A 230,686-nucleotide genomic window follows, 5' to 3' on the forward strand; every position below is an offset into this window, starting at 1 on the left:
GGCCGCATCTTGATTAACGTTGGCCGCTACGCGGTTCTGCACCGGAAAGTCAAACACCAACTGGGCACCGCCATCGGGCGAGTAGCCGGCCGTGTAGTTGTTGGAGGTGGGGCCTACGTTACGGTTGCCGCGGTCTTCGTAGGCGTGCACGTTGTTGCCGCGCGTAGTGGTGTACTCGGCGCCGGCTTGGCCGTTCGTGTCGTGCCAGCCAAAAGGCGAAGCCACGGTATTGGCCGGGTTAGTAACTACCTGGCGGTTACCATGAATAGGGCTTTCCACCGTAAGCGGCCACACGTTGTAGCTGTTGGTAGCGGTGGTGCGTTGGCCTACCGGAGGGGTTTTGGTGTCGGCGGGGCCAAACTGCGCCGGTGCCGCCGCCAGCGCATTGCGCCGTTCGGCTAATGCCGCAAACGAGGCCTCTTCGCGCACCACAAAATCGGTGCGGTCGATGAGTTGGCCAGTAGTGGCGTCGATGCGCGCATCCCAGTAGTGCTGGGCGTCGAGAGGATACAGGGTTACGTTCCAGGTCAGCACCAACTCGCCGTTGGGCTGGCGGAAGTACATCAGCTTCACCGGAATCTTCTCCAACGAAATGCCGCCCTCCGAAAACATCATGCCTTCGGTGGCCGTGCCTTCTTTCACAATGCGCAAGCTCTGCGGAGCTGGCATTTGTAGTGCACGCGCAGCGGCTGCTACTGCCTGCTCGGGCGAAAGCCCAGCGGTGGCTGCTCTTGCATGCGATGCAGCATCAGGAACAAACGAGTTGTGCGAGGCTACCACCTTGCCGCTACGGTCGAAGTGTACTTCGATAACTGCTCCGTAAATCTCTACGCCCTGGTAACGCTGACGCAGATACAAGTGCGTGGCTCCATTGTCAGCGTCGGTATATTCCGAAGGAACGGCCGGATTGCGCAGATCGGCTTCGGTCAGTCCAAGTTTGGCCCGGCGAGAGTTGAGGTACTCAAGCCCGCGGTTAACAGCCGAAGTCTTGGCTTGGGTTTGCTGCTGAGCCAAGCCCAACGTAGGCAAGGCCAGAAAAGCCGCGAGCGTGAACACACGGCCATAATGAGTAAAAGTGTTTGTCATGCAAAAAGGTAACTAGAGCAGTAGGTTTCCAGCCGCAAAGTGTGCGGTTAGTGCCCGTTAAAAATACGGATAAGTAGCAATAAACACGAGGAAATGTTAAAAATCTAAGCCCTCAAAAATGCTTTATTTGAAGAGTTATTAGCGCAGAGTTGTCAGGCCCCACTTCGTAAGTACATCCCACACCAGCACGCCCACCGTTACCGATACATTTAGCGAGTGTTTGGTGCCAAACTGCGGAATTTCAACGGCCGCATCGCAGTGCTGCAACACGGCATCATCTACCCCAAACACTTCGTTGCCGAACACCAAGGCCAAGGGCTTATCGGGCTCGGGCTGAAATAGCGGCAATGGTACCGAACCGGTGGTTTGCTCCACGGCCACTACCTGCCAACCTGCTTGGCGCAGGCGTTCTACCAAGGCCGGCACATCGGGCGCATGCTCCCACGGCACCGACTCCGTCGAACCTAGGGCCGTTTTGGTAATCTCGCGGTGCGGGGGCTGGCCTGTAATGCCGCCCAGCCACAATTTGCTCACGGCAAAGGCATCGCAGGTGCGAAAAGCAGCGCCCACATTGTGCAGGCTGCGCACGTTATCGAGCACCACGCAGAGCGGGAATTTCTCTGTATTTTTGAAATCCTCGACCGTGAGCCGGTTCAGTTCGTGAATGGTTAGTTTTCGCATGTAAAATGTGAAGCTTGGGCCAAGGCAGCAATACAGCGCCGTACTGCCCATGTGCTGTAGGTGAGCGAAGGTGCAAGCTACAGCTTACGCTTCGGAAAGGCCTAAAATTGCCGCCTGCCAAACCACTAGTTACCCGAGCCTGAGCCGGTTTTGCACCGGGGTTTTACCCGACTTCGATACCCGCGCACTCATGCGTAAACCAGCCTCCGGCGCACCGGCCCCCGTGGTCGATACGCCTCTAATGAAGCAATACTACGCCCTGAAGCAGCAGCACCCTGGTGCGCTGCTGCTATTCCGCGTGGGCGACTTTTACGAAACCTTCGGCGACGATGCGGTTACCAGCGCCCGCATTCTCGATATTACGCTTACCAAGCGCGGTGCCGGCACGGCCTCGGAAGTGGCCTTGGCGGGCTTTCCGCACCACGCGCTCGATACGTACCTGCCCAAGCTGGTGCGCGCCGGCCAGCGCGTGGCTATCTGCGACCAGCTCGAAGACCCGAAGCAAGCCAAGGGGCTGGTAAAGCGCGGCATAACCGAGCTGGTTACGCCCGGTGTGAGCCTGCACGATAACGTGCTGGAGCGCCGCTCGAACAATTACCTGGCAGCCGTGCACTTCGGCAAGGGCCACCAAGCCGGCATTGCGTTCCTCGATATCAGCACGGGCGAGTTCCTGGTAGCCCAAGGCGATGCCGCCTACCTAGGCAAGTTGCTGCAAAACTTTGCGCCGGCCGAGGTGCTGCACTGCAAGCAGCAACGCCAGCACTTCGAAACGCACTTTGGCCCCGACCTTTGTACCTACGCACTCGATGAATGGGTTTTCGGCTTCGACTACGCCCACGATTCGCTTACGCGCCACTTTCGCACGACCTCGCTGAAGGGCTACGGCATTGATGCGTTGCAGGAAGGCATTATTGCGGCTGGCTGCATTATGCACTACCTGGCCGAAACCAAGCACACCGACATCGGCCATATCAACGGCATCGGGCGCTTGGAAGAAGACAAGTACGTGTGGCTCGACCGCTTCACGGTGCGCAACCTCGAACTGCTATCGGCCCAGCACCTAGGCGGCGTCCCGCTTATCGAAGTGCTCGATCAAACCCTCACCCCCATGGGTGCCCGCCTGCTGCGCAAGTGGGTGGTGCTCCCCCTGAAAGAACCGGCCCAGATTCAGCGCCGCTTGGATACCGTGCAGGCTTTGCACGAGCAGCCGGAGCTGCTTGAAGCTATCCGCGACCAACTGCGCCAGATCTACGACCTAGAGCGCCTGATTTCAAAAGTGGCCGTGCGCCGCGTAAATCCGCGCGAGCTAACGCAGCTAAGCCGGGCACTGGAAGCCCTAGGCCCGGTGCGCGAGCTGCTGCAAGCCAGCGGCGTGCGGGCCCTGCAAAAGTTGGCCGATCAGCTCAATCCTTGCGACTCGCTGCGCCAAGAAATACAGGCCAAGCTGCGGCCTGATGCACCGGTGCTCACCAACCAAGGCAACCTCATTGCCGATGGGGTCGACAAAGAGCTCGACGAGTTGCGTGCCATTGCCTACACGGGTAAGGATTACCTGCTGCAGTTGCAACAGCGCGAGCAGCGCAACACGGGCATTGGCTCGCTCAAGGTGGCTTACAACAAGGTGTTCGGCTACTACTTAGAGGTAACCAATGCCCACAAGGACAAAGTGCCTAGCACCTGGATTCGGAAGCAGACCTTGGTAAACGCCGAGCGCTACATCACTGAGGAGCTGAAAACCTACGAGGAAAAGATTCTGCACGCCGAGGAGCGCCTGTTTGTAATCGAGCAGCGCATTTACGACGAACTGGTACTGACGGCGGGCGAGTACATCACCCAAATTCAGCAAAACGCCCGTACCGTGGCCGTGCTCGACTGCCTAGGTTCGTTTGCCGCCACGGCCCGGCAGCACCGCTACGTGCGCCCTGTGGTCGACGATTCGGCCGTGCTCGACATCCGGCAGGGCCGTCACCCGGTAATCGAGCGGCAGCTGCCCCCCGGCGAGCAGTACATCCCCAACGACATTCGCCTCGACCGCGACGATCAGCAGATTATCGTAATTACCGGCCCCAACATGGCGGGTAAATCGGCCTTGCTGCGCCAAACAGCGCTGATTGTGTTGCTGGCGCAAATCGGCTCCTTCGTGCCGGCGCAAGCGGCGCACGTGGGCGTTATCGACAAGGTGTTTACCCGCGTAGGCGCTTCCGACAACCTCTCGAAAGGGGAAAGTACGTTTATGGTAGAGATGACCGAAACGGCGTCTATCCTGAACAATTTGTCGGACCGCTCCTTGGTGCTAATGGACGAAATCGGCCGCGGCACCAGCACTTACGACGGTATCAGCATTGCCTGGGCCATTGTGGAACACTTGCACAACCACCCCAAAGCCCGCGGCAAAACCTTGTTTGCCACGCACTATCACGAGCTAAACCAGCTGGCCGAGCAGTGCGAACGGGTGCGCAACTACAATGTGGCAGTAAAAGAGGCCGATGGCCGTATTCTGTTCCTGCGCAAGCTGCAAGAGGGAGGCTCAGAGCATTCGTTTGGTATTCACGTAGCTCGTATGGCCGGTATGCCGCCCGCCGTGGTGCTGCGTGCCAACGAGATTATGCACCACCTAGAGCAGGAGCGCGCCCAAGTAAGCACCGACGATTCTGTCGAAGAACTAGTACCTGTAGAAGCCGAGGTAACCGTAGCCGTAAATGGCCACGCCACGCGCCAGCCACAGGCCAGGCCATCGGCAGCGGTGGCCACCGCACCTAGGCCAACGTTGCAGCTAAGCATGTTTGAACCCGCCGATGCCGCTTTGGAACACGTACGCGAGCAACTGCAGCACCTCGATGTAAACACCCTTACGCCCATTGAGGCGCTGCTGAAGCTAAACGAGCTCAAGCTTGCTCTCACTCGCAAAGGTTAAACCGCACAACAAAAGCCCTGCTCTTGTATAAGGGTAGGGCTTTTGTTGTGCGGTTTAACCTTTGCGCATTCGCCTCTGAAGCTCTGCCCTAATGTGATGGGCTAAATAGTTGATGAAAAAATTACTTGCTGAAAATGAGCTTGAAACCTCTTTTGTGGTGAAATTTTCGTGAGTAGCGCTTGACATTTAAAATGCCTGTATTACCTTTGTGCCATCAAAACGCCGCTACGGCGGTTGACCTCAAGCGAGAGTAGCTCAGTTGGTAGAGCGCGACCTTGCCAAGGTCGAGGTCGCGAGTTCGAACCTCGTCTCCCGCTCCAAAAAGGACACTGCAACGGCAGCGTCCTTTTTTCTTTTTATGGAGGGCCTGCTAATCAGAACAGCTTTTTAGTCCCAGGTCTTGACTGCAAGCGAAACCTTGTATTACCTTTGTGCCATCAACGCCGCTACGGCGGTTGACCTCAAGCGAGAGTAGCTCAGTTGGTAGAGCGCGACCTTGCCAAGGTCGAGGTCGCGAGTTCGAACCTCGTCTCCCGCTCACAAGAGGATGTTGCCCGCGCAACATCCTCTTTTTAGTTTTGTGCAGGCCAGCTGCACTTGCCGGAGTGGTGGAACTGGTAGACACGAGGGACTTAAAATCCCTTTTCCGCAAGGAAGTACGGGTTCGATTCCCGTCTCTGGTACATTTAAACCCATTGGCTTAGGCCGGTGGGTTTTTTTGTGTCTGCCGTGTCTTCAAGCCTTGGAAGTGCCGTGCTGCACCAATGGGGTAGAGCATAGTTGCAGGGGCGTAGTTGTCATGTTTCAAAAAGCGTTCGGCGAGAAAAACGCATCGTTCGCAGAGCAAATGAGCGCGTTTAGCAAGCGTTTCGGCAATTTTGGGGTATTAAGCGTTGCTTGCGCATTGCCTAAACCTATTGCGTTTTTCCATAATGAGCTCTTCTGAGATTAATGCCGTGCCAAACTCAAGTGCAGATTTGCAAGCGGCACTGGCCCGCGCCGAAACTCGCATTCAGGAGTTGGAGCTACGGGCACGCATTTCGGAACAGAACCCAAATCCAATCTTGCAGGTAGATGCCACTGGGCAGTTTTTGTACAGCAACCCTGCGGGCTGGGAATTTTGGAATTCTCTGTCGGGAGAGGACAAACGCTACGTAAGCGGGCGTTTGCGCGAGGTAGCGCAAGCTGTGCTGCAGGAGCATCAGCCCTGCGAGCAAGAGGTAGAAGCCCTAGGTCGGCAATACACTTTGTATGGGGCTGCAACGGCGGCAGAGGGCTACGTCAACCTCTATTTTATCGACGTAACCGAGCGCCGCCGAGCCGAGCAACGGCTGGCTCAGGAGCAACGCTTTTACAGCACCATTCTGGATGAGCTGCCCGTTGAGGTAGTAACGCTCGATGCGGAGCGGCGCTACCTATATGCCAATCCGCAAGCTGTGCCCAGCTCTGAGGCGCGCCAATGGCTGCTGGGCCGCACGGTACGGGATTATTGCGAGCAGTTTGGTTACCCGCTGGAGCTGGCCGACCAAAGGCACCGCATGTTTGATAAGGCAGCCGCGGAGCGCGGAGTAGTAGTATGGGAAGATCAGACCCCTACCAGCAACGGGCGCACGTTTCATAACCGCTCTTTCAAGGCCGTTGCCCACCCCAATGGCTCGTTGTACATGATGCTCGGATACGGGCTCGACAATACTGCGCAGCGCGAGGCCGAGTTGCAGCTAGCAAAACAGCGCGAGTTTTACGAATCCATCCTGAAGCACTTGCCCGCCGATGTGGCCGTGCTGGATGCTGAGCACCGCTACGTGTTCGTGAACCCCGGCGCCATTCGTAACCCGGAGGTGAGCAGCTGGATAATTGGCAAGACCGATTTTGAATACTGTGCTTACCGCCAGCGGCCAGCGGCAATGGCTGAGCACCGGTGGCAGCTATTTGAGCAAGCCAAGAACAGCGGCGAGCAAGTAGCGTTTGAAGAGCAATTGACCGATGGCAACGGCCAAATAGAGTACGCTCAGCGCCACTACCAACCCGTGTATGATGAGCGGGGAGAGTTTGTAATGATGATCGGCTACGGCAGCAATACTACCGAACAGCGCCTGGCCGAAGAGAAATTACGCTTGAGCGAAGCCGAGTTGCGCGAGCAGCAGGCCTTTGTACAACAGGTGCTCGATACTTCGCCAAGTGTGATCTACGTGCGCGACGCCAACGCTAATTTTACGTTCAGCAACCGCGCCATGAGGGCTTTGCTGGAAGGCGCGCCGGAGCGCCGGGAGTTGGCGAGCAGCCCCGGAACGGTGCAAGCGCAGGAGCAAGCCCAATACGCCGCTGCCGATCAGTACGTGCTACAAACGGGCGAAGAGCTGATGCGCGAGGATTCGTTTACGCTGCCATCGGGTGAAGTACGCTGGTTTCAGACCATCAAACGCCCGCTGCATCGGCCCGATGGCAGCGTGCAAGTGCTAGGCGTAAGCACGGATATCACCGATTTGAAACGGGCCACCGAAGCAGCGCAGGCCGCTGCCCGGGCCCGCGAAAATTTCTTGGCCAACATGAGCCACGAAATTCGGACACCCCTAAACGGGGTGCTAGGCTACGCCAACCTGCTGGCCAAAACCAACCTCGATGCGCAGCAAACCGAGCAGTTAAACGTCATCCGCAAATCGGGGCAGCACCTGCTGGCGTTGGTGAATGATGTGCTCGATATGGCCAAGATTACCTCCGGGAAACTGGAGTTCGAGCAAACGCCATTTAACCTGTGTGATTCGATGGGGGAGGCCGTGCAAGGGCTTGCGCTGCAGGCTACCCAAAAGGGACTTACCTTTTTGGCGCAACCGTTGAAGCTTACTTGTCCTTACCCTTGGGTTATCGGCGACCCGCACCGTTTAAATCAGATCCTGATCAACCTTGTATCCAACGCGGTGAAGTTTACGCAGAGCGGAAGCGTATCTGTGGCAGGGCGCATGGTTTCGGAGACGGAAGATACCTTAACGGCTGAGTTCAGCGTGAGCGACACGGGGCCAGGTATTCCGCAGGATCGGTTGGAGCGCATCTTTGAAGACTTTACCCAGGCCTACGCCGATACTACCCGCAACTTTGGCGGTACAGGCCTCGGTCTGAGCATTAGCCGGGCGTTGGTAGAGCAGCTGGGCGGCTCCATGCGCGTAGAAAGCGAAGTTGGCCGTGGCAGCACGTTCTCGTTTACGGTGACACTCCCGAAAACGCGCATAGCTACGGCTCCTCCTGTTCAGGAGCTAGCTGCGAACACGGTGCCCACTGCCCTTATCGGCAAACGCGTGCTGCTGGTGGAGGACAACGAAATCAACCGCAACATTGCCCGCATGCTGCTGGAGGAATGGGGCATAGAGGTTGACGAAGCACCAAGCGGGTTAGAGGCGCTGGCCTTGTACGAGCAGCGCAGCTACGATGCGGTGCTAATGGACATTCAGATGCCGGGCATGAACGGCATTGAGGCGACGGCTGCTATTCGGGCCAACCCCGATGTGGCAAAAGCACAGGTGCCGGTGCTGGCCCTTACGGCCAATGCCTTCCGCTCCGATAACGAGCGTTATCTTGCCGCCGGCATGAACGATACGTTGGCCAAGCCATTTGACGAATCCGAGCTGTATCAAAAATTGGAAGCGCTTATCTACCAACCCAAGCGTAGCTACGACCTCAGCCGCCTGCGCGAAATGGCGCGCGGCAAAGAGGCATTCGTGCACCGCATCATTCAATCGTTCCTCGATAACATGCCGAGCAGCGTGGCGCGGATTGAGGCCGCCGCCGCCGCTGCCGATTGGGTGAAGGTTGCCGAACTAGTGCACCACGTAAAACCTTCGTTGGCATCGTTGGGCGTGCAGCAGGTTGATGAAGCCGTGCGCTTGCTCGAGGCAGCCCGGCATGCCACTTTCCTCAGCACCCACGACAACCAAGCCAACCAAGAGGCTGTGCGTCACTTGGTAGCCGTGGTAGAGCGTGTTCTGCAGGAGTTGCCTTCGGAGCTACCAGCCTAGGTACTTGCAAAGCCAAACAACCGCGGGGGCGGGCAGAAGCATGCTTCTGCCCGCCCCCGCGGTTGTCGATAATAATGGCTACAGCTTAGAGGCTGCGCAACCGTACGTAGAACTCGTCTTGGTACGATTTACCGATGGGTACCTCGTAGCTGCCCAACTGCAGCATGTTATCCTGCACCGCCTCTACGCGCTGCATATTTACCATGTAGGAGCGGTGTACCCGCATAAAGTACGAGAAGGGTAGCCGCTCTTCCAGGGCTTTGAGCGTGATGTACACGATATGCTTTTGCTTGGGCGTAACCAGCACCGAATACGTCGACATGGCCTCGATGAACAGTACGTCGTCGAAATCGAGGCGCAGGAGTTTATTGTTGGTTTTTACGAACAGCGTCGAATCAGTTGCCTCCACGCTTGAGGGGGCGGCATTGGCAGCGGCTTGGCGTTGCTCCACAGCCCGGTTCACGGCTTTGCTAAAGCGGCCGTAGTCGACGGGTTTTACCAGGTAATCGAGTACCTGCAGCTCAAAAGCATCAACCGCGAAATTGGCGTGGCTGGTAACGAGTATTACTTCGGGCTGCGGCTCGGGGAGTACCCGCACAAGGTCGAGGCCGCTCAGTTGAGGCATCTCAATGTCGAGCAACAACAAATCTACCGCAGTACCTGCGCGCAGCAGATTCAGGGCCTGCACTGCATCGGGCAACGAAGCGACCAGCTCCAAGGAGTCCGTCATTTCGACGAAGTGCTCGAGGGTAAGGCGGTTGATTTCGTTGTCGTCGATGATAAGGCAGCGAAGGCGAGGAGAAGTGCTGGGCATGAGAAAAGCGGCGGTAATGGCACAGATGAATTGCTAAAATAACAACCCGGGGTCGAATCCGAAGGAGTTATGATAAAAAGCCCTACGCAGGCAAGCACCGAGTGTTTGGGTTGCGCCCGGTTGCTGCTGCGTACCAATTGGCCGATGTAGCACCTAGGCTTGCCGCTTGGTAGCAGGGTGCAGCCAATGAAGCAGCGGGATTAACACCATAATAGGCAGCGGGTTTAGCATCATATCGATAATGGGGCGCCCAAGGGTGTAAACCGGCCCGGTGCTACCAACGGCTTTGCCCACCAGCACCAGCACTACACTAAGCAAAAACAAGCTTCCGTAGATAGCAGCCCCAAGGCGCCAGGTATGCGCGGGCGTAAGCACAAGCAGCAGCAGCAAGCACGTGAGGCTGTAGCCTACCCCAAACGTAAGCTTGGCGGGCAAGCTCGAAGAGCCCCCCAGCGAGTGCACCTCATTGGGTTGCTCGCGCCACACGTTGCCTGTTACACCTAGGGCCCCGGCTGTGTTCGACCAAAACTTGGCCAGCGCCGTTATGGCTACAGCATCGTTGGTGCCGGCCCAAAAGAGCACACCGCCCAGCAGCAACGCCACGCCCACCTGCAGCAGCCGCGGTAGGCGAATTTCAGCAACTGCCTTACGCATGGCTTGGCATCTGTGGCGCAGCAAACCGGCGTACCCACAACATCCAGAGCAGGAAGATGCAGCCGTACACTACGAATGTAAAAGTGTAGTGGTGGTTGAAATCGACGGTGCCGCGGGAGTATAGATGGTTGAGCGTGAGGGCGCCTACCCGCACAATATTGAGCAGGTAGATGGCTACTACTCCCAAGGCCATGAACGGCAGTTTCCGGCGCCAACCGCCGCCCGGAAAGGCAAGAATAAAGCCTATAAACAAAGCATACAGCACTTGCCCGTTGCAAGGGTCGCCGACCCACACAGCGGGCTTGCCCGCTACCAAAACCAGCCGTTCGGTAGCCACGGCCGGTACTCCCACTGCGCGTAGCACCGCGGCACTTACCGAAGCCAGGTTCAGCGACAAAGCCGTATCGAGCTTACCGGCGGGCTTGAGCCACTGCTCGTAGCCAAAAAACCAAACCAAGTAGAGCGCCACGGCCGAGAGCACGAAGCGTACAAGCTGCTGGTGGTTGGGGTTACGATCTTGCATGATGCAAAAGTACTAGCCTGCTTAGTTGCCAATGAACGCCTGCACCCGCATAAAAAGCAAGGCCAGGTAATGGTTCCGAGGCATTTTTGCGTTGGGTACGCAAGCCTTACCCTCGGCATCGTACTTTTAGCGTATCGCTCAGCAGCATTTTCATGTCCGAAGTTACTTTCTCGTCCGACCTCACCCAGCATTATCAGCAGAAGATACGGCAGGTATTTGCCGAAGTCGGCAAAGTGGTGGTAGGGCAACATTATATGCTCAACCGCTTGTTGGTGGGCCTGTTTACGGGCGGGCACATTCTGCTCGAAGGCGTGCCGGGCTTAGCCAAAACGCTTACGATTAGCACGCTGGCGCAGGTGCTGCACCTGCACTTTCAGCGCGTGCAGTTTACGCCCGATCTGCTGCCGTCCGACTTGGTAGGCACCATGATTTACAACCAGAACCAGTCGGAGTTTGAGGTTAAGAAGGGCCCGATCTTTGCCAACTTGGTGCTGGCCGACGAGGTAAACCGCTCGCCCGCCAAGGTGCAAAGCGCCCTGCTCGAGGCCATGCAGGAAAAGCAAGTGACCATCGGCGAAACCACTTACCCGCTCGATTTGCCCTTTCTGGTGCTGGCCACCCAAAACCCCGTGGAGCAGGAGGGCACTTACCCGCTGCCCGAAGCGCAGGTCGACCGCTTTATGATGAAGGTGTATGTCGATTACCTGAAAAAGGCCGAGGAGCTGGAGGTAATGCGCCGCATGGCCAACCTCAGCTACAGCAGCGACGTGCAGGCCGTACTCACCAAGGAAGACATTTTTGGAATTCGGGGGCTGATCAACCAAGTGCAGATTTCCGATACTCTGGAGAAATACATCATCGAACTGGTGTTTGCCACGCGCAAGCCCGCCGAGTACGACCTAGGCGAGTTTGCCCAATACGTGCAGTACGGCGTGAGCCCCCGCGCCAGCATTGCCTTGCACCGCGCCGCCCGCACGGTGGCCTTTTTTGATGAGCGCGACTACGTGCTGCCCGAAGACATCAAAGACGTAGCAGCCGACGTGCTCAACCACCGCATCATGCTTACCTACGAAGCCGAAGCCGACGGTGTGCGCACGCAGGATTTGATTGAGTCTATGCTGCGAAAGGTTCCTATCAGCTAGCGGCGCATTAGCTGCGCGAGCAAGCGGGCATCGGCAGAGCGGGGCAGCAGGGCGGTAGGTTTGCTGCCCGTGACTTTCGCAAATTGCCACGCCAGCCACAGCGTGGAGCCTAGGTACGAAACCGTAGCCGCCCAAGCAGCACCCACCGCGCCGTAGCTAGGAATGAGCACAACACACGCCCCCAACGTAAGAGCAAGGCCCAACAGAGCCGCTACGTTGTTGATGCGGTACCGAGCGGTGCCGGCGAAGTAGGCGCTCAGCTGCATGTGCGTGCTGAATGCCACCACACCTAGGGCAAGGGCCCAGATAATGCGTTGGGCGGCGGCAAAGTCGCGGCCGAAAATAGCCGTTAGCCAAGCTGCCGGTACTAGCGCCAGTGCCAGCACGGCCGCCGCACTTAATACCATCGATAGCCGCACGGCCCGCACGGTGGCTTGCACCGGGGCATCGGGGTTGGTGTGGTAAATGGTATCGACGTACTGCACCTGCGAGATGCTGCGCGGAATCAGCCACACCGCTTCGGCCAGCGCTACGCCCACCGAGAGCACGCCCACCGCGCCTGTGCTTACCCAAGCTGCCACGAAGTAGAAACCCAAGCGGTAATTGGCAAACCCGACGATGTTGGAGAAGTGGGCGTTGCGGCTATGGCGGGCCAACTCGCGGGCCACCGAGCGCCACCGCCGTAAGTGGCCGATCGGTTTATCGGCTTGTTGCCACAACGCTACGCCCGACAAGAGCCAAAGTACGGCGTAGGTAAGTACGTAGGCGGCGTAATAGGCTGAGGGGCTGCGCCACTGCAGCGCAAACAACGCCACCACAAGCCCTAGCACCACGCCAAGGCTCTGCAGCAGCGTGTAGGTGTTGTACAATCGTTCGTGCCGGCGGCCGAGCAGTACCAGCAGGTGCGCAACGCCCCAAGCCTCAAACAAAGTGGCCGCTAGCAGGTAGCCTAGGTACTCGGCCGCAGGGCGGCGCCACCACCACACGGCGGCTGTGCCCAGCACGCTAACTGCCGTGGTCCAACCATAGGCCGGCAGCAGCAACTGCCACAGGTTGCGCCTAGGTGCCAAGTATATCAGCGACGAGCCACCGACCAACCCGGTAAACAGCAGCAGCAGGGTGCGGTCGATGCCGAACAGGCTGCTTTGCCCGCGGCCCTCGGCGCCCAGCCAGCGGGCCGTCAGCCACACCAAGCCGAAGTTCAACAGGGCAGCACCTAGGCGGGTACCAAAGGTGAACAGGATGCGCCAGAGGTTCATCGGGCGATGATGCTTTGGTAAAGCGCCGCAAACTGCCGACCGACTTTAGCGGGACTGCACCGCTCCACGGCATCGGCACGTAGCACTTCGGCGTCGAGTTGCAGGTGTTGGTAGTACACGGCCCGGATAGAGGCAGCCAGCGCAGCCTCGTCGTCGGGTTCGATCAGCAAGCCAAAGCGGCCTTCGGGCTGAAACAGCTCGGGCACGCCGCCCACCCGCGTGGCCACTACCGGGCAACCGCACGCCCGCGCCTCGAGCAGCACACAGCCAAAGGTTTCGGCCCGACTAAACGAAAGCAGCGCTGCGGCTTGCTGCATTTCGTGGGCTACCGCGGGGTGGGGGAGCTTACCCAGAAACTGCACTGCGCCGCTAGCGAGTAGCCCTAGGTCGGCTGCCATGGTTTCTAGGGGCTGGGCATCGGGGCCGTACCCGGCAATGCGCAAGCGCAGGTTGGGTAGCTCGCCCTGCAGCGCCGCCACCACGCGCAGGATGCCCGAGAGGTTCTTTACCGCATCATGAAAAGCCGATACCACCAACAGCGGCGCCCATGCGGGTTTGGTTGACGAGGGCCGGAACAGATCAGTATCCACCACGTTGGCTATTACGGCGCTGTGCGGATTGCTGAACCCTAGGTGACGCATGGCGTTGCGCAGGCCTTCGGACACGGTATGCAGCGCGGCCGCCCGCTGCACCACAAAGCGCGTGAGCCACCGCCGCAGTGGGCCAATGCTGGCCGAACGCGGCGGTAAATACAACGTCCAGTGCTCGGTAACTAAGTACGGTATGCCTTGCCTTGCCCGCAGCAACCAGGCAAACACACCCGTGCGCAACAGCACATGCACGTGCACAAGGTGCGGTTTGGCGCCCCAATAGCGCACGGCCTGCTGGTATCCGCGCCACAAGCACACAAAGTACAGCAGCAGCTTCAGTGGCTTATCGAGCAGTGGCCAGCCAATGGGTGCGGCGCGGTAGTAGTAGCGCACAGTAGGCACAGCCGCTTCCCACTCGGGGGCGCATTCAATTAAACTAGGCAGCGGGCTGCGCGCCACGCCCGCGAACAGCACAACTGCGTTGGCGTGCGGGGCTATAGCTGCAACGTGCCGCGCCACAAAGTCGCCATCCTGGTCGTCGTACCGGTTGGGGTACCACTTGGGGAGCATAAGCACGCGGGGCAACGACGACGTCATGGGGGCGCAAACGGGGCACGGCACGCCTAGGTGCCAAGTGGCAAGCTACGGCTTTGGCAGCGTAAGCCGGCGTAGGCAAAACGAAATTCGGCCTGCCTCCGCGTTGGCGGAGGCAGGCCGAGTATCAAGGGTAAGGATAAATATGGTAATCGGCGGAGACTATTGCGCCACCACGAAGCGGACTGTAGCGCTGGTCTCTTCGGTTTGCACCGTAGCCAGGTACACGCCGGCTTTTAGGGTGCTGGGCAGTGTTACTTCCTGCGGCCCGGCCTGCAACTTGCGTCCCTCACTTACCACGGCTACTTCGCGGCCGGTTAGGTCGAGCACGCGCACGGTGGCGGTGCCGGCGTGGCGCAGCTCAAACGCCAGCTTGGCGGCCGCGTTGGTGGGGTTGGGGTACACTCCCAGGCTTTGCACTTGGTCGGAGGTCTTTTTGTTGCTGGCCACAATACCCGCGAGGTAAGGCGTGTTTTGCGGGTCCCAATTGGTCCAGCCCTGCGTCCAGTCGGTGGTGCCGAAAGCGCCGCGGTACGACACCCGCTCGAAGAACGTATTGGCCAGCTTGGCATCGGTGAAGGCGGCACCGTTTTGCAGCGGCGAGGCAGCAGCGGGCAGCACCTGCGGGCTGGTAAGCGTGTACGAGCCCGACTGGAACTGCACGTCCGACTCGTTGGCATAGAGCGTATTGCTGCGGGCGCCTTGGTTGTAGAAGCTGGCCACGTCGTAGCTGCTGCCCGAGGCGGTAGCAAAGTTGGTGGGCAGGCCGGCCATTACCGTGTTGGCTACTTGCAGCTCGCCGTTGGTAGCGTTGCCTTCTGAGGCCGTGCCATCGATCAGCAAGCCCGTGCGGTAACCCGTAAATACCGAGTTGAACACCGACAGCGCCGAGTTGCGGCGGATGTGCATGGCACTCTTTACGTTGGCGTTCAGCGTAGACGTGCGGTTAATCACGTCGGTTATGTTCGAGAATACGGCCGCGGTTTTAGGCGAGGCCGTAGTGCCGTTACGGTCGTTGTCCGACTCAAAACCATTCGAGCCCGATTGGTCGCCGATGTTCGGGTCGCGCAGCGAAAACGCAAACTGCACCTTGCCGGCGTAGCCGTTGTCGGTGTCCCAGTTGTCGTCGAGGGTGCGGAAGGCCACGAGGTGCTTGGCATTCACGGTGCCGCCAAACCACTCGAAAGCGTCGTCGCCGGAGTACGAAATCTGAATGTGGTCGAGCACGGTGCCCGAGCCCACGCCCCCTAGGGTCAGGCCGTTGATTTCGGTATCGGGGGCATAGGCAATACCAGGAAACTCGATGCGCACGAAGCGCAGAATGCCGGAGTTGTCGGCGGGGTTGGTGCCGCCGAAGTTTGATTCGGGCGTGGCTTCAATGGTGGGGTCGCCGGGCAGGTTAATGGGCGCCGCACCGGCAATTACAATACCGCCCCAGTCACCGCGGGCGCGCTGGCCAGCCGGCTCGGCCGAGGTAAACACGATGGGCTGCTGGCGCGTGCCGTCGGCTACCAAACGAGCGCCGCGCTTCACTACCAGTGTGCCCTTCGTGGCCTTGTCGCCCTTGATAATGGTGCCCGGCTGAATGGTAAGCGTAGCGCCCGGGGCCACGTACACGAAGTTATTCAGCACGTACACGTTGTTGTTTGTCCAGGTGGTGTTGGTGCTGATTACACCCGATACCTGCACCACCGGAGCGGCCGTTTGGGCCAGCGCAGCCGGCGCCGCAGCGACCAGCAAAGAAGCGGCAAACAGTACGGGAAGTAGAAGCTTTTTCATAGCACGAAAGCAGTAGCTGATTGATGCTGCGAAGGTCAGAAACGACAACGCCTACCGGGGCACGGCAGGCGTTATCATATCGTTAGCGGGCAGTTACCTTTTCGTTTACAAGCGCCAGATCAGACCTAGGGTGTAGTACGAACCGCGGCGGAAACGCGAGAAATCCTGATCCTGGCCGCCAATCTGCTGGTTGCGGTCGAGGTCGCGCACCAAACGCGTGGGCTGGTTCAGCACATCTTGCAAGCCAGCCCGGATGTCGAGGCGCTTGGCTACGGTTTTGGTCACGGTCAGGTCGAGCACGTTGCGTGGCATCTCGTAAATGCTGCCGTTGTCGATGTTGCCCACAAAAGCAATGCGGCGGCCGATGATGTTGTACTGCGCCGACATCTGCAGGCCATGGTCGTCATCCTGGTAAAAGGCACCTAGGTTCACCACGTAAGGCGACTGACCTTGCAGCGGGCGGCTCTGAATTTGGGTAGCGTCGCTGATGCGCACTTGGCTGCGAATCCACGAGGCGTTCAGCACAAACGAGAGGCGCTGCAGCACCGGCGAGGCGGCCAGGTCGATGAGCGACTTACGTACCTCCACTTCCAGGCCGTAGTCGTAAGCGTTGCCGTCAGCGTTACGGTAAGATACCTTCAGTAGGTCGCCGGCATTCTGCTCAATCACGCTTTCGATGGGGCGGTCGAAGTGTTTGTAGAAGGCACCCACCGAAATCATTTCGGAGCGCGAGGGGTAGAACTCGTAGCGCAGGTCGCCGTTATAAATCGTGCCTTCGCGCAGCGCGGGTTGGCCTACCACCAGCCAGTTGTTGGCAAAGTCGAAGTACTGGAAGCTGGCCATTTCGCGGAACTCGGGGCGGTTTACCGAGGTGCTGCCAGCCACGCGCAAGAGCGAGCGAAGGTTGAAGTTGTAAGTGGCGTTGAACGAGGGCAGCACCACCGTGCGGTTGTAGTCGGCGTTTTTGCTGGGGTTGCCGGGTACCCGCACAGCGCGCACGTTGTTTTCAACACGCACCCCACCCGATACATTAAAGCGGTCGGAGATAGGCGCCACCAAGCTCACGTACGAAGCTAGCAGGCGGTTGTCGCCGGTGTAGCTGTCGTCCTGGTTCGTGCCCTCGTCGAGCACCAAGCCCGTGCGGGCGTTGATATTTTCGGGGCTGAAGATGGTCTCGATGGGCTGCTCCAGGATTTCGTAACGGAAGTTGTCCTCGTTACCAATCTTGTAGGAGAAGTAGCGGGCCGCAAACGAGCGGTCTTTCTGTTCGGCGTAAAAACCTACCCGTAGCTTGTATTCGTTGGCTTTGGTGGTGTCGCGGCCGGCCCAGCGGCGCTCCAGCTGGCCGCTGCCGGCCAAGGTGTTTTCGGTGAGGTTCGAGTAGAAGCGGCTCGCGTCGTAGGGGTTGCCGCCCGGCGGAATTTGGATTAGAAACCGGTCGTTGGTGCCGGCATCGCGCTGCGAGCGGTACCGACGGAAATCGGGTTCGTCGCGCTTCACGTAGTTGTAGCCACCGAGCCAGGTGAGCGTGGTTTGCGGCCCTAGGTCGTGGGTGCCCTGGAGCTGGCCCGAGTAAATGCTACGGCTGGTGTAGTGCAAGGCAAAGTCGCGTTTATCGAGGCGGCGCTCCAGCGAGGTGCCGGTGCGGGCCACTACTTGGTCTTGGCCGAACTGGTTCAGGAAGTTGCGGAACTCGATGCGGTGGCGGTCGTTCAGGCGCAACTGCCAGTTATGAATGACACCTAGGCGCACGTTGGTATTCGACTGCAAATCGTTGTAGCGGTACTTGGCTTTGTAGTCCCCGTTCTCGTCTTTCTGGTCTTCGTAGTCGGCGCGCTCCACGTTGTATTGCTCGCGCGTGAGGCTGTACGAAACCGAAGTAACGTTGCTGAGGTAGGCGCTGCCCAGCTCAAACTTGCGCAGCAAACCTAGGGAAGCACGCACGTCGGGCGAGGCTTGCGTGCGGCGGGCCACCCAGTCGTTGCGCAGGCGCTGACCTAGGGCGTTCAGCTCGTCGTTGCTCACCTTGCCTTGCTGCACCATGCCCGGCGTGCCCGAGGGCAACTGGCGGCGGCCGCCGTCAAAGCCCAGCCAATCGGTGCTGCTGCCTTGCGTAGTCGAGAAGTTGTTGAACGTGGTGCCGCTGCGGTACGACGAGGACAACGAAAACGTGGTACCGTTGTCTAGCACCGAGTTCTTGGTGTACACTTTTACTACGCCACCGCCGAACTCGCCCGGCAGCTCCGGCGCGCCCGATTTAAATACTAGCACGCGGTCCATTACCGACGAGGGCAGAATATCAAAACTGAATGCGCGTGTATCCGTTTCGGCCGAAGGCGTCAGGGCGTCGTTCAGCATTACCGTGTTGTAGCGCTCGGCCAAGCCCCGAATTACCACAAAGTTGTTGTTCTGGATGGTTACGCCCGGTATGCGCTTCACTACCTCGGCGGCGTCGCGGTCCAGCGTCTTCACAATCTGGTCGTTCGACATCCCGCTTACCACCACCTCGCTTTTCTTCAGGTCCTGAATCAGGGCTACCTCGGTGCCGGTTTGCTTTTGGCCCGTAATGGTTACCTCCTGCAAGGCCTGCACATTCTCCTCGAGAGTACCGTTCAGGGTGGTTTTCTCACCGGCCTTCACCTCAATCCCCGCGAAGTTCATGGGCTTGTAGCCGATGTTCGTCATCAGGATGTTGTAGGTGCCCGGAGTAAGTTTCAGCTCGTACTGGCCATCAACCCCTACCGGGGCGGCCTGCGTGGTGCCGGTTACTACAACGGTAGCACCAATCACCGCTTCGCCGGTTTTTTTGTCGAGTACTTTGCCGACGATTGAGCCTTGCTGGGCAAAGGTTAAACTGCTGATCGTCAGCAGTAATAAGAGTAGAAATAAGCGACGCATAGCAGTCTGCTGGTTTGCGTCGCAAAGCTATTTTGATGCTGTTATGCCAATATGAAGCCGCAGTTATGCTACCATGACGCCACGATTACCCTTGCGTTACGCGCTTTGCGCAACTTGCTGAACATCTGCGAGGAGGTCTTACTTTTGCGCCTCCTTCTACTGCGCCCTACCTATGCTCCTGTCTATGACTGGCTACGGGGTTGCTCATTACGAAACTGAGCAATACACCGTCACAATCGAAATCAAGTCGCTCAACTCCAAAGGACTGGACCTTGGCTTGCGCACCCCGCGCTCCATTGCCGCCCACGAGTTAGAGCTGCGCAACCTGATCAGCCGCCAACTGGTGCGCGGCAAGGTTAACGTTAGCATCGACATTACGCGGCCGGCGGCAGCACGCTCGCGCGCCACCCTCAACCGCGAAGCTCTGCTAGCCGCTTACCAAGAGCTGCAAAGCGTAGCGCAGGAGCTAGGCGACGGCGCGAGCAATTTGCTGGAGCTGGCCTTGCGCATGCCCGGCGTGGTGCAAACGCCCGCCGAAGCAGCTGCCCCCTCCGAAGAAGAATTGGCTTTGTCGTGGGATGACCTGCAGCCGCTAGTGCAAAATGCCCTCGACCGGGTATTGGACTTCCGCCGTACCGAAGGGCAGGCCCTTACTACCGAAATCCTTAGCTACATCGACCGTATCCGCATCTTGCTCTCCGATGTGGAGCGCCACGATCCTACCCGTCTCGAGAACGTGCGTCGCCGCATGCACGATGGGCTCGGGGAGTTGTTGCAGAACGACCAGTTCAACCCAAGTCGTTTTGAGCAGGAACTCCTATACTATATAGAGAAGCTTGATATAGCAGAGGAGAAAGTGCGCCTGATCAGCCATTTGCACTACTTCACCGAAACCGTGCACCTGCCCGAGCCCAGCGGCAAAAAGCTAGTGTTCATATCGCAGGAAATCGGCCGCGAAATCAACACAATTGGTTCCAAAGCCAACGATTCTACCATCCAGCATCTAGTGGTTGGGATGAAGGAGGAGCTTGAAAAAATTAAAGAGCAACTCAATAATATTCTATAAGTGCTAACGCCCGTTAGTAACGGTCAGGGTAGCATTTTAGGATCTTTTCTATAGATTCAAACCAATGGATGTTTGGAAGCGTAAGTAGCTTAATCCAAGCTCAACAGTAAAAGGAAATTTTTGCAGAATGTGGGTTTACAGCTTTTTAAGCCCTAATTTTGCTTCGCGAACAGCACAGGAACGACTTGCACGAAATTATTTTTGTATGAAGTTCTTGCGTTGTGAGTGTTTCTTCCTAAATTGTGTTATCCAAACAGACTGCCTACGTAGTCTTCGGTAGTTTACCTAGAAAGATTTCCACTTTTTTTCGGTTTAGATGATGAAAAAAGTTCTACTCGCCCCGTTGCTCTGCCTTGCAGTGCTGCTTATGGCCGCCCGGCCCTTCGCTGAAGTGGAGCTCATCAAAAAGCGCGTTCTGAGCGAGCGTGTTGAGATTCTGATCCCGAAAGGTTTCGAGGTGATGAGCGAGCAGCAGATGGATTTTCTCTACGCCAAAGCGCAGAGCCGTCCTAGCGTCATCTACACCAACACCTCGCACGCTAGCCTGTCCTTCTCCTACACCGATAACACGGCCGACCAGGACATGGTGGACATGTATGCGGCCAACTTTATGAAGACGTACCGGAAGCAGTACTCCGATGCCACGTTCTTCGCCGACGGTGTGCGCGAAATCAACGGTCGCAAAGTTGGTTTCATCGAAATGATGAAGCCTGAGCTGGGCCACCAGGTTTACAACCTGATTTTCTTTACTGACGTGGAAGGCCGTCTGCTGATGTGCACCTTCTCTTGCCCCGACCGCCAAAAGCCGGAGTGGGAATCGGTAGCCAAGCAAGTAATGGGCTCACTGCGCAGCAATAGCTAAACAGCTTGGCTGCAAAGCCGCTGTTTTATACATCCCAGAATTGTCCGTTCCACCTCGGATGATTCTGGGATGATTGCTTTATGCCGGGTTGTAAGCAGTGTGTCGACAAGGCTCAAGGCAATTGCTAACGCTGCTCTTGCAGCTGGTTTAAGAACTCCGTCGCTAGCCTGAATATACCTTGAAAGCCTGTGAGCGGCAAGGTTGCGGCGCGGTCGTATACATCGTGGTAGTGCGTGGGCGTGCCGCGCAGGTACACAAAGAAGGAAGGAACACCGGCCTCAGAGAAGGGGTAATGATCGGAGTTGGCAGCGCGGCCCCTAGGTGCGATATCGGGCAAGTACTTGCCTTGCTGGTTAAGGCGTACTAATGATTGATATTCCGACTCGTGCAGACGCCCGTTTACCACAGTGGCACCGGCCTGGCCGGTGCCTTCCAAGTCGAAGTTCAGCAAAAACCGGATGCTGCTTAACGGCTTCAATGGCTGTTGCACAAAGTAGCGCGAACCCACTAAGCCTGCTTCTTCGGCACCAAATGCCAGAAAAGCCACCGAGTACCTAGGGCGGTGCTCGGCGTAGTAGGCGGCTAGCTCCAGGAGCATGGCTGTGCCGCTGGCATTGTCGTTGGCGCCCGGAAAATAAGCGCGCTTGCCCATGCGCCCTAGATGGTCGTAGTGCGCTGTGACAACCAGGAAGGAGTCGGGCTGCACGCTGCCCCGCACCATTGCCACCACATTCTGGGTGGTATACGATGCCTCTAATTGGGCCGCCACATCGAGCGACACCGTTGTTCTTGGCGTGATCTGCTGGGGCCAGCGGCTGGCCAATACCTGCAGACGAATCTGCGCAGCTTGTTGCCCCGTTACGGAAGCCGTAAGCTTGTCGGGCACGAGAACAATGCGGGCGGCAGCCGAGGCTAAGTGGCGCTCGAAAGCAGCGGGCAGCGTGCGTATGCGTTCGGCATCGCGCTGCCGCAGCACCAGTATGCGCCCGCGCAAAGAATCGGTCAAAAAGCGGTAACCTGCTTGCTCGTTGGTGAAGATGAGCGTATCGAGCGATACTATTGGGCCGCGCAACCTGCCCGGGCCAGAGGATGGCTCGGCAATAAAGTCCACGCCCGCGCGTAGCGGGTGCTTGCCTACCGTAAGCTGCAGCTTGCCGGGGAAGGTGTTCACCGGCAGCTGAAACGACTGAAAGTAATCGGGGGCAAGCGGCTCTAGCTTGAGGGCCTCAAAACGGCGCCTGATGTAATTGGCTGCTTTACGGTCGCCGCGCTGCACGTAGCCGCGGCCGTGGAGCTTGGGGCTGGCTAAATACGCCACCGTTTGGCGCACCCGTTGCATGTCCTGAGCGGTGGCGTTGCGGCTAGGTACAAGCCCGAGTAGCAAGGCTGCGCCTAGTGAGCAAAGGCTGCAGCACCTAGGCATGAGTGCTGGCTTTGGCGGCATGCGTGGAGGCAGGTACATCCCACCAGCGGCGAATAAGCCACATCAGCAGCAGGCCAGCCACAGCGCCTAGGCTGTCGCTGATCATATCCGTCCACTCACCTAGGCGGCCGAGGTCCATGAAGGTTTGCACCAGCTCGATGAATGCCCCAAGCAGGGTGCACACCACCAGCACCCACCAAAAAGCCCGCCGGCGCAAACTCGGGTAAAGTCGTTGCCGGCGGGCAGTAAGGATGTAGAGCACGGCCGTAACCACAAACATGCCGGCGTGGGCCGCAGTATCGAACGACAGCAGCTCCCAGTGGGGCAGCGGTGGCAGCTGATTCAGTGGGCTCAGCGTGCCCCAGAGCATAAAGGCCGTCCAGGCTACGGATAGCAGCAGCCAGACCCGGCTTCCGGGCAAAATAGTGCGCGGTTGGGTCATGGCTTCGGCAGGTGTAATTAAGCGCCTACCAGTTCACCGTACGCTTCGGCCGTCAGCAACTCGTCGATTTCAGCAGGGTTGCTGATCGAGATTTTGATCATCCAGCCGTCGCCGTAGGGGTCGGAGTTTACCGTCTCGGGAGCGTCGCCCAAGGCAGGGTTTACTTCCAACACCGTGCCCGTGAGCGGGCTGAACAGATCGGATACTGTTTTCACGGCCTCAACCGTGCCAAATACTTCGTCTTTGCTTACTTCCTTGTCAACGGTGTCGATGTCCACGTACACGATGTCACCCAGCTCTTTCTGGGCAAAATCAGTGATGCCCACGTAGGCAACATCACCTTCAACGCGGATCCACTCGTGCTCTTTGGTGTACTTCAGGGTGCTGGGCAGGTTCATGTCAGGCAAAAACGGAAATGTAGAATGGGAGTTGCGGCTTAGCCGCGGCCAAAGGTAAGCTTTAGGCGCTTTGTGCGCAGCCTAGGTGCCGCATAAAAAGCAGCGGGCCCGGCACGCACATACGGCGTACCGGGCCCGCTTGGTTGCTACTTGGCTTTTACTGCGACAAGCTGTAGCGCAACTGAATACCGCCTTCGGTGGCGGCGTTCTTGTAGGAGTTGCTCACCACTTTCGGCTGCGACACGTTGCGCGTGAAGAAGAACTGCAGGTTCAGGCGCTGGTTAACGACGTAATCGATGGTGGGGCGCAGCTGAAATTGGCGGTTGCCGTTGGTAACCTGCTGCTCGGCGCGGCCTATTGGGCCCGGGTCGCCGGTGCTGGGGTCGAGGCGCGCGATATCCACGATGCTGCGCTGGAACGTCACGTTGTCGCGGATGGAGAGGTCGAGGCGGGCGTTGAGCTCGTTGCGAAGTACGCGCTGCTCACCCCCGATGCGGAACGGAATGCGGAAGCGGTTGGTGGTGTAGCCTAGGCCAATGGTGAGGGTTTTGTTGCGTAGCTCGGTTACCTGCGCATTGGTTGTGTTCAGGAACAGGTTGCGCTCCAAACCGTAATCCACGCGGCCGTTTACTTTTTCCAGCGTCTGGAAGTTGATACCCACTAGCGGCGTCAGGCGTTCAGTAATGGTTACTTGGTTCACCACGTAGTACGGTACATACAGCTTATCCTGATTAATCTGTTCGGAGAAGCCTTGCGGCTCACGGTCGTAGAGCGTAGAGGTGGTGTAGCCCAAAACCTGGTACTCCGAGGAGTACTGGTGCGTAATCGATACCGAGCGTAGGTATTGCTGCACGAAAGGGAGGTTAGCCAAGCCGTTGTAGTCGATGCGCCAGTTGGGCAGCGGCAACTGGCCAAACGGGTTGAAACGCTTAGCCTTGTGCCCCGACGACGAGCGGCCACGATATGCATCGATGAAGGCCGGAATCAGCACTTCCTGCGAGTTGTAGCCATAGTAGCCGTTGTTGATACCAGCTTCTTGGCTTGCCTGTTGCAGGCTCTCGCGTACGGGCTGTCGGTTCGCCACAAACCGGTTAAACGACTTCGACGCATTCTGACGGTTTACGTCGCCAAACAAGGTGTTCAGGGCGAAAAACGAGGTGCTGAACGTGCCCGAACCGAGCGGCAAGCGCGGTGCCAGTGCAAACTCGCCAGTATTTGGGTCGATGAAGGGCTGCAGGTTAATGGTATCGACGGCCAAGCGGTAAAACACCTCGCGGTTGCGCACTTTCTGGCGTCGGATGTCGAGCTGAATGTTGAAGTCGCGGAAAGGTTCCAAAGCCGTGCGGGCGTTCAGGTTTTCCGTTTGCAACGAGCTCAGCGGCGTGTTCAATAGGTCGCTGCGCTGCGTGTACCAGCCGCGCGAGTTGGCCCGGTTGTACAGGTAGTCGAGGTCGTATTGCTGACCTAGGATAAACGGTATGCCTGGCGCCGAGAAGTCGGTGTTCAGGCCGAAGAAGCGGGTACCCGGCAGGTAGCCCGGCAGCAGCGTGCCCGAGGTGCGGGTGTAAGTAAAGTTCAGCGAGCGGGCCGTCATCAACGAGCGCAGCACCGCTTTCAGGGCACGCAACTCGGGACCTTTGGCCGAGTCGGCGGCCTCGGGCGTTTGGGCACCTAGGGCATCGGGCGCGTTGCCGCGGCGCAGGCGCTCAATCTCGGAGCCGGGCTGCCGGCGCTGCGCAGTTGGGGCCGGAGCGTTGTTGATGATGTTGAGGAAGCGCACCTTGTTGTACAGCTTCACCAGATCGATGCGGCCGTTGACATTAATGTCCTGGTTGTTCTGAATTGTGTTGCCGATGTTGACTCGCTGAGTAAGCGTGTCGTTCAGGCCGCCAACCGGAGCCCGCAACGCCGTGGAGGCCGCTTGCCACGAGTAGTTAGCGGCATAGCGGGTGTCGGCCGAAAGCCAATCGGTAAGCGGAAACTTATCAAGCGGCAGGCGGTAGGTAAGGGCAATGGTTTGGTTGAAGTTAGTGGTGCGGCCGCCGCGCTGAAAGTTGCGGCGCAGCAAATCCTGGTTGCGCTGGGCCTCCGGCGAATCGCCGATGGAGCGACCAATGCCTTCATCCACACTGCTGCGGTTGTTGGCGGTGTAATCCAGAATCAGACTTTTCGTGAGGTCCCACTTCAGGTCGTAAATGCGGTTGATGAAGAAGCTTTTCTGGAACACACCCGGTATACCATCGGGCGAGGGTACCTCGCCCGGTACCAGCGTGCGCTGCAAGAAACGCTCGTTGTAGCGGCGGTCTAGGTCGGCGCGGAAAGCAAAGCGTGAGGGCAGGGGCGTGAAGTTCAGTTCCTGCAAAAACTTCAGGTACGGCGAGTCGAGTGCCTTTACCGCGCTCAGCGGCGCATACGACTTGGGCGTGGGCTGGTAGGTGTAGGCCAGCGCACCGGTGTAGGTGCGGGTAAAGTCGCGGTCGGTGCGGATATCGGTGTGCAAACGCTCGGTAAGCGAGTAGCTCACGGCTAGGTTCTCCACATCGTAAGGCCGCACCTTCTTGTCGGGGTTGTTGCGTTCCTTCCGCACGTTCAGCAGGCTGATGGAGCGGCTGCGCGTTTGGTCGGTTACCTCGCGGCGGTAAGCGGCGCGGTCTTGCTCCGAGTCGAACTTCTGCAGCGACTGCTCCAGCGGCGTGTCGGGGTCGAGCGGGTCGTACTTAGGCGAGCGGCTTTCGTGGCCGGCTTGCAACAGCACCGGCACACGCAGGCCCAACTGCTCGGGCAAGAATTTATCTACCGCTACGGCGGCATTCACGTCGCCGCGGGCAATGTTGTCGAGCGAGCGTTGCGAAGGACGGTCTTGTAGCGCACCAAAGCCCACCGAGGTGTAGCTGCCGGTAGCCGTAATGTTAGCTACGTCGGCCAGGCGCGTGTTGAAGCGTGCCGTAGCGGCCCAGCCGGGGTTCTGATCGAAATTCAGCACGCGTAGCTCGTCGGCCCAGAGGCACAGCGACTGGTCGGGGCCCTGGCCGTTGTCGGAGGGATTCTGCACACCAATCATCAGGCCTTGCAAGGCGCTCAAATCGGGGTTGCCCAGCACCGTGATAACGGCTCCGTTGGCCAAAGTCTTGGAGTAGGGTACCAAGAAGCTAGCCCGCGCTTGGTTACGCTCAGCTTTTACATCGATGAAGTCCTGCAGGGCAATGTCGATGCGGTTGGCTACGGGCCAAATCTGGTCGGCGGTGGTAGCGCCGGGGCGAGTAACCTCCAGCGGCAGCGTGTACTGGTAGTAGTTCTGGGTGTAGTCGGTACCGAAGCGAACAAAGCCTTGGGTTTGGCCGTCCTGCAGGTTGCGGTTTTCGCTTTCGGCGTGCAAAAACAGCTTCAGGCGCTTGTAACGGAGCAGGTCGAGGTTCACGTTTTTGTAGGCGGCTTTGGCGTAGCCGTCCTTCAGCCCCTCCACGCACAGGCGCAACGACTGCTCGTTTTGCTGACGGTTTACGGTGCTCGAGCCGTACTCACGGTCGCGCTGAATGCCCGGCGGCGTTACGTACGGAATGGCGTCGCTCTGGCCGCTGGTAGCGCCGTTTTCCTCCACGCTCACCGTCGAAATGGCGAAGGCGTCGGCGTCGTTCGTCACGTTGATGGGCTGCCCGCTGTTGGGCTGCGCAATCACGCCTAGGTAGCGGCGCCATTGGTTGGCCACAAACTGCATCTGCACAAAGCGCAGTACCGTGGGCTGCTGCCAACCGGTGAGGTACATCCGGATAAAGCGAATCGATTTAAAGCCGAACTCGCTGTTGGCACCCTGAATGCCCGAGTACTGCCGAATCGGAATGCGGAACTGGTACCACGTTACCTGGTCGCCGTTTACAGGGCGCGTAACCTGGTCGACGATGAAGTTTTCGCCCACGCGTAACTGGTCGGGGCGCAGCGGCACGCGGTATTCGTAGTAGCGCTCCGTGTCGTTGATGACGTTGTCGCGGTTCAGGTCTTCCTTGTCGGGGTAAGCCGTGGAGCTCTGCGTGCCGTCGGCGCGCGAGTTGCCCTCCATGCCGTTGAAATCCTTGTAACGACCTAGGATTTTCACGTCGGCCTGATCGAAGGAGCCGTCGAGGTGGTGGCGGAAGTTATCGGCCGAGGGGTCGGCGAAGGAGCTGTAGCCCGGAATGCTGGCAAAGAACTGCTGCTCCTCGGTTTGCGTCAAGCCGTCGAGGCCTATATCCTGCCGCTCGCGGCCGCCGGGGGCGGTGGAGAAGGCATCGGTCAGGAATTGCAACCGCGTAGCCTGCCCCCAATCCGTGCGCTGCACGTTGGTTTGGTCGTTGGTATCGGGCAAGCCGTTCTCAAACTCGTACACACCGTCTTTCAGCAGGTCTTCGGATACCGAGCCTAGGTTAAAGTACAGCTCGCCGCCCGAGGTGTTCGGGCCGCTGGGTGTGCTGGGGTCCGAGTCGTCAACGGTATTGTAGTTCTTGCCGCTCTGGTTTTTGATGAAGGGGTCCATCAGCCAGAACTCCAAGTACTCCACATTGGCATTGTCGAAATCGGTATCGAACGTGATTTCGCGCGAAATACCACCGTAGTGCGACGCCGCTGGCGAGGTCAAAAAGCGTCCATCGCCTGAAACCCGCGGCGAGTAGTTGTACTGCCCGCGCTCGGTAGGGTAGTAGGCCAGGTCGAAGGTGTTTTCGTAGGTGTTACCTAGGGCGCCGTTGTCGCGGTTGGGGAATACCTCCGAGCGCGTTACCCCGCGGGAGTAGTGGTTTTTCAGGTCCTCCACGCCGATGTTGCCCGGCTTGGAGCGGCCGTTGGTGAAGTACGTCTGGTCGATGGTGTACCAAGCCAGCTTGGCGCGGCGGTAGCTGTATTGCAGGCCGGGCAGGTTGGCACCTAGGGGAAGCGGGGTAGTGGCCAAGCGCCAGGTGCTGGTCGAGTTCAGACCACCTAGGGTAAACGGCGTGCGGGCATTCTCGAAGTCATCGAGGTAAGAGGCGCCGTCTTCGCCGCGGCCCAGCTTCGACTGCCCCGGCACAAACTGCGCAAACTCGCCGCTGAAGGCAACCGACGAAGGCGCCTTGGTGCTCACGAACGGCAGCGCATCGAGGTACTTGGTAAGCACCCGCGATTCGCGGCGCATGTTCACGTCGAGGCCGTAAATGGTGTTGTTGCCCGGTTCTTCACCTATGTTCACGCGATTGATGCCGGGTGCCTGGTTTTCGAGCAGGTGCAGCACTGTACCCCCAAAGTTGAGGTCCTCCGACACACGGTAATCGAGGCGGGCGCCCAGCAGCTTGCGCGGCAGCACCTGCACCACGGCGTCGCGCTCAAATTGCACGCGCAGCTCGTTGGCCGAGTTCAGGTAGCTCGGGTTCAGGATTTTTACCTTGGCCTGGTCGTAGAACACCTGATAATCGGTGCCCTCCTGCAGCAGCGTCGAGCCCGAGTATACGCGCACCGAGCCTTCCGGAATCCGAATGCCGGGCAGGGTAATTTCGTCGCTCGAAGTAGCCGCGTAGCGGCCCTTCAGGAAGAACTTGTCTTTCTCTTGCCGCTGCTGCGCATCGCTTTGCACCTGCGTGTACAGCTCGGGGTACACGTAACGGCGGATGAGGGCATCCTCGCTCGGGTTGAACTGCGTTTGCAGGTAGGAGCCAAACGGCTCAATCACCGGGAAAATAACGCGGCCCTGTTCCGGGTCGATGGTTAGGCCCGGCAAGAAGTCGAAGTTGCCGTCGGAGGGTCGGTCGTTGTTGGGGTTTAAGTTGTCGAGGTTGAAAACCTGCGTCAACGGCACGTTTTGGATTCGTTCGCCCTCTTTCAACGACAATAAGTCGAGGCCGGTGATGTCGTCCTTGTAGATGATGTCGAGGCGGAACTGGTCGCGGCTGAGCTGCGAGGCGTTCAGCGCGTAGATGTTCTTCATCATCAAATCGAACACCGGCAAATTGCGCGTTTGCAGGCGGTCGTTGTTAGGGTTCTGCGCAGGGTCGGCCAGGCCAACGCCGGGGTTGGTGGCGCGCAGCAGCTTCAGGAAGATGACGCCCGTGTCGGGCACGTTGCCGTATTCGGTAACCGTTTCGCCAATCTGGTAGGTGCGCCCGTTGAACAGGTATTCGCACGAAACAGCCAGCACCTGCTCGGGCAGCAGCGGCGTGTTCAGCGAGAGGTAACCCAGCTGCGCGTTGAAGGTGTACTCGCGCGGATCGAGCTTGCGGGCCCGCACCAACTCGTAGTCAACGGTTTTGGTCAGGTTCTGGCTTTGCAGGTAGCCGTCAATCTGCTGCACGTCGCGCGGCCCGCGGCGGGCCAGCTCCAGCGTTTGGTTGACGTCGTTGCTGGCCGGGGCAAGCTCGCGGCCGGGCTTGGCTAAGTTGCTGCGGTAAAGGCGGCGCGGCTCGGCTATATCTTGCAAGGCCACCACGTTGCGCAGGGTTTCGGTGGTGCGGTTGTCGTTGGTGATGTACACCTCCAAGCGACGAATCTCGACCCCGCTTTGCACCGTGGGCAGGTTGCGCAGCACGGCATCGTACCGCTCGCGGAAGAAGTGCGATAGGAAGAAGTGCCGGTTGGCTTCGTACTGCGAGGCTTTGATTTCGAAGTTGCGGCTTTGGGCGCCGTTTTGCACCCGCACCTCGTCGGCGGTGCCGCGCAGCTGGGCAGCCACGCCCGTTACGCTCAGCTTGCCAAACTGCAGCTGCGTTTTGATGCCGAACATGTTCTGCCCGCCTTGCACCAGCGAGTTGTTCAGCGGCAACGACACGTTACCCATCTCCACTTTGCGGATGATGTCGGTATCGTAACCCGTAAAGTCGGCCTTAATCTGATTCTCGAAGTCGAAAGCCGCGCGCGTGTCGTAGTTAAACAGCAGGCGCATCTTGTCGCCAATCTGGCCCGTGAGGTTCAGATTGAAGTTTTGCTGGAAGTTGAAGTCGCCGTTGCGGCGTTGGCGCAGCGTAAGGGCCGGGTTGTCGTTGAAGTTCTGGCGCCAACCTAGGGAAATCGTAGCCGCGCCGTTGGGCCGGATGTCGATGAACTCGCCACCGAAAATGCGACCTAGGCCCGGTGCCAGCGCGATTTTCGGAATCAGGCGCTTGGCTGCGGTGGCATTGCCCGCCTCGCCGGCCACGCCGCCCTCCGATTTGGTCCGGAAGTAGTTGCGAATGGCTTGCTGCTGCTGCAGGCGCTCAAACTCGCGAAACGACAAACGGGCCGGGGCGCGGTAGTCGAGGTCGGTACCGATATTTTCCTCCACGTCCACGTAGTCGAGTGAGTCGCTCACCGTGATTTGCGGCTTCACGTTGGAGGGTAGCGGCAGCACCAAAGGCGAGCGGCGGCGCTCCGTCAGGAAGTTGCCCTGCCGGTCGCGCGGAGCCACTTTGGGGCGTCGGCTGCTGCGGTAACGCGCCGTATCGGCCGCGGGGCGCGTGGTATCGGGCAACGCGAGCAAAGGCCCATGCGGCCGCACCCGCAACCAGCTCCACAGTTGCGAAAACTCGAAAGTGCGATTCCGCGCCGGCCCGGCCTGCGACCACCAGGTCAGCAGGAAGGCTACGGCAACAGAAGAAAAAGCGGCAACGTACTTCTTAGTACCAGGTGTCAAGCAAAGGCGAAACAAAAGGGCCCGAAGGCCCAGGAAAGACTAATTCGACTTAAGAGCAAATTTAATTAAATCCTCCACGCTCAGATCGTTGCCGTGTCGCTGCTGAATTTGGTCGAGCGTTTTCTCGGCAGCGGCCCGCGCGAAGCCCAGGGTAACCAATGCGGCTAACGCTTCGGAGCGGTTGGTATTGTGCTGCTTGGCCAAAGGCACGGTTTCTACGCCCGCTTTGGCCAACAATTCATCTTTGCGGAGCCGGTCGCGCAGGTCGAGCACGATGCGCTGCGCCGTTTTGGGCCCTACACCTTTGATGGCCTGAATAGAGCGTACGTCTTCCTGAATGATGGCTTGGCGAATCTCGCTCACCGACATCGACGACACAATCACGATGCCCGTGCCCGGTCCAATACCCGACACCGAAATCAGGTGCATAAACAGGGCCTTCTCGTTGGGGTCGAGAAACCCGTAGAGTGCCTGTGCGTCTTCCTTGATGTGGTGGTAGGTGAAGAGGTTGATTTTGTCGCCCTCGGCCGGGAGCTTGGAATAGGTGGCCAGCGAAATCTTTACTTCGTACCCGACGCCTTGCACGTCGATGATTACTTGCGTTGGGTCTTTGTAGACAATCTTACCGTCGAGGTAGGCTATCATAGAGCGGTAGCAGCAGGGGTTAAGCCCGCGTGTCGTGGGTTAGTATGCGTGTGAAGCTAAGAAACACGAGGTGCTTGGTTTTTATCCCAACGTCGGTAGCTTCTGGCTAATTTATTTAGGCGAAAAAAGCGCAAACGCAAAGCACCCGCTCCGCGCCGGCACGCTGGCCCTAGGTGTAGCAAGCTCAACCATTGGGCTAGGTGCTCCTGACGAGAAGCGGGTGCTTTAAGTTACAGCGGATGGTTATAAGTCTGCGCGTCGACTACGGCAATGGCGGTCATATTCACGATGTCACGCACCGAGGCGCCCAGCTGCAGAATGTGGACCGGCTTGCGCATACCCATCAAAACAGGCCCAATTACCTCGGCACCGCCAATTTCCTGCAGCACCTTGTAGGCGATGTTGCCCGAGGTAAGGCCCGGAAAAATAAGTGTGTTGGCGCCTTTTTCGGCCAGCTCCGAGAAGGGATAATGCTCGCGCAACAGGTGCGGGTTCAGCGCGGTGTTGGCTTGCATCTCGCCGTCCAGAATCAAGTCGGGGAAGCGGCGCTTCGCCATTTCGGTGGCGCGGCGCATTTTATCGGGCAGCGGGCCAGTGTTCGAGCCAAAGTTGGAGTAGCTCAGCACGGCAATGCGCGGCTCCGTATCGAAAAAGCGCACGGCCCGGGCGGTAAGGCCAATGATGTCAACCAGCTCCTCGGCCGTTGGGTCGATGTTGACGGTGGTATCGGAAAAGAAGAAAGGACCCTTTTTGTGCAGGATGATGTACATGCCCGCGGCGCGCTGCACGCCATCTTCTACGCCAATGATCTGCAGCGCCGGCAAAATGCTCTTGCCGTAGTCCTTGGTAAGGCCGGTGATGTAGGCATCGGCTTCGCCTAGGTCGAGCATCATGGCCCCAAAGTAGTTACGCTCGCGCATCAGGCGCTTGCCCTCGTAGAGCGTAATGCCTTTGCGCTGCCGCTTGCGGAACAGCATTTCGGCGTACTCGTGGCGCTTGGCCTCGTCCTCCAAAATGTCAATGATTTCGCAGCCTTCAAGGTCTAGCGAGTTTTGGCGGGCAATCTGCTCGATTTTGGCGCGGTTGCCGAGCAAAATCGGTGTGGCAATACCCTCGTCGTGCACGATTTGGGCCGCCTTAAGGATTTTGTAGTTGTCGGCCTCGGGGTACACCACGCGCTTAGGCGTGGCGCGGGCCCGCGAGGTAATGCGGTTCATCAGCTTCTGGTTGACACCCAAGCGCGAGCGAAGCTCATCTTCGTAGGCGTGCCAGTCACTGATTTCGCGCCGAGCTACGCCGCTTTCCATAGCGGCTTTGGCCACGGCCGGCGAAATGGTAGTGATGAGGCGCGGATCGAGCGGCTTCGGAATTAGGTAGGTGCGGCCGAAGCTCAGCGTGTTGTCGCCGTAGGCCTTGTTCACCATCTCCGGTACCGGCTCCTTGGCCAACTCCGTGAGGGCGCGCACGGCGGCCAGCTTCATGGCCTCGTTGATTTCGGTGGCGCGTACGTCGAGGGCTCCGCGGAAAATATAGGGAAAGCCGAGTACGTTGTTTACCTGGTTGGGGTGGTCGGAGCGGCCCGTCGCCATAATAATGTCCTCGCGCGTGGCCATGGCCACTTCGTAGGCAATTTCCGGGTCGGGGTTGGCCAGCGCGAACACAATTGGATCTTTGGCCATCTTCAGCAGCAGCTCCGGCGCCAGCACATTGGCCGCCGACAGACCTAGGAAGAAGTCGGCGCCCTCCATGGCCTCGGCCAGGGTGCTGATGGGGCGCTCGGTGGCAAACTGCATTTGCAGCTCGGCGAGGTTGGTGCGCTGCGGATTGATGATGCCGTCTTTGTCGAACACCACTACATTTTCGCGCTTCAGGCCCAGCTCTAGGTACAGGCGCAGGCAGCTGATGGCCGCTGCACCGGCGCCGCTTACCACTACTTTAATCTCGTCGATCTTTTTGCCCACCAGCTCCAAGCCACTCAGCAGCGCCGCTGCCGAGATAATGGCCGTGCCGTGCTGGTCATCGTGCATCAGCGGAATGTTCATCTTCTCCCGCAGCTCCGTTTCGATGCGGAAGCACTCCGGTGCTTTGATATCCTCGAGGTTGATGCCGCCAAACGTGGGCTCTAAGGCCTTTACGATGCGGATAAACTCGTCGGGGTCGGTGGCATCAATCTCGATATCGAAGCAATCGATGCCCGCAAATTTCTTGAACAGTACGCCTTTGCCCTCCATAACGGGTTTGGAGGCTGCAGCGCCAATGTTGCCCAAGCCCAACACCGCCGTGCCGTTGCTGATAACGGCTACGAGGTTGCCTTTGGCAGTGTATTTATATACGTCGTCGGGGTTGGCGGCAATTTCTTTGCAGGGCTCGGCTACGCCCGGGGAGTAGGCCAGGGCAAGATCAAGCTGCGTGCTGACGGGCTTGGTGGGGACTACCTCAATCTTCCCGGAGGGATTCTGTTCGTGGTAGTTAAGCGCGTCTTCCTTATTTATCTTCAGCATAGGTGAATGTGTGCGGAAACGAAAAGGCGCCGCCTGCTGAAGGCAGCGCCGTCAAGCAATTTGGCGCGAAATTAAGCGGAATCAAAACCAGGGCTGCATGAGGTAAGCCGTTAAATGGTTTGCCGAAGCAGCTTAGGCATTATTAAAAAAAGTACGCAACCTAGGGCTAGCTGCGATTCTTTACTAGGCGGCAATAGAAGTATAGTCGCAGCTGTTGCAAATGAGATTATAGTGTTGATCTACTGTGTAATACATTTGGCTTAATGGCTGATATTGGCCTTAAGTCCACCCTTGTTTTCTTTCGGCTTTGCGGCACCTAGCTTACCTACCCGGCTACTTTCAGCCAGAGTAAGTAAGCACCATGAAAAGAGCACAGGATAAAGTTGTCGTGATTACAGGCGGCGCCAACGGTATCGGTCGGGTGGCCAGCCTGAAGTTTGCCGCCGAGGGCGCTACCGTTGTCATTTGGGACATCAACGGCGACAAGGCCGAGGCTACCCGCACCGAGATAGAAGCCCTAGGTGGCAAAGCCGAAGCACAGGCAGTGGATACCACCCAACCCGAGCAGGTAGAAGCCGCCGCCGAAGCCGTGCGCCAGAAGTACGGTCGTATTGATGTGCTCATCAACAATGCCGGCATCACCCGCGACGCGACGCTGAAGAAGATGACGCTGCAAAGCTGGCAACAGGTACTCGACGTGAACTTGACGGGCGTGTTCAACTGCACCAAAGCCGTAACGCCGCACATGGAGGCGCAGCAGGCCGGTCGCATCATCAATACCGCCTCGGTGGTGGGGCTGTACGGCAACTTTGGCCAGGCCAACTACGCAGCCACCAAAGCCGGCCTCATTGGCCTCACGAAAACCCTAGCCAAAGAACTGGGCAAGCACAACATTACGGTGAATGCCGTGGCGCCGGGTTTTATTGCTACCGACATGATCGGGACCATCCCCGAGAAGGTTATCGACATGATGAAGGAGCGTACGCCGCTGCGGCGCCTAGGTACCCCCGAGGACATAGCCAGCGCCTACCTCTTCCTAGCCTCAGATGAAGCCAGCTTTGTGAGCGGCACGGTGCTAAGCGTGGACGGAGCTGTAACTATCTAGCAGGCCATGAACCGTCGCGTAATTATTGCCTCCACGGGTTCCTACGCTCCGGCGCAGGAAGTGCCGAACACGTATTTCAACGACCTCTTGGGCGAGGACGTGGACACCTGGCTGCAAACCAACCTGAACATTAAGAACCGACGCTGGTGCTCGGCCGAAGAATCGGTAGCCGACCTGTGCGAGCGGGCCGCCCTTACGGCGCTCGAAAGGGCAGGCGTGAAGCCCGAGGCGCTGGACCTCATCATCGTGGCCACTGATACACCGGAATATGTGTCGCCCTCCACGTCCTCCATTCTGCAGCACCGCCTGGGGGCCACGGGCGCCGGCACGTTCGATCTAAACTCGGCTTGTGCGGGCTTTGTAACGGCGCTGGACGTAGCGGCCAAGTACATTGTGGCCGATGCGCGCTACAATCACGTGTTGGTAATTGGCGGCTACGCCATGAGCAAGTACCTCGACGTGCACGATAAGAAAACCGCCACGCTCTTTGCCGACGGCGCCGGCGCCGTGCTGCTCACCGCCACCGAAAACACCGATCGTGGTTTCCTGACCAGCTCCTTGCATACCGAAGGGCAATACCACTCCTGGATGGGCATTTACGCCGGCGCCACGGCGCAGCCGCTCTCCGCCGAGGTGCTAGCCGCCAACGGCCACAAGCTCAAGTTTTTGCACAAGTTTCCGAAAGAGTTGAACCCAGAGATATGGACGCAAATGGCCGAGGAAATGGCTGCCACCATCGGCGTAGCGCCCACCGATGTGGACCACTATGTACTGACGCAGCTCAACATTAATGGCATCTACGAAACGCTCGGCCGCCTCGGAGTGCCGCACGATCGTGCACCCATCATCATGCAGGAGTACGGCTACACCGGCTCGGCCTGCATCCCGATGGCGCTGGACGACGCTGTAACAAAAGGGCAGATCAAAGAAAACGACCTGGTATTCCTCATCGGCTCGGGCGGTGGGCTGGCTTTTGCCGGGGCGGCTTTCCGGATGTAAAAATCATTTGAACGTCATGCTGAGTCCTATTGAAGCACCTCTCCCGCTTCGAGGCATTCACAACAGCACGTCATGTCGAGCCTGAGCGAGACATCTCGCGTGCTGACGCTGGCTAGTAGAATGCTACCTGGCGAGATGCTTAGCTACGCTGACCTTTGGTTCGGCTGCCGCCCCTGCATGACGACCTAGGAAAGACAAGCTCAGCATGACGAACAGGGTAGCTTAACGCCCCAGAAACACGACCACCAAAGCATTATGGAGCAGCCTTCTACCCAAACCGTCGTTGCCACGGCCATACTGCTAGCCGTTTACGCGGCGGCTACGCTCTACTTCGTGGTGCGCGGTGCGCGGCGCACGGGCAGCATGGCCGATTACGCCGTGGGCTCAGTGAACTTCTCACCGGTAGCCGTGGGCCTTTCCCTGGCCGCATCCATGACCAGTGCCGCTACCTTCATCATCAACCCGGGCTTTGTGGCCTTGTATGGCCTGAGCGGGGTGTTGTCGTTTGGCATTGTGCTGCCGCTGGCGGCATTTGTGTCGCTGGTGTTTTTCACCAAAGGCTTCCGCAAGCACGGCCAGACGGTGAAGGCCCTAACGATGGCACAGTGGATGGGTTCGCGCTACCAAAGCCAGGGGCTCACGCGCTACTTCGCGGTGCTCTCGCTGCTGCTCATCACCTTCATCGTGCTCATCTGCGTGGGTATTACGCGGGTGCTCAGCCAGGCCTTGGATGTGCAGCCGCTGTACGTGCTCATCGGGCTGGTGGTGTTCGTGTTCGGCTACATGATGTTCGGCGGCGCCAACTCCATGGTGTACACCAACACCATTCAGGTAGGACTGAAGCTGCTGGTGGCGGTGGTGCTGCTGGCTTCGGGCTACCGACATTTCAGCGAAGGCGTGCACGGCTTCCTGGATAAGCTTGCTGCTATCGACCCGGCGCTGATCAGCTTCGTGAACCCAAAGAGCTATTTCTTCCGCGACTATTTCGAAATCATCTTCTGCCAGGTGGTGGTGGGTGTGGCCATTGTGTGCCAGCCGCACACCATCACCAAGGCCCTGCTGCTCAAAAACGACCGCGACGTAAACCGCTACTTGCTCACGAGCGTGGTGGTGCTCACGCTGTTCTTTTTGGTGGTGTTTACCGGGCTGTATGCGCGCCTGGCTTTTCCTACCCTCACGCTCAACGGCGAGCCGCTGAAGATGGACGCCATCATCCCGGCCTATGTGCTGCACGAGTTTCCGGTATACCTCACCTTGCTGGTGGTCCTAGGTCTGGCGGCTTCGGGCATCTCTACCTTGGAGGGTCTGATCCAGTCCATGTCAACCACCATTACGGCCGACATCATCAAGCCGCTCCTAGGTGCGGAGTACTTCGGCGGCGAGCAGGGGCACACGCGCGAAATCATCATCAACCGCAGCGTTATTACCGCCCTAGGTGTGGTAGCCATTGCGCTGTCGTACTATCAGATAGAGCACCCTAACCTGAGCGTGGCGGTGTTCGCGCAGAACGGCGTGTACGCCTACTTCGCTGCCGCTTTTATCCCGATTCTATTCGGGTTGTTCTTCCGTCACACGCCGCTGGTTGCCGTAGCGGCCGCTTCCGTCACGGCTATTGTGGTTCACTTCACGGGGTACTACGCCGAACTGACGCCTTACATGCACGCGCCGGTGAAGAACCCTGGAGTGCCGGCCGCGCTGGCTATTGTGGCCTCGGTGGCAGTGGGCACCACATTGCGCGCCTTGCTGCGGCGCCGTGCGCGCCAGCTCGAACAAGTGGCAGTGGCGGGCTAAGCCGCATTTGCCTAATATTCCTTTCTGCGCTTCCGAACTCCTCACCCGACCCTGCATTCCCTCCGCGCATGTACACCAAAGACTGGATCAGCAAATGGGCCCTGTACTCGCCCGATAAGGTAGCCCTGAAGGAGCTGGATACCGGCCGTACCTACACTTACGCCCAGCTAAACCAAGCCGCCTGCCACCTGGCCATGGCGCTTACCCACCGCCACGGCCTGAGCAAGGGCGAGCGGGTGATGGTAATGGCCGAATACAGCCTGGAGTACGTGGCTCTGTTTGTGGCCGCGCAGAAAACCGGCCTCATCCTGGTGCCGGTAAACTACCGCTTGGCGCCGGCCGAAATCGACTACCTCATCGGCAACTGCCGGCCTAGGTTGCTGATCGTGGAAGGGCAGTTTGAGGCCAAGGCGCAGCAGCTCGCGCAAACCACCGACATCGAGCAGGTGTGGCCGCTGCAAATGCTGGAGTCGTTGTGCCAGCAGGCGTTGGCGCAACCTAGGGCCTGCTCGTTCGAGGCGCTGCCGCTCGACGAGGATGACCCTATTTTTATCCTCTACACCTCCGGTACCACGGGCTTTCCGAAGGGCGCACTCTACACGCACAAAATGCTGCTCTGGAACAGCATCAACACCAGCCAGAGCCTAAATCTGACCTCGGAAGACAGCACCATCGTGTGCACGCCGCCCTTTCACACCGGCGGCTGGAACGTGCTGCTCACGCCCTTGCTGCACCGCGGCGGCCGCGTAGGACTGATGAAGAAATTCCAAGCCGACCGCGTGCTGCAACTGCTGCAGAGCGAGCGGGCCGACGTGTTCATGGGTGTGCCCACCATGCTCAAGATGATGGTGGACAGCCCCGCCTTCGCGCAGGCCGACCTAAGCGCCACGCGCTATTTCATCGTGGGCGGCGAGGCGCTGCCGCTGGAGGTTATCCGCACCTGGGACCGTAAAGGGGTTAAAATCCGTCAAGGTTTCGGCCTGACAGAAGTTGGCCCGAACCTGTTTTCGCTGCACCAAGACGACGCCACCCGCAAAATCGGCTCCATTGGCCGGCCCAATTTCTACGTCGACATCAAGCTCGTCGACGAAACGGGCCGCGAGGTAGCTACCAACGAGGTAGGCGAGCTGTGCCTGAGCGGGCCCTGCGTAACGCCCGGCTACTGGCGTGATGCCGAAGCCACCGCCACGGCCATCGAAGACGGCTGGTTCCATACCGGCGACCTGCTGCGACAAGACGAGGAAGGCTACCTCTACGTGATGGACCGCATCAAGAATATGTACATCTCGGGCGGCGAAAACGTGTACCCGGCCGAGATAGAGCGGTTTCTGCTCACCTTTCCCGGCGTATCGGAGGTAGCGGTGGTAGGCGTGCCCGATGCCCGTTGGGGCGAGGTCGGCAAGGCCTTCATCGTGGCGCGCGACATCGAGATGAGCACCGGGGCGCTGCTGAGCTACTGCTGCGCCAACCTAGCCCGCTACAAGGTGCCCAAGTACGTGGAGCTGGTAGCCGAACTACCCAAGAGCGACACCGGCAAAATCAACAAAAAAGCCCTGCGGGCCAGCAGTGTATGAAACGTGCTGCCTCTATTCTAGGCCGATGCGCATTGGTGTTGGCGGCCATCGTGTTAGCAAGCTTTAAGCCCATGCGTCTGCAAACCGAACAAGTACCCCGCATGCGCGCCGTTATTGGCCCGTACAGCTGGCCCGAGCGCACCGTGAAGCTCGCCGACTCGCTGGAAGTCGCCTACGTGGATGCGGGCAAAGGGCCGACCACGCTGCTCTTCATCCATGGCCTGTCGAGCTACGTGCGGGCCTGGGAGCGGAGCATTCCGGAGCTAAGCCAATCGGCGCGGTGTATTGCTGTCGATCTGCCGGGCTACGGCAAGTCGAGCAAGGGCGCGTACCCAGCCACCATGGCTTTCTATGCCGATGTGGTGCACCAGTTTATTCAGAAGCTAAAGCTGAAAAACGTGGTGCTGGTGGGCCACTCCATGGGCGGTCAAATCGGCGTTACCGCAGCTCTGCAGTACCCGCGCGACATCCAGAAATTGGTGCTTACCTCGCCAGCCGGCTTCGAGACTTTTACCGACGCCGAAAAGCAGACGCTACGCAATTTCTACACGGTGCAATCCATCGTGAGCACGCCCGAGGCGCAGGTGCGGCAAAACCACAAATACAACTTCTACCAAATGCCCGCCGAGGTGGAGCTCTGGATACAGGAGCGCCTGGCTATGATGCAGTGCGAAGACTTTCCGCGCTACGCCCAAACGGTGGTCAACAGCATGTCGGGCATGCTCGATGGGCCGGTGTTCGAGCGCCTAGGTCAGGTGCAGCAGCCTACGCTGGTGGTGTTCGGCGCCGATGACTTTCTGATTCCGAACCGAGCTTTGCACCCTACACTTAATACGGCCTTGGTAGCCGAAGCCGGCGCCAAGCAGCTGCCGCACGCCACGCTAACGATGCTACCACAAGCGGGTCACTTTGCCCATTTCGAGAAGGCTGCCGAGTTCAATAAGCTGGTGCAGGAGTTTGTGAAGAAGCCCCGCTAAGACCACACCTGAAGCAAGGACTAGCTAAATGCGCTCCTGCGAATAGGAAAAATACAGGTTCATAAAAGGTGCACAGCCGGACTCGGTTGTGCACCTTTTTCTTGCTGCCAATAACATAAATGCTTTGGCGTCAATCCCGCATTTCCTGTACCAAAAGCCTATCTTGAAAAGCACTATAACTACCTATTTGCCACACCAAATTATGAAGCGCAAGCTAGCCAAGTTCGAGGATTTCGCCGCGGATGTTCTGCCCCACGAAATTGCCTATCTCATGCAGGTGCAGCAGTTTCAGGATGCCGACAATCTGGAAATTCTTAAAACCCTGGAATACAACTGCGTGCATACCCGCACACCCGTGGCCTTTCGGGCCAGCATCGATAAGCGGAAGTACTCGAATGTAAAACAGTGGATTCAGCAGCGGCTGGATGCCATTGACGTGGATAAACATCTGGTTTACATCAATGAGATGAACCAGAAGATCATGACCGACGCGATTACGCCGGCCGAGGAGAAAACGTTATTACAAGCTATAGCGCGCTACCAGCAACCGTATTTCTACTTCCTTAAGTTTTACGAACTGACGCTGAGCTACCGGCATTTTCTGCTCATCCGAATGCGCTACAAGGACCACCAAACGGTATCTAACTTCATCGAGCAGCAGCGCACCAATTATGCGAAGAGCAAGCAAGGCGACGAGCTGCTACACGCCGCTACGCTCGATATCATCAGCCAATACAGCACCAACGCCACCGAAAGCCGCCAGTGGGAGCAACGCCTGCTCGATACCTTTTACGACGAATCGCTTGATGGCCTGAACCGCTATTTCGCGGTGGTACGCCTCACGTTTTTGTATTTCAACTACCGCGAGTTCGATAAGCTGAAAACCGTGTACGACGCCCTCGATGGGTTGCTGCGGCAAGGTGTTTTTTACTCTCGAAGAATACTATTTAACTATTACGCCAATTGCGTATTGCTGCATTCCAAGCTCGACGTATTGCAGCAAGCCGAAGAATACGGGCACTTATCGATAAAACAGAAAAATACTGACCACCTGCATTACCTCAACAACTACAGCGCTATTCTGCTGCGGCAGGGCAAAATACACGAGGCATTGGCGCTGATGAAGCAGTCGTTTTCGTCGCTGCGCCACAGCAACAATTTCCAGAACAAGGTGGGGTTTGTGGCCTTCTACATCAAGTGCCTAAACCTAAACGGCCAGCCTGCCGACGGCGAGAAAATGGCTGATAGCTTTTTGCGCGACAACGCCGATGAGCTGTTGCGCCACCGCTGGCACATTTTCTTTGGCGCGTACTTCCAGTCGCTCGTGATGCAGGAGAAGTATGACAAGCTGCTGAAGGCTTGCCGCAAATACCACTTGGTGCCTAAAGAAAACGAGTACCGCACGCGGCCTGCTTACCTGCCCATCATGCAATGGTACTACCTCATCAGCCAGTACGTGGAGAACCTGATTGACGATGAACGACTGGTGATGCAAATGGTTGAAGCGGGACGCACATCGTTTGCTAACCCGCACAAAGCCAAGCTGCTAACGGATCTATTGTGCGAGCTGAAGCCGCACATCCCGCACCTGAGCAACCGCATAAAGTCCATGCTGTCGGAGGTTATAGTAACTGCCTGATCAGTAATTATATACTTGGTTTTCAAGCCGGCGTGCTCGGTTAAGTCCACCTTGGTTTTTTGGTGGGTGAAAAGTTGACGGGGTAGGGGTGCATGTAGATTTAATCCAACACTCCTCCACAGCCAAACCCACTCAAAAGCCGATGCATATGGCCCCACGACATTTACTCCTACTCCTGCTGCTAATGCAATCCGTGTGGGCCTGGGCTCAAGGCGGGAGCGTGCGCGGCCGCGTACTCGATGCCGGCTCCGGCGACGCTCTGGTGGGCGTGAACGTAGTAGTGCCCGGCACCAACCAGGGCGTAGCTACCGGCCCCGCCGGCGACTTCGAGCTGAAAGGCCTGGCCGCTGGCACACACACCGTGCGCGTGTCGTTTATCGGCTACCAAGCCCTCGACCGCAGTGTTACCATCAGCGGCGAAGAGGTGGTCGACCTAGGAAGCCTGTCGCTGCAGCCTGCCGCCATCGGCATGCAAGAGGTGGTGGTATCGGCCTCGCGCCGGCCCGAAAAGCTAACCGAAGCTCCGGCTACCATCAGCGTTATCAGCTCGCGGCAAATCAACGAGTTGCCTTCGTTTAACGTGGGCGAGCTGATTGCCCGCCAAAAAGGCGTCGACTACATCCGCACGGGCGTGCTGGGTACGGGCCTGAACGTGCGCGGCTTCAACAGCGCTTTCAACCCCAAAAACCTGCAGATGAACGATGCGCGCCTCTCCACGCTCATCGCCACGGGCTTGCCCCTAGGTCCACTGTCGAGCGTAGTGAAGGAGGACATTGAGCGGGTAGAGGTAGTGCTTGGCCCGGCCGCCGCCCTGTACGGCCCCAATGCCCACAACGGCTTGGTAAATACACTCAGCAAGGACCCACGCACCTCGGCCGGCACCACCGTGGCCCTAAACCTAGGCAACCAAAACGTGTTTTCGGCCCGCTTGCGCCACGCCCAGGTAATCAATCCCAAACTGGCTTTTAAGGTAACCGGCGAGTACACCCGCGGCACCGATTTCAAGTACGTTGACACGGTGTACTATACCAACACGGCGTTTGCACGGCCCGCTACGCCCACCACACCCGCTCGGCCGGCCATCTTCCATGCCGCGCCAGAACTCGACCTAGACCGCGACTTTAACACGGTGCGTGGCGAGGCAGCGGTGTACTACAACCTGAAAGAGAAGTCGGACCTGATTCTCTCGTACGGCGGCAACAACTCCAGCTACGTGGCGCAAACCAACGCCGGCCGCAACCAGATTAAAGACTGGCAAGTGCATTACCTGCACCTGCGCTACGTGTCGCCGCGCCTGTTTGCGCAGGCCTACCATACCTGGAGCATCACCGACGAAACGTACGCCATTAACCAGCGCACCCAAAACTACCTCAGCTTTGTTGATGCCGGCTTCAGCGACGCCGAGGCTCGCCGTCGCTCCTACGAGGAGCAATGGTTTGGTACCTCAACTACGGCCGGTGTAGCCCTGAAGCGCGGGGCTTTGTTCCGCGACAACTCGCGCCGCATCAACGGCGAAGTGCAGTACAACAACTCTTGGAAGGGTTTCGATGTGGTGATTGGCTCGCTGTACCAGCGCGACATGGCCAACAGCCGCAACACCTACCTGTTCGACCGCGACGGCGACATCATCATCAACCAAGTGGGCGTGTACACGCAGGTAGAAAAACCCCTGCCCGGCAACCTGAAGGCCATTGTAGCCGCCCGCGCCGACCAGCACGACCGTTACGGCTTCAACTTTATTCCGAAGGCGGGCCTGGTATGGTCGCGCAACGACCAAGCCGTGCGCCTGACTTACGGCCGGGGTATTGCGGCGCCCACCATCCTCAACCTCGATGGCTACTTGTTCGGCGGCTTGCTCATCGGCAATGGCGAAGGCTACACCCTCAGCGACGGTACCCAGATCGATAAGCTGCGCGTCGAAACCATCAACACCGCAGAGGTCGGCTACAAAGGCAAAATCACCGAGAAGCTGTACTTCGATGGCAATGCGTACTACAACGTGTCGGAGAACTTCCTGAGCCCGGCCATCAACATTGCTACGCAGGGCCGCCGGGTTACGCGGCGCGGCAGCACGCCCATGTCGGAGGTGGTGCCGGGCACGCCGGAAGCCGGCGCTACTACGTTGCTGACCTATGTCAACTTCGGTAAGGTTGATACTTACGGCGCTGATTTCGGCATCAACTACACCTTCACCAATGCCCTAAGCCTGGCGGCCAACTACTCGTGGTTTGGCTACGACCTGGACAAAGGCGACCTGAAAAACGACGGTAATAAGGATGGCAAGGTGCAAACCGAAATCGACCTACCGATCAACACGCCCGCGCACAAAGCCAGCCTAGGGCTGAACTACAGCGGCAAAAAGCTGTTCGGCTCGGTGTTCGGCCGGTGGGTGCAAGCCTACGATTTCTTCTCCGGCATCAACGTAGCGGCCAAAGCAAACCCTACGTTGGGCATTCGCGAAAACGCCCGCTACGGTCGCACCTGGAACTACGGCCCATTAGGTGGTTTCGTGAACGTGGACCTAGGCGCCGGCTACCGCTTCAACGACTACTTCAGTTTTGGGGCGCAAGTAACTAACCTGTTCGATACCGAGGTGCGCGAGTTCGTCGCCTCGCCCTTTATCGGCCGTCTGTACTCGGTTGAGGCTAAAGTCAACATCCCGGCCCTCAAGAGCCGCTGATCTTCAGATTTTCGTAAGTGAGTAATGCAAAAAAGCCCGCCTAGGTTAGGCGGGCTTTTTTGCATTTGGGAGCAAGGTTCAGCTGGCTACAATCAACTTTTGTCCGGGTTTCACCTCGTCGGACTTCAGGTTGTTGAGCTTGCGCAACTGTTCAACCGTTAGCCCTTGGTACCGGCGCGAGATGTTGAACAGTGTGTCGCCGGGCTGTACTATGTGTACGCGCTGATCAATCGGAGCCAAGTGGCGCTGCTTGCTCGGCGCGGCAGGTTTGTTGGCTGTTGTGGCGGCTGATTTAGTAGGTGTGGTTTCCGGGGTGGGGCTTGCTTCGTTATCGGCCGGTTCGGTAAGGCGCAGCTTCTGGCCCGGGGCTACCATTTCCGATTTCAGGTTATTCCAAGCCATCAGTTGCTTAATGCTGATGCCACGTTCGCGGGCTACTTTGGTAAGGTAGTCGCCTTTCCGCACCACGTATTCGGTTGCCGCTTCGGTTTGAGCCTGTGCTTGCGCCACAGCTACTTGTGCCTCGGTGGGCTCAGCAGCTACCGGTTGCTCTGCCACGGGGCGCGCAGGGCGCGTTGCCTGTGGGCGCGAAGCAGAAGTGACTGCTGCAATTAGTGCGCTGGCTGTTTCGACTGCCTCCGGTGTTGCTGATTCAGTAGCAGACACCGCTGCAATTGGGCGCTTGGTTACTTTCACGCCCATTTCGGCTGGGGAGCGGGGCGCTGCAGCCACTGCCGGAGCCGCTGGTTTGCGCGCAACGGCTACTGCCGATGTTGCGGTATTGTCGTCCGGAGCAGGCAAGAAAACTACAATCTGTTGCTTAGGGCGTAAGGCTTTGCCTTTGGGCAAGTGGTTCCAGCGCCGCAGCTGTGCCGTTGATACGCCGTACCACTCGGCCAGTTCACCTAGGGTTTGCCCTTTTCGCACGGTATGCACTTTGCGGCGCGTACGCGGTGCTTCGGTAGCTACCTCGCGCTTAGCGCTTTTGGGTGCGGTATTGCTGTTAGTAGCCAGCGCTGAGGGGAAGGGCTCTACGCCCTTCAGCCTAGGTGGTATGGCCGCAATGGGCTGCGGCAGAGCAGCCTGCGGCAGGCAATACCCAAACAACGTGGCGCGGTCTACTTCCTGCAGCAGCGGTCTGGCCGAAGCCGGAAACTTGACCGCGTAGGGGCGGTAGCCCTCGGGCAAGTAGGGCTTGCGCAACTCAGGGTTCATACGCAGCAAGGCCACCGAATCGAGGCCAGCTGCTTGGCTCAGGCGCGATACATCGAAAGCACGGCCGCCGATCTGCAGCGTATCCATGGGTTGCGGATACTGATAGCGCAGCTCAGACGAGTGCAGGTTGTGCTGCTGCGCGTACTTCATGGCGTACATAATGGCCGTGAAGCTGGGTACATAGTTGCGCGTTTCCTGCGGCATGTGCGGGTGCAGCTCCCAGTAGTTACGCTTGCCCGTGCGGCGCATTACGCGTTGCACGTTGCCTGGGCCCCAGTTGTAAGCGGCTAGCACCAGCTCCCAATCGTGGAGCATGCCGTACAGAAAGCGCAAGTGTTTGCAAGCCGCTTCGGTAGCCTTTTCAGGGTCCATGCGCTCGTCAACCCACTCGTCGCGGCGCAGGCGCAAGTCGCCAGCGGTTGGGCCCATAAACTGCCACAGGCCGGTAGCGCCCACACGCGATTTAGCCGTCGGAATCAGGGCTGACTCCACAACGGCTAGGTACTTCAGGTCTTGCGGAAGATTGTATTTGGCTAAGTACTTCTCGAAAAGCGGAAAATAGAGATTTTCGCGCTCCAGCACCCGCTGCATATAAGTGCGGTTGCGCTGCGTAAAGTACGTGACATGCGCCATCACCACGTTGTTAAACACAAGCGGCATGTCGGAGTCGATGCAGTTGATTCGGTCGCCCACCAAATCGCGCATTTCTGGCGGGGTTTGCATCCACACCAGCTTTTCGGGGCTAAGCACAGGCTCGGCCACCAACGAGTCGGGCGCAAGCTCTAGTTGTACCTGCGTCGAGTCGGAAACCGTTCCGACCTCGGGCGGTGCTATGGGTGGTAACTGCGTTTGGCCCAAAACTGGGCGAGTAAAGGCAGCAGCCAACAACAGCAAGGCAGAGGCGCGGAACGGTTTTTTCATGCGACTACGGAGCTACAGCAGAAGCAACAACACTTTCGGTCAGGTGCTTGGCAAAGGCCAGCATTTCAGCTTCGCGGAAGGCGCCGCTCATAACTTGCATGCCAATGGGCAAACCAGCCTGATCGTTGCCAATGGGGAGCGAAATTGCCGGCACACCAGCCAACGAAGCCTGAACAGTAAATATATCAGCTAAATACATTGCCAGCGGATCTTTCGTGTTTTCGCCAATGCGGAACGCCGTGGTGGGCGAAGTCGGCAAAATTAGAAAGTCGTACTGGCGTAGCAGCTCGTCGGTTTGCTCCTTAATCAGGCGGCGCACGCGCTGAGCTTTGGTGTAGTAAGCGTCGTAGTAGTTAGCCGAGAGTACAAACGTGCCTAGCAAAATGCGGCGCTGTACCTCTTTGCCAAAACCTTGGCTACGCGACTTTTTGTACAGCGAGGCTAAATCGGTGGCGTCGGAGGCCCGGTAGCCGTACTTCACCCCGTCGTAGCGCCCTAGGTTCGAGCTGGCTTCGGCCGTGGTGAGAATGTAGTACGTGGGCACCATGTAGTCGAGGTATGGAAAATCAACCGCGTCAACGACATGGCCTTGGCCGCGCAGCTGCTCGATCACATTTTCGGTTGCCTGCTTAATGTCGGGCGATAAACCCGGCCGCTCCAACGTGTCGCGGATGTAGCCGATGCGGTAATGGGCCTGTGGCTCGAGCGACTGGCTGTAAGCCGGTACAGGCTCTTGGCTAACCGTCGAGTCAAACTCATCGGGGCCGGCCATAACCTCCAGCAGCAGGGCAGCATCTTCTACCGAGCGGGTAATGGGGCCAACTTGGTCGAACGACGAGGCGTAGGCAATCAGGCCGTAGCGCGAAATGCGCGAGTATGTAGGCTTCAGGCCGATTACCCCGCAGAAAGCCGCGGGCTGACGTACCGAACCACCGGTATCGGAACCAATCGAGGCCAAGCACATGTCGGCCTGTACGGCCACGGCCGAACCGCCCGACGAGCCACCAGGCACACGCTCCGGGTCGAGCTCGTTGCGGGCCGGGCCGAAGTAGGACGTTTCGTTAGAAGCGCCCATGGCAAACTCGTCGCAGTTCTGCCGGCCAATCAGGATGGCGTCTTCATCGAGCAGGCGCTGCACGGCCGTACCAGTAAACAGCGACTTGAAACCATCGAGAATGTGTGAGCTGGATTGCAACGCGTGGCCTTTGTAGGCCAGCACGTCTTTCAGGCCGATAACCATGCCGGCCAACTTACCAGCCGTACCGGCGGCTATTTTGGCGTCAACGGCATCGGCTTGCTGACGAGCTTCGTCGGCCCACACTTCCAAGAAGGCGTTGAGGTGGGCTTTGCGCGCAATGTTATCCAGATAATACTCCACGAGCTGGCGGCAGGTGATGTTACCGGCCGCCAGCTCGTTACGAACTTCCGTTAGGGAGTTAAAGCGTCTCAAGGGAGCTTGGCTTAGATCAAGTGGTAGGATGCTGATCGGAGGGAGAGTGGGGCAAACCGGCCGGCGTTACGGTGGGTTGCTCCGGAGCTGGTACCGGGCCGCCTTGCGGCTGATCAAGGCCCGACGATTGGTAAGCTACCGGGGCAGGCGGCGCCTGCTGGTAGGGTTGAGGCTGGGAGGCGGGCTGCTGATAGCCGTTGGGTTGAGGATTGGCGTTTTCAATTTCGCTGCGAATCTCGCGGGAGGCGTCCTTAAACTCACGAATGCCTTTGCCCAAGCCACGCGCCAACTCCGGAATCTTATTAGCTCCGAAGAAGATCAGAATGACGACCATGATCAGCACCATTTCGCTGCCGCCAATGTCGCCTAGAAAAAGCAAAAGAGGAGTGCTCATCGCTACGAAAGTTTAGCGGCTCGGCTGCTGCGGGTCGCGGTAGTCAGGGTTGTTGTCGCGGTACTCAGGCTTCTGCTCTTTCGAGGCGTCCTTAAACTCACGAATACCTTGGCCCATACCCCGGAACAACTCCGGAATGCGCTTAGCCCCGAACAACAGAACTATGGCAAGAACTATCAGCAAAACCTCGGTTGTGCCAAGGCCACCGACAAACAAAAAGAGAGAAGCTAGCATGATTTCCGTAGTGGAGAGTGGGTAATAGTAGGCTTACGACCAAGCCAACCAAACGGATTGTAAAGGTACCCTATAATTTCTAAACCCGATTCTTGCTGGCTAGATTCCTTAGCTGGTTACTAGCCTGCCAGGCCTAGGTAGGTTTCACTCGTTGCCGTGGCAAAGACCGCGTTTAACGAGGAAAAAGAAATGTTTGGCGAGGAAAACCGCCAAATTGCTTTTGTTCGTAGGTACTTAGTGGGCTTGTACGGCTCATTACTAGCAGAGCGTTGTTCTGCAACCCGGCAAGGATCTTCAATTGCAAGCCATGAACGTTCAACCCTTTTTTCCACCCATGATTACCCCCGGTGGGGCAAACGTGCTCGGTGAAGAAGACCGGCTGGAAGCTTTGCGCGCGTATCGTATCTTGGATACCTCGCCCGAAGAAGACTTTGATGCCCTCACGCGGCTTGCGGCTTACATCTGTGGTACGCCCATTTCGTTGGTATCCTTAATCGACGGCGACCGGCAGTGGTTTAAATCAAGCTACGGGTTGGGTATCAGCGAAACTCCGCGCGAATACTCGTTTTGCCAGTACGCAATGATGTCGGATGGGGTGTACGAAGTCGAAAATGCCGCTGACGATCCTATGTTTCGGAATAACCCGTTGGTTACCAACGATCCGAACATCCGCTTTTATGCGGGTGCACCTTTGGTTACGCCAACTGGACAGCCCCTAGGTGCTCTTTGCACCATTGATACCCAGCCACGCCACCTGACGAATGAGCAGCGGGATGCGCTCAAAACGCTGGCTCGCGAGGTGGTTTCGCACTTGGAGCTGCGGCGCGCCCGCTTGCAGTTGGAGCAGGAGCGAGCCAAGCTAGAAGGTTTGTTGCGCATGGCCAACGATACAGCTGCTTCGTTGTACTCCAATGGCCGCACGGAGCTGTTCGTTAAGCAAGACCACAAGCTTGTACGCGTGTGTGCTACCGACATTTCGTACGTGGAGGCCCTAGGTGACTACGTGAACATTTACGTGGGCAACGAACGCTACACCGTGTACACCACCATGAAGGACATGCTCACGCGCCTCTCGCCGCGCGATTTCGTGCGGGTGCATCGCAAATACATCGTGCGCCTCGATCGTATTGTAACTATCGACGGTGATTCGTTGGTGGTTGATGGGGGGCGTGCCTCGTCGGTTCCCATCGGCAACTCTTATAAACAAGACCTGATGGGGCGCTTAAATTTGGTGTAGCGGGCCCTTGCAAAGAATTTTTAGAGGTTTAGCAAGAAATTTATCGAATTCGCCGAAAATAGTACTCAAGGAATACCTTAGGTGCTGTATCTTTCGGCTGTTATCGGGGGATTAATCTTTTGGCGACGAGCTTTCGAACTTGCCAAGGAGGGATTAACTGATAGCTAAGTTTGTTTTCATAGCTCAGAAAGGCACCGTACGCTGTACGGTGTTTTTTTATTTCTGGCTACCGGTAAATTGTAGTCAACGGTGTATCGACATTATTTGCGACCGATCCACTGTTCGGGGTTCAGGTTGGTGCTGTTCTTCCAAACCTGAAACTGCAGCTCAGTGGTGCCTTCGGCGTTGGTTGATACCGTGCCTATCGGTTGACGCATTTTTACTTGTTGGCCTTCTGCAACGTTTACCGAGCGCAGCTTGGCATACACCGTGAAGTACTCGCCGTGCTGTACCATCACTACGTTGTTCATGCCGGCAATATTTGCTACGGTCAGCACCTTGCCATCGAAGATGGCGCGCACCGGTTCGCCAGCGCTTGTCTGAATATCAACTCCACGGTTGTCGACGGTAACATTCTTCAGCACCGGGTGCGGATGACGGCCAAACGGCTGGGAAATAAACCCACGCGCTACCGGCCACAGCAAACGCCCCCGGTTTTCGGCAAACGACGACGACAACTCGGCCGTTTCGGGCGTTAGCGTTACGCGGCTAGTAGAGGTGTTGGCCGCTGCATCGGCTGCTTCGGCCGCCTCGGCCGCCTCCCGGCGAGCGGTGGTACGTTCAGCGGCGGTAGCGTCGGAACGCTCGGCGCGTTCGGCGGCGGCTTTGGCTGCGGCAGCTTTGGCAGCAGCACGAGCAGCGGCGGCACGGGCAGCGCGGGCAATTTCTTCGCGCACGCGCTGGGCTATCAGGTTATCGAGTTTGCGAACCGCTTGCTGACGCTGGGCCAACTCTTTCTGCAGTTGCTGCTCTTTTTGGCTAAGCTGCTGCACCACTTGGTCCTGCTGTACCTTCATGGTTTGCAGGCTGCGCCGTTCGCTTAGCTGATTGCTCAGCAACGAGCTTTTTTGCTGACGCTGTTCCGTAAGGTTGGTAAGCTGCTGGCTGAGTTCTTGCTGCGTGCGCAAGATGCCGCTCACCTGCTGCCGGCGAGCCTCCGAATATTGCCGCACATAGCGTAGGCGCCGCATGAACTCGTTGAACGAGTCGGAGGCGAACAGGAACATGATGCGGTTATACGAGTTGGCCGTTTTGGCCGACGCGTAAATCAATTGGGCATACTCGGCCTTCAGCCGATCAAGCTCGGCTTTGGTGAGCTGTACGTTGGTAGTGGTTTTCTGTACGCCCGTGTTAATGTAGCGTAGCTCCGAGGAGGTCGATTTAATTACTTGCTGCTGCACGGTAATCTTCTCCTTCAGGGCATTCAGCTGACCTAGGGTGCTTTGCTTCTGTTGCTTGGTTTGCTCCAGAATGCGGCTGGCTTCCTGTATGCGCCGCAAATTGTTGCGCCGCTCGCGTTCCAGTTGTGCTTTGGTTTTCGCGGGTTCGCGGCGCGAGGGGCGGCGCTGCTGGGCAGGGGCTGCAGTAAGGGCAAGTAGTAGCACGCCGCCAAGCAACCAGGTCTGCCAGCGGCTACTTACGGTTTTTACGCCCATACTCGGCCGGTACGGAGAAGGGGAAGGAAAGCTGCTCTTTGTCGAGGTCCACGTTGCGGTAGCTGATCATCACGGTGGCGGCTGGGCGGCCTGGCTGCTGTGCCTGCAGCATCACACCGCGCGCAAACAGCTGCCCACCCGGCTCGAGCGGCTGAAAATCGGCGTAAGTTACGTTCAAAGAGCTTTGGGTCCCGCTATCTTCTACCGTAAGCTTTTGCAAACGAGCGCGGTTTAGCTCAATCAACTGCTCTACCAGCAAGCCAGCCTGCTTGTAACTCACTTTTTGTACGGGGCCCTCTTCGGCAGCCGTAAGTTGCGTTTCGGTGGCTGCGGGCAGGTAGTCGCCGGCCAGCAAGGCTTGCAACTGCGCAAACGTTACGGGTACGTTAAACTGGCGGCTCAGGTAATCGAAGTTGCCAGCGTAGTAGGTTTTCTCCAGCTTGTTAATTACCTGCACCGAATCGGGCGTAATCCGGGCCCTAATGCCCTCAATACCTAAAAGCGAAGCCGAAACCCAGATAACGCTGTCCTTGCGCATGCGCACGTTCAGGTTGGCCGTGTACTGCTCGCCGTTAGCATTAATCTGCGCTTTGCCTTTAGCCGCTAAGTAGGTAAACTCGAGGTTGCGGGCACGCACTTCGGGCGCCGGCGGGCGGGTAGCGGTGGTTGATTTGGTAGGAATGGCGCGGCGCTGACAAGCACCTAGGGCAAGGCTTCCGGCCAAAGCCAGCAGTAGCGGCCAGCTTCTATTCATATAGTTTTCGGTCTTTGATCTTGCGGTCGATGAGGGCGGAGGTGCCACCGGCCTTTTTAGCCTGCTGCCACCGCTCCACAGCCGCTGCCGTATCGCCTAGTTGATACAGCACATCGCCGTAGTGCTCCAATACAGTGCCATCTTTTGACGTCTTGATGGCTTTTTCGAGGTACTGGCGTGCTCCGGCATAGTCTTTCGATTTGTACAACACCCAAGCGTAGGTGTCGAGGTAAGTGTCGTTTTCAGGAAATAGCTTAACCAGTTTACCCGCAAGCTCCTTGGCCTTAGGCAAATCCTTGCCGCGCAACGACAAGTAGTAGCTGTAGTTGTTCAGGGCCTGCGCGTTGTTGGCATCGAAGGTAAGCGCCGCCTCGTAGGCCGCATCCGACTTGTCGTATTCCTTCAGCTCGTGGTAAGCGTCGCCCAGCTGCGTGTCAAACTGCGCGGCCAACTCGGGGTTATCTGCTGTCAGCTTTTTGCCTTGCTCCAGCGCCTTCACGGCTTTTTGCGGCTGCTTGGCAAACATGTGCCCCACGCCGTTGTAAAACCAAAACACCGCTTGGTTCGGGAACAGCTCCAGGGCTTGGTTGGTGTGGCGCAGCAGCGAGTCGGTCTGCGTCAGCTCGGCGTCAATCAGCACCACCTGTTGCCAGATTTTGAAGTGCGAGTTGTCGAGGCGCAAGGCCCGCAGGTAGTTGTCGCGAGCCAGCGCTTTCTTCTCCGACAGCAGCTGTACATCGCCGGCTACCGAATACGCTTTGGCCTCTTTGGGATGCACACGCGTGGTGATGTCGGCCAACTCGAGCGCGGTTTGCTGCACAGCCGGGTTAGGCAACTGCTTCAGGTAGTCAACCAAAATGCGCACTTTCTGATCAATACCTAGGGCTGAGCTCTGGAAGGCCTGTTTGATCTGCTTTTCCGATTCGGCCTGGTTGCCTTGCTGCCGGTACGCATCGGCCAGAATCATGTGTGCCTGCGGGTTGTCGGGATCCTTGCGCAGGGCTTGGTTTGCTACCCGAATAGCATCGGGCAAGCGGTTGTTGGCCGCGTACATTTCGGCTTGCGCCAGAACAAAGCGGATATCCTCGGGGTTGGCCGAAATCAGGGCTTCGCCTTCTTTCAGGGCCTTGTCGAGGTTGTTTTGCTTGAGGTAGATTTGCTGCTTTTTAAACGAAACCTCATCGAGCGTACCAAATTCCTTTTCGGCCTGATCGAAGGTGCTCAGGGCCTCGTTGAGCTTGCCCTGCGCCAGGTACAAGTCAGCGAGGTTGAAAAGGTAAGTCTTCGACTCGGGCACGTCTTGAATTAGGCGGGTGTATACCTGTGCGGCCTGATCGTACTGCTTCTGGGTGGCGTAAATCTGCGCCAGAATGAGGTAATAGTACGGGTTCTTGGCGTCGAGGCGCAAGGCAGCCTGCGCAAAGTTGGCCGCATCCTTTAGGTTGCCAATGAGCAAATTGTTCTCGGCAATCTTGTAGTTGATGGCGGCGTTGTTGGGGTCAATTTGGTACGCCTTCAGCAGCCGCTCCTGAGCTTTGGGGTAATCCTCTAGCAGCATGTACTTCACGCCATCCACAAAGTAGGCCGCGCTCATTTCGCGGTCTTTCTCGGTAAGCTGGCTTTGCTGCTGGGCTTTGGCCGCTTCGAGGGCTGCTTGGCGCTGCATTTCCTTTTTCTCGCGGCGCGTAAGCTTGCGCGGCTTTTCGGTGCCCGTCTTGTCCGCAGCGCGCTTCTGCTGGGCATAGCCGGGCTCGGCCAAAAACAGGCCTAACACAAGAAGCAGGAGGGATGCAGGGCGAATCATGGCAAAAGGTAGCGGCAGCTGAAAACGTAAAAACAGGTGGTTTCGGGCCAAGCCGAACCTAGGAAAAGATACGGCATTTACCCCGAAACCACCCGGCTGTCTCTACAGTTTCAAGGCGTTATAATCGCCTACGCTGAGGTCGGCGGGGGTGCCGGTAAGCGTGGCAAAGCTGCCGATCATGGAGTTGGTAATGTTGGCATTTTGCACGGCAGCCGACTTCTGCACGATGCTGTTTACCACTACCGAGTGGCGCACCGTCGAACCATCGCCTACCGATACGTGCGGACCGATGATGCTGTGCTCGAGCACCACGTTCTCGCCGATATACACCGGCGGAATGAGTACGGTGTTGGTGAGCTTAGCGGATTTGGCCACGGTGTCTTCGCCGGCTTCCTGCAGGTACTCGAGGTAGCGCTGGTTGGTGTACACGGTAGCATCCTTGTTGCCGCAGTCGAGCCACTCCGTAACGCGGCCGGGGATGAACACCGCGCCTTGGTTTTTCATGTTCTCGAGGGCATTGGTGAGTTGGTACTCGCCTTTGTCCTTGATGTCGTTGTCGAGCAGGTACTGCAGCTCGCGCTTCAGGTACTCGCCGTCGCGGAAATAGTAAATACCGATGATAGCCAGGTCGGAAACAAATTCTTGGGGCTTCTCGATCAGCTCCGTAATCTGACCTTGCTCGTTGAGTTTTACTACGCCAAATGCGCGGGGGTCTTCCACGCTCTGCACCCAAATAGTGCCGTCGGCCGAGGTATTAAGCGTAAAGTCAGCTTTGAACAGGGTATCGGCAAAAGCTACAACCACGGGGCCGGTGAGGGCCGATTGGGCGCACAGGATAGCGTGGGCCGTACCTAGGGGTTCGTCCTGGTGATGAATAGAGCCTTGCGCACCTACCGATTCGGCAATCTGCAATAAGCTCTTCTCGACTTCTTCGCCGAAACGACCCACGATAAACGCAACCTCCGATACCGGTTGGCCTACTACCTTGGCAATATCCTCGACGAGGCGCTGAACGATAGGCTTACCAGCAATAGGAATCAACGGCTTGGGAACGGTGAGCGTGTGCGGGCGCATGCGCTTGCCCATGCCGGCCATCGGGACGATGATTTTCATAAGGGGGGCGTTGTCAAAATTTAGTTCAGAGGGCGTGTACGTAAGTTGCTACGAAACGCTGTGTAAAATTCGCTCTTGGCAAAGTAATATCTAGCGTTGGGCGAATATTTTCTGCATCATACCCAACGAAACTTCGGGCCTATTTCGTACCCGTGCTGCCGTAGCCGCCCGCGCCGCGCACGGTTTCGCTTAGCTCAGCTACCTCTTGCCACTCGATGGCTTCGTAGCGTGCAAATACCAGCTGGGCAATTCGTTCGCCATCGTTTACCACAAACTCTTCGTTCGACAGGTTTACCAGTAGCACCTTCACTTCGCCGCGGTAATCGGCATCGATAGTGCCGGGGCTGTTTACCAAGCCAATGCCGTGCTTGTACGCCAAACCGCTGCGGGGGCGCACTTGTGCTTCAAACCCAGCCGGAATCTCGAGGTACAGACCCGTGGGGATAAGCGCCCGTTGCAGCGGACCCAGGGTAACCGGCTCATTAAGGTTGGCCCGTACATCGAGGCCGGCCGCGTGCTCGGTTTGGTAGGCAGGCAGCGGGTGGTGCGAACGGTTAATTACGGCAACTTGCATTGTCGGGGAAGAAGCAAATAGAAAAAAGGAAACGTTAAGCCGGCTGCGAGCGAAGCGCTTGTGCAGGCCGCTCTACCAGCCACAGCGCCGCTACAAAAGCCAGCGTAATAGCGATATGCAATGCATACCCGAGCCACTGGTTGGATACCGGAATAGCCCAGCTAAACGCCACCACCGCTACAGCTGCTAGCAGCCAAGCTGCAAGGCGGCCTATCGGGTAAGGTACCGGAAAATAGCGGTTGCCCAACCACCAGCACACGGCTGCCATCATGAAGTAACAGGCCAGCGTGGCTATGGCCGAACCCATATAGCCGAGCACCGGAATCAGCAGGAAGTTGAGCGTAATGGTTAGGGCTGCGCCCGCAAAGCTGATATAGGTGCCGAAGTAGGTACGGTCCGTCAGCTTAAACCACACCGACAAGTTGTAGTAGACACCCAGAAACAAGTTGGCCATCAGCAGCACCGGCACCACGGGCAAGCCCTCGAGGTACTCGGGGCGGCGCAAGAACAAGCTGCCCACCAAATCGACGTTGACACTCACGGCTACGAAGATGACCGCGCAGCACAGCGTGAACCACTTCAGCACCAAGGCAAAGGTGCGGGGCGAGTTTTTATCGGAGCTTTGGGCGAAGAAAAACGGCTCGGCTGCGTAGCGAAACGCCTGAATCACTAGGCTCATTAGAATACTGAGCTTGTAACAAGCACCGTAAATACCAACAGCCGCCAGGTTGGATTTGCCGGGGTAAAAGCCTTCGGGCAACCACTTCGGCAGCAAAATGCGGTCGAGGGTTTCGTTTACCATGCCGGCCAGGCCCATCAGCATGATGGGGTAGGCGTAGCGAAGCAGCGGGCGCAGTGGCTCAAGGCTGAAGCGTGGGCGAAAACTGAGCAGTTCCTTGCCTAGGAGCACCAGCGTGAAGGCACTGGCCGCTAGGTTTGATAGAAACACGTACCCAACGCCAACTGTCGGGTCGTAAAGCAGTTCTACCACGGGGCGCATGCCACTCAGGTATTCACCGGCCACCACATCGGGGCAGAAGACGATGAAAAACAGGTTGAGACCAACGTAGATTAAGATGTTGGCCAACCGGATTGAGGCAAATTTCCTGGCCTTGTTTTCGAGCCGGAGCCGCGCAAACGGAATAGCCGCTACGGCATCGAGGCCCAGAATAAGCGCAATCCAGATGGCGTAGCGCTCTTGGCCGGGCGGCAAATCGAGCAGGCTCATGAGGGGCCGAGCCAGCAGCGCTACTACCGCAGTGAGTACAATGCTACTCAGCCACAACAGCGTGAGTACCCGGTTGTATAGTTCCTGACGGTCGGTATCGGGGCGGTTGGCAAAACGGAAAAACGCGGTTTCCATGCCGTAGGTGAACACCACGTTCAGAAACGATACGTAGGCGTACAGCCCGGTTACAATGCCATACTCGGCAGCCGCAAAGCGGGCCGTGTACACGGGCACCAGCAAGTAGCTGAGCACCCGCCCCACAATGCTGCTCACTCCGTAGATGGCAGTTTGGCTGGCCAGCCGTTTTGCTAGTCCGCTCACTTAAGCAAGTAAATAGTTCGTATCGAACCCGCAGCCGAAACTGGTTGGGCCGCTGGGCGGCTGCGGGTTCGATACTTAGATAAGGTAGTAGTTGAAAGGCTTACTCGCCGCGGAACGCCGCCGGGCGCTTCTCTAGGAATGCTTGCGTGCCTTCCTTAAAATCTTCGGAAGCAAAGCAGCGGGCAAAAGCATTTACCTCGGTTTGGTAGCCGTGGCGCTCGGGCTCAAAATAGGCATTCACGCAGTCGATTACCTGGCCCACCGCTAGCGGCGCTTTGGTAAGAATACGGCCCAACAACTGACGGCAGAAATCCAGCAACTCGGCCTGCGGTACCACGTGGTTTACCAGTCCCAGGCGCAGGGCCTCGTCGGCTTTCACCAGGTCGGCGGTCATCATCAGCTCCAATGCCTTGGCTTTGCCTACCAGTTGGGTAAGGCGCTGCGTGCCGCCGTAGCCCGGAATCAGACCTAGGTTTACTTCGGGTTGGCCGAAGCGGGCATTGTCAGAGGCTACCCGAATGTGGCAAGCCATGGCCAGCTCGCAGCCACCACCTAGGGCAAAGCCGTTGACGGCCGCAATTACCGGCTTGTTGCTTTCCTCGATGGTGCAGAACACCTCTTGCCCACGCTCGGCCGTGCGGCGGGCCAGCGGCTCGCTTAGGGCCGAGAGCTCGGCAATATCAGCCCCGGCTACAAATGCCTTTTCGCCGGCGCCGGTAAGGATAACGCCTCGTACAGAAGGCTCGTCGAGCGCAAACTGAATGGCTTGGCCAATCTCCTCGATGGTAGCTGCGTTCAGCGCATTCAGCTTGCTGGGGCGGTTAAGCGTGATGGTCAGAATGCCGTCGTCGGTGCGGTCGAGTGCGAGGTTTTCGAGTTCTGGAAGCATGATGGAAATAGGGTGGTTTGCGAAGCTTGCCGGCAAAGATAGAGACAATGCGCACCTCGGCTTTGGGGCCTCGGGCAAGGCATTGGTTGAGTTCGGAAAGAGAATTATTCCGTCTGACAATATTTCGACAATGCCTTAAATGCACCAAGCACCTTTGTGCTACTCGCTAAGCCAACCACAACAATCGGCTAAGTGCAGGCAAGTAGGGGATAATTATATTCCTTCTATACTTGAGTGTAACCGCAACCATTTCAACCACTTCCACTCCACATTATTATGGGCTTCGTTTCCGAATTCAAAGAGTTCATCTCGAAGGGCAATGTACTCGACCTCGCCATAGGTGTAATCATTGGCGCTTCGTTCGGCAAAATCGTGGCGTCGCTTACGGATGATATTTTGATGCCGGTGCTGAGCTTGTTCACGCGTGGTATCGACTTCAAACAGTTGTTTGTAGCTCTCGACGGCAACACTTACGAAACCCTTGAGGCCGCGCAGGCAGCTAAAGCTGCTACCCTCAACTACGGCAACTTTATCAACGCCGTAATTTACTTCCTGGTAATCGCCTTCGTTATTTTCTGGGTAGTGAAGCTGGCCAACCGCTTCAAAAAGCCTGCTCCGGTAGCCGTTGTTTCGGAGCCGACCCCCACGAAAGAAGCAATTCTGCTGGCCGAAATCCGCGACGCGCTGCGGGCCCGCGCCTAACGTCTGCAGGGCTTAGCCTTGGTGCACTTGCTTAGCCGGTGCCGGAAAACTGCCGATGGGCAGCCCGGCACCGGCTTTTTGCATAGCAAGGAGTTGAGGCATTGTTTTTGACAAAGTAGCGTTACGTACATCGGCTACGCTTGGGCAAGCGTTTATTGAGCTCGACCGCGCTGGCTTCGGCCATTTTGAACTAACTTGCCTAGGTGCCCGTTGGCCCGGCGTAGCCGCCAACTCCTCGTTTCTGCTGACATGAAAAAGTACATTGCCGCCGCTGCCCTTTTAGCTGCTGGTATGCTTGCCACCGCTACCGCGCAGGCGCAAACGGCTACCCCATTCACGGGCAGCGGGCCTCGCCGCGAGACTCCTAAAAAGCGCAAAGCCTCGAACCAGGATATCGCGCGCATGCAGCAACGCATGAGCATGAACGCCGGCGATGTAAAGCGCGATCAGCAAATGGAAGTGCTGGAAGCGCGCTCGGGCGTGGGCAACAGCAGCCTTACGCGCGGTTCGTCATCGGCGCGGCAGTACGATCGGTCTTCTGGGGCCTTTACGGTACGCAAGTTCAAGGACAAACGCGTGGGCGTGCGCCCTCAGAAGCGCGGGCAATCCCGCCCGGCGCCCGGCATCGACCCCAAAGGCAAGCCGCTAAAGCACAAGCACAACAAGAAAGGCTTCTTGTTTTTCAGATAACAAGCAGCACCTAGTAAAGAAAAAGCCCCGGCGCAGCGCTCCGGGGCTTTTTGCTTCTTCGTGTCGTTTCAGAGCCACCGTTCGCCTCTGAGTCGCAGAAGAATTGCTGAGTGTTGCAGTGGAGCAACTAGTGAAACTTGCGTTGAGAGATTAGTGGAGAGAATATGGGCTTACCCTAGGTGACGGTTAGGGTAAGGCCGAGCAGTACGGCAAGTAGCAAGCCTGCGCATCGGCGAAGTACAACGCTGTGCATGGCGGCAAAAGATTACAGCTTCACGAGCTCCAAACGTTGATTGAGCGGGGCGTACTCGTCGTCGGGTTCGGTGTAGAGCGGCTGCGAGGCACCTAGGCCTTTGGCGGCCAAGCGGCTGCCATCGATACCAAGGGCCACCAAGGCCGCACGTACGGCATCGGCGCGGCGCTGCGAGAGCTTCTGGTTGGCTGCGGCATCCCCGGCGAGCAACGTATGAGCCTCGATGCGCACGCGCACGGTTGCATCGCGCCGGAGCATATCCGCCAAGCCTTTCACGAAGGGCTGCGAATCGGGCAGCAGCGTGGCCGAACCTTCCTCAAATTGGATGGTATGCGATACGATGCGGCCGTTTTCGAGCAGCTGGGTGTAGTAGTCGCCGGTGCGCTCGGTGATTTTGCGCTCCACGGCCGCTTCGACCTTGCGCTCGGCAGCGCGCTGCACGGCCCGCTCCAGAATGCCGTATTGGGCTTGCGACAGCGCTGGGTACAGCAGCAGCGCACTCAGGATAAGTAGAAACGTTTTCATGACGCGTAGTTGCGGTGTGAAGTGAGGGAATGGGGGTTGCCCTAAGGGGCGCAGCGTTTGGCCAATTGCTACAGCTCAGCTAAGCGAGTGAGGTTGAGCTGCCGCGCGATTTCCTTTACCAGCCTAGTGTCCTGTTGCTGCGTCGACTCGACGGAGACAAAAAACCGGTCGCCAACACCCAAGGCTACCGTGGCGTGGTGTTCCTTCTTCTGAAGGGTTTCGTACCCGCGCACACCGGGCATGCCTAGGTCGCAGCTTTGCATTAGTTGCTCGTCGTTTTCCTGCGAGCCAAGGCCCATAAGGGCGGTTGCGCCTGCGTAAAGGGCATTGGCTCCGTTGTAGTCGACGAGTTGCACCTTTAGGTGCTGGTTGCCCCTGCGGTAGCGCTGCTCGCAGGTGGAGTAGCTTACGCTGCCCATGTTCACCGATTCGCCCTGCGGTTCGCCCTCGCGCACAAACCCGGCCACCTCGCCCGGCAAAAACAGCTGCAGCTCCTTGTAATGCAACGAGAGGGTATCGCCTCGCGAAGCACGCTCTTGGTACCGCAGCTCGGCATCAACCAAGTGCTGCTCCAGCTGTTCGGTTGCCTCCTCGGTGGTAGTCACTGCTGCGAGCGGATCGGGGGTACGATGCGTTTGGCCGCAGCTCATAAGCAGCGCGAGCAGCAAGGCGCTGCTGGCAAGGGTGCGCAGGGCATTCATGGCTGAAGAGGAGGTGGGTGGAGAGGGCGGGAGTGGGGCCAGATCAGAATCTGGCCGTCAGTCCCAACTTGAGGTATGACATGTCGTAGCCGGCTTCGCCGAAGGCCCCTAGGTTGTCGTTGAACATGTAACGGCCGCCCAGGAAGAAGCCCGAAGTCACGTAGCTACCGCCGTATTCGCGGGTGTATTCGCGGTCGAGGTAATTGTCTGAATATGACTCGACGCGCACGCCAAGGCTGATGCCTGCGTAGGTGTCTAGCTTTGGTATATCGAACACGTTGTAGTGGTAAGCACCGCGGGCCGACACCAGGAAGTTCTTCCACGAGCCTTTGTAGTCGCCCGATTTCCAAGAATAGGCTTTGTAGCCAATCATGCCGCCTACGCCAATCACGCCCGGCCCTAGGTTGTCGATGATGCCGCGCTCAACCGAGAGGCTCAGGGCTGGGGTGGAGCGCACACCCGTGAACAGCGAATAACCATAGCCCAAACCAAAGCCAACGCCTAGGTTGGCGGCCATGCTGCCTTTGCCAAACTCATGCGCGGCAGCACCTTGGGCTTTGGTGATAGTAGCGGACTTGGCAGTGGCTTCGGGAGCAGCTTGCACCGCCGGCTCGGCAGCGGGGGCAACAGCGGCGGGCTTAGCGGCAGGTTTAGCCGCGGCGGGTGTGGCCTTGGTAGCGGCAGCCGGCTTGGCCGCTACAGCTTTGCTAGCCGTGGCTGAAGCTGGTTTGCTAGCAGGGCGTGTTTGGCCAACGGCGGTGTTAGTTACCAGTGCCGATACAGCAATAAGAGTAGAAATGCCAAGCGTTTTCATAGAGTTGTATGGGTTAGAACGGTGTGAGAAACGAGCCCTGAATGCGGCGGCCATGTGGGCCAACCGTCTGGGACAAAGCTACCCTGCGAGCCTACCCAGCGGCAATAGCATGATGATGTGAGCACATCGGTAACCGCCTATACCCAGGCCCCGAACAGATGTAAGCACAAGTGCCCCGCACGTAAGCCAAAGGCCTAGGTGCAGGGCACAATCAGTAATTCAGCAATAAACCTTGCCTGGTAGGCAGGTAATTGAGGCACCAGTTTATGTGAGGCGGTGGTGCCCTAGGTGCTACCGATTAAAAGTTGGGAAGCAAGCGGTAGGCAAAGCGGCCGATAAGGGGTAGTGGTTCCTGCAGGCCGCTCATGGCAGCCATAACCCCGAGCATGCGCATAAGCAGGGTAAGCGCGAGTCCGCCGCCGGCCACCACCAAGCTACTCCAGCCAAAAAAGGGCAGCAGTGCTATTTGGGCTACCAAAATACCTAGGCTGAGCAGGAGGAGCAGCGTCATCTGCCGCAGGTGGAAGGTGGCCAAGGGCCCACGCTCGTGGCGCGAAGCGCGGTAGGCTACCAACCAGCCAAACACCGAGAGGTAGCACATGATGGCCATCTTCCGATCGAGCTGTTCGGTGCTGCCGCGGTGTTCGTGCGAACCCCAAGGCGAGATTCCCACTTCGTCAAAGTCGCCTAACCAACTTCCAAGGCGGCTGCTAAAGCGCAACACTATATCAGCTGCCAACAACCTCTGCAAAGCAAGCATAACGGTGAGAAAAGGATGATAGATGTAACGGAGCCAGTGCCAGGGTAGCGGCAGCTGTATCGATAGCAAAGAGCCCATTTGCGTGGTGAGCAGGCCGTTTGCTTTCGACGGCACAAATGTGCAGGCCTAAGCTCCGTAAGCGTTAATACCAATGTTTCAAATGCTGTTACTTATGTTGCATTGAATATATTTGCTTGATAATCAATTGTTTTAATAATAGAATTGGGGCTTTTACACTCCAGCTGCAAGCTCCTGGAGAGGCAAGGTTACGGCAATTAGTTGGTCGCTATTGCCTGTGTAGCATACTCCGAAGGCGACTGCCGGTACAACTCGCGGAAGCATTTGCTGAAGTAAGACAGGTTGGCAAACCCAACGGCTTCGGCTACTTCGGCTACGTTGCCGGCGTGGCCTTGGAGTAGCACCGCCGCCCGCCGCAGCCGAACCGTGCGCACAAATTCCGAAGTAGGTTGGTCGGTGAGGGCTTTTAGCTTGCGGTGCAGCTGCACCCGGCTCATAGCCATTTCGTCGGCAAACCGCTCCACGCTGAACTCAGTATCGGCCATGTGCTGCTCAACCACGGCCATGGCACGGTTGAGAAACGTTTCGTCGGCGGAGGTAATGCTGATGTCGCGGGGCTGCAGCGTAACCTCGCGGCCGAAACGCTGCCGCAGCAAGCGGCGCTGCTGCACCAAGTTATGGATGCGGACGCGCAGCTCCTCTGGGTGGAAAGGTTTGGTCAGGTACTCGTCGGCACCCAAGCCAAAGCTGGTCAGGCGGGCTTCGTCGCCGGCGCGGGCCGTCAGCAATATCACCGGAATATGTGAGGTGTGCTCGTCTTCGCGAATGCGGCGGCACAGCTCAAGCCCATCGAGTACGGGCATCATTAAGTCCGAAACGATTAGATCCGGCTCTAGGTCCTTCAGCAAAGCCAAGCCTTGCTCGCCATCGTTGGCAGTGCGCACCCGAAACTCGGTAGCCAAGCACGTGCGGATGTAGTCGCGCACCTCGGGGTTGTCTTCGACCACCAACACCAACGGGCGCGCATCGGAGGGAGCTACCGTGAGGGCAGTATCCGGTTGATCGATGAAATCGGGGAGGGATACGGCAAAGCCTGCGTTGGTTGCAGAGGCTGCCATGGCCGGGCGTATTTCGTTAGGCTGTAGGTGCGCGTTGCCCAAAGGCAGCTCAACCACAAAGGTGGTTCCTTCACCTAGGGCACTCGACACCCGAATGCTGCCATGGTGGAGCGTTACCAGCTCTTTCACCAGTGCCAGGCCAATACCCGAGCCCTCGTGCCGCCGGGTTTGCGTATCATCAACCTGATGAAAGCGGTCGAAAATGAGTGGCACGTGCTCGGCCGGTATGCCTACGCCCGTATCCTGCACGCGCAGCACCGCTCGCCCGGCTTGCTGACCTAGGCTCACGATTACCTCGCCGCCGGCGGGCGTAAACTTGAAAGCATTGCCGAGCAAGTTGTACAGAATCTTATCGAACTGATCGGCGTCGAGGTACACCTCTAGGTTGTCCAGCTCGGTTTCGAAGCGAAGGGCCACTGCGTGCGACACGGCCAACGACTCAAACGAGGAAACACTGGTGCGCACAGTGCGCACCATATCTACAGGTGCCGCGGCTAGGTGCATTTGGCCTGCTTCGAGGCGGGCAATATCAAGCAACTGGTTAATAAGCTGCAGCAGCCGGCGCGCGTTGCGCAGCATCAGAACGTACTCAGGCGGAGCAGGCTGGTCAGGTTGCTGCTGTGCCTCGCTAAGCAGTTGCTCCAGCGGACTGATGATAAGCGTAAGCGGCGTGCGTAGTTCGTGCGAAATATTGGTGAAGAACTTGGTTTTGAGTTCGTCGAGCTCCTGCAGGTGGTGTGAGGTGCGGATGCTTTCGTGTAGCTCTTGGTAAGCACGCTGCAACTCGGCTGCGCGTTCGGCCAGTTCGTGGTTGGTACGCTCCTGTAGTTCTTCTTTCTCGCGCGAAACAACTAAGGCTACTTCTTGGGCGTGCTGCGTTTCGCGCAGAGCGGTCAATGCCTGATTTTGGGCCGCTTCTTTTTCTTGCAACGCCTGCAAGGCTGCTTCCTGCGCTGCCTCTTTGTCGCGTTTAGTAAGATTGATGCGGTCGGCAAAGCCAAACGATAACAGCAACATTTCCAAAGCCGACGCTACGTGCACACCATGCGCTGCCCAAAAACCCGTGCGCGGCGTAACGCCGAGCAGCCCTAGGTAATAATTGGCCACCGCCACGAGCAGGAGCGTCCAGCCAGCCATGTAGTATTTGGCGGGGCGGTACCCAGTGCGCAACACCAGTACACCCGCCGTAAGCAACACTACGCACGTCCAGAGAGCAGGTAACGCCTGCCACCAAAGGGCTTCATTCGGGTTGGTAAAGAAGGGGCCAAGCAATGGCAACCATGCTACCAGCAAGGTAAGCTTAAGGGCCCGATCGAAGCGAGGCAACAATCGCCAAGAGTCCAGAAATGCCCGTGCCGTGAGCGTGCCGAAGAAGATGGTACAGGCCAGCACAATGTTTTGACGCATATCCAGTGCAAAGCCCGACCAGTTGCTGGGCCACACTTGCCGCCAATAGCCCGTCATGTCGAACTGCAGGGCAGCAAAAAAGCCCACGTACAGCACGTATAGTAAATAGCTTTTGTCGCGGATCGAAAAGTAAAGGAGCAGGTTGTAGGCTGCCAGCGCCAGCAAAATCCCGAAGTAAGGTCCCATGGCCCAGTCGCCCTCGCGGTACTGCTGCAGCAGGTGCGCTTGCTCCGACAGGCTAGGAAATACCATTTGCCCCGCTGGTGCCTTTATATAAACGGTTACTACTTGGCCAGGAGGCAAATTCAGCCCTAGGTTGAAATGACGCGTGCGCAGAATATGGGTTTGCTCGTGCGGCAAAGTAGAACTCATGCGCCGGTGCTCCACTTGGCCATTGGCTTGCACTACGTACACATCCAGCCCATCCATGTACTCGGTGCTCGTGCTCAGCACCCAGTGCGTAGCTGAGTGCGCCTCCGATACAATGTTGTAGCGCCACCATGCCTCCGTTGCTGTTGCTGGAACAACTGCGTTGGCGGCTGGTACAAACTGGTTGTTCCATTCGGCAGAGCGTACCTGCGCCAGATCCAACGGCTGGTTAGTAGCTAGCACCAAGCCTTTGGTGCGAGGGTAGTATATACGGGCAGTGTCGCCTACCACCAACACATCAGTCCTAGGTGCCGCACCGGCCCAGGTTGCCATTAGCCACAGATATACGCCGAATAACAGGTATTTCATTCGCTTAGTAAGTCACGGTGGCGCACACATAAGATACAACACACCGGGCACATAGAGCCAAAAAAGCTCGGAGCCGTTGCCTGTGCTGCAACAAAAACCCCAGCCTTGTGGGCTGGGGTCTTCGGTATGGTAATAAGTTGCTGGTTTACAGCGTACGCTTAACTTCTTTTTCTTCAAAGCCTTCGATGATGTCGCCTTCGCGCAGATCATCAAAACCTTTGAGCGAGATACCGCATTCGTAGCCCTGGCGCACTTCCGACGCGTCGTCTTTGAAGCGTTTAAGAGCCAAGATAGCGCCAGTGTGCTGCACGATACCGTCGCGCACCAAGCGCACTTTGGTGTTGCGCGTGATGGTGCCATCCGTAACCATACAGCCGGCGATAGTACCAACCTTCGTGATGTTGAATACTTGACGTACCTCCACCGTAGCTACTGTTACCTCCTGCACCGTCGGGGCAAGCATGCCTTCCATAGCATCCTTCACCTCGTTGATGGCGTTGTAGATGATCGAGTAGAGACGGATATCGATCTGCTCCTGCTCGGCCAGCTTGCGGGCACCTAGCGAAGGACGCACCTGGAAGCCGATGATGATAGCGTCGGAGGCCGATGCCAGCAACACGTCGGATTCGGAGATGGCACCCACACCTTTCGAGAGGATGTTTACGGCCACTTCGCCGGTCGAAAGCTTCAGCAGCGAGTCCGACAGAGCCTCTACCGAGCCATCCACGTCGCCCTTAACAATGATGTTAAGTTCTTTGAACGAACCGATAGCCAAGCGGCGGCCAATCTCGTCGAGCGTGATGTGCTTCTTGGTGCGCATCGACTGCTCGCGCTGCAGCTGCAGACGCTGGGTAGCAATTTCGCGGGCTTCGCGCTCCGTTTCCATTGCCACAACCTTGTCGCCCGCTTGCGGAGCGCCTTGCAGACCTAGGAGCTGAACCGGAGTCGACGGACCGGCCGACTTCATCTTCTTGCCGCGGTGGTCCGTCATAGCCTTCACGCGGCCATAGTGCGGACCAGCCAGCACGATGTCGCCCACGTTCAGCGTACCCGTTTGCACCAGAATGGTGGTCACGTAGCCACGGCCCTTGTCAAGCGAGGCTTCGATTACCGAACCTACTGCCCGACGGTCAGGGTTGGCTTTCAACTCCAGCAATTCGGCTTCAAGCAGAACTTTCTCGAGAAGATCCTCGATACCGGCACCGGTTTTGGCCGATACTTCCTGCGACTGGTACTTACCGCCCCATTCTTCTACGAGAATGTTGATGGCCGACAGTTCCTCGCGGACTTTGTCGGGGTTTGCACCCGGTTTGTCAATCTTGTTCAGCGCAATTACGATGGGTACGCCAGCAGCCTGTGCGTGGTTGATGGCTTCCTTCGTCTGCGGCATCACCGAGTCGTCGGCTGCTACCACGATGATGGCAATGTCCGTCACCTTAGCACCACGGGCACGCATAGCGGTAAACGCTTCGTGACCAGGCGTATCAAGGAAGGTAATCTTACGGCCCGACTCAGTGGTTACCTCGTAAGCACCAATGTGCTGCGTGATACCGCCGGCCTCGCCTTTCGCCACCTGTGCGTTTCGAATGTAGTCGAGCAGCGACGTTTTACCGTGGTCGACGTGACCCATGATGGTCACAATCGGAGCACGGTCTTGTAGGGCATCAGGATCGTCTTCGTCAACGATGGCCACATCCTGCTCGTCTTCAGCCGACAGGAATTCTACATCGTAGCCAAACTCATCGGCAATAACCGTAATGGCTTCGGCATCGAGGCGCTGGTTGATGGACACGAACATGCCCATGTTCAAGCACACCTTAATAACGTCGTTCACCGACGCGTTCATCAGCGAAGCCAAGTCGTTGGCCGAGATAAACTCGGTCAACTTCAGCGTTTTCGAAGCCAGTTCGCTCTGCTGACGCGCCAGCTCTTGCGCTTCGGCAATGCCAGCACGCTTGTCGCGGCGGTACTTGGCGCGATTTTGCTGATTGCCACCACGGCCACCGCTCAAACGAGCCAGCGTAGCCTTTATTTGGTCCTGGATCTGCTTGTCGCTCTGTTCGGGCGACACAGCAGGGGCCGGACGATTGGGGTTGCCACCGCGGTTGTCGCGGCCACCGTGCCCACCCGGGCGGTTGCCCTGGTTTGCCGGGCGCGTCGGGCGGTCGTTGCCAGTGCCACCTTGGCGGTTGCCACCTTGCTGCTGATTCCCCCCTTGTCCCTGACCTTGGCCTTGCTGCTGGCCACCAGGACCCGGCGTAGCAATGCGCTGGCGCTTTTTCTTGTCGCCAATGCCTGCTTTGCGAACATCAGATGAAGCAACCGGACGGGCGCCACGGTTACCACCCCCACGACGCGATGCATCGGTGGGCAGCTCAATCTTGCCTAGTACCGTTAAGCCTTTGAGCTGGTCAGCACGGGCTATGATGGTGCCTTGCTCAGGAGTAGGCTCTGTAGGTGCTGGGGCAGGAGTTGGCGCTGGGGCAACAGGAGCCGGAACAGCTGGCTTAGCCTCAGCAGCCGGAGCAGGCGCTGGAGCTGCAGGTTGTGCCGGAGCACTAGGAGCTACCGGAGTTGGCGCCGGCGCCGCAGCCCGAGGTGCTGGCGCAACAACCGGAGCGGGTGCCGGTGCAGGCTTAGGAGCAGCAGGCTGCTGAGCTACTGGCGCAGGTTGCGGAGCCGGAGCCGGCTTGGGTTCCGGAGCTGGCGCAGGTGCTGCAGGCTGAGTTGTAGTAGCCGCAGGTGCAGGGGCCGGAGCCGGGGCAGCAGGCTGCGCGGGTTTTGGAGGAACCGGGCGGCCTTTGGCGTCAAGCTCAATTTTACCTAGCACCTTGAGCCCGGGCACAGGGCGGCCATTATCCGCGGTTGGAGCGGCTGCAGGCTGTGGTGCCGGAGACGCGGGCTTTGCCTCCGCTGCCGGAGTTGCAGCTGGTTGCGGAGCCGAAGTAACCGGTTCTGCTGGCTTGGGAGTGGCCACTACCTTGGCAGCTTCCTTAGCTTGAGATGCCTGCTCAAGCTCGGTATGACGCAGCGACTGGCTTCGTTTGGTAGCCTCGGCTTTATCCTGAGCCGACGACGCAAACTCTTTGTTCAGCAGTGCAACCTGATCGGCCGACAGCTTGGTGGTGGGTTTATTTTCAACAGAAATTCCCTTCGTCGCGAGAAAATCCACAATTGTGTGGGTCCCGACGTTCAGGTCTGTGGCCGCTTGTTTCAGTCGTTTGCTTGCTGCTTCCGCCATTCTTTGGTCGCGTGCGATACTCGTAGTTTGTTGCAAAAGTACGATTTAATTATTGCCAAACGGCGGAAAACCTGCCAGTATAGACAGGCCTTCCGCCGATGATATCCGAAGCGGGTGTCGGTCGCCTACGTTGGAGGCCGGTCCGCCGGTTATGCGTTGGGCTCGGCTGCTTCGCCTTCAGCAGGCTCAGCGGCTTCATCCTCGCCGTCGAATTCGGCCTGGATGACGCGGAAAACGTCTTCTACGTTTTCCTCCTCCAGTTCGGTACGGCGTACGATATCGGCTTTGTTCACAGCCAATACGGCACGGCCCGTATCAAGGCCGATTTTCTTCAACTCATCGATAATCCACTGGTCAATTTCGTCGCTGAATTCCTCCAGCGCGATATCCTCTTCATAAGAGTCGGCTTCGCGGAACACGTCGATTTCCATGCCTACAAGGCGGGAAGCCAGTTTGATGTTGGCACCACCCCGGCCAATTGCCAGCGACACTTGGTCTGGTTTTAAGAACACCGAAACCCGGCCAGTTTGTTCATTGATTTTCATCGATGAAATCTTGGCTGGCGACAACGCACGCTGAATGTACAGCTCGAGGTTGTCGGTGTAATTGATAATGTCGATGTTCTCGTTCTCGAGTTCGCGCACCACGGCGTGGATACGCGAGCCTTTCATGCCCACGCAAGCACCTACTGGGTCGATGCGGTCATCGTAGCTCTCAACGGCTACTTTGGCACGCTCGCCGGGTTCGCGCACGATGTTTTTGATGGTAATCAGGCCATCAAAGATTTCGGGCACTTCTTGCTCCATCAAGCGCTCCAAGAAAGCCGGAGCCGCGCGCGACAGAATGATTTTCGGAGCACCATTGAGAACATCCACGCGGTGTACTACCGCCCGAATAGTGTCGCCCTTGCGGTAGCGGTCCTTAGGGATCTGCTCCGATTTGGGCAAGCTCAGTTCGTTCTCTTCCTGGTCGAGCACCAGTGTTTCGCGACCCCATACCTGGTACACCTCGCCGGCGATGATTTCGCCAACCATGTCTTTGTACTTCTGGTACAGGTTATCGCGCTCGAGGTCCTTGATGCGCTGAATGAGGGTTTGACGGGCCATAAGCACAGCGCGGCGGCCAAACTCTTCGAGCTTCACCTGCTCCGATACCTCTTCGCCTACCTCAAAGTCGGGCTCGATTTTGCGGGCCTCAGCCAGCGGAATCTTGTCGTGGTCCCAGATGTCCTCGGATTCGTCGTCCACGATTTCGCGGTTACGCCAGATTTCCAAGTCGCCGTTGTCGGGGTTGATGATGACGTCGAAGTTGGAGTCGTCGTTGTACTTCTTGCGAATCATCGTCCGGAACACCTCTTCGAGGATGCTCATCATGGTAGGACGGTCGATGTTCTTGAACTTGGCAAACTCCGAGAACGACTCGATGAGGTTGAGCGTGTTCATATGGGTGGTGATTGAATGCCGTATTGTTGCTACTTCAGAAGCAGGTGCCTAATACCTAGGCAAGATGCTAACTATCTGGGCAACAATAAACCAGTCGGTAATTTACTTGAATGAGATGACCACTTTCGCCTCGCTGATATCCGCAAACGGCACCAAAGCAGGGTCAAGGGTCTTTTTCTTGTTCTTTTCTTTCACCACCTCGCTCAGCATAATGCCTTCGGGGGTGGCTTCTTCGAGGGTGCCGGTTTTTTCGGTGCCGCCGGCCAATTTAAGGCTGAGCGTGCGGCCGACGTGGCGCGCATACTGACGAGGACTTACCAGCGGCTGATCGGCTCCGGGCGAGGTAACCTCCAGCGAGTAGGCAGCATCTTCGCCATAAGCTTCGTCGATTTGGCGGGTAAGGCGGCGCGTGATGGAGCCAAGCTCACCGATGCCGATGCCTTGGTCGCCGTCGATGGTAGCCGTGATTTTCGGACGGACAGCCGTGTCGCTCACCGTTAGGCCCACCACAAAGTACTCGGGGCCGGGTAAGCTGGCCTCTAGCATTTGTTGTATGCGGGTACGTTCGAAGCTCATGGAGTTGGGTAGTAAAAGAAAGAGGGGACTACGCGTCCCCTCTTCTGATTACGATTAAGTACTGCAAATATACAACTTTTGGAGGCGAAACGCAAGGAGTATCGTCAACGCTGAATCTCGAGCCAGCCTTTTGCCGTGCGGCCATCAACGTAGCGCAAGAGGTAATAATAGGTGCCGGCCGGCTGGTTGCCGCCGCCCCAGGTGTTGCGGTAAGCTGCATCTTCGTACACTTTTTTGCCCCAGCGCGAAAACACTTGCAAACTGGGTGGGCAGCCCGCCGACACCTCAAACACGTCGTTTTTATTATCGGCGTTGGGAGTGATAATGTTCGGAATGGGTTTGGTTTCGAGCACTTCGATGGGAGCAAGCTGAAGCTCGCGGTGGCATAGCCGGCCGTTGAAGTACATGATAACCTTAGGCTGATAACGGCCGGGTTGGCTGTACACATGCGTGGGGCGAAGCTCGGTGCTGGTGGTGCCGTCGCCAAAATCCCAGAGGGCGTCGCTGGCGTCAACGCCGCTAAATTGCACCTGCAGCGGTGCTTGCCTGTCGGTGGGGCAGTTAGCAGCATGCCACCTAGGCGCGAAAGCCGGCATGGCGGCTACGCCCACCCATCGCGTAGCCGTGCTGACGCACCCGCCGTTGTTGAAGGTGTAGGTAAGGGTGGCAGTACCCACAAAACCAGGTGGCGGCGTGAATACCCCGTTAGCTGTTACGTACTGCCCCGACCACGTACCGCCTAGGGGCTGCGCACGTAGGCGGAAGGGTTGGGTAGAGCCTGGGCATAGTAACGTATCGGGCGGCAACGTGAGGGTTTGCGGAGTGCCCACCGATACTACCACCGTACCACGGTTTTCGCACGGGCCCGACACCGTGATATACGACAGGGTGTGCTGCCCCGGCCCGGCCAACGACGGCGTGAACGTGAAGCCCGGCCAGCCAGGGCCCTGCACGCCGCGGCCGCTCCAGTTTGCGCCACCAGGTAGGTAAACTGGGGCAGTTTCGGTGGTGCAGAAATTGGTGCGGGCGAGGGTAGGCGTGTACGGCGCCGGGTACACGTAGGCCTGCAGCGCCCGTTGGCTAACACACCCGCTGCTGGTGGTATAGCTGTAGTTAAGCACGAAAGAACCTTGCGCCGTGGGGGGTGGCGCGAAGAAGTAGCCCGTGGCAGCCGAGCCCGTAACATGCTGCCCAGTCCAGGTGCCGCCCGCCGGCAAGCCACCTAGGCGCACCGGCGCGCTGGGTTGGCAGATGCTCAGATCGGGCCCGGCTACGGCTTGTACCACCGATACCTGCCGATTGATCGTGACGGTGCAACCACCTAGGGTGTAGGTGTAGGTAATTGTGTGCAGCCCGGGGCCAACTGCGGTCGGCAAAAAACTGTCGCGCACCACGCCCGGGCCCGAAAATATGCCGCCTGCCGGGGTGGCCGTGAGCGGCATGGCAGGCGAGTTGAGGCACACCTCGGTTTGGGGCGGCTCGAATTGCACCGTAGGCGCCGCCACTACCGTGAGGCGCAGCGAGGTTTGGCTTTGGCACAGGTTGTTGTACACCGTGTAGGTAAGCGTGGCGCTCTGGCCCAATCCCACGGCCGCGGGGTCGAAGAAGTAGCCGGTGCTAACCGAGCCGCTAACGCCTGGCCCTGCCCATGTGCCACCCGCCGGCGAGCCATCAAGGCGTTCGAGGCCCACGCCAAGGCATACGTCACGGTCGGGGCCCACCACGGCGCGTTGTGGTTCAAAATCGAACTTGAAGGCCGCGTTGTTGCAGTTGGAATAGCCGTTGCGGGTGCTGTAGGTGCCTGCGCCGGGCGGAATCGGGAAGGTGGCGTTGCTGCCGCCGCAAGCACACACTGCGTGGTACACAAACCCCCGCCGATCGAAGCGCGAGGTACCGCCATCGACGTGCTCGGAGCTTGAGCCACCGAAGAAAGTTGCGTACTCAAGGTGGGTGGCATCTTCAGCCAGCTGCATTAGATAAAAGTCGCTGCCATCGGTGGTGGGCTGTACGGCCCCGGCTGTGGTGGCCAGGTTGTGCGTGCTGCCGTTGCCATAGCCAGAATTGGTGTTGCCGCCCCAACCGCTCACGTAAATGCGGTTGCATTGGTCGACCAGAAATGCCGTTGGCGAAATGTCGATGGTTGGACGGCCCGAGCCGAATACCGTCGAAAATTCAGTGGCGCTGAGTTCGGCGTTGAGCTTATGAATGAACTGCCGACTGTTGGGGTTGATGTACCTGCCAGTGGTAACAGGATACTGACCTAGGCTTTGCCCTAGTAGGTATACATCGCCGTTGGCATCAAGCTGAACAAAGTAGGCCTGATCGTACTGCGCCGTGCCCAGCAGAGTAGAGCGTTCCATTTTGCTACCATCGGCACTAATCCGAACCACAAAACCGTCAACATCACCGCGGTGAGCGGTTTGTAGTGCCCCCGCCGTGGTAGGGAAGTTGACGCTGGTGGTGCCGCCGCACACGTAGAGCTTACCCGCCGCGTCAAGCTGAAGCGAGTAGGCTGCGTCGGGGTTGCCGCCGCCTAGGTAGCTGCTCCACAGAATATCGGTAAGAGTAGGCGTGAGCTTACACACCACCGCATCGAGCCCCGCCCCGCGCGCCGCCTGAAAATTGTTGCGGGTGGGGAAATCGGGCGAGGCTGTGTTCGAGGCGATGTAGATATTATCGTTAGCATCAACCAGCACGTCGCCGCGAAACTGGTCGCCGTAGTTGCGCATCAATTCGGCAGTCATACCAGTGCGCAGGTTTAGGCCTTCGGTGCTGGTGCCCCCTAGGTAGGTGGAGCCCACCAGCGCAGAGCCAGAAGCATTCAGGCTGGTAATGGCCAGGTCGGTGCCTTGGGAGATGGTGTAGAGCGGGTCGCCGAAGCCGTATGGGCTGATGGATGGGCCCCCGGCAAAAGTGCGGTCGTAGGCGCCGGTAGTGGTTGGGTAGTTGGCCGAGCCAGTGGTGCTCAGGATTACCAGTTCGCCACGGTTGTTCACTACCAAACTCTGCGGGTAATCGGAGCTGCTGCCGCCTAGGTAGGTGGCCCACACGCGGGAGGCCGCCCCCGTGGTGGCCGTGTTGTACTTGATGATGGCAATGTCGATGTTACCGCCGAAAGTGGTGCTGTAGGCGCCGGCCGTGGTAGGGTACCCCAAGCCGAATGCGATACCGCCGGAGTACATGTTTCCCTGCTGGTCGTAGGTGGCCGTGAAGCCCCAGTTGTCGGCGGAGGCGCCGGTGAAGGTGGAGAAGACCACGGTGGGGTCGATGAGCAAGGGCCGGGCGCGGTCGTAGCGGCCCAGCGCGAAGCTCACCTCTTGGCCCCGCAGCACGTAGCGGCAACTCACCGGTTGCCGCTCCCCGCCCGCCCCCAGCTGCCACGCCCGCGGCACCAGCTCCGTCACCGTGCCCAGCGAAGTCCGAATTTGGAGGGTACCGCCCTTACCTAGGCTCAGCTGTTCGGCGCCGGTGTAGCGCTGCTGAATCAGAGATACGTCAGCGCCCGGTGTTACTTCGTAATCGTATTCGAGTTGCTGCTGGGCGTTTTCGTAGAGGCGCACATCAATGCCGGGCCAAACACCGAGGTAGCGCATCTCGCGGAAGCTGCCTACTTGTTGTGCCCAGTTCTTGGGGTCGTTGCCCAACAGGTAGTTGCGCACCTCGCCGGAGGGAGTATTGGGCCGCAGCTCCAGGTTAGGCCGAGCATTTACAAACTCCATGCGCACAGCATGGGCCCGGATATCCTGCGGGTGAGGATCGGCAGGCTTGGTGTGCGGATCGATGGGTTCGGAAAAAGCATACGTCCAGCCGGTTGCTTCCAAAAACATACGGCCGTGTACCAGCGGAGCCATGTAGCGCACCGGTTGCGGCCATTGCCCTTGGTTAGGAATAAACTCGAGGTGCTGTGCCGGAGCAGGTGCTGCCGAGGCTGATGTTGTTGCTGCAACGGCAGTTAATAGCAGCAACCAGCAAGCCACAAGGCTCCGGTACGAGGCCGAAGAAAACATGGGATAGGTAGAAAAAGAATCTGGCTAGAAGTATCTCGAAACAATGAAGCCTGTAACCAGAGGTGGTATAATCAAGCAAAGCTACACACACTTATGCGCCGGTATCAGCACCCAAGTCAGGATTAAATTATTATGCGAGTAGTAATGAGTAGGTTGGCTTTGGCCATTGATTCTCAGAGATAATGCACGTCTTGGATACCCCTAGGTGCAAAACAGCACGGGGCGGCAGGTACATCACCTGCCGCCCCGTGCTGTTTACGCTGTTGCAACATCAGCTATTACCTGCGGATTTCCAGCCAGCCCTTGGCTTTTCGGCCATCGGTATCAACAAGCTGGTAGTAGTACACGCCATCGGGCAGGGTGCCGCCGTTCCAGTTGTTTTGGTAATTGGTGGTAGTATACACCTCTTTGCCCCAGCGCGAGAATACTTTCAACGTCACGGGCAGGCAGCTCAGGCGTTGCTCAAACACGTCGTTTTGCCCGTCGGCATTGGGCGTGATGATGTTCGGGATGAATGGAGTGCCTACGTACACCGGCGCAAATACAGTTTTAGCCTCGCAGCTGCCGTTGTAGTACGCTGTGAAGCTTACCTGGTACGTGCCGGGCTTCTCGTAGGTATGCGTCGGAAACTGATCCTTGCTGGTGGTGCCGTCGCCAAAATCCCAGCTGTAACTGCTGGCGAAAAGCATATCGTGGTTGAACACGTGCGTAAAAGGCGCCAGCCAGGTATACGCCGGCATGCCTTCGCTTTGGCGTGGTGTAAGCGGGCATTCCGGGAGTTGCAGCGGAAGGTTGGAGCGGTTTTCGGGCACGAGCATTACCCGACGCTGAGCCGTTTGGGTACAACCTTCGCTATTGGTGTAGCTATACGTGAGCATAATGGGGCCGTACACGCCAGCTGGCGGTGTGAATAGGCCTTGGGGTGTGCAGCCTGGCCCACTCCAGGTGCCGCCAGCTGGCGAAGCACCCTTCAGCATATAAGGAGTGCGCTGAAAACTGCACAACGCCGTGTCGGTGCCGGCTACTACCTGCGGGTTAGGGCTTACCACCACCCGCTGCGTAGTGCTACCGCACATGGGCGAAGGCAGGGTATACGTAATGGTGTGAGTACCCGTGCCTGCAACAGCCGGCGAGAACGTGGTGCCTGCTACGCCAGGGCCCGAGAACGTGCCACCGGCCGGTGTAGCGGTAAGCTGCACTGTATTGCCATTAACGCAGGCCGGAGCAAGGGGGCTGAAGTTGATGGTGCTGATCGGCACCACCGTCATGTCGAGCGTGCTGGTAGTAACGCAGGTGCCGGTGCTGGCCACCGAGTAGGTAAGTTTGTGTGTGCCGGCTTGGGCTACTGAGGGCGTAAACGTATAGCCAGCAGCCACCGAACCCGATACTCCCGTGCCCGACCAGGTGCCACCGCTTGGCTGGCCACCTAGGCGCAGTGGGGCCGCATCGATGCAGATGTTCTGGTTCGGGCCTGCTACCGCTGCGTTAATACCGAAGTCAATTTTGAAGGCGGCGTTGTTGCAGTTGCCGGAGTTGTTACGGTTGGAGTAGGTGCCTGCTCCTGGCGGCACCGGAAAAGAAGAACTACCGCCGCAACCGCCACAAACCGCTTGGTACACAAAACCACGCCGGTCAAAGCGCGACGTGCCGCCGTCTACGTGTTCACCCCGTCCCTCGGTTCCGCCAAAGTAGGTAGCATATTCCACAGCCGTTGCATAGGGCGCAAACTGAATCAGGTAGAAGTCGTTGCCATCGGACGTGCGCTGCATGGCGTTGGCGGTGGTAATGAGGCCTGCCACGTTGCCGTTGCCCACGTTGTTGGTACCGCCCCAGCCGCACACGTAAATCCGTTCGCACTGGTCTACCAAGAAGGCAGTAGGCGAAAGATCGGGGGCCGACCGGCCCGAGCCAAAGGTGGTACTGATGAGCAGCGTCGACAGGTCGGCGGAGAGCTTTTGGATAAACTGCTTGCCGTTGGCAATGCTGTACACCCCGGTTGTTACGGGTACCGAACCGCGCGTTTGTCCTAGGGCGTACACACCGCCCTGGTCGTCGAGCTGAATAAAGTAGGCCTGATCGTAGGCCGTGGTACCTAGGTACGTAAGCCGCTCCAGGGTGGGCTGATTACCTGTTGTGCTGATGCGAGCTATAAACCCGTCAATATCGCCGCGGCGCGTGGGAAAATATGCGCCGTTGGCGTTGCCGATGTTGTCGCTGTTCGTACCGCCCGATACGTACACTTCACCGGCCGCATTCAGCTGAATGGAGTAAGCTGCGTCGCTGTTGGCGCCACCCAGAAAAGTACTCCACACGAGGTCAGAAAGATCGGGTGTGAGCTTGCACACTACGGCATCGGAAGAACCGCCCTGATAACTGTTGCGGAATCCGCGCACCACCGGGAAGTTGTTTGAACCAGCACTATTTGAGGCGCTACTGGTGCTTGAGGCGAAGTAGACGTTGTCGTTGGCGTCAACGATTACGTCGCCCCGGAACTGGTCGCCGTAGTTATTAGCCAGCGTGATAGATTCCAGCACGCCATCGTTGCTGCTGCCGCCAACGTACGTCGAGCCAAGCAAGCCCGAACCCGCGGCATTCAAACGCGTTACTACAATATCAACCCCGTTGGCGTACGGCAGTCCGTTGGCCGAAAAGTTGCGCCCGCCGGCAAAGCTGCGGTCGTAGGCGCTGCTAGTTGTAGGATAGTTGCTTGACGAGGTGGAGCCCAAAACGATCAGTTCGCCGCGACTATTTACCACCATACTGTGTGGCGCTTCCATGGCGCTGCCGCCTAGGTAGGTGGCCCACACGCGGGAGGCCGCCCCCGTAGTAGCCGTGTTGTACTTGATGATGGCAATATCCCACACGCCGCCAAAGCTGGTGTCGTAAGCACCCGTAGAAACCGGGTAGCCCGATCCATCGGCGATGCCGCCGGAGTACATGTTTCCCTGCTGGTCGTAGGTGGCCGTGAAGCCCCAGTTGTCGGCGGAGGCGCCGGTGAAGGTGGAGAAGACCACGGTGGGGTCGATGAGCAAGGGCCGGGCGCGGTCGTAGCGGCCCAGCGCGAAGCTCACCTCTTGGCCCCGCAGCACGTAGCGGCAACTCACCGGTTGCCGCTCCCCGCCCGCCCCCAGCTGCCACGCCCGCGGCACCAGCTCCGTCACCGTACCTACCGAGGTTTTTATTTCCAGCGCTCCGTCGGCTCGCAGCCGAATGGCATCAGCCCCTTCGTAGCGCAGCTTAATTACATTCGGGTCGGCTTTGGGCTGCAGCTCGAAGTCGTACTCAAACAGGCTTTGCTTGTTTTCGTACAGGTGCGCATCAATGCCGTTCCACAGCCCGCGGTAGCGCAGTTCGCGGTAGCTGCCCACGTTACTGGCCCATTTCTTCGCGTCGGCACCTAGGAGGTAATTGCGCACCTCCTTCGTTGCCTCAATAGGCTCGAGCTTAGTGTTCTTCCGGGCATCGACAAAGCGCATGCGGTAGGCATGTGCTTTAATCTTCGCGTCTTGCTGCGGAGGCAGTGCAGCGCTCTTGCCCGCTTCGGGGCTATGGCCGTGCTGGAAAGCGGTAGGGTCGAAAAGCGAGTAAGTAAGCCCACCCGGCTCAACAAACATGCGGCCACCGGCCGGCAGCGGAGCCGCGTACCGGGCGCGTGCATCCCACTGGCCTTTGTTTTCGATGAACTCGAGGCTGCGCTCGGGCGGCGCAGAGGCTAGCATAGTGAGGGGCAGCAGCATACAGCCCAAGGCTAAACTGGCCCGATAAAGGGTAGAAAGAAGCATAGAGGGGCAACTAGGCAACTAAAATATCGACATGAAGGTACGACGAAGCGGCGGCCTTATTGTGCATATCACTTATTGATGTGGTAGCCGCCAAATTGCATTGTAGGTTTGCGGATCCAAGCTTGGTTGGTATCGGTGCGTCGTTCATTAGCTTTCAAGTTCACCTTACTGGTTTTTGCGTGGCTGCTGATAGCCATAGGAGGCACACAAGTACCCCCTAGGTTGTTTTGGCCCGCAGCTTTTATTGCGCTGTCGTTGCCAGCAGCTCTGGTGCTCAATGCCGCCATGCTGGTGTATTGGCTGATGCGCCGCTGGCCGGTGGCCCTACTGCCGCTGGCAGTATTGCTGCTTACCTGGCCTCACCTGATGCGTGGTTTAGCTCTGTACCCCTTCGGCAACGATGCCGAAGCGCCGGCTACACTGCGCCTGCTAAGTGCCAACGTGCGCATTTTTAATGTGTACCCGCAACTGCGCGATCCCGACCTGCACTCCTCCAAAACCATGATCAGCTGGTTGGCCGAGCACCCCGCCGATGTGCTGTGCCTGCAGGAGTATTACACCGAACCTAGGCCCTCGGCCGATGGGGTTGTGTTCAATACCGAGCGCAAAATTGGCAAGCTCAGTGGCCGGGAAAGTTTTGTTTCGACAACGCTCACCAACAGCATCGGGGCCAAATTCGGCATGGCCATTTTCTCGCGCTTTCCAATCGTGCGGCGCGGGGTCATCAACTTTGGCAAGCTCACCCAAAACCATGCTATGTGGGCCGATTTGCGGTTGCCGCAAGGCGACACCGTGCGCGTGTTTAATGCGCACCTGCAAAGCATGAGCATGGATGAGCAGGACATCGTAGATAGCTACTCGAGCAAAGCCGGACTGAAAGCCAAAGGACTGGGTTTGCTACGGCGCCTGAAGCGGGGCATGGTGAAGCGGAGCGTGCAGGTGGATACCCTGGTGCGGCGCATCGAAGCCAGCCGCTACCCCGTGCTGCTGTGCGGCGACCTCAACGATTTGCCCTATAGCTACACCTACGACCAGCTGGCCGACCACCTGCAAAATGCATGGGCTACCGTGGGCCTGGGTTTGGGTGCCAGCTACAACGGCAAGCTGCCTTTTCTGCGCATCGATAACCAGTTTGCCAGCCCGCAATGGCAAGTGCTGAGCTGCCAAGTGCGCCGCGACATTCCGTATTCCGACCACTTTCCCCTGGAGGCCACGTATCAGCTCCGCCCGGCCAAGTCGCAGACCGCCGCCGCGGAGTAGCAACACCTAGGTGCTTTGCTTATTCACTCCGCCCGCCTTTCGCTAATTTCGCCCCATGCAACACCCACTGTCGCTTCACAACACGCTCACGCGCCGCAAAGAACCGTTCGTACCCCTGCACTCGCCCTTCGTGGGGGTGTACTTGTGTGGCCCTACGGTGTACAGCGAAGCGCACGTGGGCAACGCCCGCGGCCCAGTGGTGTTTGATGTGCTGACGCGCTACCTGCGCAACCTAGGCTACACCGTGCGCTACGTGCGCAACATCACCGATGTGGGCCACCTCGAAGGCGACGCCGACGAGGGCGAAGATAAAATCAGCAAGCGGGCCCGCGCCCAGCAGGTAGAGCCCATGCAGGTGGCGCAGGAGTACGCCAACCGCTACCGCCGCCACATGGATGCCCTCGGCTGCTTGCCACCCGATATCGAGCCGCTGGCCACGGGCCACATCATCGAGCAAATTCAGCTGATCGAAGAAATTTTGGCCAACGGCTTTGCCTACGAGGCGAACGGCTCGGTGTACTTCGATGTGCCCAAATACAACAACTCCGGCAACAACTACGGAAAGCTCTCGGGCCGTGTGCCCGAGGAGCTGCTTTCGGGCTCGCGCGAAAACCTCGCCGGCCAGGACGAGAAACGTAGCCCCCTCGATTTTGCCCTCTGGAAGCGCGCCGACGAGCGCCACCTCATGCGCTGGCCCTCGCCGTGGGGCGAAGGCTTCCCTGGCTGGCACCTTGAATGCTCGGCCATGAGCCGGAAGTACCTAGGGCAGGTGTCGGATATCCACGGCGGTGGTTTGGACTTGATGTTTCCGCACCACGAATGCGAAATAGCGCAAAGCCAAGCCAGCCACTCGCACACCGATGAGGCCCGCGTGTGGCTGCACAACAACATGATTACGGTGAACGGCCAGAAGATGAGCAAGTCTTTCGGCAACTTCATCACCATCTCGGAGTTGTTTGCCGGTAAACACGCGCTGCTGTCGGGGCCGTACTCGCCGATGGTGGTGCGTTTCTTCCTGCTGCAGGCGCATTACCGCAGCACCGTTGATATTTCGGACGAAGGCCTGCAGGCAGCCCGCAAAGGTTACCGCAAGCTGATGAACGGCCTGCGCCAGATCGAACGCCTCACCCTACCCGAAGGCACCGAGCGCGCCACCGACACCGAGAAAGCCGATACCGAGCTGCGCAAGCTCGTAGCCGATTGCTACGTTGGCCTGAACGATGACCTGAACACGGCGCGTTGCATTGCCTCCTTGTTCAACTTACTGCGCAAGTTCAACGGGTTCTATAACCAGCCGGCCACGCTTGGCCAGGTAGGCGAAGCTGCCCTAGGCGAAGCCACGCAGGCGTTCCGCACGCTGGTACAGGATATCCTGGGCTTGCGCGACGAGCCTCGCGCCAACGCCGAGGAACTGTTGGGCTTAACGCTGCAGTTCTACCAAGAGGCCAAAGCTGCCAAAGACTACGCCAAGGTTGATGTTATTCGGGCTGCGCTTAAGGAGCAAGGCATTCTGGTGAAGGACACCAAAGCCGGCGTTGATTGGGCCTACGAAGAATAGTGTCGCTTGCGCTTATCCGAACGTCATGCTGAGCTTGCCGAAGCATCTCTACCCCTGATGTCCGATAGAAACTACTATCCGGCGAAGCGGTAGAGGCGCTTCGGCAAGCTCAGCATGACGTTCTTTGTTACCCCTGACCTCTCTTTTCCTACATGACCCGCAATTACTTGCGCCTGTTGTGGCGCCCTGCTGCTCTGCTTGCTGCTACGGTGCTGCTCACGGCGTGCCCCGACAAAAAGCCGGCTGCCAGCGAAACCGAAACCACTGCCGAGCCGCCGCTGCGCAAGGCCCCGGTATTCAGCGCCGACTCGGCCTACCAGTACACGGCTAAGCAGGTAAGTTTCGGGCCGCGGGTACCCAACTCCAAGGCTCATACCCAAACCGGCGACTGGATTGTCAGCGAGTTTAAAAAGATGGGCCTGCAGGTGCAGGAGCAGCCTTTTACCACCATGGCTTTCGATGGCGTGATGCTGCGCAGCCGCAACATCATTGCCCGCTTCAACCCCACGGCGGCGCGCCGGGTGGCACTGTTTGCCCACTGGGATACCCGCCCTTTTGCCGATAAGGACAAACAAACGCCCAACGTACCGTTTGATGGGGCCAACGACGGTGCCTCGGGCGTGGCCGTAGCCATGGAAATTGCCCGCCAACTAGCCGCGCAGCCTGATACGCTGCAGCCCTCGGTAGGCGTGGACATTATTTTATTCGATGCCGAAGATTACGGCCACGACACCTCCACGCAAGGCAACAAGGAAAACAAGCTTGCAGGCCAAGGCCTTGAAAGCTGGTGCCTAGGTTCGCAGTATTGGGCCAAAAACAAAGTGCCTGCCAACTACAAAGCCGAGTACGGCATTCTGCTCGATATGGTAGGGGCGAAGGGTGCCCGTTTCTCGCGCGAGGAGATTTCGCGCCAGAACGCCAACGAGGTTATCGGCAAGGTCTGGAACGTAGCTGGCCGCCTAGGTTACTCCGACTACTTTATCGCACAAGACTCGCCCGGCATCACCGACGACCACGTGTTCACGAACCAGGCCGGCGTGCGCACCATCGACATCATCGACCATGTTCCTTTCGGCGAGGAGTACTTTCCGCCGTACCACCACACCACGCAGGACAACATGAGCATCATCGACCGCAGCACGCTGAAAGCCGTGGGCCAAACGGTGCTGACGACGTTGTACCAGGAATAACGTTGGCAGAGCTACAAAACAGCGGCGCCCGTTCAGCATCAATCTGAACGGGCGCCGCTGTTTTTGTTGAGGTGGTACGCGGGCACCTAGGCCGATTCAGCAACGTACTCCAATCGAGTGCCGGCTTCGGTAACCACAAGCCGGGCGCGGCGGCCGCAAATTAGCGCCATGTTTTCGGGCTCGTGGCCCACGGGGAAGTTGTATGCCACCGGAAACTGGTACTTGCGGGCGTACGTGTCGATGATTTCGTAGCTGGTTTGGCCGAACGGAATGGCATTGTCCTGCGGGTTGGTGAAGTGGCCGACTACCAAGCCGGCCAGGTCGCGCAGCTTGCCCGAGCGGTCGAGGTGCACCATCATGCGGTCGACGTTGTAGAGATACTCGTCGATATCCTCCAAAAACAGAATGCGGCCGGCGGTGGAGCAGTCGGAGGGCGTGCCGCTGAGGGTTTGCAGCAGGCTGAGGTTGCCCCCAATCAGCTCGCCCTCGGCAGTACCTAGGCGGTTGAGCGCGTGCGCGGGGGCCGCGTAGCTTACCGGCTCGCCAAACAAAGCTCGGCGCAAGCTTTCGAGGGCTAGCTCGCCCCCAGGCTGGTTGAAGAGCAGCGGCATCACGCCATGAATGCTCTCGTGACCTAGGGCCAAGAGGTGGCAGTTGAGGGTTGTAATATCGGAGAAGCCGGCAATCCACTTGGGCTGCTCGGCAAAGCGCGAAAAATCGAGGTGGTCGATGATGCGCGGGGTGCCGTAGCCGCCGCGGGCGCACAGGATGGCCCGGATGCTGGGGTCGTCGAGCTGTCGTTGGAAGTCGCGGATGCGCACCTCATCGGAGCCGGCAAACTGATGGTGCTCGGCGGCCACGGTTTCGCCCAGCACTACCTCCAGGTTCCAGCTCTGCAGCACGGCAATGGCGGCGGCAAGTTCATCGTGCGAAACTTTGCGGGCGGGGCACACAATGGCTACCCGGTCGTGGGGGTGGAGCGCAGGAGGCGTAGTTGGCATGGCAAGGAAAGCTGAGCTGCAAACCTACGCCGAAGAATGCGGTAGTATGCTACCGATACCGCTTATTGCCGTACGCTAAAGCTCACGTTGCTTGCCATGAAACAGCTACTGCTTGCTTGGGTTGCGTTGCTGCTGAGCTGCTGCCCTGCTTTCGCACAGATTGACACCACCGGTGGCCGTTACTGGCAGCCGCGCTTTCAGCAGGTAACCGTTACGCGCGGCGTGGAGTACGGCTCGGCGCCCGACCTCACCGGCAACACCCAGGTACTGCGCCTGAACCTCTACGAGCCCGCCGGCGACACCGTGCGGCGGCGCCCGCTCATTGTGTTTGCGCACGAAGGCGCTTTCCTCACCGGCAACTGCGACGATGCATTTATGAACGCTATATGCACGCGCATGGCCCAGCTCGGCTACGTGGCCGCCAGCATCGATTACCGCGTTGGGTTCTTTCCGCTCGATAGCCTGAACGTAGGCCAAGCCGCTGTGCGCGCCACGCAGGATATGCGGGCCGTCATCCGATTCTTCCGGCGCGATGCCGCCACCGTGCGCCAGTACCGCGTACACCCCAACTACATTTTTGCCGCTGGCTCCTCGGCGGGTGGTTTTATGGCGCTGCAGGTTGGCTACCTTGATAAGCCCAGCGAAGTGCCGTCGTACATCAACCTCAACCGGTTAGGCGGCCTCGAGGGCAACAGCGGCAACCCCGGCTACAGCAGCCGAGTGGCCGGCGTTATCAATTTGAGCGGCGCCCTAGGCAGCCTAAGCTGGCTGGAGCCCGGCAACGTGCCGCTGTGCAGCGTGCACGGCACCGCCGATGCGGTGGTGCCCTACGGCGTAGGCAAGGCCTGGGGTTTTGCCGCCTCGCCGCGGCTGTTTGGCAGCGGCGCTATAAAGCCCCAAGCCGATGCCCTAGGTATTCCGAACGTGCTGCGCACCTTGCGCAACGCGCCGCACGTGCCCTACAACGGCAGTAGCCCCAGCAGTGTAGCGTACTTCGATACTACTTACCAAACTGTGCGGGCGTTTCTGCGGCCATTGCTGCGCCAGCCGGGTACGGTGCTGAGCGCGGCGCAGAGCAATAATCTGGTAAGCGAATTGCAGGTGTACCCCGTGCCGGCGCAGCAGCTTATTGTGTTGGAGGCAACGGGCCAGCAGCCATTCCGGCCGCGGCAAGTGGAGCTGCTCGATGCGAAAGGCCGCGTGGTTCGACGCTTTCTGTGGGATAAGCCCCGGATGCTTATTCCGCGCGACAACCTGCCCGAGGGCACTTATTACCTCAGCGGCGAAGGGCTGCAGGGTCGAACTATTATTCTGCAGTAAAACCAAACGGGCCGCCTAGAGGGCGGCCCGTTTGGTTTATTCAGCTACAAGCTCGGTAGCTAATTGGGTTGGCTGAGCAACGGCTTGCCTGGTTTTACCTGTTTGGGCTACGAAAGTGGCGGCGGCTCGTAACGCGTCGCGGTGCTTGTGCAGCTTATTCAGGCTGATATAACCTAGGACGCCTTCCGGGGCTGCAGCCACAATGATTTCGCCTGATTCGTTGGTAACACCTAGGGCATGCTGCAGCCCCTCGGGAGCGTTACGCAGGTATACTTCCAGCTCCAACTCTGGTGCTTCCGCGACGGTGGCGCCGCTTAGCTTATCGTATTGATAGCGGAAGCCGTTGCGCAGGGCCACTAGGTCGGCTAGCACAGCCGAGCCGGTGGGGTGGCCGCCGGCGCCGCGGCCGCGCCAAAAGTGCTGTCCCGCAAACTCGGCCTCAACCACCACGCCATTGAACTCGCGCTCCACGTCATACAACGGCGAATCGGCCGGAACCAGCTGCGGCGTTACGAACACGGTAGCGCCACCGCCGGACAGGGGCTGCAGACTGGCTACTACCTTAATCTTTTGCCCGCGCTCGGCGGCGTAGCGAATGTCGGCCGGCGAGATGTTTTCGATGCCTAGGTTCAGTACGTCGTCGGGGTTCAGCAGCAGGCCGTAGGCGTGGGCAGCCAATATCACGGCTTTTGACCTAGGGTCGAAAGCGGCCATATCGAGGGTGGGGTCGGTTTCGGCGAAGCCTTGCGCTTGGGCTTCGGCTAAGGCTTCTGCGTAGTCGGAGCCGCCTTCGCTCATGCGTGTGAGCACGTAGTTGGAGGAGCCGTTGAAGATGCCGCTTACCGAGCGCAGTGGCTCCTGGCCGAAGTAGCTGTCGAGGGTGCGAATAACCGGGATGCTGCCGCATACGGCGGCTTCGTAGAGCAGCGTGCCGCCAAACTCGCGCTGCAGCTGCAGCAGCTCGGGCAAGTGCCGCGCCACCATGGCTTTGTTGGCCGTAACCACGCGGCGGCCTTGGCGCAGGGCGAGGCTCACCAACCGAAACGCTTCGGCTGCGTCGTCGATAACTTCTACCAGAATGTCGAGCTCCGCGTCGTGCAGCAGCTCATCGGCCCGAAACTCGAACCGGTTGGCCGGCAAAGGGCGCAGCTTAGTGGGGTTCTTTACGGCAATGCGCTTTACCTCGAAGCCGCTCTCGGGTTGGCGCTCCAAAATGTCGAACAGGCCCTGCCCAACACAGCCGAAACCAATGAGCCCAATGCGGGTGCGGGGGTTAGTGGACGAAGGTTTGGACATAGAATCGTTCGAGGAAATGCGTGATTTGCGCGGTTTCGATCAGGAAACCGTCGTGGCCGTAGGGCGAATCCATTTCGGCGTACATGGCACCGGGTATGTGGCGGGCGATGAACTGCTGCTCGGCCGGCGGAAACAGCACATCGGATGAGATGCCCAGCACCAGCGTGCGCGCTTGCACCTGCGCCAACGCGGCCTCCAAGCCACCGCGCCCGCGCCCTACGTTGTGCGAATCCATAATGTGCGACAGCGTGACGTAGCTGTAGGCGTTGAAACGCGCCGTGAGCTTGTCGCCTTGGTATTGCTGATAAGAGCTGGCCCGGTAAAAAGCCGGCAGGGTGTCGTGGTCGGGCTCGGCTTGGGTGCGGCCGTAGGCGTCGTAGCTGCGGTAGCTGAGCAGGGCAATGGCCCGGGCAGCCCGCAAACCCGCTACGCCGCCCTCGAGCCCGCCGCCCTGGTAGGTGCAATCGGCCTGAATGGCCAAGCGCTGTGCCTCGTTGAAGGCAATGCCCCAGGGCGAGTGCCGCGCGTTGGTAGCCAACAGTACCAGGTAGTCGAACAGCTTGGGTTGCGCAATGGTCCACTCCAACGCCTGCTGCCCACCCAGGGAGCCGCCGATAACGGTATGAATTTTCTCGATGCCTAGGTGCTGACGCAGTTGCTCGTGCGCGGCAACCAAGTCGCGCACCGTGAGGCGCGGAAAAGCTTGGTACAGCGGCCGATTGTGCGGCGGCACCGGCGAAATGGGGCCGGTAGTGCCGTAGCACGAGCCCAGCACGTTGGCACACACGATAAACCACTCGGCAGGGTCGTAGTAATGGCTAGGGCCTACCAAGCCGGGCCACCAGCTTTCTACATCGGCGTTGGCCGTGAGGGCGTGGCACACCCACAGCACGTTGTCGCGCGCGGAGTTGAGGGTGCCGTAGCTGTGGTAGGCAATTTGTACGCCGGCCAGCTCGCCTCCGCACTCCAGCGGCAGCGGTTGGACCAAGGTTAGCGTTTGTTGTTCGCTCATAGCAGGTCCTTTCGGGTAAAGCTGAAAGGAGTGGTAAAACACCGCAGCTACTGGCTGCGGCGGTAAGACATTCTTTGCTCCCGGCCCCCTCGAGCAGATAAAGGGGGCCGGAAAGCAAAGGAGCCGAAGCGGCGGCGAAGCGCTTTCTCCCGAAGCGCTTCGCCTAGGTCCCGACGCTGGAAGGGAAGCCCCGTACCATGGCAGTGGATGGGCTTCCAAGTTTTCCCTCCCTTTTATACTTCCAGCGTAGCGGGGTGCTCGGCTTGTTGTTCGGTGAGGATAGCGTTTTCCTCGTCAGTAGTTGTTGGGGCCGCATTTTGCACAGCGTCGAAAGCGCGCTGCAAATCGGCCTTGATGTCGTCGATGTGCTCGATGCCCAGCGACAGGCGCAGCAGCGTGGGCGTTACGCCGGCGGCGCGCTGCTCCTCGTCGGAAAGCTGCTGGTGCGTGGTGGCCGAGGGCTGAATGATGAGCGTTTTGGCGTCGCCCACGTTGGCCAGGTGGCTAATCAGCTGCAGGTTGTCGATGAACTGGGTAGCCGTATCCTTCGAGCCTTTGATGGCGAAGGTGAGCACGCCGCCAAAACCTCGCTTGAGGTACTTGGTGGCCAGCTGATGGTAGGGGCTGCTCTTCAGGCCGGGGTAGTTCACGGCCTCTACCTGCGGGTGCTGCTCCAGCCATTCGGCAATTTTTTGGGCGTTTTCCACGGTGCGGTCTACGCGCAGGCTCAGCGTTTCGAGGCCAATGAGCAGCTGCCAGGCGTTAAAAGGGCTCTGCGACGGACCGAAGTCGCGCAGGCCTTCTACGCGGGCCCGGATGATGAAAGCAATGTTGCCGAAGGGACCATTTTTGCCAAATACGTTATTGAATACTAAGCCATGGTAGCCTTCGCTCGGTTCGGTAAACTGCGGAAATTTGCCGTTGCCGAAGTCGTACTTGCCGCCATCCACAATTACACCGCCAATGGAGGTGCCGTGGCCGCCAATCCACTTCGTAGCCGATTGCACCACAATGTGCGCACCGTGCTCCAAGGGGCGGAACAGGTAGCCACCGGCCCCGAAGGTGTTATCCACAATCAGTGGGATGTCGTGCTTGTTGGCAATGGCCGCAATGGCTTCGAAATCCGGAATATTGAAGCCCGGGTTGCCGATGGTTTCGAGGTACAGGGCCTTGGTATTCTCGTCGATTAGCCGCTCAAAGCTCTCGGGGTTGTCCCCGTCGGCAAAGCGCACCTCAATACCTAGGCGCTTGAACGCAACCTTGAATTGATTGTACGTGCCGCCGTACAGAAACGAAGTTGACACGAAGTTGTCGCCGGCTTGCAGGATATTGTTCAGAGCAATGAACTGTGCCGCCTGTCCCGAAGCCGTTGCCAACGCTGCTACCCCGCCTTCGAGCGCTGCCACCCGCTGCTCGAACACGTCGGTAGTGGGGTTCATCAGGCGGGTGTAAATGTTGCCGAACTCTTTCAGCGCAAAGAGGTTAGCGCCGTGTTCAGCATTCTTGAATACGTAGGATGTAGTTTGGAACAGCGGTACTGCGCGGGCACCCGTGGTAGGGTCGGGTTGCTGGCCGGCGTGGAGTTGCAGGGTCTCGAAGTGCAGGTTTTGCTGGGACATGATGAGGCTGAGAAAGAGGGTTGTGGATTGCGAAAGCGATGTGGAAAACCGGCCACAGCAAGCCCAAAGCCGCGTGTGCCGAAGTGGTAGCCCGTAGCAGCCCAAGTGAAACCCTAGGGTGCGACGAAGCCACGTGCCGCCGAGTAGCCGAGCGGCCAGAAAGTGAAATGAGAAGGGTAGGGGCAGGCTTTAAGCGCCCGCGGGGCTAACTACCAACAACAGCAACAACACGCCGTTTCGGCAGCGCGCATGGCCTGCGGCTGCATTACCATCGCGGTAGCGGGGCGAGCGGCTACAAGCATAATTGTAGCGGGCGCCGCGGTAGCGCGGAACTGCGAAGAAGTGTTGTAGGGGTGCGGGTAGGTATCCATAGCACGCTATTTATTTGTCCCCTCGGTGGGGGCAGGACTTGGCACCTGCCAGCTTGTGCGTTGCTGGTGGTTGCCAGCGGGTCATCGAGCCTGTTCTCTCGCCGCTTCGGAATAAACCATGCTTCAAAAAACGCCGGGCCGTAAGCCAGGCTGGCACAAAGGTAGTACCGGTTGCATTAAACGCAAATCCAGAGAAAAGTTTTTTTCGACCAGCTAGTTCTTGGTAATCGGTATACTGTTACTATGAATTAGCGTGTTGATTTACAAATACATGAATTTCGATTAGGCTTTGCGATAAGCACAAAAAAACGCCTAGGGCTCGGACCTAGGCGTTGACAATTCAAGCGTGAGCAAAGCTTACAACTTGGGCAGTTTCAGTGTTTGGCCCACCTCAATGTGGTCGGGGTTATTGCCAATGGTCGACTTATTAGCGTCGTAAATCTGGTGCCACTTGGAGGCGTCGCCGTAGTGCTTCTTGGCAATTTTTGACAACGAATCGCCACTTACTACGGTGTAGGTTTCGCCTTGCGCAGCGGCCGGTTGAGCTTGTTGTGGTTGCTGTTGGTTGCCGAAGAAATCGGTAGCACCGCCAGCGGGCTTAGGCGGCTGGGTGGGTTGTACGGGTTTCTTCTCGCCCTTATCGCTGAGGAAATCAAATAGTCCCATGGTTGTGTGGTCTTGGTAAGTAGGTGCGAACAGAGCTATAGCCGCTTACTCAGAGGCGGTTAGCTCGAGTAAGCTGTACGGAGCCAAGGGCAGCGGGTTGCATGCTTAACCCTTTGCGGCTGGTCGCGTAAGAAACGGCGCAGCCTGCCGCGTTGCATTCCGAACCCCTGTTCCAACCCATTCCAGACATCCTATGACACGCGCATTTAACACACCGCTCCACTACCTAGGCTCCTTATTGCTGATGTTTACGCTGGTTATGTACGCCTGCGGCAGCAAAGAAGGAAAAGTAGAGGGGCAAAACATGCTCTACGGCACCGAAAGCAAAATTTGGAAAACCCGCCGCGAAGAAGACGCCACCGGCGACAAAGTGAAGCAAACTGCCGAGCAAAAGCAGGAAGAAATCCGCTTTTTTGCCAACGGGCAGTACGTAATGACTTCGCCAACGCAGTCCATCAACGGTAAGTACACCTTCGACCAGGCCAACAAGAAAATTACCATGACGCCCGACAATGGGAACATGTCAAATACTTTCGATGTGGCTACGCTTACCGACGACCGCCTAACGCTACGCAGCACCGATGGCGCCGAGTTGCAGCTGGAAGCGGAGTAGTACCTAGATGGTACAGCTCGCTGATGAAAAGAAAGCCCCGCAGCATAGTTGCTGCGGGGCTTTCTTTTTGGTTTGGGTATTCTGAAGTGCTTACGAAGCCATAACCTCCTCGGCCACCTTGCGGCCAAATACGCGGCCTACCCAACGGGGCAGGAAGATGGAGCCCAGCACTAGGTACAGATAGTAGGTGGCAATGCGGTAGAGCAGCAGGATGAAGTTTGTCATAGTGGCCGAGCCGGCAAAGCTGCGGAAGAAGAACGGGAAGGCGCCCTCGGCAAAACCCGCGCCGCCCGGCGTAATAGCTACCAACAGTACGACCTTGTACACCAAGTTCCGGGCGAAGATGACGCCGAATGTAGCCCAGCTTACGGGCATAAAGGCCGCAATGAGGCAGCCGATAACCAAGTACCGCGCCGTCCAGACAAAAGCCGTTGAAAGGGCAGCCCGGCTCCAGTAAGCCCAACCGTTGCCGCGCAGTTGCGCCGAGGCCCACACCAGCTCGGTGCCGTGTTGCCAGGCGCGGCGGCGCCAACGGCGCAGCCCCCTTACCGAGAACAGGCGCATAATCAGCCGCTTTACTACGTGCGGGTTTATTAGCAGCGCCCAAGCCATCAGGCCTGAGTAAATGAACGTGAGCACGTAGCTCAGCCAGAAGGCAACTTTAAGCGTAGTAATCAGCCCACTCTCCAGCACCTCGGTAGGATAAAGGTTGTCGCCGGCCAGCAGCAGCACAAAAGGTACCACCACTACAAAGTAGAGATTATCGAGCATGGCCGTGGCCATCACATAGGCCAACGATTTACCTAGGGGTATTCCTTCTTTGTTGATGATAAACGTGGCAACGGTGGTACCACCCACCGCTGATGGCAGCACGCACGAGGCCAACTCCCATATCATAATCACGTCGATGCTCTGGCGCCACGAAAGCTGCTTTTCCGAAATGTGCCGGATGCGATACATATAGCCAACATCGCGCACAAACAGCACGGCTAGCACCACCAGCAGCCACAACGGGCGGGCATCGGCCAGCGGAGCTAGGTCGCCGGGCTTATAGCTGCGCCAGAACATGAAACCTACTACCCCGAGCCCAATAGCAACCGGCAGCAGCATCCGCGAAGGCGATAATTTTTCGAGCAGCTGGCGGTCCTGCTGGGGAGTGGTCATGCAAGTGGGTGGGTAGTGATCAGGCAAAAATACGTAGTTGCACTAGGGCGGGTGGTTAAAATATTTTTAACCCAGGCAAGGCACAATGCTTGTAGGAATGAGCCCATAGGCCTGAGCGCCCCGTACAGGAACTGCCGCTCAATAGCAGTACGTTAAGCTACGAACCGCCAGGCTGAAAATGTCGTAACTTTGCGAGCTAGTGTCGGCTTGTTCTAGCAACGAGCCGCAACAAACTGGCCACTACGGTGGTTAGCCGCTACCATCCTACTCGTTGCCGTAACCGAACCCAATGATTGTCGAACCCGGACCCCTACTGGCGGCCATCAACTCGCCCGCTGATCTTAAAGAGTTGCGCGAAGACCAGTTGGTTCAGCTCAGCCAAGAATTACGGCAGTTTATCATCGATTCGGTCTCGATCTACGGCGGCCACTTCGGCGCTTCCCTAGGTGTGGTAGAGCTTACTGTGGCGCTGCACTACGTGTTCAACACGCCTTACGACCAGCTCGTATGGGACGTGGGGCACCAGGCCTACGGGCACAAAATCCTGACGGGGCGCCGGGCGCAGTTTCATACCAACCGCAAGTACGGCGGGCTGTCGGGCTTTCCGAAGCGTTCCGAAAGCGAGTACGACGCCTTTGGGGTTGGGCACAGCTCTACCAGCATTGGCGCGGCCCTAGGTATGGCCGTGGCTTCTGATTATAAGAAGGAGTTCGACCGGCAGCATATTGCCGTGATTGGTGACGGCGCCATGACGGCGGGTATGGCTTTCGAGGCCCTGAACCACGCCGGGGTAGCCAATACCAACCTGCTAGTTATCCTTAACGATAACTGCATGAGCATCGACCCCAACGTGGGCGCGCTCAAGGAATACCTCACCGACATTACCACCTCGCGCACTTACAACCGTGTGCGCGACGAGCTGTGGAACGTGCTGGGCAAGCTCAGCAAATTCGGCCCGAACCCACAAGCCATTGCCAGCAAAGTAGAGTCGGCCATGAAAGCCACTCTGATGAAGCAGAGCAACCTGTTCGAGGCCCTGAAGTTCCGCTACTTTGGCCCCGTCGACGGGCACGACGTGCAGCACTTGGCCACTATCCTGAATGACCTGAAGAACATTCCGGGGCCGAAGCTGCTGCACTGTGTAACCGTGAAGGGCAAAGGCTACGCGTTGGCCGAAAAGGACCAGACCTTGTGGCACGCTCCCGGCTTGTTCGACAAGATTACCGGCGAGATTTACAAGAAGGTACCCGATAAGCCCCAGCCGCCGAAGTACCAGGATGTGTTTGGGCATACCATGGTGGAACTGGCCGAGCAAAACCCAAAGGTGATGGGCGTTACGCCCGCAATGCCCTCCGGCTGCTCGCTCAACATCATGATGAAAGCCATGCCCGATCGTGCCTTCGACGTAGGTATTGCCGAGCAGCACGCTGTTACGTTCTCGGCGGGTTTGGCTACGCAGGGCTTGGTGCCGTTCTGCAACATCTACTCGTCGTTTATGCAGCGCGCCTACGACCAAGTAGTGCACGACGTGGCCCTGCAAAACCTCCACGTAGTATTCTGCCTCGACCGCGCCGGTTTTGCCGGTGCCGATGGCGCCACCCACCACGGCGCCTACGATTTGGCGTACATGCGCTGCATTCCCAACATGGTAGTGGCTGCTCCCATGAACGAGGAAGAGCTGCGTAACCTCATGTACACGGCCACCCTACCCGAAAACGCTGGCCCGTTTACCATTCGTTACCCACGCGGCGAGGGCGTAATTCCCGAATGGCGTAAGCCGCTGCAGCGCATTGCCGTAGGTACCGGGCGCACCATTCGCGAGGGCAACGGCGAGGTGGCTATTCTGAGCATCGGCCACATGGGCAACTATGCCGTGAAGGCTACTCAGCAGCTGTTTGCCGAAGGCGTGGACACTGGCCATTACGACATGCGCTTCTGCAAGCCTCTCGACGAGGAATTACTGCACCAAGTACTGCGCCGCTACAAGGCCATAGTAACCGTGGAGGACGGCTGCTTGCAGGGCGGTTTCGGCTCGGCTGTGCTCGAGTTTATTGCCGACCATGGGTATGCAGTGCCCGTGAAGCGCCTAGGTATTCCGGACAGCGTGGTGGAGCATGGCTCGCAGGACGAGCTATACAAAGAGTGCGGCTACGACGCCGCCGGTATTGCCGCGGCCGTGCGCGAGCAGGCTGCGAAGGTGGCCGCGGCCCAAACGGCTAAGTTGCTGCGCTAATAGCCGATGTCCAATTTTCGACCTGTGGATACAGAGCACTGGCTGCGGCTGGTGCTCTTTTTTGTGGGTTGGTTCGGCTGCTCAGGCGTAGCTGCACAGCCGAGCCAACGGGCTTTGTTTCCGCGCATGCCGCGGTATGTCAGCTTCAGTCCGCGCATTATCAAAGGGGTACTGCCGGAAAGCAGCGGCTTGCAGGCATCCAATAGCGCGGTACGCGTCGTTGCTGAACCGTTCCAGCGCAACGGAAAAAGGTACTGGCACCTCGACCTATACTACGACAACAAAGCCACAGAACGCTTTACCCTCCGGCAGCGGGGCGACACGGTGTATGCGGCGGTGGATACCCATATGACCGAGTGGAATGCAGAAGCCGCAGTATCCCGCCTGCACGCTTTCCAACGCGCCGTTCGGCAGCTGCACGAGCAAGACCCGCGACGAATGCCCCCACCGCCTCCCAGCGTCGAGGAGAACGTGCTTTTCCGGTTCGATGCGCGGGTGGGGGAGGAATGGGGTTGCTTCACGGAAGCGCAAAGCAGCATCCAATACTATCGGATCAGCCTAGAGCAGATTGTAGATCAGGAACAGGCCGAGCCGCTATACGTATTTGCACTCCGGTACAGCATGAGCGCATCGCACCTGCCAACGCTGCAAAAGCTGGTAGTTTCCAAAACCAAGGGTATTCGCGGAATGCTGTGGTACGATTATGCCTGCTGGGAACCTTACGACTGCGAAGATTTGCTGGTGCGCTACGGTAAGTGGGAGTAGCAGGTGCCAGCTCTCGTAACTACAAGCTGCTGATGGCCGATGCGGTAGCAGGTGCCTCGCAGCGGCGCTTCACCACTTGCATAATGCGCCGCTGAATCTCGCTCATCACATAATCCGTCCAGAGGCCCGCGTAGGGGTTAAGGTTGGTGCTGAGGCGTTGCTGACTGTAGAGCACCAGCCGCGTGTGGCCGTTGGGCAGCGGTTGCAACTCGTAGGTGCCGCGCAGCACATCGAAAAAGCGGCCGCCAACTATCACGTGCTCGTCGAAGGTAGTGGGCGGGATGGTAGCCGTATTGGGCTTGATGCTGAACGAGAGTTTACGCTCGGGTATCCATTCATCAACGGTTTCGATAAACTCTACCCCGCGTTCGAACGTGGCATGGCGCACGCCGCCTACGCCCTCGTGCGTAAGCGTGGCCTCAACGGGGCGCGGAAAGCCGATATCATCGACCAAGCTGGGCCCTAGGTCGGCAGGAGTGATGGGAGGAACCCACACGATGTGCTGCCATACCACAGCTGGCGGAGCCGCAATGGTTACCACATTTTCGACGCGACGGATGCTATCGGGAGTGGCAAACCGGCTTTCGGCAAAAGCTACCACGAAGGGCAGCAACGCCACGGCCGACACGAGCACGTAGTCGTCGGGCTTGTTTTTGCGGCGCCGCTCCAAGAACGCGTAAAGCTGCCCGCCCAAGCACGACACCACAAAGAATAATGGCAGAATGATGATTAGGCAGATGGCTCCTTCCAATTGCGTGATAAACGCTGTCAGCACAAACAGCGTGGTCGAAATCCAGGGAGCAAAGGCGTAGCGCCAAGCACTGCCGCGGCTGGCTGACGTGTAGTGTGCCGTCAGGATACCTAAGCCAAAAGGCACCACCACCAGAAACGAGACCATCAGCAAACCGCCGAAACGCTCAAACGGGCCTGTGTTGAAGAGAAACCGAAAGGCAAGGGCGTACAACAAGCCCGCCAATACCGCTAGCAGTTTAGGAACGTGGCGGCCAGCAAAACGAAGCATAAAGCAGAGGATAATTGCCCGAATATAGCCGGCTGCCCGTGGGCACCTAGGCACTACACTCGCTCAAGTATTCGCTCGCGGTGGTGCACACCCCAGTCGCGGATTTCGCCGATTACTTTCTCCAGCGTGCGGCCATAGTCAGTAAGCGAATATTCAACGGCCAGCGGCACGGTATCGAATACGGTGCGTTTCACTAGCTCGTGACTTTCCAGCTCCTTCAGCTCTTTCGATAACACCTTAGCTGCTACGCCCAACTCGCGTTGGATTTCCTTGAAACGCCGCTCCCGCACGGAAAGCAGCATAATTACCGGAATCTTCCATTTGCCACCTAGCACATCCATAGCGTCGCGCAGGGGCCGGAGGTAATCGGTGCAGGTTTTGGTAGCTGACATTGGACTGTTGGTCGGAGTGAATGAATAACTTATAAGTAACCGGTTACTCACAGGTTAGTTGCAACAAATGTACGTACATAGTTTCGGATATTTGCCTCAGCAAACAAGACCAACTGGCCGGCTAAGCTGGCCTTAAATCAACTGTTCTGCCATGGCTACTACCAAATGGGTACTCGACCCCACCCACTCCGAAGTCCAATTCAAAATCAAGCACTTGGTCATTTCTACCGTAACGGGCTCGTTTAAGCAGTTCGAAGGAGAAGTAGAAACCGAGGACGACAACTTCGAAACGGGCAAAGTGCGCTTTGCTGCTAACATTGCCAGCATCGACACCAACCAGGAGCAACGCGACCAGCACCTGAAGTCGGCCGACTTTTTCGATGCGGAGAACTATCCGCAACTGACGTTTGAATCGACTTTGCTCCGGAAAGTATCCGGCAACGAGTATAAGCTGCAGGGCAACCTCACTATCAAAGGTGAAACGCATACTATTGATTTGAACGTGGAGTACGGCGGTTCGGCCACCGATTTCTACGGCAACCACAAAGCCGGCTTTGAACTGACGGGCAAGATCAGCCGCAAAGAGTTTGGCCTTACTTGGAGCGCCGTAACCGAAGCAGGGGCCATTGTAGTGGGCGACGATGTGAAGCTTTTTGCCAACGTACAATTTGTGAAGCAGGTAGCCGAAGTAGTTGCCTAAGCATCAGGCAGCGGCTTGAATGAGAAATGAGCAGAGCCAAGCCGCATTTAAGTTGCTCACCTCTGCTTGCAGGAAAAATAGCTGTTGCTGCTACCATCGAAGCCACTCCGCTCAGGGGTGGCTTTTTTATGCTTCGGGCTTAGTGCATATCCTGTTAGGCGGTGGTACTACCTAAGCGGGCAACATATTGCTGCCGCTACCTTTGCACCGTGCCGCTCCGCTACCTCCGCCACTCCGAAATAGATATGCTTGCTTGGCAAGCTTGCCTGGCGCGCGCCGAACAGCCAGTGCCCTACGCACAGGCGCTGTGGCTCGATGTTACCAACGACCCTACCTGGGAAGCCGTGGTGGAGCCCGATGGCAACGGTGGCTATGCTTCGGTGTTTCCGGTGCCCGTGCGCCGCCGTTTGTGGGGCGCTGAGTGCTTGCAGCCGCCTTTTACGCAGCAATTGGGGTTGCTTACTACTTCCGCAAGCCAACACCGCCAATTGCAAGGGTACTTGCAACTGTTGGCAAAACGGTTTGCGCGCTTGCACCTGCAGCTGAACACCGATAATTCTTCGCCCAGCAGCTTGCCTGTGGGCTGGCGCCTTGCAAACCGCACCACCTACCATCTAGGCTTAGCCGACGATTACAGCACATTGCTGCGGAGCTATACTCCTGAGTTCAGGCGCCGGCTAAGGCAGCACCAAGAACAGGGTGTTCCGTTGCGGGTTGTGGCTGGCAAGTCAGCGGCGCCCCTCATCGCTTTGTTCCGAAGCTACAAGCCTAACAGGCAAACCCACCTGCGCGAAGAGCACTTTGTGCGGTTGCAACGCTTGGTAACTGCCCTAGGTAGCCAGGCTGAAATACTCGAGGTGTACCACCCAAGCAACGGCGAGCTACTGGCCGGCGCCTTGTTTGTGCATAGCCGGCAGCGCATCACGTATTTGTTTGCGGCGGCATCGGAAGCGGGCAAAAAACAGCATGCACCTATGCTGCTGCTCAACGAGGTCATCCGCCGCCATGCGGGCACGCCCAATCTGCTGCTCGACTTTGAAGGCGGAAGCATACCTAGTATTGCTCGGTTTTTTGCGAATTTCGGGGCGCGGCCCGTGCCGTATTATTCCCTCACCCAAACCACCCGCCCGTGGTACCTGACCTGGATGCGTTGACCCAAGGCGACCGAGTGCACATCGTGACCTCCGAGCCCAGCATTGCCAACCATTTTCTTGCCGAGCTGCGCGATGTAAACGTGCAACGCGATTCGCTGCGTTTCCGCCGCAACCTGCAGCGCCTCGGCGAAATAATAGCGTACCGCATTAGCTCGCAGCTGAATTACACCGAAAAGGTGGTGCAAACTCCGCTGGCTGAGTCGCGGGGGCAGTTGTTGGCCGATTTTCCAGTGCTGGCCACGGTGCTGCGCGCGGGGCTACCATTTCACCAGGGGTTCCTCAATTACTTCGATCAGTCGCCCAGCGCTTTTGTGGCGGCGTACCGCATCGAGGCTACCTCGCGGGTGGAGGTGCAGGTTGAATACCTCTCGGCCCCCAGCCTCAACGACCGGGTGCTGATTTTGGCCGATCCTATGCTAGCCACGGGCAAATCGTTGGCGCTTACCTACCGTGCTATGCTACGTTTCGGACAGCCCCGACAGGTGCACATTGCGGCCGTAATTGCGTCGCCCGAAGGCTTGCGGCACGTACTCGAAGAAATCCCGGAAGCCCACATCTGGCTAGCCGCCCTAGACGACCACCTGAACGAACATGCGTATATTGTTCCAGGCTTGGGCGACGCAGGAGATTTGGCCTACGGCAGCAAGCTGTAGCGCGCCGGCCAACCAATTTGTAGTCTGAAAACTTGCTTGCTGCTTAAGCTGCTTTGGTAATTGCTTTGCTAAAACGTCCAACGTCTGACCGCCCGTGATGCCACACGCCGTCAAATACGCGTCCGTTTTCCTGCTGAGCATGGTTAAGTTCTTTGGCGGACCACTGGCCGGAGCTGCTGCGGGCCTGTCGTTTGTGCCCACCTGGGTACTCACAGTAGCCGGCATGATGACCAGCGTACTGGTGTTTTCGGGCCTAGGGCGAATCTTCGTGGCGCACCTGCAGCGCCGCCGCCGCCTGCGCCACAAGCCGGTGTTCACACCTAGGGCGCGGCAAATCGTGCGGGTGTTTAAACGGTTTGGCATTGGTGGCATTGCTTTCCTCACCCCCGTACTGTTTACGCCTATTGGCGGCACCGTTATAGCTACGCTATTGGGCGTAAAGCGCCGTCACATTCTGCTGCACATGCTTTGGAGTGCCATGTTTTGGGGCGCAGCTTTTACTTTCATAACCATCAAGTTCAGCCATTTGCCCATCTTCCATCGTTGAGCTGTTGGCTTACTTGCTACCCCACAGCGGCCCGGTGCATTTGGTACCGGGCCGCTCTGCTTTTAAGGGGTTTTGAGCAAAGAAGGAATAATCAAGAGACAAGTGCTTGTTGTTTATATATAATTTATTGTTATTTAAGTCATAATTAAGGCAGGATAAAAACCTTGCCTGCACTTTGGTCCGGCTGAACATCCACCAACGAGCCGGCGCGTGGGTCCTGCCAAGAGCCACGTTGCGTACTGCTGAGCCCTAGGTACCGTTGTGCTCAGCAAGTATGCGTGCACAGCTTGCTTGAGGGTAAGGTATTGTTCCACATTGTGTTGTTGACGGCGCACGCCTATTGCAGCTAAGTAGCTTGTACTGATAGCTGCCTGTAACACATATCTGGCTACTGATGAGTTGCCCGCGCCTATGGTGAGGCAGCTTGGATGGGCATTGCCTACAGCAAAGCATCGGCTTACTTCTCAACAATACCGCAGTGCACCCTAGGTACTGCAAACGGTAACTACCCGATGGAAGGACTTATACCCCGTTTGTTCGCGTTGGCCGTGAGTACGTTGTTGAGCGTGGTGCCTGCCTGGGCCCAGTCGTCGTTGCCGTGCGGTACGCCTCCGCCAACGGCGGCCGAGCAAACCCGCTTGCTTCAACTGTCATTAAGCCCCGCAGTAGCTCGGCCAACTGGTGCAGTCGCCAACTTGCCGGTGCGGCTCAACATTATTCGCCGCTCCGATGGTAGCAGTGGTGCCGATGCCACAACGCTTTTGCGGGCTCTAGCTGAAACGAATCTTCGCTTCCGCAACGCCAACGTGCAGTTCTATGCGTGTGGCCAGGTACGCTACATCAACAGCGACCAGTACTACGATTTCGATTACGGCACCGACGACGGCCCTTTAGCGGCTGCCTACGACGAAAGCGGCGTCATCAATATTTACTGTACCAAGAACATAAGCATCGGTGGTTTTGGTGGGGCCGGGGGCTACGCTATTGAGCGGCGCGTACTACTTGCCAACAATGCAATTGGCGACCATAACCTCGTGCAGCACGAATTGGGGCACGTGCTGGGTTTACCGCACACCTTCTTCAATAGCAACCACCCCGATATTGCCCAGCGCGAGCTGGTAGCCCGCATCAACTGCCGCACCACCGGCGACATGGTGTGCGATACCCCCGCTGATCCCTATGAGCGCAGCGGCGCTACCCAGCACGAGTGCAGCTACACCGGTACTATCACCGATGTCAACGGTGCGGTGTTTGCGCCGGCTATGCGCAACAGTATGGCGTATTGGGGTTGCGGCAATGCATTTACCCCCGGGCAATTGGCCCGAATGGATGCTTACCGCACGGCTTATCTAAATAACCTAAGCTGTAGTAACGAGCGGGTAAAGTCGCCCACTGGGCTGAATGCCAACAGCCTCGGTAGGAGCGGAGTAAAGCTCGACTGGAACGACCAAGCCGATAACGAGGTGGGCTACTTCATCGAACGAAGCTTATCAATGAACGGCGACTACGTTACTATTGGCGCTACGGGCCCTGCAGGCGTTACGTTCGTCGATCCGGCCCCGCCCGCCCAGCAAATGGTGTATTACCGCGTAAAGGCCATCAATTCCGTTGATGATTACAGCAACCGGGCCTCGGTAGCGGTTGATTTAACGTATTGCCGCCCCGAGTACGCCAATGGCAACTGCTTACCTGATTTGCCAGTGTACCTCTCGGGGTTTCAGGTGAACGAAGGCGCAAATGTGCTGCTCTCGCGGCCCTCAGTAGCCGGTTGTGGCAGTTACTTGGATTTTACATCCGGGCAAGACTTTATTTTGGTTGGCGGGCGTACCTACGAGCTGCTGCTGAAGCTATTTATTACCTCCAGTAACGAGTTCTACGCGCAGTATACCGCCGTATGGATCGACCTTAACCGCGACGGGGACTTTACGGATGCTGGCGAGCAGGTTTTCAAGGGCACCAGCAGCGGACAACAGCAACAAGCCAGCTTTGTGTTGCCCGAAAAAGTGGTGCCAGGCACTAGCCGGATGCGGGTGCGTACCCGCTACGTAAGCGGCGGCCCGCTCGACGACCCCTGCGAGTGGGCCGCTTACGGCGCCACCGAAGATTACGCCGTGCAACTGCGCGACCCCGAGCGGCCGCTGCCCGTGGAGCTGATTGCCTTTGATGCTCGTTCGCAGGCCGGCGGCGTAGTACGTACCGAATGGCGCACTGCCTCCGAAAAGCAGAACAACCGTTTTGAAGTGGAGCGGGCCCTCGATGGGCGCACCTTCGAGCGCATTGGCACCGTGGCTGGGCGGGGCACCACCAGCGGCCCCACTAACTACGGTTTCACCGATGCTAACGCCGCCCAACTACCTAGGCCGCTGTACTACCGCCTGCGCCAAGTCGATGACGACGGCACCAGCAGCCTTAGCCAGGTACGCGTTGTTGCCGGACCTAGTAGCTTGGCCGTGGGTTTGTTCCCAACCTTTACACAAGGTTCTGTAACGCTCGATTTGCGCGGTATGCCTGCGGTGCCATGTACCGCTCAAGTGGTCGATTTATCGGGCCGGGCTATTGCGGAGTGGCAGCTTACCGGCGGCACAGCCCACAGCCTATCGGTGCAGCAGCTGCGTCAAGGTACATACATGGTGCGGCTTAACGCCAAAGGCTTTACGTTGCCTTTGCTACGCCTCATGAAATGGTAGGGCAAATAACCACTTAGGGTTTACCACAAGGCAAGGCCCCGTTCAGGTTTTTTGCTGAACGGGGCCTTGCGCTATTTTACAGTTCTACTTACGGCGCTGCTGTCGGTTTTTTGCGGCGGCTGCCTTGCTGGCTTTCGCGGTAGGGGAGGAGGCTCGTCCCTTCGAGGGGTTTATCTTACTTCCTTTTTTGCTGCGTTGCGGGCCATCGTAGGTTTTGCCGGTGCGTTTGTCGATGGTTACGCCTGTCTTCAGCCATTCTTGCTTTTCGTGGAAGGCGCCTTTGTAGTTCGGGTCAGCTTTGCGGCGTAGGGTGTCAAGCTCGCGTGCCATGCGTTGAGCCTCCTCGAAGGGTGTTTCGCTAACCTGCACCTCCGCCGGAATGGGCTCCTGCGGAATTTGCTGCTTCATCAGTTCCTCAATGCGCTGCACGTGCGGCATTTCGGCCGGTGTGGCAAACGTAATGGCCGCTCCCGTGCGCTCGGCCCGGCCCGTGCGCCCAATGCGGTGCACGTAGTCGTCGTACACCACCGGCACATCAAAGTTGATAACATGGCTTACCTCCGGAATGTCGATACCGCGAGCCGCCACATCGGTAGCTACCAAAAATCGCACACCGCCTTCTCGGAAAGCATCCATCGAGTTCAGGCGCGTATTCTGCCCTTTATTGCCGTGTATCACTCGCGATTCGCCCTCAACCTTGCGGTTCAAAAAGCTGAAGACGTTGTCGGCGGTTTCCTTGGAGCGAGCAAAAATGATGACGCGGTTGAATACCTCGGCGTCGGCCACTAGGTGTTCCAGCAAGTGAATCTTGGTGAGGAAGTTGGGCACCTGATACAGCGTTTGCTGCACCGTGGAGGCAGGCGCAGCCGGAGGCGTCACCTCAATCTTCACTGGAAATTCCAGAAACTCGGCACTTAGCTCTTCTACTTTGGGCGGCATGGTAGCCGAGAAAAGCATGTTCTGGCGCTTGCGCGGGATAATTTCAAGCAACCGACGGATTTGTGGCATGAAGCCCATGTCCATCATCTTGTCGGCCTCGTCGAGCACCAAGGTTTTCAGCTCTTTCAGCACCAAGTCGCCTTTGGAGTACAGCTCCATCAAGCGGCCCGGGGTTGCAAGCAAAATATCAACCCCCTGCCTAACCGCCTCCGCATGCGGCTTAACGCCTACGCCACCGTACACGGCTACAATGCGCAAATCAGTATAGGTAGCTAGCTTACGCAAGTGCGTTTCGAGTTGCAGCACCAGCTCGCGCGTGGGGGCCAGCACCAGCGCCCTCGGGTGGGTGCCTTGGGCATACTTTACTTTCATCAGCAGTGGCAGGCCAAACGCAGCGGTTTTGCCAGTGCCGGTTTGGGCTACACCTAGCAGGTCGTGGCCGGCGAGCAGCAGCGGAATGGCTTGTTGCTGCACGGGCGTGGGGCGCTCAAATCCAGCTTCGGCAACGGCCATGAGCAGCTGCTTGTTGAGTTTGAAATCATCAAACGACAGAGGGGCGGCGGCTTGTTCGAGAGTAGGTTCGGTCATGACGTTGCTGCAATTGGCAGGAGCAAAGGTACGCCGAAGTAGCGGGAGGCTCAGGTAAATAGCTGTTGAGAGGCGTATACGCAGAAAAAAAGTTGAGCCAACGCTTGCCTAGAACACCCTCGTGCTCTACTTTTGCCATCCAAACAAACACGGTAGGTATAGCTCAGCTGGTTAGAGCGTCGGATTGTGATTCCGAAGGTCGTGGGTTCGAGCCCCATTACTTACCCCAATAGGTCCCCGGAACTTAAGCTCCGGGGACTTTTTTATTGCCTTTGCGGTTTTACTCCGCAACTTCACATCAATATCAACTCCAGAATTTAACTGCGTATGAGCCTGGTCGTAATCGGCACGGTAGCTTTCGACGCTATCGAAACGCCCTTTGGCAAAACCGACAAAATCGTGGGTGGCGCTGCCACGTTTGCCTCACTGGCTGCTTCCTACTCTGTCAAGCCCGTTAAGATCGTTTCGGTAGTGGGCGACGACTTCCAGCAAAGCGACATTGCCATGCTGCAGCAGCACGGTGTTGATACCGAAGGCTTGCAGGTTAAGCAGGGTGAAAAGTCGTTTTTCTGGGCTGGTAAATACGCCAACGACCTGAATTCGCGCGATACCCTCGCTACCGAGCTGAACGTGCTGGCTACGTTCGACCCCATCATTCCCGACTCCTACCAGGATTGCAAGTACCTGATGCTGGGCAACCTTACGCCCCAAATTCAGCGCCTCGTAATCCAGCGCCTCGTAAACCGTCCCAAGCTCATCGTGATGGACACAATGAACTTCTGGATGGATACGGCTATGGACGACCTGCTCGAAACCATTCAGATGGTTGACGTGCTGAGCATCAACGACGAAGAAGCCCGCCAGCTGTCGGGTGAGTACTCGCTCGTGAAGGCTGCCCGCAAAATCCTAGCCCTAGGTCCGAAGTTCCTGATCATCAAAAAGGGCGAGCACGGCGCGCTCCTGTTCCACAAAAAGCAGGTGTTCTTCTGCCCCGCGCTGCCGCTCGAAGAAGTATTTGACCCAACCGGCGCCGGCGACACCTTCGCGGGTGGCTTTATCGGTCACGTCGCCGCTACCGACGACTGCTCGTTCGAAAACCTAAAGCGCGCCGTTATTCACGGTTCGGCTATGGCTTCGTTCTGCGTGGAGAAGTTTGGCACCGAGCGCCTGCTGAATCTTACGAACGAGGAAATTCAGGAACGCGAAAAGCAGTTCTCTGACTTGGTTCGCGTAGAAGAAGTGCTGGCTTAACACAACCTTGCGGCCGGGCCTAGGGTAAAAGAAGGTATCCGTTTACCTTCTAAACGACCCAACGCCATGTCTCAGAGCAAGAGCAAGCATAACCATAACAAGAATCAGTCTCCGATGGGCCCTAACGCTATGCAGCAAAATCAGCTGCCTACCGATCCGGAGTCGCATAAGATCAAGGGCGATGGCAACACCACCCAAAATCAACAGCAGAACTACATCACCGAGACGGGTAACCAGATCAAGAACAACACGCCCGGCGGCAATGCTTATGAGCAGCGCCACGGCAATACCAACAAGCCACGCAACAACCCGCAAGGCAACTGGCCCATGTCGGTAGACAAAAGCCAGAAAGGCCCGGGTCGTAAAGCCGACTAGGTAGCTTTAGCCCAAAAGAAAAGCCCCGCCAGTAACATGGCGGGGCTTTTCTTATGTAGTGGTGGTTGCTTGTAGCTGATGATTGTTTAGAAGCAAGCTTAGTTCACAAGCTTAAGGCGCATTACGCGAGTATCCACATCGCCATTGTGGATAAAGTCCTGCTCAAAGAGGATGCTGTGGTTGTCGAGCCACTTGGGCTGGCTCACACCCCATTCGGTTTGCCGCTCCCAAAGCAGGCGTGGGCGGCCGCTTGTCATGCTCCAGACCTGCAAGCCGCTAGGTTCGTAGCGAGCCAGCACGTCGGAGGAGCCGCACACAAAATGTTGCCCATCAGGAGCTACAGAAGGTGGGCTCCAGACAACCGTTTGCCGGCCGGACTGCTGATCAATCAGCAGGTAATATCCTCCTTCGTAAAGCCGTACGGCCACCAACCACTGACTGATGCTGGGTAGCGTAGCCACGTACTCGTATACCACGCTGGTTTCGTAGTTTTCGGAGGGGTTGCTTACCAGGCGAACGTCTTTGCCGTTGCGGCAGCGCAGGGTTAATACCCGACCTAGGCGCTTCACATCAGCGCCTGCTTTGCGTAAGCGCCGTCGTTCTTCGGCCTCGGGGTCAAACTCGTCGCCCTCGGCCGCAGAGTTGCTTGCCAGCCAAGGCTGTACGGGTAGGCGCTCGTATACCTCGCGTGTGCCGGGGTATAGCCGCAGTACCCTTGCGCCAAGCATCAGCGTATCCAAATGCCCGAAGCGGTATACCGGTGCCGGAATTGGGCGCTTGACGGTGCCAGCCGAGCCCGGCGCAGGCGACGGAAAGGGCGATGAACCCATGGAACCCGGCTTAGCACGCTCCGCCGGCTGCATGCGCAGCGTACAGGAGGTCAGCAGGCTCAGGCCTAGCAAGGCCGGCAGCGGACGAAGCGAGTACATACAGCGGATACGAAGTGGCGAAACAACTAAAAAGCTTGGTTTAGCCACTGGCTGAAACTAGCTTGCTGGGCGGCGGTAGCCTCGGGCAGTTTAGCCACCGTGATGCGTGGCCAAAAAAGCCGCTCCGTGGTGGGCTCCAGCACAACGGTAGTGAGTCGATCTTGCCGAAACACGGTTAATTCATACCGAGCTTGGTTGCTGCTCAGCAAGCTCTGCAAGTTGCCACTTGCGCGGCGGCCGTTTACAGCTACTATCTGGTCGTCGACGGTTAGTCCTCGGCTGGCCGGCGAGTTAGGGTATATATCGGTTACTTCAGTACGGTCGTTCTTTTGTACCGTCCTGAAACCAAAGCGACCCTCGGCAGCCGAGCCGTTCAGTTGTAGCATCAAGCAGCACCCAACAAAGCGTAGGGCTTCGTCGAGCGGCGTCTCGAGCTCGGCCGTGCCGTAAATGTGCTGCTCGAAGTACCAGCGCATGTCTTCGCCAACTACTTCGGTCACTATGTGTTGGTAATCTTCCTCGGTGTAGCCAATGCCGGTTTGGCCAAATTCCTGCCACAAGCGGCGCATTACATCGTCGAGGCTGCGTTGATGGTTGTGCAAGCGCCGGATGTGCAAATCGAGCAGCAAAGCCACCAATGCCCCTTTGTGGTACACCGACACCTTGCGGTCCGGAATACCGGGCCTGTATCCATCAAGCCACAAATCCATCGAAGCATCGGCCACCGACAGGTTGTTGCGGCCGTGGTCGTCGTAGTGCTTGCGCAGCACCGTGTTTAGCTCGTCGAAGTATTGCCGAGCTGTGCGCACATTGGCGCGAGCCAGCAAATACTCGCCGTAGTAGGTAGTGATGCCTTCGGCCACAAAACACGTACGGAAATAATTCTCGCGGGTGTAATCGTAGGGCATCATCTCAGCAGGCCGAATGCTTTTGATGTTCCACACGTGGAACAACTCGTGGCAGCTTACGCCCAAAAACTCCTTGTACAGCTCCTCGGTCATTAGCTGCTCGGCAGGACCTAGGGTAATTACCGTGGAGTTTAGGTGCTCTACCCCGTGGTAATGTTTGTAGGGCAGAATCTCGTTCAGGAAGTGGTAATCCGTAGCCGGGAACGAGCCAAACAACCGCAATTGCTCTTCGCTGAAGGCTTTGAAGTCGCGCACGATTACGTCCCAATCGGGCTTGGCCTCGTTGCCCTGCACCCACACATGGAAGGGAAGCCCACCAGCCTCGTATTCGGCGTGTTGCAGGGTAGGGGAGGCAATCAGCGGCGAATCAACTAGCACATCAAACGAAGCCGCTGCAAGCACATTCGGCCCCACTTGCTTCATGCCGCAGGCAATCTGCCAGCCTTCGGGCAACGTTAGCATAAGCTGACACTCCTCCGTACGGCGACCTTCGGCGTACATGAAGCACTGGATGCCGTTTAGGTACAGCTGGGTTTCATCAAGCCACGAGCCTCCCGCATCCATTTGGTGGGCGTAGAAGTTGTACTGCACGCGCACAGTGCGGCCTGCGGCATCGGCCACCTGCCAACGATCCTTCGTCAGCTTACGCAGCGGTAGCGGCTCGCTGGTGGCGGCATCAAAAGCCTCTACGCGCTGAATCTTTTGCCCGAAGTTCTGGATTTCGTAGCGCCCCGGTCGCCAAGCCGGCAATTGCAACTCAAGCGGTGCTACCTCGTTGGCAGGCACTGCAAGCTGCATTTGCACTTGTAGGTAGAAAGTGAGCGGGTTGGCAAACGAAACGTGGTACTGAATCATGACGCAGGGGAGGCACCTAAGTGCATAGCAAAGCTACGGCGGAAAAAGACAGCCTGCCCGGTATCAGGTGATTGAAATAGAACTTTCTGGCAACGACTTAGATTATTGATTGCCTTTTTGAATATAACTGCCTACCTTTGCCGGCCTTACATAACCGTGCCCCGTCATGAAAAGAACGTTTCAGCCTTCTCAGCGCAAGCGCCGTAACAAGCACGGCTTCCGTCTGCGCATGGAATCTGCTAACGGCCGCCGCGTACTCGCCGCTCGCCGTAAAAAAGGTCGTAAAAAGCTCACCGTTTCGGACGAGCACCGTCACAAGCGCTAATAGCCCCGTCGCACGGCTGGTTGGCTAAACTCTAGCTTGCCTGCTGTGCCCCGAGTTTTCATGCCGGGCGCGCGCGCTTACACGTTTTCGAAAGAAGAACACTTGTGCCGTAAAAAGCTCATTGATGAGCTTTTCGGCCGGGGTTCTTCTTTTGGTTTATACCCCTTGCGCATGGTGTGGCTGCCGCTGGCCGAGCCTACCACTGCGCCGCCCCAGGTGCTCATCAGCGTGTCGAAGCGCACCTTTAAGCGGGCCGTCGACCGCAATTACCTGAAGCGCCTGCTGCGCGAGGCTTACCGCCTCAACAAGCACTTGCTTACCGAAGCTGCCGGGGGCCACCGCGTGGGCCAACTGGCACTTATCTACACGGGTAAGGAAAAAAAGCCTTTCACCGTCGTGCAGAATAAATTAATTTCAGGACTGGAGCGTTTGTTACGCACCACCGAGGCTGGATCTGTGCCGAACAACGCAACTCCTCCGGCGGTATAAGTGTCTGTATTTTACAGCTGCTGCCTTCTATGAACGTCCGCAAAACTACCCTGGGTTTAGCTGCTGGTGCTGCCTTAGTATTCTCCCTTACCTCGGCCACCGACAGCGAACGGTATTTCGAAATAGCGAAGAACCTCGACATCTTCGCCACACTCTTTAAAGAGGTCAATACCTATTATGTGGACGAGGTACCGCCATCGAAGCTCGTAAAAACGGGCATCGATGCCATGCTGAAGTCGCTCGATCCGTACACGAATTACATTCCTGAGGACGACATCGAAGACTTCCGCACCATGACTACCGGACAATACGGTGGTATTGGGGCAATTGTAGTGAAGCGCAGCGGCAAAACGGTAGTGCAAACCGCTTATGAGGGTTTCCCGGCCCAGAAAGCAGGTTTGTTGCCCGGCGACGAGATTCTATCAATCAACGGTGTAACCGTTGAGAAGAAGAATAACTCCGATATCAGCAAGCTGCTGAAAGGCCAGGCCAACTCCACCGTAAAGCTGATGGTGACGCGCTACGGACAGGAGCAGCCCATTGAAGTCAACATCACCCGCGATAAAATTCAGGTGGATAACGTGCCGTACTTCGGCATGATCACCAACGATATTGGCTATCTGCAGCTGTCGGGCTTTACGGTTGATGCTTCGCGCGAAGTGCGCAATGCAGTAACCAAGCTAAAAGAGCAGGGGGCGAAGAAGATTGTCTTCGATTTGCGCGACAACCCCGGCGGTTTGCTCAATGAGGCAGTTAACATCTCGAACCTGTTCGTGGATAAGGGCCTCGATATTGTGAGCACCAAGGGCAAGGTCACCGAATGGAACAAGACCTATAAAGCGCTTGACGCGCCCCTTGACACGCAGATACCGATGGCCGTTATTACCTCGGGCCGTTCGGCTTCAGCGTCCGAAATCGTAGCAGGTGTAATTCAGGACTACGACCGCGCTGTGGTGGTAGGCGAGCGTACGTTCGGCAAAGGCTTGGTACAGGCTACCCGTCCGTTGTCGTATAACTCGCAGCTGAAGGTGACAACGGCCAAGTACTACATCCCGAGCGGCCGCTGCATCCAGGAAATCGACTACTCGCACCGCGCCGAGGATGGCACCCTAGGTAAGGTGCCCGACTCGTTGCGCACGGCATTCAAAACGCGTGCTGGCCGCCTGGTTTACGATGGCGGCGGCGTAGCGCCCGACGTGGAGGTGAAAGACAAGGAAGTGGCCGACATTACCCGCGTGCTGCTGCAGAAGAATTACCTCTTCGATTTTGCTACGCGCTACCGTGCCGAGCACCAGAGCATCCCGCCGGCTCGCGACTTCAAACTTTCCGACGCCGAGTACCAGAAATTCACACAGTGGGTACAAGCCAAAGACATAAGTTACTCCACGCCGGCCGAAAAAGCCTTGGCAAGCTTAACCGCCCAAACCAAGGAAGAGAAGCATTACGAAGACGTGAAAGCTGAGTTAGATGCCATTCGCAAGAAGGTAACCACCAACAAAGCCAACGACCTTACGCGCTTCAAGCCCGAAATTCGGGAGTTGCTTGAGCAAGAAATAGTATCGCGCTACTACTTCCAGAAAGGTCAAATCGAAGCCACATTCAACGACGACCCCAATATCTTGGCTGCCGTACAACTCCTCAACGATCAGCCACGTTATGCTACGCTCCTGAAACCGGGTGGCAAAGCAGCCAGCGCGATGAAGAGTGCCGGCACGCCAGGCAAGCAGTAAGGTTTAGCTTACCTTTGCATTCGAAAGCAGACTCAGCACTGAGTCTGCTTTTTTGTTGAGCTAACTAACTTATAATTCCTTGGTCGCAGTAGTAGTTGCCGCGAGGCAGCGGCAACACCAATCGGCCACGGTAGCCTAGCTCTGGTCGATTAAAAACAGCGGTGATGCCGCAAAACCCGACTGGTACTATCGATGCCCCTCATCCTCGCTCTTGAAACCTCTTCGCACGTTTGCTCAGTTGCCCTGACGCAAGACGGTGCACTACTTGCTGCTGCTGAGCTGCGACTCGAGAAATCACACTCATCGCACCTCACCGTGCTCATCGAGCAACTGCTGAGCAACGCGGGCGTTACGCTTGAGCAAGTTTCAGCCGTGGCCGTGTCCGATGGGCCTGGCTCGTACACGGGTTTGCGTATCGGGGCTGCTGCTGCCAAAGGTTTGTGTTACGCCCTAGGTCTGCCGCTGCTTGCCATAGGTACGTTGCCAGCGTTGGCGCACCAAGCAGCCCAGCAGGTACCTAGGGCCGAGCGTTACCGTTTCTGCCCGCTGCTCGATGCCCGCCGTATGGAGGTGTATGCTGCCTTGTACACCGGCGCTGGGGAGGAGTTACAGGCCCCAGCACCCGTAATTTTGGACGCCAACAGTTGGGCCGATGAGCTTGACCTAGGGCCGATGTTGTTTTTTGGCAGTGGTGCGGCCAAGTTCCAGCCGCTGGTTGCTGATAAAGTAAATGCCGAGTTCCTCACTAACGTGCACCCTTCGGCCATAGCCGTGGCACAACTAGCCGAGGTGGCGTATGCGCGGCAAGAGTTTAAAGATGTGGCCTACTACGAGCCTTTCTACCTGAAAGAAGTGTATATCACTACCCCGAACAAAGCGCTTTTGTAATGTGTATTGCATAATGAGCATTGAGTTTCGCTGCAATGCTTACTACTCAGTACCAACTACTGAATACTTCCCCTCATGGACGAAATCATCAACCGCGTCGCGCAGAGTGCCTTGGTTAGCTTCAACCTCGAAGAGTTGAAGCATCCCGGCGAGCGGGTCGTGTACGACATCAAGGATAACCTATTTCATGGCCTGATTTTGCGCGAAAAGGACTTCCGTGACTTCCTTAAAACGCACGATTGGAGCCAGTACGATGGCAAGAACGTGGCCATTGTCTGCTCGGCCGATGCTATTGTGCCCACGTGGGCCTATATGTTGCTGGCAAGCAAGCTGCAAGGCCATGCACATCGTTACGTATTCGGCAACCTAGAGGCTTTGGAGCAGGAGCTCTTTCACGAAGCCATTTCCGGCGTCAATCCCGAGGAGTACCGCGATGCTAAAGTGGTGGTAAAAGGTTGCGGCAACGACCCAGTGCCTACGTATGCTTACGTGGCCATCATGCAAAAGCTGCTACCGGTAGCAAGCAGCATCATGTACGGCGAGCCATGCAGCACGGTGCCGCTTTATAAGCGCCCGAAAGCTTAGCGCCTCATCTTTATCGCGCCCTCGGGCAACTCAGCGCGCCATGCTGAGCGTAGTTGAAGCACCTTATTAAGTGTAGCATGGCTGCACTTGTGCTTCGCACCGCTCGGCATGGCGTTTTCTATGCCCGTTTATTCAGTAATTCGCCGCATGAGTCAGCCTACCCTAAGCAAACCCGTCTACCGCATTGGTTTCTACACCGGCATTGCCATAGTGGTAGCCAATATGGTTGGTACGGGGGTGTTCACGAGCCTGGGGTACCAGGTGCTGGGCACTACCAGCGGTTTTGCCTTGCTGATGCTGTGGGTAGTAGGCGGCGTAATAGCCTTATGCGGAGCGTTGTGTTATGGCGAGTTGGCCGCAGCGCTGCCTAGGTCGGGCGGCGAGTACCACTATCTGTCGCATATCTATCACCCGAGCATAGGTTTTCTATCCGGCTGGATTTCGGCAACCGTTGGCTTTGCAGCCCCCACTGCATTGGCGGCTATAGCCCTAGGTAGGTATACCGCCAGTGTGTGGCCCGGAGCGCACGCCAATTTGCTTTCGGTTGCTGTGGTGGCAGCCATTACCGTGGTGCACCTCATTAGCGGGCAAGTGGGCAGTCGTTTTCAGGTGGTAGTTACGGTGCTGAAGATTAGCCTGTTGGTTTTCTTTATAGGAGCCGGATTGCTAGCCGAAGCACAGTCCTTTTCTTTTGCGCCAACTGCCGAGGCAGCGCAGCAACTGCTGCAGCCTTCATTTGCTGTTTCCCTTATTTATGTGTCGTATGCCTATTCGGGCTGGAATGCCGCTGTGTATATGGCCGGCGAAGTAGAGCAACCCCAGCGCCGTTTGCCACGCATTCTGCTCATCGGTACCGGCGCTGTAGCCTTGTTGTATGTACTGCTCAACTACGTGTTCTTGCGTACTACGCCCATTAATGTGCTGGCTGGCCAAGTCGAGATAGGTTTTCTCTCGGCTAACCAGATTTTTGGTGTAGCAGTAGGGCAGCTGATGGGTTTGCTGATAGCGTTGTTGCTGGTGTCAACCGTTAGCTCCATGATTTTTGCCGGGCCGCGCATCGTGCAAACCATGGGCGAGGATTTGCCGGCTTTGCGCTGGTTGGCGCACCGTAGCCGACGCGGGCTACCAGTGCGGGCTACATTGTTTCAAGCATTTCTAACGCTGCTGTTTATCGTGTCGGGCACGTTCGAGGCCGTGTTGGTGTACGCCGGCTTTGTCCTGAACTTGTTCACGTTTCTGACGGTGCTCGGCTTGTTCGTGCTTCGGTGGCGCCAACCCGAGCTGCCGCGCCCATATCGTACCTGGGGCTATCCGTTAACGCCGTTGTTGTTTCTGGCACTCAACGCTTGGACGTTGATCTTTCTGCTGCGCGACCAAACCCTTGAGTCACTGTTGGGTCTCGCTACGGTAATGCTCGGCTTGGTTATCTACGCCATCATCTATGCCCTAGGTGCGGCCAAGAAAGCTGCTGTAGAGTAGGGCAGCAGGGTCACTGTGGCCACTATGATTGCTGTACACAGGCCGCAAAAACACCTAAGGAATCAGCCGTTACTGTATCTGCCCGACGAGGTTTATTAACTTTCCGGCAAATCAGCGTTCGTATAGATAATGCGTGTTTCCTTGTTCCGGTGGCTATTGCCGGTTGTTGTTTTCCTTTCTGCTTGCTCCGAACAGCGTAACTCTGCCGTAGCCGAACGAGCCCAGCCCTCCGCTAGCATTAATAAGGCAACAGCTGTTTCTGCGCCGGAGCTGGCCGAAGCGCCTGCCAATGCGCAGCCAGTGCCTGCCGCACTGCCCGCCGATACCGCCGACGTACACGATGTGGCTGCATACTTGGCAGGGTTGCCAGTAAAGCAGACCTCCATCCTCCGCTCTTTTACTGACAAGCCCGAGTGGCAACGCTTCGCGGCCGATGCCGATGCCAGTTGGGCAAAGTATCATACCAGTCGCACTAGCAAGATCGAAGCATGGTCTAAGCAAGAGCTCGACAGCGTGCAACGGCAAAGCGGGGTAGTTTTCTATCCATTCAGCGGCCCCGATTTTCTTAATGCGGCCACTATGTTCCCGAACAGCCAAGCGTATGTCTTGGTGGGATTGGAGCCCGTCGGCTCAGTGCCAAGCCAATCCTCACTTAAAAGCCCTAAACTCTACAACGCCATCAAAACTTCGCTTTGGTCGGTACTAAGCTTTAGCTTCTTCCGCACCAACAGCATGGCCGTTGATCTGAAGTCATTGGAACTGGATGGGGCGCTGCCGCTGATTATGCTTTTTGCAGTCCGTACCAATCACCTTGTGATGGATGTGCAGCACCTGCACCTCAGTCGCGAAGGCCAGCTGTTGCCGGCCGATTCGGTGAGTACTGCCGATGCAAGCAAACTTGTTCCCGGTGTGCTCGTGAACCTGCGTTCTGCCAATGGGCAAGAAAAGAAGGTTTATTATTTCTCGGCCGACCTCAGCGATTGGAAGCTTGGCCAAACTAACAGCGCTATGCTGCGCTACGTGCGCAACCTAGGGCCGTTAACTACTTACGTGAAGTCGGCTACTTACCTAATGCACAAAGCTTATTTCAGCAAAGTGCGTAATCTTATTCTGGAGCGTAGCCAATACGTGCTGCAAGATGATTCTGGCATTGCCATGAAATACTTTCAGCCCGCCGATTGGCGCTTTGTACATTACGGCACGTACCGCAAGCCCATCCCGATGTTTGCCATGTACTACCAGCCGACGCTTACCGCGGCTTATCAGGACTCGGTGCATAAGCCGCGCCTACTGCCTTTTGGCACCGGCTACAACTGGCGCGTCAACGATTCGAACTTGCTGCTTGCCCAGCGCCGGCAACCGCTAAACATCTAGCACACTACAGCACAAAATAATGAGGCTAGTATAAAGAGGTATTAGGCTGGAGCTATGCAGATGAATAGTTTGTTAGTCAGCTTCGCGCTAACAGGTATTATTTATGGCCTTGCTAATGCAGATCTTTTGAATTTTGAGCAAGCAACGCAAGCGTCTCTTAGAAGGCCTAATCCCTTAGATAGCCTGCTGCAGAATACTCCGGCTTTGGCAGCGGTCGTACATAAAGCGGAGCAATACGAACTGCAAGTAATCTACACGCGCATTGAGCGCAACGCTGCTGGTGAGCCTCGCTTTCGGCAGTTCAGTTACCGGCTCAACGACAAAGCATACTTCAACCCAGCCAGTTTAGTCAAGCTGCCGGTAGCCATGCTCTCGCTCGAGAAGCTACATGCCATCCAGCAGCAAGTGCCAGCCTTGTCGCGTAACAGTATCATGGCAACCGGTGTGGCAAGCCGTTGCCAAACAGCTGTACCCTTCGCTACTTCGGCCGATACTAACAAGGTGGCTACTTTAGGTAACTACATTAAGCGGATGTTGCTGGTGAGCGACAACCAAGCATACAATAGGCTATACAAATTCCTAGGTCAGCAATACCTGCACCAGCGGCTTGCTGCTATTGGTTACCCCTCGGTGCGGATCACTCGCCGGTTTGCATCTTGCGACACCGCTGCCAACCGCTGTACCAATCCGATTACTTTCTATAGCACCGCCGGCAACCTGCTTTATCACCAGCCTGCAGCTTGCAATTCCAGTCCGCTGCGTCCGGCTTTAGGCAGAGTGACAAAAGGAAGAGGGTACTATCAAGCCGGTAAGCTTGTGGCTCAGCCTTACGACTTCACTACTGGCAACTACTTGCCATTGAAAGTTGTAAACGACCTGCTTCGGCAAGTATTGTTCCCTAGATCAGCTGATGAGGCCTTGGGCATAAACCTTACAAGTGCCGACTATGAGTTTCTGCGTACCTATCTAAGCAGCACACCTTCCGAGTCAGGGTTCATCACCTATGCTTCGCCCAAGTACTTTCCGGCCTATAAGAAGTACCTGTACTATGGACGCCAACAACAGGCCCAACCTAAGCCAAGCCTTCGTATCTATAATATAGTAGGTATGTCGTACGGCTACCTAGCCGATTGCGCCTACTTTGCCGACGAGCAGAGTGGGATTGAGTTTATGCTAAGTGCAGTATTGTATGTCAACAAGGACGAGGTAATCAACGACGGCCGCTACGAGTATACATCTATAGGTTTACCATTTCTTAAGAATCTTGGCCAAGCTGTATACGAGTATGAGAAGGCGCACTCACACGCTTTCTCGAACAGAAGAGGTGAGGCTGGCAAACGCTAGCAAGTTTTTTCAGATTATAGTAAACAGTATTGCAGACGGTTAGGTACTGGAGTGCCACTTAGTTGCAAAAAACAAGGTGGTGGTACTTGTATAAGACGAGCATAACCCCCATTTTTGCACTCCCAATCCGAAACGCGGTAGGTAAATTAGCTCGAAAGGGTTCTTTTTGTTGTTATCAGCCTCTGTGTTAAAGAGGGGAGCTGAAAAATAAATTTCGACTCTCCTCTTGCATAAAGCGAAGCGGCGGTGCTACCTTTGCAGCCCGCTTCGACCGGAGGCGGGGCAAGGCGGGCTTGGGGCCCGGCCAGCCGTCAACGGGGCGGCGAAAAAAAAGTTGCCAACGGGCTTGCAAATTCCGGAAAGCGCGGCTTACCTTTGCAACCCGAAACGAAAACGAGGCCGCGCTGGGCGCGGCGCCACGAACACAAGCGGTGTTCGCACGTTCTTTGAGAGAGTGGAGAAAACGACAAGGTAGTAGCCGCTGGGCGGCGCCGCGAGGCGCCCGGCAAGCGGCGAAGCAAGCGAATCGAACAAACTAATTTGGTCGGATGCGCCGTTCCTTCGGGGCGGCGGCGACAAAAGATTGCTAGGACAATCGCTGCGAACAGCAGCACACAAACTTTTACAATGGAGAGTTTGATCCTGGCTCAGGATGAACGCTAGCGGCAGGCCTAATACATGCAAGTCGAACGGGCGCAGCAATGCGTCAGTGGCGCACGGGTGCGTAACGCGTAGGCAATCTGCCTACACCTGGGGGATAGCCCGCCGAAAGGTGGATTAATACCGCATGACACCGCGGGCCGGCATCGGCTGGCGGTTAAAGAATTTCGGGTGTAGATGAGCCTGCGTGCCATTAGCTAGTTGGCGGGGTAAGGGCCCACCAAGGCGACGATGGCTAGGGGAGCTGAGAGGCCGATCCCCCACACTGGCACTGAGATACGGGCCAGACTCCTACGGGAGGCAGCAGTAGGGAATATTGGGCAATGGGAGCAATCCTGACCCAGCCATGCCGCGTGCCGGATGAAGGCCTTCTGGGTTGTAAACGGCTTTTGACCGGGAAGAAAAAGCCCCTGCGGGGGAAACCGACGGTACCGGTTGAATAAGCACCGGCTAACTCCGTGCCAGCAGCCGCGGTAATACGGAGGGTGCGAGCGTTGTCCGGATTTATTGGGTTTAAAGGGTGCGTAGGCGGCCCCGCAAGTCCGTGGTGAAAGCCTCTTGCTCAACAAGAGAACTGCCATGGATACTACGGGGCTTGAGTCCAGACGAGGTTGGCGGAATGGACGGTGTAGCGGTGAAATGCATAGATACCGTCCAGAACCCCGATTGCGTAGGCAGCTGACTAGGCTGGTACTGACGCTGAGGCACGAAAGCGTGGGGAGCAAACAGGATTAGATACCCTGGTAGTCCACGCCGTAAACGATGGATACTCGCTGTGGGCGATATGACGGCCCGCGGCTTAGCGAAAGCGTTAAGTATCCCACCTGGGGAGTACGCCGGCAACGGTGAAACTCAAAGGAATTGACGGGGGCCCGCACAAGTGGTGGAGCATGTGGTTTAATTCGATGATACGCGAGGAACCTTACCTAGGCTAGAATGCGCGTGACCGGTTCGGAGACGGACCTTTCCTTCGGGACACAAAGCAAGGTGCTGCATGGCCGTCGTCAGCTCGTGCCGTGAGGTGTTGGGTTAAGTCCCGCAACGAGCGCAACCCCTATGTTTAGTTGCCAGCGCGTCAAGGCGGGGACTCTAGACAGACTGCCTGCGCAAGCAGCGAGGAAGGCGGGGACGACGTCAGGTCATCATGGCCCTTACGCCTAGGGCTACACACGTGCTACAATGGGCGGTACAGCGGGTTGCCACGCAGCGATGCGGAGCCAATCTCGAAAAGCCGTTCTCAGTTCGGATCGCAGTCTGCAACTCGACTGCGTGAAGCTGGAATCACTAGTAATCGCGTATCAGCAACGACGCGGTGAATACGTTCCCGGGCCTTGTACACACCGCCCGTCAAGCCATGGAAGTCTGGTAGACCTGAAGCTGGTGCTCGTCGCAGAAGCCAGTTAGGGTAGAACAGGTAACTGGGGCTAAGTCGTAACAAGGTAGCCGTACCGGAAGGTGCGGCTGGATCACCTCCTTTCTGGAGCTCGACCGATTCGTCGGGCTGTGCCTGGCTTGCGCTCCTCTTTGTCTTTTCATCTTTCACCTGCACCGGGCGACAGGCCCGGTACACGTTCTTTGACGTAACGGCTAGCAAACATAGTAGAGAAATAGCCCAACCACCTTGCGTGGTTGAGCATCACACGAGCAAACGACAGTTCCCTGCTTACTCGGGAACGACCGTTACTGACGGAAGTAACGAAGGGCGCACGGGGGATGCCTAGGCTCTCGGAGGCGACGAAGGACGTGATAAGCTGCGATAAGCTTGGGGGAGGGGCACATACCCGCTGATCCCAGGATTTCCGAATGGGGCAACCCACTTGGTTGAAGACCAAGTATTCGATCCGCAAGGACGAAGGCGAACGCGGGGAACTGAAACATCTAAGTACCCGCAGGAACAGAAAATAACAATGATTCCCCCAGTAGTGGCGAGCGAACGGGGACGAGCCCAAACCGGGTTGGTTACGGCCAGCCCGGGGTTGTAGGACCACGGCGTGGGACCTTTTTACGGTAGTCGAAACAGGTGGGAAACTGTACCAGAGACGGTGAGAGTCCGGTAGACGACATTGTAAGAGGCCCTAGTGGACTCCTGAGTAGGGCGGGGTTGGAGACGCCCCGTCCGAATCCGCCGGCACCATCCGGCAAGGCTACATACTCCCGAGAGACCGATAGTGAACCAGTACCGTGAGGGAAAGGTGAAAAGAACCCCGGATAGGGGAGTGAAAAGAACCTGAAACCGTGCGCTTACAAGCGGTCGGAGCCCCGGTTGTGGGGTGACGGCGTGCCTTTTGCATAATGAGCCTACGAGTTGCTCCTCCCTGGCAAGGTTAAGCGCTTGGAAGCGCGGAGCCGCAGCGAAAGCGAGTCTGAACAGGGCGCAGAGTCAGGGGGGGCAGACGCGAAACTTTGTGATCTACCCATGGGCAGGGTGAAGGTTGGGTAACACCAACTGGAGGCCCGAACCAGTTTCCGTTGAAAAGGATTTGGATGACCTGTGGGTAGGGGTGAAAGGCCAATCAAACTGAGAAATAGCTCGTACTCCCCGAAATGTATTGAGGTACAGCGTCGTGGTCGAGTCACCTGGAGGTAGAGCTACCGATTGGACTAGGGGGTGTCACAGCCTACCGAATCCAGACGAACTCCGAATGCCACGGTGATATACACGGCAGTGAGGCCTGGGGTGCTAAGGTCCCAGGCCGAGAGGGAAAGAACCCAGACCATCCGCTAAGGTCCCTAAATCCGGGCTAAGTTGAACAAAGGAGGTCCAGTTGCCTTGACAGCCAGGATGTTGGCTTGGAAGCAGCCATTCATTTAAAGAGTGCGTAACAGCTCACTGGTCGAGCGACAGGGCATCGATAATACGCGGGCATCAAGTCCGGTACCGAAGCGATGGGTTGCAGCTTGCTGCAGCGGTAGGGGAGCATTCCAGCAGCGGCGAAGCCGCGACCGGGAGGCGCGGTGGAGCGGCTGGAAAAGCAAATGTAGGCATGAGTAACGATAATGGGGGTGCGAAACCCCCACGCCGATAGACTAAGGTTTCCTGCTCAACGCTAATCGGAGCAGGGTTAGTCGGGACCTAAGGCTAAGCCGACAGGCGATGACCGATGGCCAGCTGGTTGATATTCCAGCACTTGTTTTGTGGAGTGATGCGGTGACGGAGAAGTGAAAGGCACGCGGGCGGACGGAAGTGCCCGTTGAAGCGCGTAGGTATAGCCGGGGTAGTGAAGTACGCCCCGGTTGCTGAACCGCGATAGTAGGCCAAGCCCCTCGGGGCGCGGCCATAGTTGCCCTAATCAGACTCCCAAGAAAACCCGCTAAGCGTTTACCGCAAGACGACCCGTACCGCAAACCGACACAGGTAGTCAAGGAGAGCATCCTGAGGCGCTCGAGTGAATCACGGCCAAGGAACTCGGCAAAATGGTCCTGTAACTTCGGGAGAAGGGACGCTTCCTGGCAGCAATGCCAGAAGCCGCAGTGAAAAGGCCCAGGCGACTGTTTAACAAAAACACATGGCTTTGCGAACTCGCAAGAGGAAGTATAAGGCCTGACACCTGCCCGGTGCCGGAAGGTTAAGAGGGGGACTTAGCCGCAAGGCGAAGGTCTGAATCGAAGCCCCGGTAAACGGCGGCCGTAACTATAACGGTCCTAAGGTAGCGAAATTCCTTGTCGGGTAAGTTCCGACCTGCACGAATGGTGTAACGATCTGGGCGCTGTCTCAGCCGTGAGCTCGGTGAAATTGTAGTCTCGGTGAAGATGCCGAGTACCCGCCACGGGACGGAAAGACCCCGTGCACCTTTACTACAGCTTGACATTGACCCTGGGCACCGCATGTGTAGCATAGGTGGGAGGCGTTGAACCGGGGCCGCTAGGTCTCGGGGAGCCGACGTTGAAATACCACCCTTGCGTTGCTTGGGGCCTAATCTCGGACGACGGGAAACAGTGTCTGGTGGGTAGTTTGACTGGGGTGGTCGCCTCCAAAAGTGTATCGGAGGCTTTCAAAGGTCCGCTCAATCCGCTTGGTAACCGGATGCAGAGCGCAATAGCAGAAGCGGGCTTGACTGTGAGGCGTACAGGCCGAGCAGGGTCGAAAGACGGATATAGTGATCCGGTGGTTCCGCATGGAAGGGCCATCGCTCAAAGGATAAAAGGTACGCCGGGGATAACAGGCTGATCTCCCCCAAGAGCTCATATCGACGGGGAGGTTTGGCACCTCGATGTCGGCTCGTCACGTCCTGGGGCTGGAGAAGGTCCCAAGGGTTCGGCTGTTCGCCGATTAAAGTGGCACGCGAGCTGGGTTCAGAACGTCGTGAGACAGTTCGGTCCCTATCTGTGGCGGGCGTTGGAATGTTGACAGGACCTGACCTTAGTACGAGAGGACCGGGTTGGACCAGCCGCTGGTGTACCAGTTGTGCCGCCAGGTGCAGCGCTGGGTAGCTACGCTGGGTCGAGATAAGCGCTGAAAGCATCTAAGTGCGAAACTCACCTGAAGATGAGCATTCCGTTCAAGAAGGTCCGTGGTAGATCACCACGTCGATAGGCCGCAGGTCTTAAGCCGGAGACGGCCAGCCGAGCGGTACTAATGAACCGAACGCTTCCGAATACCGCCTCGTAATTTTTCCGCTGCGTTTGCTGGCCGTGCGTCACAAGCCCACGGCGCCCGCCGCTTCACCAGCCGGGATGTCCGCTACGACAATGGTGGCTTTAGCCCGGGTGTTCACCTCTTCCCATTCCGAACAGAGCCGTTAAGCCCCGGAGCGCCCATGGTACTGCCTTCGCCGGCGGGAGAGTCGGTCGCCGCCAACCTTGTCCCTTGCCCGAGGCCCCCCGCGGGTTCCTGCCCTCCAGGAACCGCCGCGGCGGGGCCTCGGCTGTTTGTACCGCCCCACCGCCACCCGCCCCGGGGCACCAAGCGGGCCGCTAAATTACGCTTGAGTTATTCCCCATCACCCCGTGTTGGTATTCCAATCGGCAGAAGCTGGCACAGGGAGAATATGGTATGTAGTTATTAATTAAGGAGCCGCTGCGTTGTGAGTGGCATAATAGTTACACTATTACAGGACTATCATTACTTGAGTAGCTATTTATGTGGCGTTGCACCCATGCTTGACCGAGTCACTGCAGACCAATGGTGCCTTCTATCTCATCCTCGTATATCGCTTGTATATAGTTAGCCGCTTTGCCTTATTCCAATAAATGACAATACGATTCAGAATGAACAACTCGTATTGTCATTTATTAAAGCGTCTTTTTATTATGAATTACGTTCTTTGGGTACTGCACTCATAGTACTCTATGACTCTTACTCACCCTTGGTTTCTATTAGGGCTTCTCGCTCTAGTTATACCTTTACTGCTTCATTTATTTGAACTTCGTCGCCCGCAACGAGTGCAGTTCACAAATGTTGACTTCATTAAGGAAGTAAAACTGGTAACTGCAAAGCAGCGAAGACTACAACACTTGCTAGTTCTGTTGCTCAGACTGGGGTTTGTTGTTTTTCTCGTTCTTTTATTCTGCCAGCCTTTTCTTCCAGCCGCTGATGCTGACGCCACAGCTAGTAATACTGGTGCGGCGCTTGTGCTTGATAATACATTGAGCATGTCTGCTGAGAGTGCAGATGGTTTACAACTATTGGAGAAAGGCGTCTCAGATGCATTACAGCTTATCGATGCCCTTCCTCGCTCGGCCAGTTATGATCTTATTTCTGGCGATGTACGACAATCCAGCATTACACCTCAGAGAGTCAAAGAGGCTCTGACCAACTCATTCGTATCGGGTTCTGGGCAAAACATTGTTGCCCAAACTGCGTGGTTAGCTAACCGTAATCGAGCAGCTAAGCCTACATCTGTATTTCTGATTTCCGATTTCCAGCGTTCGGGTTTCGACCCAGCCATCATCAAACGCTTTAGTAATCAGCAGGTATATCTATTTCCTATTCGCTCGGCTCCTGCAGGGAATATCTATGTTGATAGCTTGTATTTAGCAGATGAGTTTATCAGGTCTGGAGCAGATTTATCGTTGCAACTCAGGTTTCGGAATGGAGGCAACCAAGACGCCAACAGCATCGGGGTACGGGTAATGATTGCTGATCGTCAGGTCGGTACTTTTCAATTGAGTTTACCGGCTGGACAAAGCGTCACTAATACGGTGCGAGTACGGCTGAATGGTACTACGGCAGTTAAGTGCCGAGTTGAAGTAGAGGATCAACCGGTTCGGTTTGACAACGCATTCTATTTTGTGCTGAGACCTACCAACCGCATTCGGGTTTTGGAAATTGGTTCAAGTCAGAGTCCGCTTAGGCGCTTGTATCCAAATGAAGCGGTGTTTAGCTATCGGGAGGTACGGGTTGGGGAGTTTCAGCCAGAGCTGCTCAGCAATGCTGATTTAGTGGTAGTGAATGCTGCCACTGGGTTGCGAAGTGAGCAACGTGCAGCCCTTAAGCGTTTTGCCGAGTCAGGTGGTGCCATTCTGTTGCTACCAGTTGCTTCGGGTGGAGGCGCTTCTTTTAATGAGGCCTTGGCAGACCTAGGGTTGACGACAGTGCAGATACGTACGGGAAGTCAAGTAGGTGCATCGCAAGAGCTAGCTCCGCCCGATAAGCAGAACCCGTTTTTCCGAGACGTATTTGCGGAGCAAACTCGTCAGCTCGATATGCCTCGCGCAACGCCGCTGCTTTCTTGGAGTCGATCTTCGCTGGATGTTCTGAAATTTCGGGATGGTAGTCCTTTTATATCAGGCTTCCGTAGCGGTACCGGGATGATATATGTAGTTGCCGCGCCACTAGTGCCGGCATACACTTCCTTTACTGAGCATCCTTTGTTTGTACCGGTGATGTACCGGTTGGCGACGTCGAGCATCAATCAAGATCAACTTCCTGCGTATCGGTTGTCAGATCGGACGGTTGTACTGCGCCAACCAGTGGCCTCCGCGCAGGGTAAGGAGCAAGTATATAAACTTGCAAACGACAGTAGCTCATTTATTCCGGCCCAGCAAACGCGCGACGGGCGCCTGTACTTGCAATTGCCACCCGATTTGCGGCAGCCCGGTTATTACAGCCTCACCTTGGACGACCAAGCCGTTGGCAGTCTGGCTTTCAATGCGGATAAGAAAGAGTCGGAACTGAGTTATTACTCAACGGAGGAGCTACGTCAGCTTGAAACAACCTACCCTAACGTGCACGTGTACGAGTCGGCTGGTGGGCAAAGCGTTGCTGCCCAGTTTACTCAGCAGCGCGCCGGCACTCCGTTGTGGCGCTACTGCTTGGCGGCAGCGTTGCTGTGTTTGCTAGGCGAAGTGTTGGTATTGCGCTTTGCCCGAAGTAAGAATGCAGCCATGCCAGTAGCTACCTAGGCGCTCTTTTAGGCAAAGTGCTCTAACTTGCCGGAAAGCTCAACGATTGGGCACAGAGTAGTAGAAAATGATGAATCAGGCTGCGTTGCGGACCGCCGTACGTGTAGGAGCTATTGCCGGCGCTTTGTGTGTGGCTTGGGTGCTGATGCTTTACCTCACCGATCAGAACCCTTATGGGCCAAAGCGCCTCATGACGGTATTTGTACCGCCCATTGCCGTGCTGGTAGCCCAGTGGAGTGCCCGTAAGCTGGCCACCGATCAATTTGGCTTTCTGGTAGCCCTGATGACGGGTGTAGTCACGCTGCTGATAACAGCAAGCTTGTCGGGGCTGGGTGTTTATACCCTGGCCAGAGTAGGCAACCCTAAGTTGATTGAGCAGAACCGCGCGCAGATGAAAAAGATGATCCAGGCAGAGCGGGCCAATTTTCTGAAGGAGAAGGGCGGAAAAGAGCAGTACGAGCGTAGCCTTAGCGGTATAGCCAGTACTCCAGCAGATTTAGCTCAGGATGATTTTAATAAGAAGCTTCTGGCTGGTTTGTTTTTCTTTTTGCCCGGAGCCATTTTCTTTCGGAGATAACTTCTCTCATCCAAAACCCTAACCATCATGGAAAACACTATTACTCCCAATGTTTCGCCTTCTGCCGTTGGCGTACGCTACGGCATCATGCTGGGCATTGTGTCCATCATCTTCACTGCTGTGATTATGATGGCCGGGTTAGATCAGAACACCGCTGTTGGATTGCTGGGAGCTGTAATCACCATTGTTTTCATCGTGCTGGCACACAAAGCATTTAAGCAAGCAAATGGCGGCTTTATGTCGTACGGGCAAGGCTTGGCAATTGGTATAATAGCTTCGGCGGTTTCGGGCATCTTGGCGTCGGTATTCCGTTACATCTACATTACATTCATCGACCCAGATGCTATGGCTCGTGGCATGGAGGCAGCGCGTGCGAAGCTAGAGGAGCGGGGCATGTCAGACGAACAGATTGATCAGGCCATGTCCATGAGCAGCAAAATGACCGAAGGCCCGGTAGGCATTGTAATAGCTATCGTGGGCTCAATCATTGTTGGCTTAATTTTATCGCTGATTATCTCAGCTATTACCAAGCGTACGCGCCCCGAGTTTGAGTAAGAAGAATTTGAAATCATTTCCCGTTGAGCTGTCGATTGTAATTCCGCTGCTCAACGAGGAAGAGTCGTTGCCTGAGTTGACGAGTTGGATTGGGCGCGTGCTGCAGGCGCACGGCCTTTCGTACGAAATTATCCTGATCGACGATGGCTCGACGGACAACTCGTGGGAAGTGATTGAGGAGTTGGCTGCCGCGGATGTACACATCCGCGGCATTCGCTTCAACCGCAACTATGGTAAATCGGCGGCTCTTGATACCGGCTTCAAGGCCTCGGAAGGCCGCGTGGTGTGCACCATGGACGCCGATTTGCAGGATTCGCCGGAGGAGCTGCCCGAACTGTACCGGCTGATTACCGAAGAACGTTACGACCTGATCAGCGGTTGGAAGAAGAAGCGCTACGACCCGCTAAGCAAAACCATTCCGACGAAGCTGTTTAACGGTGTAACGCGTTGGATATCGGGCATACAGCTGCACGACTTCAACTGCGGCCTCAAGGCCTACGACAGCCGCGTGGTGAAGAGCATTGAGGTGTACGGCGAGATGCACCGCTACATTCCGGTAATTGCCAAGTGGGCCGGTTTCCGGCGCATTGGCGAGAAGGCCGTGCAGCACCAAGAGCGCAAATACGGCACCACCAAGTTTGGCCTGGAGCGTTTCGTGTACGGCTTTCTGGATCTGATGAGCATCACGTTCGTAAGCCGCTTTCGCCGCCGGCCGATGCATTTCTTTGGCTCGATGGGGGTGTTGTCGTTTTTCCTAGGTGCCGTAATTACGCTGTGGCTGGTAGGGGAGAAGGTGTGGCTAGCCGCGCACAACTTGCGGGCCCGCGACGTAACCGATCAGCCTTTGTTCTTCCTGGCCCTGGTGGCCGTAATTGTGGGTGTGCAGTTGTTTCTGACAGGCTTTTTGGCTGAGCTTACCTCGCTGAATGGCCGGCGCAAAAACCAATACCTAGTACGCGAAACGCTGAATTTGCCCACTACTTAGGCGCATGGCACGTGTGGTGATTATTGGGCCGGCGTATCCGTTGCGCGGTGGCTTGGCTACCTACAACGAGCGGTTGGCGCGGGCTTTTCGCGAGGCCGGCGACGAGGTGCGCATCGTTACGTTAAGCCTGCAGTACCCCAACTTTCTATTTCCGGGGCAAACGCAGTTCAGCACTGAGCCAGGCCCCGCTGACCTCGCTATTGAAGTCAGCATCAACTCCGTGAACCCGCTAAGTTGGTGGCAAGTAGGACAGCGGCTGCGGCGCGAGCGGCCCGATTTAATTGTGTTCCGGTTTTGGCTGCCGTTTATGGGTCCGGCCCTAGGTACCATTGCCCGCATTGTGCGCGGCAACGGCCACACGCGCATCGTTACGATTACCGATAACGTAATTCCGCACGAGAAGCGGCCCGGCGACCGGCCTTTCACGCAGTACTTCCTGCAGGTGTGCCACGGCTTCGTAACCATGAGTCGCTCGGTACTCGCCGATTTGCGGCACCTCAACCTGAAGCAACCCGCCCGCTACCAAGCGCACCCGCTCTACGACAACTTCGGCCCGATTGTGCCCCAATGCGAGGCACAGCACCGGCTGAACCTAGAGCCCGAGTACCGTTACTTATTGTTCTTTGGGTTTATCAGGGCGTACAAAGGGCTTGATGTGCTGCTGAAAGCCTTTGCCGATGAGCGCTTAGCCAAGCTACCGCTGAAGCTGGTTGTGGCCGGCGAGTTCTACGAAGATGCTGCGCCCTACGAGGCCATCATCCGAGAGCACAACTTAGAGAGCCGCTTAGTGCGCGCCACCGATTTCATCCCGAACGAACGCGTAGCCGATTACTTCTGCGCGGCCGACATGGTGGTGCAGCCTTACAAGCACGCCACGCAAAGCGGCGTTTCGCAGATTGCCTACCACTTTGAGCGGCCCATGCTGGTGACGGATGTTGGCGGATTGGCTGAATTGATTCCAAATGGCGAGGTGGGCTACGTGGTGCCGCCAAACGCCCAAGCCATTGCCGATGCGCTGGTTGATTACTTCACGCACCCCGAGCTGCAAGCGAAGTTTGAAGCCGGCACACGCCGCTACAAACAACAGTTTTCGTGGGCCGAAATGGTAAAGGCTTTGAAAAAGGTGGCTGCGGAGCCGCGCTCCTAGGTACCCCGAGCCGCTTTAACAACAACACCTCCCCGCCTCGCGCTAGCCAAACGGTAGTAGCGAAGCGGGGAGGTGCTTTTACGAAGGGTGCTTAAGCAACAGCGATGGGTAGAGTGGCCTGCACGGCAGCTAGCACTTTTTCAGCTGGCAAATCCTCCATGCAGCTGGTGCCCAGCTTGCAGGAGCCTCGGTAAAAGCACACGCACTCGCGGTTGGGCTGCACAATCTGGCCGCGGCCGTAGAGGTCAAACTCGTATGGGTTGAAGATGTTGTTCATCAGCACGGTAGGCTTGCGCAGGGCAATGCTGATATGCATGGCCATGGTTACCTGCGTTACGATGAGGTCCATGTGATCGAGCAGGTTGATGAACTGTGGCAGCGGGAAGTGCCCTAGGTAAGGCGCGCCCGTAGCTGCTTGCAGGCGCTGGTTGCGTTCTTCCTCGGCCGCGCCACCTAGGAGCACGGGCGCGTAGCCGGCTTGCTGCAGCTGGCCAATCAAGCTAATCCACTTGTCATCAGACCACAGGCGGGTGGTCCAACGGTCGCCGCAGCCGGTGTTCAGGCCCACGCGGCGGCCAGCAGCGGGCAACTGCGGCCATTGGTAGCCTTTGTCGGCGTGGTTGTCGAACACGTATTCTTCGCCCCGGAATTCGTAGCCGCACAGCTCAAAAATCTCTTGTACGTAGGGCTTGGTGTTCTGCAAGCTGAGCTGGTCAAACACCCCGGTCAGGAATTTGTGCTGGGCTAGGTCGTTGGCCGGCCAAGCTACGCCATCGTAAGGGCGTAGGGCGTAGCCAAACTTCTGGGTGGCCTTGATGGTGTTCAGCAGCGCGCCGGCTTCTTTGTCCTTATCGAGGTTGAATACCACGTCGAACTCTCGGGCTTGCAGCTGCAATACGGCCGCGAAATCGAACTTCAGAATCTCATCGACGGCATCCTGTGGCAAGATGGCGGGCGTGTGTGTGAGCCAAGTGATGTAAGCCGCCGGGTACTCCTGCCGTAAGCGGCGCAGCAACGGCGTGGTCCGGATTACGTCGCCGATAGCCCCGAGCTTGATGATAAGAATGCGCTGCTGCACCGGCGCATACACGGGGCAGCCTTCGCACTGGTAGCCGTGCTCCTTATTGGGGCGGCACGGAATGTCGCCACGGAAATGGCGGCAATCCGGGTGCACAACAGTATGATTGGGAATGTTGGTGCTCAACTCAGCGGTAAGGTTAAATGCCCACGTAGTTCCAGGGCGTGATGGCGCGCAGTTCGGCCTTTACTTCGTCGCGCACATCGAGCGTACTCACAAATTCGCTGATGGTAGCCTGCGTAACGGGGCCGTGCGTGCGCGTGAGAGCTTTGAGGGCGTTGTACGGGTCGGGGTATTGCTCGCGGCGCAGGATGGTTTGGATGGCTTCGGCCACTACCGGCCAGTTGGCCTCTAGGTCGCGGCGCAGGGCTTCTTCATCGAGGGCCAGTTTACTCAGGCCGCGTTGCAGCGCCGAAATGGCAATGAGGATGTGGCCCAGCGGAACGCCTAGGTTGCGCAGCACCGTGGAGTCGGTAAGGTCGCGTTGCAGGCGCGAAATGGGCAGCTTGGCCCCTAGGTGTTCCAGCACCGCGTTGGCTAGGCCTAGGTTGCCCTCGGCATTTTCGAAGTCGATGGGGTTTACCTTGTGCGGCATGGCCGAAGAGCCCACTTCGCCGGCCTTAATGGTTTGCCGGAAGTAGCCCAGCGAAATGTACTGCCACACGTCGCGGGCCATGTCGATGAGGATGGTGTTAAGGCGCTTGAGCCCGTCGCAGGTGGCGGCTAGGTGGTCGTAGTGCTCAATTTGGGTGGTGGGGTAGGAGCGGTGCAGGCCCAACTGCTCGTTCACAAACTGGTTGCCGAAGGCGTGCCAATCAACCTGCGGGTAGGCCACGTGGTGGGCGTTGAAATTGCCCGTAGCACCGCCAAACTTTGCCCCGAAGGGCACTTGCTTCAGCAAAACCAATTGGGCCTCCAAACGCGCTACAAATACCTCAAGCTCCTTGCCCAGGCGCGTGGGCGAGGCGGGCTGGCCGTGGGTGCGGGCCAGCATGGGCACGGTGGCCCACTGCGCGGCGCAGGCCCGCAATTGGTCGGTAAGCTGCTCGTAGCCGGGCACAATTTCGCGGTGCAGGGCCTCGCGCAGGCTCAGCGGCACGGCAGTGTTGTTCACGTCCTGCGAGGTCAGGCCAAAGTGGATGAACTCCACGTACGCCCCTAGCTCCAAAATCTCGAACTGGTCGCGGAGCCAGTACTCCACGGCTTTTACATCGTGGTTGGTGATGCGCTCGTGCGCCTTGATGGCCTCGGCGTCGGCTTCGGTAAAATCCTGGTAGAGCAGGCGCAGGCGCTCAAACACGGCCGCATCAACGCCTTGCAGCTGGGGCAAGGGCAACTCGCACAAAGCAATAAAGTACTCTACCTCCACCAGCACGCGGTAGCGAATCAGGGCTAACTCCGAAAAAAAATTGGTCAGCGGAGCTGTTTGGCGGCGGTAGCGCCCATCGAGAGGCGAGAGGGCCGTGAGGGGCGTCAGTGCGTCGTGCGTCATGCGAGAAAGGAACTAGCAGGCCTTAAGCCCTGGTTTTTATGGCAACGAGACAGGTGGTGCAGCCGCCGGCTGCGTTCCGAGCGAAAGCCCGACCGCCGATTTGCTCGCGAAGGTAGGAATGCCTTGCGGCCGGGACAACGTATAGCCGAGCTACGCGTAGGGTCAGTTTGTGGTACTTTTGTACCTGAAGCGGCTTGGGTTCGGCACGAAACTGGCGAGGCAGGCCGCTGATTATCTACACTTCCGTGCGAGTGAATCCGAAAACGAAGAAAGTACTGTACTGGTCGCTAGGTACCGTAGGAGCCTTATTGCTCGTGGGCTTGGTGGTGTTTCTGCTGAAACGCGAGGAGTTGCTGCAGTACGCCATGCGCCAAACCAAAGCGAAGGTAGAGCGCAAATATCCTGTGACCCTGACCTTAGGTCCGGCGCGCTTTACCGATCTGAACACCGTGCAGATCACCAACGTGAGCTTGGTGCCGAAGGTAGGCCTGCAGGATACCCTGCTCACGGCCCGCCGCATCAACGCCAGCATCAGCCTACGCTCGCTATTTGCCCGGCGCCCGGTGTTCAGCAACCTGCAAATTGAGCAGGCACAGCTGCTGGCCCGTAAAACTGCCACCGGCGACAACTACGGCTTTCTGATTAAGCGCACGGGCAAAACCACCGTGCCGCGCGATACCACCAAGGGCACTAATTACGGCATACTGCTGAACCAAGTGCTCGAAACGGCGCTTGAGAACATTCCGGGCGAGGCCGATTTCCGCAATTTTTTGGTCGCCTACGAAAGCCCCCGCCACCGGGCCACCATCGCCATGCCCGAGCTGACTATCGAGGACGGCGACCTAGCCGGTAAGCTCACTGTAGTGCTCGACTCGGTTACCAACCGCATTGGCCTGCGCGGCCACGTGGAGCAGGGCGACGAGAACATGGATGTGCAAGTGTTCAGCCAAGGCCGCCAGCCGGTGGTGCTGCCCTATGTGCAACGTCGCTTTGGCGCCAACGTGCAGTTCGATACGCTTCATTTAAAACTTGCCGGCAAGGATTTCGACGACGACCGACTGACGGTGCGCGGCGCCGCCTTGGCCAGCAACTTCCGCCTGAACCAGCCCAAAATTTCGGACGAAGACGTGGTGGTGCGCCGCGGCGGCATCGACTTTGTGGCCACCCTAGGTCAGAATTACCTCGCGCTGGAAAAGGGCACCAAGCTGACGCTGAACAAGATTGTGGCTTTCCCGCAAATCAGCGTGCGCATGCGTACCCCAGCCGAGCTGGGCCGTCGCGTGGCGGCCGAAACCCGCCACTACAGCCCGCGCCTGCGGGGCCTGCTGGTTTCGCTGAACGTGGAGTCGGACGAAGTGCCGGCCACCGACTTCTTTGCCTCGCTGCCCCAGGGCATATTTGGGGCCGTGGAGGGCATGCAGGGTACCGGCACGCTGCAGTACCACTTAAGCGCCGCCCTCGATATGCAGCAGGTAGATAGCCTGAAGTTTGACTCGGGCCTGCGCGCCAGCCGCGACTTTAAAATCACGCGCTTTGGCCGGGTTGATCTGCGCAAACTGAATACCGAGTTTGCTTACACCGCCTACAACGACCGCGGCGACTCGCTTAAGACCTTTGCCGTAGGTCCATCGAACCCCGACTTTGTGCCGTTTAACCAGGTATCGAGCTACCTGAAGTACGCCATTATCACAGCCGAAGACCCGCGCTTCTTCACGCACAAAGGCTTTATGGAGAAAGCCTTCGTGAAATCGGCTATCCAGAACATCAAGGAGAAGCGCTTTGCCCGCGGCGGCAGCACGCTCTCGATGCAGCTGGTGAAAAACGTGTTCCTGACGCGTAAAAAGACGGTAGCGCGCAAAGCCGAAGAAGCCCTGATGGTGTGGCTGATTGAGAACACCCGCCTCGTTAGCAAAGAGCGCATGATGGAAGTGTACCTCAACATCATCGAGTGGGGCCCAAGCCGCTACCGCTGGCCCAGCGGCGAGCGGGGCGTGTACGGCGTGAAGGAAGCGGCTAATTTTTACTACGACAAAGAGCCTTCGCAGCTGACCCTGCAGGAGAGCCTGTATCTGGCCAGCATCATTCCCAAGCCGAAGTACGCCCGCGAGTCGTTCAACCAATACGGCGATTTGAAGGCCAGTTCGCGCTACTTCTTCCGCCTGATTGCCGACATCATGGCCCGGCGTGGCTATATACCCGAGGCCGAGGCTGATGGACTGAGCCGCTCGGTAAACCTGGCCGGCCCAGCACGCCGCTTCATGAACTTCTCGGCCCGCCCCGATACCACCCGTGCGGTGGCGGCCGACAGCAGCCAGTTTGATCCCATCAACCTTATCGACCTGCTGAATACCGGCGGCTTGCCCGACGAAGGCGCCAACACCAACGCTCCTGCAACCGAGGGCGTGCCCAACGGCGGAAATCAGCCCTAAGCAACGGACCAGGTGCCCAGCAAAAAGCCCGGCGGAGCAGCTGCTCCGCCGGGCTTTTTGCTGTTGTAGTGGCCGCGCCTTATTGCTTGGGTTCGTCTGAAGCGGCGGGTTCTGTTACCTCTTCGTCTTCCTTTTTAGGCAGCACCAACGATATCACTACCGAGAGGGTAAGTACAGCCGCTACAACCCCCAGTGCCCATTCAGTAGGAATATGGAAAAAGTCGTGCAGCAGCAACTTGCCCCCAATGAAGATAAGAATGAGCGACAGGCCGTAGTGCAGGTAGTGGAACAGCTGCATAAGACCAGCCAGCGCGAAATACAGCGCCCGCAGCCCCAAAAGGGCAAACACGTTGGAGGTGTACACGATGAACTTGTCCTGCGTAACGGCCAAGATTGCCGGGATAGAGTCGGCCGCAAACACTACGTCGGTGGTTTCTACCATCACCAGCACCACAAACAGCGGCGTAGCGAACAGCAGCTTCTCCTTCCGTACAAAGAACTTGCTGCCCTCGTACCGGTTGGTAATGGGCAAATGCCGGCTCAGGAAGCGCACCACGGGGTTGTTTTCGGGGTCGATGTCGGGGTCGTCGTTGGTAGTGGCCATTTTGAAGCCCGTGTACACCAGAAACGCGCCAAGTACGTAGAGCGTCCAGCTGAATTTGCTGATGAGCGCCGCCCCGATTATGATGAACAGGGCGCGCAGCACCAAGGCCCCAAGCACACCCCAAAACAAGATTTTGTGCTGATACTCGCCCGGTACCTTGAAGTAGGTGAAGATGAGCAGGAACACGAAGAGGTTATCAACGCTCAGGGCTTTCTCAAGCAAGTACCCTGTGAGAAAGTTCATGCCTGCTTCGCGCCCGAATTCGCGGTATACGAAATAGTTGAAAGCCAGTGAAAGCGCAATCCAGAAGGCGCTCCAGCTCAAAGCTTCGCGCATGCGCACCACGTGAGCCTTGCGGTTAAACACCAGCAAGTCGAGCAGCAGCATGGCTAGCACGAACAAATTAAAAGCAACCCAGAACCAGGGAGATGTAGTCATGCAGAGGGCGCATCAAGGGGCGGCAGCCGGTTGTCCGGCGGCTACCTAGGGGTAGTGGAGCCTTACCGCGTTTTGGGCACGGAGGTTACGGCGTGGGTAGCCGTAGCAGGTTGGGGCAGCGAGGCAGGAGCAACAGAGTTGGGGCCACCGAAATGGCGAAACCAGCTTTCTACTTTCATCTGCACCACGCCCAACAAAGCTTCCTTGAAAATGCCCTTCGACATTTTAGAAGCGCCGCGGGTGCGGTCGGTGAAGATAATAGGCACTTCCTTAATGCGGAAGCCGTGCTTGTAAGCCAACCACTTCATTTCGATCTGGAAGGCGTAGCCCACGAAGTGGATGCGGCTCAAATCGATGGTGCGTAAAACGGGGGCCGTGTAGCACTTAAAGCCAGCCGTGGCATCCATAATGGGCATGCCCGTAACAAAGCGCACGTAGGCCGAGGCAAACCACGACATCAGCACGCGGTCCATGGGCCAGTTCACCACGTTTACGCCGGTGATGTAGCGCGAGCCAATCGACATATCGTGCCCGTCCACGGCGCAGGCCTCGTAGAGGCGCACTAGGTCGTCGGGGTTGTGTGAGAAGTCGGCATCCATCTCGAAGATGTACTGGTAGCCGCGCTGCAACGCCCACTTAAAGCCGTGCAGATAGGCCGTGCCCAGGCCCAGCTTGCCGGTACGCTCCTCCAGGTGCAAGCGCCCCGCAAACTCGCCCATCAGCCCGCGCACCACGGCGGCGGTGCCATCGGGCGAGCCGTCGTCGATGATGAGCACATCAAACGCCTTCGGCAGCGAAAAAACCTTGCGGATGATCAGCTCGGCGTTTTCCCGTTCGTTGTAGGTCGGTATGATGACGAGCGAATCGTTCATTAATCCAAAGGTAACAATTAGGCTATGCTGCCGAGGTTAATTTTTGGGCGACTTGCTGGGCTCGGCGCAGGCAATCGGGGATGCCTACACCGGCGCGCCAGTTAGCTACTGCCCAAATGCCTTGTTGCTCCAGGGCATCGGCCGCGGCGTGTGCCGGAATGATGCGCTCATCGAACTGGGGGATGCTTCGTTCCCACCGATAAATGTGCTGCAACCGTGCCGGCGCATCGGGCTGAAGGCCGTAGAGGCGCTGCTGCTCGGCCCGCAACGAAGCCAGCAGCTGCGCGTCGGGCAATCGGGCGTTGGTTTCGTACTGCGCGCCGCCCACAAACGAGGTGAACAGCACTTGCCCGATCGGGCACCTATCCGGAAACAGCGAACTGCTCCACAAGGTGCCCGCCGCCACGGGTTGTTCTACGCGGGGGCTAAGGGCGCCAAAACCGTTTAAATGGTGCTGCACGGCGTTGCGGTCGTAGGCCGTATGCACGGCCGTGAGCGGGGGGTAGTGCACGGCACCTAGGGCGGCGGCTTCCTGGGGGTGAAGTTGTTTCAGCAGATCGGCAGCCGCGTAGGCCGGCAATGCCAGAATTACGGCATCGTATAATTCGGTGGGCTCCGATTGGCCCGCCAGCTGCAAGCGGTATTTGCCGCCATCCTGAGGCAACAAGGCCTGCACGCGGGTACGCAGGCGTAGGTGCGGCAAGCGGCTGGCCAGGGCATCGGTAAGCACCTGCAAACCGCCCCGGAAGGAAATGATGCGGCGGCGCGCCACGCCCTTCATGGTGCGGGCAAAACCGCGCAGCACCGAGCCATGCTCTTGCTCCAGGGCGGCTAGCTGCGGAAACGTTTTGTGCAGCAGCAGCTGGTTGGGGTCGCCGGCGTAAATGCCCGATACAAATGGGTTGACGGCGTAATCAAGAACTTCTTGCCCGAAGCGGCGCCGGAAAAAATGGCCGATTGTTTCGTGGGCATCGGGGGCGGCTTTGGCGCGGCGCAGTTCCGAAAGGGCCTGCCATTTGCCTTTGAGGCTGAAAAAGCTACCAAACAGCAGCTGCTGGGGCTTGCCCGGTAGCTCGCGCAGCGCGCCGCCACGCACTACGTAGCGGTGCCCGCTCACAGCGCTGGGTTCCTGTATTTGGTCGGTAAGTCCTAGGTCGGTAATCAGACCTTCGAGCTCGGGGCTTAGCTGCAGCGAGTTGGGGCCAAGCTCCAGCACGTAGCCCTCGGGCAAGTGGCGCGTGCGCATGTTGCCGCCGGCCGCGTTGCCGCTCTCGTACACGTGCGCCGTGGCGCCTTGCTGCTGCAAGTACCACGCGGTGGCCAAGCCCGTAATGCCGCTGCCTATAATTGCTACGTTCATGCGAAAGTATAAACCGACCAAAGCTGCAAAAGTAAGCTGCCGAGAATACTCATTTTGCTGATTTATTTCAATTAGGTAGTAAGCACCGGATTACCAGTTCGCCTAGGTGCGGGCAGTAGCCTGTGCGCCGAACAGCCTCGCTGCGCGTACTTTTGCCGGGCATGAATTCATCTTCCCCCGCCAAAGCTGTTTTTCTCGACCGCGACGGCGTACTCAATGCCGAAATCGGCCACTATGTGTGGCGCCTCGAAGATTTTGTGGTGCTGCCCGATGTGCCCGCCGCCCTGCAGCGCCTGCACGCCGCCGGCTACTTGCTGATAGTGGTTACCAACCAAGCCGGTATTGCCAAAGGGCTGTACACGCCCGCCGAAGTAGCGGCTTGCCACCAGAAGCTGCAAGAGGCCTGCGGAGGCGTAATCGATGCGTTTTACTACGCGCCCGGCCATCCGTCGGTGTCGGAGTCGCTGATGCGCAAGCCTGATTCGCTGATGCTCGAAAAAGCCATGGCGCGCTTCCGCCTCGAGGCAGCACAGTGCTGGATGGTAGGCGACCGGCCCCGCGACTTGCAAGCCGCCGCCAAAGTGGGCGTGCGCGGCATTTTGGTAGGCGAGGAGGCCTTAGTGCCCGATGCACCGCTGGTAGCCAACTTAGCCGCCGCTGCCGATTTGATTTTGGGTACCTCCACCACCTAGGGTACCGCTCAACAACAAAAGCCCCACCAAGCGAGCCAATCGTGCTTGCTTGGTGGGGCTTTTGAGTAGTAGAACGTTGCTTACTGGCGTTCGGCCGGGGCTTCGGCGGCGCTAGCCGTTACAGCCGAAGCCTGCTGGGTGGCCGGCTTTTGCTTGGTGTAGGCGGGGCACTTGGTGCTGCACGAACCCAGGCCAGCGGCCAAGGCCAAAACGCCCAGAATTGCAATCTTCTTCATGCAAATGTACAATTATGCGTTAGGGTTACGCGGGGTTAAATGTTCGGTACTAACGGCATTTAGCTCGCGTTTAGTTTGTGCAGAACTAGAAAAATTTCTACCTGGCAGAATATCTATATGAAATTGAACAGTTGAGCTTACGCGTCTAACAAGGACATAAAAAAATCCGGCCGCGGCATCCTTACAGAATGCCGCGGCCGGATTTCTTAGTGCGAAGTGCTTATTGGCGCTCAGCCGGAGCAGCAGCCGAGGCTACTACCTCTGCTTTCTGGGTAGCGGCTTTGCCGTAGGCCGGGCACGACTGCTTGTTGCAAGCACCGAGGCTCAGAGTTGCAGCGGCAGCCAGAAGGAGTAGACCTTTTTTCATGTGTAGTAAGGATTTGCTTGTAAGAAGACAAACATACTGCCGCTGTTAGCCTTACTCCAACAGTCGGGTTCAGAAAAGTGCTATACTGCTGAGCTTGCATGTAGCAACCAAGTGCCTCAACGGCCTAGGTGCCCGTTAGTCAAAAACACAACTCCCGCGCCAGGCAGGTGCCTGGCGCGGGAGAGTGCCGAAACTACCTAGGGTTTGCGCCGCTTAGGCGTAGCCCAAAATGCGCATCATCGATTCGGGGTCTTGCTCGGGGGCAAATTCCCAGTCGCGCACGGTGCCGTCGGCGTCGCGGTCGAGGATAACGTGCTTGGGCGCCGGAATCAGGCAGTGCTTGATGCCGCCGTAACCCGAGAGCTGCTCCTGGTAAGCGCCCGTGTGGAAAAAGCCTACGTACAGCGGCTTCTCCTGACCGCGCTCCGGCAAGAACACCTGGTAAATGTGTTTCTCGGCGTTGTAGTAGTCCTGCGAGTCGCAGGTGAGGCCGCCCAGCTGAATCTTCTTGTAATTACGCTCCCAGCCGTTGAGGGCCAGCATGATAAAGCGCTGGTTAAGGGCCCAGGTGTCGGGCAGGTTCGTGATGAACGAGCCGTCGATCATGTACCACAATTCCTTGTCGTTCTGCAGCTTTTCGTCGAGGATGTTGTAGATGTGCGCCCCCGACTCGCCCACCGTGAAGATGCCGAACTCGGTGAAGATGTGCGGCTCGGGCACGCCCTCTTCGCGGCAAATGCGCTGAATGGTGCGCAGCACTTCCTCAATCATGTACGGGTAATCGTACTCCGGCTGAATGGAAGTTTGAATAGGCAAGCCACCGCCAATGTCGATGGTGTGCAGCGTGGGGCACACCTTGCGCAGCTCGCAGTACTTGTGCACAAAGCGGCGCAGCTCCGACCAATAGTAGGAGGTGTCCTTGATGCCCGTGTTGATGAAGTAGTGCAGCATCGTCAGCTCGAAGCGCGGATCGTTCTTGATCTGCTCTTCGTAAAGCGGAATAGCATCGGCGTAGCGCACGCCCAGGCGCGAGGTGTAAAACTGGAAGCGCGGCTCCTCATCGGAGGCCAGGCGGATGCCTAGGTTGGCGCGGGTGTCGGCGTGCACGTGCTCCTTGTAGTACTCGATTTCCGACAGGTTGTCGAGAATCGGCATGCAGTTCACGAAGCCGTCGTTCATGAACTCAGTGAGGTAGCGCTTGTACCGCTCGCGCTTAAAGCCATTGGCGATGATGTATGTCTGCTTGTTGATGCGGCCCTTGTGGTAGAGCGCGCGCACAATGTGCATATCGTAGCCCGAAGAGGTTTCGATGTGCACGTCGTTTTTCAAGGCTTCTTCCACCACAAAAGCAAAGTGCGAAGCTTTGGTGCAGTAGCAGTAGGTGTAGCTGCCCTGGTAGCCGATCTTCTCAATGCCTTGCTGAAACCACTGCTTGGCCCGCTGGATATTCTCGCTGATTTTGGGCAAGTAGGTGAGGCGCAGCGGCGTACCGTGTTTCCGGATCAAATCCATCAGCGGAATGCCGTGAAAGCGCAGCTCATTACCCTCAACGGTGAACTCCTGCGAAGGAAAGTCGAAGGTCTGGCTAATAAGGTCGTGGTACGTGTCCATGCGTTAGTGCTTGCGGCTTAGAGCTTCGTGCCTGTTGCCTAATGCTTTGCGTAAATGCAGTTGAAGAAAAAAGAGTAACCCGGTACGCTGGCAACGTGTTGGTGGCTTGTAGCCCCGGCACGAAGCACTAGGTACTAAGCAGTAAAAAACCGAAATTAAGGCCCGCAAAGATACCCCAACGGGGGTGTTTTGGTTGTTGAATTGTTCGTTGGTCGCGGAGGAAGGTCCTCCGACGCCAAGCCTAACCGGCGCCTACGGGTGTCAGCCCTTGTGTGTTAGTACCTTGGGGTTCCGGTAATCGGCAAGCAACACTACCGCCCTAAACTTATTTAGCCGATGTAGTATGCGACGAATTAAACTCATTGAAGTGCGGTCCGAACTAGGGGCTGGCACCCGCGGGGCAAGCCTGGGCATCGATGCTCTTAAAGTGGCCTGCTTAAACAAAGGTTCCGATTACTTCCGCCGCTTCAACGCCGTGGCAGTGCCCGACCAGAACCACGTGCTGTTCGATAAAAATCACTTCCCCTACGCGAAGCATATCGACAGCATTTACACCGTGCTCAAAGGCATTGCCAACACGGTAGAGCAAACCCTGCGGTTTGGGGAGTTTCCGCTGGTGCTGGCGGGCGACCACAGCAACGCCGCTGGTACCATTGCGGGCATTAAGGCCGCGTACCCTCACAAAACCCTTGGCGTGGTATGGATTGATGCCCACGCCGACATCCACTCGCCCTACACCACGCCCTCGGGCAATGTGCACGGCATGCCGCTGGCCATGGCCCTAGGTGCCGACCACCGCGAGCTGCAGCACAACCAAGTAGAGCCCGAAACGGAGTTCTTCTGGCGCAAAATCAAGAACCTGGGCGAAGAAGGCCCCAAGGTTACGCCCGACCACCTGGTGTATGTGGTAGTGCGCGACACCGAGATGGAGGAAGACGCCATTATCGCGCAGCACGGCATCCGTAACTACAAGCTCGATGAGTTCCGGGCCAAAGGCCCCCGGCAAGTTGCGCGCGAGATTTACGAGCAGCTGCGCTTCTGCGACCTGGTGTACATCTCCTTCGACGTCGATTCGCTCGACTCGCGCTTCAGCAAAGGCACCGGCACGCCTGTTGAACTGGGCCTCGACGTGGGCGAAGCCAAAGCCTTGTGCCGCGCCCTGCTTGAAAACGACCGCGTAGTATGCTTCGAGATGGTGGAAATCAACCCCACGCTCGACTCCGAAAACACCATGGCCGGCAACGCTTTCGAAATTCTGGAAGCGGCTACCGAGGCTATTCAGGAGCGCCTGCGCCTCGACGACATGGTGACCGGACGCTAAAGCCGGAAACTTATTGTTGGCATTGTGCTAAAAGCGGATACATTCGTGAAAACCAGTTGCGTTTGTATCCGCTTTTCTTGCTGTTGCCATGAATTCGTACGCGCTTCTGAGCGCCCTAGGTGCTGCCGTCCTGCTAGAGGCTTGCACCGGCCCGTCGGCCACTACATCGGGCAGCCGTGGGCAAGCTAACACCGCTGCCGTGCGCGACTCCGTAACCGGCACCGTGGCTTACCGCGAGCGAATTGCCCTGCCGCCCAACGCGGTGCTGCGCGTGCAACTGCAGGATGTAAGCCGACAAGACGCACCGGCCATCGAGTTGGCTTCGGCTACTGTTGAAGCCAAAGGCCGGCAAGTGCCGCTGCCCTTTGTCTTGCTCTACGACACGGTTCGCATCGACCCTACCAACACCTATGCCGTGCAAGCTCGTATCGAGGTCGATGGCAAGCTCATGTTCACCAATGATTCGGCTTACCCCGTAATCACCCGCGGTAATCCTAAGCAGGTGCAGATGATGCTACGCCGCGCCTCGGGGCAGTAGAAGCCAGTAGCGCGGGCTTCAGCCCGCGTGTAGGAGAACTTATTCGCTGAGGTGGCTATGCGCGGTACCAATCGTGCTAGCAAACGCGGGCTAAAGCCCACGCTACACCGTACTGCGTCACTGCGTCCCTAAGGTCAGAAAACAGAAGTTACTAGCCAGAGATGCAGACTGCAACCGGAGGTCGGCGTAGCCGCGTTTATGCTACAGTTGTGTAACGGTGAAATCAGCTGCAACCGAACGACTCAGAAGCTAAAAATCGGTGCTAGCCGCAGAAACGAAGTTCGGCGTAGCCAATCGGTGTAAATCCGTGATTAGCTTTGCGGCCGTGAAACCGCTGCCTGTCTTCGTATTGAACTCGCTGGTGCGGTCGTTTCGGAGCCGAAACGAGCGACGAATGTAGCGTAAGCCTTCAGCTTGCGCGGCCGCTGCTCGTGGCCGCCGCGAAGGTTTACGCCAGCGTCCGATTTTAGCTCCTAAACCAACAGTATTTCAGCGCGCCGCCAATCGGTACCAGCGCGTCGACATAAAACCCGCACCCTGTGCAACAACTCGAACAAGACCTCAAAGCTGCGCTGAGCGCGGCCATTCAGCAAGTATTTGGTGCTGCCGTGCCAGCCGAGCAGCTCACCATTCAGCCCACGCGCAAAGACTTCGCGGGTACCTTCACGCTGGTTACGTTTCCGCTCACCAAAGCCCTAGGTAAAGGCCCCGAGCAAATCGGCCAGGCCCTGGGCGAGTGGCTGCAGGCCAACGAGCCGCGCGTAAACGGCTTCAACGTGGTGAAAGGCTTCCTGAACCTGGAAATTGCTGATGCCGAATGGTTACGGCTGCTGCGCCAGCTGCGCGCCCAGGACATTGCCGCCCCCGTGCAAACCGGTGGCCCCCAGCGTGTGGTGGTGGAGTACTCGTCGCCCAACACCAACAAGCCGTTGCACCTAGGCCACTTGCGCAACAACTTTTTGGGTTACTCGGTGGCCGAAATTCTGAAAGCCACTGGCGCCACCGTTACCAAGGCCAACTTGGTAAACGACCGCGGCATCCACATCTGTAAGTCGATGCTGGCGTACCAGCAGTACGGCCAGGGCGAAACCCCGCAGAGCGCCGGCATTAAAGGCGACCACCTCATCGGCAAGTACTACGTGCTGTTCGAGAAGCACTACCGCGAGCAAATCAAGCAGCTCGAGGCCGAAGGCGTATCGAACGAAGTAGCCAAGCGCGAAGCTCCGCTGATGCGCCACGCGCAGGAAATGCTGCAGGCGTGGGAAGCCGGCGACGAGGAAGTAGTAAGCCTGTGGCGCCAGATGAACGGCTGGGTGTACGAAGGCTTCAACGACACGTACCAGCGCATTGGTGTCGATTTCGACAAGTTCTACTACGAGTCGGAAACGTACCTGCTGGGCAAAGAGCGGGTAGAAGAGGGCTTGGCCAAGGGCGTGTTCTTCCGCAAGGACGACGGCTCGGTGTGGGTCGACCTCACCGACGAAGGCCTCGACCAGAAGCTGCTGCTCCGCGCCGACGGCACCTCGGTGTACATGACGCAGGACCTAGGTACCGCCGAGCTGAAGTACCAGGACTACCAGTACGATTCGTCCGTCTACGTCATCGCCGACGAGCAGAACTACCACATGCAGGTGCTCAAGCTCGTGCTGAAAAAGCTGGGCAAGCCCTACGCCGATGCCATTTACCACCTGAGCTACGGCATGGTCGATCTGCCCTCGGGCAAGATGAAGTCGCGCGAAGGCACCGTGGTAGACGCCGACGAGCTGGTGCAGGAAGTAACCGATGCCGCCAAGCAAACGACCGCCGAGCTAGGCAAAATTGAGGGCCTGAGCGAGCAGGAGGCCAACCAGCTATTCCACACGCTGGGCCTAGGTGCGCTCAAGTACTACCTGCTGAAGGTAGACCCCAAGAAGCGTATGCTGTTTGACCCGAACGAGTCGGTGCAGTTGCAGGGCCACACGGGGCCGTTTATTCAGTACACCCACGCCCGCATTTCGCAACTGCGCCGCAAGGCCGCCGAAATGGGCATCCGGCCCGAGCTGACGGAAGGCGTTGCCACGCTGCACGAAACCGAGCGCGACGTGGTGCAGGCGTTGGCCAGCTACGCATCGGCCGTGGCCGAGGCGGCCCGTACGTACTCGCCGGCCGTTATTGCCCAGTACGCCTACGATTTGGCCAAAACTTACAACCGCTTCTACACCGAAGTACCAGTGCTGCCCGAGCCCGACGCGGCCAAGCGCAGCCTGCGCGTAGCCCTGTCGGCGCAGGTGGCCGACACGCTGCGGCAAAGCCTAAAGCTACTCGGCATCACGGCGCCCGAGCGGATGTAAACCCTTCTACAGAACGCGCTTCGGCGCGTTCTGCTTTTTTACTAATACGCTGAACGTGCCACCTAGGCGCGTTTACCTAAGCTTCCGAATGAAATCAATTGCAGTTTATTGCGGCTCCAGCGCCGGCACCGATGTGCGCTACCGCGAGCACGCCACCCAAGTAGGCCAAACGTTTGCCCAGCGCGGCATTACGCTGGTGTACGGAGGCGGCAACGTGGGCCTGATGGGCGACGTAGCCGATGCCACCATGGCCAGCGGTGGCCAGGCCATTGGCATTATCCCCGGCTTCCTCAAAGACAAAGAAGTGGCGCACCTAGGGTTGACGCAGCTTGAGGTGGTAGAGAACATGCACCAGCGCAAGCTGCGCATGGCCGAGCTAGCCGAAGGCTTTATTGCCATGCCCGGCGGATTCGGTACCTTGGAAGAGTTGTTTGAGGTGCTTACCTGGGGCCAGCTCGGCCTGCACCGCAAGCCCATTGGCTTGCTGAACGTGGCTGGCTTCTACGATGCACTTATTCATCTGCTCGACCACATGGTGCTGCAAGGCTTGCTACGGCCCGAAAACCGCCGCCAGCTGCTCGTGGCCGACAATGTGGATGATTTGCTGGCCCAAATGCAGGCTTGGCAGCCCAGCAGCGTGGAAAAATGGCTAACGCCGAGCCGCACCTAGGAGTTGCTTCAAACAACGGTGCCCCAATGGGGTTAGTGCCTCGAATTCGCTTCCGCTCTCATTTACACCACCGTCAGACATGAAATCTTTAGTACTCTACTCTTTGGCCGGCGCGCTGGCTGCCTGTGGCGCCCGCTCGGCTTCAACCAACGACAAGCCCAACACCATGGCCGAAACGCCCGCTGCCACCACCGAAACCGCTGCCGCTCGCAGCACCGTGTACGACTTTACCGTTACCGACATCAACGGCAAGCCGGTGCAGCTCAGCCAATACAAAGGCAAAAAGCTGCTGATTGTGAATACGGCTTCGGAATGCGGCTACACCCCGCAGTACAAAGAGCTGGAAGAGCTGTATAAAAAGCACGGTGACCGGGTAACCGTGTTGGGTTTTCCGGCCAATAACTTCGGTGGGCAAGAGCCCGGCACCAATGAGCAGATTGCCTCATTTTGCGAGAAGAACTACGGCGTTACGTTCCCGCTCTTCAGCAAAGTATCAGTGAAAGGCGACGACACTGCTCCGCTGTACCAGTTCTTGGGCGATAGGGCCAAGAACGGCTACACCGACGAAAAGCCCACCTGGAACTTCTGCAAGTACCTCATCAACGAGCAAGGCCAAGTGGTAGGCTTCTACCCATCCAAAGTAAAGCCGATGAGCGAAGAGCTGGTATCGGCTATTATGAAGTAACCGGCTACCACAAACGCTGGTTGGTAAAGTAGGTTACCAACTGTTTAGGCTGTTAGTAAACAAGGTTACCAACGTTGTAAGAGCCTGATGAAGAGGCTCTAAACCGCGCTACGCTTTGACAACCTCTTCCGATATTACTCCGCGAAACCCAAGCCTCATCGGGGCTTGGGTTTCGGCTTTCCGGCCGCGCACCTTGCCGTTGGCCCTGGCCAGTATCCTAATGGGCGGCTTTCTGGCCGCCAGCCGCCACGAGTTCAACGGGGCGGTGATTGGGCTTGCTGCCCTTACCACGGTGCTGCTGCAAGTGCTCAGCAACCTCGCCAACGACTACGGCGACTCGCAAAACGGCGCCGACAGCGTGCACCGCGAGGGGCCGCAGCGTGCCGTGCAGAGCGGCGCTATTTCGCCGGCGGCCATGAAGCAGGGCATGTACGTGTTCGGCGTCTTGTCGCTGGCTTCGGGCTTGCTGCTGCTGTGGGTTGCCCTAGGTGCCTCGGGGCTGTGGCTGTTTATGGGCTTTCTGCTGCTGGGCTTGGGTGCCATTTGGGCGGCCATCAACTACACGGCCGGCGCCCGGCCCTACGGCTACGCCGGGCTAGGCGATGTATCGGTGTTTTTGTTTTTTGGATTGGTGGGCGTGTGCGGCAGCTACTTTCTGCAAACCCGCGAGCTGCCCTACGAGGTGCTGCTACCGGCCATCAGTCTGGGCTGCTTTTCCACGGCGGTGCTGAACGTGAACAACATTCGCGACATGCGCTCCGATGAGCTGGCCGGCAAGATTACCATTCCGGTGCGCCTAGGTGCCCGCCGAGCCCGCGTGTACCACTGGCTGCTGTTGCTGCTGGGCCTAGGTGCCGCGGTGGTGTACGTGCTGCAGCACTACTGCTCGCCGTGGCAGTGGCTGTTTGTGGGCGCGGTGCCGCTGCTGCTGTTCAACGGCGTGCAGGTCTGGAAACGGCAGCAATCGATGCAGCTCGACCCATTGCTGAAGCAAATGGCCATGAGCACCCTGCTCTTTGTGCTGCTGTTCGGTATTGGGCAGATGCTGTGAGCTACTTCCTGTTAACGCCGTAGAGCGTTAAGTCAAATACAAAACAACAACGGCCGCTTGATTAGCGGCCGTTGTTGATAGTAATGTCTGCGGATAATTACCCGCGCAAGTAAATCCTGAAAGTGGTGCCGGTGCCTTCTTGGCTTTCGACCTCGATGCGGCCGCCGTGCGATTGTACCAACCGGTTCACCAGAAACAAGCCGACACCGGTGCCGTCGCTGGCTTGCGGGTGGAAGCGGCGAAACAACTGAAACAGCTCTGCACCGTGCCGCTCCAAGTTCATACCTAGGCCATTGTCGCGAATTTCGAGCACGGGTTGGCCTGCCAGCACTCGGGTTTGTAGGCTGATTTGCGGCAGGCGCTCGGGGTGGCGGTATTTAAGGGCGTTGCTGAGCAGGTTGTGCAGAATGGTGCGCAGGTTGCTCCGCACGTACAACACTTCGGGCAACTCGGCAAAGTCGCAGCAAACGGCGGCTTGGCTTTCCTGCACTTGCGGTCGAATTGCCTGCATCACCTCGTTGGCAATTTCCGGAAGTTGCACCAGCTCTGCGGTGTTTTCGCCGGGTTGGCGCTGCTCCTGCACCACGGCAGTTAGCCCATCAATAGTACTCGACAAATCGCGCAACGACGACTCCACCAACTGCAACACCATCGATTCGTCGGGGTCGTCGAAGGTGGCGCTGCGGCGCAGCTCGTCGAACAGGCCGCTGAGGTTACTGACCGGCTGTTTCAGGTCGTGCGAGGCCGCGTACACAAAATTGTCGAGGTCGGCATTGGTGCGGGCCAGCTGTTGGTTGGCCGTATCCAGGGCTTGGTTGCGGGCCTGAATGGCCGCATTGGCCGAGGTAAGCTGGTCGTTGCTCTGCTGCAACTGCCGGCGCGTTTCGTTGAGTTCGTAGAGCGAATCGCGCAACTGCTGGTTTACGGATTGCAGCTGCCGATGGTGCTGGGCTACGTGCTGGCGCCACTCGTTCTTTTCAATAGCGTGAAGGACCGTCTTAGCGAGCAACTCCTGATCGAAATGGCCTTTGACGAGGTAATCGAGCGCCCCGTTGTTGAGCGCGCGTACCGCTAGCTGTTCGCTGCCGCCACCCGTAATCATTATCACGCACAGGGTTTCGGGCGGCGAGATGCGCTTAAAGTCGCTGAGCAGCGACAGGCCGTCGGTATCGTGCAGGTTGTAATCGAGCAGCACGCAATCGGGCTGGTGCTGGGCAAACAAAGCCAAGCCCTCTTCGCCCGAAGCGGCCTCGTATATTTCGAAAGTTTGTAACTCGGGCTGTTTGCGCAAGTAGCGCTTGTACAGCATCCGATCGTACTCGTTGTCGTCGACGAGAAAGATCTTCTTCACGCAGGGGCGGCTAGCTTTCGGAGGGTAGTTCGGTGGTGTTCAGCCAGTAGCGTACTAAGGCACGGGTTTTCTCCTCCAGCACCGAAAATTCGATGGGTTTGGTGAGGTAGCTGTTAGCGCCTAGGCGGTAGCAGTCCTGAATGTCGCGGGTGTTGGTAGAGGTGCTGAAAATGATAATCGGAATCGACTGCAACCGTGGGTCTTTCTTTACGATATCGAGCACGGTGCGGCCGTCGGTGCCGGGCAGGTTAAGATCGAGCAGTACAAAAGCCGGCAGCTCCTGGGGCCAATTGGGGTGTTGGCCATAGCTCTGCAGGTATTCCAAGGCCTGGTCGCCGTCTTCGCAGCGGAGCACAGGATTAGGTAATGCCTGCTTACGGAAGGCACGACCCAATGCGGTGAAATCTTCCGCGCTGTCTTCCACCACCAGGATGGGTTTGTGAGAGGAGGTTATCACTTACAAGTGCTTAGAAAGAGAGAAATAGAACGTGGTGCCCTGGCCAGGCACTGAATTCAACCACAACTCGCCCTCGTGTCGTTCCACCATCTTCCGGGCAATAGTCAGGCCAGCGCCGGTTCCGCCGCCAAATTTATCCTGCGCGTGCAGGCGCTTGAATATTTTGAAGATGGAATCGTGGTGCTTCGGATCAATGCCGATGCCGTTGTCCTGCACGCAGAACACGTAATAATCGGCGGGGTTGCCGGTGCCGCGCGGACCACGCGCATCGGCGGGGGCCGTGCCTACGCTGATAAGCCGCTCAGGCTTATCGTTGTAGCGCATGGCGTTGGTAAGCAAATTGTTGAGCACTTCCCGTATACGCACTTTGTCGCACCGAAGGGTGGGCAGCGGGCCAAGTACCGTAGCCTTGGTGTTGGTTTGCTCAAAGCGCGGGTGCAGCATATCGAGCACTTCCTCCAACACTTCGTTCATGTTGGTGGGCACCACTACCAGCTCTTGCCGGCCCACGCGCGAGAGCTGCAACAACGATTCGATAAGTGCCTCCATGCGCTGGCTGAGGCGCACCAGGGTTTGCAGCTTGCTTACGCCGTCGGCATCGAGCTGGTCGGCGTAATCTTCGAGCAGGAAGATGGAATAGTTGTGAATGCCACGCAGCGGCTCTTTTAGGTCGTGCGAGGCCACGTAGGCAAACGAATCGAGTTCGTCGTTGCTGCGCTCGAGCTCGGTGTTGAGCTTGCTCAAGCTGGCGGCGCGGGTCTGCAGCTCGTTGAAGATCTTGAGGCGAACGTCGGAGAGGTGCAGCCTGATTTCCTCGGCGGCGGCAACTTCCATGTCGCGCCACGGCAGCGCGGTGTTATCTACCTCTTGGCTCCAAGCCGCAAACGACTGCCGGGGCGAGAGGTGCAGCAGGCCATCTTGCATTACCTCGGCCTTCTGCTCTTTGCCCGCCCACGTTACCGTTTGAATGAGTTCGGGCCGAAACCAGATGATGTAGTCGCCGGGGTCTTGGGCCAGCGAAATGGCCAAAATGCCGCTGGCCGTGCCCCGAATGGCAATGCCCGCCGGGTTTTGCTGCACATAGGAGTTGGTCCGAAACAAATCCTGCTTCATGTTCAGCTGCAGCCAGGTGCGCAGCTCTTCAAGCTGGGGCTGGGTAGGCGTGTTGCCCAAGGTAATGATGCTGCCCTCGAAGCAAATGGCCACGCCGCCGCAATCGAACACATCCATTACGGTAGGCTTGCGCTTGTACAAGCCCTCCACGAAGTTGTCGTGGCGCGAAATCTGCTCGAACAGCCGCGCCTGGGTTTCCCGGATGTGCAGCTGGTAGGCGTAGTCGTCTTGCTGCTGCTTGGTTTTCAGCAGCGCCGAGAACGTTTTACCAATAAACAGGCACAGCTCGCGCAGCTCGTAGCCCACGAGGCGCGGCGTAAGATGGTGGCAGGTAATCAGGCCCCACAACTTGCCCTCCTGAATGATGGAGATGGTCATGGTGGCGGCCACGCCCATGTTGCGCAGGTACTGCAGGTGTATCGGCGATACGCTCCGCAGCACGGCGTACGTCATGTCGGGCGGGCGGTTGGCTGCGGGGTGCATTACGGGCACCAAAGGCGCCGGCACGTACGACACATCCGGGATAAACCGCAGCCAGTTTTTCAGGTACATGGCCCGGGCCTGCGGCGGAATATCGGTGGCGGGGTAGTGGAGGCCCAAGAAAGGCTCTAGGTCTTCGCGTTTGGCTTCGGCTACTACTTCGCCGCTGGCATCTTCGGCAAAACGGTACATCACCACCCGATCGAAGCCCGTAATGGTGCGCAGCTGATCGACAGCAAACTGGCAAAACTCGAGCACCGAGCCAGCCCCTAGCATGTGCCCCAAGGCTACGTTGAGCGAGGCCAGGTCGAAGGGCGCGGTAACAACCTCAGCTACCGGCTCAAACTCTACCCACAGCAATCCGTCGTAGCGGTGCGTAATCAGTTTGTAATAGGGCTGATCGGGCAGCTGGTCGAGGCGCGTGCCGAGTAGCTTAGGCGTTTCCGCCAGGCCCGTCCACAGCTGTTCTACTTCGGCTAGGGTGCTGGCACCTAGGAGCCGCTCCAAACCATTACCCAGCAGCTCTTCGGCCGGAACGCCAATCAGCGGCGCGGTATTGGCGCTGGCGTGCACCACGCGCTTGGTTTGCTCATCGAGGCAAAGCAAAAAGCCGTAGGGTTGCACCGAGCCCGGTATATGAATGGGCTCCCGGTCGCAGTTAGTCAGCGTGACCGGCGTATTGAGGAGGGCTTCGTCGGAGTAGATTACCGTAGCTCGATCCACGCGTGTAGCTTTTGAAACGTCTGAATGGCGGAGTGCACAATTTCCGCTTCGTTGTCGGGCGTGGCTTCGGTTGCCAGCAGCTGGCAGAAGCTTTTCCACATCGGGCCAGTGTGCTCGGCATAGCCCGTAAAGTAGGTGCGGGTGTTGATGCCCGCCTTGGCGAGCTGGCGCGTAATTACTTGCCCACCCAAGCTCGAGCCCTCGATTACGTACATGGCACCTAGGAGTTGGGCGCGGGTACGCAAGTCGGGCATGTCGGGGCACTGGGGCAGGTGAGCAGCCTCGGGCAAATCTTGCTCAATAAGGTGCGCGCGTTGGCGTTGCGCTACTTGCCATTCGGGGCCGAATCCGTGCCGGCGCAGCTGAGCTTCGTAGGGCTGCAGAAAGCCGTACAGCTTAGCCAAAAAGCGCGTGGTTGCTTCTGCCGAAATGTTGCCCGCTACAAGTGCCTGGTTGAATTCGTTTTGCTCCAGCGCGTGGTGGTAGGGGTGCGTTTCGGCACGCAAACGCTGAAGAATAATTGGTTTATCGAGAGCAACAGGCATGTGGTAAGCAGTAGGTGGCAGAAACATACGCAACACGGCCACCAGCCATAAAGTGCTGAATAGCCACGCAGCGCACCATTGCAAACAGCCGAAAGCACACAAGCACCTTGCTACTAGTTGTAGCAAGGTGCTTGTGTGCTAAGGGGTTATTCGCTGGCTGCTGGAGCCGCAACGCTCTGCGGAGCTCCTTCGGGTTTGGGGCCCCGGCGGTTGCGGCCGCCGCGCTTGCGGCGGCGCTTGGCCGCCTCGCCGGTGGCGCTTTCGCCGGCCGTTTCAGCCGATGCCGTTACGGTTTCGCCAGTGGCTACTGCACCTTCCGCCGCACCCTCGGGGCGCGGCTTACGACGGCGCTTTTTCCGACGCTTCTGCTCCTCGGTTTCGGCTACGGCAGCGGCACCGTCGGTACCTAGGGCTGCAGGGGCAGGGCTGGCAGCTACCGGAGCGGCCGCACGCTCGGGGCGAGCGTTGCGCACACCCGGTTTGCTACCCCGGCCGCCCGGCTTGGCACCGTGCGCCGCGCCGCGGCCGCGGTATTTCTTCGGGTCGAACTCGGGAGAGGGGCCAATTTCCTCGGGGGTGGGCTTTTTCTCCAGCTCCCGCTCAATCAGCTTCTCAATTTTCACCACGGCGTCCTGGTCGTGGTCCGACACGAACGTAATGGCCATGCCCGAAGTGCCCGCGCGGGCCGTGCGGCCGATGCGGTGCACGTAGTCCTCGGCATCGCGCGGCAAGTCGAAGTTTACCACGTGCGACAAGTCGCTCACGTCGATGCCGCGCGACATTACGTCGGTGGCTACCAGAATCTGGAACTGCTTGTTCTTGAACTCGCGCAGCACCTGCTCGCGCTCCTCCTGGGTGCGGTCGGAGGTGATGCCGCGCACGGCCAAGCCCTTCTTGCGTAAAGCACGCTCGATGGGCCCCACGTTCATTTTGCGCGAGGTAAACAAAATCATGCTCTGTACCTCGAGCTGGCCAATTAGGTGTTCCAGCAAAGCCAGCTTGTTGGTGTCGTACACCATGTAGAGCTGCTGGTTGATGTTCTCGGCCGGCTTCGACACGGCCAGGCGGATTTCCTCCGGCTCGTGCAAAATCTTCTTCGAGAACTCGCGAATCTTATTCGGCATGGTAGCCGAGAACAGCAGCGTTTGGCGCTTGGTGGGCAGCTGATTGACGATCTGGATGATGTCCTCGGCAAAGCCCATGTCCATCATCTTGTCGGCCTCGTCGAGGATCAGGAAGTCAATCTGATCGAGCTTCACGTAGCCCAGCTGCATGTGGGCAATCAGGCGGCCCGGCGTGGCGATAATGATGTCGGCACCTTGCGTAAGGGCGCGCTTCTGCTGCTCCCAGATGTCGCTTTTGCCGCCGCCATAAATGGCAATGCTGCTGGCGCCTACATGGTAGCCGAAGCCTTCTACCTGCTCATCAATTTGCTTGGCCAGCTCGCGCGTGGGGCACAAAATGAGGGCGGTAGTATGCTCGGGGCGCTCGTAGGCGATAAAATCGAGAACGGGGAGGAGGTAAGCGGCAGTTTTGCCGGTGCCGGTTTGGGCACAAGCAATAAGGTCTTTTCCGGCCAGGGCGGCCGGTATGGCCTGCTCCTGAATGGGGGAGGGCTTGGTATAGCCCATGCCCTGCACACCGTCGAACACGTCGGGGTGCAGTTGAAATTCGTCGAACGTCAAGGGTTCAGCAATGTTGGGTAAATGATGGCTGACCTTGAGTTCCTGGGTCAGCGAAAACAGCGTATTGGCGCTAAATATACGCGAAACCAACAGGTGCGGCGGCGCGATGGTTCGCCTCCGAATATTATTCGGGTGCAATACTCTTCGCAATTATGCCCGAGCTTGCTTTGGCAGCCCCATTGGCGGCGCCGAGGGCATTGCTACCTAGGGCAGTAAATATTTAACCGACTTAAAGTATTTGGCCGCCGAGGGCGTCGTAAGAATACCGCTCCGCGCCGCTGCGGGTGCGGTTAGCGCTTACGCCCAATGAGAGTAATAATAACCGGCGCCACCGGCATGGTTGGCGAAGGCGTGCTGCACGAGTGCCTGCTCGATGCCGATATCGAGCAAGTGCTGGTGGTTACGCGCCGGGCCACCGGCGTGCAGCACCCCAAGCTGCGCGAGGTACTGCTCACCAACTTTGCCGATCCTGCACCCGTGGGAGACGAGCTTTCCGGTTACGACGCCTGTTTTTTTTGCCTGGGTGTTTCGTCGATTGGCATGAGCGAGGCCGAGTACAGTCGTCTTACTTACGACCTCACGCTAGGCTTTGCCCGCACGCTAGCCCACCTAAACCCGCAGATGACGTTCTGCTACGTTTCGGGTGCTGGTACCGACGGCACGGAGCGCGGCCGCCAAATGTGGGCCCGCGTGAAAGGCCGCACCGAAAATGCCTTGCAGCAATTGCCCTTTCGGCGGGTATACGCCTTCCGGCCTGGCTACATGCACCCCACACCCGGGCTAAAGAACACGCTTTCGGGCTACCGTTACTTTACTTGGGCGTACCCCGCGTTGCGCAAGCTGTTTCCGGGGCATGTGTCCACGCTGCAGGAAATGGCTCAGGCCTTGATTAACGCGGCTAAGTTTGGATACCCGAAGCCAGTGCTTGAGGTAAAGGACATCGTGCAGCTAGCCCACCAACAAGCGGCGGAGCAGGCTTAATTCGTGTGCATCTCCCACTGCTCGTCGGGCTCGGCTAAGGCTTGCAGCTGCCACAGCATGTGTTCCTCGGTTATGGGGTAAGCGGCGCCGTTTCGCAACGACTGGTACACCGCCTCGAACAACTGCAGGTAGTCGCCTTTGGGCGGCGTTAAGGTCTGCCGCGTTTTCTGGCCGTCGGCACCAACCAGCGTCAGCAGGCCGGCTTCGGAGCCGGGTTCGAGGCCGTAAGCTGCATCGAGCGGAGTGAGGCCTTCCAGCAACTGCGCTTCCTGTACATCGGCCCTCGATTTCTGAAAGCTACCTAGGGTACCGTGGAGCACGTAGGCCGGCAACGGTTGCGCAATAACCAACCCCGACACCAGCGTAACCAGCGGCCCGCTAGGGTAGAGGAGCTGCAGCTGAAAGTAATCGTCGACCTGCGAGCCGGGGCGGAAACGCCCCAACGTGCGGCGCACGCGGGCCGGGCGGCCAAACAAGCTCAGTGCCTGATCGAGAATGTGCGGGCCTAGGTCGAACAGCAAGCCACTGCCGGGCAGATCGGGCGTTTCTTTGAACAGCTTGTGGTGCAGCGGCAGCTTGTACCGATCGAAGCGGAACGTAACCTCGGCCAATTGCCCTAGCTGCCCGCTGGCTACTACCTGTTGCACCAATTGAAAGTCGCTGTCCCAACGGCGGTTTTGGTAAGCAAAAATTTGCCGGTTTACCGAGCGCGCCAGCTGCCACAGCTCCTGCACCTCGGCCGGAGTGGTTGCCACCGGCTTTTCGAGCAGCACGTGTTTGCCGGCTTGCAGCGCCTGCCGCGTAAGCTCCACGTGCGAGTCGTTGGGCGTGTTCACGATTACCAGCTCAATGGCGGGGTCGCTCAGCAACTCGGTCACGCTGTTGTAGCTGATGATATTGGGGTAGCGCTGCTGGGCTTGTTTGCGGGTGCGCTCTACTACGGCGCGCAGGGCAAAGCCGGGGTGGGCCGCCACAAACGGCGCCTGAAATACCTGGCCCGACATGCCGTAGGCGAGCAAGCCGGTTTGGATGGCGTTGGTCATGGCGTCAAAATACGCAGAAGCGTGCCCCAAGGTATAATCCGCATGCTGGGCTTCAGGGGCAGGCTTTGTAAGTTGGTGGCGCAGTTTATCTCAGATTCATTCCGCGGCCCTTGGCAGAACAATCAACTCAGCTCCCCCTTCATGGCTTGCGCGTGCTGGAGCTGGCCAGCGTATTGGCCGGCCCGCAGGTGGGGCAATTTCTGGCCGAATTAGGTGCCCAAGTCATCAAGGTTGAACCACCGACCGGCGACGTAACCCGCACCTGGAAAATCCCAGCCGAAGCCCCTGGCACCGACGTGTCGGCCTACTTTGCCTGCGCCAATTGGGGCAAGCAGTCGGTAGTGGCCGATTTGCGCTCGGAGGCCGGGCTGCAGCTCGTGCAACACCTAGCCCATCAGGCCGATATCGTACTGGCCAGCTACAAGCCCGGCGACGCTGAAAAACTGGGTGTCGATTACCAAGCCCTAGGTGCCCGCAACCCGCGCCTGATTTATGGGCAGATAACCGGCTACGGGCCCCACGAGCCCCGCGCCGGCTACGATGCCGTGGTGCAGGCCGAAGCCGGGTTTATGTACCTGAATGGCCAGCCGGGCGGCGAACCGCTCAAGATGCCCGTGGCCTTAATGGACTTGCTGGCGGCCCATCAGCTAAAAGAAGGCCTGCTTACCGCTCTGTACCGGCGCGAGCGTACCGGCCTAGGTGCTTTGGTGCAAGTATCGTTGTGGGAAGCGGGCTTGGCCTCGTTGGCCAACCAGGGCAGCACCTACCTTGCCACCGGCCACGACCCCAAACCCATGGGCTCAGGCCACCCCAGCATTGTGCCCTACGGCACCGTGTACCTAGGGGCCGATGGCGTTCGGCTGATTTTGGCCGTGGGCACCGACCGGCAGTTTCAGCAGCTATGCGAGGTGCTGGACCGACCGGAGTGGGCTGCCGACGAGCGGTTCCGGACGAACGGGGCGCGGGTGCAGCACCGGGCGGCGTTGGAAGCGTTGCTGCACGAGCGGATTGGGCACGTGCCCGGGGCCGAGTTGCTGGCCGAACTAGCCCGGTTGGCCGTGCCGGCAGGGGCGGTGCGTACGGCCGGGCAAGCCTTGGCCGAACCATCTGCTGCGGGTATGCTGTTGTCGCCGCAAGCCGGTTTTGCCCATGCCGGGCTGCGCACGGTAGCTTTCCGTAGCCCGCAGTGGCCAACTGCCGAGGCCTTGTCGGCGCCGCCGCACCTAGGCGAGCATACCGCGGCTTTCGGAACGGCCGAGTGCGCATCGGGCGAAAACCAAACCCCAGCGAACTAAAGCTTCGTACCATTGCCTTATAGCTGTTCGTGTTTGGCAGCCCTTAGGGTGCCAAACCTTCCACTGACCTAAACGGCGTATTGCCGCCCGCCTATGCCTCAGGAAATAGAAAACGCCACGCCCTCCGCCGAATTTAACGAGAAGCCCGGTACGCCCGCCGCCGAGCCCACTGCCCAAAGCCCCGTACCCGCCGAGCCCGAGGCAAGTGCCCCCGCCACCGACGAAACGGCGCAGGCCCAAGCCACGCCCGAGCCGGTAGCCGCCGAAGCTCCGCACGAGGAGATAGAAGACAAGCTCGACATCATTTTCGAAGGGCTGCGCCAGAAATCGACCGCTAAGCAGGCCATCTTCCGCAACACGCAAGCCGCGTTTGAGTGCCTGCGCACCGTAACACAGGAGTTGGTGCTGGAGCTTACGCGCCGCATTTCAACCGTCGATTCGAGCGTGGTAATCGAGTACCGGCCCATCAACGAGTTCGAGTTCCACATCCGGTTTTCGGGCGATTTGCTGGTGTTTGTGATGCATTCCAACATCATTACCTTCCCCGACGACTTTCCGCTGTTCGGCTCGCGCTACGTAAACGACGACTTCCGCCGCCGCTTCTTCGGGCACATCATGGCCTACAACTTTATGGCCGACTCGATTAAGTACCAGCGCATGAACGACCCCGGCTACCTCGTGGGCCGCTTGCTCGTCAACATCGAAAACCACTACTACATTGAAGGCGCCAAGCAACTCGAAATGCCGGAAAACGACATGGAGCACAACGTCATCAACGAAGACGCCATGCGCCTGTATGTGGAAAGCGCCATGATTGCCGCCGTGAACAACGACCTGATGGCTCCCTCAATCCAGGACATTCAGAAGATTACCGTGAAGCAGAAGCTCGAAAACCAGCAAGTAAGCCGCGGCAGCAAAGTCGGCTTCAACTTCCGCAACGAGCAACGCCACGCCGGTTACGACGGTCTGATTTACTAGGGTGCTATCCGCAAAAACAAAGCGGGGCCGCTGTTCTGAACCCAGAACAGCGGCCCCGCTTTGTTTTTGCGTTGGCTGCGTTACCTAGGCAGGTAACCCACCCGCTCGCGCACTTTGTTAAGCACGTTGGTGCCGTAGGCCTGGGCCTTGCGGGCGCCCTCGGCCAAGCGCCGGTCAATTTCGGGCAGGTTTTCCATGTAGTAGCTAAACAGCTCGCGCTCCTTGGCAAAGCGCGTGCGGATCACCTCGTAGAGCGCCTGTTTGGCGTGGCCGTAGCCGTAGCCGCCGCGCAGGTAGTTTTCGCGCATCTCGGCAACCTCGGCCGGCGAGGCCAGCAGCGAAAACAGCTTGAACGTGGTATCGGTATCGGGGTTTTTGGGGGCCTCGAGCGGGGTGCTGTCCGACACGATGCTGCGGATGTTCTTCAGCAAGGCTTTGTCGTCGAGGAAGATGTCGATGATGTTGCCGTACGACTTGCTCATCTTCTGCCCATCGAGGCCCGGAATGGTCTGAATTTGCTCGTCCACGCGGGCTTCGGGCAGCACGAAGGTTTCGCCGTAGCGGTTGTTGAAAGCCGAAGCAATGTCGCGCGTAATCTCGAGGTGCTGAATCTGATCTTTGCCCACGGGCACAAACTCGGCATCGTAGAGCAGGATGTCGGCGGCCATCAGCACGGGATAGGTAAACAAGCCCGCGTTTACATCCGCCAAGCGGCCCGATTTATCCTTAAACGAGTGCGCGTTGGCCAGCATCGGGTACGGCGTCAGGCACGAGAGGTACCACGTCAGCTCGGTTACCTGCGGCACATCCGACTGGCGGTAGAACAGGTTCTTGTCGGTATCGAAACCGCAGGCCAGCCACGCGGCGGCCACAGCGTAGGTGTTTTGGCGGAGCAATTCGGCATCGCGCACCGTGGTGAGCGAGTGCATATCAGCAATAAACAGCAGCGACTCGTTGCTGCTGTCTTTCGACAGCTCGATGGCTGGCAGAATGGCGCCGAGCAGGTTGCCTAGGTGCGGCCGGCCCGTGCTCTGAATGCCTGTAAGGATGCGGGACATGTATGGAAGTAATTGTCAGTCTTGTTTGCCGGAAGATGTACCGATGCTGCTCAACGGGCAAGGTAAATTCCGATTCAGCGAGAGAATAACGGGAATCAACGTTTCCGGTGTTGCTATTTTTTCGTCGACCAGCTTCACCAGATCGGGGCGCGAAACCAAAAAAGGCCGAAGCATTTCGCGAAAATACGGGCCGCCGTTCCACCCGCCGGTGGTGAGGGCCGTGAGCGTGCTGTCCTTGGCCCATCTGATCAGGTATTCGGGCTTACTGGACGTGCCGCCCCCAACCATGCCACCTCCCGCTGTCATGTGCCCGGGCGAGCTAACGGCATAAGTGTAATTCAGCAACACCACTATGCCGCTATCTACTTGCTCCACAAAGGCTTTATCGACGTAGCTGCTGCCCAGATTCACCAGAAAACCCTTGGCAACTGTGTATTTACGCCTGCCAATGCTGAAGGCGTGAACATCGTCGGGAGTCAATTTCAGGGTTTTTCCTTGCGCGTTCTTCACCGCAAGGGTGTTGCCGTCGCGCAACTTTAGCTCGCCGTTGTGCCGAACGGTTTGCTCTTTATTGAGAATGTAAGAGCCTGGCTTGAAGGTAGAGGATTGGGCCATTGCGAGTGGCGCTACAAGCAAACCTAGGGCTAAGCACAATAAGCGCATACAATTATCAAGAATAGAGAGAGTTGTGGGGTAGCAGCGAGTTTGTTACCCTCTATCTCCCCTTGCAAGGTTTTTTATTTGCTAGTGCGGCGGCCGGTAGCACTGTATATGCCCATGGGCACGCCGGAAAGCTAGAAAAGCTATCGAGCTTGTTCGTTGGCTCGGCGAATGTATGTGGGAAAGGTTCTAAAGTTAGCAGTACCAGAACGCACTGCCTGCTGCAACTCGGGCCAAGGTTTTAGTTCTTCGGCCAACTCTAAGCGGTAATCTTTAGCCCAAGCTTGAAAGTTGTCAGGTCCCTGCACGAACTCTTTGTCGCCGCGGCGGCGCAGCAGGTAAATGGCAAAGCTTGCCATACCGCTAGAGCCCATGGGTTCAGCGGTACGAAAAAGCGCAAGCTGCAAATAGCCCGTCGTGTCGATGTACTCTATGAACGCATTTTCGGCGTGGTACTCGTGCCCACCCAACCCGGTGGTACCCATATAGTAATCGAAATTGCCAGCCGGCAGCAGCGTATGGCCATCGATGGTGAACGACTGCACTTCCGTGGCCTCGTACCTGGTGCCGCCCGGCCAACCTCCCACGAACAACTTCGACTTTTCGCGCGTGGAAAAAGTCAATTTATCAACGCCGGACTTGCCGTTGCGCAGCACGTAGGTGCCTTGCCCTTTCAGAGTCGACACTAGGTATTGGGCGTTGCCCACGCAAACAAAGCCACTTACAAACATTGCAGTTAAGAATAATACGCGTGTAATTGCGCTGTGCATAATTAAGAATAGGTGGCCGGAAGAACTGATAAAATAGTTGCGACCCTAGGGGCGCGAAGATGTTGAGTTAGGAACGGGTTGGTAGGGTTGATTGCTGTTGAAAGCCTGAATGACGGCACGCAAATTATTTTCCGTTATGCGGCTTTGCTGAACCAGTTCAACTAAGTCAGGACGCGAAGCCAGATGAAGGGATAGTCCTTCCTGAAAGCGGCTGTTGCCCCACTGCGTACCCACGGGCAGAACCGTTACAGCGTAGCTGGCAGGCGACTGGAGCAAGTACATGTGGCGGCGCGTAAATGAAGCACCGGGGTATTTTGGATCGGTCATAACTTCATCCCGTTCCTTGTACTCGTAGCGCATCAGCATAATACAGCCACTGTCGAGCACCGGAACAAAGGCCCTCGTAACGATGCCGCCGGTCAGTAGTTTGGTGCCGATGTTGAAGCTGCCAGCCGTCAGGTAGGCTTGTTTGCCGATGCGGGCGTACGAAACTTCTTCAGGAGTAAGCTCGAGCGTTTTTACTTCTGGGTTTCGGACCAGCAGTAACTGCTTTTTCTCCTGAAGTTTTAGTTGTGCCGGGTAGCTGATGCGCGGATCCTTGCCCAGTATGTATGTCCCTGACTCAAAACGGGTAAACTGAGCCCGTAGCGCCTGCGGCAACAACAAGAGGAAAAAAAAGCAGTAAAGCTTCATCAATTGAATAAGTATGGCGCACTTACACGCTCACATTCGCCTCGGCCTCTTGCTGCAGCTCCACCGTTTCCTGCTTCCCTAGGTAGCGGTCGATGAGGGCGTGGGCGAAGTAGAGCACGGGCGTGAGCAGAATGGCGGCTGCGAATTTATACCAGTAGTTGGTGTTGGCCACGCTCAGGACTTGCTCGAAGCTCCAGTTGCCGAAAACATAAAAGGCTACGAACAGCACCACAAACGAATCGACGAGCTGCGACACGAGCGTGGAGCCGGTGGCGCGCAGCCAAATGAGTCGGTTGCGCGTGATGCGGCGCAGCGCCTGGAACACCGTGGCGTCGAGAATCTGGCCGACCACGAAGGCTACAATGGACCCGATGATGATGTTGCCGCCCTGCCGAAAAATGCTCTGGTAGGCGAAGTCGATGTTGAAGGGGCGCCCTAGGTCGTCGGTTTTGTTGACATCGAGCCAGAAGGCCGCCGGCGGTAGCTTGGTAGTGGCGTAGATGATGCCAAAGGCATACAGAATAAGCCCGGCCGTAAGCAAGCTCACGCGCAACACGCCTTTGGGGCCGAAGTACTCGTTGAGAATGTCGGTAGTAACGAACACCACCGGCCAGATGAGCACGCCGGCCGTGAGGTTGCCGGGCAAGCCCATTAGCTCATCAACCGAGAAAATTTTAACCCCGATGATTTCGGCGAGCAGTGCATTAACCAGAAAAATGGCACTCAGAACAAGGTATAGTTGCTGCTTTTTGTGCGCAAACGAAGAAGTAGCGGTAATGCTCATGGCGGAAAGGTATAGCGCCAGCCCCGAAAAGCCGCGCTATCGGGTGAGCTGGCACGCCGTAGCCGGTTGCTGAAATGAAGCGCCAGAAACGCTACCTAGGGCTGAGAGTCACGCCAAAGCAAGGTAGCGGAGCGGCACGGCTGTTAGAGGCTGGGCACCGCCACGGTTAAGCCTTCGATGGCAAGTTGGGTGTTCTCGAACTCGCGTTTGGCTTCGGCTAGCAGGGGCTGCAAATCGCGGTACCGCGACGAAAAGTGCCCGATGATCAGCTGCTTTACCTCGGCTAGGCGGGCAAACTGGCCGGCTTGCCGGGCCGTGGAGTGGCCTGTTTGCTGGGCGCGGTCGAGCATCTCGTGCAAAAACGTCGCCTCGTGGTACAGCAAATCGGCGCCGCGCACGGCATCGGCGAGGTTTTCCTGAAAAATGCTGTCGGCGCAGTAGGCGTAGGAGCGGGGTGGGGCCGGGGCCGTGGTTACGTCGGTGTGGCGCAAGAGCACGTGGCCGGCTTCGTCGTGCAGGTCCTGGCCGCGGGTTAGGGCTTGCAGCTGCTCGGGCGTGAGGCCGGCCGGCAAGCTTTCCTTGAGCAGGCGGCGGCGGCGGGGCTGCTCCCGAAACAGGTAGCCGCAGCAGGGTATGCGGTGGCGCATGGGCAAGGTATACACCTGCACCGAGGCGTCTTCAAAAATCAGTTGATGGCGCTCGGTATCCACGGCCGTAAACTCCACATCGAAGGCGAGCGGGGTGCCGGAGCAGCGCAGCTGCGTGGTAATTATTTCATCGAGCCCGGTGGGGCCGTAAATGTGCAGCGGCTCTTGGCGGCCTTGCAGGTGCAGGGTACCTAGGAGGCCAAACAGGCCAAAAAAATGGTCGCCGTGCAGGTGCGAAATAAAGATGCGGTTGATGCGCCCGAAACGAATGCGCTGCTCGATGAGGCGCTCTTGCGTAGCCTCGCCGCAATCAATCAGGTAGGGCTCGCGGCCCACCGTAAGCACTTGTGCCGTGTGGTGGCGCCCCAGCATGGGAGTGGCCGAGGCGCTGCCGAGGATGGTTAACTCGAACTCCAAGTTTGTTGCCCGTTGCGAAATGTCAGGGGGGAAAGAGCGGCTTTGGGAAGACGGCCGAAAAACAGAGAAGGTTGTCAGTTATCAGCTTGTGGCACTGACAACTGACAACCTTCCGACTGACAACGAATCAAAAACTATTCCTTGTTGGTAAGGTCGCGCTCGATGGCGTGCAGGAAAATGCGGTCGATGCCTTCCTCCACGGTGGGCAGAATGTGCAGTACCGACTCCAGCTTGGAGATGGTGATCAGCTTCATCACGTGATCTTGCAGGCCGGTGAGTACCAGCAGGCCGCCCGTTGAGTTGCAGAGGCGGTTGGCAATCAGGATAGAGCTCAGTCCCGACGAATCGGTGTACTTCACATTTTGCAGGTCGAGGATCAGGTTGTTGATGCCTTCGGCGTTGAGCTTCACGAACTCCGATTTCAGATCGGGCGCGACGGTAGTGTCGAGCTTTTTCTCGTCAATCGTAATAATCGTGTAGTTCTCTTTTTTATCAATGGAGTACTTCATACGGGACGTCTTCGGTAGTACGTGGGAGTTGCGAAGGTAGTAAAAAAATGAATGTCTGAATCTAAGGGAAATCAGGCATTAATTGATGCGCGAGGGTGATTTATCGCCCGGGAATGCAAAGGTGAGCGTGGCCCAGGTACTTTGCCAATCGGCTTCGGCGGGGGCGGCGTAGGGCTCCATCCGAACGATACTCAGCAGAATGTCGGCGGGGTGGAGTAGGCGTAACAGCGTACGGCCATTATTGTTGGTATGCAGGGTAAAATGTTGGGTGCTGCCGCCGGCGTGGGGCCGCAACCAGGCTTGCACCGTTTGGTTGGACGCGGGGCGCCCGGCAGCCAGCACTACTACCGTGAGGGCAGCGCCGGGGCGCAGCGTATACGGGTTCTGCTCCAAAAGGATTTCGAGCGGGTGCCCTAGGTGCCGTTGCCAGGTGGTGTCGGTAGGGGTAGCACGGCCGGCTTGGATGAGCGTTTTGGCACAGCGGCGGTACCGCTCGCGGGCCGGAGCAGTGGTTTGGCGACGGCGCTGCCGCAGGGCCAGGATGTCGCTGAGGCCTTCGGCGCGCAGGTAATCGGTAAACTCAGCGCCCGTCATGCTAATAGTGGCATTGTTGGTTCGGAACCCCAGCATGTGGGTGCCCGGCTGCTTGAGCAACACGCTGGTTTGCAGGGTATCGGCTTGGCGGGCTGTGGCCGTGAGGTTGGCGCGGGTGCCGCCCGGTTGCAGGTGCGCCAGCTCTTCGAGGCGCTGGCTGTTGCCAGACCACCGCTCGCCTCTGAACTGCTGGCCTACCCAACGCCCTAGGTGCACGCAGCTGCCCGGAGCCACCACAAAGCGCACGGGCTGCAGCCAAAACTCGCTGGCCGAAGCACCCAGGGCTATCAACATTGCTGAAAAAAGACCAATCCGTCGGAAGAGCATTCAACAAAGATCGGCCAAACGCAAACAATCCGCAGAAGATTACGGTATAGGTGTTGTTTAATGTTTAAGGGTAAAAGTTTAAACAAACATGAAAACCACACCACACCTGCTTACGCGCGTGCTAACCCGTGCGTGGATGATTTGCGCCGTACTGGCCAGCCTGGGCCTCACCGCCTGCGACGACGACGATGACGACTCAGGGCCTGCCCAATCCAATATTGTGCAGGTGGCGCAAAGCAATTCCAATCTTACCACGCTGGTTGCCGCCGTGCAGAAAGCAGATTTGGGAACGACGCTCAGCGGTACCACGGAGCTAACGGTGTTTGCCCCCACCAACGATGCCTTTGCGCAGTTGCCCGCGCCCTTTAACAACGCCCAGAACATCAACGGCATTACCGACCAAAACCAGATTGCCACGCTGCGCGGCATTTTGCTGTACCACGTACTGGCCGGCGACCTGAACGCTAATGAGCTGAACGCCCAAGCCTACACCACCCAACGCCCCGCCAGCACTGGCATCAACGACAACACGGTTTACATCAGCAAGCCGGCCGCGGGCGGAGTGGCCATCAACGGCAACACCCGCGTAGCGCAGGCCGATGTGGACGCCAGCAACGGCGTGGTGCACGTGATTGATCGGGTGCTGCTGCCGCCTTCGCAGCGCATTCCGGAAATCGTAGTGGCTCGCGCTTCGGCCAGCACCAACCCCGAGTTTACGCTGCTGCTGCAAGCCCTGCAACGCCCCGCCGCTTCGGCGTTGCTGACGGCTGCCGCCAATGCCGGTGCCAACCTCACGGTGTTTGCGCCCACCGATGCTGCCTTCCGCGCCCTGCTCCAGCAACTTGGCTTTACTAGCCTCGATCAAGTGCCCAACGACGTGCTGGTGCGTGTGCTGCAGCTGCACATCGTAAACAACGCCCGCGCCTTCTCAACTGACCTGACCAACAACCAAACCGTGGCTACGCTCAATGGCAACGTGACCATTGGGGTAAACAACAACGCCGTAACCGTGCGTGGCGCCGGCAACGGCAACACGCCTGCCAACGTGGTTACGGCCAACCTGCTCGCCACCAACGGCGTGGTGCACGTAATCGACCGGGTTCTGTTGCCGCAGCCCTGAGCACGTGCCCTAGGTACCTAACCACGCAAAAGGCCGCTGCCAATTCTGGCAGCGGCCTTTTTGTATTGTGGTGCGGGGCTACTCGCGCTCCATGGCTAGGGCGTAGGCACGGTCGTAGTACTGGCGCAACTGGTGCCAGTCGAATTGCTCGGAGGAACTTTCTACCTGGTTGCGCTGCGTAATCCGCTCGCGGCGGTTCTGGATGACGAAGCGCCAGAGCATGTCGCAGAGCTCATCGGCGGCCTCATCAAAACTGCGCTCCTTGCGCCGCACCACAAAAATGCCCTTCTGCTCGTGCTCGGGCACGTGTTGCTGCACGTAGTCACCGAAGCCCGATAGGTCGGAGGTGATGGCCGGCACGCCGCGGGCCACGCACTCGAGCGGGGTGTAGCCCCACGGCTCGTAGTAGCTCGGGAAAACGCCTAGGTGGCAGCCGCGCACAAACTGCCCGTACTCCATGCCGAACAGCGGCGAAGTGGGCGACACAAAATCGGGGTGGTACACGATCTTGACGCGGTCGTGGCGATTGTTGACGAGGTTGGCCCGCCGCAGGAAGTCCAAAATTTCGTCGTTCGAGTCGTCGATGAGGTTGTGGGTGATAACCGGGGGCAGGCGCGAGGTTTTCCAGCTTTGCAGCGTGCGGCGGTAGCGCAGCTTCCAGTAGTCGTCAACCAAATCGGAGAGGTTGGGCAGCTGGTACTCGGTGCTGCTGGCGGCTTGGTAAAACAGCCGCTCGCCTACTTGCTGCTCAATGGCGTGGCAGGTGTCGCGCACCTCATCGAGCATGGCCCGGCTTTGCAGCACATCGGCGTTGATGCTGTGGTAGGGGCGCTTGGTGATGATGAACAACACCACTTGCCCCTCGAGGCCGCTTTGCTGAATGCGGTAGTTGAGGCGCGCCAGCGCCTCCAGCGTCAGATCGAAGCCCTTGTTGTGATACTCGTAGCGGCCCGAGGTAAACAGGTACAGCGTCTTGTCGAGGTCGAAGGAGTACGACTGGAAGAAGTGCGCCATCACGAACTCGTGAATGCGCTGCTTGTACTGCTGGTGCAGGTTCTGGAATTCGTGCAAGGCCACAAACCGCTCGATGTTGAGGCCGTTGGGCAGCACCGCGTCGGGGATGCGGTCGAGCAGGTAAATGCACTCGCGCACCGTTAGCTCCGACACGGTGGTGAACACGTGCGAGCCGTGCGCGGCGGCGCGCTCCATGCGCACGGCCGTTTCGATGTTGAAGTGCCGCGCTTCCTTCTCCCAGTCTACGTACAGCAGGTGGTCGTAAAAGTTGGGGTCGTTCATGGCCAGGTAGCGGCCGAGCAGCGTGGCGTGGGTGGTAAACACCAAGTGCGCCTTGGTTTGCTCGCGGCGCAGGGCCGGTATGGCCGAGCCCACCATCCACTCATGAAAGTGGGCCAGCAACTGCAGGTTGGCCTCGGCCAGTTCGGCCTCGAGGGCCAGCACAAACAGTTTAGCCAAATGCCCAAATGCCGTTACCTGGTGTAGCAAATCGTCGTTCTCCTGCGACGGAATGCCGTGATGCTCCCACAGGTCTTTCTTCAGCTGATTGAGCTGTGGATAGGCCTGGTAGGGCGAAAGCAGCACCACGCGCGGCTTGCCTGTTACCAGCCAGTGGCCGTAGCACACATCCAAACCCTGCTGGCGCAGTTTTTTTACGGCGCGGGCAACAGGGTCGGCGTACGCCGCGGCCATTTGCGTATCGGAAAGCGGCTCGAACTCGGCCTGCGCCGTTTGCGGAAAGTACGGGCCCACCAAGCAGTACCGGTCGCCCCAACCCTCCACGGTAGCCGGCACCTTCGAGCGGATTACCGTGTAGATACCGCCCACTTGATTACACACTTCCCAGGCTACTTCCACGAGCAGGGCACCGGGTACTACGGCTTCGGGGGCGGGCATAGGAAACTGCATAAGGTGGCTAGATTGGTGGAGTCGGCTGAAATATAGTCGTGATTGGCACTGCAACAACCGCTGATTACGTATGCAACGGCCAAAAGGAAACCGCCGCGTTTTAGGTGCCTGATAATCAGTGGCGATGTTCGTGCAGGGCGCAATGGCAACTGCCGCGGCAGGCTATAACATCAGCGGGGCCGCCAAACGCCAGTTTGGCGGCCCCGCTGGGCTGGTTTTCAGCAAGCGCCTAGGTGCTTTAGGAGCCCCGCGGGCTGGGCAACTCTAAGTAGCCGATTGCGACAAAATCAGCGCGGAGTAGGGCGGCAGGCCGAGTTCGGTAAACTGCGGGCAGCCGTCGTAGTCGCCCGGTTGGGTATCGGCACCTAGGGCCGGGAAGTTGTCGAAGTCGGCGTCGTAGCCCTGCCAGTCGCTGTTGAAGCGTACTTGCCAATGGCCGGCAGCGGGCAGGCCCAGGCGGTAAGCCTCGTGGGTGGTGTTGCCGAAATTTAGTAGCACCACCACGGTGTCGTTGGGGCCGCCCTCGTGCGCCCACCGTTGGTAAGCCAATACTTTTTGCTCGTGGTTGAGGTGCAGCAACTGGGTGTGTTGCCCCAACAGGCCCGCCGAGTAGCCGTGCAGGTTGCGGCGCAGGGCAATTAGGTCGCGGTAGAGGTGCACGAGGCCGCGGTGCTCCCGGGCACGGCCCCAGTCGAGGGGCTGATCGTCGGAGAAGTAACCGTCCTGCAAAAACTCCTGCCCCTGGAAGATCATCGGAATGCCCGGCGCGGTAAAAACCAGCACGGCACCTAGGGCCGCGCGCTTTTTCGGGAACCAGTGCGCCGCCTCGCCGGGCATAATTTCCTCGGGTACGCGCGATTTGCCGTTGGCCACCTCGTCGTGCGACTCGGTGTAGATGATGCGCTGAAAAGCATCGCCGTTGTAGCACTGTAGCACGCTTTCGGCCACGGCGCCTAGGTCGCGGTCGGCGTCGTGCTGCGTGATGAGGGCATCGCGCACGCGGTTCACGAAGGCAGCATCCCATTGGGCAGCAAAGCCTTGCCCATCGGACTCGGGCGCCCGGGTGATGTACTCGTTGCTGAGTAAATCCTCGGCAATGGTAATCTTCCAGGGCATCCGCTCCCGAATTTCCTCGTTGATCCAGCGCATCAAGCTCCAGCCATCGGGCAAGTCGCGGGTGGGGTCGGCGGAGCCGTCGACGTTACGCACGTGGGCAATGGCATCGGCCCGCAGCCCATCGAGGCGATACTCCTCAAGCCAATGCAGGGCGTTGTCGCGGATGTACTGGCGCACTTCGGGGCGGCCGTAATCGGGGCGGTTGTGGCCCCAGGGCGTTTCGCCGCGTTAATCGTTGTAGAAGTAAATACCGCCGCCGTCGTTTTCGTGCCAGCCGTCGAACTGCCACAAATCCAGGTCGCCGGGGCCGAAGTGGTTGTACACCACGTCGAGAATCACGGCAATACCGTGCTGGTGAGCGGATTTTACGAGTTGCTTAAAGGCGAGCGGTCCGCCGTAGTCGGTTTCGAGCGCAAAGGGGTGGGAGGGGTTATAGCCCCACGAGCGACTGCCCGGAAACTCGGTGGCCGGCATCACCTCAATGCAGTTGATGCCCAGCTTTTGCAGGTAAGGCAGGCGCTCAATCACATCCAGGAAAGTGCCCGGTCGCTCGGCGTCGGGCGCGTTAAAGGTGCCCACGTGCAGCTCGTAAATCACTAGCTCGTTCCAGGCGGGCATTTCGAAGTGGTCGTCGGCCCAATCGAAGGCGGGGTCGTGTACCACGGAGTTGCCGCTCGAGTGCGTTACCTCGCGGGCGTAGGGGTCGTTGCGGGTTAGCTCGTGGCCCTCGGCAGTGCGCAACCAAAAGCGGTATTCGGCGCCGGCTTGCACCGCCGGTACATTGGCGGCCCAGTAGCCGTTGGGCTCGGGCAGCAGCGGGTGCTGTTTGGGGTTCCAGTCGTTAAAATCGCCGACTACCGAAACGGCAGTGGCATGGGGAGCCCACACGCGAAAGGCAGTGCCCTCGGCATGTAGGATGGCGCCCATCCCGGCGGGGAGGGCAGCCACGGGTGCCGCAGCGGCGGGCGCGGCACCTAGGGTTGTAGCAGGCATGGTGTGGTACGGAAAAGCTCGTCAGTACCTGCTGCTACTGATTTTCGGTGGGTTTGGTTGTGTTTGGCCGCCCGCAGAAAGTTGCGGCGGTGGCAGATTTTCGCGTGCTTGGGAGTAATGAATGCAACTGCTACCCCTGAGCGCATCACGCTTTACCATCGTAACCACGCCAAACGGCAGCGCGGCAAGGCGTTGTCACATCTGGTGCCGGCGCTGGTACTGCTCAGCAGCGTGGCGGCGGTGTTGGGCGGCGAACCGTTTACCTGGATTACGGCCGCCGAAATTGCCGTGGGTGCCGCCTACGTAGTGCTGCTACTGCGCGAGCTGATGCACCTGCGCAAGCACCCGCACCACCGCGAACGAGTAGCTTGGCTGGAGCTGGCCGCGGCGGGTATTCTGCTGCTGGAGGGTTACCACATTTGGCACCGCCACCACGAGGCCGAGCTGGCCGGCGCGCCGCACAAGTTTCATGTGCTGCCGTGGCTGTATGTAGCCACGGCCTTGGTATTTGTGGTTCTTGCTTTCCGGATGTCGCAGCTTGATGCCCGCCGGTTTTTGCACCTGCACGCCAAGGGCTTTAGCGTGCGGCTGAATCCTTTTGCCCGCACCACGCGGGTACGTTGGGCCGAGGTGCAGGCCATTGGGCCCGCGGGCCCTACCGATGTGCTCGTAACCTGGTTGGGAGGCCGGCAGCAGCGCATTAGCTTGGGCCGAATGCACAACGCGGCCGAGCTGCAGCAACAGGTGTTGGCGCACGTGGCTCAGCACCACCTAGGCGCGCAACGGCAGCCCGAGCAAGAGCAGGCTTAAACCACGGCTTGCGTCCAGCGTTTTTCGCCGCAATGGTCGCAGGCGGTGTTGGGGTCGTGGCCGCGGCTGTGGCGCACATGGCCGCAGTTGCAGCAGGCGTAGGTGTCGGGCGCTTTGGGTTGCTCGCTGATGTATTCCTCGTCCCAGCCGGGCAGCAGGGTAAGGCCGGGCTGTGGTTCGGGCTGCTTCAGCACCGTAAAACTGCCGTTTGACTCCATGTAGGCGCGCTTTACCTTGCCTAGGTGGTCGAGGCCGGCAAAGCGCAACTCGGCAAACAGCCGCTCGCGCGAGAGCAGCGTTTCGAGCATGGCGCTGTGTTGCAGGCGGCCGTCTTCCACGATAATGGACACGTCGTCTTGCGAAATCCGTTCGAAGGATTTGTTGCGCCGGGCCCACTGCGCAATGCCGCGCTGCGTGAGCACCACCACGGTGGCAATCAGCAGTGCAGGCAGCAGGCCGCGGTCGGGGGCGAGCATGGGTACGCCAATGGCAGCCGCCAACGATACCAGCGCCGCCATTTCGTTGCGGTTGAGCATGGAGGCCATACGGCGGCCCATCAGGCGCATCGAAACGACCAGCAACAGGTACAGAAAAACAATGCGGATTACGACTTCGAACAGAAAGCTCCAGGGTACTTGGCCCTGCAGAATCCGCATGATATCGGTCAACTGAATATCCTCCGGCTTCATCGTCGGTATAGTTTAGGTGGATAACTAAATAAGGCGACGCCCAACCTAGGCCTCGGCAGCTACGGGGCTGGTTTCGGCTACGGCGTGCGTCCATTGCTCGTGGCCGCAGGTGGGGCAGGCACCGCGGGCCGTTTGGGCATCAACCACGGTGGCGCAGTGCAGGCAGGCATGCTGGCCGCTGGCTTTGCCTTCCTGCTTGTGCAGCTTTTTATCCTTGAGCGGCAACACGCTCAGGCCGGGTTTGGGCTCGGGGTTTTTGAACACGCTAAAGTGGCCGCCGCCCTCGAGGTACACGCGCTTTACCTGCCCTAGGTGCACCACATCGTGCGAGCGGATTTGGGCAAACAACTGCTCGTGCGAAATGGCGGCTTTCTTCAGCTCGTCGGTTTGCAGCACGCCATCCTGCACCAGCAGCGTTACGTCGCCGTGCACGGCTACTTCGGCTGCCCGGCTCCGCACCGTTAGGTAACTAAGGCCGCGCTGCAGCACCAGCACGCACAGCAGCACCACAATGGAGGGCAGCAGGCCACGGTCGGGTATTTGCATGGGCACCGCCACAATGGCACCTAGGGTAATCATTACGGCCAGCTCGGTAATGGTGAGCTGCGCGTTCATGCGCTTGCCCAGCAGGCGCAGCACAATCAGCAGCGCTAGGTAGATAACGGCAGTGCGCACCAACACCTCGGCCATAAACTCAAGCGGAGCTTGCCCCAACACGATGCGCTCAATATCGCCTAGGTGAATTTCCTCCTTCTTCATAATCAACACGCAATTGTAGCCCATGCAGGTGCCGCGGGCTGCCGCACCTGGGCTTGTAATACCACCGAATTTCCTGCGCTTCAGCCCCGCAACTCTTTTGGACTGAAGCTCTTGAACGGGCAAGTTGGGGGGCAGGGTTGCCGCGATAAAAACGTATTTTATTAGTTCTGTACCACGCCAAACACCTAGGGTAAGTTGGTTGTTAAGCGCAGGCAAGTGGGCGTGGTTACTTTTGCGCTCCGCAAACCCTGGGCTTAAACCCGGCGTTTGTTTTTCACGCTCACCAACCGTTTTTACCTGTGCCTCGCCCCATGCTCGAATTCGGCCTCTATGGCTGGACCCCCGCCTACGGCTACACCTACGTGCACCCGGCCAACCGCCGCACTTTCGAGTGGGTGGAGCCCGTGAATAAGGTGTTCGAGAAGATCAGGGAAGACGACGAGTGGATTACGCTGCGCTACGACGAGCAACAGTTTTTGGTGCGCCCCGAGCTGTTCCGGCCCATTCAGCGGCCGCCGTTTGGCTTTGGCGACACGGTAGAGGCCGTGGCGCTGGAGCCCGGGCAGCCGCGCCTGCGCGGGTTGGTGTCGGATATTTTCTGGGACGAAAGCCGCAACCGGGCCCGCTACCAGATTGTGGTGCGCAAAAAGAAAGTGCCGCAGGTGTTCGAGGCCGACGAGCTGCGGGCTTCGTAGCGGCGCGTAACTGGCAAATAGCCAACGGGTATAGCCCGTTTATGTGATTGCGCGGCGGCGGGCAATCGGGGTTCTTTACGAGTGTCGCACACGTTCACTCTTTTCCCCCGACAGCGCCATGAACAATCGTACCCTCGGCATCATTGCCCTCGTGTTTTCGCCCTGCCTGCAGCTCATGGGCATGGTTGGTTTCAGCAAAGCGCCCTGGGCCGAGTCGGTTTCGGCGGGGTTTGGGCTGCTGTTTTTGGTGGGCTGGGCGTGCAGTGCCACCGCCCTGCGCCACAACCGCCTTACCGGCAGTGGCCGCGGCGCCCAAGTGCTGTATACTGCGCAGCTCACGCTGTTTGCCCTGGCCAGCATGCAGCAGGTGTTTGACATGACGGTGGGCCGGCAACAGCACCTCGTGTACTTCGTGGCTGATATGGCTTGGCCCGGCAGCATGGCGCTGATGCTGATAGCGGGCGTTGCTGTGCTGCGCACCCGCATGTGGGCGGGTTGGCGCCGCTTTGTACCCTTGGCCTGTGCCTTGTTCTTGCCGGTGTTTTTCGCGCTGGTGCCGGTGCTCGGGCGCGATGTAGCTGCCAGCATAGCTGGTTGGTACACGGTAGGGGCGTGGGGGCTGCTCGCCTATGCGGTGCTCAGCACGCCCGAGCCCAAGCTGGTGCCCGCACTGGTGCCGGCTAAGTAGCGTTACACACCTAGGGCAATAGCCAGCACAATGGCTACCACGGCCAGCAGCACCAGCAGCAAGTAAAGGGGCAGGGCAAACTTCCACCACTGATCGAAGCGCACGCCGCAAGCCGCTACAATGGCCATGAGGGCGCCGTTGGTAGGCGTTATCAGCTCGCACAAACCCGCACCGTACTGGTACGCCAGCACCGTAACCTGCCGCGAAAGGCCCAGCAAATCCGACAGCGGCGTGAGGATGGGCATTGTAAGCACGGCTTGCCCGCTTACGCTCGGCACGGGCAGGTGCAGGGCCGTGTGCACGCCCAGCATACCTAGGGCTGATAGCGTGACGGGCAAGTGCGCCAGCGGCGCCGACATGCCGTTCACGATGGTATCCACGATTTGGCCTTGCTCGAGCACCACGAAAATGGCACGGGCAAACCCAATCAGCATGCCCGAAAAAGCTATGTCCTTGAAGCCAGCAATAAAGCCCTCGGCCGTGCCGGTTAGGCCCAAGCCGCCCACCAGCCCGGCCGCTACGCCGAGCACAAAAAACAAGGCCGACATCTGCCCGAAGTCCCAGCCCAGCTCCAGCACGCCGTAGGCAAAGTACACGAAGGTGGCCAGCAGCAACAGCAGCACCAAGCCGTGGCGGTGGCCGCCTTCCTGCGCGGCGGCTTCGGCCTCCAGCTCCGTGGCATCGGCAGCACCTAGGGGCGCGGTTTCGCGGTGGCGCAGGGCGTAACGCAGGGTGCCGCCAATCCAGATCAGCAGCGCCACGGCCAAAAACACCATTCGGAAACCCATGCCCGAGAGCAGCGGCAAACCCGCCAACTTTTGCGCAATACCCACCTGAAACGGGTTGAGCGGGCTGAACGCAGCGCCTACGGCGGCCGCGCCAATGCTTACGGCCGCCGCCGTGAGCACCGGGTAGCGCATGCGGCGCATCAGCACCAGCAGCACCGGTACCAAGGGCACAATTTCTTCCTGCATGTTCTCGAGGGCGCCCATGGTGGCAAACAGCAGCGCCACCACGGGTATCACCAGGGCCTCGCGTCCGCGCAGCTTCTGCACTAGCCAATCGACGCCGCGCCGCAACGCACCGGTTTGGTCGACCACCGTAAACGCGCCGCCGGCCAGGAACACCAGGAAGATAACATCGGCCGCCTCCTGCAAGCCGCGCGGAATGGCCGTTACGGCATCGAGCGGCGAAACCGGCGTGGCGGGCACCAGGTGGTAGGAGCCCGGCACCACCACCTCGCGCTTGGTTACGGCATCTTCGCGCCGCTCAAAGCGGCCTGCGGGCAGCACATAGCTCAGGGCTACGGCCAACAGGATAAAGCCAACCAACAGCACCAGCGGGTGCGGAAAACGAAACTTGGGCATGGGGTGGAGAAGCAGGTGTGTGCTGCAAAGGAAACACACGGCGCGCTGAGGAGCCGCGGCCAGGCCTCAGCTTTCGGGCTCGGCCTCCCTAGGTGCGCCCGGGAAAAACAGCCGGTAAAAGCCCAGCAGCGTGCCGCGCTCCACCAGCACAAACAGCAAGGTGCACAGCAGCGTAGTGCACAGAATTACCGAGAAGGTGATGGTTTGGATAACCTCGCCGGTAGGAATGCCGCGCTGCGCGGGCAGCGTGGCCAGCACGGCCGCGCCCAGGCCTTTCGGAATCATGATGCTCATTACCGACAAATCGAGCAGGGGCGTACGGGGCGGTGCTGAAGCCCGCACCACGGGTATGCGCGCTATCAGCAACAGCACTGTAAGGATGGCGCCCGTGCCTACCAGCCAGGCGTTGTCCATTTCGATGCTCAGGCCCACGTAGATGAAGAAAAACGTGCGCAGCAAAAACACGATTTCGGAGAAGAACGACTTCTCATCTGCGCGTAGCGTAACGGGGTTGGCCGGAATGTAGCGCGCCAGCCGGTAGGGGCGGAGCAGGGCAATGTTGCCCAGCATAATACCGAACGTAAGCACCGCAATAGGCCCGCTGAACTCCATCATCTCCACCAACCCGTACACGATGAACACGAAAGCCGGCGTGGAGAAACGCGTTTTCTGCAGGCTGGGCACCCGCCCCTGAATCCACGACCAACCTAGGGCACCGCCCACGCCAATGAGCACGGCCAGCACCAGCGAGGCCACCATTTGCCCGAACATCGAGCCTACGTTGAAGCGGGCATCGTCGTAGGCCGTCATTAGCGACAGAGGCACGCCCAGGGTAAACAAGTCGCTGAACGCCGACTCAATAACCAGCGTGGCCGAGGTGCCCTCTTGCACCTGCACTTTGCGAATGAGTGAGGTGACTACCGCCGACGACGTGCCGCCCAAAATAGAGCCCAGCATCAGGGCCGAAAGCAAATCGAGCCCGGCCAGCCACTGGCCTACGGCAGCTCCGAGCAGCGTAGACACGATAAAGTTGAGCACCGTAAGCCCCACCGAGCCGCGCAACGAGGCTTGCAACTGCTGCAGGTGCACATCGAGCCCGCTTTCGAACAAGATGAATACCAGTACGATGTTGGTGAACAGGCGCCCGCCCTGGCCGAAATCCTTGGCGTGCGCCACGCCCAGTACCGGGCCCAGCAGCAAGCCCACTAGCAGCAGCCCAATCACCTCGGGCAGCTTGGTACGCTCGAATACCTCGGACAAATAGTGCCCAAAAAAGATCAGGCAGCCAAGTATGATAATGAGTATCGGGGTAGACATGTAAGGGGCTTATACGGCTGCCGCGGCAACTTATCCGGGGCCGCTGCCGGGGAACCCCTTGCCCGCTAATCGTTGTATCTTCGGTTCTAGTCGGCCGCGCCGTTGCTGCTGTGTTGTTATGAAATTCGCCGCTTTCGCTCAATTACCCCTGGGTCAGCAGACCGAGCACCTGCTGCGCACCGGCCACCACCTGGCCGACCGCGCCGAGCACGGGTGCCGCTTGCAGCTGTATGCCCTGGAGGATTTTTATGCCGAAGTGTGGCGCTTGGTAGGCGAGGAGCGGGTGCTGTTCATCAACCTGTTCCAGAAGCCGGCGCTGCTGCAGAACTGGCTCGATAGCGTGCGACTGCCTGAGGAGCTGTAGGGGTTTAGGGATGTAGCAAAGGCGCCTGGCCAACGCCAGAACTGTTGTGCTAGGTGCGTTTACAGTTACTCCCCCAGAACATCATGCTTCATCTAGCGTCCACTTGTCGAAGCATTTCTACCCAGAATATTCTACTATCTGACGAAGCGGTAGAGATGCTTCGACTTGGCTCAACCTGACGACCTAGGAGAACTGCACCTAAACCAATTCAAAATCTACTTACCCACGAACGCGTACCTAAACCCGCGCTACTTGCCGTTCTGGCTCCCGATCGAACCGCTCGAGCACCAGCGGGAAGATGATGATTTCGCCAAACAGCGCCGCTGCTACCGAAACGGCCGTGAGTAATCCGAACAGCTCCACCGTTTTCAGCGAGCCAAAGCCCATAACAGCATAACCGGCAAACAAAATAATGCTGGTAAGCACAATGGTAGGCCCTACGTGCGTGATGGTGCTGAGCCGCGCCTGGTGCGGCGATTGGCCGCCGAGCCGCGCCTGCCGGTAATGGTGAATGTAGTGCACCGTATCATCGACGCACAAGCCCAGCACAATGGCGCCAATGCTGGCCGTGGCGGTGTCGAGGGCAATGCCAAACCAGCCCATAACGCCGAGCAGCACCAGCACCGGAAACAGATTGGGCACTACCGTAAGCAGCGCCAACCGAAAGCTGCGCACGTACAGCCACACCAGCCCGAACACCATAAAGGCCGATAGCAGCAGGCTGTTGGTTTGCGAGGTGGTTACGTACTCCACAATGCGGGCGTACATGGGCTGGTAGCCGGCCGGCCGTACCGTAGCCACGGCACCTAAGGTGTTGCGGGCCATGCGCAGCAGGGTATCGGTTTTGGCGGTGAGCTGCCGCGCCGAGAGCATAGCGCCCGAAACAGTGATGCGCCCGGTTTGGCTCGGGATGTGCATAAACTGCCCGGTTAGCTGCGGGTAATAGGTCGTTAGCTGCTCGTGCACTTTCCGGAGCAAGCTTTGGCTGCGGAGCGCCGCGCGGCCTTTGCCCGGAAAGCGGGTTTCGAGGCCGGCTTCGTAAAGCGACTGAAAGCCGAACACGCGGCCCACGCCCAGCAAGGTGCGGGCCGAATCGGCGAAGGCAGCGGCGGCCTGCACCAAGGCTGCATCATCGAGTTGGTGGCCGGGTTTGGGCTCAACCAACAGCTCCAGGGGCATGTACGGGCCCCAGGTTTTTTCCATAGCCTGGTGGTCGTGCACCACGGCGTGGTTCCCGGGGAAGTAACCTAGGGTGTAGGTATCGGCTTGCAGCAGGGTAGTGCCGGCCGAAGCCAGCAGCACTAGAGCTACTGAGGCGACCGTGAATGCGCCTTTGCGACTGAGGATAACCTCGTAAAGCCGCGCCAGCGCCGAGCTGGTGGTGCGCGTGGCCCTAGGTGCGGGCATGGCGAGGGGCAGTATCAGGACGCCCAGCAGAAAAGTGAACAGCAAGCACAAGGCAATGCCCAAGGCCGCAAACAAGCCGAACGTTTTCAGAATGGCCATGGGGCTGGTAACCAGCGCCAAAAAGCCCGCCACGGTGGTAAGCATGGTAGCCAGGCAGGGCGAAAACGTGTTGCGCAGCGCCTGCAGCGCCGACTCCTGCCGCGACATACCCGGTGCGGCCACTAGGTTGCGCTCGTTGATGACGTGCATGGCATCCATAAACCCCAGCAAAATCAGCACCACCGGCAGCAGTACGGTCATCAGGTTCAGCCGGTAACCCAGGGCGCCGTACACGCCCAGCGTTACGTAGGTGGCCAGCCCCACAATGCCCAGCACGTAGAGCAGCAGCCAACCGTTGCGGTACAGCAGGGCAAACACGGCAAACATCAGTAGGTAACCCAAGCCCAGAAAGAAGCCGAAATCCTGCTGCGACAAGGCATTCAGACCAGCGTAAATAACGCCTACGCCGCCTAGGTAGGCATGCTCGCGGGGAACGTTGGCATATACCGCGCGCTGCACGGCCGCCACAATGTTGCCGCGCTGCGCATCAAAATCGGGCAGTTGGCGCATTTGCACCAGAAAGCGCGCCGTACGATAATCGGGGCTGAAAAGCTGCTCGCGCAATACCGTGTGTTTGGCTAGCAGCTGCCGCACTTCGGCCGGCTGGGTGTTGGCCTTGAGTAGCGGTTGGGCGCTGCTACCTCGGGCCGCTCGCTTGGGCACCATGGCGTTGCCGGGGCCGAGTATGCCCGCCACGGCCGGAATGCGCTCCAACTCCTGGCTAAGCCGGCGGAAGCGCCGGAAGTATTCCGGCGTCAGTACCGAGTGGTCGTCGTGCACCACCACAATCAGTACTTCATCGTTGCCGAAGCGCTGTTGAAAGTCGCGGTAGGCCTGCAGGCTGGCGTCGCCTTCCAGAAACCATGCTTCCAAGCTATTGTCAACCTGCACGGCGGCCCGCACACCTGGCCACAACAGCGCGCATACCACCAGCACCAGCCCGAGCAGCCAAAAACGAAATTTGTGTAATCCCTCAATCATGTGGGTGCGATAGGGCGGCCGTGGGTGTAATTTGCTTGCCATGAATTGGCGCCACTTTCCTGCTTACCTGCACGAGCGTTTTCCGCTCGTCAACATGGCATTGTTTGCCATTTTGTTCCTCACGGTGTTGGCCGTGGCGCAGGCCACGCAACCAGCAAAGCCAGCGGCATTTGGCCCGCAGGAGGCAGTGGGCATTCTGGCTACAATATCCTTCTTTTTCCGGCTTCGGGTATTCGACGAAATCAAAGATTACGCCTCCGATCAGGAGCACTTTCCGCACCGCGTGTTGCAATCGGGCCGCGTTAGCCTAGGTCAGCTAAAGCGCGTGGCGTGGGCAGGGCTAGTGCTGGAGGCGGCATGGTCGGCCTGGATGAGTTGGGGCACGCTGCTGGCCTGGGTGCTGGTGGTGAGTTACAGCCTGCTGATGCGCTATGAGTTTTTTGTGCGCGATTGGCTGCGGGCCCGGCTGGTGCTGTATGCCTTCACGCACCTGCTCATTATGCCGCTGATTATTGGCTGGGTGTGGTCGGCCTACGCCGCGCAGCCGCTGCTCTCGGTGCCGTTGCTGCTGCTGGCGCTGCTCAGCCTGCTCGGCGGCTTGTCGTTCGAAATTGCCCGCAAAATCAAAACGCCCGAAGCCGAGCGCACTGGGGTCGATTCGTACTCCCGCTCTCTAGGTTACGTGGGAGCTATTGTGGCCGTGCTGGTGGTGCTGCTGGCCGGCGTGCTGGTGCAGGGCTACTTGCTGAATTTGCTGGCCACGCGCCTATGGCCCTTTGCCCTGATGGGTGTGCTGTACGTGGTAACAGTGGGTGCCTACCTAGGCAGCCTGGCTAAGCCGCGCACCAAAACCCTAAAGTTGGCCGAGTTGCTGGTGTCGCTGTTCATGCTCACCAGTTACGTGTCAATCATCGTCGAAATTGCCGGGCGGCTCTGGTAGGTTAAGCGCGTGTTTGGATTTAGCTATAACGGCACTTCGAACGTCATGCTGAGCGAAGCCGAAGCATCTCTACGGATAGTAATCTACTATCTGGTGAAGCGGTAGAGATGCTTCGGCTTCGCTCAGCATGACCTAAGCCTATATTACCAAACAGGCTCAAATTTCCCGGCCTCTATCCATCCGCCATTTGTCTCAGCAGTACTTACTGCCGCGCTGCTATCCATCACCTCGCACCTGCATGATCCTGACCTCCGCCGAACCGCAGCCCCTACGCTACGCCGTGGGCGGCAAAGCGGCTGGTTTGTACCGTTTGCAAGCCGTAGGCATGCGCGTGCCCGATTTCGTGGTGCTGCCCGCCGAGCAGTTCGATGTGCTGCTCCTAGGTATCGGTACCGATGCAGCTGCCCTGCAGCAACGCCGCGAAAAGCTCTTGCAATTCTGTATAGCCGAGGCTGACCGCGCCAGGCTCGTGGCCCAATTCGAGCAGTGGAATTTTCCGTCGCAGCCCGTAGTGGTGCGCTCTTCCGTGGCCGACGAAGACGGGCAGCATGCCGCCTTTGCAGGGCTGATGGATACCTTTCTGAACCTGACTACGATGGAGGCCGTGGAGCAGGCCATTGCCCGCTGTGCCGCCAGTGCTTATTCCGAGCGCGCCGTGGCTTACCGACAGCAAAAAGGCTTGCCACTGGCAGCGCGGCCAGCCGTCATCATTCAGCGGCAAATTGCGCCCGCGGCCAGCGGAGTGCTGTTTTCCACCTTCCCCGAGTACCCGCAAGAGCTGGCCGTACACGCCGTCTGGGGTTTTGGCGAAGGGCTGGTGAGCGGCGCCTTAGCGCCCGATGAATTCTACTTCAGCAAGCAAACCGGGCAAGTGCACCGGCAAACCATTGCCAGCAAAGACCAGCAGTTAATGACCCGCCCCGAAGGTGGGCTAATCATGCAGGCCGTTCCAGCAGCCCAGCAGCACGAGCCTTGCCTCAGTGCCACGCACCTAGGACAGCTCTTCGGCATCGGTACGCAGCTGGAACAGGCCCTAGGTGGCCCGCAGGATGTGGAGTTTGTGGCGGAAGGCGAGCAGCTGTGGATAGTGCAGGCGCGGCCCATCACGCAGCCCATTCCGGAGGTGGTGGTGTACGATAACTCCAACATCCAGGAAAGCTACTGCGGGGTAACCACGCCGCTCACGTTCAGCTTTGCCCAGCGGGCCTACGCCACGGTGTACCGCCAAACCATGCACGCCCTGGGTTTGCCCGCGGCCGAAATTGCCGCCCAGGAACCTGTGGTAACGCAGCTGCTGGGCTTGGTGAAGGGCCGCATTTACTACAACATCAACAATTGGTACCGCGGCCTGCAGCTGCTGCCTTCGTTTCGGCAAAACAAGGCCGATATGGAGCGCATGATGGGCTTGGAAGAACCCGTTGATTTTGTGCAGACGCAGGAGAAAAGCTTGCCCGCCAAGTTGCGCATGTCCCCGCGGCTGGTGCTAAACCTATCGCGGCTGATGTGGGCCTTTTCGCGCCTCGATGCTGCCGTAAAGGCGTTTCATGCCCGCTTCGAGCAGCATTACCAACGCTTTTACAGGCTGCAGCTAAGCCACTTTAGTGCCGACGCGCTCCTGGCCGAAAAAGCCCGCCTCGACGATGAACTGCTCGGTAACTGGAGTACGCCCATCGTCAACGATTTCTATGTGATGATGATCAACGGGCGCGCCGTGCGCCTGCTGCAGAAAGCCGGCGCCGCCGAGCCCGAAGAGCTGCTGCGCCGGTACCTGGCCGGCGACCAGGACCTGGCCAGCACCCAGCCCACCAAGCGCATGCTGGCCTTGGCTGATATGGTACGCCCAAATGCCACCTTGCGCCAGCTCATTTTGGAGCAGCGCAGCGATTTGCCCGAACAGGTGCAGCAGCTGGCTCCCGAGTTTGCGCAAGCGGTAGCCGAGTTTATCAGCGGCTACGGCGACCGTACCGTGGGCGAGCTAAAGCTCGAAACCCAGACCATGCGCACCAACCCGCAGATATTTTACCAATACCTGCGCAACTACCTGGGCGCTGAGGTCCCAGCTACCCTAGGTACCCACGGCAGCCAGCAAGTGCTCAGCCAGGCGCAGGCCGAAGTGGAGGCCTTGTTGCATGGCAAATCGTGGCTGCAGCAGCGCCAGGTGCGCCGTCAGCTCCAACGTTTGCAACAAGCCATTCGCAACCGCGAATCGTTGCGGCTAGAGCGCACCCGGCTTTTTGGCATGTACCGGGCCTTGTACCTGGCCATGGGCGAAAGGCTCGCGGCCGCGGGGCTGCTCCAACAACCTCGGCAGATCTTTTTCCTGACTGAGGACGAAGCCACCACTACCCTGAAAGCTGGTTTCCTGGCCGATTTGCCGGCAACGTTGGCCGCGCGTCAGCAGGAGTTTAGTGCCAACCAACGCGCCGATGTGCCCGCCCGCGTGGTGGTGCCCTCGCCGCCGCTCGCGCCAGTCGAGTACCTAGAAACCAGCGAAGCACTGATGCGCGGCACCGGCTGCTACCCCGGCCAGGTAAGCGGCGAGGTGCTGGTCATCACCTCGCCCGACGACAACCTAGGCGTGGCCGGCAAAATCGTGTGCGCGCTACGTACCGACCCGGGCTGGGCGGCGCTGTTTCCGGCTTGCCGCGGCGTTATCATCGAAAAAGGTTCGTCGCTTTCGCACTCGGTTATTCTGCTGCGCGAGCTGGGCATTCCCACCATCATCAACGTGCCGAACATCACCAAACGCCTGCATAGCGGCCAGTACGTGCGCCTCGATGGTGCCTCCGGCGAAATTGAGCTGCTGTAGCGGTAGGCTGGTTTATTTGCTTCCGGACACGGCGGTTCAGTCTTTGCCAGCTCGCATGGCTGCTAGTTCATTTCGCAAAGTTTCAAGCTGTAGTTGCTGTTCCTTAATGGCCTCTACCAGCACAGCCGTCAGGCGCCCGTAGTCGAGCCTTTGGCGGCCGTGGGTGTCCTCGCTCACCAACTCTGGGTATTGCGTTTCTACCTCCTGCGATACAAATCCAAGCTGCGGTCTGTCGGAAAACCGTTGCTCCGGAAACTCGCCGGCTCGCCAATTAAAGCTTACGCCGCGTAGCGCCAACACCTTGCTCAAGGCGTTTTCGAGGGGCCGAATCTGGGTTTTGTATCGTGCATCCGAAACCTGCTCGATGGCGCCACTGGCTTGTATGTTGCCTATCACATGCAATGTAGCCTGTGGCATGGGCGTACCGATGCCTACCCGCACCGCAAAGTTGCCGGTGCCACCTAGGGCTAGGCTGTTGCTTTGGCCCACCTGAGCCCGGTAACCTATGGCCCCGCAGTTTTGCAGGTTGCCTTCGGTAGGCCCAGCCTGAAAACCCAACGCCCAGTTGTTGCTGCCGGTTGTATTGCCTATGCCGCAGCCCGAGCCCACGAAGGTATTGCAGGCTCCCGTCGAATTGAAGCCGCTGGCAGCACCTAGGTAGGTATTGTCGTTGCTGCTGGTGTTTCTGATGCCACTGCTGGCCCCGGCGAAGGTGTTGTTGTTTCCTGAAGTAGTTGATTGGCCGCTGGCCGATCCGGTAAAGGTGTTGGCGCTGCCGGTGTTGTTGGCTTTGCCGCTGTTGCGCCCTAAAAATGTGTTGCTGATGCCGGTGGTATTGGCCGTGCCGCTTTCGCAACCTACAAATGTGTTGTCGCTGCCCGAGGTGTTTTTACGGCCGCTAAGCACGCCAACATTGGTATTAAAAGTCCCGTCGGCAGCGGTAGGGGCCGTTTCCGGGCCGCTCCGGTAGCCCAGGTATAGGTTGCGGCCGTTGTTTTGCCCTAGGTTAAGTCCTCCCCGCGCTGTAATGCCTACCCCCACGGAGCCGGGGGCCAGTTCTTGCCCGCTGCCAATTACCGTTGCATTGCCGATATCGAAAATTGGTGATTCAAAAGATGATTCAGCTGATTTACTGCTGCGCTTTTCCTGGCCGTTGGCCCGGCCGTTTTTGCTGGTAGATTTCAGCCACAAAGCGGCCAGTGCAGAGCTAGCCAAAAGGGGTAGGGCATAGGCCCAGGGTGTGTTGCTTCGCATAGGATTGAAGGGATAACGTGAATAATCGGACAATTCAGGAGTCAAGGAATATGTATTTATTCGTGCTGTCAATATGATTATTTAGCGTTATTGTGCCTGTGCAAAAAATGGCACAGGCGCGCAGCACGCTGGCGTGGTTGGGCCAGATATGTTTCCGACTGCCTTATCTACCTTGCGCCCGCCATGGCTCAACTGCTCCGCATACCCTACCACGGTCAACTACCCAACTGGTTCTGGCAGGTGCCGGCGCGCGTTTACCAAAATCAACCTTCCCGGCCCGACGAGAACCCTGCCGTAACCGAGCAGCTTTTCGCGCACGAGGCCGAGCGAAACGACATCGTTCTTTTCGGGGATGCTGATGCAACACTGCGCCTGGCTGGCATATTTCCCGAGAACAGCTCCGAGGCGTACTTCGGCTTTTGGGAAACAGTTAACGATGCCTCCTCCAACGAAGCTGCCTTTGCTGCCTTGGCCGAGGAGGCCCGCCAGCGGGGCTACAGCCGGTTAGTAGGACCCCTGAATTTCAGCACTTACCACGCCTACCGCCTTCGCTTGGGTGGCGTGCCATCGTGGGGGCAGTTCGACCGGGAGCCCGTGAATCCCGTGTACTACCCCGAACTCCTCATGGGCCTAGGTTTCCAGCCGGTCAGCACCTTCGAGAGCCGCCTGATCCGGCCCGAAACCGTGCTCGCAGTGTTTGCTGATAAGGATATGTTGTTGCGCGAACTGGGCAAGATTCCGTACGATTTTATTCCGCTCACGCCCGACACCTGGGAGCAGTACGAGCATGCGATTTATGAGCTGGTACAAGCCATTTTTGGGGCCAACCCGGCTTACCGTTCGGTTTCGTTCGAGCAGTTTAGGTTGCTCTACAACCGCCGTTATGCCGAGCGGTTGTGCCCGTACACCTCGGTGCTGTTTCGTGACCAGGCTAACGGGCAACTGGCAGCGTTGAGTTTCTGCCACCCGAACTTTCAGGCCTTGCAGCTGCCCGCCAACGAGCAGCCTGTATTCGAGCGCGATTTTGCGAAGCTGCCCCGCAAAGTACTGCTGGCCAAAACCGTGGGTGTGCACCCCGACTACCGCCAACGCGGGCTGATGTCGTACATGGGAGCCTACGGCATGGTGCATTTCCGCGAGCGGTACGAGGAGGTAATCTTCTGCCTGATGCGCACCGGCAACTACTCCCTGCACTTCACCGATGGCCTCGATTACGAGGTGGCGCAGTATGCGTTATTCGGTAAGGAGTTGTAGCGCGGGCTTTAGCCCGCGTTTGCCAGCACAATCGGCACCGCAGTAGCGCGGACTTTGTAGTCCGCGTCCTCGGATAGTAGCTTCTGTTCCTAGGTCGAGATTACCGGAGAAATGTATCTGGGGGCTGCAGACTACAAAGTTCGCGCTACAGCTGCCAAACAAAGCGGTAGAAATGCTTCGGCGGGGCTCAGCATGCCGCCTTGGTAAACAACGATCATCAACTACCCCCAACCCACGCCGCTACAGGCGCGGAATTCATCTGAGGAGGGGAGCTAGCTATAGATTCTAATCTTAGTCGCGACTGTAACGTTGGAAGCAACCTGGAGCTAAGAAGCTTGCGCCACTTGTGCTTGGGAGCGTAGGGGCTGCAGCTGCGATAGGGTGTTGAAATAGCTCTGCACCACACGCGGCAAGAAGGGGTAGGGGCTCACCGTGTGCGCCATCATGTACATACCTAGGCGGTGCAGGCCGAAATCGAGGGCGGCTAAGCCGGCAATGTGGTTGAACTCCTCCGCGTTCGGAAACAGGCCTGTTAAGGCATGCAAGTGCTGGCGGTAGAACTCCAGGTACACTGGCCGCAGGTGGTAGCGGTCGGCATCGAGCACAAACGACAGCAGTTCCACTACATCGTACTGCGGCACGTGGTAAGTGGCCAGCTCCCAATCGTAGGCGCACAGCTGCAGACCTAGGCTTGTGCGGCGGAAGCAGGTGTTGCGCGGGTTCAGATCGTTGTGAACGAGCGTTTTTGGGTGCGCAGCTAGCTCAGCCCAATACTCCGGAATGGCCCCAATGGCTTGCTGCAAATCAGCCACATGTGCAGGCCCGTAAAGCTCCGGAAAGTGCGTGGCGGCATTGCCGAGCAAGGCTTCCCACAACGGGGCAAGCGCCTGCATGTATTCCTCGGAGGGCTGATCGGGCCAAACAGTGCGCGAGTGCCCGGGCTGCAGATGGGCGGCATGCCACTCGGCCAGTTGCACAAGCGTGGCGCGCAGGTGCTCGTCGGTCCAGTGCTCGGGCGCCATTACCGAGTTCAGCAGTTCCACATCGGCGAGGTACTCCATCAAGATGGCGTGTACGTCGTGGGCTTGGTCGTGGTGCAGGCCCCAAATGGTAGGCATCAGGGCTGCCGCGCCGTGCTCGGCGTACACCTGCAGCTCGCGCTGGTGGGTGTGGAAGAAGCCGGTGCGGGCGGCGTAAGCGGGGTACACCGCCGCCAGCTCGCCGCCGCAGGCCTGGGCCAAACTCGTGAGCATGGCCGATACCTCGCGGCCGGGCGGCTTCAGCTTCAGCACCATGTCGCGCGTTAGCAGCTGGCCATCGGCCTCAAACGTTACGCGCAGGCCAAAGTGGCCCACCGGGCGGTTGGTTTGGCCGGCCGTGAGCACCACCAAAATGCTGGCCGAGTTATCGAGCGGGAGGGGGCTTACCTCGTGCACCCGAATGCCGCGCTCGGGCGCATGGGCCTGCATCAGCTCTTCGATGAAAGCCGCGGAACAGTAGTGGGCTGCGCTATGCATGGGCCGAAACCAAAACGGGTGCTGAAACAGGAGTAGGTACCAGTGCGGTATCGAGCACGCGCACATCGCGGAAGTAAAAGCATGCGCCGGGTTGCCGACCTAGGGCCAGCGAGGTGGCGCGGTCGAGGGGCACGCCGGGCACCACGTGGGAGGCGTGCTCTTGCAGCAGGTTCCAGAACACGAGGCGTAGCGGTTGCTGCGGCCGACTCATGAGGGCGCGGCTGGTGCGCTGAAACTCCACCGGGCTCACGTACTCAAAGATGTTGGAAAGGCTGGCCTTGCTGATGTGCTGGCCCGCTTCGGAAAGCAAAAACTCGGTGGCCTCGCCAGTAACTACCGTAAGCTTGCCTTGCTGCAGCAGGGCGCGCAGTCGGTAGAAATTCTGCTGCTGGTAGCAGGGCGGCAAAATGGCCTCGGGCAGGTTTTCGGGTCCGAAAAAGAAGAACCGGAAAAAGAAATTGTCGCGCAGCAGCTCCGTGGAAGCGTGCCGTACCAAGCGCCGGTAAAACGCCTGCCCGCCCGATTCGGGCGCGTAGCGAAACAGCTTGGTATCGCGGCCGCGGCTCAGATTGGCATCGTCGAAGTAGCTAATAAACTGATCCTCGAAGGCAGTGCCGTGCAGCTCATCCATAAACCAGCGCCGTTGCTCGACCAGGCTATCGAACGCCGCTAGCTGGCGCACCTTGGCCTGCAGCTCGGGGCTGAGGGTGGGCAGAAAACCTAGCAGGTAGCTTTCGAGCCGGCCCGCCGGCAGAATACCCGCCGTGTGGCTCTCGAAAAACGGTGCCCAGTAGGCGCGCAGCTCCTCGGGCAAGGTAGGCTCGATGGCGTGCCAGGTGGGCAGCACGGCGGCAGGGCCATCAAGACCAAGCAATGCGCGCAGCACCTGCGGCTCGTGGTGAACAACGAGGTACTGCTTAAAGCGCAGCAGGTGGTTTTGCACCGGGTTCAGGTCGATGGCCGTTACGCTGCGCGGCTCCTGCAACAGCACGTTGAAGGCATTGCACCCGGCCGAGCTGATGACCAACACGTCGTCGGTGGCCTGCAGTTGCAGCGCCTGGCAAAGGGTGGCGCTGCTCTCCCACACCAGCGAGTAGCGGATGCGGTCGAGGGCTACGTTATAGAATTCGGAGTGCATCAGGTGTTAGCGGAGCTGGTCGTAGAGAATCTTGGACAGATGACGGCGGTCTACAGGCAGATGCCGCCGGGGCAGTACGCGGTTGCAAAGGCCCGCCGGAAAATGTTGAGCCAGCGCCGCTCGCACAGCCGCTTCGGAGGCCGTGCCTTGGTAGTAGATGTCGAAACCCGCCGCGGTGGCACGGGCTGCGGCGCGCTCAACGCCCGCTTGCATGTGCAGCACGTGCTCAACCTGGTAGTGCTGCACGCCTAGGTGAATGGCTTCGTTGCCTTGGCGGCCGGTAAGCCACAGTTGGTTTTGCGCGTCGAAGTAGCCGAAGTCGCCGGTGTGCAGCCACGCGCCGGGTTCAGCGGCCACGTGCGCGCCTTGCACGCACACTTCGCCTACCGGGTACTTGCTGCCGTTGGGCAGCTCCACCGCGCCTAGGGGCTGCAGGCGGCAGCTCAGGCCGGCTTGCACCGGGCCCACGCAGTAGCCGCCGCGCGGGTTGGGGGCAGTGGCGGCCGCCCGAACAGCAATGGGTTCGGCTTCGGAAGAACCATAAATCACGTACACCTCAGCATCAGCAAAACAGCTGCGCAGGCGCTGCAGCAAGCTCTCGGGCACCGGCGAGCCGCCCACACCTAGGGCGCGCACGTGCGGCAGGGGCGTAGGGTGTTGCTCGAGGTGGCCGCACAGCGCCGCGAAATAGAACACGTTGCCCGTCAGGGTTTCAACTTGCGTGGCCTGCAGCTGCTGCACCACGCGCGCAGGCTCCAGCTTGGCAAGCTGGCCCCAGGGTACATCGGGCAGTACGCTCACAGCACCTACCGATAAGTTGTGCAGCAGGATGTTCGGAAACAGCGGAAAGTCGCGCTGGCCCTGCCACGGCGGAAATACCTGCTTCAGCACCTGGTGCTGGGCCGTGAGCACCGCGTGGCTGCGCCGAATAGCCTTGGCCTGCCCCGTGGAGCCCGAACTGTGCGACACCAACGCCGGCTGCGTAGCCGGCACGGCTTGTGGCAGCAGCAACTCGTTGGTGCCTACGTTCTTGGGCGCCCCGAATAAGCGCAAACCTAGGCCGCGCGCCAGCCAACCATACCGCCGGGCGCCTTTGCTCGGCACCAGCGCGGCGCCAACGCCGTTGCGGCGCAGCAACTTCAGCAACTTCAGCAACCCCACGGCCGACGTACCGGCGGGCGGCAACACCGGCACGGCACCCAGGCTCATAATGGCGAGCAAGCCGCAAATAAGCTCGGCGCCAACGGGCAACGCCAGCAGCACCGGCTGGCCGCTTTGCACGCCTTGGCCGCGCAGCAAGTGCTGGTAAGCGGCAATGCGCAGGCCTAGGTCGTGGCCGGTATAGGAGGTACTGTGGCCTGCCGAAGCCCCGCCTGGCCACACCAACAGCACCTGCTCGGCTTGTTGGTGCAGCGTACGGTGAATGTGGTGGTAGAAGTTGGGCAAAGGCATGGCAATTGGGGCGGCAAATCCGATGACCAAAGCTGTGAAATTAGTAGCACACCACAGCGTCGAATAACGGCCCGTTTCTGACTTTTCAGAACACTTTGATAAGAACACAAAAATGGCTTTGCATCGAGTTTGAATGAGGTATTTGGGTTTAAAATCAGATATTTAGATTTTATGAAGCGCTATGCTGTTGCGAACCTCCTGGGGTATGTGGCCCAGGAGGTTCGCCTAACTTGCTGCATGCTTCAGCTCGCGCACGTACATCACGTTGCCGTTATTTGCTCCGACTACGAGGCTTCCAAGCGCTTCTACACCGAAGTACTGGGCCTAAAAGTGGTGCGTGAGGTGTACCGCGCCGAACGCGAGTCGTACAAGCTCGATCTGGCCTTGGGCGAGCAGTACCTGATTGAGCTGTTTTCCTTTCCGGCGCCGCCGCCACGCGTGTCGCAACCCGAGGCAGCCGGCCTGCGCCACCTGGCGTTTGCAGTGCCCAACCTCGATGCTGCTTTAGCCGAACTTGATCGGCTGCAAATAGCCCACGAGCCCGTGCGCACCGATGAGTACACCGGCAAGCGTTTCTCTTTTTTCTTCGACCCCGATGGACTGCCGCTCGAGCTATACGAGGTGTGAGTACGGGTCTGGGTTATCCGTGTGATTGTATGTGTTATGATGCGTCGTCAAATTAAACGGCTATTGCTGGTTGCGGCACTCCTGGGCAGTTGGGGCTTGTTGCCTGCTCAAGCCCAATCTGCTGCTAAAACGCCCGCCGATTTCGGCTATCGGCACCTGCGCACCACCTTCGGGCGCGATACCGTGGACGTGCTCGTGATGTCGAAGCCGGGTGAGGAGCAGCGGCGCAAACCCCTGCTGCTAGTGGTGCAAGGCTCGCTGCCCCGGCCGCTGATTGTGCCGCATGCCAAAGGGGCCTACAATTGGTTTGGCTTCACGCCCAAGTTGTATACCGATGCCTACCACTTGGTTATCATCGGCAAGCCGGGCATACCGGTGCTGGCCGAGCAAACCGAGCTGCAACGCAACCTTAGCTACTTCGAGCCCCAAACGCAGGCGCCCCCCCCTGCCTACTGCCAGCGCAACCACCTCAATTATTACGTGGCTCGCAACAACACCGTGCTCAGGTACTTGGTTAATCAGCCTTGGGTAGATAGCCGCCGTGTGGTGGTAGCCGGGCACTCCGAAGGGAGCAACGTGGTAGCCAAAATGGCCGCTACCAGCCGCCGCCTCACGCACGTGGTGTACCTCAGCGGCAACCCCCTAGGTCGGATGTCGACGATGGTGAACCAGCAGCGCAACGCCGACCCCACAGTCAGCGCCGACGATGCCTTTCGCAACTGGCAGCAGATCGTAGACAAGCCCGGCGAAGTAACCTGCGGCCCCGGCGACTCCCCCAAAACCACCTACTCCTTTTCGGAGCCGCCCATGCAGTACCTGCGCAAAACCCGCGTGCCCGTGCTGGTGGTGTACGGCACCCGCGACGCCGGCGCGCCCTTCTGCGATTACCTGCGGCTGGAGATGATACGGGAGCGGAACACGCGGGTGTCTTTCAAGGAATATCCCGGCCTCGAGCACAATTTCTTCGGCTTCAAGGACGGCAAAGTCGATTATGAAAACCAGTACCACTGGGACGACGTGGCGCAGGATTTTCTCAGTTGGGTAGAGGGCAAACCGATGAATGCGGTGAAGCCCGAACGGAACGATGGTGTAACACCCTAGGTCTGCGGCGCGCAGATACACAACAGGAACCAGCTTCAGGAGCACCGGCGGGCATTTTTCGCTCGCTTGTATTCTGATGTACCCGTTGTGCTTTGCTTTGGCAAACGGTAAGGGCTGCCTTGGAGCAGCGACTTGTTTATTTCGAGCTATCTATTGCCACTTGCTGCAGCAGCAGCCCACTTTTATACCGAGTATGAGTATTAAACACCTGCTTTTGGGCCTAACCCTGACTATACTAATGTGTCTCAGCGCCACGGCGCAGTCGCTGCCCGAGCGCACCGCTAGCGCCGCTTGCAACTGTCTAGGTACCATTGCCAATGTTGATACCCTGCAGCAGCGTCTGAAACGCTGCTTGCCCGAAGGCATGGTTACGGCTATGGCAAACGGCTCGGCCAAGGATCGGGAAACCATGAACACGGTGGAAGGCATTCAAGGTAACATCAAACAGGCAGCTCAGCTGTTGCCCAGTGTGTGCCCCGAGGTGAAGCGTGTGCTCGATGCTCAACCAAAACCCCAGCAAGCTGCCGCCGCCGAGCCCAACGCAAAAGAGGCCCAATACTACCGCTTATCAACCTCCGAAACCGCCAACAAGTACTACGACGAAGGCAACAAGCAGCTGAAACGGAAAGACTACAAAGCGGCCCTCAAGCAGTTTGAGAAAGCAGCCGAGGCCGATAAGCAGTTCGTGTACGCCCTCGACCACATTGCCATTTGCCACCGCCAACTCGGCGACTACGACAAAGCGCTGGAGTCCTACGGCAAATCGTTGGCCGTGTACCCCGAAGGCAACCTGGCCTTGCTGAATACGGCTGTGGTATACTCGGTAAAGAAGGATTGGACCAACGCGCTGAAGTATTACGAGCTGCTGCGACAACACCACCCGAATGACCCCGAGGGGTACTTTGGCGTGGGGCGCATGGCCATGCTGAGCGAAGACTTTGAAGTGGCGCTCGACAACCTGTTCAGGGCTCATCAACTGTACGTCGATGCTGACTCGCCCTACCGCGAAGACAGCAGCAAGCTGGTGGGGGTGCTTTATGGACACATGAAAGCCAAAGGCCAACTCGATTTGTTTATGAGCAAGGCCAAGCAATACAACATCGAGATTAGCGTGAAACCCTAGGTGCTCAGTTGCCGCAACCCCAACAACAAAGGGCCACACCGCAACGGTGTGGCCCTTTGTTGTAGAAGCAGGATAGTTGGCGCTTAAAGCGACTTGCCGCCGAAACGCCCGCCGAAGAAGTCGCCCTTTTTCCAGGTGGGGCGCTGCGGCTCGTTGGCTACTTGGTAGCCGATAAGGAAGTTTAGCTGCACGTACTTTTTGCCGGCTTCAAAGTCGAACAGGCCGTTGATGTCGTCCTGCGGTTTGTGGTAGGTTTCGGCGCGCCACTTTTGCACCAGCTGGCTGAGGTTGTTCTGGCCATCGGTGGTACGGTTGCCGTACTTGATATGCAGCGCCGGAATGCCCTGCGTTACGAAGCTGTACTGGTCGGAGCGGATGAAGCGGTTTTGCTCGGGCTCGGGGTCGGCTTCTACCGTCAGGCCCAGGTAGGCGGCAGCCCGGTCAACGGGTTCGGAAAGCGAGGAGTGCTGGGCACCTAGGGGCACTACCGAAAGCAGCGGCGCAATAATGGTGGGCATGTCGGTGTTTACGTCGGCCACAATCTTGGCCTTGGGCACCGTGGGGTTCGAGGCAAAATAAGCCGAGCCGAGCAGGCCTAGCTCTTCGCCGGTTTGCAGCACCAGCAAAATGCTGCGCTTGGGCTTTTGCTTGATGCGCGAGTAGGTACGGGCAATTTCGAGCACTGAGGCCACGCCCGAGGCATTGTCGTGGGCGCCGTTGTAAATGGAGTCGCCTTTTACGGGCGTGCTGATGCCGATGTGGTCGAGGTGGGCCGAGTGCACCACGTACTCGTCGCGCAGCACCTTATCGGAGCCCGTGATTTTGCCCACCACGTTGTAGGAGTCGAAATCCTGGTACGTAGAGTTAAAGTTCAGCTTAGCCGTGCTGTTAAGGGAGGTAGGCACCGGCTTGCCCGCACGCAGGGCCGAAAGGGCACGGCTGGTATCGGAGGAGGCCGCCACAAACAAGCGCTGCAGCGTAGCTGCGTTGATGTTGCCGAGCACTTGCACGCCGGTAGCGTAGCTGCGCGAAGCTGCCACTTTGCCGTTGGTGCCGAGCACGCTGTAAGCTCCGCGCCGCAGGTTGGGCAGTATTCCTTTGGGGTTGGTTGAGGCCACAATCACGCCCACGGCGCCGTGCTGCACGGCGTTTTGCATAATCATGGTTAGGTCTTGGCTGGCGGCCGACACCGTCGAGGGGAACGAGCTGGGGGCGCCGCGCACGATTACCGCAATTTTGCCTTTGGCATCGAGGCCGGCGTAGTCGTCGTAGCCCAGCTCGGGGGCCGAAATGCCGTAGCCAGCAAACACCAGCGGCGCCTCGAGCTGTACGCTGGGCAACTCGGGGTTGGGGTAGAACACGAAGTCCTGGCCGGCAGCCAGCGGCGTAGCGGCAGCCGTGCCAGCGCTAAGGGCAAAGCTGCTTTCAGGTTTTAGAAAAGCTCGGCGCAGGCGCACGCGTTGCACAAACGAGCCGTCTTCGCCGGCTGGCTTTACGCCGTACGATTTCAGCTGCTTGGTTACGTAGTCGACGGCCATCTGATAACCCTCGGTGCCGGGCTGGCGGCCTTTGAGCTTGTCGTCGGCGAGGTATTGGATGTGGGCTTTTATATCGTCGGGCCGAACCTGCCCCACGGCTGCAGCCACTTTTTTATCGACGGTGAGCGACTGAGCCGCAGCGGGCCCGGCAAGGATAAGCAAGCTGCCCACAACGAGCAGCGGACGGAAAAAGGCCATTGGCAAAGCAAAGGTGTATGGAATGCCAAAGGTACTGGCTACGGCTCCGAAGGTTGCACGCGGGCGCCTATTGGTGGTGGTTTTTAGGAGCGGCACGGCATGCAGCCCCAGGTGGCTGCAACACCCTGTAACGCCACAGCAGCCCCGGGTACGCCCGGAACTGCTGCGCATTGTGTTCTGCCACGCGCCAAAGCGCCGCTACTTACTGCTGGGGCGCACCACATCAACCAGCTTGTTCTGATGCTGCATAATCTGCAGGTCGTACTGAGTCAGGTCGAAGGGTTCGTCGTCGTAGTTCTCGCGTTTGTCGAGGTTGGCAACTTCGCTTTGGCGGTTGGTTTGGTACGTGTTCTGCTGCAGGCGCAGGCTGTTGCCGTTTACCTCAACCACCTTCAGCAAAGTGTAGTAGCCGGGCTCGTCTGTTTTCACGTGGTACAAGTCGCCTACGCGGGGGTGCTCAAGCAACTGTTGATCGTCGCGGTGGTCGAGGTAATCCGTCAGGAATGAGCCGGCAATAATCAGTGCGAGCAGCGCCAGACCGGCAAAGTGCCACTTGGGTACACGGGCACGCGCTTTTGCCGCCTCGTAGTGCGGGCGCAGCTGAAGCGGCAGCTCGTTGGCGGGTAATGCTTGCTGGCAATGCCCGCAGTGCGACCCGCCCGTTTTGCCAAACGGGAACAGCGGAACCCAGTATATATGCGCGTAGCGCCCCAACACGCTTATGTGCAGCGCATCGGGCGAGCCGCAGCTGTGGCACTCAGCATTGGGCACCGGCTCGGTAAGTAAATGAGAAGAATTGCTGCCGTAAATAATCATAGCCTAGCGCGGCCGAGAGGTGTGGTGGTTTAGTGGCATTAAAACTAGGTTAAAAGGTCTTAAAAAGAGAATATAGACCGCAAAAATTATAGTCTTCCGGCTATGAAATGCCTGCGGGCTCACGGTTGGTAAGTGGCTTAAAACGCAAGGCCGGCAAACCACTGTGCCGGCCTTAATAAAGAGCAGAAAATGAAATGTGCGCTAGGCGGCGCTGTTGGTGCGCTCAAGCGCCTGCAATAGCAGCTCAATGCGGTCGGAGTGCTGATCAATCTGGCTAAGACCGGCGCGGGCCTCCTCAATTTGGCCGCGCTTGTACTGCGCCACCAAGGCCTGGCCGGCATCGAGCATGCGCTGCAGCACACGCTCAATTTCGTATACCTCGGGGGCTTGGTATTTGGGCTTCACCACGGCATCGAGCCACTGGCCCAAGGGGTTCTGGCGAATGTCGAATAAGGACGCGTCGGCTTCGCGCACGCCGTAGAGCACGGAGCGCAGCCGCGATTTAAAGAGCACCTGCTTTATCCTGGCTTGCTGGAAGTCCAGGGCGGAAATATCCATACGGAACGGGGTAGGACGTAGGAGCAGGTAAAGTCTAGGAGGCGGTGTTGGTGCTGCCCTCCAAGGCTTTGCGGGCGTTTACTAAGTCGGTTACTTCGAATGCAAAGACGGTGATGCCCGCTTTTTCTTCGCCTTCGCGGAAGAGTTGGTAGGTAAAGTTAATGTAGCAAGGGGTAAGCTCGCCGCTGCCGTCGCGGTCGAGCATGATCAGTACTTCGTTGCCGAAGAAAGTTTCGCCGGTTTGGTATACGCCGTCGAGAATGCCAACAAAGCCTTGCTCAATTACTTCGGGCAGGGCCTCGGCAACGGTGCGGCCCACCAACTGCCGGTGCGGAAACAGTTGCTGGTACCTAGGGTTCACGAAATCGAAGCGGTGCTCGGGCCCGCGCAAAATGCAAATGAGCGCCGGCGCCTGCATAAACAGGTTGTGGAAGGTTTCGCGCTGGCTGCGCATAAGCTGGTAGCTCTGGTAAGCCTGGTCGGAGAGGGTAGCCTGCTCTTCGTTGGCGAGCAGCAACTCTTCCACCATTTTCTTCTGCTCGTTGATGTCGATGCTGCCGCCCACGCGCAGGATAATGTTGCCCTCTGCATCGAGGCGGGGTACGGTGCGCATCAGCATCCAGCGGTACTCGCCGTCGTGGCGGCGCAAGCGGTACTCGTGCTGGTACTCTTCGGTGGAGTAGCGCACCCGTTCCCAGTCGTCGGCAAGGCGCTGCTGGTCTTCGGGGTGAATGGCATTTACCCACTCGCCAGCAATTAGCTGCTCCTGCGTGAGGCCGGTAAACTGCGTCCAGCGTTGGTTGAAGTAATCGGCGCGGCCATCGGGTTTGGAACTGCTTACCAGCACGGGCACTGCCCCGAGCACAAAGCGTGCGTATTCCTGCGCTTCGTTCAGGGCCGTCTGCATCTCCTGGGCGCGCTGCGCGGCCTGGTACTGCTCCGTTATGTTTTGAGTACGCTGCAAAATGTATTGCAGCTTGCCATCGGCATCGAAAATGGGGTAGTGCGTAGCCTGCCAGTACATTTCCTCAAGGCCGCCATCGGGCTTCGCCAAATCGTAGCGAATAACGGGCATGGTGTGCGGCTGCAGGTGCTGGCGTACGTGCTCGTGCGAACGTTCAATCTCGTCGCCCTGGTTTTGATCAACCGAAGGATAGGCTTCGAACAGGTGCCGGTTAACCACTTCCTCACGGGGCTTCAACGAGGCCGCCACGTGGGCATCGGTGTTGTCGAGGATGGTTCCGTCGGGGCCCATCAGCAGCAAGGCATCGGGCAGCGAGCGAAAAAGGTGTTGGTAATCGACAGAAGTGGGAAGCGCGGCGGGCATAAAATGCAAGAACAGAAACAGGAATGCGCGGCTGGCGACAGATAGCAGCTGCCCGCAAAGCTACTTTGCGGCCTATTCCGAAACTACTGTAAAAAGCGGCAACCTCCGCCGTAACGCAATGCGCAGGCGAAGGTTGCTGATAAGACGCAGAAGCCAGAAGTAGGCGCTACGTGGGGTTAGCGAAGGCGCAAATCGTCGTCGACGCGGCGCTCCACGATGCGGCTGCGCTGCGAGGTCCAGTTTTCGGCGCGCTGTTGGCCGGGCAGCAGGCGGTCGGGGTCGGGCACGGGCGTGCCACCCTCGCCAATGGCCCGGTGCTGTATGCCCATTTCGTGCACGTTGGCGGCGCCGGCGTGGTCGAGTAGGTCGCGGGCGCGCTCGGCTTCGGCCAGGGTGTGGGTGTGTACCGTTACCACCGAGCCGCGGCGGGCAGCGTTGGCGTAGGTGTGGGTATCCGAATCGGGGTGGCCGCTGAACACCGCCCGGAAAAAGCGGTGGAAGGCATCGTTCTCGCCAAACTCGCCCGTGGGGTTTTCGGTCGTAACGGTGGAGCTCTGCGAAATGTCAACGTCGGCGTCGGCAAACCCGCTTTGCGTCAGTTGGTCGGCCGCGCGTTGGGCGGCATCGGCGTTCGGAAAAACGCCAATCACAGTTTGTGCCATGGTTGTGGACGGGGTTTTGGTGAGAGGAAGAGGAGCAGAAGCAACGCGCGCATGGCGTTTGCTAGCATGTGTTACGGCCGAGCGGGCTGCTGGTTTTCCGCGCTACAGGACCCTAGGTGGTTTTGTACAGGTACCAGCCACCACCTAGGGGCTTAATGACGATGATGCGCCCCGGATCCATGGCGGGTACCTCAGCAGGGTCGGGCTGATAAAGAAACCCCACGGTATCGTTGGTAACGCCCCCGATCAAGAACTCCAGGCAGGAGCCGCAATTGGTGATGCGGCGCGTAAGGCGACGGATGTAAAGCTGCTGGAGCTGCGTTTTGATGGCCGGATCGGTATTGGCTTGCTGCTCGGCCTCCTGGGTGGGCTCGGCGAGGTAACCGCGGGTTTGCACCGTGCGCACCACCCCCTCGAAGCCCGCGCGGTTGCGGTTGAAATGCTCAATGAGGCGGGCATCGGCGCCCACCCACAGCTTCAGGTTTTCAACTGTAAAGGTGTGGTCGGCATCGGGGTGGGTTTGGTTGTAGCGGCTTACCTCGGCATCGGGCATGCCCTGCATCAACTGCAGCATCTGCTGGCCCAGGTTGGTGCTCGAGAGGCCCCGCACGGCCTGCAGTTTCCAGTCGTCGGCTTCTTTTACAAAATGCAGGTAAAAGTCGGCGGTGCTGGCGGTGTCGCGCAGTTCCACGGCTACTACGGCCGAGGCGTCGTCTTGCTGCAGCAGCTGGCACTTGCGCTCCAGGTTGGCGGGTATTTGCTGACCTAGGGTTTGCGCCCGGGCCTGCTGGGCCACTTCGCAGCACAGGTAACTCTTCATGCGCGCCCACTGGCCTTTGGCTACAAAGCGCTTGGCAATTTCGAGCGGCTGCACGGGTGCCCAAGCCTGCGCAGCGGGGGCGGAGCCAAGCAATGCGGCCGCCAACCAGTACCTTGCAAATGCCCGTTGTTTCCGCGTCATACTTGGTAGTTAAAATGCCTGGCGCCGCCTGCACGGCACAACACACGCTTGTTGCCTTGCGTTACGAACACCAAACCTACCCACATAAAATCCCTCCCGGCCATGGCTAAGTCGCAAAACGCTCGCAAAGAGAAGAAAAAGGAGCCCGCTAAAACGGATAAAGAGAAGAAAGCAGCAAAGGAAGAAAAGAAGCGTCAGCGCGACAGAAGCAGCGAGTAAGCTGCTGATGAACTGGTGATTATAAGAAGCATTGAGCCGGCTGCCGCCTACCTAGGCGGCAGCCGGTTTGGCTAATTGCAGAATGCGAACTGCGCCGCGCAATACCAGCGCAAATACCACGGTGCCCACTGCCAAATCGGGGATGTTGGAGTCGAACACGCGCACCAACACGGCGCCGGCCATCACGCCTAGGTTGATCAGCACATCGTTGGAGGTGAAGATGATGCTGGCCTGCATGTGTGCCTCGCGGTTGCGGCTTTGCTGCAGCAAGTACAGGCACGCCGCGTTGGCCAGCAGCGCCAGAGCCGATACGCCCAACATCAGCCGGTAATCAGGCATGACCTCGTAGCCCACAAAGCGGCGCAGCACCTCCACCAAGCCCAAGCCCGCCAGCATTAGCTGAAAATAGCCACTTACGCGCGCAATGCTGCGCTTGCGCACGGCGCTGCTGCCCACGGCCCACAAGCTAAGGCCGTACACCAGGGCATCGGCCAGCATATCGAGGCTGTCGGCTACCAGGCCCATCGAGTCGGAAATATAACCGGCCAGTACCTCCAGCAAAAAGAACCCGAAGTTGATGAGCAGCACCAGCCACAGCAGGCGGGCTTCGCGGTTGCTGTGCGGGGTAGGCAGTGGGGCCTCGGCAGCTGCGGCCGAATGCACCAACGACGACTGCAAGTGCAAGGCGTGCAGCTGCTCCGTAATGCGCGGCAACGCCCCTAGGTGGTACACGGTAAGCTGCCGCTTGGCAAGGTCGAAGGCCAGGCCGTGCACGGCGGGGTCTTCCTGCAAGTGCAGGCGCACCAGGTTTTCTTCAGCGGCGCAATCCAAGTGCGCGATATGAAAAACCGATTTATCCATGGCAGAAACGGGGTGCGGAAAGCCTAGGTAGCTCTACGTATCCTGCGGGGCAGGTGGCCGTACTGTAAGCGGCCGTCAGGTGTACGGCGGCTAGTGCCTTATTCCGTTGTTCCAATTGCTTGTTACCATGCGCCCCATCCCCCGCGATACTGCCTTCGATAGCTCCCTCGATTTACTGCGCGAGGGGTTTCCGTTTATCCTCAACCGTTGCCGCCGCTACCGCACCGATATTTTTCAGATGCGCATGCTCGGCCTGAAAACCATTTGCCTGCACGGGGCCGAAGGAGCGCAGTTGTTTTACAACGACGAGTACTTTGCGCGCAAAGGCGCCATACCCAAACCCGTGCAGAAAACGCTGCTCGGCGAAAACGGCGTGCAAACCCTCGACGACCAGCAGCACCGCTGCCGCAAGGCAATGTTTATGTCGGTGATGACGCGGCCCAGCATTCAGGTGTTGCTCGATCGGCTGCACGAGCAGTGGCGCCGCTCCGTAGCCCGCTGGGAAGGCCAGCAGGAGGTGGTGCTGTTCGAAGAAGTGCAGGATATCCTGTGCAGCGGGGCGTGCGCCTGGGCCGGCGTACCGCTGCGCCAGAAAAACGTGCGCAAGCGGGCTGCCGATTTTGCTACCATGGTTGACGCCTTCGGCACCATGGCCCCGCGGCACTGGCGCGGCCGGGCCGCCCGCCGCCGCTCCGAAAAATGGATTATGCGGGTGATTGACAAAGTGCGTCGCGTCGAAATCATCGTGCCCGAAGGCTCGCCTGCCTACGCCGTAGCCTTTCACCGCACGCCCGAGGGCAAGCCGCTAAGCCGGCACATGGCCGCCGTGGAGCTGATTAACCTGATTCGGCCCATCGTGGCCATTGCCTGGTACATTACGTTTGCTGCGTTGGCCTTGCACGAGCACCCCGAAAGCCGCCCTAGGTTGCTGCACGAGCCGGGCTACCTCGAGCTGTTTGTGCAGGAGGTGCGCCGCTACTATCCGTTTGCTCCATTCCTGGGTGCCCGCGTACGCCACGACTTCGAGTGGCAAGGCTACCAGTTTTCGAAGAACACGTTGGTGCTGCTCGATGTATTCGGCACCAACCGCGACGAACGGCAGTGGCAGCGGCCCGACGACTTCTGGCCCGACCGCTTCCGCAACTGGCAGGGCAGCCCGTTCGATTTCATTCCGCAGGGCGGCGGCGACTTCCTGACGGGCCACCGCTGTGCCGGCGAGTGGATTACCATTGAGGTAGCCAAGCAGGCCGTGCAATGGCTCGTAAACCTGGCCTACGAAGTGCCCGAGCAAGATTTAAGCTTTAGCCTGTCGCGGATGCCCACGTTTCCGCGCAGCAAATTCATCATGCGCAACGTGTGGCGGCTTGATGCGCCCTGGCAAATAGAAACCGCCGGGGCTGCTGGTGCGGGTGGTTGCCCGTACCATGCTACCCGGCCCTAGGTGTGTAGCGCGGGCTTCAGCCCGCGTTTGCCAGAACGATTGGCTAATGCGCGGAACTGCCCTGACGAGCACCGTTCCAGAAAACGCGGGCTGAAGCCCGCGCTACCGGATGCTTGCTAACCCTTGCTCACCTTATCAATGATGTTCTGCACGCCCTCGATGCGCACCTTTTGGCCGGTGTCGGCGGCGCGGTAAATGGCTTCAATCAGCTGCATATCGCGCAGGCCCATTTCGCCGGGTACGCGGGTGGGCTGGTTGTTGAGCACGCAGTTGGCAAAGTCGTCCATCTGGCGCGCTTGCTGCGGCACGTTCTGGATGTTCAGGGGGCCTTGGCTGGTGCGACCCGAAATGCCGCCGTAGCCGAAGGCCGGCTGCAGTTCCATCCAACCTTTGGCGGCCTCGGCGCGCAGGCGGCTGCTCATATTTTCGGCGTAGCTGGTGCGGCAATCGGCTGCGCTGCCATCGGTAAACTGCAGTTGCCAGTTGATGCCGGCTTCCACTTCCTTAAACAAGTTGTTGTTGGGTTTGGGCGTGTACTTAGCTGTAACCGATACCGGCAGCTCGCCCTTGGTGTATACCACGCCTTGCAGGCAGTAAATGCCCAGGTCCATCAGCGGGCCGCCGCCGGCTAGCTCCTTATCCACGCGCCACGGGGTGTCGTTGTCGAAGCGGAAGCCGTTGTCGGCCAGCAGGCGCTGCACCGGCCCGTACACCTGCTGCTGACCTAGGCGCATCATTTCGCGGTGGTGCGGCTCGAAGTGCAAGCGGTAGCCGATGCTCAGCATTTTGCCGGCTTTGCGGCAGGCCTCGATCATGCGCCGGCACTCCGCCGACGAAATAGCCATGGGCTTCTCACAGATGACGTGCTTGCCCGCCTGCGCCGCCCGCACGGTAAATTCTTCGTGCATGCCTACCGGCAACACCACGTACACAATGTCGATGTTGGGATTATCGGCAATGCGGTCGAAGGTTTTGTAGTCGTAGATGTTCTGCTCGGGCAGGTTGTATTGCTGCTTCCACTTAGCGGCTTTGGCCGGAGTGCCCGTAACAACGCCCGCCAAGCGGCACAGTTGCGTTTGCTGCAAGGCCGGCGCCAGCTGCCCGGTGCTGTACTTGCCCAGGCCCACCAGTGCTACACCCAATTTGCGGCCTTGCTGCAGCGCCGCCAAACTCGCCGGGCCATAACCCACCTCCGCATCAAACCACGAGCTGAGAGGGGAAGCTAGGCCCGACGGACCAAGCAGGGTGGCGCCCATGCCCAACGAAAGGGTGCGCACAAAATCGCGGCGCGACGCGGCAAAAGCCGGATCGAAGTTGCTGAAACCTAGGTGCATGGCAATACTGATTGGTGCATCAGCACTTACCTGCGCCGCCGGTATAAGGTTGTGCCCGAGCTGACGTTGGGCAAGCTAAGCGCTGGCCTAGAAATTGAGTTGGGCCTGCAGGCGGAGCAAACCGCCGCGCTGCCGGTTGCCCTTGGTTTGCAAATCCTCGAAACGCCGCGACGACAACGTGTACATCGGCACCAGCTCGAAAAACTTAACCGGTTGCCATTCCACGCCCACCTCTAGCTCGCGCACCGAGTAACTGCGGGCGTCGCGCTCGTGCTTTTTGCCGCCTTGGTAGTACTGCCCGCGCACAAAGGGGTAAAACTGCTGCTGGCCCACGCGGGCGCGGTAACTGAGCGTGGCGTAGCCGCCGTGCAGCCGGCGCGTTTCAATGCTGTCGGTGCTGGCGTTGAACTCGGGGCCGCGCCCTACGTTGTACTCAGCCTGAATGCCAAAGGGCTGCGGATAGAGCACAAACGTGGCGGCGGCGCGGTCGTCGGGGTAGGTGAGGTCGGGGCGAACTTTTACGCGCGGCGAGAGTTGGTCTTTGGCTAAGGTGTATTCGCCGGTGTACGCCTGCACGCCCGGTTCAATTATCTGGCTACCAATCTGAATGGGGTAGCTTACGCGGGCAACCAAATGCTGGCCGTTGTTTAATTCGGAGCGGTTAGCGGCCTGCCCGTTGAACACCCCAAACCCCACCACGCCGTAGTCGCCCGAGCCTTTTAGCCCTTCGCTCACCAGCGTGGCAAGGCGCTTCCGGATGCTGGCCGGCGCCCAGTACACAAACGCACCTAGGTCGCGTTCGTTGGCCAGGGCGCTGTTTAAGGCATCGTTGCGGTCGAGGGGGAGGCGCTGCTGGCTCGATTGCATGTTCTCGAAGCCGTAGGGCACCTTGCTCTGGCCCAGGCGCAGGCGCCAGGTGCTGGTGGCGTTCAGGCCCAAATCGAAGTACGCATCGCGGATTTGCGCAAACTGCCCCGTGTTACTACCGCCGGGCGTGCTGGCAAAATCGGGCTGCAGGTAAAAGTACACGCGCGGGTGCAGCTGCCCGTACACAATCAGCCGGATGCGCCGAAACGAAAATCCGCCGTTGTCGCCCCACGACCGGTCACACTGCTCGCACTTCAGCTGGGGGTTGGTTTCGAGCAGGCGGTTGTAGCGCAGCTGCATGTACCCCCTGATGGACACCGCCTCAAACCATTCTTTTTTGCGTGCCTCGGGCTGGCTGGCCGAAGGCAGAACCGCCGTTGCCTGCCGCGTCGTATCGGCCTGCTGACCGAGGGCTGGCATGGCCAGCAGCAGCATCGCGCTTAACAGATATTTCATGCAAAAACAACCTCGGGGCAAAGTGAGGCATTTACTGTTACCCCTAGGTCAAGGGCCTGTTAAGCCTGTGTTACGATGCGCCTGCCAAACACCCGAAGTTGTGGTTTGCCCTGAATGAGTTGGGTTGTGCCGACACAGGCCCTAGGTAAGGCTTACACTGACCAGCAGACCAAAAAAGCAGCGCCGCCTATGTATCAGGGCATTGCAGTGGCGCGCTTCGGTTAAGGCTGAATGGCAACAAGTTGCGTAGTTGAGCCAAAAGAAAGGTACAGCACCATTCGTATAAAAAATTTAACTGAGTTGTTACCTCAGCGTGAAATCTGCGTAGGTATGTGACATAATCGATACTGAAATTAACTTTTCTTACTTATGGCAACCTCCAACGACCAAAATCGCCACGAAGCGCGTCATCTCGAATTTGAACCCAACCGCCAAAGCCGCAGCGGCCAAAGCGACCAAGATAACTCGTCGTCCTCGTCGTCATCGGGCAGCTACTACGGCAGCAAGCATGGCGTACAGGCCACCGGCCAGGGTGCCGACAACCAGCGCGAGCAGTCGTCAGGCAACAGCTGGATTTCGCGCGGCAATAACCGCACGTGGGTAGGCGCCTCGCTGGGCGTACTAGCCGCCGGTGCGTTTGTAGCCCTCACGCGCGACAAGTGGTCGTCGTGGGGCAGCAGCCTCAGCAACCTCGCCGATAAATCGGGCCTGACGGGCAGCCGCTCGGGCCAGGGCGAAGAAGAGCAGGGCAGCAGCAACCAGCGCCGCGGCTCGCAGCAAAGCACCGCCAGCGCTAAAGGTAGCAGCTCGCAAAAGTCGGCTTCGAGCCAAAAAGGCAGCCAAGCCGATGCCTCGCTGAACCGCGAAGCCGCCAGCGGCATCAAGTCGAGCCCCTCGTCGAGCAAATCCTTCACCGACGAAGGCGCAACCGGCAACAACGACTAATAACACAACCCGGCTGGGGGGCTTTGCCGCCCGGCCACCTAGGGCTTTGCTCCGCCAACAAGCGGTACATGCCAATACACAAAAGCGCTGCGGCACCGGATTTTCGGCGCCGCAGCGCTTTTGTTTTCAATGATATGTAAACGAGTGTCTGGAAGCCCGGCCTGCGTAGCCACGTCGGGCCGCAGGCCGGCGTAGTTAAGCTTTACTCCCGCTTCGTTCACCCTAAGCACGTCATTCCAAGCAGGGTCAGAAATTTGGCCAGATAGCAATGAATACCTAGCGTCAGCACGCGAGATGTCTCGCTTGGGCTCGACATGACGTTCCTGAGTCAAGCTTGACTCGCCTAACTGCATTGAGCAGTTGTTGGGCGAGGCGCTCAAACACATTTTTGGGGTTGGAGAATAGGGAAAAGCTGGTTCGGGCAGCAAGAATATTGCTCAATTAGAAGGAACATAGCTTATACAATCGAATGGCTGTTCTTCCCTAGACGGAGCATATCAACTCGTGCGTTGCCAGCTAGGGTACTTGCGTGGTGGCCGGATTGCTGATGCGGAACCCCACGCCGAGCAGCCCGTGCACTGCCAGGTTGGTAACGTTGGCGTGGCCGTCTTCGATGGGTACGCGCACGTACGCCGCCGTTGCCCGGGCCTCGGCTTGCACAAACCACCTAGGCGCAAAGGTGTAGCGCTTGGCAATGCCCACCTCCACCACCGGCCCCGATAAAAAGTAGCCAGTGCCAAACAACCCGCCACGCTCCGGAAAAGCCTTGTTGCGCACCGTCGACTCGGGGTGGGTAATAACGGCCCCCGCGCCGGCAGCCCACGTAAAGCCGTGCCGCTGCCATAAGCGCGTAAGCGTAACCAGGTTGAAGCCATCGGTAATGGAAAAGCGTTGCACCTCGGGCGGGCGGTTGCGCAAAATGATTTTGTGGTGCGTAAGGCGCAACGCCCAGCCTTGGTTGCCACGCCAGGTAGCCAGGCGCACATCGTAGTACACGGGCGGCCGAAACGGCTCGGTGCGGTAGCGGGCCCGCAGCCTAAGGGTGGCCACCTCGCGCTGATAAATGCGCAGCGGCGAAGGCACATTGAGGGCGCCGCCACCCGACACCGCGGCCTCCCAAACGCGTTGTTGGCCTTGCCCTAGGTGTGGCCAAGCGGTGCAGGCCAGCAGGCCCAGCCAGGGGTAAACTGCACGGTACATAAGTGGTATTCCTCTTGTGCTTGGGTGGCAAGAGGTGTTGCGGCCTACAGCCCGGTGCCATTTGGCTAAACGTGCTCTGTGCAGTGCGGTTAAGGCCGAGTTGCCCTAGGTGCTGCCAAGCGCAACTACCTTGGGCAGCCAACAACAAGAAGCGGCAGCCGGAAAACCAGCTGCCGCTTCGAGGTAAGCTAAAGCAATTGTTTAACTAAGAATAAACTAGAGGCCGGAGCCGCGGTTTACGTCATCTTCGTCCGATGACATGCGGCGCTGGCGCATGGGGTCGTCGGAGTTTAGGCGCTCCACGTCCACGTCGGTGCGGCGCACCGTGTCGCGAATGGTTTCTTCGCGCTCTTCTACTTCTTTGCCCAGGCGCACTTCTTCCACCACGCGGGCTTCCTTGTTCACGATGGGCACCTCGGCACGCTCGGTAATCTCCATTTCGCCTTCCTTGAAGTTCTGAATGTCGGCTTCCGAGGCGGGGCGGTTCACGGGGTTGCGCTCAATCCAGGCATGCTCCTGGCGCAGGCGCAGGTGCTCCTCCACGGGGCGCTCCACAATGCGGCTACGCAGGCGCATGGCGCCGGTTTCTACTTCGCGCTTGCCCACTTGCAGATTCTCTTCGATAATCGGAATCGACTGATCCGTCATATCAGTGCCGCGGCCTACCATGTCGCGGCTGCTCATGCCGCTGGCGGTGGTGTCGGTGCCGGCCGTCATGTTCTGCTGTTGGCTCATGTTTTGGGCGCCCATGCCCGTCCAGCCGCTGCGGTACTGCTGGGCGCGCTCATCCACGTCAACGGCGCCGCAGCGGTCGAGCACCTCGGCGGCACGCTGGGCTTCGGTTTGATCGGTGGCGTGCACGGTTACCATAGCGCCGCGGCGGGCCACTTCGGAGTACTTCGATATTTCGTCGTCGGTGGTGAACAACGAGCGGAAAAAGCCGCTGATGCTGTCGTCGTTGGTGCTGCTGGTAGTGCTTGTGCTTGTGCTGCCCGTGGTGTTCTGGGCCGATATATCTATGTGGTCGCGCGTTACACCCATGCTTTCGAGTTGTTGCGCGGCTTGTCGGGCTTGGTTGGCATCGTCGAACATGCCAATTACGGTTTGTGCCATGGTACTAGGATTAGGGTTGTTGGTTGGGTTGGGTAAAGAGCGAGCTAGGTTTAGCCCGCGGGTTGGTTAGGATCATTCATCACCCGCTCCACGATAATTTCTTCTTTGCGGAGCGTAACAGGTTGCGTTGTTTCGGCTTGCACTTGGCGTTTTGTAATGCGCACTTCCTCCACAAACAGGATGCGCTTTTCGACTGCCAATACCTCGCGCAACACCGGCATAATGGTGGTGTCGCCTTCGTAGCGCACGGCGGGCGGGGCTACATCCACGTATTGATTAATAGGCACCCGCTCCACCTCAATTTCTTCGCGCACGGTGGGTGCCGTTATTTCCTGGTGTTCTTCGTGTACTTGCTTGGTTACCCGAATGCGGCCCGTTTCTACCACGCCGCGCTCTACCTGCAGCTGCTCCGCAATTACCGGAATAACCACCGGCTGCTCGGGCTGCACGAGGGGCTGGTTCGAGGCGTTGGGCGGGGTCAGGTTTTCGGGCGGTTGCATAGGAGCGTATGGGTAGTAGCCGGCTGATGCGGAAATCGATTAAAGCCAACTATGTAGTTTTTGGAATGGGCTTACGCGGCTCAAAACCTATTGTTATTGTTCAGTTGACCAGAACAAGTCCAATAAATGGTTGAGCTAACCAGCAGCCCGGCGGTTCAAGCGCAGCCATAAAGCGCTACTGTATTGAGGCTTGCAGCGACCGTATAGTTGAGGTAACAACCCCGCTTTGGGCCTGCAATAATGGCGGGCAAATTTCCGGGTGGTGGTAATGGCCTGCGGCGCGGTTAGCTACGGTTCATCCGGCTCAGGCTACACTTCGGTAGCAACAAGTGGATATGGGGGAGGCCGCACGGCCACATTTGAATCGTCACTCAGCCGCTACCCCCATGAAACGTTTGCTACTCCTCGTACTGCTGCTCCTGCTGGCTGCCCTAGGTCGGGTGTGGGCCCAAACGGCTACCACCCTCAGCGGCACCGTGCGCGATGCGCAGGGCCAGCCGCTGCCCGGCGCCAATGTGTTTCTGAAAACCACCTTCGATGGTGCCACCGCCGATTCGCTAGGCAAATTCAGCTTCAGCACGCAGCAAACCGGAACATTGCCCTTAGTAGCTACCATGCTGGGCTACGAGGTGCAAGAGCAACCCGCGGCACTCGACGGCGCGGCCAAGCGCTTTGCCTTAGTGCTGAAGCCCGTGCGCAACCAGCTCGGCGACGTTACCATCACGGCCGGCGCCTTCGAGGCCAGCGACGAGAAGCGCAGCACCGTACTTACCACCCGCGACGTGCAAACCACCGCCGGCGCCCTGGCCGACATCAACGGCGCGCTGAACACCCTGCCCGGCACCAGCAGGGTGGGCGAGGAGGGCAAGCTGTTTGTGCGCGGCGGCGCAGCCGGCGAAACCAAGCAGTACCTCGATGGCCTGCCGTTGCAGAGCCCCTACAATGCTAGCGTAGCCGGCGTGCCGGCGCGGGGCCGCTTTTCGCCCAACCTGTTCAAAGGCACCGTGTTCAGCACGGGCGGCTACTCGGCCGAGTTCGGGCAGGCGCTGTCGGCGGTGGTGGGGCTGAAATCGTACGACCTGGCCGACGAAACCCAAACGGGCGTGTCGTTGCTGTCGGTGGGCCTCAGCTTGTCGCACCAGCAACGCTTCGAGCGCAGCTCGGTAGCCGCTACTCTCGATTACACCAACCTGCAACCCTACTACGGCATGGTACCGCAGGAGTGGGGTTGGCTGAAAGCGCCGCAGGCCCTAGGTGGCTCGGTGGCCCTGCGCCAGCGCACCGGCGACATGGGCATGCTGAAAGTGTACGGCGCCTTTACGCGCTCGGAGTTTGCCCTGCGCCAACCCGACCCCGACTTTGCCGGCGGGCGCCCCATCGGCCTCGAAAACCAAAACCAGTACCTCAACGCTACGTTCCGGAGCCCGCTGCGCCGCGGCTGGAGCCTGCAAACCGGCGTGGCCGGCACCCGCGACGAGCAAACCGTGCGCCCCGACGCGCAGTACCTCCACGACGTGGAGCAGTCGGTAGTGGGCCGCGCGGTGCTCACCAACGATTCGGCTGGTACCTATTTTAACCTTAAGCTCGGTGCCGAGGGCCTAGGTCAGCGGTACCAGCAGCAGTACCAAGCCTCGGCCGAAGCACCCCGGCAGCGTCTCGGGTTCGAGGAGGCACGGGTGGCTGCCTTTGCCGAATCGGACATTGCCTTCAGCAACAACTTGGTGGCCCGCGCCGGCGCCCGCGCCGAGTACTCTAAGGTGCTGGGCCGTTGGAACGCCGCGCCGCGCCTGGCCCTGGCTTATCAGCTAAGCGAAGGCGAGCAGCTGTCGGGGGCGTGGGGCTATTTCTACCAAACGCCCGCCAACGACCTCATGCGCATTGGGCAGTACGTCGATAACCTGCGTTTCGAGCGGGCAGTGCATTATTTGCTTACGTACCAGCGCATCAAAAACAACCGCACCTTCCGCACCGAGGCGTACTACAAAGACTACGCTCACCTCACGCGCTACGAGGGCTCGGCCCTCACCACCAACGTGCCGCTGCCCTTTGTGCCCGCCGCCTACCAAAGCACCGGCCTCGGTTACGCGCGCGGGGTAGATGTGTTCTGGCGCGACCGGAAATCGGTGCGCGGGCTTGATTATTGGGTTAGCTACGGCTTAGTGGATACCCGCCGCCAGCAGCGCGCCGACCCTCAGCTAGCCGTACCCACCTTCGCCTCGCGGCACAACCTCTCGGTGGTTGGTAAATACTGGATCAACAAGCTGCACACGCAAGTAGGCGCCACCTTCAGCTACGCCTCACCTAGGGCCTACTACAACCCCAACCTACCCGGCTACAACCAAGCCCGCACACCCAGCTACCAGGATTTGAGCGTGAACCTGAGCTACGTTACCTCGCTCTGGAAAAACCTGACCATCGTGCACCTCTCGTGCTCCAATGTGCTGGGCCGCGACAACGTGTTCGGCTACCGCTACGCCAACACGCCCGATGCCTCGGGTACTTACCAAGGCGTAGCCGTTACGCCCTCGGCGCCGCGCATGGTCTTCGCCGGCCTGCTGATTTCCATCAACAAGAAACGCCCGGCCGATACCAATACGGCACCGGAGTAGCCGAGTGTAGCGCGGACTTTAGTCCGCGTTTGCCGGAACGAAACCCTTAGGGCAGAACAGTGTGGTTCCGGTCGTTCCGGCAAACGTGGACTAAGGTCCGCGCTACACTGCGTCTGCTTTCGTCTTTCCTGGGATGCACTTCAGCCGGCTGATCCGACACTTCAGCAACACAAAATTTCAAGTGGCCCTAGGTCGCCACACCTTTGAATCATCAGACAGGCACTACGCCACTCACTAACTCCCAAACCAACGCCCCTGCCATGAAAACCTCGCTGCTCATCCTCGCCCTCACTGCTGCTTCGTTCAATGCTTCGGCCCAGCATAAAGCTACCCCGGTGGCTGCCACCCAAACCGCCCACGCTGGTTACTCCGACATGCTGGCCACCACCGTGCGCGAGCTGATGAGTACCGGCGACCCGGCCCAGCTGAAACAGACCTACGCCAAGCTGGAGCGCGCCGCCGCCGTAGCCCCCGCCGATTGGCTGCCGCGCTATTACCAGGCCTACGCCATGATGCTGACCACCTTCGTGAGCAAGGAAGAGGGCGACGTGAAAGACAAGTACCTCGACCAAGCCGAAGCCGCCTTGGCCAAAGCCCGCAAGCTGCGCGGCGACGAATCGGAGCTGCTGGTGCTGCAGGCCTACATCTACCAGGCACGCCTAGGTATTTCGCCCATGATGCGCTCGATGAAGTACTCGCAGATGGTTACCGAAACCCTGGCGCAAGCCAAAAAGCTAAACCCCGCCAACCCGCGTGCCTACCTGGTAGGGGCCAACAACGTGTACTACACGCCCAAAATGTTTGGGGGCGGTGCCGAGGCCGCCAGGCCACTCTTCGAAGAAGCCAAAACGCGTTACGCAGCCTTCAAGCCCGCTTCGGAAATGGCTCCGAACTGGGGCGAGCGGCAAGTGCTGGGCCGCCTGAAGCAGTACGAGCAGACCACGGCCGCCAAGTAGTAGTACCGCCCTGCTGAGCAGCGCGGCCACGCCACTACAACGCAGTGGATTGGCCGCGCCGGCTTGCTTACCTTCAGGCGCCACCGCCCTAGGGCAAGCTCGCCACACGGCGGCTATGCTCCCGCGCAGGCTAGGTTGTTTTACTGGTCGGCAATTCAGGAACCGACACATTGCAGTTGCCCATGTCTACGCTGTTTCCGCCCACGCAGGAAGAACGCGACGCGCTATACGCCCACAGCCACCAAATGCCGCCCGTGCGGTTTTGGAAGCGCTACACGCGCGGGCGCTGGTTGCGGCTGGGCCTCACCGTTCTGCTGCTTACGTTTTGCATCGGCACCTTTGCTTGCACCGAGTGCTGGGGCGACGGGCGCAAAATGGCCGTGAACTACACCATGACGTTTGTGTACTCGCTGGGCTTGTGGCTCACCAATGGCTACGCCGTCGATTGGCTCGATCGGTACGCCAACTGGCGGCGCGAACCGGTAAAGCGCTTGGTGCTCACGCTGCTCACCTCGTTGGGCGGCTCGCTGGTCGTCATTACAGCTATCAACTTCTGGTTTCTGGTAATCTACCGGGGCTACGACCCATCGGTGATGCTGAAGCCCGGTGTAATGGCCCGGGTGATGTTTCCGCTGCTGATAACCACCATTATTTCGTTGGTGCTGCACAGCCGCTCGTTCCTGATGAGCTGGCGCGAAGCCCTGATTCGCAACGAGCGGCTGCAAAAGGAAATGGCCCAGGCCGAAGCCGAAACCCTGCGCCAGCAGCTCGATCCGCACTTCATGTTCAATGCCCTGAACGCGCTTACCTCGCTGGTAGAGGAGGAGCCCAAGCTAGCGGTGCGCTTTATCCGGCAGCTTTCGCAGGTGTATCGCTACGTGCTCGATGCCCGCGGCCGCGACGTGGTGCCCCTACGCGACGAGCTGGAGTTTGCCCAATCGTACTTGTTTCTGCAGCGCATTCGCTACGGCGAGGCCTTGCAGGTAGAGATGCCCGAGCCCGAGAGCGTGTCGGCGTTTGCGGTAGTGCCGCCCCTAAGCCTGCAGCTGCTGCTCGAAAACGCCCTGAAACACAACGTAGCCACGGCCGGCCAGCCCTTGCACCTGCGCATCGAGCTCGACGCGGCAGGTCAGCGTCTGCGTGTCATCAACAACCTACGCCCGCGCCGCCTCGCCCCCGGCGAATCGACGGGCATTGGCTTGCCCAACCTGCAGGGGCGCTACCGCCACCTCACCAACGAGCAAGTGCAGGTGCAGCGCACCGATGCCGAATTTGTGGTAACCTTGCCCGTGCTGGAGCTTTCGGCGGCCTGAGTTTAAACCTATCCTGATTACCCCACACATTCATGACTGCGTTCATCATCGAAGACGAGCCGTTGGCCGCTAAGCGCCTTGCCGATTTGCTGCGCCGCCAGCAGCCCCCCGTGCAAGTGCTGGCCACTGCCGATTCGGTGGAGGCTGCCGTAGTCCTGCTCGAAACGGCTGCCACGCCGCCCGAGGTGCTCTTTCTGGATATTCATTTGGCCGATGGGCTGAGCTTTGAGCTGTTCGAGCGCGTGGAGGTGCGCTGCCCGGTCATTTTCACCACGGCCTACGATCAGTACGCCCTGCGCGCTTTCAAAGTCAACAGCGTTGATTACCTGCTGAAGCCCATCGACGAGGAGGAGCTGCAAGCGGCCCTGCACAAGCTGCGGCAGTTGCGGGCAGCCGCCCCGGTCGCGGGCCCTAGCGCCCTCGGTCTCGACCCCGCGGTGCTGGCGCAGGTGCTGCAGCAGTTGCAGCCACAGCAACAGCAATACAAAAAGCAGTTTGTGGTGAAAGTAGGGGAGCACCTGAAGGTGATACCCGTGGAGCAGGTAAGCTACTTTTTCAGCCTCGAGAAAGCCACCTTCGTGCAAACCCGCGAAAACCGCCGCTTCGTGCTCGATCAAACCCTGGAGCAGCTCGAAAAGATGCTCGATCCGCAGCAGTTTTTCCGCCTCAACCGGGCTTACCTGGTGCATCATGCTGCCATTCAGGACATTATTCACTACACCAACTCGCGCCTGAAAACCACGCTGCAGCCCGCTTCGCCCGAGGGCGACGTGCTTGTGAGTCGCGAGCGGGTACCGGCCTTCCGGGCCTGGCTCGATCGGTAATGCTCTGCTATGAGCCCGGCCCTGCAAAACCAGCCCACGCGCCGCTACAGCCCTACGTTGGTGCGGGTAGCTTACTGGGTGTCCACCCTAGGTAATCCGCTGTTTACGGCTTTGGTGTTTGTGGGCGTGCTGGCGTTTCGGCTGCTCGAGGTGCGCGTGGCGGCTTGGCTTATGGCGGGCATGCTGCTGGGAGTGGCCGCACCGATGTCAATCTGGAACTACCGGCAGGTAAAAACCGGCGCCTACACCGATTTCGACGTATCGGTGCGCGAACACCGGGCCTCGTTTTACCCTAGGTTAATTGTGCTTTTGGGCGTGGCCACCGCGCTTGTGTGGGCTACGCCATCGGCGGCGCCGCTGCGCGCCGGTATGTTGGCTGCCCTGGGTTTGCTAGTAGCTTGTTACGGTATCAACTTTCGGCTGAAAGTATCGCTGCACGCGGCGCTGTCGTTTTTTATGGCGGGCTGCGTGTTGGGCTTGAATCAGGCGTGGGGCCTAGGTGCCTTGCTGGTGGCTAGCTTGGTAGCAGCCTCGCGCCTTGTGCTGAAGCGGCACTCGTTGATTGAGTTGGTTGTGGGTACTGTGGTCGGGATGGGAGCGGCCTTGCTGGCAGTAATAATAGCGTAACCGAATGGTAGTTGAAGAATAGGGTAAAGCCTTATAAGTAGAAAAGCTAGCGTTGAGCGAAGCAAATAAACATAACACGACTTATAGTGCCACGCTCACAGGCCAATCCAGTTAAAAAGGGAATGAACCAACAGGAGGTAGAGTGCCGTAGCCAGTAAGGCATAGAGCGTGTGGATGCTTACTCGATGGGCGGCCAGCTCTTGTCGCCACGAACCCGCGTTACGCTCGACATTAACCACTTGCGTGCGCGCGATGTAATCGCCTAGCCGCTTCTGTCCCGTAATGACCACCGCCAATACTTCCAGTGGCCACGCCAGCACGGTGGTATTGCGTAAGAAAGACTGCCACTCGTTGGCCGGAAGACCGGACGCCGTTTGCACCTGCGTGCCGATGGCCCGCTTGAGAGGGCTGCGGCCGAGGAGGAAGTCTTTGTTCAAGTAAAGCGCGAGCAAACAGTAGAATATCCAGTCGCCAGCAAGAGGCTGAAAGAGCATGAGGGGCAACCCTAGCAGGGTTAAAGCGATGTGCTCCCCCAACATAGAGAGCAAGCGGCGTTTTCGGTTGTCAGGCACGATCATCAGGGAAGAGCGGCTGGGAAAAGGTCCGCTAAATTATACATAGCTTCTGGCCCTTCATTGAGTGACGGGTTGTACCTTTTCCAAGATGACTCATTACCATAATGGCTCTTGTGCGACCGGCTCCGAATGAGTTTTAGACATGCTTAGCTGTTCGAATTATGCCTCTTGCTTTCGAACAAGACGCAGGCCTACCCATCATGGATGGAAGATCGTGAATCGAGGCAACGTAAGGTCAGCGCGGCCACTCGCTTCTACTTGCCAAATTCCTTTCCCCGTTTCGAATGCGGGGGAAGCGCACACCAGCAATGTTTGACGCTAAAGTGCCCCGGTAATTGGCAAACGATTCAAGTGGATTAAGTTGCCCGTTTGGGCATAGCGGCCACTAACCACTGTTTCCGATAACAATCTAGCAAAAGTAAAAAGGTGCCGTCAGCACGAAATTCTAAGCCCGTACCGGCAACACCTGCCCAGCCGCTGCCTATGCCTGCTCCTGATACTACCGAACTCGAACAAACCCTAGGTCAGGAAAGAGCGCCCGAAGCCGCCCTCGAAGAGGCGCTGACCGATTTGGGCCAGCGCCTCTTCGAGGGCGGTGCTTTCTGTAAACTAACCTCGTGCAGCTTGATGACCGCGGGGGTGCAGGCTACCAAGTTGTCTAACCGGTTTTAGAGGGCGATGATGGACTCTATTTGCAGCTCTTCGGGAAAGTGCGCGAAGAAATGCTCGAGGTAGTAGCCTAGAGAGTCGCCGCAATCGGTTAGCAGAATGGTAGAATCGCGCAGGTTATTCTTCTCGTGGCCGCAAAGCTGTCCATAGCTATCCACCATGTCCTCCCACGAAACGCGGTTTCGGTGTGGGTAGGTAAGACACCGATTGTATAAGGTTGGGTAAAGGTGGAGAAGCAAATGGCTTGTTGCGGAGGTAAATGTTGAGATGGTAGCGGCCCTAGGTCAGAGCACCAGGAACTCGCCCCGGAAGCCCAACTGCCGGGCTTGCTCCTGGATTTCGGGCGCGTAGGTTGGGTTGCTGATAAACACCACGTCGGGGCGGTACGCCATTAGCTGCTCGGGCGCTATTACCGGGTGCGCGGTGCGCGGCATAAACTTGCTTTGGCGGCGCGGGTTAATGTCGACTATCGCTACTACGGTATCGTTCAGGTCGAACGTGTTGAGGAAGGTAACGGCGCGCCCCCCGGCGGCCCAGCCTACCACGCGCTTGCCGCTGCGGCGCAGCACCGCTACCCGAAGTTGCCACTCCGCAATTACCTCCTCGGCGGCGCTGGCAAAGGCGCGCACCGCCACGGGCGTGGAGGGGTCGTGGGTGGGCGGCAGGGCGGCGGGGTTGTCTAGCGGCATGCCGGCGGGGCGGGCTACCAGGCTGATGTACTCGTCGTGCCAGCAGGGGTGCACCTCCAGCACCTCGAACCCGCAGCTCCGGAACAAGTACGCCAACGATTGCGGTGTAAACCACGCCGAATGCTCGTTTTCGATGTTCCAGACCACTTGCTCGCCGATGTCGTAAAGGGCGTTGGGCACTTCGAAGTAAACCAAAGGCTGCTCGCTCTCCGGAATGGCCCGGCGCAGCGTACGCACAAACTCGGCCTGGTGCGAGGCAATAATGTCGAGCATGTGGCGGCAGCTGATGAGCGATGCGCCGCGTAGCTCCTCCACCTTGTCGGGCCCGAAAAAGTCTTTGATAAAGCGCAGGTTGGCGGGGTCGGTTTGCCCTTCCCTGGGTGCGTAGCCCGGGTCGATGCCCAGGCCCGAGCCCATGCCCGCGCGCAGCAGCGTGCGCAGGAAGTCGCCGTCGCCGCAGCCGATGTCCACCACGCGTTTGCCTGCCAGGTTATAACGCTGCACCAGGTCCTCACCCAGCCCATCGGTGAAGGCTTTGAAGGAAGGTGAAAACTCCAGCGTGAAATCGTTGCGGATGTGGGTAACCTTGGCCGGCTCGTAAACTTCGTTGACAATGAAATGGCAGTGCGGGCAAAACGACAGGCGCACGTCGGTAATGGGCGCGTGCAGAGCCGCCTCACGTGTAGGCCACAAAATGCCGGTTTGCGCGGTTACATCGCGCAACTCGTAGAATATCTCACAATCGTTGGTGCCGCACACCGCGCAGGGTTTGGTGGCAGCCACGCGCGGGCTGACCTCCGGTAATGCCTGGGTTTCCATAGGTTAACTGTCTAAGTGAAGCGGTTGGAGATGAGAGCGTACGCATCAGGTCAGCGCCAGCAGCCCGGCGTAGGGCGCACGTGGCCCGAGGCAGCAACCCAAACTCAATGCCCGAGCGCTCGGCTACGTCGAGGAGGGTGTATTGTCATTCGGATCCTAGGTGCCTGGGGCGGCTACCCTGGCAGGGGCAAGTGAGCTGGACTGGCTCAGAGCACCAGTTTGCGCACGTAAAAGGCCTCGGCATAGCGCCCGGCCGAAGCGGCTTGCAGTCCGCGCAGCCGGGGCAGTGCCCGGAAGGTCTCGGCATCGAACCAATGCCGGCCCGCCTGCGAAGGGAAGTGCGTCAGCAGCAGCTCTACCTTTTGGTCGAGCACGTCGCCAGGCAGCTCCACAAAGCACTCCGGGTTGCCCACGTCGCCGTCGTACTTCGGAATCTCGTACTCCAGTACCAGGTGGCTGCGGAACGTGTTCCAGGTAAAGTCGGCCAACAGGCGGTGGTCCTGGTGCAGGTCGTGGCGGTGGTGGGTAAAAATCAGGTCGGGCTGAAAGGCTTTCAGGTCTTCAAACACGTGCTTCACCTCCAGCGCCGATTGGGGTAGCCGCCCGTCCTGAAACGTCAACACCCGCACCTGCGCTTCGGCGAGGCCCCCGGGGGCAGCCGCCAGCCACGCGCAAGCGCTGGCTTCGGCCTCGAGCAACCGCGCCGGAGTGCTGGTGAATACCACCCAGCACAGGGCCGCAATGCGCTGCTCGCGCAACAGGCGCAGCAGCGTGCCGCCCGCGCCAATCTCGATGTCGTCGGCGTGGGCACCTAGGCAGAGCACGCGCAGGCCAGCACTGCCCGCCGGCGGCGCTAAACTCAGCGTCAGCATGCGGCTTTTAGTGCGTGGGTCAGGTACCGGGGCTTGGGCTCGGGCCGGCGCCACACTTCCCACGGCGCCGGGCCGCGAGCGTGCAGTTCGTCGAGGAGCTGCTTGTCCTTAAAGGTGTCCATGGCGGCCCAAAAGCCTTGGTGTGGATGCGCCCTCAGGCGGTCCTGCGCGATTAGGCGCTGGAAGGGCTGCTCCACCAATTCCTCGCCGGGCTGCATATAGTGGAAAATGTCGGGGCGCAGCACGAAAAAGCCTGCATTGATCCATAGCCCTGATTGGGCAATGGGGCTGATGTATTCTACGCGCGAGTCTTCGCCCAGCGCCACCACGTGAAAGCTCTGCGACGGCTGGTAGGCCATGAAGCTGGCCACGGCGTTCGTCTGCGCCATTTCGTGCACCATCTGGTTCACGTCTAGGTCGGCCAGGCCATCGGCGTAGTTAGCCAGGAACATGTCTTCGTTTGCCAGCAGGTGCTGCACGGCCAGCAGGCGCTGCCCGATGTTGGCGTTCAGGCCGGTGTCAACGAAGGTGATGTTCCAGTCGTCGATATCGGTTTTGAGGGGCCTTACGTCCTTGCCCCCCTTCGAAAACACAAAGTCGTTGGAAATGCACTCGTCGTAGTTTCGGAAGTAGTGCTTGATGGTATCGGCCTTGTAGCCCAGGCACAGGATGAAATCGGTGTGGCCGAAGTGCGCGTAATAGCGCATGATGTGCCACAGGATGGGCCGGTAGCCCAGCGTTACCATGGGCTTGGGCATCGATTCGGAATACTCGCGCAGGCGCATTCCAAAGCCTCCGCAGAACAACACAACCTTCATAGACGGGACGGGTTAAGAGTGGCAAACTGCCGGGAGCAGCAGTGCTAGGGGGTACCGGGCGGCACCGCACAACGTGAATCGGGACCGGCGGCCCCACACAGCTTAGTCGTACACGGCCACCATTGGGATGGGCACCACGAAGCGCCCGCCCCACTGGCGGATGTCGGCCATTTGCTGCATGATTTCGGCGCGCAGGTTCCAGGGCAGAATCAGCACGAAGTCGGGGCGCGTTTGGCGGATACGGTCGGGGTGGTAAATGGGAATGCGCGAGCCGGGCAAAAACAGCCCGTGCTTGTGGGGGTTAGCGTCGACGGTGTAGTCGAGAAAATCGGTGCGGATGCCGCAGTAGTTGAGCAGGGTGTTGCCCTTGCCGGGGGCGCCGTAGCCCACCACGGTTTTGCCGGCCCGCTTAACCTCGATGAGGAAGCTGAGCAAGGCGCGCTTGGTTTCCTTGACGGCTTCGCTGAAGGCCGTATAAAACGGCAGCGTGTTCACGCCAAGCTCTATTTCGCGCTGGCGCAGCTCCGCCACCCGCGCCTCCACCGGGCGGGCATCGTCGGTGGCGTGGCGGGCATAGATGCGCAGCGAGCCGCCGTGGGTGGGCAGTTCCTCCACGTCGAAGAGGGTAAGGCCGTGGTGAGCAAAAATGCGCTCTACGGTGTAAAACGAGAGGTAGCTGAAATGCTCGTGGTAGATGGTATCGAACTGCCGCCCTTCAATCAGGCGCAGCAAGTGCGGAAATTCCATCGTGAGCACCCCGCCGGGCTTAAGCATGATTTTGAGCCCGCCCACAAAATCGTTGATGTCGGGCACGTGGGCTAGCACGTTGTTGCCGATCAGCAAATCGGCCTGCCCGTAGGTTGAAGCTACTTCTTGGGCCGTGCGGCGCCCGAAAAACTTGCTGAGGGTGTTGATGCCCTTGCTGCGGGCGGCGTCGGCTACGTTGCCGGCCGGCTCGATGCCGAGCACCGGAATGTCTCGCTCGAGAAAGTACTGCAGCAGGTAACCGTCGTTGCTGGCCACTTCCACCACAAACTCCTCCGGCCCGATGCCAAAGCGGGTAACCATTTGCTCGGTGTAGCGGCGGGCGTGGGCCAGCCACGTGGTGGAGTACGAGGAGAAGTAGCAGTATTCGTCGCGGAAGATTTTATCGGCCGGCAAAAAGTCGCCGACCTGCACCAGAAAGCAGCTGCCGCACACGCGGGCGTGCAGCGGGTACTGGGCCTCGGCCCGGTTGAAGTCCTCGGGCCGCACAAAATCCTCGCACAAGGGCGACGTGCCCAGGTCGACCAGGGTGGTGTGCAGCGCCTCGCCGCAGAAGCGGCAGCGGGGTTCCATCGCGGGTTGCACTGCATGGGGCAGCGGATTGCGCCGGTTTTTTTGCGTGGCCGCGGGCAGCGGGGCGGCCGATGCGGTAGGTAGTGTTGCAGTCATCAGCAGACTATTTTGTGGTCAGATGATAAAGTGGCACGAGCGCGTGCCCGACCAATGCGGGGTAGCACACGTCGGTACCGACTTGCAGTATGAGCAAGCCCTAGGTGAAGAGGACCGGCTTGAACAGCATCCAGAAGGATGTATCCGTTCGCGCTACGCCCGCCTACTGGCTGTCGGTAATTAGCTTCTTGCCTAGGTTCACAATCACGTGGTAGGTGGCGCCGCGGGGGCAGAGTACCCGCTTGATTTCGGCGCAAGGCTCCTGCTGCATGTGCAGGGCGCGCAACATACCCCGGCGCAGATTCGACAACGAATTGTCTTGCACCGAGGCAGCCCGGTTTTCGTAGGTATCAAACTCGATTTAGCACTACGAGCGGGCAATCAAGTCCCGTCCATCGGCCATACGCCTCGCATCGAAGATGAAAACGCTAGGTAGCTCGTATTGTGGAAATTATGCAGTGTGGATGGTTGCAACTGCCGGAGCAGCTGGCCGGGCGTAAGGTGGGTGCTACTTCGGCACCTAGGGGCCGTGGCAAGCAGGGGGGACGGCCTGGCGCAGCCGCCGAAGCCGATAAAGCGTTAGTTGAAGGTGCGGATGGTGGGCACGGTAACTCGCCCGCCGACAAGGGCTGCACCGGCGCCAAGAGGACTTGTGCCAGCAACGGGTCGGCTGCGGCGGGTTCGTCGCCCCACACCTTGCATGCGACGGCGCCGCGCTGCCACAAGTCGGCGAGCAGGTTTTGTCGTGCAGCATGTTCCTGGGCTGCCAGAAGCCGGTGTGCCAGTGCGCTGTCACCTTGCCGTCAGCACCGAGGCGATTGAGCCACGCTTTGTCTCAGACGATGCCGTCGTGCTCGGTGATGCCAGTGGCCGGCGTAGATATTTATGATGTGCTACAGGATGGGCCGCCCCTATCTCAACCATAGGCTTAGGGCGGACGCCGCGTTCCTCGCTGATGCGGGTGCCGTAGCCGCCCGCCAGGATAACTGCTTTCATGTTTCATGTATGAAGAGCGGTTTAGGGAGAGTAGCTGATGAGTTGTCATGCACGACTTGTTTAGAGTAATGTGCACGCTAGGCAGAGCAACAGATATGATTAAAGTTATCATTAATTGAAAGTTAATTGATATTAATCCACTTATTTATTTTTTAAAGTATATACATGATTTGATTTGTTCAATACAAGCAATAGGTAAATAACAGGTGCTTACCTGTTGAAACGCAGATTTCGTGACTTAGCCAGTTGACTGTTGCGCTGCACGTAAGGGCGGCTAAGCTGCGGCGCGGTACCTGTCGGTACGCCATGCGCATGGCTTGTCGAGGTGACGCCGTTTGGGTGTAGTGGCATTAGGAGGCTAGGAGCGGAACCAGCGCGTTAACTCAGGCTTACGGCCCTGTTTTGATGCCATGAACTCGTGACCTTTTCCGGTTGGTGGTTTGCGCCACACCTGCCTTAATGCTCCTTAAGTACTTCGGAGCAAGACACGCCAACCTACTCAGGCCGGCAACCGTACCCGGCAGCACCCGCCAAGCCGCTGCCTATGCCCGCTCCCGATACTGCCGAACTCGAACAAACCCTAGGTCAAAACCAAGTGCCCGAAGCCGCTCTTGAACAGGCACTAGCCCAAATCGGCCACCACCTGCGCGCCGACCGGTGCTTTCTGTACGTGCGCAACCCTGAGCGTGGCCGGGGCCGCATTGCCTTGGTGTGGCGCCTCGATGAAGCCGTGCCCGACCCGCGCCACCCGTGGCAAGACGACACCGGCGAGCTGCCACAGCAAGACCCGCTGTTCCGGGCTGCTCTGGCTGCACAACCCTCGGTGTTTGTGGATGACGTAGAAGCCGCCGGCCCCGAGGTACTCAACCGCGAGTTCGAGCGGAAAACCTTTGGGCACCGGGCACTGGTGCATGCCCACATCGTGGACGAAGCCGGCCAGCTGTGGGCCATTTTGCAGCCTTGCGTATTCGACCACCCTCGCCACTGGACGCCCGCCGAACGCGCGTACATTGAAGCGGCGCTGCCGTTGCTGCTGCCCGTGGTGCAGGCCTACATGCACGGGCAGAATACTCCCGAACAGCTGCCCTAGGTGCTGGTGGCTTTTACCCAGCTTGGGTGCCGTTTAGCTCGTGCTGCAGGGCTTCGAAAAACAGGCCTACGTGGTAGCCATCGGCCAGGCCGTGGTGTACGTTCACGGCTACAGGCATCAGCAGCTGTTCGCCCACCTTGCGGTAGCGGCCCACCGAAAGTTTGGGGATGCTATCGGGGTGGGAGAAAGAGCGGGCGTGGGTGAGGCCCGTAAACGACAGCCACGGAATAGCCGAAAAATGCACTACATCGAGGCGGGCGGCATTGGGGCTCAGCCGCAGGCCGGTGCTCTGCTGCACGGCCTCCATTTCGGCCGACAGCCCTAGGCCAAACTGAGTAAGCTCGGCGGCGTAGGGCACAAAGGAAAAGGCAAACGTGGAGTCGGGGCGGGTGAGCGTGGCCGATACGTGCACCTCGTCGTAACAGTACACTTGCCCGTCTTCGATGCGGTAGCGGAAGGCTTCGACCTGGTTAACGGCACGCAGCACCGCATGCAGGTACACCTGAAAAAACGAGACACCTAGGGCTTTGGCACGCTCGTACGCTGCGCTTACCTCCACATCGGCCACAATGCCAAAAAACGGCTCCTCGAAGGCGGAGAAGAAGGCAAAATGCTCGCGGCGGTTCCAGGTGGCTAAGTCAATCGGCTGCTTCATGGGGCGCAAGTTCGGTAACTTTGCCCGGCATCCGTACGCTTACCATTGTCTCCATGCCTGCTCCTAAGCTCGTAGCCTTCGACGCCGACGATACCCTGTGGCCCAACCAGCCGCACTACGACTACGCCGAAGCCCAACTCTACGAACTGCTTACCCACTACGCCGACGCCGACACCCTAGGTCAGCACTTTTACCAGGTGCAGCGCCGCAACTTACCGCTGTTTGGCTACGGCGCCAAGTCGTTTATGCTGGGCATGATCGAGACGGTAATCGAGCTAACCCACGGCCGCGTTACGGGCCACGAAATTCAGCAGATACTCGAATACGGCAAGCGCCTGCTCGATTTTCCCATCGAGCTGCTGCCCCACGTGCCCGAGGTACTAACCACCCTCAAAGAGCGCAAAATACCGCTGATGCTGCTCACCAAAGGTGACTTGTTCGACCAAGAAAGCAAGCTAGCCCGCTCTGGCCTAGGCGAGTACTTCGACCACCTGGAGATTGTGAGCGAGAAGAACGAGGATACCTACCGCCGCATTCTGGCGCGTTACCAATTGCTGCCCGAGGAGTTCCTGATGATCGGCAACTCGTTGAAATCCGACGTGCTGCCCGTAGCGTGCCTAGGTGCTCACGCCGTGTACGTGCCCTACCACACCACCTGGATACACGAACGCGTACCTGCCGAAGAACTCGAAGGCGTGGCCTTCCACCAGATCAGTTCCCTTGCCGAAGTACCTGATTACCTAACCGAACTAGAGCTACAAGGTTAAAGAGCTAGTTTCCCTCCTCAGATGAATTCCGCGTTTCGAGCGGCGTGGGCTAGGGGTGGTTGACCTCTAGTTGTGTACCAAAGGCGTCATGCTGAGCTTATCGAACCGACGGTCGGCTTAGTCCTTTACCAATGATATTGGAGAGTATTCTCGTCTGGGAACAGGAGTCACTATCTGTGGACGCGGACTACAACCGAAGGTCGGCGTAGCCAAAGGCCGCGCTACACCGGGCAACGAAGCGGGGGAGATGCTTCGACTATGCTCAGCATGACGTTTTGAGTTAAATAGTTCTGTGTCCAGCGCTTCTGGCAGCAGAGGAAACTAACCCTCCAACCAATTCTTCACCGCCGCAGCCTTTTCGCGACTTACAATCACCTCATCGTTAGGTGCCGGTTGCAAATCGAGCTTCAGCTTGCCGTTGAACCACGGATGCAGGCGCTGCACGGCCGATAGCTGGGCAATAAACTGCCGGTTGAGGCGAAAAAACTGCTTAGCATCGAGCAACTGCTCGAGCTGCTCCAAGGTGTAATCGACGAGGTAGCGTTGCCCTAGGTGCGTAACGAGCGTAACGGTTTCGTTGCGGCTCTGGAACCACGCAATGTCGGTGGCTTGAATGGGTAACAGCTGCTCGCCTTGCCGCACCAAAAACCGCGTTTTGGGTTGCGGTGCTGCCGATTGCGTGTTGGTGTTGAGCAAGCTTTGCAGGCGCTGCGCCACCTCCGAGGCAGCCAAAGCGGGGCTGTGCCACTGCCGCAGCTTTTGCAGGGCGGTTTGCAGCTCGGCCAACTTAATGGGCTTCAGCAGGTAATCAACGCTGTGTGTTTTGAACGCTTGCAGGGCGTACTGATCATAAGCCGTGGTGAAGATGACGGGCGTGGTAACCACCAGCTGATCGAACACATCAAGGCTGATGCCGTCGGCGAGGTGGATATCGGCCAGAATGAGGTGCGGCTCGGGGTGGGTGCGCAGCCACTCCACGGCCCCGGCTACGGTGTCGCAGTGGGCAACTACCTGCGCATCGGGGGCGGCTTGGGCAAGCAGGCGCTGCAGCCGCTCGGCCGCCGGATATTCGTCTTCGAGCAGTAAAACGTTCATCAGGGTGGTGCCAATTCAGTGGAGGTGCTACCCAGGGCTGCTTTAGCTGGCCAGGGCTTTGCTGCCGAGCTCGGCGCCCGTGGGCTCAGGAGCCAGCAAGGGCAACTGCACGCTGAAGGTAGTTGCCTCGTCGAGCACCGCAACGGGGCGCTGCGGAGCCAGCAGGGCATACCGCTCGCGAATGTTGCGCAGGCCCGTGCCGGTGCTGGGCCCCAGGCTGGTGATGCGGGCGCGGCGGGCATTGAGCACCGTTAGCCAGCCATCGGCGGTGGCGGCTACGTGCACGTGCAGCGGATTTTGGCGCGAGGCTTCGTTATGCTTCAGGGCATTTTCGATGAGCAGCTGCACGCTAAGCGGGGCCACCCGGTGCTCGAGCAACTCGGCGGGCACCGCTAGGCTTACCTGCAGGTTGTCGCGCAAGCGGGCTTTTTGCAGCGCCACGTAGGCCTCCACAAACGCCAGCTCGTCGTGCAGCGGCACCAGGCTCCGCTCGCGGCTCAGCAGCACGTAGCGGTACACATCGGCGAGGCGCTCCACAAAGTCCTGGGCGGGCTCGTTGTCGGGCTCGATGAGGGCCGAGAGCGTGTTGAGGGAGTTGAACAGAAAATGCGGATCGAGCTGCTGCTGCAGGGCTTCGAGCTGGGCGCGTTGGTTGGCGCTTTGCAGCTGCTCGGCCCGCCGCACGTTTTGCTCCCACTGCAGAAAAAAATGTCGGCTTTCGTAGCCCAGCTGCACCACCGTGGTAGGTATCAGATCGAAGATAATTTGCTGCGCCATAAACGCAGGCGCTAGGCTGAAGTATTGCGGCATGAACAGGTGCATGAGCGCTACTAAGCCAATGGTAGCCAAGCTGGTGTAGAGCAAGCTGCCCACGGCCAACCACCACAGGCGCCGGGCCGTTTGGTGCACCTCTGGAAAGCGTTGCAACAACACATCCCAGAGGGCGCGGTTGCCCAGCCACAGCACCGCCGTGAAGAGCAGCGACACGGCCCAACTAACCAAGAACACCGGCCACGAGAGCAAGTGGCCGCCGTTGCCGAGCAGCACAATGAGTAGGCTGAGCAGCGGTATTCCGATTAGGCGAATGCGACGGTCGTTCATGGCGAAGAGCTGACGGCCCCTGGGAAGCGCCGTGAAGATAACCACCTAGGGCAGTGAAACGAGCGGCAGGCCCTGCACGGCATGCCAGTACAGCCACGCTACGCCGCCGGCATAGAGCGCGGCAAACAGTACCACACTTAGGGCCTGAACGTTGGGCCGTAGCTGCGGCAGGTAGCGCGTAATCAGCCAGCCTACCAGCGGTATGGCTTGCAGCGCGTGCAGACCCAGGAAGTGCGCGGCGCGCAAATCACCGTGGCGGGTGCTCCAGCCCAGTAAGGGCAGGCCGGCGCCGCCGTCGGCGGCGCCTACGGTGTGCGCCAGGCGAGCCGACATGCTGCCGCCCACCGCGCTGCCTACCAGGAACAAAATCAACCCTAGGCGCATGCCCCAAACCCAGGCCGAGGAGCCGTGGGGCCGGTGCCGGAACATCAGCCAAATGGCCCACACAATGGCAATGGTGTTGATGAGGATAAACACGCCCATCAGCTGAAACACAACGGCATCGAATAAGGAGCTGATGTTGAAGTGCGAGGTAGTGCCGCGCGCGGCTTGCAGGTACACGCAGCTGATTTCGATGGCCAGGGCCACGCCCACCAAGCGCCCGATGCGGCGGGCACTGCGTTGCACCTGCGCGGGCAAATCGGCCAGCAGCCACGCCAACGACCACAAGTACACCACCCCAGCAATGCTGAACTTAATGGGCTTTACCCACACGTTGAGCCCCGTTACGGTGCGCTCATCCAAAGGCCATAGCACCAGGGCTGCCGCCATTAGCGCTACGTGCAGCCAGCCAGCCCAGGCCAACGCCGGTTGGCAACCGTGGATGATGCGCAGCCAGGTGGGGCGCTTGAGCAACGCGGCAGGAACTGCCTCAACGGCCATGGCGGGGGCAAGTGCAGTTTTCATAGGTCAGAAAGGGCTGGTTGTGTAAGTGCAGATGGGTTAGGCAAGCGTAGTGGTAGCAACCTCGGTGGCAGGAGCGGGGCGCAACAGGCGCAACCCAGCGTAGAGCAGCAGCCCAAGCGGGCCTACCAGGAAGGTGAACAACAGGGCCGGAATTAGCAGCACGTGCGGCAGGCCGCGGCGCTCGGCATCGCGCACTTCCCAAATGCCCACGCACAAATCAAAGCACAGGTAGTGCGCCCAGCCGGCGGTTAGGGCCCACGGGTCGCGGAACAAGGCGGCCACTTCGGCCAGCGAGCCGAAGCCGCCTTCGCCGCCGTGCTGGCCTAGGTAGTGCACCACCAACAAGCAGCCGTAGGCGGCGGCGTAAAGCAGCGGCCAGGCGCCGCTGCGTACCAAGCGGCGCGTAACCACCCAGCGCGGGGCCACGGCCAGCAGCAGCCAGGCCGGCAATATCAGCGTGTTGGCGATGGTAAAGGCGAGTTCGGGCGTCATGGTGGAGCGGCGGTGTAGTACAGCTCGAAAGTACTGCCGCGCGGGGCCGGGTGGTAGCGCAACCCGGGCGAAACGGACTACCCGCCGGGTGAACTGTAGCAAGCCACCGGGCGAACCGCAGCACAAACAATTGGTCCTGCCAGGGTTATTTACCTGGATTTGGCCCGCGCTGCCGACACCTAAGCTGCCCACGCCCGTACTTTTGCCCTGTGAACCTGCTCGTCCACTACTCGTTGCTTGGAGGCTTGCTTGCCATTGGCTGGCCCGCTGCTGCTCGCTCCTTTTCAGCTAGCCCCAACATCCTAGGTGCGGCCGATAGCAGCCGCGTGCGGCAGGCGCACCGGCGGGTGGTATTTCAGTTCGATCAGCGGTTTTCGCTGCTGCAAAACGAGCTGGTGGGCATCAACGGCGTGAAGCTGGGCGTGGAGTGGCGCGGCCGCCTGCGCACCGGCGTGGGCGTATATTTTCTGGGCAGTGCTTTGCCCACCAATGCGCCGGCACCCTTTCCGCTGCCGGCTGGCACCGAAAACACTGTGCGCTTTCGCTATGCCGCTCTTTACGGCGAGTACGTGCTCATTGGCACGCCGCGCTGGGAGCTAAGCGTGCCCGTGCAAGCGGGACTGGGCCGCTACTACGTGCGCTACGAGCAACCCGATGGCAGCGTATACCGCACGCCGCGGCAGCATATTTGGCTTGTCGAGCCAACCCTGGGTGGGCACATGCGCGTGTTTCGGTGGGTAGGAGTGGGCGCCGGCGCCGGTTACCGTCAAGCCTTGCTCACCAACAAAAACCTCGAAAACGACATCAGCGGTGCCATTTTTTACGGCCGCGTAAAGCTCTTTTTGGGCGACCTGTACAAAATCGTGCGGGGCCGGCAGCGGTTGTTTTCGCAGCAAGGCCTGCGCCGCTCCGATTACGTACCACACCAACCCTAGGTAAAACGCCTCCGCCCCCAACCTAGGCTGTAGCAGCAGGGTTGGGGGCGGAGGCACAAGCCGATAGGGGTGGGGTTACTGTTTAGTAACGGTTACGCCGGTAGAGGTGCGCGAGCGGCGCATCATGAAGCGCATGGTTACGCCGTTGGTGCCCTTGCCGTCGAGGTCGTCGGTTTGCAGCAGCTCCCAACCCAACGAGCCCATGTAGTTAAGCGCCGTAACGTAGGTGCTGAATACCTGCAGCTTGCCCACTTCTACTTTCGAGAGCGAGCCGCCGCCCAGCTTTTCCATGCCGTAGCCGAAGTCGGAGAAGATGTCGCCGTTGTTGCGCACCGTTAGCTCGCAGTACTCGTAGCGAGCCGCATCGGGGGCTGCGGCAAGCGTAGCTGAGGGTTTGGTTTGGGCGCTGGCGGCCAACGGGGCAACGGCGCAAGCAGCAAGCAAAAACGAAGCAGCGAAAAGCTTTTTCATAAGCGGTTAGGGTATTCGAGGGTACTAAGAAAGCAAAAATGCCGGCTGCTTTAGCAACGCAGCCGGCATTTTCACTACTGAAAGTGCAAGAATATGGTTGAGCTTAGACGGAAGATACTTTTTAGGTGCTTTCGGATTAGTGGGGCACCTCTTTAGGCTGTCGTTCTGAGGAACGAGCCGAAGGACCCTCTCGCGCGGCAGCGACTTCCCTAGGTCGTCATGCAGAGGCGCAGCCGAACCAAAGGTCAGCGTAGCTAAGCATCTCGCCAGGTAGTATTCTACTAGCCAGCGTCAGCACGCGAGATTCCTCGCTTTGCTCGGAATGACGTTGGTTGCCTAGGTCGTACTTGCATAAGGAGGCTCTTTGGCCGGCGCCTCAGGATGAGGGTTTCCCTAGGTTAGTTCGCGTTCGGCAAGAATGAATACTTGCGGCCGTACTCCAGCATTTGCTGGGCAAAGTCGCTGGGGTACTCGAGCTTCACGTCTACCACTTTGCCTTCGCGCTCGACCGGCACCAAGCGCGGCTGAATGAAGCCGGCGTAGGGCGCAATGTTCAGCTTTTGGTAGCGCTGCAGCACCTCCTTGTGAATGGCTGGGTCCACTTTCACGCCGTAGGTCTCGATGAGGGTTTTGGCGCCGTTGTAGTCACCTTCGCTCGTAATGCGCTGGGTTTCGCGCAGCAGCTGGCCGAAGAGGTTGCGCAGCTTGTCGTAGTCGTTGATACGGAAGTAGGTTTTGCCGTCCTTCTGCACCTTCTCAACCACGTTGTCTTTGCGGCCCTTTTCATAAGCCCATTTGGCCACCATCTGGCGGTTGCGCATGTGCGCCTCCTCCACGGTTTCACCGAGGGTCAGACGCGAAAGCTGCGTCATCAGGCCGTTGCGGATGTAGCTGTCGTACTCGGCTTTGCCTACCTCCAAGTTGGGCACCACGCCCAGCTGAATCAGCTTGTGGTCCATGAGGTAGTACAGGGCCACCAAGTCGGCGCGACCTTCCTCAATGGCCGAGGCGTAGCTTTTCAGGGTTTCCTTGGTGGTGCCTACGCCGGGGTTCAGCTGGCCCGACGCGTGGCCAATTACCTCGTGCATATCGGTGTGCAGCTTGCCGGCCAGCGAGCCATACTGCTTGGCACGCTGCTTTTCCTCGTCGGAGTAAGCAAACTCGTCGAGCATGCCGCCGGCCGAGGCTTGGTCGTAGGCTTCCACGATGTTGCCCAGCTGCACCGACTTCGAGCCGTGCTCCTTGCGAATCCAGGTAGCGTTGGGCAGGTTGATGCCGATGGGCGTGGCCGGGGCCGCATCGCCCGACTCCACAACGGTGGTAATTACCTTGGCCGTGATGCCCACCACGTTCTTCTTTTTGTGCTCGGGCTTGATAGGCGAGTTGTTCTCAAACCACTGCGCCTGGTCGCCGATGGCCTTGATGCGCTTGGTGGCCTCCAGGTCCTTAAACGACACCACCGATTCGTACGACGCGCGGTAGCCCAGCGGGTCGCCGTACACCTCGATAAAGCCGTTCACCACATCCACCCGCGACTTGGTATCGTGCACCCAGGCAATGTTGTAGTCGTCCCACACCTTCAGGTCGCCGGAGCTGTAGTACTTCACGAGCTTCTGCAGGGCCAGCTTTTGCTCGGGCGTCTCGGCCACGTCGGCCGCTTTGCCTAGCCAATACACAATTTGCGTAATGGCCGGGCTGTAGAGGCCGCCCACTTTCCAGGGCTGCTCCACAATCTTGCCCGATTTGTCCTTTACCAGCCGCGAGTTGAGGCCGTAGGAAATCGGGCGTAGGTCTTTCTTGTTGATTTTTTTGGCGTAGTAATCCTCTACCTCTTTCTGCGTCAGGTTTTGGTAGAAGTTGTTGGCCGAGGTTTTCACCAAATCCTGCCCAGCCTCCTGGTTTACGCGCTTGGCGTCGAGGGTGGGGTCGAAGATGACGGGCGTGATGGCGGCCAGGAACTGATCGACCGACTCGCCGGGCAGCAGCGGCAGCGACTTGCTATCGACGCCGCGTACCAGCTCGGCAAAGTACTCGCGCGAGCATTCGGGCACAAACTTGCGGGTGCTGTAGTGGTGGTGCACGCCGTTGCTGAACCACACGCGCTTGGCGTACACGTTAAGCTTCTGGGCCTGATCTACCTGCTGCGTGTTGGAGGAGCTGGCCATGCGCTGCTGGTTGGCCTCCCACAGCGCCTCGAGGGTGCGGCGCACGCGCAGGTTGTGGCGATAATTTTGGTCGTAGATGATGTCGCGGCCGGCCAAAGCGGCTTCGTAGAGATAATACAGCAGTTCCTTCTGTTTGGGATCGAGCTGCTCGAAACCCGGCACCTGGTAGCGCAGCACACGTAAATCGGCAAACTGCTCGGTAACAACTTTAAAGGATTGTTCGTCGGCCGGCGCGGCCACTGGGGTAGCAGCAGGAGTGGCTGCGGCAGCTATGTCGGCGCCTAGGTTATTTACAGCGTTGGAAGTGGCCGAAGCAGCGGCATCGGTGGTTGGTTGGGTGGTGGCAGCCGCGCAACCTGCCAAGCCGAGGCTCAGCAGCCACGCAGCGTGGCGGAAAAGGGTATTTTTCATGGATGAGTTGGGAAGGGCAAAAAAGCCGGCACAAAGCAACGCATTCGGCCTGCTAAATCACAATGCAAATACGGCGCCGTAATGGCGTAGCAAGCAGTGTAGTATTCTCAGTCGTTGCGCGGCTTGGCATGATGTAGCGTGGGCTTGGCTACGCTACATTTTCCTAGGTACAAACAATACAATCCGCGGACGCGGACTACGGAGTCCGCGCTACACGCAATTACAGGTCTAGCTGCTGCAGGGTGCCGCGCCGATCGAGCTTGCCGCTGGCGGTTTGGGCAAACGCGGGCACGTAGTGCACGGCACGTGGCACCTCGTAGCGGCCTAGTCGTTCGCGCAGCTTGTCGGCTACTTCAGTCCACTGTGCTTCGGCCAGCGGCTCGCCCTCGATGATGGCCGTTACCTGCTGACCTAGGCGCTCATCGGGCAGGCCCGTAACAAAGGCGCGGCGGCCCAAGTGGTTTAGCTCGGCCAGGGTTATTTCGAGCACCTGCTCTACTTTTTCGGCGGGCACTTTCACGCCGCCCGAATTGATGATGAAATCGGCGCGGCCAAGCCACTCAAACAAGTGGTGGTCGTTTTCGGCGAAGCGCACGAGGTCGTTGGTTTGGATAAGCTCCTGGTTGGTTACATCGCCCCGGATGGCGAGGCAGCCGCGTTCGTCCTGCTCCACGTGCAAGCCGGGCAGCACGCGGTAGTAGGGCGAGGCATCGGGGCCGTTGAGGCGACGCAGGGCAATGTGCGAGCAGGTTTCCGTCATGCCGTAAGTGTGGTAGAGCGGCACTTGTAGCGTGTCGGCAAGCTGCGTAAGCGAGTGGTCGACGGCCGCACTGCCAATCAGAATGGCTTTCATCTGCTCGAGCCTCGAGGCATGGCCCTGCTCCAGCACCGCGCGCAATTGCAACGGCACAAATGAGGCGAAATCAAATTGGGCATCGGGCGGGAGCAGGGCAAACGGGTTGGCCACGGGCTCGGTGATGGTGAGGTGCAAACCGTGCTCCAGGGCCCGAATCAGCATCATCAGCCCACCGATAAATTCGCAGTTGAGACACACCAGCATGCGGTGGCCCAGGCCCAGCCCTAGGTGGCTCATGGTACGCTCGGCACTGGCAACCAATTGGCTGCGGCGCAGGGTAATGGGTTGAGGAGTGCCCGTAGAGCCCGAGGTGGTCAGCACAAATTCCTGGGCCCCGTTCAGCCACTGGCGGCAGTAGTCGAGCACGCGCGCTTCGTAGCCGTTTATTTCGCCGCCCGCGTGGGCAGGGTACTCCTGAATTTCGGTGTAGGTGTAGCGGCGGCCGTTGAGCAACAGCGAATCGGGGAGGGTGGTAGCGGGCATGCGGCGAAGGGTACGGGGCGAAAAAACAATAGCCGATAGCTGATACCGGCAACGCAAAAGAAAGGATGCACAGCCAATGCCCGTGCGACTGCCAAGAGCAACAGCGCCGACGGCCACCTAGGGTGCTGCTAAGTCGTTTGCGGTTGGTGGTTAAGTGCTGGCTTTTTGTAACTTATAATCAGCACCTAATCCTCAGCACTATGAAAGCTCCTCAACTTCGTGCAGGCGGTCCGGCACCAGTGCCAAGCGCAACTGCTCCTTCGGTGCAAAGCGGCAGCCAGGTAACTCAACCGCAAACCCAAGCCCAACAATCCGACGAGGAAAAGGAAACCGAGGATGACGCCCGGAAGCGCGACTTTTACGCGTGGGTGGCGGGTTGCGAAGGCTACGGCTCTATTTTCTGATGTGATCGGGCGGCGTCTACGAAATCAGCCATTGCTGGTAACCGCGGGCAGTGGGCCAGTTGAGGGCCAGCAAGCCCGCAAACATTACTCCGTAATACAGCAGATCGAAAAACTGCCCGCTCGATTGGTACAGCAGCAGCGGCGGCAGGGCCAATAGCCCAAGCAGGCTGTTGCGCAAAATCAGGCGGCTCCGGAATACGCGGTGATTTTCGGCGCTGGGCCTCCGCAAATTGGGCCGCAGGTAGCGCGACATGGTGTAGAGGCTGCTGCCCACCATGAGTACCAGTAGGGCAGCCAAAATTACGTACGGACCCAGCGCGGGCGGCGGACCGGCGCCGGGCGAGTTCAGCCCACCGCCGGCCCACATCACCAAAGCCCCCATAAGCAGGGCTTGCAGCAGGTATTGCACTACGTGGATGGTTTGGGTAAGCCGAATTGGGTCCATGCAGGCACTCGGGCGGTAGTTCGTTTCA

The 230,686-nt window shown here is 58.6% G+C and carries 185 protein-coding genes, 4 tRNA genes, 3 rRNA genes, 1 pseudogene and 1 riboswitch (1 of these 194 only partly in view); of the genes and pseudogenes, 83 read left to right on the forward strand and 110 right to left on the reverse strand.

From position 1 onward, the window contains the following. On the reverse strand, positions 1–1,086 hold the 5' portion of the coding sequence (locus tag ASU33_RS06340) for a T9SS-dependent M36 family metallopeptidase (protein ID WP_078062926.1). 1,578 nt of this gene lie to the left of the window's left edge; the window shows 1,086 of its 2,664 coding nt (coding positions 1–1,086); its start codon is at positions 1,084–1,086; the stop codon falls past the left edge of the window. 138 nt (positions 1,087–1,224) lie between these two features. Then, entirely contained in the window at positions 1,225–1,767 is a 543-nt protein-coding gene (locus ASU33_RS06345; protein ID WP_059069388.1) for an RNA methyltransferase, read from the reverse strand. 190 nt (positions 1,768–1,957) lie between these two features. Here ASU33_RS06345 and mutS point away from each other — a divergent pair, with 190 nt between their 5' ends. The 5 genes from mutS (at position 1,958) to ASU33_RS06370 (ending at position 8,688) form a co-directional block, all read left to right on the forward strand. Then, positions 1,958–4,681, forward strand: coding sequence for a DNA mismatch repair protein MutS (gene mutS, locus ASU33_RS06350; protein ID WP_059069390.1), 2,724 nt, complete (start codon positions 1,958–1,960; stop codon positions 4,679–4,681). A 244-nt stretch (positions 4,682–4,925) separates the two neighbouring features. Further along, a tRNA-Gly gene (locus ASU33_RS06355) sits at positions 4,926–5,001 on the forward strand. A gap of 145 nt (positions 5,002–5,146) precedes the next feature. Beyond that, positions 5,147–5,219: transfer RNA gene (locus ASU33_RS06360), tRNA-Gly, on the forward strand. Positions 5,220–5,280: 61 nt separating this feature from the next. Then, positions 5,281–5,364 (forward strand) — tRNA-Leu (locus tag ASU33_RS06365). A 249-nt stretch (positions 5,365–5,613) separates the two neighbouring features. Next, on the forward strand, positions 5,614–8,688 hold the full coding sequence (locus ASU33_RS06370; protein WP_078062927.1) for a PAS domain-containing sensor histidine kinase: 3,075 nt from the start codon (positions 5,614–5,616) through the stop codon (positions 8,686–8,688). Between the two features lie 85 nt (positions 8,689–8,773). Here ASU33_RS06370 and ASU33_RS06375 read toward each other — a convergent pair whose 3' ends face one another. The 3 genes from ASU33_RS06375 to xrtX all read right to left on the reverse strand — a co-directional run bounded on the left by ASU33_RS06375 (position 8,774) and on the right by xrtX (position 10,679). Next, the gene (locus ASU33_RS06375; protein WP_059069396.1) at positions 8,774–9,502 is read right to left on the reverse strand and encodes a LytR/AlgR family response regulator transcription factor; all 729 of its coding nucleotides are present in this window, start codon (positions 9,500–9,502) and stop codon (positions 8,774–8,776) included. 153 nt (positions 9,503–9,655) lie between these two features. Continuing rightward, positions 9,656–10,156, reverse strand: a complete 501-nt coding sequence (locus ASU33_RS06380; RefSeq protein WP_059069398.1) for an XrtX-associated membrane protein — start codon at positions 10,154–10,156, stop codon at positions 9,656–9,658. Beyond that, the gene (xrtX, locus tag ASU33_RS06385; RefSeq protein ID WP_059069400.1) at positions 10,149–10,679 is read right to left on the reverse strand and encodes an exosortase X; all 531 of its coding nucleotides are present in this window, start codon (positions 10,677–10,679) and stop codon (positions 10,149–10,151) included. The genes ASU33_RS06380 and xrtX overlap by 8 nt, the downstream gene beginning before the upstream one ends. Positions 10,680–10,831: 152 nt before the next feature. Here xrtX and ASU33_RS06390 point away from each other — a divergent pair, with 152 nt between their 5' ends. Continuing rightward, a complete protein-coding gene (locus ASU33_RS06390) occupies positions 10,832–11,821 on the forward strand; it encodes an AAA family ATPase (RefSeq protein ID WP_059069403.1) in 990 nt (329 codons plus the stop codon). Here the strand turns inward: ASU33_RS06390 and ASU33_RS06395 are convergent. From ASU33_RS06395 to ASU33_RS06410, 4 genes are all read right to left on the reverse strand, one after another. After that, entirely contained in the window at positions 11,818–13,080 is a 1,263-nt protein-coding gene (locus tag ASU33_RS06395; protein ID WP_059069404.1) for a lipopolysaccharide biosynthesis protein, read from the reverse strand. The genes ASU33_RS06390 and ASU33_RS06395 overlap by 4 nt on opposite strands. Next, the gene (locus ASU33_RS06400; protein WP_059069405.1) at positions 13,077–14,267 is read right to left on the reverse strand and encodes a glycosyltransferase; all 1,191 of its coding nucleotides are present in this window, start codon (positions 14,265–14,267) and stop codon (positions 13,077–13,079) included. Before ASU33_RS06400 ends, ASU33_RS06395 begins: the two co-directional genes overlap by 4 nt. Positions 14,268–14,426: 159 nt before the next feature. Then, positions 14,427–16,043 carry a beta-helix domain-containing protein gene (locus tag ASU33_RS06405; RefSeq protein ID WP_059069407.1) on the reverse strand — a complete coding sequence of 539 codons (1,617 nt, stop codon included), beginning with the start codon at positions 16,041–16,043 and terminating at the stop codon, positions 14,427–14,429. Positions 16,044–16,148: 105 nt separating this feature from the next. Then, positions 16,149–18,941: a TonB-dependent receptor gene (locus ASU33_RS06410; protein WP_059069409.1), complete on the reverse strand. Its 2,793-nt coding sequence runs from the start codon at positions 18,939–18,941 to the stop codon at positions 16,149–16,151. Between the two features lie 172 nt (positions 18,942–19,113). Between ASU33_RS06410 and ASU33_RS06415 the strand changes: the two genes are divergently transcribed. Both ASU33_RS06415 and ASU33_RS06420 read left to right on the forward strand, forming a co-directional pair. Then, a complete protein-coding gene (locus ASU33_RS06415) occupies positions 19,114–20,007 on the forward strand; it encodes a YicC/YloC family endoribonuclease (RefSeq protein WP_059069411.1) in 894 nt (297 codons plus the stop codon). Between the two features lie 319 nt (positions 20,008–20,326). Next, positions 20,327–20,869 (forward strand): hypothetical protein, encoded by a 543-nt coding sequence (locus ASU33_RS06420; protein WP_149867078.1) that lies wholly within the window; start codon positions 20,327–20,329, stop codon positions 20,867–20,869. 124 nt (positions 20,870–20,993) lie between these two features. Here ASU33_RS06420 and ASU33_RS06425 read toward each other — a convergent pair whose 3' ends face one another. From ASU33_RS06425 to ASU33_RS06450, 6 genes are all read right to left on the reverse strand, one after another. Beyond that, a complete protein-coding gene (locus ASU33_RS06425; RefSeq protein ID WP_059069413.1) occupies positions 20,994–22,253 on the reverse strand; it encodes a M28 family metallopeptidase in 1,260 nt (419 codons plus the stop codon). Between the two features lie 31 nt (positions 22,254–22,284). Beyond that, on the reverse strand, positions 22,285–22,734 hold the full coding sequence (locus ASU33_RS06430; RefSeq protein WP_059069414.1) for a VanZ family protein: 450 nt from the start codon (positions 22,732–22,734) through the stop codon (positions 22,285–22,287). A gap of 17 nt (positions 22,735–22,751) precedes the next feature. After that, a complete protein-coding gene (gene gcvH / locus ASU33_RS06435) occupies positions 22,752–23,132 on the reverse strand; it encodes a glycine cleavage system protein GcvH (protein ID WP_059069417.1) in 381 nt (126 codons plus the stop codon). 157 nt (positions 23,133–23,289) lie between these two features. Continuing rightward, the gene (sov, locus tag ASU33_RS06440; protein WP_286130420.1) at positions 23,290–30,735 is read right to left on the reverse strand and encodes a T9SS outer membrane translocon Sov/SprA; all 7,446 of its coding nucleotides are present in this window, start codon (positions 30,733–30,735) and stop codon (positions 23,290–23,292) included. Positions 30,736–30,774: 39 nt separating this feature from the next. Further along, positions 30,775–31,380: a Holliday junction branch migration protein RuvA gene (gene ruvA / locus ASU33_RS06445; RefSeq protein WP_059069419.1), complete on the reverse strand. Its 606-nt coding sequence runs from the start codon at positions 31,378–31,380 to the stop codon at positions 30,775–30,777. 230 nt (positions 31,381–31,610) lie between these two features. Beyond that, positions 31,611–33,881 (reverse strand): NADP-dependent malic enzyme, encoded by a 2,271-nt coding sequence (locus ASU33_RS06450; protein ID WP_173664830.1) that lies wholly within the window; start codon positions 33,879–33,881, stop codon positions 31,611–31,613. A gap of 361 nt (positions 33,882–34,242) precedes the next feature. On the opposite strand from ASU33_RS06450, the gene fabG reads away from it, so the two are divergent. The 7 genes from fabG (at position 34,243) to ASU33_RS06485 (ending at position 44,646) form a co-directional block, all read left to right on the forward strand. Beyond that, positions 34,243–34,986 (forward strand): 3-oxoacyl-ACP reductase FabG, encoded by a 744-nt coding sequence (gene fabG / locus ASU33_RS06455; RefSeq protein ID WP_059069421.1) that lies wholly within the window; start codon positions 34,243–34,245, stop codon positions 34,984–34,986. 6 nt (positions 34,987–34,992) lie between these two features. Next, complete coding sequence (locus tag ASU33_RS06460) at positions 34,993–35,985, forward strand: 3-oxoacyl-ACP synthase III family protein (protein ID WP_059069423.1); 993 nt, start codon at positions 34,993–34,995, stop codon at positions 35,983–35,985. A 255-nt stretch (positions 35,986–36,240) separates the two neighbouring features. Then, positions 36,241–37,776 (forward strand): sodium:solute symporter family transporter, encoded by a 1,536-nt coding sequence (locus tag ASU33_RS06465; RefSeq protein ID WP_059069425.1) that lies wholly within the window; start codon positions 36,241–36,243, stop codon positions 37,774–37,776. Positions 37,777–37,844: 68 nt separating this feature from the next. After that, a complete protein-coding gene (locus ASU33_RS06470; protein ID WP_059069427.1) occupies positions 37,845–39,350 on the forward strand; it encodes an acyl-CoA synthetase in 1,506 nt (501 codons plus the stop codon). A gap of 71 nt (positions 39,351–39,421) precedes the next feature. Then, positions 39,422–40,327 (forward strand): alpha/beta fold hydrolase, encoded by a 906-nt coding sequence (locus ASU33_RS06475; RefSeq protein WP_160328142.1) that lies wholly within the window; start codon positions 39,422–39,424, stop codon positions 40,325–40,327. A gap of 202 nt (positions 40,328–40,529) precedes the next feature. Then, the gene (locus ASU33_RS06480) at positions 40,530–41,966 is read left to right on the forward strand and encodes a hypothetical protein (protein WP_059069431.1); all 1,437 of its coding nucleotides are present in this window, start codon (positions 40,530–40,532) and stop codon (positions 41,964–41,966) included. 184 nt (positions 41,967–42,150) lie between these two features. Next, on the forward strand, positions 42,151–44,646 hold the full coding sequence (locus ASU33_RS06485) for a TonB-dependent receptor (protein ID WP_286130421.1): 2,496 nt from the start codon (positions 42,151–42,153) through the stop codon (positions 44,644–44,646). A gap of 78 nt (positions 44,647–44,724) precedes the next feature. Here the strand turns inward: ASU33_RS06485 and ASU33_RS06490 are convergent, their stop codons facing one another. Genes ASU33_RS06490 through tatA (ASU33_RS06505) form a run of 4 tightly spaced genes read right to left on the reverse strand, consistent with a single transcriptional unit; the run spans position 44,725 to position 48,860 of the window. Continuing rightward, positions 44,725–46,782: a LysM peptidoglycan-binding domain-containing protein gene (locus ASU33_RS06490; protein WP_059069435.1), complete on the reverse strand. Its 2,058-nt coding sequence runs from the start codon at positions 46,780–46,782 to the stop codon at positions 44,725–44,727. A 4-nt stretch (positions 46,783–46,786) separates the two neighbouring features. Beyond that, positions 46,787–48,232: an Asp-tRNA(Asn)/Glu-tRNA(Gln) amidotransferase subunit GatA gene (gatA, locus tag ASU33_RS06495; RefSeq protein WP_059069437.1), complete on the reverse strand. Its 1,446-nt coding sequence runs from the start codon at positions 48,230–48,232 to the stop codon at positions 46,787–46,789. Between the two features lie 16 nt (positions 48,233–48,248). Next, positions 48,249–48,626, reverse strand: coding sequence for a twin-arginine translocase TatA/TatE family subunit (gene tatA / locus ASU33_RS21915; RefSeq protein WP_078062930.1), 378 nt, complete (start codon positions 48,624–48,626; stop codon positions 48,249–48,251). A gap of 12 nt (positions 48,627–48,638) precedes the next feature. Beyond that, positions 48,639–48,860, reverse strand: a complete 222-nt coding sequence (gene tatA, locus ASU33_RS06505) for a twin-arginine translocase TatA/TatE family subunit (RefSeq protein ID WP_059069438.1) — start codon at positions 48,858–48,860, stop codon at positions 48,639–48,641. A 334-nt stretch (positions 48,861–49,194) separates the two neighbouring features. On the opposite strand from tatA (ASU33_RS06505), the gene ASU33_RS06510 reads away from it, so the two are divergent. Then, on the forward strand, positions 49,195–50,097 hold the full coding sequence (locus ASU33_RS06510; protein WP_149867079.1) for a GAF domain-containing DNA-binding protein: 903 nt from the start codon (positions 49,195–49,197) through the stop codon (positions 50,095–50,097). Positions 50,098–50,357: 260 nt separating this feature from the next. Here ASU33_RS06510 and ASU33_RS06515 read toward each other — a convergent pair whose 3' ends face one another. From ASU33_RS06515 to ASU33_RS06545, 7 genes are all read right to left on the reverse strand, one after another. Further along, positions 50,358–51,752: a murein hydrolase activator EnvC family protein gene (locus ASU33_RS06515; protein WP_173664831.1), complete on the reverse strand. Its 1,395-nt coding sequence runs from the start codon at positions 51,750–51,752 to the stop codon at positions 50,358–50,360. Continuing rightward, positions 51,730–52,506, reverse strand: coding sequence for a lipoprotein insertase outer membrane protein LolB1 (lolB1, locus tag ASU33_RS06520; RefSeq protein WP_078062931.1), 777 nt, complete (start codon positions 52,504–52,506; stop codon positions 51,730–51,732). Before lolB1 ends, ASU33_RS06515 begins: the two co-directional genes overlap by 23 nt. Then, a complete protein-coding gene (locus tag ASU33_RS06525; protein ID WP_078063036.1) occupies positions 52,499–54,310 on the reverse strand; it encodes a tetratricopeptide repeat protein in 1,812 nt (603 codons plus the stop codon). The genes lolB1 and ASU33_RS06525 overlap by 8 nt, the downstream gene beginning before the upstream one ends. 102 nt (positions 54,311–54,412) lie before the next feature. Then, the gene (locus ASU33_RS06530; protein ID WP_059069445.1) at positions 54,413–55,423 is read right to left on the reverse strand and encodes a sugar nucleotidyltransferase; all 1,011 of its coding nucleotides are present in this window, start codon (positions 55,421–55,423) and stop codon (positions 54,413–54,415) included. Positions 55,424–55,562: 139 nt separating this feature from the next. Next, positions 55,563–55,997 (reverse strand): dUTP diphosphatase, encoded by a 435-nt coding sequence (gene dut, locus ASU33_RS06535; RefSeq protein WP_059069447.1) that lies wholly within the window; start codon positions 55,995–55,997, stop codon positions 55,563–55,565. 34 nt (positions 55,998–56,031) lie between these two features. Further along, positions 56,032–57,546 carry a lipopolysaccharide biosynthesis protein gene (locus ASU33_RS06540; protein ID WP_059069449.1) on the reverse strand — a complete coding sequence of 505 codons (1,515 nt, stop codon included), beginning with the start codon at positions 57,544–57,546 and terminating at the stop codon, positions 56,032–56,034. A 100-nt stretch (positions 57,547–57,646) separates the two neighbouring features. Continuing rightward, entirely contained in the window at positions 57,647–58,435 is a 789-nt protein-coding gene (locus ASU33_RS06545) for an enoyl-CoA hydratase/isomerase family protein (protein ID WP_059069452.1), read from the reverse strand. Positions 58,436–58,711: 276 nt separating this feature from the next. Between ASU33_RS06545 and mscL the strand changes: the two genes are divergently transcribed. Both mscL and ASU33_RS06555 read left to right on the forward strand, forming a co-directional pair. Continuing rightward, positions 58,712–59,137, forward strand: coding sequence for a large conductance mechanosensitive channel protein MscL (gene mscL / locus ASU33_RS06550; protein ID WP_059069453.1), 426 nt, complete (start codon positions 58,712–58,714; stop codon positions 59,135–59,137). Between the two features lie 249 nt (positions 59,138–59,386). Next, a complete protein-coding gene (locus ASU33_RS06555) occupies positions 59,387–59,827 on the forward strand; it encodes a hypothetical protein (protein ID WP_059069455.1) in 441 nt (146 codons plus the stop codon). 265 nt (positions 59,828–60,092) lie between these two features. Here ASU33_RS06555 and ASU33_RS06560 read toward each other — a convergent pair whose 3' ends face one another. The 10 genes from ASU33_RS06560 to ASU33_RS06605 form a co-directional block, all read right to left on the reverse strand. Then, positions 60,093–60,605 (reverse strand): OmpA family protein, encoded by a 513-nt coding sequence (locus tag ASU33_RS06560; RefSeq protein WP_059069457.1) that lies wholly within the window; start codon positions 60,603–60,605, stop codon positions 60,093–60,095. A 68-nt stretch (positions 60,606–60,673) separates the two neighbouring features. Then, positions 60,674–61,306 carry a hypothetical protein gene (locus ASU33_RS06565; RefSeq protein ID WP_059069459.1) on the reverse strand — a complete coding sequence of 211 codons (633 nt, stop codon included), beginning with the start codon at positions 61,304–61,306 and terminating at the stop codon, positions 60,674–60,676. 43 nt (positions 61,307–61,349) lie between these two features. Further along, positions 61,350–62,120 carry a hypothetical protein gene (locus ASU33_RS21635; protein WP_059069461.1) on the reverse strand — a complete coding sequence of 257 codons (771 nt, stop codon included), beginning with the start codon at positions 62,118–62,120 and terminating at the stop codon, positions 61,350–61,352. 298 nt (positions 62,121–62,418) lie between these two features. After that, entirely contained in the window at positions 62,419–62,880 is a 462-nt protein-coding gene (locus tag ASU33_RS06575; RefSeq protein ID WP_059069464.1) for a hypothetical protein, read from the reverse strand. A gap of 275 nt (positions 62,881–63,155) precedes the next feature. Next, positions 63,156–66,161, reverse strand: a complete 3,006-nt coding sequence (locus ASU33_RS06580) for a 7TM diverse intracellular signaling domain-containing protein (RefSeq protein WP_078062932.1) — start codon at positions 66,159–66,161, stop codon at positions 63,156–63,158. Between the two features lie 145 nt (positions 66,162–66,306). After that, positions 66,307–69,402 (reverse strand): translation initiation factor IF-2, encoded by a 3,096-nt coding sequence (gene infB / locus ASU33_RS06585; RefSeq protein WP_059069468.1) that lies wholly within the window; start codon positions 69,400–69,402, stop codon positions 66,307–66,309. Positions 69,403–69,551: 149 nt separating this feature from the next. Beyond that, positions 69,552–70,844 carry a transcription termination factor NusA gene (nusA, locus tag ASU33_RS06590; RefSeq protein WP_059069470.1) on the reverse strand — a complete coding sequence of 431 codons (1,293 nt, stop codon included), beginning with the start codon at positions 70,842–70,844 and terminating at the stop codon, positions 69,552–69,554. Positions 70,845–70,946: 102 nt separating this feature from the next. Then, entirely contained in the window at positions 70,947–71,420 is a 474-nt protein-coding gene (rimP, locus tag ASU33_RS06595; RefSeq protein WP_286130422.1) for a ribosome maturation factor RimP, read from the reverse strand. Positions 71,421–71,524: 104 nt separating this feature from the next. Continuing rightward, positions 71,525–75,427 (reverse strand): DUF7948 domain-containing protein, encoded by a 3,903-nt coding sequence (locus ASU33_RS06600; protein ID WP_059069472.1) that lies wholly within the window; start codon positions 75,425–75,427, stop codon positions 71,525–71,527. Positions 75,428–75,705: 278 nt separating this feature from the next. After that, complete coding sequence (locus ASU33_RS06605) at positions 75,706–79,164, reverse strand: DUF7948 domain-containing protein (protein ID WP_059069474.1); 3,459 nt, start codon at positions 79,162–79,164, stop codon at positions 75,706–75,708. Positions 79,165–79,317: 153 nt separating this feature from the next. On the opposite strand from ASU33_RS06605, the gene ASU33_RS06610 reads away from it, so the two are divergent. The 3 genes from ASU33_RS06610 (at position 79,318) to ASU33_RS06620 (ending at position 83,217) form a co-directional block, all read left to right on the forward strand. Further along, positions 79,318–80,469, forward strand: coding sequence for an endonuclease/exonuclease/phosphatase family protein (locus ASU33_RS06610; RefSeq protein ID WP_160328143.1), 1,152 nt, complete (start codon positions 79,318–79,320; stop codon positions 80,467–80,469). Between the two features lie 55 nt (positions 80,470–80,524). Then, the gene (gene cysS, locus ASU33_RS06615) at positions 80,525–82,027 is read left to right on the forward strand and encodes a cysteine--tRNA ligase (RefSeq protein WP_059069478.1); all 1,503 of its coding nucleotides are present in this window, start codon (positions 80,525–80,527) and stop codon (positions 82,025–82,027) included. A gap of 152 nt (positions 82,028–82,179) precedes the next feature. After that, positions 82,180–83,217 (forward strand): M28 family peptidase, encoded by a 1,038-nt coding sequence (locus tag ASU33_RS06620; protein ID WP_059069480.1) that lies wholly within the window; start codon positions 82,180–82,182, stop codon positions 83,215–83,217. Between the two features lie 86 nt (positions 83,218–83,303). Here the strand turns inward: ASU33_RS06620 and ASU33_RS06625 are convergent, their stop codons facing one another. After that, on the reverse strand, positions 83,304–84,218 hold the full coding sequence (locus ASU33_RS06625) for a S66 peptidase family protein (RefSeq protein ID WP_059069482.1): 915 nt from the start codon (positions 84,216–84,218) through the stop codon (positions 83,304–83,306). Positions 84,219–84,314: 96 nt separating this feature from the next. Here ASU33_RS06625 and ASU33_RS06630 point away from each other — a divergent pair, with 96 nt between their 5' ends. After that, positions 84,315–85,538 carry an alpha/beta hydrolase gene (locus ASU33_RS06630; RefSeq protein WP_059069485.1) on the forward strand — a complete coding sequence of 408 codons (1,224 nt, stop codon included), beginning with the start codon at positions 84,315–84,317 and terminating at the stop codon, positions 85,536–85,538. A 36-nt stretch (positions 85,539–85,574) separates the two neighbouring features. On the opposite strand, the gene ASU33_RS06635 is transcribed toward ASU33_RS06630, so the two are convergent. The 4 genes from ASU33_RS06635 to ASU33_RS06650 form a co-directional block, all read right to left on the reverse strand. Then, the gene (locus tag ASU33_RS06635) at positions 85,575–86,834 is read right to left on the reverse strand and encodes a homoserine dehydrogenase (RefSeq protein WP_059069487.1); all 1,260 of its coding nucleotides are present in this window, start codon (positions 86,832–86,834) and stop codon (positions 85,575–85,577) included. Beyond that, the gene (gene metX / locus ASU33_RS06640) at positions 86,812–87,846 is read right to left on the reverse strand and encodes a homoserine O-acetyltransferase MetX (RefSeq protein ID WP_059069489.1); all 1,035 of its coding nucleotides are present in this window, start codon (positions 87,844–87,846) and stop codon (positions 86,812–86,814) included. The genes ASU33_RS06635 and metX overlap by 23 nt, the downstream gene beginning before the upstream one ends. Before the next feature lie 233 nt (positions 87,847–88,079). Next, positions 88,080–89,465, reverse strand: coding sequence for an O-acetylhomoserine aminocarboxypropyltransferase/cysteine synthase family protein (locus ASU33_RS06645; RefSeq protein WP_059069491.1), 1,386 nt, complete (start codon positions 89,463–89,465; stop codon positions 88,080–88,082). Between the two features lie 378 nt (positions 89,466–89,843). Then, positions 89,844–89,954: riboswitch (SAM riboswitch) on the reverse strand. Between the two features lie 239 nt (positions 89,955–90,193). Then, positions 90,194–90,502, reverse strand: coding sequence for a LysM peptidoglycan-binding domain-containing protein (locus tag ASU33_RS06650; RefSeq protein WP_059069493.1), 309 nt, complete (start codon positions 90,500–90,502; stop codon positions 90,194–90,196). Positions 90,503–90,695: 193 nt separating this feature from the next. Between ASU33_RS06650 and ASU33_RS06655 the strand changes: the two genes are divergently transcribed. Then, positions 90,696–91,115 (forward strand): lipocalin family protein, encoded by a 420-nt coding sequence (locus tag ASU33_RS06655; RefSeq protein ID WP_149867082.1) that lies wholly within the window; start codon positions 90,696–90,698, stop codon positions 91,113–91,115. Between the two features lie 90 nt (positions 91,116–91,205). Here ASU33_RS06655 and ASU33_RS06660 read toward each other — a convergent pair whose 3' ends face one another. Next, positions 91,206–92,279, reverse strand: coding sequence for a lysylphosphatidylglycerol synthase transmembrane domain-containing protein (locus ASU33_RS06660; protein ID WP_059069498.1), 1,074 nt, complete (start codon positions 92,277–92,279; stop codon positions 91,206–91,208). A gap of 289 nt (positions 92,280–92,568) precedes the next feature. On the opposite strand from ASU33_RS06660, the gene dxs reads away from it, so the two are divergent. After that, a complete protein-coding gene (dxs, locus tag ASU33_RS06665; RefSeq protein ID WP_059069500.1) occupies positions 92,569–94,512 on the forward strand; it encodes a 1-deoxy-D-xylulose-5-phosphate synthase in 1,944 nt (647 codons plus the stop codon). A 24-nt stretch (positions 94,513–94,536) separates the two neighbouring features. Further along, a complete protein-coding gene (locus tag ASU33_RS06670; protein ID WP_059069502.1) occupies positions 94,537–95,277 on the forward strand; it encodes a hypothetical protein in 741 nt (246 codons plus the stop codon). A gap of 19 nt (positions 95,278–95,296) precedes the next feature. Here ASU33_RS06670 and ASU33_RS06675 read toward each other — a convergent pair whose 3' ends face one another. Next, entirely contained in the window at positions 95,297–96,298 is a 1,002-nt protein-coding gene (locus tag ASU33_RS06675; protein ID WP_059069504.1) for an SRPBCC family protein, read from the reverse strand. 53 nt (positions 96,299–96,351) lie between these two features. Continuing rightward, positions 96,352–96,690 carry a winged helix-turn-helix transcriptional regulator gene (locus ASU33_RS06680; RefSeq protein WP_059069506.1) on the reverse strand — a complete coding sequence of 113 codons (339 nt, stop codon included), beginning with the start codon at positions 96,688–96,690 and terminating at the stop codon, positions 96,352–96,354. A 151-nt stretch (positions 96,691–96,841) separates the two neighbouring features. On the opposite strand from ASU33_RS06680, the gene ASU33_RS06685 reads away from it, so the two are divergent. The 5 genes from ASU33_RS06685 (at position 96,842) to ASU33_RS06705 (ending at position 102,431) form a co-directional block, all read left to right on the forward strand. Further along, positions 96,842–97,390 (forward strand): YceI family protein, encoded by a 549-nt coding sequence (locus ASU33_RS06685; protein ID WP_059069508.1) that lies wholly within the window; start codon positions 96,842–96,844, stop codon positions 97,388–97,390. A 209-nt stretch (positions 97,391–97,599) separates the two neighbouring features. Further along, positions 97,600–98,544, forward strand: a complete 945-nt coding sequence (locus ASU33_RS06690) for a GNAT family N-acetyltransferase (RefSeq protein ID WP_059069511.1) — start codon at positions 97,600–97,602, stop codon at positions 98,542–98,544. After that, complete coding sequence (gene upp, locus ASU33_RS06695) at positions 98,520–99,197, forward strand: uracil phosphoribosyltransferase (RefSeq protein ID WP_286130423.1); 678 nt, start codon at positions 98,520–98,522, stop codon at positions 99,195–99,197. Before ASU33_RS06690 ends, upp begins: the two co-directional genes overlap by 25 nt. A 139-nt stretch (positions 99,198–99,336) precedes the next feature. Next, positions 99,337–99,744, forward strand: a complete 408-nt coding sequence (locus tag ASU33_RS06700) for a hypothetical protein (RefSeq protein ID WP_286130424.1) — start codon at positions 99,337–99,339, stop codon at positions 99,742–99,744. Between the two features lie 512 nt (positions 99,745–100,256). Next, complete coding sequence (locus ASU33_RS06705) at positions 100,257–102,431, forward strand: GEVED domain-containing protein (RefSeq protein WP_160328144.1); 2,175 nt, start codon at positions 100,257–100,259, stop codon at positions 102,429–102,431. 84 nt (positions 102,432–102,515) lie between these two features. On the opposite strand, the gene ASU33_RS06710 is transcribed toward ASU33_RS06705, so the two are convergent. Continuing rightward, positions 102,516–103,958, reverse strand: coding sequence for a DEAD/DEAH box helicase (locus ASU33_RS06710; RefSeq protein ID WP_059069517.1), 1,443 nt, complete (start codon positions 103,956–103,958; stop codon positions 102,516–102,518). Positions 103,959–104,110: 152 nt separating this feature from the next. Between ASU33_RS06710 and ASU33_RS06715 the strand changes: the two genes are divergently transcribed. From ASU33_RS06715 to ASU33_RS06725, 3 genes are all read left to right on the forward strand, one after another. Continuing rightward, positions 104,111–104,187, forward strand: a tRNA-His gene (locus tag ASU33_RS06715). A 98-nt stretch (positions 104,188–104,285) separates the two neighbouring features. After that, positions 104,286–105,209, forward strand: coding sequence for a PfkB family carbohydrate kinase (locus ASU33_RS06720; protein ID WP_059069520.1), 924 nt, complete (start codon positions 104,286–104,288; stop codon positions 105,207–105,209). Positions 105,210–105,323: 114 nt separating this feature from the next. Beyond that, positions 105,324–105,584, forward strand: a complete 261-nt coding sequence (locus ASU33_RS06725) for a hypothetical protein (protein ID WP_059069522.1) — start codon at positions 105,324–105,326, stop codon at positions 105,582–105,584. 98 nt (positions 105,585–105,682) lie between these two features. Here ASU33_RS06725 and ASU33_RS06730 read toward each other — a convergent pair whose 3' ends face one another. Together ASU33_RS06730 and ASU33_RS06735 are read right to left on the reverse strand one after the other, a co-directional pair. Further along, on the reverse strand, positions 105,683–106,513 hold the full coding sequence (locus tag ASU33_RS06730; protein ID WP_059069524.1) for a hypothetical protein: 831 nt from the start codon (positions 106,511–106,513) through the stop codon (positions 105,683–105,685). A gap of 26 nt (positions 106,514–106,539) precedes the next feature. After that, positions 106,540–108,276 (reverse strand): M61 family metallopeptidase, encoded by a 1,737-nt coding sequence (locus ASU33_RS06735; RefSeq protein ID WP_059069526.1) that lies wholly within the window; start codon positions 108,274–108,276, stop codon positions 106,540–106,542. Positions 108,277–108,442: 166 nt separating this feature from the next. On the opposite strand from ASU33_RS06735, the gene rpmH reads away from it, so the two are divergent. The 16 genes from rpmH (at position 108,443) to ASU33_RS06815 (ending at position 127,758) form a co-directional block, all read left to right on the forward strand. After that, the gene (gene rpmH / locus ASU33_RS06740; protein ID WP_059069528.1) at positions 108,443–108,601 is read left to right on the forward strand and encodes a 50S ribosomal protein L34; all 159 of its coding nucleotides are present in this window, start codon (positions 108,443–108,445) and stop codon (positions 108,599–108,601) included. A 45-nt stretch (positions 108,602–108,646) separates the two neighbouring features. After that, positions 108,647–109,090 carry a ribonuclease P protein component gene (locus ASU33_RS06745; protein WP_286130425.1) on the forward strand — a complete coding sequence of 148 codons (444 nt, stop codon included), beginning with the start codon at positions 108,647–108,649 and terminating at the stop codon, positions 109,088–109,090. Between the two features lie 29 nt (positions 109,091–109,119). Next, on the forward strand, positions 109,120–110,820 hold the full coding sequence (locus ASU33_RS06750; protein WP_059069530.1) for a S41 family peptidase: 1,701 nt from the start codon (positions 109,120–109,122) through the stop codon (positions 110,818–110,820). A 192-nt stretch (positions 110,821–111,012) separates the two neighbouring features. Further along, on the forward strand, positions 111,013–111,708 hold the full coding sequence (gene tsaB, locus ASU33_RS06755) for a tRNA (adenosine(37)-N6)-threonylcarbamoyltransferase complex dimerization subunit type 1 TsaB (RefSeq protein ID WP_059069532.1): 696 nt from the start codon (positions 111,013–111,015) through the stop codon (positions 111,706–111,708). A 75-nt stretch (positions 111,709–111,783) separates the two neighbouring features. Next, the gene (locus ASU33_RS06760) at positions 111,784–112,293 is read left to right on the forward strand and encodes a DUF2480 family protein (protein ID WP_059069534.1); all 510 of its coding nucleotides are present in this window, start codon (positions 111,784–111,786) and stop codon (positions 112,291–112,293) included. A gap of 120 nt (positions 112,294–112,413) precedes the next feature. Further along, positions 112,414–113,772, forward strand: coding sequence for an APC family permease (locus tag ASU33_RS06765; protein ID WP_286130426.1), 1,359 nt, complete (start codon positions 112,414–112,416; stop codon positions 113,770–113,772). A 300-nt stretch (positions 113,773–114,072) separates the two neighbouring features. Continuing rightward, the gene (locus ASU33_RS06770) at positions 114,073–115,146 is read left to right on the forward strand and encodes a hypothetical protein (RefSeq protein ID WP_149867084.1); all 1,074 of its coding nucleotides are present in this window, start codon (positions 114,073–114,075) and stop codon (positions 115,144–115,146) included. 60 nt (positions 115,147–115,206) lie between these two features. Beyond that, positions 115,207–116,490: a serine hydrolase gene (locus tag ASU33_RS06775; protein ID WP_160328145.1), complete on the forward strand. Its 1,284-nt coding sequence runs from the start codon at positions 115,207–115,209 to the stop codon at positions 116,488–116,490. A gap of 624 nt (positions 116,491–117,114) precedes the next feature. Beyond that, positions 117,115–118,627: ribosomal RNA gene (locus ASU33_RS06780) — 16S ribosomal RNA — on the forward strand. Positions 118,628–118,836: 209 nt separating this feature from the next. After that, positions 118,837–121,747, forward strand: a 23S ribosomal RNA gene (locus tag ASU33_RS06785). 91 nt (positions 121,748–121,838) lie between these two features. Beyond that, positions 121,839–121,950: ribosomal RNA gene (rrf, locus tag ASU33_RS06790) — 5S ribosomal RNA — on the forward strand. Together the 16S, 23S and 5S rRNA genes form the textbook arrangement of a ribosomal RNA operon. Positions 121,951–122,439: 489 nt before the next feature. After that, the gene (locus tag ASU33_RS20970; RefSeq protein ID WP_078062936.1) at positions 122,440–124,494 is read left to right on the forward strand and encodes a BatA domain-containing protein; all 2,055 of its coding nucleotides are present in this window, start codon (positions 122,440–122,442) and stop codon (positions 124,492–124,494) included. 70 nt (positions 124,495–124,564) lie between these two features. Then, on the forward strand, positions 124,565–125,071 hold the full coding sequence (locus ASU33_RS06800) for a DUF4199 domain-containing protein (RefSeq protein ID WP_160328146.1): 507 nt from the start codon (positions 124,565–124,567) through the stop codon (positions 125,069–125,071). 27 nt (positions 125,072–125,098) lie between these two features. Further along, positions 125,099–125,626 (forward strand): DUF4199 domain-containing protein, encoded by a 528-nt coding sequence (locus tag ASU33_RS06805; protein ID WP_059069545.1) that lies wholly within the window; start codon positions 125,099–125,101, stop codon positions 125,624–125,626. A 7-nt stretch (positions 125,627–125,633) separates the two neighbouring features. After that, positions 125,634–126,611: a glycosyltransferase family 2 protein gene (locus ASU33_RS06810; RefSeq protein ID WP_286130427.1), complete on the forward strand. Its 978-nt coding sequence runs from the start codon at positions 125,634–125,636 to the stop codon at positions 126,609–126,611. A 4-nt stretch (positions 126,612–126,615) separates the two neighbouring features. Then, on the forward strand, positions 126,616–127,758 hold the full coding sequence (locus ASU33_RS06815; RefSeq protein ID WP_059069549.1) for a glycosyltransferase: 1,143 nt from the start codon (positions 126,616–126,618) through the stop codon (positions 127,756–127,758). Positions 127,759–127,849: 91 nt separating this feature from the next. Here the strand turns inward: ASU33_RS06815 and ASU33_RS06820 are convergent, their stop codons facing one another. Together ASU33_RS06820 and purB are read right to left on the reverse strand one after the other, a co-directional pair. Continuing rightward, positions 127,850–128,962, reverse strand: coding sequence for a glycosyltransferase family 9 protein (locus tag ASU33_RS06820; protein ID WP_059069551.1), 1,113 nt, complete (start codon positions 128,960–128,962; stop codon positions 127,850–127,852). Between the two features lie 13 nt (positions 128,963–128,975). Next, positions 128,976–130,328, reverse strand: coding sequence for an adenylosuccinate lyase (gene purB / locus ASU33_RS06825; protein ID WP_059069553.1), 1,353 nt, complete (start codon positions 130,326–130,328; stop codon positions 128,976–128,978). A gap of 251 nt (positions 130,329–130,579) precedes the next feature. On the opposite strand from purB, the gene ASU33_RS06830 reads away from it, so the two are divergent. Beyond that, positions 130,580–132,757: a biosynthetic peptidoglycan transglycosylase gene (locus tag ASU33_RS06830; protein ID WP_059069555.1), complete on the forward strand. Its 2,178-nt coding sequence runs from the start codon at positions 130,580–130,582 to the stop codon at positions 132,755–132,757. A gap of 79 nt (positions 132,758–132,836) precedes the next feature. On the opposite strand, the gene ASU33_RS06835 is transcribed toward ASU33_RS06830, so the two are convergent. The 3 genes from ASU33_RS06835 to hemG form a co-directional block, all read right to left on the reverse strand. Beyond that, on the reverse strand, positions 132,837–133,799 hold the full coding sequence (locus tag ASU33_RS06835; RefSeq protein ID WP_059069557.1) for a TerC family protein: 963 nt from the start codon (positions 133,797–133,799) through the stop codon (positions 132,837–132,839). A 62-nt stretch (positions 133,800–133,861) separates the two neighbouring features. Further along, a complete protein-coding gene (locus ASU33_RS06840; RefSeq protein WP_059069559.1) occupies positions 133,862–134,671 on the reverse strand; it encodes a polyprenol monophosphomannose synthase in 810 nt (269 codons plus the stop codon). A gap of 22 nt (positions 134,672–134,693) precedes the next feature. After that, complete coding sequence (hemG, locus tag ASU33_RS06845) at positions 134,694–136,031, reverse strand: protoporphyrinogen oxidase (RefSeq protein ID WP_059069561.1); 1,338 nt, start codon at positions 136,029–136,031, stop codon at positions 134,694–134,696. A gap of 161 nt (positions 136,032–136,192) precedes the next feature. On the opposite strand from hemG, the gene ASU33_RS06850 reads away from it, so the two are divergent. Next, on the forward strand, positions 136,193–136,723 hold the full coding sequence (locus ASU33_RS06850; RefSeq protein ID WP_059069563.1) for a D-glycero-alpha-D-manno-heptose-1,7-bisphosphate 7-phosphatase: 531 nt from the start codon (positions 136,193–136,195) through the stop codon (positions 136,721–136,723). Between the two features lie 80 nt (positions 136,724–136,803). On the opposite strand, the gene ASU33_RS21435 is transcribed toward ASU33_RS06850, so the two are convergent. From ASU33_RS21435 to ASU33_RS06855, 3 genes are all read right to left on the reverse strand, one after another. Further along, on the reverse strand, positions 136,804–136,959 hold the full coding sequence (locus tag ASU33_RS21435) for a hypothetical protein (protein ID WP_160328147.1): 156 nt from the start codon (positions 136,957–136,959) through the stop codon (positions 136,804–136,806). A gap of 220 nt (positions 136,960–137,179) precedes the next feature. Next, positions 137,180–137,326 (reverse strand): hypothetical protein, encoded by a 147-nt coding sequence (locus tag ASU33_RS21440; RefSeq protein WP_160328148.1) that lies wholly within the window; start codon positions 137,324–137,326, stop codon positions 137,180–137,182. A gap of 213 nt (positions 137,327–137,539) precedes the next feature. Continuing rightward, complete coding sequence (locus ASU33_RS06855) at positions 137,540–138,937, reverse strand: type III PLP-dependent enzyme domain-containing protein (protein ID WP_059069565.1); 1,398 nt, start codon at positions 138,935–138,937, stop codon at positions 137,540–137,542. 343 nt (positions 138,938–139,280) lie between these two features. On the opposite strand from ASU33_RS06855, the gene ASU33_RS06860 reads away from it, so the two are divergent. The 6 genes from ASU33_RS06860 (at position 139,281) to ASU33_RS06885 (ending at position 145,532) form a co-directional block, all read left to right on the forward strand. Further along, positions 139,281–140,258, forward strand: a complete 978-nt coding sequence (locus ASU33_RS06860; protein WP_059069567.1) for an arginase — start codon at positions 139,281–139,283, stop codon at positions 140,256–140,258. 88 nt (positions 140,259–140,346) lie between these two features. Beyond that, on the forward strand, positions 140,347–140,796 hold the full coding sequence (locus tag ASU33_RS06865; RefSeq protein ID WP_078062938.1) for a YbaY family lipoprotein: 450 nt from the start codon (positions 140,347–140,349) through the stop codon (positions 140,794–140,796). 539 nt (positions 140,797–141,335) lie between these two features. Further along, on the forward strand, positions 141,336–143,126 hold the full coding sequence (gene argS / locus ASU33_RS06870; RefSeq protein ID WP_059069569.1) for an arginine--tRNA ligase: 1,791 nt from the start codon (positions 141,336–141,338) through the stop codon (positions 143,124–143,126). 88 nt (positions 143,127–143,214) lie between these two features. Next, positions 143,215–143,796, forward strand: coding sequence for an LOG family protein (locus ASU33_RS06875; protein WP_059069571.1), 582 nt, complete (start codon positions 143,215–143,217; stop codon positions 143,794–143,796). Between the two features lie 79 nt (positions 143,797–143,875). Continuing rightward, positions 143,876–144,481 carry a glutathione peroxidase gene (locus tag ASU33_RS06880; RefSeq protein WP_059069573.1) on the forward strand — a complete coding sequence of 202 codons (606 nt, stop codon included), beginning with the start codon at positions 143,876–143,878 and terminating at the stop codon, positions 144,479–144,481. A 115-nt stretch (positions 144,482–144,596) separates the two neighbouring features. Then, positions 144,597–145,532, forward strand: coding sequence for a 1,4-dihydroxy-2-naphthoate polyprenyltransferase (locus ASU33_RS06885; RefSeq protein ID WP_059069576.1), 936 nt, complete (start codon positions 144,597–144,599; stop codon positions 145,530–145,532). Positions 145,533–145,629: 97 nt separating this feature from the next. Here the strand turns inward: ASU33_RS06885 and ASU33_RS06890 are convergent, their stop codons facing one another. The 5 genes from ASU33_RS06890 to ASU33_RS06910 all read right to left on the reverse strand — a co-directional run bounded on the left by ASU33_RS06890 (position 145,630) and on the right by ASU33_RS06910 (position 151,832). Next, a complete protein-coding gene (locus ASU33_RS06890) occupies positions 145,630–146,883 on the reverse strand; it encodes an ATP-binding response regulator (protein ID WP_059069578.1) in 1,254 nt (417 codons plus the stop codon). 10 nt (positions 146,884–146,893) lie between these two features. After that, positions 146,894–147,340, reverse strand: coding sequence for a response regulator (locus tag ASU33_RS06895; RefSeq protein WP_059069580.1), 447 nt, complete (start codon positions 147,338–147,340; stop codon positions 146,894–146,896). Continuing rightward, the gene (locus ASU33_RS06900; protein WP_160328149.1) at positions 147,341–149,656 is read right to left on the reverse strand and encodes an ATP-binding protein; all 2,316 of its coding nucleotides are present in this window, start codon (positions 149,654–149,656) and stop codon (positions 147,341–147,343) included. Beyond that, the gene (locus ASU33_RS06905) at positions 149,638–150,201 is read right to left on the reverse strand and encodes a biliverdin-producing heme oxygenase (RefSeq protein ID WP_059069582.1); all 564 of its coding nucleotides are present in this window, start codon (positions 150,199–150,201) and stop codon (positions 149,638–149,640) included. The genes ASU33_RS06900 and ASU33_RS06905 overlap by 19 nt, the downstream gene beginning before the upstream one ends. Positions 150,202–150,347: 146 nt before the next feature. Further along, entirely contained in the window at positions 150,348–151,832 is a 1,485-nt protein-coding gene (locus ASU33_RS06910) for a DEAD/DEAH box helicase (protein WP_078063037.1), read from the reverse strand. 360 nt (positions 151,833–152,192) lie between these two features. On the opposite strand from ASU33_RS06910, the gene ASU33_RS06915 reads away from it, so the two are divergent. Then, positions 152,193–152,867 carry an NAD-dependent epimerase/dehydratase family protein gene (locus ASU33_RS06915; protein ID WP_059069585.1) on the forward strand — a complete coding sequence of 225 codons (675 nt, stop codon included), beginning with the start codon at positions 152,193–152,195 and terminating at the stop codon, positions 152,865–152,867. On the opposite strand, the gene ASU33_RS06920 is transcribed toward ASU33_RS06915, so the two are convergent. Then, positions 152,864–153,910 (reverse strand): Gfo/Idh/MocA family oxidoreductase, encoded by a 1,047-nt coding sequence (locus tag ASU33_RS06920; protein WP_059069587.1) that lies wholly within the window; start codon positions 153,908–153,910, stop codon positions 152,864–152,866. The two genes, ASU33_RS06915 and ASU33_RS06920, sit on opposite strands and share 4 nt — an antisense overlap. 110 nt (positions 153,911–154,020) lie before the next feature. Between ASU33_RS06920 and ASU33_RS06925 the strand changes: the two genes are divergently transcribed. Further along, positions 154,021–155,205 carry a CaiB/BaiF CoA transferase family protein gene (locus tag ASU33_RS06925; RefSeq protein WP_286130428.1) on the forward strand — a complete coding sequence of 395 codons (1,185 nt, stop codon included), beginning with the start codon at positions 154,021–154,023 and terminating at the stop codon, positions 155,203–155,205. A 93-nt stretch (positions 155,206–155,298) separates the two neighbouring features. Next, a complete protein-coding gene (locus tag ASU33_RS06930; RefSeq protein ID WP_286130429.1) occupies positions 155,299–156,183 on the forward strand; it encodes an SPOR domain-containing protein in 885 nt (294 codons plus the stop codon). A gap of 80 nt (positions 156,184–156,263) precedes the next feature. Here ASU33_RS06930 and trpS read toward each other — a convergent pair whose 3' ends face one another. From trpS to ASU33_RS06970, 8 genes are all read right to left on the reverse strand, one after another. Further along, positions 156,264–157,241 carry a tryptophan--tRNA ligase gene (trpS, locus tag ASU33_RS06935; protein ID WP_059069589.1) on the reverse strand — a complete coding sequence of 326 codons (978 nt, stop codon included), beginning with the start codon at positions 157,239–157,241 and terminating at the stop codon, positions 156,264–156,266. A gap of 15 nt (positions 157,242–157,256) precedes the next feature. After that, entirely contained in the window at positions 157,257–157,856 is a 600-nt protein-coding gene (locus ASU33_RS06940; protein WP_059069591.1) for a hypothetical protein, read from the reverse strand. 188 nt (positions 157,857–158,044) lie between these two features. Then, positions 158,045–158,587 (reverse strand): hypothetical protein, encoded by a 543-nt coding sequence (locus ASU33_RS06945; RefSeq protein ID WP_149867085.1) that lies wholly within the window; start codon positions 158,585–158,587, stop codon positions 158,045–158,047. 129 nt (positions 158,588–158,716) lie between these two features. Continuing rightward, a complete protein-coding gene (locus tag ASU33_RS06950) occupies positions 158,717–159,367 on the reverse strand; it encodes a hypothetical protein (protein WP_149867086.1) in 651 nt (216 codons plus the stop codon). Between the two features lie 19 nt (positions 159,368–159,386). Next, positions 159,387–160,148 carry a queuosine precursor transporter gene (locus tag ASU33_RS06955; RefSeq protein ID WP_059069598.1) on the reverse strand — a complete coding sequence of 254 codons (762 nt, stop codon included), beginning with the start codon at positions 160,146–160,148 and terminating at the stop codon, positions 159,387–159,389. A 143-nt stretch (positions 160,149–160,291) separates the two neighbouring features. Continuing rightward, entirely contained in the window at positions 160,292–161,212 is a 921-nt protein-coding gene (locus ASU33_RS06960; RefSeq protein WP_059069599.1) for a ribonuclease Z, read from the reverse strand. Positions 161,213–161,346: 134 nt separating this feature from the next. Then, positions 161,347–161,721 carry an STAS domain-containing protein gene (locus ASU33_RS06965; RefSeq protein ID WP_059069601.1) on the reverse strand — a complete coding sequence of 125 codons (375 nt, stop codon included), beginning with the start codon at positions 161,719–161,721 and terminating at the stop codon, positions 161,347–161,349. Positions 161,722–161,799: 78 nt separating this feature from the next. Further along, the gene (locus ASU33_RS06970) at positions 161,800–162,609 is read right to left on the reverse strand and encodes a DUF4198 domain-containing protein (protein WP_059069602.1); all 810 of its coding nucleotides are present in this window, start codon (positions 162,607–162,609) and stop codon (positions 161,800–161,802) included. 121 nt (positions 162,610–162,730) lie between these two features. Here ASU33_RS06970 and ASU33_RS06975 point away from each other — a divergent pair, with 121 nt between their 5' ends. Then, positions 162,731–163,762 (forward strand): fasciclin domain-containing protein, encoded by a 1,032-nt coding sequence (locus tag ASU33_RS06975; RefSeq protein ID WP_078062943.1) that lies wholly within the window; start codon positions 162,731–162,733, stop codon positions 163,760–163,762. Positions 163,763–163,840: 78 nt separating this feature from the next. On the opposite strand, the gene ASU33_RS06980 is transcribed toward ASU33_RS06975, so the two are convergent. The 4 genes and pseudogenes from ASU33_RS06980 to ASU33_RS21785 all read right to left on the reverse strand — a co-directional run bounded on the left by ASU33_RS06980 (position 163,841) and on the right by ASU33_RS21785 (position 167,794). Continuing rightward, complete coding sequence (locus ASU33_RS06980; protein ID WP_059070745.1) at positions 163,841–165,673, reverse strand: glycosyltransferase; 1,833 nt, start codon at positions 165,671–165,673, stop codon at positions 163,841–163,843. Positions 165,674–165,949: 276 nt separating this feature from the next. Next, a complete protein-coding gene (locus ASU33_RS21775; RefSeq protein WP_286130475.1) occupies positions 165,950–166,438 on the reverse strand; it encodes an alpha amylase C-terminal domain-containing protein in 489 nt (162 codons plus the stop codon). Continuing rightward, a pseudogene (locus tag ASU33_RS21780) lies at positions 166,415–166,981 on the reverse strand (alpha-amylase family glycosyl hydrolase); the annotation flags it as partial. The pseudogene ASU33_RS21780 and the gene ASU33_RS21775, both read right to left, overlap by 24 nt. 48 nt (positions 166,982–167,029) lie before the next feature. Then, positions 167,030–167,794, reverse strand: coding sequence for an alpha-amylase family glycosyl hydrolase (locus tag ASU33_RS21785; RefSeq protein ID WP_286130430.1), 765 nt, complete (start codon positions 167,792–167,794; stop codon positions 167,030–167,032). A 117-nt stretch (positions 167,795–167,911) separates the two neighbouring features. Between ASU33_RS21785 and ASU33_RS06990 the strand changes: the two genes are divergently transcribed. Next, positions 167,912–168,604, forward strand: a complete 693-nt coding sequence (locus ASU33_RS06990; RefSeq protein ID WP_059069607.1) for a hypothetical protein — start codon at positions 167,912–167,914, stop codon at positions 168,602–168,604. Here the strand turns inward: ASU33_RS06990 and ASU33_RS06995 are convergent. Further along, on the reverse strand, positions 168,601–169,293 hold the full coding sequence (locus tag ASU33_RS06995; protein WP_059069609.1) for a YetF domain-containing protein: 693 nt from the start codon (positions 169,291–169,293) through the stop codon (positions 168,601–168,603). The two genes, ASU33_RS06990 and ASU33_RS06995, sit on opposite strands and share 4 nt — an antisense overlap. Positions 169,294–169,338: 45 nt before the next feature. Beyond that, on the reverse strand, positions 169,339–170,052 hold the full coding sequence (locus ASU33_RS07000) for a DUF421 domain-containing protein (protein WP_160328150.1): 714 nt from the start codon (positions 170,050–170,052) through the stop codon (positions 169,339–169,341). 299 nt (positions 170,053–170,351) lie between these two features. On the opposite strand from ASU33_RS07000, the gene ASU33_RS07005 reads away from it, so the two are divergent. Both ASU33_RS07005 and ASU33_RS07010 read left to right on the forward strand, forming a co-directional pair. Continuing rightward, the gene (locus tag ASU33_RS07005; RefSeq protein WP_434060534.1) at positions 170,352–170,747 is read left to right on the forward strand and encodes a DUF6960 family protein; all 396 of its coding nucleotides are present in this window, start codon (positions 170,352–170,354) and stop codon (positions 170,745–170,747) included. Between the two features lie 118 nt (positions 170,748–170,865). Continuing rightward, the gene (locus ASU33_RS07010) at positions 170,866–171,435 is read left to right on the forward strand and encodes a hypothetical protein (RefSeq protein ID WP_059069616.1); all 570 of its coding nucleotides are present in this window, start codon (positions 170,866–170,868) and stop codon (positions 171,433–171,435) included. Between the two features lie 2 nt (positions 171,436–171,437). Here the strand turns inward: ASU33_RS07010 and ASU33_RS07015 are convergent, their stop codons facing one another. Next, a complete protein-coding gene (locus ASU33_RS07015) occupies positions 171,438–172,802 on the reverse strand; it encodes a YfcC family protein (RefSeq protein WP_059069618.1) in 1,365 nt (454 codons plus the stop codon). A 66-nt stretch (positions 172,803–172,868) separates the two neighbouring features. Further along, a complete protein-coding gene (locus tag ASU33_RS07020) occupies positions 172,869–174,119 on the reverse strand; it encodes a cation:proton antiporter domain-containing protein (RefSeq protein ID WP_059069619.1) in 1,251 nt (416 codons plus the stop codon). A gap of 118 nt (positions 174,120–174,237) precedes the next feature. Between ASU33_RS07020 and ASU33_RS07025 the strand changes: the two genes are divergently transcribed. After that, the gene (locus tag ASU33_RS07025) at positions 174,238–174,483 is read left to right on the forward strand and encodes a hypothetical protein (protein WP_059069621.1); all 246 of its coding nucleotides are present in this window, start codon (positions 174,238–174,240) and stop codon (positions 174,481–174,483) included. 237 nt (positions 174,484–174,720) lie between these two features. On the opposite strand, the gene ASU33_RS07030 is transcribed toward ASU33_RS07025, so the two are convergent. Further along, positions 174,721–176,970 (reverse strand): efflux RND transporter permease subunit, encoded by a 2,250-nt coding sequence (locus tag ASU33_RS07030; protein WP_059069624.1) that lies wholly within the window; start codon positions 176,968–176,970, stop codon positions 174,721–174,723. 40 nt (positions 176,971–177,010) lie between these two features. On the opposite strand from ASU33_RS07030, the gene ASU33_RS07035 reads away from it, so the two are divergent. Continuing rightward, complete coding sequence (locus ASU33_RS07035) at positions 177,011–177,910, forward strand: UbiA prenyltransferase family protein (protein WP_059069626.1); 900 nt, start codon at positions 177,011–177,013, stop codon at positions 177,908–177,910. Positions 177,911–178,148: 238 nt separating this feature from the next. Next, complete coding sequence (locus ASU33_RS07040; RefSeq protein WP_059069628.1) at positions 178,149–180,719, forward strand: PEP/pyruvate-binding domain-containing protein; 2,571 nt, start codon at positions 178,149–178,151, stop codon at positions 180,717–180,719. 36 nt (positions 180,720–180,755) lie between these two features. Here the strand turns inward: ASU33_RS07040 and ASU33_RS07045 are convergent, their stop codons facing one another. After that, on the reverse strand, positions 180,756–181,934 hold the full coding sequence (locus ASU33_RS07045) for a tail fiber domain-containing protein (RefSeq protein ID WP_059069629.1): 1,179 nt from the start codon (positions 181,932–181,934) through the stop codon (positions 180,756–180,758). A gap of 222 nt (positions 181,935–182,156) precedes the next feature. On the opposite strand from ASU33_RS07045, the gene ASU33_RS07050 reads away from it, so the two are divergent. Next, positions 182,157–183,227, forward strand: coding sequence for a hypothetical protein (locus tag ASU33_RS07050; protein ID WP_059069631.1), 1,071 nt, complete (start codon positions 182,157–182,159; stop codon positions 183,225–183,227). Positions 183,228–183,553: 326 nt separating this feature from the next. Here the strand turns inward: ASU33_RS07050 and ASU33_RS07055 are convergent, their stop codons facing one another. From ASU33_RS07055 to ASU33_RS07065, 3 genes are read right to left on the reverse strand one after another with little or no spacing between them, the layout of a single operon-like run. Beyond that, the gene (locus ASU33_RS07055; protein ID WP_059069633.1) at positions 183,554–184,744 is read right to left on the reverse strand and encodes an aminoglycoside phosphotransferase family protein; all 1,191 of its coding nucleotides are present in this window, start codon (positions 184,742–184,744) and stop codon (positions 183,554–183,556) included. Next, positions 184,737–185,882: a DUF3419 family protein gene (locus ASU33_RS07060; RefSeq protein WP_059069635.1), complete on the reverse strand. Its 1,146-nt coding sequence runs from the start codon at positions 185,880–185,882 to the stop codon at positions 184,737–184,739. Before ASU33_RS07060 ends, ASU33_RS07055 begins: the two co-directional genes overlap by 8 nt. A gap of 6 nt (positions 185,883–185,888) precedes the next feature. Further along, complete coding sequence (locus ASU33_RS07065; RefSeq protein WP_149867087.1) at positions 185,889–187,364, reverse strand: AMP-binding protein; 1,476 nt, start codon at positions 187,362–187,364, stop codon at positions 185,889–185,891. A 207-nt stretch (positions 187,365–187,571) separates the two neighbouring features. Here ASU33_RS07065 and gloA2 point away from each other — a divergent pair, with 207 nt between their 5' ends. The 3 genes from gloA2 (at position 187,572) to ASU33_RS07080 (ending at position 190,185) form a co-directional block, all read left to right on the forward strand. Continuing rightward, positions 187,572–187,961, forward strand: coding sequence for an SMU1112c/YaeR family gloxylase I-like metalloprotein (gene gloA2, locus ASU33_RS07070; RefSeq protein ID WP_059069639.1), 390 nt, complete (start codon positions 187,572–187,574; stop codon positions 187,959–187,961). Positions 187,962–187,997: 36 nt separating this feature from the next. After that, positions 187,998–189,062, forward strand: coding sequence for an alpha/beta hydrolase family protein (locus ASU33_RS07075; protein ID WP_059069641.1), 1,065 nt, complete (start codon positions 187,998–188,000; stop codon positions 189,060–189,062). Between the two features lie 238 nt (positions 189,063–189,300). Continuing rightward, a complete protein-coding gene (locus ASU33_RS07080) occupies positions 189,301–190,185 on the forward strand; it encodes a tetratricopeptide repeat protein (RefSeq protein WP_059069643.1) in 885 nt (294 codons plus the stop codon). A gap of 83 nt (positions 190,186–190,268) precedes the next feature. On the opposite strand, the gene ASU33_RS07085 is transcribed toward ASU33_RS07080, so the two are convergent. From ASU33_RS07085 to ASU33_RS07115, 7 genes are all read right to left on the reverse strand, one after another. Further along, positions 190,269–191,921 carry a M28 family peptidase gene (locus ASU33_RS07085; protein WP_059069646.1) on the reverse strand — a complete coding sequence of 551 codons (1,653 nt, stop codon included), beginning with the start codon at positions 191,919–191,921 and terminating at the stop codon, positions 190,269–190,271. A 198-nt stretch (positions 191,922–192,119) separates the two neighbouring features. Further along, positions 192,120–192,737 carry a hypothetical protein gene (locus ASU33_RS07090; RefSeq protein WP_059069648.1) on the reverse strand — a complete coding sequence of 206 codons (618 nt, stop codon included), beginning with the start codon at positions 192,735–192,737 and terminating at the stop codon, positions 192,120–192,122. A gap of 201 nt (positions 192,738–192,938) precedes the next feature. Continuing rightward, positions 192,939–193,295, reverse strand: a complete 357-nt coding sequence (locus ASU33_RS07095; protein ID WP_059069650.1) for a hypothetical protein — start codon at positions 193,293–193,295, stop codon at positions 192,939–192,941. A gap of 34 nt (positions 193,296–193,329) precedes the next feature. Then, positions 193,330–194,622: a PAS domain-containing protein gene (locus ASU33_RS07100; RefSeq protein WP_059069652.1), complete on the reverse strand. Its 1,293-nt coding sequence runs from the start codon at positions 194,620–194,622 to the stop codon at positions 193,330–193,332. 176 nt (positions 194,623–194,798) lie between these two features. After that, positions 194,799–195,284, reverse strand: coding sequence for a hypothetical protein (locus ASU33_RS07105; protein ID WP_059069655.1), 486 nt, complete (start codon positions 195,282–195,284; stop codon positions 194,799–194,801). A gap of 112 nt (positions 195,285–195,396) precedes the next feature. Then, positions 195,397–196,245: a hypothetical protein gene (locus tag ASU33_RS07110; RefSeq protein ID WP_149867088.1), complete on the reverse strand. Its 849-nt coding sequence runs from the start codon at positions 196,243–196,245 to the stop codon at positions 195,397–195,399. 270 nt (positions 196,246–196,515) lie between these two features. Next, the gene (locus tag ASU33_RS07115; RefSeq protein ID WP_059069658.1) at positions 196,516–197,325 is read right to left on the reverse strand and encodes a cation efflux transmembrane domain-containing protein; all 810 of its coding nucleotides are present in this window, start codon (positions 197,323–197,325) and stop codon (positions 196,516–196,518) included. 127 nt (positions 197,326–197,452) lie between these two features. Here ASU33_RS07115 and cypC point away from each other — a divergent pair, with 127 nt between their 5' ends. Continuing rightward, positions 197,453–198,766 carry a CYP152 family fatty-acid peroxygenase CypC gene (gene cypC, locus ASU33_RS07120; RefSeq protein WP_078062948.1) on the forward strand — a complete coding sequence of 438 codons (1,314 nt, stop codon included), beginning with the start codon at positions 197,453–197,455 and terminating at the stop codon, positions 198,764–198,766. A 116-nt stretch (positions 198,767–198,882) separates the two neighbouring features. On the opposite strand, the gene ASU33_RS07125 is transcribed toward cypC, so the two are convergent. Further along, positions 198,883–200,100 (reverse strand): Gfo/Idh/MocA family protein, encoded by a 1,218-nt coding sequence (locus tag ASU33_RS07125; protein ID WP_059069660.1) that lies wholly within the window; start codon positions 200,098–200,100, stop codon positions 198,883–198,885. 87 nt (positions 200,101–200,187) lie between these two features. After that, complete coding sequence (locus ASU33_RS07130) at positions 200,188–201,423, reverse strand: porin (protein ID WP_059069662.1); 1,236 nt, start codon at positions 201,421–201,423, stop codon at positions 200,188–200,190. A gap of 369 nt (positions 201,424–201,792) precedes the next feature. Here ASU33_RS07130 and ASU33_RS07135 point away from each other — a divergent pair, with 369 nt between their 5' ends. Beyond that, complete coding sequence (locus tag ASU33_RS07135) at positions 201,793–202,368, forward strand: hypothetical protein (RefSeq protein WP_059069664.1); 576 nt, start codon at positions 201,793–201,795, stop codon at positions 202,366–202,368. Between the two features lie 516 nt (positions 202,369–202,884). Here ASU33_RS07135 and ASU33_RS07145 read toward each other — a convergent pair. The 3 genes from ASU33_RS07145 to ASU33_RS07155 form a co-directional block, all read right to left on the reverse strand. Next, a complete protein-coding gene (locus ASU33_RS07145) occupies positions 202,885–203,568 on the reverse strand; it encodes a hypothetical protein (RefSeq protein ID WP_059069668.1) in 684 nt (227 codons plus the stop codon). A 216-nt stretch (positions 203,569–203,784) separates the two neighbouring features. Beyond that, on the reverse strand, positions 203,785–204,681 hold the full coding sequence (locus tag ASU33_RS07150; protein ID WP_059069671.1) for a YsnF/AvaK domain-containing protein: 897 nt from the start codon (positions 204,679–204,681) through the stop codon (positions 203,785–203,787). A gap of 50 nt (positions 204,682–204,731) precedes the next feature. Next, positions 204,732–205,181, reverse strand: a complete 450-nt coding sequence (locus ASU33_RS07155; RefSeq protein WP_078062949.1) for a YsnF/AvaK domain-containing protein — start codon at positions 205,179–205,181, stop codon at positions 204,732–204,734. 386 nt (positions 205,182–205,567) lie between these two features. On the opposite strand from ASU33_RS07155, the gene ASU33_RS07160 reads away from it, so the two are divergent. From ASU33_RS07160 to ASU33_RS07180, 5 genes are all read left to right on the forward strand, one after another. Beyond that, the gene (locus tag ASU33_RS07160) at positions 205,568–207,790 is read left to right on the forward strand and encodes a TonB-dependent receptor (RefSeq protein ID WP_059069673.1); all 2,223 of its coding nucleotides are present in this window, start codon (positions 205,568–205,570) and stop codon (positions 207,788–207,790) included. A gap of 260 nt (positions 207,791–208,050) precedes the next feature. Next, positions 208,051–208,746 carry a hypothetical protein gene (locus tag ASU33_RS07165; protein WP_059069675.1) on the forward strand — a complete coding sequence of 232 codons (696 nt, stop codon included), beginning with the start codon at positions 208,051–208,053 and terminating at the stop codon, positions 208,744–208,746. Between the two features lie 182 nt (positions 208,747–208,928). Continuing rightward, positions 208,929–210,059 carry a sensor histidine kinase gene (locus ASU33_RS07170; protein WP_149867089.1) on the forward strand — a complete coding sequence of 377 codons (1,131 nt, stop codon included), beginning with the start codon at positions 208,929–208,931 and terminating at the stop codon, positions 210,057–210,059. 32 nt (positions 210,060–210,091) lie between these two features. Then, a complete protein-coding gene (locus tag ASU33_RS07175; RefSeq protein ID WP_059069679.1) occupies positions 210,092–210,883 on the forward strand; it encodes a LytR/AlgR family response regulator transcription factor in 792 nt (263 codons plus the stop codon). Positions 210,884–210,892: 9 nt separating this feature from the next. Next, positions 210,893–211,510: a hypothetical protein gene (locus tag ASU33_RS07180; RefSeq protein WP_059069681.1), complete on the forward strand. Its 618-nt coding sequence runs from the start codon at positions 210,893–210,895 to the stop codon at positions 211,508–211,510. Between the two features lie 95 nt (positions 211,511–211,605). On the opposite strand, the gene ASU33_RS07185 is transcribed toward ASU33_RS07180, so the two are convergent. After that, positions 211,606–212,088 (reverse strand): RDD family protein, encoded by a 483-nt coding sequence (locus tag ASU33_RS07185; RefSeq protein ID WP_059069683.1) that lies wholly within the window; start codon positions 212,086–212,088, stop codon positions 211,606–211,608. Between the two features lie 480 nt (positions 212,089–212,568). On the opposite strand from ASU33_RS07185, the gene ASU33_RS07190 reads away from it, so the two are divergent. Continuing rightward, positions 212,569–212,757 carry a hypothetical protein gene (locus ASU33_RS07190; protein ID WP_059069685.1) on the forward strand — a complete coding sequence of 63 codons (189 nt, stop codon included), beginning with the start codon at positions 212,569–212,571 and terminating at the stop codon, positions 212,755–212,757. Here ASU33_RS07190 and ASU33_RS21445 read toward each other — a convergent pair. The 6 genes from ASU33_RS21445 to ASU33_RS20975 form a co-directional block, all read right to left on the reverse strand. After that, positions 212,754–212,993 carry a hypothetical protein gene (locus ASU33_RS21445; protein ID WP_160328151.1) on the reverse strand — a complete coding sequence of 80 codons (240 nt, stop codon included), beginning with the start codon at positions 212,991–212,993 and terminating at the stop codon, positions 212,754–212,756. The two genes, ASU33_RS07190 and ASU33_RS21445, sit on opposite strands and share 4 nt — an antisense overlap. Before the next feature lie 45 nt (positions 212,994–213,038). Further along, positions 213,039–214,262, reverse strand: coding sequence for a class I SAM-dependent methyltransferase (locus ASU33_RS07195; protein WP_059069687.1), 1,224 nt, complete (start codon positions 214,260–214,262; stop codon positions 213,039–213,041). 206 nt (positions 214,263–214,468) lie between these two features. Beyond that, positions 214,469–215,134, reverse strand: a complete 666-nt coding sequence (locus ASU33_RS07200) for a PIG-L deacetylase family protein (RefSeq protein ID WP_059069689.1) — start codon at positions 215,132–215,134, stop codon at positions 214,469–214,471. After that, complete coding sequence (locus ASU33_RS07205) at positions 215,128–215,952, reverse strand: sugar phosphate nucleotidyltransferase (protein WP_059069691.1); 825 nt, start codon at positions 215,950–215,952, stop codon at positions 215,128–215,130. Before ASU33_RS07205 ends, ASU33_RS07200 begins: the two co-directional genes overlap by 7 nt. 102 nt (positions 215,953–216,054) lie before the next feature. Then, the gene (locus ASU33_RS07210; RefSeq protein ID WP_216818545.1) at positions 216,055–217,386 is read right to left on the reverse strand and encodes a class I SAM-dependent methyltransferase; all 1,332 of its coding nucleotides are present in this window, start codon (positions 217,384–217,386) and stop codon (positions 216,055–216,057) included. 163 nt (positions 217,387–217,549) lie between these two features. Beyond that, the gene (locus ASU33_RS20975; protein ID WP_078062951.1) at positions 217,550–217,747 is read right to left on the reverse strand and encodes a dTDP-4-dehydrorhamnose 3,5-epimerase family protein; all 198 of its coding nucleotides are present in this window, start codon (positions 217,745–217,747) and stop codon (positions 217,550–217,552) included. A gap of 1,179 nt (positions 217,748–218,926) precedes the next feature. Here ASU33_RS20975 and ASU33_RS07215 point away from each other — a divergent pair. After that, a complete protein-coding gene (locus ASU33_RS07215; RefSeq protein WP_059069693.1) occupies positions 218,927–219,472 on the forward strand; it encodes a GAF domain-containing protein in 546 nt (181 codons plus the stop codon). Positions 219,473–219,485: 13 nt separating this feature from the next. Here ASU33_RS07215 and ASU33_RS07220 read toward each other — a convergent pair whose 3' ends face one another. Further along, on the reverse strand, positions 219,486–220,127 hold the full coding sequence (locus ASU33_RS07220) for a chloramphenicol acetyltransferase (protein WP_059069696.1): 642 nt from the start codon (positions 220,125–220,127) through the stop codon (positions 219,486–219,488). A 53-nt stretch (positions 220,128–220,180) separates the two neighbouring features. On the opposite strand from ASU33_RS07220, the gene ASU33_RS07225 reads away from it, so the two are divergent. Next, a complete protein-coding gene (locus tag ASU33_RS07225; protein ID WP_059069698.1) occupies positions 220,181–220,894 on the forward strand; it encodes an HAD family hydrolase in 714 nt (237 codons plus the stop codon). A 321-nt stretch (positions 220,895–221,215) separates the two neighbouring features. On the opposite strand, the gene ASU33_RS07230 is transcribed toward ASU33_RS07225, so the two are convergent. Genes ASU33_RS07230 through ASU33_RS07245 form a run of 4 tightly spaced genes read right to left on the reverse strand, consistent with a single transcriptional unit; the run spans position 221,216 to position 224,488 of the window. Beyond that, the gene (locus ASU33_RS07230) at positions 221,216–221,989 is read right to left on the reverse strand and encodes a LytR/AlgR family response regulator transcription factor (RefSeq protein ID WP_059069700.1); all 774 of its coding nucleotides are present in this window, start codon (positions 221,987–221,989) and stop codon (positions 221,216–221,218) included. Positions 221,990–222,031: 42 nt separating this feature from the next. Next, entirely contained in the window at positions 222,032–223,090 is a 1,059-nt protein-coding gene (locus ASU33_RS07235; RefSeq protein ID WP_059069703.1) for a sensor histidine kinase, read from the reverse strand. 45 nt (positions 223,091–223,135) lie between these two features. After that, positions 223,136–223,996: a hypothetical protein gene (locus tag ASU33_RS07240; protein WP_059069705.1), complete on the reverse strand. Its 861-nt coding sequence runs from the start codon at positions 223,994–223,996 to the stop codon at positions 223,136–223,138. Between the two features lie 36 nt (positions 223,997–224,032). After that, positions 224,033–224,488, reverse strand: a complete 456-nt coding sequence (locus ASU33_RS07245; protein ID WP_059069707.1) for an ABA4-like family protein — start codon at positions 224,486–224,488, stop codon at positions 224,033–224,035. A gap of 209 nt (positions 224,489–224,697) precedes the next feature. On the opposite strand from ASU33_RS07245, the gene ASU33_RS07250 reads away from it, so the two are divergent. Beyond that, entirely contained in the window at positions 224,698–225,423 is a 726-nt protein-coding gene (locus ASU33_RS07250; protein ID WP_059069709.1) for a hypothetical protein, read from the forward strand. Positions 225,424–225,498: 75 nt separating this feature from the next. Here ASU33_RS07250 and ASU33_RS07255 read toward each other — a convergent pair whose 3' ends face one another. The 3 genes from ASU33_RS07255 to ASU33_RS07265 form a co-directional block, all read right to left on the reverse strand. Next, positions 225,499–225,894 carry a hypothetical protein gene (locus ASU33_RS07255; RefSeq protein ID WP_059069711.1) on the reverse strand — a complete coding sequence of 132 codons (396 nt, stop codon included), beginning with the start codon at positions 225,892–225,894 and terminating at the stop codon, positions 225,499–225,501. A 398-nt stretch (positions 225,895–226,292) separates the two neighbouring features. After that, on the reverse strand, positions 226,293–228,470 hold the full coding sequence (locus tag ASU33_RS07260; RefSeq protein WP_078062952.1) for a dipeptidyl-peptidase 3 family protein: 2,178 nt from the start codon (positions 228,468–228,470) through the stop codon (positions 226,293–226,295). Positions 228,471–228,690: 220 nt separating this feature from the next. After that, positions 228,691–229,809 carry an AMP-binding protein gene (locus ASU33_RS07265; RefSeq protein ID WP_078062953.1) on the reverse strand — a complete coding sequence of 373 codons (1,119 nt, stop codon included), beginning with the start codon at positions 229,807–229,809 and terminating at the stop codon, positions 228,691–228,693. Positions 229,810–230,009: 200 nt separating this feature from the next. On the opposite strand from ASU33_RS07265, the gene ASU33_RS21220 reads away from it, so the two are divergent. After that, entirely contained in the window at positions 230,010–230,213 is a 204-nt protein-coding gene (locus ASU33_RS21220; protein WP_149867091.1) for a hypothetical protein, read from the forward strand. 16 nt (positions 230,214–230,229) lie between these two features. On the opposite strand, the gene ASU33_RS07270 is transcribed toward ASU33_RS21220, so the two are convergent. Continuing rightward, positions 230,230–230,658 carry a hypothetical protein gene (locus ASU33_RS07270; protein ID WP_059069713.1) on the reverse strand — a complete coding sequence of 143 codons (429 nt, stop codon included), beginning with the start codon at positions 230,656–230,658 and terminating at the stop codon, positions 230,230–230,232. Between the last annotated feature and the right edge of the window lie 28 nt (positions 230,659–230,686).

Source organism: Solirubrum puertoriconensis (assembly GCF_001483135.1).
GTDB classification, from domain to species: domain Bacteria; phylum Bacteroidota; class Bacteroidia; order Cytophagales; family Hymenobacteraceae; genus Solirubrum; species Solirubrum puertoriconensis.

Bases quoted from the DNA above. Each gene is read 5' to 3' on its own strand.
- lolB1 (WP_078062931.1), bottom strand. From the start codon at position 52,506: ATGAATAGAAGCTGGCCGCTACTGCTGGCTTTGGCCGGAAGCCTTGCC.
- ASU33_RS07195 (WP_059069687.1), bottom strand. From the start codon at position 214,262: ATGGAAACCCAGGCATTACCGGAGGTCAGCCCGCGCGTGGCTGCCACC.
- ASU33_RS06400 (WP_059069405.1), bottom strand. From the start codon at position 14,267: ATGACGTCGTCGTTGCCCCGCGTGCTTATGCTCCCCAAGTGGTACCCC.
- ASU33_RS07085 (WP_059069646.1), bottom strand. From the start codon at position 191,921: ATGGCCTTTTTCCGTCCGCTGCTCGTTGTGGGCAGCTTGCTTATCCTT.
- ASU33_RS06970 (WP_059069602.1), bottom strand. From the start codon at position 162,609: ATGTTGATAGCCCTGGGTGCTTCGGCCAGCGAGTTTTGGCTGCAGCCC.
- ASU33_RS07110 (WP_149867088.1), bottom strand. From the start codon at position 196,245: ATGACGCGGAAACAACGGGCATTTGCAAGGTACTGGTTGGCGGCCGCA.
- ASU33_RS21220 (WP_149867091.1), top strand. From the start codon at position 230,010: ATGAAAGCTCCTCAACTTCGTGCAGGCGGTCCGGCACCAGTGCCAAGC.
- ASU33_RS06940 (WP_059069591.1), bottom strand. From the start codon at position 157,856: ATGGCCCAATCCTCTACCTTCAAGCCAGGCTCTTACATTCTCAATAAA.
- ASU33_RS21785 (WP_286130430.1), bottom strand. From the start codon at position 167,794: ATGCCTGCTACAACCCTAGGTGCCGCGCCCGCCGCTGCGGCACCCGTG.
- ASU33_RS06875 (WP_059069571.1), top strand. From the start codon at position 143,215: ATGAAATCAATTGCAGTTTATTGCGGCTCCAGCGCCGGCACCGATGTG.
- ASU33_RS20970 (WP_078062936.1), top strand. From the start codon at position 122,440: ATGACTCTTACTCACCCTTGGTTTCTATTAGGGCTTCTCGCTCTAGTT.
- ASU33_RS07060 (WP_059069635.1), bottom strand. From the start codon at position 185,882: ATGCACTCCGAATTCTATAACGTAGCCCTCGACCGCATCCGCTACTCG.
- ASU33_RS07155 (WP_078062949.1), bottom strand. From the start codon at position 205,181: ATGCAACCGCCCGAAAACCTGACCCCGCCCAACGCCTCGAACCAGCCC.
- ASU33_RS06775 (WP_160328145.1), top strand. From the start codon at position 115,207: ATGAATAGTTTGTTAGTCAGCTTCGCGCTAACAGGTATTATTTATGGC.
- ASU33_RS06725 (WP_059069522.1), top strand. From the start codon at position 105,324: ATGGGCCCTAACGCTATGCAGCAAAATCAGCTGCCTACCGATCCGGAG.
- ASU33_RS06910 (WP_078063037.1), bottom strand. From the start codon at position 151,832: ATGGGCTATACCAAGCCCTCCCCCATTCAGGAGCAGGCCATACCGGCC.
- ASU33_RS07255 (WP_059069711.1), bottom strand. From the start codon at position 225,894: ATGAAAAAGCTTTTCGCTGCTTCGTTTTTGCTTGCTGCTTGCGCCGTT.
- ASU33_RS07245 (WP_059069707.1), bottom strand. From the start codon at position 224,488: ATGACGCCCGAACTCGCCTTTACCATCGCCAACACGCTGATATTGCCG.
- ASU33_RS06730 (WP_059069524.1), bottom strand. From the start codon at position 106,513: ATGTACTCGCTTCGTCCGCTGCCGGCCTTGCTAGGCCTGAGCCTGCTG.
- ASU33_RS21635 (WP_059069461.1), bottom strand. From the start codon at position 62,120: ATGAAAACGCTTGGCATTTCTACTCTTATTGCTGTATCGGCACTGGTA.
- ASU33_RS06450 (WP_173664830.1), bottom strand. From the start codon at position 33,881: ATGCTGAAGATAAATAAGGAAGACGCGCTTAACTACCACGAACAGAAT.
- ASU33_RS07190 (WP_059069685.1), top strand. From the start codon at position 212,569: ATGCCTGCTCCTGATACTACCGAACTCGAACAAACCCTAGGTCAGGAA.
- ASU33_RS06530 (WP_059069445.1), bottom strand. From the start codon at position 55,423: ATGAAAATCATCGTCCCGATGGCCGGCATGGGCAAGCGCATGCGCCCG.
- ASU33_RS07215 (WP_059069693.1), top strand. From the start codon at position 218,927: ATGCCCGCTCCCGATACTGCCGAACTCGAACAAACCCTAGGTCAAAAC.
- infB (WP_059069468.1), bottom strand. From the start codon at position 69,402: ATGGCGGAAGCAGCAAGCAAACGACTGAAACAAGCGGCCACAGACCTG.
- ASU33_RS06920 (WP_059069587.1), bottom strand. From the start codon at position 153,910: ATGACCAACGCCATCCAAACCGGCTTGCTCGCCTACGGCATGTCGGGC.
- ASU33_RS06855 (WP_059069565.1), bottom strand. From the start codon at position 138,937: ATGGACACGTACCACGACCTTATTAGCCAGACCTTCGACTTTCCTTCG.
- ASU33_RS06720 (WP_059069520.1), top strand. From the start codon at position 104,286: ATGAGCCTGGTCGTAATCGGCACGGTAGCTTTCGACGCTATCGAAACG.
- dxs (WP_059069500.1), top strand. From the start codon at position 92,569: ATGATTGTCGAACCCGGACCCCTACTGGCGGCCATCAACTCGCCCGCT.
- ASU33_RS07265 (WP_078062953.1), bottom strand. From the start codon at position 229,809: ATGCCCGCTACCACCCTCCCCGATTCGCTGTTGCTCAACGGCCGCCGC.
- ASU33_RS07100 (WP_059069652.1), bottom strand. From the start codon at position 194,622: ATGCCCGCCGCGCTTCCCACTTCTGTCGATTACCAACACCTTTTTCGC.
- ASU33_RS06865 (WP_078062938.1), top strand. From the start codon at position 140,347: ATGAATTCGTACGCGCTTCTGAGCGCCCTAGGTGCTGCCGTCCTGCTA.
- ASU33_RS06345 (WP_059069388.1), bottom strand. From the start codon at position 1,767: ATGCGAAAACTAACCATTCACGAACTGAACCGGCTCACGGTCGAGGAT.
- ASU33_RS07235 (WP_059069703.1), bottom strand. From the start codon at position 223,090: ATGAACGACCGTCGCATTCGCCTAATCGGAATACCGCTGCTCAGCCTA.
- ASU33_RS06660 (WP_059069498.1), bottom strand. From the start codon at position 92,279: ATGACCACTCCCCAGCAGGACCGCCAGCTGCTCGAAAAATTATCGCCT.
- ASU33_RS06580 (WP_078062932.1), bottom strand. From the start codon at position 66,161: ATGAAATACCTGTTATTCGGCGTATATCTGTGGCTAATGGCAACCTGG.
- ASU33_RS07130 (WP_059069662.1), bottom strand. From the start codon at position 201,423: ATGAAATATCTGTTAAGCGCGATGCTGCTGCTGGCCATGCCAGCCCTC.
- ASU33_RS06405 (WP_059069407.1), bottom strand. From the start codon at position 16,043: ATGAAAAAGCTTCTACTTCCCGTACTGTTTGCCGCTTCTTTGCTGGTC.
- ASU33_RS06605 (WP_059069474.1), bottom strand. From the start codon at position 79,164: ATGCTGCTGCCCCTCACTATGCTAGCCTCTGCGCCGCCCGAGCGCAGC.
- ASU33_RS06410 (WP_059069409.1), bottom strand. From the start codon at position 18,941: ATGCGTCGCTTATTTCTACTCTTATTACTGCTGACGATCAGCAGTTTA.
- ASU33_RS07015 (WP_059069618.1), bottom strand. From the start codon at position 172,802: ATGCCCAAGTTTCGTTTTCCGCACCCGCTGGTGCTGTTGGTTGGCTTT.
- ASU33_RS06490 (WP_059069435.1), bottom strand. From the start codon at position 46,782: ATGAAAAAACCGTTCCGCGCCTCTGCCTTGCTGTTGTTGGCTGCTGCC.
- gcvH (WP_059069417.1), bottom strand. From the start codon at position 23,132: ATGAACCTGCCCAGCACCCTGAAGTACACCAAAGAGCACGAGTGGATC.
- xrtX (WP_059069400.1), bottom strand. From the start codon at position 10,679: ATGCAAGATCGTAACCCCAACCACCAGCAGCTTGTACGCTTCGTGCTC.
- ASU33_RS06430 (WP_059069414.1), bottom strand. From the start codon at position 22,734: ATGACCCAACCGCGCACTATTTTGCCCGGAAGCCGGGTCTGGCTGCTG.
- ASU33_RS06735 (WP_059069526.1), bottom strand. From the start codon at position 108,276: ATGATTCAGTACCACGTTTCGTTTGCCAACCCGCTCACTTTCTACCTA.
- ASU33_RS07230 (WP_059069700.1), bottom strand. From the start codon at position 221,989: ATGAACGTTTTACTGCTCGAAGACGAATATCCGGCGGCCGAGCGGCTG.
- ASU33_RS07025 (WP_059069621.1), top strand. From the start codon at position 174,238: ATGAAATTCGCCGCTTTCGCTCAATTACCCCTGGGTCAGCAGACCGAG.
- ASU33_RS07145 (WP_059069668.1), bottom strand. From the start codon at position 203,568: ATGTACCGTGCAGTTTACCCCTGGCTGGGCCTGCTGGCCTGCACCGCT.
- ASU33_RS06975 (WP_078062943.1), top strand. From the start codon at position 162,731: ATGAAAACCACACCACACCTGCTTACGCGCGTGCTAACCCGTGCGTGG.
- ASU33_RS07205 (WP_059069691.1), bottom strand. From the start codon at position 215,952: ATGAAGGTTGTGTTGTTCTGCGGAGGCTTTGGAATGCGCCTGCGCGAG.
- ASU33_RS06545 (WP_059069452.1), bottom strand. From the start codon at position 58,435: ATGCTTCCAGAACTCGAAAACCTCGCACTCGACCGCACCGACGACGGC.
- ASU33_RS07260 (WP_078062952.1), bottom strand. From the start codon at position 228,470: ATGAAAAATACCCTTTTCCGCCACGCTGCGTGGCTGCTGAGCCTCGGC.
- ASU33_RS06840 (WP_059069559.1), bottom strand. From the start codon at position 134,671: ATGAACGATTCGCTCGTCATCATACCGACCTACAACGAACGGGAAAAC.
- ASU33_RS07095 (WP_059069650.1), bottom strand. From the start codon at position 193,295: ATGGATATTTCCGCCCTGGACTTCCAGCAAGCCAGGATAAAGCAGGTG.
- ASU33_RS07055 (WP_059069633.1), bottom strand. From the start codon at position 184,744: ATGCATAGCGCAGCCCACTACTGTTCCGCGGCTTTCATCGAAGAGCTG.
- ASU33_RS06705 (WP_160328144.1), top strand. From the start codon at position 100,257: ATGGAAGGACTTATACCCCGTTTGTTCGCGTTGGCCGTGAGTACGTTG.
- ASU33_RS06390 (WP_059069403.1), top strand. From the start codon at position 10,832: ATGTCCGAAGTTACTTTCTCGTCCGACCTCACCCAGCATTATCAGCAG.
- dut (WP_059069447.1), bottom strand. From the start codon at position 55,997: ATGCAAGTTGCCGTAATTAACCGTTCGCACCACCCGCTGCCTGCCTAC.
- ASU33_RS07165 (WP_059069675.1), top strand. From the start codon at position 208,051: ATGAAAACCTCGCTGCTCATCCTCGCCCTCACTGCTGCTTCGTTCAAT.
- ASU33_RS06680 (WP_059069506.1), bottom strand. From the start codon at position 96,690: ATGTCAGCTACCAAAACCTGCACCGATTACCTCCGGCCCCTGCGCGAC.
- ASU33_RS06470 (WP_059069427.1), top strand. From the start codon at position 37,845: ATGTACACCAAAGACTGGATCAGCAAATGGGCCCTGTACTCGCCCGAT.
- ASU33_RS07075 (WP_059069641.1), top strand. From the start codon at position 187,998: ATGATGCGTCGTCAAATTAAACGGCTATTGCTGGTTGCGGCACTCCTG.
- cysS (WP_059069478.1), top strand. From the start codon at position 80,525: ATGCAACACCCACTGTCGCTTCACAACACGCTCACGCGCCGCAAAGAA.
- ASU33_RS07175 (WP_059069679.1), top strand. From the start codon at position 210,092: ATGACTGCGTTCATCATCGAAGACGAGCCGTTGGCCGCTAAGCGCCTT.
- cypC (WP_078062948.1), top strand. From the start codon at position 197,453: ATGCGCCCCATCCCCCGCGATACTGCCTTCGATAGCTCCCTCGATTTA.
- ASU33_RS07050 (WP_059069631.1), top strand. From the start codon at position 182,157: ATGGCTCAACTGCTCCGCATACCCTACCACGGTCAACTACCCAACTGG.
- ASU33_RS07010 (WP_059069616.1), top strand. From the start codon at position 170,866: ATGAACAATCGTACCCTCGGCATCATTGCCCTCGTGTTTTCGCCCTGC.
- ASU33_RS06620 (WP_059069480.1), top strand. From the start codon at position 82,180: ATGACCCGCAATTACTTGCGCCTGTTGTGGCGCCCTGCTGCTCTGCTT.
- ASU33_RS06915 (WP_059069585.1), top strand. From the start codon at position 152,193: ATGAGAGTAATAATAACCGGCGCCACCGGCATGGTTGGCGAAGGCGTG.
- ASU33_RS07150 (WP_059069671.1), bottom strand. From the start codon at position 204,681: ATGGCACAAACCGTAATTGGCATGTTCGACGATGCCAACCAAGCCCGA.
- ASU33_RS06565 (WP_059069459.1), bottom strand. From the start codon at position 61,306: ATGAATGCCCTGCGCACCCTTGCCAGCAGCGCCTTGCTGCTCGCGCTG.
- ASU33_RS06630 (WP_059069485.1), top strand. From the start codon at position 84,315: ATGAAACAGCTACTGCTTGCTTGGGTTGCGTTGCTGCTGAGCTGCTGC.
- ASU33_RS06510 (WP_149867079.1), top strand. From the start codon at position 49,195: ATGATTACCCCCGGTGGGGCAAACGTGCTCGGTGAAGAAGACCGGCTG.
- ASU33_RS06475 (WP_160328142.1), top strand. From the start codon at position 39,422: ATGCGTCTGCAAACCGAACAAGTACCCCGCATGCGCGCCGTTATTGGC.
- ASU33_RS07030 (WP_059069624.1), bottom strand. From the start codon at position 176,970: ATGATTGAGGGATTACACAAATTTCGTTTTTGGCTGCTCGGGCTGGTG.
- ASU33_RS06525 (WP_078063036.1), bottom strand. From the start codon at position 54,310: ATGATTCGCCCTGCATCCCTCCTGCTTCTTGTGTTAGGCCTGTTTTTG.
- ASU33_RS06765 (WP_286130426.1), top strand. From the start codon at position 112,414: ATGCCCGTTTATTCAGTAATTCGCCGCATGAGTCAGCCTACCCTAAGC.
- ASU33_RS07080 (WP_059069643.1), top strand. From the start codon at position 189,301: ATGTGTCTCAGCGCCACGGCGCAGTCGCTGCCCGAGCGCACCGCTAGC.
- ASU33_RS06700 (WP_286130424.1), top strand. From the start codon at position 99,337: ATGGTTAAGTTCTTTGGCGGACCACTGGCCGGAGCTGCTGCGGGCCTG.
- ASU33_RS06375 (WP_059069396.1), bottom strand. From the start codon at position 9,502: ATGCCCAGCACTTCTCCTCGCCTTCGCTGCCTTATCATCGACGACAAC.
- ASU33_RS06515 (WP_173664831.1), bottom strand. From the start codon at position 51,752: ATGGGCGTAAAAACCGTAAGTAGCCGCTGGCAGACCTGGTTGCTTGGC.
- ASU33_RS06635 (WP_059069487.1), bottom strand. From the start codon at position 86,834: ATGTCCAAACCTTCGTCCACTAACCCCCGCACCCGCATTGGGCTCATT.
- ASU33_RS06560 (WP_059069457.1), bottom strand. From the start codon at position 60,605: ATGAAAACGTTTCTACTTATCCTGAGTGCGCTGCTGCTGTACCCAGCG.
- ASU33_RS06880 (WP_059069573.1), top strand. From the start codon at position 143,876: ATGAAATCTTTAGTACTCTACTCTTTGGCCGGCGCGCTGGCTGCCTGT.
- mscL (WP_059069453.1), top strand. From the start codon at position 58,712: ATGGGCTTCGTTTCCGAATTCAAAGAGTTCATCTCGAAGGGCAATGTA.
- purB (WP_059069553.1), bottom strand. From the start codon at position 130,328: ATGACGCACGACGCACTGACGCCCCTCACGGCCCTCTCGCCTCTCGAT.
- ASU33_RS07200 (WP_059069689.1), bottom strand. From the start codon at position 215,134: ATGCTGACGCTGAGTTTAGCGCCGCCGGCGGGCAGTGCTGGCCTGCGC.
- ASU33_RS06760 (WP_059069534.1), top strand. From the start codon at position 111,784: ATGGACGAAATCATCAACCGCGTCGCGCAGAGTGCCTTGGTTAGCTTC.
- gloA2 (WP_059069639.1), top strand. From the start codon at position 187,572: ATGCTTCAGCTCGCGCACGTACATCACGTTGCCGTTATTTGCTCCGAC.
- ASU33_RS07210 (WP_216818545.1), bottom strand. From the start codon at position 217,386: ATGACTGCAACACTACCTACCGCATCGGCCGCCCCGCTGCCCGCGGCC.
- ASU33_RS06650 (WP_059069493.1), bottom strand. From the start codon at position 90,502: ATGGGACTATTTGATTTCCTCAGCGATAAGGGCGAGAAGAAACCCGTA.
- ASU33_RS07135 (WP_059069664.1), top strand. From the start codon at position 201,793: ATGGCAACCTCCAACGACCAAAATCGCCACGAAGCGCGTCATCTCGAA.
- fabG (WP_059069421.1), top strand. From the start codon at position 34,243: ATGAAAAGAGCACAGGATAAAGTTGTCGTGATTACAGGCGGCGCCAAC.
- rimP (WP_286130422.1), bottom strand. From the start codon at position 71,420: ATGAGCTTCGAACGTACCCGCATACAACAAATGCTAGAGGCCAGCTTA.
- ASU33_RS06995 (WP_059069609.1), bottom strand. From the start codon at position 169,293: ATGAAGCCGGAGGATATTCAGTTGACCGATATCATGCGGATTCTGCAG.
- ASU33_RS07170 (WP_149867089.1), top strand. From the start codon at position 208,929: ATGTCTACGCTGTTTCCGCCCACGCAGGAAGAACGCGACGCGCTATAC.
- ASU33_RS06905 (WP_059069582.1), bottom strand. From the start codon at position 150,201: ATGCCTGTTGCTCTCGATAAACCAATTATTCTTCAGCGTTTGCGTGCC.
- ASU33_RS06835 (WP_059069557.1), bottom strand. From the start codon at position 133,799: ATGACTACATCTCCCTGGTTCTGGGTTGCTTTTAATTTGTTCGTGCTA.
- tatA (WP_078062930.1), bottom strand. From the start codon at position 48,626: ATGAGCACTCCTCTTTTGCTTTTTCTAGGCGACATTGGCGGCAGCGAA.
- ASU33_RS06645 (WP_059069491.1), bottom strand. From the start codon at position 89,465: ATGTCCCAGCAAAACCTGCACTTCGAGACCCTGCAACTCCACGCCGGC.
- ASU33_RS06485 (WP_286130421.1), top strand. From the start codon at position 42,151: ATGCAATCCGTGTGGGCCTGGGCTCAAGGCGGGAGCGTGCGCGGCCGC.
- ASU33_RS06420 (WP_149867078.1), top strand. From the start codon at position 20,327: ATGAAAAAAGTTCTACTCGCCCCGTTGCTCTGCCTTGCAGTGCTGCTT.
- ASU33_RS07220 (WP_059069696.1), bottom strand. From the start codon at position 220,127: ATGAAGCAGCCGATTGACTTAGCCACCTGGAACCGCCGCGAGCATTTT.
- hemG (WP_059069561.1), bottom strand. From the start codon at position 136,031: ATGAACGTAGCAATTATAGGCAGCGGCATTACGGGCTTGGCCACCGCG.
- ASU33_RS06555 (WP_059069455.1), top strand. From the start codon at position 59,387: ATGAAAAAGTACATTGCCGCCGCTGCCCTTTTAGCTGCTGGTATGCTT.
- ruvA (WP_059069419.1), bottom strand. From the start codon at position 31,380: ATGATAGCCTACCTCGACGGTAAGATTGTCTACAAAGACCCAACGCAA.
- tatA (WP_059069438.1), bottom strand. From the start codon at position 48,860: ATGCTAGCTTCTCTCTTTTTGTTTGTCGGTGGCCTTGGCACAACCGAG.
- ASU33_RS21775 (WP_286130475.1), bottom strand. From the start codon at position 166,438: ATGATCTTCCAGGGGCAGGAGTTTTTGCAGGACGGTTACTTCTCCGAC.
- trpS (WP_059069589.1), bottom strand. From the start codon at position 157,241: ATGTCCCGCATCCTTACAGGCATTCAGAGCACGGGCCGGCCGCACCTA.
- metX (WP_059069489.1), bottom strand. From the start codon at position 87,846: ATGAGCGAACAACAAACGCTAACCTTGGTCCAACCGCTGCCGCTGGAG.
- ASU33_RS06980 (WP_059070745.1), bottom strand. From the start codon at position 165,673: ATGCCCGCCCCCGAAGCCGTAGTACCCGGTGCCCTGCTCGTGGAAGTA.
- ASU33_RS06800 (WP_160328146.1), top strand. From the start codon at position 124,565: ATGAATCAGGCTGCGTTGCGGACCGCCGTACGTGTAGGAGCTATTGCC.
- ASU33_RS06370 (WP_078062927.1), top strand. From the start codon at position 5,614: ATGAGCTCTTCTGAGATTAATGCCGTGCCAAACTCAAGTGCAGATTTG.
- ASU33_RS07240 (WP_059069705.1), bottom strand. From the start codon at position 223,996: ATGAAAACTGCACTTGCCCCCGCCATGGCCGTTGAGGCAGTTCCTGCC.
- ASU33_RS06655 (WP_149867082.1), top strand. From the start codon at position 90,696: ATGACACGCGCATTTAACACACCGCTCCACTACCTAGGCTCCTTATTG.
- ASU33_RS06805 (WP_059069545.1), top strand. From the start codon at position 125,099: ATGGAAAACACTATTACTCCCAATGTTTCGCCTTCTGCCGTTGGCGTA.
- ASU33_RS06815 (WP_059069549.1), top strand. From the start codon at position 126,616: ATGGCACGTGTGGTGATTATTGGGCCGGCGTATCCGTTGCGCGGTGGC.
- ASU33_RS07090 (WP_059069648.1), bottom strand. From the start codon at position 192,737: ATGATTATTTACGGCAGCAATTCTTCTCATTTACTTACCGAGCCGGTG.
- ASU33_RS06480 (WP_059069431.1), top strand. From the start codon at position 40,530: ATGAAGCGCAAGCTAGCCAAGTTCGAGGATTTCGCCGCGGATGTTCTG.
- mutS (WP_059069390.1), top strand. From the start codon at position 1,958: ATGCGTAAACCAGCCTCCGGCGCACCGGCCCCCGTGGTCGATACGCCT.
- ASU33_RS06380 (WP_059069398.1), bottom strand. From the start codon at position 10,156: ATGCGTAAGGCAGTTGCTGAAATTCGCCTACCGCGGCTGCTGCAGGTG.
- ASU33_RS06460 (WP_059069423.1), top strand. From the start codon at position 34,993: ATGAACCGTCGCGTAATTATTGCCTCCACGGGTTCCTACGCTCCGGCG.
- ASU33_RS06930 (WP_286130429.1), top strand. From the start codon at position 155,299: ATGCCTCAGGAAATAGAAAACGCCACGCCCTCCGCCGAATTTAACGAG.
- ASU33_RS06465 (WP_059069425.1), top strand. From the start codon at position 36,241: ATGGAGCAGCCTTCTACCCAAACCGTCGTTGCCACGGCCATACTGCTA.
- ASU33_RS07000 (WP_160328150.1), bottom strand. From the start codon at position 170,052: ATGAAGAAGGAGGAAATTCACCTAGGCGATATTGAGCGCATCGTGTTG.
- ASU33_RS06685 (WP_059069508.1), top strand. From the start codon at position 96,842: ATGGCTACTACCAAATGGGTACTCGACCCCACCCACTCCGAAGTCCAA.
- rpmH (WP_059069528.1), top strand. From the start codon at position 108,443: ATGAAAAGAACGTTTCAGCCTTCTCAGCGCAAGCGCCGTAACAAGCAC.
- ASU33_RS07105 (WP_059069655.1), bottom strand. From the start codon at position 195,284: ATGGCACAAACTGTGATTGGCGTTTTTCCGAACGCCGATGCCGCCCAA.
- ASU33_RS06750 (WP_059069530.1), top strand. From the start codon at position 109,120: ATGAACGTCCGCAAAACTACCCTGGGTTTAGCTGCTGGTGCTGCCTTA.
- ASU33_RS07225 (WP_059069698.1), top strand. From the start codon at position 220,181: ATGCCTGCTCCTAAGCTCGTAGCCTTCGACGCCGACGATACCCTGTGG.
- ASU33_RS06575 (WP_059069464.1), bottom strand. From the start codon at position 62,880: ATGCTTGCTTTGCAGAGGTTGTTGGCAGCTGATATAGTGTTGCGCTTT.
- ASU33_RS07180 (WP_059069681.1), top strand. From the start codon at position 210,893: ATGAGCCCGGCCCTGCAAAACCAGCCCACGCGCCGCTACAGCCCTACG.
- ASU33_RS06965 (WP_059069601.1), bottom strand. From the start codon at position 161,721: ATGAAGTACTCCATTGATAAAAAAGAGAACTACACGATTATTACGATT.
- ASU33_RS07020 (WP_059069619.1), bottom strand. From the start codon at position 174,119: ATGTCTACCCCGATACTCATTATCATACTTGGCTGCCTGATCTTTTTT.
- ASU33_RS07115 (WP_059069658.1), bottom strand. From the start codon at position 197,325: ATGGATAAATCGGTTTTTCATATCGCGCACTTGGATTGCGCCGCTGAA.
- ASU33_RS06395 (WP_059069404.1), bottom strand. From the start codon at position 13,080: ATGAACCTCTGGCGCATCCTGTTCACCTTTGGTACCCGCCTAGGTGCT.
- ASU33_RS07125 (WP_059069660.1), bottom strand. From the start codon at position 200,100: ATGCACCTAGGTTTCAGCAACTTCGATCCGGCTTTTGCCGCGTCGCGC.
- ASU33_RS07160 (WP_059069673.1), top strand. From the start codon at position 205,568: ATGAAACGTTTGCTACTCCTCGTACTGCTGCTCCTGCTGGCTGCCCTA.
- ASU33_RS06710 (WP_059069517.1), bottom strand. From the start codon at position 103,958: ATGACCGAACCTACTCTCGAACAAGCCGCCGCCCCTCTGTCGTTTGAT.
- ASU33_RS21435 (WP_160328147.1), bottom strand. From the start codon at position 136,959: ATGAAGAAGATTGCAATTCTGGGCGTTTTGGCCTTGGCCGCTGGCCTG.
- ASU33_RS07270 (WP_059069713.1), bottom strand. From the start codon at position 230,658: ATGGACCCAATTCGGCTTACCCAAACCATCCACGTAGTGCAATACCTG.
- ASU33_RS07040 (WP_059069628.1), top strand. From the start codon at position 178,149: ATGATCCTGACCTCCGCCGAACCGCAGCCCCTACGCTACGCCGTGGGC.
- ASU33_RS07185 (WP_059069683.1), bottom strand. From the start codon at position 212,088: ATGATCGTGCCTGACAACCGAAAACGCCGCTTGCTCTCTATGTTGGGG.
- nusA (WP_059069470.1), bottom strand. From the start codon at position 70,844: ATGAACACGCTCAACCTCATCGAGTCGTTCTCGGAGTTTGCCAAGTTC.
- tsaB (WP_059069532.1), top strand. From the start codon at position 111,013: ATGCCCCTCATCCTCGCTCTTGAAACCTCTTCGCACGTTTGCTCAGTT.
- ASU33_RS06955 (WP_059069598.1), bottom strand. From the start codon at position 160,148: ATGAGCATTACCGCTACTTCTTCGTTTGCGCACAAAAAGCAGCAACTA.
- ASU33_RS21440 (WP_160328148.1), bottom strand. From the start codon at position 137,326: ATGAAAAAAGGTCTACTCCTTCTGGCTGCCGCTGCAACTCTGAGCCTC.
- ASU33_RS06625 (WP_059069482.1), bottom strand. From the start codon at position 84,218: ATGCCAACTACGCCTCCTGCGCTCCACCCCCACGACCGGGTAGCCATT.
- ASU33_RS06600 (WP_059069472.1), bottom strand. From the start codon at position 75,427: ATGTTTTCTTCGGCCTCGTACCGGAGCCTTGTGGCTTGCTGGTTGCTG.
- ASU33_RS06990 (WP_059069607.1), top strand. From the start codon at position 167,912: ATGAATGCAACTGCTACCCCTGAGCGCATCACGCTTTACCATCGTAAC.
- ASU33_RS06850 (WP_059069563.1), top strand. From the start codon at position 136,193: ATGAATTCATCTTCCCCCGCCAAAGCTGTTTTTCTCGACCGCGACGGC.
- ASU33_RS07035 (WP_059069626.1), top strand. From the start codon at position 177,011: ATGAATTGGCGCCACTTTCCTGCTTACCTGCACGAGCGTTTTCCGCTC.
- ASU33_RS06860 (WP_059069567.1), top strand. From the start codon at position 139,281: ATGCGACGAATTAAACTCATTGAAGTGCGGTCCGAACTAGGGGCTGGC.
- ASU33_RS06675 (WP_059069504.1), bottom strand. From the start codon at position 96,298: ATGCTTCGTTTTGCTGGCCGCCACGTTCCTAAACTGCTAGCGGTATTG.
- ASU33_RS06415 (WP_059069411.1), top strand. From the start codon at position 19,114: ATGCTCCTGTCTATGACTGGCTACGGGGTTGCTCATTACGAAACTGAG.